This is a genomic window from Thauera chlorobenzoica, from assembly GCF_001922305.1.
In the GTDB taxonomy this organism is placed as follows: domain Bacteria; phylum Pseudomonadota; class Gammaproteobacteria; order Burkholderiales; family Rhodocyclaceae; genus Thauera; species Thauera chlorobenzoica.
On sequence record NZ_CP018839.1, the window covers coordinates 2534801 to 2759926 of the forward strand.

At 66.6% G+C, this 225126-nt stretch carries 206 protein-coding genes, 10 tRNA genes and 4 pseudogenes (2 of these 220 only partly in view); 129 read left to right on the plus strand and 91 right to left on the minus strand.

The features are described 5' to 3' along the window. Window positions 1-440, plus strand: the end of a protein-coding gene (locus Tchl_RS11705) for an SLC13 family permease (RefSeq protein ID WP_075148580.1). It extends 1372 nt beyond the left edge of the window; the window shows 440 of its 1812 coding nt (coding positions 1373-1812); its start codon lies off the left edge, out of view; it ends in the stop codon at window positions 438-440. 29 nt (window positions 441-469) lie between these two features. On the opposite strand, the gene Tchl_RS11710 is transcribed toward Tchl_RS11705, so the two are convergent. Next, window positions 470-1108: an RcnB family protein gene (locus tag Tchl_RS11710; protein ID WP_075148581.1), complete on the minus strand. Its 639-nt coding sequence runs from the start codon at window positions 1106-1108 to the stop codon at window positions 470-472. 213 nt (window positions 1109-1321) lie between these two features. Between Tchl_RS11710 and Tchl_RS11715 the strand changes: the two genes are divergently transcribed. The 3 genes from Tchl_RS11715 (at window position 1322) to Tchl_RS11725 (ending at window position 3464) form a co-directional block, all read left to right on the plus strand. After that, window positions 1322-2272, plus strand: a complete 951-nt coding sequence (locus Tchl_RS11715; RefSeq protein WP_083945223.1) for an alpha/beta hydrolase — start codon at window positions 1322-1324, stop codon at window positions 2270-2272. A gap of 163 nt (window positions 2273-2435) precedes the next feature. Continuing rightward, on the plus strand, window positions 2436-2900 hold the full coding sequence (gene tadA, locus Tchl_RS11720) for a tRNA adenosine(34) deaminase TadA (RefSeq protein ID WP_075148582.1): 465 nt from the start codon (window positions 2436-2438) through the stop codon (window positions 2898-2900). An 84-nt stretch (window positions 2901-2984) separates the two neighbouring features. After that, on the plus strand, window positions 2985-3464 hold the full coding sequence (locus Tchl_RS11725; protein ID WP_075148583.1) for a L,D-transpeptidase: 480 nt from the start codon (window positions 2985-2987) through the stop codon (window positions 3462-3464). On the opposite strand, the gene Tchl_RS11730 is transcribed toward Tchl_RS11725, so the two are convergent. Then, entirely contained in the window at window positions 3454-4251 is a 798-nt protein-coding gene (locus Tchl_RS11730) for an NRDE family protein (protein ID WP_075148584.1), read from the minus strand. The two genes, Tchl_RS11725 and Tchl_RS11730, sit on opposite strands and share 11 nt — an antisense overlap. An 18-nt stretch (window positions 4252-4269) precedes the next feature. Continuing rightward, on the minus strand, window positions 4270-5301 hold the full coding sequence (gene ygfZ, locus Tchl_RS11735; RefSeq protein WP_075148585.1) for a CAF17-like 4Fe-4S cluster assembly/insertion protein YgfZ: 1032 nt from the start codon (window positions 5299-5301) through the stop codon (window positions 4270-4272). Between the two features lie 224 nt (window positions 5302-5525). Here ygfZ and mltG point away from each other — a divergent pair, with 224 nt between their 5' ends. The 6 genes from mltG (at window position 5526) to Tchl_RS11765 (ending at window position 10226) form a co-directional block, all read left to right on the plus strand. Beyond that, window positions 5526-6530: an endolytic transglycosylase MltG gene (gene mltG / locus Tchl_RS11740; protein WP_075148586.1), complete on the plus strand. Its 1005-nt coding sequence runs from the start codon at window positions 5526-5528 to the stop codon at window positions 6528-6530. Beyond that, window positions 6527-7231 carry a dTMP kinase gene (gene tmk, locus Tchl_RS11745; RefSeq protein ID WP_075148587.1) on the plus strand — a complete coding sequence of 235 codons (705 nt, stop codon included), beginning with the start codon at window positions 6527-6529 and terminating at the stop codon, window positions 7229-7231. Before mltG ends, tmk begins: the two co-directional genes overlap by 4 nt. Further along, complete coding sequence (gene holB, locus Tchl_RS11750; protein ID WP_075148588.1) at window positions 7228-8277, plus strand: DNA polymerase III subunit delta'; 1050 nt, start codon at window positions 7228-7230, stop codon at window positions 8275-8277. Before tmk ends, holB begins: the two co-directional genes overlap by 4 nt. After that, window positions 8274-8636 carry a PilZ domain-containing protein gene (locus tag Tchl_RS11755; protein ID WP_075148589.1) on the plus strand — a complete coding sequence of 121 codons (363 nt, stop codon included), beginning with the start codon at window positions 8274-8276 and terminating at the stop codon, window positions 8634-8636. The genes holB and Tchl_RS11755 overlap by 4 nt, the downstream gene beginning before the upstream one ends. A gap of 80 nt (window positions 8637-8716) precedes the next feature. Next, on the plus strand, window positions 8717-9523 hold the full coding sequence (locus Tchl_RS11760) for a TatD family hydrolase (protein ID WP_075149704.1): 807 nt from the start codon (window positions 8717-8719) through the stop codon (window positions 9521-9523). A 28-nt stretch (window positions 9524-9551) separates the two neighbouring features. Beyond that, window positions 9552-10226, plus strand: a complete 675-nt coding sequence (locus tag Tchl_RS11765; protein WP_232311573.1) for an ankyrin repeat domain-containing protein — start codon at window positions 9552-9554, stop codon at window positions 10224-10226. On the opposite strand, the gene Tchl_RS11770 is transcribed toward Tchl_RS11765, so the two are convergent. Continuing rightward, window positions 10213-11535: an anaerobic sulfatase maturase gene (locus tag Tchl_RS11770; protein WP_075148590.1), complete on the minus strand. Its 1323-nt coding sequence runs from the start codon at window positions 11533-11535 to the stop codon at window positions 10213-10215. The two genes, Tchl_RS11765 and Tchl_RS11770, sit on opposite strands and share 14 nt — an antisense overlap. Continuing rightward, window positions 11532-12389, minus strand: coding sequence for an IclR family transcriptional regulator domain-containing protein (locus Tchl_RS11775; RefSeq protein WP_160113119.1), 858 nt, complete (start codon window positions 12387-12389; stop codon window positions 11532-11534). The genes Tchl_RS11770 and Tchl_RS11775 overlap by 4 nt, the downstream gene beginning before the upstream one ends. A 147-nt stretch (window positions 12390-12536) precedes the next feature. On the opposite strand from Tchl_RS11775, the gene Tchl_RS11780 reads away from it, so the two are divergent. The 4 genes from Tchl_RS11780 to Tchl_RS11795 all read left to right on the plus strand — a co-directional run bounded on the left by Tchl_RS11780 (window position 12537) and on the right by Tchl_RS11795 (window position 18835). Beyond that, window positions 12537-14435, plus strand: a complete 1899-nt coding sequence (locus Tchl_RS11780; protein WP_075148592.1) for a TRAP transporter permease — start codon at window positions 12537-12539, stop codon at window positions 14433-14435. Window positions 14436-14457: 22 nt separating this feature from the next. Further along, entirely contained in the window at window positions 14458-15480 is a 1023-nt protein-coding gene (locus Tchl_RS11785; protein WP_075148593.1) for a TAXI family TRAP transporter solute-binding subunit, read from the plus strand. A 62-nt stretch (window positions 15481-15542) separates the two neighbouring features. Then, window positions 15543-17096: a sulfatase-like hydrolase/transferase gene (locus tag Tchl_RS11790; RefSeq protein ID WP_075148594.1), complete on the plus strand. Its 1554-nt coding sequence runs from the start codon at window positions 15543-15545 to the stop codon at window positions 17094-17096. Window positions 17097-17125: 29 nt separating this feature from the next. Then, window positions 17126-18835 (plus strand): SulP family inorganic anion transporter, encoded by a 1710-nt coding sequence (locus Tchl_RS11795; RefSeq protein ID WP_075148595.1) that lies wholly within the window; start codon window positions 17126-17128, stop codon window positions 18833-18835. A 63-nt stretch (window positions 18836-18898) separates the two neighbouring features. Here Tchl_RS11795 and Tchl_RS11800 read toward each other — a convergent pair whose 3' ends face one another. Beyond that, window positions 18899-19693 carry an AraC family transcriptional regulator gene (locus tag Tchl_RS11800; protein ID WP_075148596.1) on the minus strand — a complete coding sequence of 265 codons (795 nt, stop codon included), beginning with the start codon at window positions 19691-19693 and terminating at the stop codon, window positions 18899-18901. A 101-nt stretch (window positions 19694-19794) separates the two neighbouring features. Here Tchl_RS11800 and Tchl_RS11805 point away from each other — a divergent pair, with 101 nt between their 5' ends. Next, a complete protein-coding gene (locus Tchl_RS11805) occupies window positions 19795-21021 on the plus strand; it encodes an MFS transporter (protein ID WP_075148597.1) in 1227 nt (408 codons plus the stop codon). A gap of 23 nt (window positions 21022-21044) precedes the next feature. On the opposite strand, the gene hcrB is transcribed toward Tchl_RS11805, so the two are convergent. The 4 genes from hcrB to Tchl_RS11825 are packed head-to-tail and all read right to left on the minus strand — an operon-like array spanning window position 21045 to window position 25317. Beyond that, window positions 21045-22019 carry a 4-hydroxybenzoyl-CoA reductase subunit beta gene (hcrB, locus tag Tchl_RS11810; RefSeq protein WP_075148598.1) on the minus strand — a complete coding sequence of 325 codons (975 nt, stop codon included), beginning with the start codon at window positions 22017-22019 and terminating at the stop codon, window positions 21045-21047. Continuing rightward, entirely contained in the window at window positions 22016-24325 is a 2310-nt protein-coding gene (hcrA, locus tag Tchl_RS11815; RefSeq protein WP_075148599.1) for a 4-hydroxybenzoyl-CoA reductase subunit alpha, read from the minus strand. Before hcrA ends, hcrB begins: the two co-directional genes overlap by 4 nt. After that, complete coding sequence (hcrC, locus tag Tchl_RS11820) at window positions 24322-24807, minus strand: 4-hydroxybenzoyl-CoA reductase subunit gamma (RefSeq protein ID WP_075148600.1); 486 nt, start codon at window positions 24805-24807, stop codon at window positions 24322-24324. Before hcrC ends, hcrA begins: the two co-directional genes overlap by 4 nt. Before the next feature lie 9 nt (window positions 24808-24816). After that, window positions 24817-25317 (minus strand): MarR family winged helix-turn-helix transcriptional regulator, encoded by a 501-nt coding sequence (locus tag Tchl_RS11825; protein WP_075148601.1) that lies wholly within the window; start codon window positions 25315-25317, stop codon window positions 24817-24819. Window positions 25318-25571: 254 nt separating this feature from the next. Between Tchl_RS11825 and cobS the strand changes: the two genes are divergently transcribed. From cobS to Tchl_RS11860, 7 genes are all read left to right on the plus strand, one after another. Next, entirely contained in the window at window positions 25572-26570 is a 999-nt protein-coding gene (gene cobS / locus Tchl_RS11830; protein ID WP_075148602.1) for a cobaltochelatase subunit CobS, read from the plus strand. Window positions 26571-26575: 5 nt separating this feature from the next. After that, window positions 26576-28429 (plus strand): cobaltochelatase CobT-related protein, encoded by a 1854-nt coding sequence (locus tag Tchl_RS11835; protein ID WP_075148603.1) that lies wholly within the window; start codon window positions 26576-26578, stop codon window positions 28427-28429. Between the two features lie 41 nt (window positions 28430-28470). Next, window positions 28471-28824 (plus strand): zinc ribbon domain-containing protein YjdM, encoded by a 354-nt coding sequence (locus Tchl_RS11840; RefSeq protein WP_075148604.1) that lies wholly within the window; start codon window positions 28471-28473, stop codon window positions 28822-28824. 235 nt (window positions 28825-29059) lie between these two features. Then, window positions 29060-30232, plus strand: a complete 1173-nt coding sequence (locus Tchl_RS11845; protein WP_075148605.1) for a M20 aminoacylase family protein — start codon at window positions 29060-29062, stop codon at window positions 30230-30232. Window positions 30233-30242: 10 nt separating this feature from the next. Further along, window positions 30243-32741 (plus strand): ABC transporter permease, encoded by a 2499-nt coding sequence (locus tag Tchl_RS11850; RefSeq protein ID WP_075148606.1) that lies wholly within the window; start codon window positions 30243-30245, stop codon window positions 32739-32741. Between the two features lie 72 nt (window positions 32742-32813). Continuing rightward, window positions 32814-33995 carry a DNA recombination protein RmuC gene (locus Tchl_RS11855; protein ID WP_075148607.1) on the plus strand — a complete coding sequence of 394 codons (1182 nt, stop codon included), beginning with the start codon at window positions 32814-32816 and terminating at the stop codon, window positions 33993-33995. Window positions 33996-34070: 75 nt separating this feature from the next. Beyond that, on the plus strand, window positions 34071-34355 hold the full coding sequence (locus tag Tchl_RS11860) for a hypothetical protein (RefSeq protein ID WP_075148608.1): 285 nt from the start codon (window positions 34071-34073) through the stop codon (window positions 34353-34355). Between the two features lie 44 nt (window positions 34356-34399). Here Tchl_RS11860 and ribA read toward each other — a convergent pair whose 3' ends face one another. Together ribA and moaA are read right to left on the minus strand one after the other, a co-directional pair. Beyond that, on the minus strand, window positions 34400-35557 hold the full coding sequence (gene ribA, locus Tchl_RS11865; RefSeq protein ID WP_075148609.1) for a GTP cyclohydrolase II RibA: 1158 nt from the start codon (window positions 35555-35557) through the stop codon (window positions 34400-34402). 259 nt (window positions 35558-35816) lie between these two features. Beyond that, window positions 35817-36896, minus strand: a complete 1080-nt coding sequence (moaA, locus tag Tchl_RS11870; RefSeq protein WP_075148610.1) for a GTP 3',8-cyclase MoaA — start codon at window positions 36894-36896, stop codon at window positions 35817-35819. Between the two features lie 170 nt (window positions 36897-37066). Between moaA and Tchl_RS11875 the strand changes: the two genes are divergently transcribed. Then, window positions 37067-39496 (plus strand): Lon protease family protein, encoded by a 2430-nt coding sequence (locus Tchl_RS11875; protein WP_075148611.1) that lies wholly within the window; start codon window positions 37067-37069, stop codon window positions 39494-39496. Window positions 39497-39526: 30 nt separating this feature from the next. On the opposite strand, the gene Tchl_RS11880 is transcribed toward Tchl_RS11875, so the two are convergent. The 6 genes from Tchl_RS11880 to Tchl_RS11905 all read right to left on the minus strand — a co-directional run bounded on the left by Tchl_RS11880 (window position 39527) and on the right by Tchl_RS11905 (window position 42909). Beyond that, complete coding sequence (locus tag Tchl_RS11880) at window positions 39527-40123, minus strand: Yip1 family protein (RefSeq protein ID WP_075149706.1); 597 nt, start codon at window positions 40121-40123, stop codon at window positions 39527-39529. A 180-nt stretch (window positions 40124-40303) separates the two neighbouring features. After that, window positions 40304-40729 (minus strand): putative toxin-antitoxin system toxin component, PIN family, encoded by a 426-nt coding sequence (locus Tchl_RS11885; protein WP_075148612.1) that lies wholly within the window; start codon window positions 40727-40729, stop codon window positions 40304-40306. After that, on the minus strand, window positions 40716-40991 hold the full coding sequence (locus tag Tchl_RS11890; RefSeq protein ID WP_075148613.1) for a type II toxin-antitoxin system Phd/YefM family antitoxin: 276 nt from the start codon (window positions 40989-40991) through the stop codon (window positions 40716-40718). Before Tchl_RS11890 ends, Tchl_RS11885 begins: the two co-directional genes overlap by 14 nt. Window positions 40992-41396: 405 nt before the next feature. After that, window positions 41397-41472, minus strand: a tRNA-Asn gene (locus Tchl_RS11895). A gap of 64 nt (window positions 41473-41536) precedes the next feature. Beyond that, window positions 41537-41612: transfer RNA gene (locus tag Tchl_RS11900), tRNA-Asn, on the minus strand. Between the two features lie 88 nt (window positions 41613-41700). Next, window positions 41701-42909: an amino acid aminotransferase gene (locus Tchl_RS11905; protein WP_075148614.1), complete on the minus strand. Its 1209-nt coding sequence runs from the start codon at window positions 42907-42909 to the stop codon at window positions 41701-41703. Between the two features lie 154 nt (window positions 42910-43063). Here Tchl_RS11905 and uvrB point away from each other — a divergent pair, with 154 nt between their 5' ends. Next, the gene (uvrB, locus tag Tchl_RS11910) at window positions 43064-45169 is read left to right on the plus strand and encodes an excinuclease ABC subunit UvrB (RefSeq protein WP_075148615.1); all 2106 of its coding nucleotides are present in this window, start codon (window positions 43064-43066) and stop codon (window positions 45167-45169) included. A gap of 15 nt (window positions 45170-45184) precedes the next feature. Further along, window positions 45185-45658 (plus strand): low molecular weight protein-tyrosine-phosphatase, encoded by a 474-nt coding sequence (locus Tchl_RS11915; protein ID WP_075148616.1) that lies wholly within the window; start codon window positions 45185-45187, stop codon window positions 45656-45658. A 51-nt stretch (window positions 45659-45709) separates the two neighbouring features. Here Tchl_RS11915 and Tchl_RS11920 read toward each other — a convergent pair whose 3' ends face one another. Next, window positions 45710-48751, minus strand: coding sequence for an Rne/Rng family ribonuclease (locus Tchl_RS11920; RefSeq protein ID WP_075148617.1), 3042 nt, complete (start codon window positions 48749-48751; stop codon window positions 45710-45712). Between the two features lie 437 nt (window positions 48752-49188). Between Tchl_RS11920 and Tchl_RS11930 the strand changes: the two genes are divergently transcribed. Together Tchl_RS11930 and Tchl_RS11935 are read left to right on the plus strand one after the other, a co-directional pair. Next, entirely contained in the window at window positions 49189-50148 is a 960-nt protein-coding gene (locus Tchl_RS11930; RefSeq protein WP_075148618.1) for an RluA family pseudouridine synthase, read from the plus strand. Continuing rightward, entirely contained in the window at window positions 50141-50797 is a 657-nt protein-coding gene (locus Tchl_RS11935; protein WP_075148619.1) for an HAD-IA family hydrolase, read from the plus strand. Before Tchl_RS11930 ends, Tchl_RS11935 begins: the two co-directional genes overlap by 8 nt. 93 nt (window positions 50798-50890) lie before the next feature. Here Tchl_RS11935 and Tchl_RS11940 read toward each other — a convergent pair whose 3' ends face one another. Both Tchl_RS11940 and Tchl_RS11945 read right to left on the minus strand, forming a co-directional pair. Further along, a complete protein-coding gene (locus tag Tchl_RS11940) occupies window positions 50891-51640 on the minus strand; it encodes an SAM-dependent methyltransferase (protein WP_075148620.1) in 750 nt (249 codons plus the stop codon). Further along, window positions 51637-52212: a Maf family protein gene (locus Tchl_RS11945; protein ID WP_075148621.1), complete on the minus strand. Its 576-nt coding sequence runs from the start codon at window positions 52210-52212 to the stop codon at window positions 51637-51639. Before Tchl_RS11945 ends, Tchl_RS11940 begins: the two co-directional genes overlap by 4 nt. 176 nt (window positions 52213-52388) lie before the next feature. On the opposite strand from Tchl_RS11945, the gene Tchl_RS11950 reads away from it, so the two are divergent. From Tchl_RS11950 to Tchl_RS11990, 9 genes are all read left to right on the plus strand, one after another. Next, the gene (locus Tchl_RS11950) at window positions 52389-52913 is read left to right on the plus strand and encodes a YceD family protein (RefSeq protein WP_075148622.1); all 525 of its coding nucleotides are present in this window, start codon (window positions 52389-52391) and stop codon (window positions 52911-52913) included. Window positions 52914-52942: 29 nt separating this feature from the next. Continuing rightward, on the plus strand, window positions 52943-53122 hold the full coding sequence (rpmF, locus tag Tchl_RS11955; protein WP_075148623.1) for a 50S ribosomal protein L32: 180 nt from the start codon (window positions 52943-52945) through the stop codon (window positions 53120-53122). A gap of 93 nt (window positions 53123-53215) precedes the next feature. Next, the gene (plsX, locus tag Tchl_RS11960) at window positions 53216-54232 is read left to right on the plus strand and encodes a phosphate acyltransferase PlsX (protein ID WP_075149707.1); all 1017 of its coding nucleotides are present in this window, start codon (window positions 53216-53218) and stop codon (window positions 54230-54232) included. Then, on the plus strand, window positions 54229-55194 hold the full coding sequence (locus Tchl_RS11965; RefSeq protein ID WP_075148624.1) for a beta-ketoacyl-ACP synthase III: 966 nt from the start codon (window positions 54229-54231) through the stop codon (window positions 55192-55194). The genes plsX and Tchl_RS11965 overlap by 4 nt, the downstream gene beginning before the upstream one ends. 36 nt (window positions 55195-55230) lie before the next feature. Next, window positions 55231-56160 carry an ACP S-malonyltransferase gene (fabD, locus tag Tchl_RS11970; RefSeq protein ID WP_075148625.1) on the plus strand — a complete coding sequence of 310 codons (930 nt, stop codon included), beginning with the start codon at window positions 55231-55233 and terminating at the stop codon, window positions 56158-56160. 3 nt (window positions 56161-56163) lie between these two features. Next, entirely contained in the window at window positions 56164-56913 is a 750-nt protein-coding gene (gene fabG, locus Tchl_RS11975; protein ID WP_075148626.1) for a 3-oxoacyl-ACP reductase FabG, read from the plus strand. A gap of 91 nt (window positions 56914-57004) precedes the next feature. Next, window positions 57005-57244 (plus strand): acyl carrier protein, encoded by a 240-nt coding sequence (gene acpP / locus Tchl_RS11980; RefSeq protein ID WP_004255952.1) that lies wholly within the window; start codon window positions 57005-57007, stop codon window positions 57242-57244. Window positions 57245-57345: 101 nt separating this feature from the next. After that, entirely contained in the window at window positions 57346-58581 is a 1236-nt protein-coding gene (gene fabF / locus Tchl_RS11985) for a beta-ketoacyl-ACP synthase II (protein ID WP_075148627.1), read from the plus strand. 27 nt (window positions 58582-58608) lie between these two features. Then, a complete protein-coding gene (locus tag Tchl_RS11990; protein WP_075148628.1) occupies window positions 58609-59118 on the plus strand; it encodes a protein YgfX in 510 nt (169 codons plus the stop codon). A gap of 80 nt (window positions 59119-59198) precedes the next feature. Here the strand turns inward: Tchl_RS11990 and nadB are convergent, their stop codons facing one another. Next, a complete protein-coding gene (gene nadB, locus Tchl_RS11995) occupies window positions 59199-60800 on the minus strand; it encodes an L-aspartate oxidase (RefSeq protein ID WP_075149708.1) in 1602 nt (533 codons plus the stop codon). Between the two features lie 227 nt (window positions 60801-61027). Between nadB and rpoE the strand changes: the two genes are divergently transcribed. The 17 genes from rpoE to Tchl_RS12080 all read left to right on the plus strand — a co-directional run bounded on the left by rpoE (window position 61028) and on the right by Tchl_RS12080 (window position 76509). After that, a complete protein-coding gene (gene rpoE, locus Tchl_RS12000) occupies window positions 61028-61627 on the plus strand; it encodes an RNA polymerase sigma factor RpoE (RefSeq protein ID WP_075148629.1) in 600 nt (199 codons plus the stop codon). A 9-nt stretch (window positions 61628-61636) separates the two neighbouring features. Beyond that, window positions 61637-62182 carry a sigma-E factor negative regulatory protein gene (locus tag Tchl_RS12005; RefSeq protein WP_075148630.1) on the plus strand — a complete coding sequence of 182 codons (546 nt, stop codon included), beginning with the start codon at window positions 61637-61639 and terminating at the stop codon, window positions 62180-62182. After that, the gene (locus Tchl_RS12010) at window positions 62179-63150 is read left to right on the plus strand and encodes a MucB/RseB C-terminal domain-containing protein (RefSeq protein ID WP_075148631.1); all 972 of its coding nucleotides are present in this window, start codon (window positions 62179-62181) and stop codon (window positions 63148-63150) included. Before Tchl_RS12005 ends, Tchl_RS12010 begins: the two co-directional genes overlap by 4 nt. Further along, a complete protein-coding gene (locus Tchl_RS12015; RefSeq protein ID WP_232311575.1) occupies window positions 63147-63617 on the plus strand; it encodes a SoxR reducing system RseC family protein in 471 nt (156 codons plus the stop codon). The genes Tchl_RS12010 and Tchl_RS12015 overlap by 4 nt, the downstream gene beginning before the upstream one ends. Then, on the plus strand, window positions 63614-65065 hold the full coding sequence (locus tag Tchl_RS12020; protein ID WP_075148632.1) for a DegQ family serine endoprotease: 1452 nt from the start codon (window positions 63614-63616) through the stop codon (window positions 65063-65065). The genes Tchl_RS12015 and Tchl_RS12020 overlap by 4 nt, the downstream gene beginning before the upstream one ends. Next, the gene (locus Tchl_RS12025; RefSeq protein ID WP_075148633.1) at window positions 65062-65337 is read left to right on the plus strand and encodes a glutaredoxin family protein; all 276 of its coding nucleotides are present in this window, start codon (window positions 65062-65064) and stop codon (window positions 65335-65337) included. The genes Tchl_RS12020 and Tchl_RS12025 overlap by 4 nt, the downstream gene beginning before the upstream one ends. Before the next feature lie 67 nt (window positions 65338-65404). Next, a complete protein-coding gene (lepA, locus tag Tchl_RS12030; RefSeq protein ID WP_075148634.1) occupies window positions 65405-67201 on the plus strand; it encodes a translation elongation factor 4 in 1797 nt (598 codons plus the stop codon). A 48-nt stretch (window positions 67202-67249) separates the two neighbouring features. Next, entirely contained in the window at window positions 67250-68038 is a 789-nt protein-coding gene (gene lepB / locus Tchl_RS12035) for a signal peptidase I (protein WP_075148635.1), read from the plus strand. A 66-nt stretch (window positions 68039-68104) separates the two neighbouring features. Next, the gene (locus Tchl_RS12040) at window positions 68105-68467 is read left to right on the plus strand and encodes a DUF4845 domain-containing protein (protein ID WP_075148636.1); all 363 of its coding nucleotides are present in this window, start codon (window positions 68105-68107) and stop codon (window positions 68465-68467) included. Between the two features lie 4 nt (window positions 68468-68471). Continuing rightward, window positions 68472-69143 (plus strand): ribonuclease III, encoded by a 672-nt coding sequence (rnc, locus tag Tchl_RS12045; protein WP_075148637.1) that lies wholly within the window; start codon window positions 68472-68474, stop codon window positions 69141-69143. Then, window positions 69140-70072, plus strand: coding sequence for a GTPase Era (era, locus tag Tchl_RS12050; RefSeq protein ID WP_075148638.1), 933 nt, complete (start codon window positions 69140-69142; stop codon window positions 70070-70072). Before rnc ends, era begins: the two co-directional genes overlap by 4 nt. A gap of 15 nt (window positions 70073-70087) precedes the next feature. Then, entirely contained in the window at window positions 70088-70840 is a 753-nt protein-coding gene (gene recO, locus Tchl_RS12055; RefSeq protein WP_075148639.1) for a DNA repair protein RecO, read from the plus strand. Next, a complete protein-coding gene (locus tag Tchl_RS12060) occupies window positions 70840-71595 on the plus strand; it encodes a pyridoxine 5'-phosphate synthase (protein WP_075148640.1) in 756 nt (251 codons plus the stop codon). Before recO ends, Tchl_RS12060 begins: the two co-directional genes overlap by 1 nt. A 28-nt stretch (window positions 71596-71623) precedes the next feature. Further along, the gene (gene acpS / locus Tchl_RS12065) at window positions 71624-72004 is read left to right on the plus strand and encodes a holo-ACP synthase (protein ID WP_075148641.1); all 381 of its coding nucleotides are present in this window, start codon (window positions 71624-71626) and stop codon (window positions 72002-72004) included. Then, window positions 72001-73146: a beta-N-acetylhexosaminidase gene (gene nagZ / locus Tchl_RS12070; RefSeq protein ID WP_075148642.1), complete on the plus strand. Its 1146-nt coding sequence runs from the start codon at window positions 72001-72003 to the stop codon at window positions 73144-73146. The genes acpS and nagZ overlap by 4 nt, the downstream gene beginning before the upstream one ends. Window positions 73147-73420: 274 nt before the next feature. Then, a complete protein-coding gene (gene uvrC, locus Tchl_RS12075; RefSeq protein WP_075148643.1) occupies window positions 73421-75241 on the plus strand; it encodes an excinuclease ABC subunit UvrC in 1821 nt (606 codons plus the stop codon). A gap of 101 nt (window positions 75242-75342) precedes the next feature. Continuing rightward, on the plus strand, window positions 75343-76509 hold the full coding sequence (locus Tchl_RS12080; RefSeq protein WP_075148644.1) for an MFS transporter: 1167 nt from the start codon (window positions 75343-75345) through the stop codon (window positions 76507-76509). A gap of 89 nt (window positions 76510-76598) precedes the next feature. Here the strand turns inward: Tchl_RS12080 and Tchl_RS12085 are convergent, their stop codons facing one another. The 4 genes from Tchl_RS12085 to Tchl_RS12100 form a co-directional block, all read right to left on the minus strand. Further along, the gene (locus Tchl_RS12085; protein ID WP_075148645.1) at window positions 76599-77480 is read right to left on the minus strand and encodes an alpha/beta hydrolase; all 882 of its coding nucleotides are present in this window, start codon (window positions 77478-77480) and stop codon (window positions 76599-76601) included. A 244-nt stretch (window positions 77481-77724) separates the two neighbouring features. Next, complete coding sequence (locus Tchl_RS12090) at window positions 77725-78165, minus strand: GatB/YqeY domain-containing protein (RefSeq protein ID WP_075148646.1); 441 nt, start codon at window positions 78163-78165, stop codon at window positions 77725-77727. Window positions 78166-78378: 213 nt separating this feature from the next. Then, the gene (locus Tchl_RS12095) at window positions 78379-80211 is read right to left on the minus strand and encodes a M48 family metallopeptidase (protein ID WP_075148647.1); all 1833 of its coding nucleotides are present in this window, start codon (window positions 80209-80211) and stop codon (window positions 78379-78381) included. A gap of 76 nt (window positions 80212-80287) precedes the next feature. Next, window positions 80288-80875, minus strand: coding sequence for a LemA family protein (locus Tchl_RS12100; RefSeq protein WP_075148648.1), 588 nt, complete (start codon window positions 80873-80875; stop codon window positions 80288-80290). A gap of 364 nt (window positions 80876-81239) precedes the next feature. On the opposite strand from Tchl_RS12100, the gene Tchl_RS12105 reads away from it, so the two are divergent. From Tchl_RS12105 to Tchl_RS12115, 3 genes are all read left to right on the plus strand, one after another. Beyond that, window positions 81240-82241 carry a TIGR01212 family radical SAM protein gene (locus Tchl_RS12105; protein ID WP_075148649.1) on the plus strand — a complete coding sequence of 334 codons (1002 nt, stop codon included), beginning with the start codon at window positions 81240-81242 and terminating at the stop codon, window positions 82239-82241. Between the two features lie 22 nt (window positions 82242-82263). Beyond that, window positions 82264-83436, plus strand: a complete 1173-nt coding sequence (locus Tchl_RS12110) for a trans-sulfuration enzyme family protein (protein ID WP_075148650.1) — start codon at window positions 82264-82266, stop codon at window positions 83434-83436. Between the two features lie 131 nt (window positions 83437-83567). Next, a complete protein-coding gene (locus Tchl_RS12115; protein ID WP_075148651.1) occupies window positions 83568-84041 on the plus strand; it encodes a hypothetical protein in 474 nt (157 codons plus the stop codon). Here Tchl_RS12115 and pgi read toward each other — a convergent pair. Continuing rightward, entirely contained in the window at window positions 84031-85698 is a 1668-nt protein-coding gene (pgi, locus tag Tchl_RS12120) for a glucose-6-phosphate isomerase (RefSeq protein WP_075148652.1), read from the minus strand. The genes Tchl_RS12115 and pgi overlap by 11 nt on opposite strands. A 155-nt stretch (window positions 85699-85853) precedes the next feature. Between pgi and pgsA the strand changes: the two genes are divergently transcribed. The 11 genes from pgsA (at window position 85854) to Tchl_RS12175 (ending at window position 92919) form a co-directional block, all read left to right on the plus strand. Beyond that, window positions 85854-86429 carry a CDP-diacylglycerol--glycerol-3-phosphate 3-phosphatidyltransferase gene (gene pgsA, locus Tchl_RS12125; protein ID WP_075148653.1) on the plus strand — a complete coding sequence of 192 codons (576 nt, stop codon included), beginning with the start codon at window positions 85854-85856 and terminating at the stop codon, window positions 86427-86429. A gap of 91 nt (window positions 86430-86520) precedes the next feature. Further along, window positions 86521-86596 (plus strand) — tRNA-Gly (locus tag Tchl_RS12130). Window positions 86597-86671: 75 nt separating this feature from the next. Continuing rightward, window positions 86672-86745 (plus strand) — tRNA-Cys (locus Tchl_RS12135). Window positions 86746-86814: 69 nt separating this feature from the next. Further along, window positions 86815-86890 (plus strand) — tRNA-Gly (locus Tchl_RS12140). Between the two features lie 111 nt (window positions 86891-87001). Further along, entirely contained in the window at window positions 87002-88183 is a 1182-nt protein-coding gene (locus Tchl_RS12145) for an alkaline phosphatase family protein (RefSeq protein ID WP_408646102.1), read from the plus strand. Window positions 88184-88856: 673 nt separating this feature from the next. Then, window positions 88857-89234, plus strand: coding sequence for a helix-turn-helix transcriptional regulator (locus tag Tchl_RS12150; RefSeq protein ID WP_198158945.1), 378 nt, complete (start codon window positions 88857-88859; stop codon window positions 89232-89234). A gap of 3 nt (window positions 89235-89237) precedes the next feature. Next, window positions 89238-90641: a replication protein gene (locus tag Tchl_RS12155; protein ID WP_075148655.1), complete on the plus strand. Its 1404-nt coding sequence runs from the start codon at window positions 89238-89240 to the stop codon at window positions 90639-90641. A 214-nt stretch (window positions 90642-90855) separates the two neighbouring features. After that, window positions 90856-91158, plus strand: coding sequence for a hypothetical protein (locus tag Tchl_RS12160; RefSeq protein WP_075149711.1), 303 nt, complete (start codon window positions 90856-90858; stop codon window positions 91156-91158). Between the two features lie 257 nt (window positions 91159-91415). Beyond that, the gene (locus Tchl_RS12165; RefSeq protein ID WP_075148656.1) at window positions 91416-92036 is read left to right on the plus strand and encodes a DNA-binding protein; all 621 of its coding nucleotides are present in this window, start codon (window positions 91416-91418) and stop codon (window positions 92034-92036) included. A gap of 83 nt (window positions 92037-92119) precedes the next feature. Then, a complete protein-coding gene (locus tag Tchl_RS12170) occupies window positions 92120-92401 on the plus strand; it encodes a type II toxin-antitoxin system TacA family antitoxin (RefSeq protein WP_075148657.1) in 282 nt (93 codons plus the stop codon). Continuing rightward, complete coding sequence (locus Tchl_RS12175; RefSeq protein ID WP_075148658.1) at window positions 92398-92919, plus strand: GNAT family N-acetyltransferase; 522 nt, start codon at window positions 92398-92400, stop codon at window positions 92917-92919. Before Tchl_RS12170 ends, Tchl_RS12175 begins: the two co-directional genes overlap by 4 nt. A 93-nt stretch (window positions 92920-93012) precedes the next feature. Here the strand turns inward: Tchl_RS12175 and Tchl_RS12180 are convergent, their stop codons facing one another. The 8 genes from Tchl_RS12180 to Tchl_RS12215 form a co-directional block, all read right to left on the minus strand. Further along, window positions 93013-93324: a hypothetical protein gene (locus Tchl_RS12180; RefSeq protein WP_146060728.1), complete on the minus strand. Its 312-nt coding sequence runs from the start codon at window positions 93322-93324 to the stop codon at window positions 93013-93015. A 315-nt stretch (window positions 93325-93639) separates the two neighbouring features. Next, the gene (locus Tchl_RS12190) at window positions 93640-94680 is read right to left on the minus strand and encodes a hypothetical protein (RefSeq protein WP_232311577.1); all 1041 of its coding nucleotides are present in this window, start codon (window positions 94678-94680) and stop codon (window positions 93640-93642) included. Beyond that, the gene (locus tag Tchl_RS17990; RefSeq protein ID WP_198158946.1) at window positions 94667-94837 is read right to left on the minus strand and encodes a hypothetical protein; all 171 of its coding nucleotides are present in this window, start codon (window positions 94835-94837) and stop codon (window positions 94667-94669) included. The genes Tchl_RS12190 and Tchl_RS17990 overlap by 14 nt, the downstream gene beginning before the upstream one ends. Next, on the minus strand, window positions 94834-95064 hold the full coding sequence (locus tag Tchl_RS12195; RefSeq protein WP_075148660.1) for a hypothetical protein: 231 nt from the start codon (window positions 95062-95064) through the stop codon (window positions 94834-94836). Before Tchl_RS12195 ends, Tchl_RS17990 begins: the two co-directional genes overlap by 4 nt. Then, window positions 95061-95663, minus strand: coding sequence for a hypothetical protein (locus Tchl_RS12200; RefSeq protein ID WP_075148661.1), 603 nt, complete (start codon window positions 95661-95663; stop codon window positions 95061-95063). The genes Tchl_RS12195 and Tchl_RS12200 overlap by 4 nt, the downstream gene beginning before the upstream one ends. A gap of 116 nt (window positions 95664-95779) precedes the next feature. Next, on the minus strand, window positions 95780-96304 hold the full coding sequence (locus tag Tchl_RS12205; RefSeq protein ID WP_075148662.1) for a FliH/SctL family protein: 525 nt from the start codon (window positions 96302-96304) through the stop codon (window positions 95780-95782). Beyond that, the gene (locus tag Tchl_RS12210) at window positions 96301-99294 is read right to left on the minus strand and encodes a DotA/TraY family protein (protein ID WP_232311578.1); all 2994 of its coding nucleotides are present in this window, start codon (window positions 99292-99294) and stop codon (window positions 96301-96303) included. The genes Tchl_RS12205 and Tchl_RS12210 overlap by 4 nt, the downstream gene beginning before the upstream one ends. 3 nt (window positions 99295-99297) lie before the next feature. Next, complete coding sequence (locus Tchl_RS12215) at window positions 99298-99636, minus strand: conjugal transfer protein TraD (RefSeq protein ID WP_075148663.1); 339 nt, start codon at window positions 99634-99636, stop codon at window positions 99298-99300. A gap of 485 nt (window positions 99637-100121) precedes the next feature. On the opposite strand from Tchl_RS12215, the gene traA reads away from it, so the two are divergent. The 3 genes from traA to Tchl_RS12230 are packed head-to-tail and all read left to right on the plus strand — an operon-like array spanning window position 100122 to window position 103860. Next, complete coding sequence (traA, locus tag Tchl_RS12220) at window positions 100122-103313, plus strand: Ti-type conjugative transfer relaxase TraA (RefSeq protein WP_083945227.1); 3192 nt, start codon at window positions 100122-100124, stop codon at window positions 103311-103313. Between the two features lie 2 nt (window positions 103314-103315). Continuing rightward, window positions 103316-103510: a hypothetical protein gene (locus Tchl_RS12225; protein ID WP_075148665.1), complete on the plus strand. Its 195-nt coding sequence runs from the start codon at window positions 103316-103318 to the stop codon at window positions 103508-103510. After that, window positions 103507-103860, plus strand: coding sequence for a hypothetical protein (locus tag Tchl_RS12230; RefSeq protein ID WP_075148666.1), 354 nt, complete (start codon window positions 103507-103509; stop codon window positions 103858-103860). The genes Tchl_RS12225 and Tchl_RS12230 overlap by 4 nt, the downstream gene beginning before the upstream one ends. A gap of 8 nt (window positions 103861-103868) precedes the next feature. Here the strand turns inward: Tchl_RS12230 and Tchl_RS12235 are convergent, their stop codons facing one another. Further along, complete coding sequence (locus tag Tchl_RS12235; protein ID WP_075148667.1) at window positions 103869-104387, minus strand: hypothetical protein; 519 nt, start codon at window positions 104385-104387, stop codon at window positions 103869-103871. A gap of 94 nt (window positions 104388-104481) precedes the next feature. On the opposite strand from Tchl_RS12235, the gene Tchl_RS17995 reads away from it, so the two are divergent. Both Tchl_RS17995 and Tchl_RS12245 read left to right on the plus strand, forming a co-directional pair. Beyond that, window positions 104482-104922, plus strand: a complete 441-nt coding sequence (locus Tchl_RS17995; RefSeq protein WP_198158947.1) for a hypothetical protein — start codon at window positions 104482-104484, stop codon at window positions 104920-104922. Next, window positions 104919-105215, plus strand: a complete 297-nt coding sequence (locus Tchl_RS12245; protein ID WP_198158948.1) for a hypothetical protein — start codon at window positions 104919-104921, stop codon at window positions 105213-105215. The genes Tchl_RS17995 and Tchl_RS12245 overlap by 4 nt, the downstream gene beginning before the upstream one ends. A 231-nt stretch (window positions 105216-105446) precedes the next feature. Here Tchl_RS12245 and Tchl_RS12250 read toward each other — a convergent pair whose 3' ends face one another. Together Tchl_RS12250 and Tchl_RS12255 are read right to left on the minus strand one after the other, a co-directional pair. Then, entirely contained in the window at window positions 105447-105794 is a 348-nt protein-coding gene (locus tag Tchl_RS12250; protein ID WP_075148669.1) for a type II toxin-antitoxin system PemK/MazF family toxin, read from the minus strand. Further along, window positions 105794-106039, minus strand: a complete 246-nt coding sequence (locus tag Tchl_RS12255) for an AbrB/MazE/SpoVT family DNA-binding domain-containing protein (RefSeq protein WP_075148670.1) — start codon at window positions 106037-106039, stop codon at window positions 105794-105796. Before Tchl_RS12255 ends, Tchl_RS12250 begins: the two co-directional genes overlap by 1 nt. Before the next feature lie 256 nt (window positions 106040-106295). Here Tchl_RS12255 and Tchl_RS12260 point away from each other — a divergent pair. From Tchl_RS12260 to tnpC, 3 genes are all read left to right on the plus strand, one after another. Continuing rightward, window positions 106296-106380, plus strand: a tRNA-Leu gene (locus tag Tchl_RS12260). Window positions 106381-106864: 484 nt separating this feature from the next. Further along, window positions 106865-109888: a Tn3 family transposase gene (locus Tchl_RS12270; protein WP_004355858.1), complete on the plus strand. Its 3024-nt coding sequence runs from the start codon at window positions 106865-106867 to the stop codon at window positions 109886-109888. Window positions 109889-109890: 2 nt separating this feature from the next. After that, window positions 109891-110247, plus strand: coding sequence for a Tn3 family transposase post-transcriptional regulator TnpC (gene tnpC, locus Tchl_RS12275; RefSeq protein ID WP_004355856.1), 357 nt, complete (start codon window positions 109891-109893; stop codon window positions 110245-110247). Here the strand turns inward: tnpC and Tchl_RS12280 are convergent. Beyond that, window positions 110235-111176: a site-specific integrase gene (locus Tchl_RS12280; protein ID WP_004355854.1), complete on the minus strand. Its 942-nt coding sequence runs from the start codon at window positions 111174-111176 to the stop codon at window positions 110235-110237. The genes tnpC and Tchl_RS12280 overlap by 13 nt on opposite strands. A 56-nt stretch (window positions 111177-111232) precedes the next feature. Beyond that, window positions 111233-111688, minus strand: a complete 456-nt coding sequence (cadR, locus tag Tchl_RS12285) for a Cd(II)/Pb(II)-responsive transcriptional regulator (RefSeq protein ID WP_004355852.1) — start codon at window positions 111686-111688, stop codon at window positions 111233-111235. 110 nt (window positions 111689-111798) lie between these two features. Here cadR and Tchl_RS12290 point away from each other — a divergent pair, with 110 nt between their 5' ends. Next, window positions 111799-114201 carry a heavy metal translocating P-type ATPase gene (locus Tchl_RS12290; RefSeq protein WP_039920561.1) on the plus strand — a complete coding sequence of 801 codons (2403 nt, stop codon included), beginning with the start codon at window positions 111799-111801 and terminating at the stop codon, window positions 114199-114201. 18 nt (window positions 114202-114219) lie between these two features. Here the strand turns inward: Tchl_RS12290 and Tchl_RS12295 are convergent. Then, window positions 114220-115560 (minus strand): annotated as a pseudogene (locus Tchl_RS12295) (heavy metal sensor histidine kinase). A 2-nt stretch (window positions 115561-115562) separates the two neighbouring features. Next, a pseudogene (locus Tchl_RS12300) lies at window positions 115563-116245 on the minus strand (heavy metal response regulator transcription factor). 168 nt (window positions 116246-116413) lie between these two features. Between Tchl_RS12300 and Tchl_RS12305 the strand changes: the two are divergent. The 11 genes and pseudogenes from Tchl_RS12305 (at window position 116414) to Tchl_RS12350 (ending at window position 126315) form a co-directional block, all read left to right on the plus strand. After that, on the plus strand, window positions 116414-116752 hold the full coding sequence (locus Tchl_RS12305) for a DUF4148 domain-containing protein (protein ID WP_004355844.1): 339 nt from the start codon (window positions 116414-116416) through the stop codon (window positions 116750-116752). A 48-nt stretch (window positions 116753-116800) separates the two neighbouring features. Then, window positions 116801-117226 (plus strand): hypothetical protein, encoded by a 426-nt coding sequence (locus tag Tchl_RS12310; protein ID WP_232311579.1) that lies wholly within the window; start codon window positions 116801-116803, stop codon window positions 117224-117226. Window positions 117227-117358: 132 nt separating this feature from the next. Beyond that, complete coding sequence (locus Tchl_RS18395) at window positions 117359-118003, plus strand: TolC family protein (protein WP_408646104.1); 645 nt, start codon at window positions 117359-117361, stop codon at window positions 118001-118003. Between the two features lie 142 nt (window positions 118004-118145). Then, window positions 118146-118622: a TolC family protein gene (locus tag Tchl_RS18400; protein WP_408646105.1), complete on the plus strand. Its 477-nt coding sequence runs from the start codon at window positions 118146-118148 to the stop codon at window positions 118620-118622. 17 nt (window positions 118623-118639) lie between these two features. Next, window positions 118640-119203, plus strand: coding sequence for a hypothetical protein (locus Tchl_RS12320; protein WP_004355836.1), 564 nt, complete (start codon window positions 118640-118642; stop codon window positions 119201-119203). Continuing rightward, window positions 119200-120312: an efflux RND transporter periplasmic adaptor subunit gene (locus Tchl_RS12325; RefSeq protein ID WP_004355834.1), complete on the plus strand. Its 1113-nt coding sequence runs from the start codon at window positions 119200-119202 to the stop codon at window positions 120310-120312. The genes Tchl_RS12320 and Tchl_RS12325 overlap by 4 nt, the downstream gene beginning before the upstream one ends. Before the next feature lie 15 nt (window positions 120313-120327). Further along, window positions 120328-123446 (plus strand): annotated as a pseudogene (locus tag Tchl_RS12330) (efflux RND transporter permease subunit). A gap of 41 nt (window positions 123447-123487) precedes the next feature. Beyond that, complete coding sequence (locus Tchl_RS12335; RefSeq protein WP_004355830.1) at window positions 123488-123874, plus strand: hypothetical protein; 387 nt, start codon at window positions 123488-123490, stop codon at window positions 123872-123874. 65 nt (window positions 123875-123939) lie between these two features. Then, entirely contained in the window at window positions 123940-124317 is a 378-nt protein-coding gene (locus tag Tchl_RS12340) for a hypothetical protein (protein WP_012585353.1), read from the plus strand. Between the two features lie 84 nt (window positions 124318-124401). Continuing rightward, window positions 124402-124959 carry an ankyrin repeat domain-containing protein gene (locus tag Tchl_RS12345; protein WP_004355824.1) on the plus strand — a complete coding sequence of 186 codons (558 nt, stop codon included), beginning with the start codon at window positions 124402-124404 and terminating at the stop codon, window positions 124957-124959. Window positions 124960-125226: 267 nt separating this feature from the next. After that, a complete protein-coding gene (locus Tchl_RS12350; protein ID WP_012585352.1) occupies window positions 125227-126315 on the plus strand; it encodes a DNA-binding protein in 1089 nt (362 codons plus the stop codon). A gap of 165 nt (window positions 126316-126480) precedes the next feature. Here the strand turns inward: Tchl_RS12350 and Tchl_RS12355 are convergent, their stop codons facing one another. Together Tchl_RS12355 and Tchl_RS12360 are read right to left on the minus strand one after the other, a co-directional pair. Next, window positions 126481-126702, minus strand: a complete 222-nt coding sequence (locus Tchl_RS12355; protein ID WP_198158949.1) for a hypothetical protein — start codon at window positions 126700-126702, stop codon at window positions 126481-126483. Window positions 126703-126905: 203 nt separating this feature from the next. Continuing rightward, entirely contained in the window at window positions 126906-127967 is a 1062-nt protein-coding gene (locus tag Tchl_RS12360; RefSeq protein WP_075148671.1) for a tyrosine-type recombinase/integrase, read from the minus strand. Between the two features lie 265 nt (window positions 127968-128232). On the opposite strand from Tchl_RS12360, the gene nudC reads away from it, so the two are divergent. Next, window positions 128233-129063 carry an NAD(+) diphosphatase gene (gene nudC, locus Tchl_RS12365; protein WP_075149714.1) on the plus strand — a complete coding sequence of 277 codons (831 nt, stop codon included), beginning with the start codon at window positions 128233-128235 and terminating at the stop codon, window positions 129061-129063. A gap of 84 nt (window positions 129064-129147) precedes the next feature. On the opposite strand, the gene Tchl_RS12370 is transcribed toward nudC, so the two are convergent. Together Tchl_RS12370 and Tchl_RS18280 are read right to left on the minus strand one after the other, a co-directional pair. Continuing rightward, complete coding sequence (locus tag Tchl_RS12370) at window positions 129148-129345, minus strand: hypothetical protein (protein WP_232311580.1); 198 nt, start codon at window positions 129343-129345, stop codon at window positions 129148-129150. Between the two features lie 177 nt (window positions 129346-129522). After that, complete coding sequence (locus tag Tchl_RS18280; protein WP_268810538.1) at window positions 129523-129651, minus strand: hypothetical protein; 129 nt, start codon at window positions 129649-129651, stop codon at window positions 129523-129525. Between Tchl_RS18280 and Tchl_RS12375 the strand changes: the two genes are divergently transcribed. From Tchl_RS12375 to Tchl_RS12395, 5 genes are read left to right on the plus strand one after another with little or no spacing between them, the layout of a single operon-like run. Then, window positions 129650-131713 carry a TonB-dependent receptor gene (locus Tchl_RS12375; protein WP_075148673.1) on the plus strand — a complete coding sequence of 688 codons (2064 nt, stop codon included), beginning with the start codon at window positions 129650-129652 and terminating at the stop codon, window positions 131711-131713. The genes Tchl_RS18280 and Tchl_RS12375 overlap by 2 nt on opposite strands. 2 nt (window positions 131714-131715) lie before the next feature. Further along, window positions 131716-132864 carry an ABC transporter substrate-binding protein gene (locus Tchl_RS12380; RefSeq protein WP_083945228.1) on the plus strand — a complete coding sequence of 383 codons (1149 nt, stop codon included), beginning with the start codon at window positions 131716-131718 and terminating at the stop codon, window positions 132862-132864. Continuing rightward, window positions 132861-133652, plus strand: a complete 792-nt coding sequence (locus Tchl_RS12385; RefSeq protein WP_075148675.1) for an ABC transporter permease — start codon at window positions 132861-132863, stop codon at window positions 133650-133652. Before Tchl_RS12380 ends, Tchl_RS12385 begins: the two co-directional genes overlap by 4 nt. After that, window positions 133649-134569, plus strand: coding sequence for an ABC transporter ATP-binding protein (locus Tchl_RS12390; RefSeq protein WP_075148676.1), 921 nt, complete (start codon window positions 133649-133651; stop codon window positions 134567-134569). The genes Tchl_RS12385 and Tchl_RS12390 overlap by 4 nt, the downstream gene beginning before the upstream one ends. Before the next feature lie 14 nt (window positions 134570-134583). Then, complete coding sequence (locus Tchl_RS12395; protein WP_232311581.1) at window positions 134584-135972, plus strand: NnrS family protein; 1389 nt, start codon at window positions 134584-134586, stop codon at window positions 135970-135972. A 13-nt stretch (window positions 135973-135985) separates the two neighbouring features. Here Tchl_RS12395 and Tchl_RS12400 read toward each other — a convergent pair whose 3' ends face one another. The 11 genes from Tchl_RS12400 to Tchl_RS12450 all read right to left on the minus strand — a co-directional run bounded on the left by Tchl_RS12400 (window position 135986) and on the right by Tchl_RS12450 (window position 148096). Beyond that, window positions 135986-137200, minus strand: coding sequence for an MFS transporter (locus Tchl_RS12400; RefSeq protein WP_075148677.1), 1215 nt, complete (start codon window positions 137198-137200; stop codon window positions 135986-135988). A 113-nt stretch (window positions 137201-137313) separates the two neighbouring features. Next, the gene (locus tag Tchl_RS12405) at window positions 137314-138426 is read right to left on the minus strand and encodes a response regulator (protein WP_075148678.1); all 1113 of its coding nucleotides are present in this window, start codon (window positions 138424-138426) and stop codon (window positions 137314-137316) included. After that, on the minus strand, window positions 138423-142799 hold the full coding sequence (locus Tchl_RS12410) for a response regulator (RefSeq protein ID WP_083945229.1): 4377 nt from the start codon (window positions 142797-142799) through the stop codon (window positions 138423-138425). Before Tchl_RS12410 ends, Tchl_RS12405 begins: the two co-directional genes overlap by 4 nt. A gap of 313 nt (window positions 142800-143112) precedes the next feature. After that, a tRNA-Arg gene (locus Tchl_RS12415) sits at window positions 143113-143189 on the minus strand. Window positions 143190-143231: 42 nt separating this feature from the next. Then, window positions 143232-143308 (minus strand) — tRNA-Arg (locus tag Tchl_RS12420). 63 nt (window positions 143309-143371) lie between these two features. Next, window positions 143372-143459 (minus strand) — tRNA-Ser (locus Tchl_RS12425). 104 nt (window positions 143460-143563) lie between these two features. Further along, window positions 143564-143914: a carboxymuconolactone decarboxylase family protein gene (locus tag Tchl_RS12430; RefSeq protein WP_075148680.1), complete on the minus strand. Its 351-nt coding sequence runs from the start codon at window positions 143912-143914 to the stop codon at window positions 143564-143566. 130 nt (window positions 143915-144044) lie between these two features. Further along, window positions 144045-144854 carry a GTP cyclohydrolase FolE2 gene (gene folE2 / locus Tchl_RS12435; RefSeq protein WP_075148681.1) on the minus strand — a complete coding sequence of 270 codons (810 nt, stop codon included), beginning with the start codon at window positions 144852-144854 and terminating at the stop codon, window positions 144045-144047. 152 nt (window positions 144855-145006) lie between these two features. Further along, window positions 145007-146863, minus strand: a complete 1857-nt coding sequence (gene dxs, locus Tchl_RS12440; protein ID WP_075148682.1) for a 1-deoxy-D-xylulose-5-phosphate synthase — start codon at window positions 146861-146863, stop codon at window positions 145007-145009. A 67-nt stretch (window positions 146864-146930) separates the two neighbouring features. After that, window positions 146931-147839, minus strand: a complete 909-nt coding sequence (locus Tchl_RS12445; protein WP_075148683.1) for a polyprenyl synthetase family protein — start codon at window positions 147837-147839, stop codon at window positions 146931-146933. After that, entirely contained in the window at window positions 147836-148096 is a 261-nt protein-coding gene (locus tag Tchl_RS12450) for an exodeoxyribonuclease VII small subunit (RefSeq protein WP_075148684.1), read from the minus strand. Before Tchl_RS12450 ends, Tchl_RS12445 begins: the two co-directional genes overlap by 4 nt. 125 nt (window positions 148097-148221) lie before the next feature. On the opposite strand from Tchl_RS12450, the gene Tchl_RS12455 reads away from it, so the two are divergent. Then, window positions 148222-149349 (plus strand): aromatic ring-hydroxylating oxygenase subunit alpha, encoded by a 1128-nt coding sequence (locus tag Tchl_RS12455; protein WP_075148685.1) that lies wholly within the window; start codon window positions 148222-148224, stop codon window positions 149347-149349. 33 nt (window positions 149350-149382) lie between these two features. Here Tchl_RS12455 and Tchl_RS12460 read toward each other — a convergent pair whose 3' ends face one another. From Tchl_RS12460 to tsaE, 8 genes are all read right to left on the minus strand, one after another. Next, window positions 149383-149712: a (2Fe-2S) ferredoxin domain-containing protein gene (locus Tchl_RS12460; protein WP_232311582.1), complete on the minus strand. Its 330-nt coding sequence runs from the start codon at window positions 149710-149712 to the stop codon at window positions 149383-149385. A gap of 123 nt (window positions 149713-149835) precedes the next feature. After that, entirely contained in the window at window positions 149836-150774 is a 939-nt protein-coding gene (ispH, locus tag Tchl_RS12465) for a 4-hydroxy-3-methylbut-2-enyl diphosphate reductase (RefSeq protein ID WP_075148687.1), read from the minus strand. Window positions 150775-150828: 54 nt separating this feature from the next. Beyond that, complete coding sequence (locus Tchl_RS12470; RefSeq protein ID WP_075149716.1) at window positions 150829-151257, minus strand: FKBP-type peptidyl-prolyl cis-trans isomerase; 429 nt, start codon at window positions 151255-151257, stop codon at window positions 150829-150831. Between the two features lie 21 nt (window positions 151258-151278). Then, window positions 151279-151779: a signal peptidase II gene (lspA, locus tag Tchl_RS12475; RefSeq protein WP_103893871.1), complete on the minus strand. Its 501-nt coding sequence runs from the start codon at window positions 151777-151779 to the stop codon at window positions 151279-151281. A gap of 13 nt (window positions 151780-151792) precedes the next feature. Beyond that, window positions 151793-154618 (minus strand): isoleucine--tRNA ligase, encoded by a 2826-nt coding sequence (ileS, locus tag Tchl_RS12480; RefSeq protein WP_075148689.1) that lies wholly within the window; start codon window positions 154616-154618, stop codon window positions 151793-151795. 39 nt (window positions 154619-154657) lie between these two features. Next, window positions 154658-155602, minus strand: a complete 945-nt coding sequence (locus Tchl_RS12485) for a bifunctional riboflavin kinase/FAD synthetase (protein WP_075148690.1) — start codon at window positions 155600-155602, stop codon at window positions 154658-154660. A gap of 128 nt (window positions 155603-155730) precedes the next feature. After that, the gene (locus tag Tchl_RS12490) at window positions 155731-157107 is read right to left on the minus strand and encodes an N-acetylmuramoyl-L-alanine amidase (protein WP_075148691.1); all 1377 of its coding nucleotides are present in this window, start codon (window positions 157105-157107) and stop codon (window positions 155731-155733) included. Continuing rightward, the gene (tsaE, locus tag Tchl_RS12495) at window positions 157047-157577 is read right to left on the minus strand and encodes a tRNA (adenosine(37)-N6)-threonylcarbamoyltransferase complex ATPase subunit type 1 TsaE (protein ID WP_075148692.1); all 531 of its coding nucleotides are present in this window, start codon (window positions 157575-157577) and stop codon (window positions 157047-157049) included. The genes Tchl_RS12490 and tsaE overlap by 61 nt, the downstream gene beginning before the upstream one ends. A 51-nt stretch (window positions 157578-157628) precedes the next feature. Between tsaE and queG the strand changes: the two genes are divergently transcribed. From queG to Tchl_RS12515, 4 genes are all read left to right on the plus strand, one after another. After that, window positions 157629-158741 carry a tRNA epoxyqueuosine(34) reductase QueG gene (gene queG, locus Tchl_RS12500; RefSeq protein WP_075149717.1) on the plus strand — a complete coding sequence of 371 codons (1113 nt, stop codon included), beginning with the start codon at window positions 157629-157631 and terminating at the stop codon, window positions 158739-158741. 30 nt (window positions 158742-158771) lie between these two features. Further along, complete coding sequence (locus Tchl_RS12505; RefSeq protein ID WP_075148693.1) at window positions 158772-158972, plus strand: SlyX family protein; 201 nt, start codon at window positions 158772-158774, stop codon at window positions 158970-158972. Window positions 158973-159049: 77 nt separating this feature from the next. Then, window positions 159050-159526: a CreA family protein gene (locus tag Tchl_RS12510; RefSeq protein WP_075149718.1), complete on the plus strand. Its 477-nt coding sequence runs from the start codon at window positions 159050-159052 to the stop codon at window positions 159524-159526. A gap of 161 nt (window positions 159527-159687) precedes the next feature. Beyond that, window positions 159688-161136 carry a tryptophanase gene (locus tag Tchl_RS12515; protein WP_075148694.1) on the plus strand — a complete coding sequence of 483 codons (1449 nt, stop codon included), beginning with the start codon at window positions 159688-159690 and terminating at the stop codon, window positions 161134-161136. A gap of 93 nt (window positions 161137-161229) precedes the next feature. Here Tchl_RS12515 and Tchl_RS18405 read toward each other — a convergent pair whose 3' ends face one another. From Tchl_RS18405 to Tchl_RS12530, 4 genes are all read right to left on the minus strand, one after another. Beyond that, window positions 161230-161355: a hypothetical protein gene (locus Tchl_RS18405; RefSeq protein WP_408646106.1), complete on the minus strand. Its 126-nt coding sequence runs from the start codon at window positions 161353-161355 to the stop codon at window positions 161230-161232. A gap of 81 nt (window positions 161356-161436) precedes the next feature. Beyond that, entirely contained in the window at window positions 161437-162447 is a 1011-nt protein-coding gene (locus Tchl_RS12520) for a hypothetical protein (RefSeq protein WP_075148695.1), read from the minus strand. 133 nt (window positions 162448-162580) lie between these two features. After that, window positions 162581-162973 carry a hypothetical protein gene (locus tag Tchl_RS17790; RefSeq protein ID WP_146060783.1) on the minus strand — a complete coding sequence of 131 codons (393 nt, stop codon included), beginning with the start codon at window positions 162971-162973 and terminating at the stop codon, window positions 162581-162583. Between the two features lie 114 nt (window positions 162974-163087). Further along, on the minus strand, window positions 163088-163393 hold the full coding sequence (locus tag Tchl_RS12530) for a hypothetical protein (protein WP_198158950.1): 306 nt from the start codon (window positions 163391-163393) through the stop codon (window positions 163088-163090). Window positions 163394-163499: 106 nt separating this feature from the next. Here Tchl_RS12530 and Tchl_RS12535 point away from each other — a divergent pair, with 106 nt between their 5' ends. After that, window positions 163500-164822: an ISL3 family transposase gene (locus Tchl_RS12535; RefSeq protein ID WP_075148697.1), complete on the plus strand. Its 1323-nt coding sequence runs from the start codon at window positions 163500-163502 to the stop codon at window positions 164820-164822. Window positions 164823-165419: 597 nt separating this feature from the next. Here Tchl_RS12535 and Tchl_RS12545 read toward each other — a convergent pair. From Tchl_RS12545 to Tchl_RS12555, 3 genes are all read right to left on the minus strand, one after another. Continuing rightward, complete coding sequence (locus Tchl_RS12545) at window positions 165420-165806, minus strand: thioredoxin family protein (RefSeq protein WP_075148698.1); 387 nt, start codon at window positions 165804-165806, stop codon at window positions 165420-165422. A 113-nt stretch (window positions 165807-165919) separates the two neighbouring features. Beyond that, a complete protein-coding gene (locus tag Tchl_RS12550; protein ID WP_075148699.1) occupies window positions 165920-167890 on the minus strand; it encodes a peptidase U32 family protein in 1971 nt (656 codons plus the stop codon). Window positions 167891-167941: 51 nt separating this feature from the next. Then, window positions 167942-168286: a VanZ family protein gene (locus Tchl_RS12555; protein ID WP_075148700.1), complete on the minus strand. Its 345-nt coding sequence runs from the start codon at window positions 168284-168286 to the stop codon at window positions 167942-167944. Window positions 168287-168380: 94 nt separating this feature from the next. Here Tchl_RS12555 and Tchl_RS12560 point away from each other — a divergent pair, with 94 nt between their 5' ends. Continuing rightward, the gene (locus tag Tchl_RS12560) at window positions 168381-169535 is read left to right on the plus strand and encodes a PQQ-dependent sugar dehydrogenase (protein WP_198158951.1); all 1155 of its coding nucleotides are present in this window, start codon (window positions 168381-168383) and stop codon (window positions 169533-169535) included. 70 nt (window positions 169536-169605) lie between these two features. Then, a complete protein-coding gene (locus Tchl_RS12565; RefSeq protein ID WP_075148702.1) occupies window positions 169606-169974 on the plus strand; it encodes a diacylglycerol kinase in 369 nt (122 codons plus the stop codon). A 35-nt stretch (window positions 169975-170009) separates the two neighbouring features. Here the strand turns inward: Tchl_RS12565 and Tchl_RS12570 are convergent, their stop codons facing one another. Then, window positions 170010-170585 (minus strand): YcbK family protein, encoded by a 576-nt coding sequence (locus Tchl_RS12570; protein WP_075148703.1) that lies wholly within the window; start codon window positions 170583-170585, stop codon window positions 170010-170012. A 238-nt stretch (window positions 170586-170823) separates the two neighbouring features. Between Tchl_RS12570 and Tchl_RS12575 the strand changes: the two genes are divergently transcribed. Beyond that, the gene (locus Tchl_RS12575; RefSeq protein ID WP_075148704.1) at window positions 170824-172401 is read left to right on the plus strand and encodes a L,D-transpeptidase family protein; all 1578 of its coding nucleotides are present in this window, start codon (window positions 170824-170826) and stop codon (window positions 172399-172401) included. 102 nt (window positions 172402-172503) lie between these two features. Here Tchl_RS12575 and Tchl_RS12580 read toward each other — a convergent pair whose 3' ends face one another. The 3 genes from Tchl_RS12580 to Tchl_RS12590 all read right to left on the minus strand — a co-directional run bounded on the left by Tchl_RS12580 (window position 172504) and on the right by Tchl_RS12590 (window position 174460). Next, window positions 172504-173049, minus strand: a complete 546-nt coding sequence (locus Tchl_RS12580; RefSeq protein WP_075148705.1) for a hypothetical protein — start codon at window positions 173047-173049, stop codon at window positions 172504-172506. Between the two features lie 656 nt (window positions 173050-173705). After that, a tRNA-Ser gene (locus Tchl_RS12585) sits at window positions 173706-173796 on the minus strand. Between the two features lie 70 nt (window positions 173797-173866). Next, on the minus strand, window positions 173867-174460 hold the full coding sequence (locus Tchl_RS12590; protein ID WP_075148706.1) for a response regulator: 594 nt from the start codon (window positions 174458-174460) through the stop codon (window positions 173867-173869). A 188-nt stretch (window positions 174461-174648) separates the two neighbouring features. Here Tchl_RS12590 and Tchl_RS12595 point away from each other — a divergent pair, with 188 nt between their 5' ends. From Tchl_RS12595 to Tchl_RS12605, 3 genes are read left to right on the plus strand one after another with little or no spacing between them, the layout of a single operon-like run. Then, window positions 174649-175035 carry a DUF2237 family protein gene (locus Tchl_RS12595; protein ID WP_075148707.1) on the plus strand — a complete coding sequence of 129 codons (387 nt, stop codon included), beginning with the start codon at window positions 174649-174651 and terminating at the stop codon, window positions 175033-175035. Between the two features lie 5 nt (window positions 175036-175040). Beyond that, a complete protein-coding gene (locus Tchl_RS12600; RefSeq protein ID WP_075148708.1) occupies window positions 175041-175880 on the plus strand; it encodes a Rossmann-like domain-containing protein in 840 nt (279 codons plus the stop codon). Window positions 175881-175934: 54 nt separating this feature from the next. After that, entirely contained in the window at window positions 175935-176870 is a 936-nt protein-coding gene (locus Tchl_RS12605; protein WP_075148709.1) for a DMT family transporter, read from the plus strand. Window positions 176871-176998: 128 nt separating this feature from the next. On the opposite strand, the gene ettA is transcribed toward Tchl_RS12605, so the two are convergent. Beyond that, window positions 176999-178663, minus strand: a complete 1665-nt coding sequence (gene ettA, locus Tchl_RS12610) for an energy-dependent translational throttle protein EttA (RefSeq protein ID WP_075148710.1) — start codon at window positions 178661-178663, stop codon at window positions 176999-177001. A 178-nt stretch (window positions 178664-178841) separates the two neighbouring features. Then, window positions 178842-179618: a ferredoxin--NADP reductase gene (locus tag Tchl_RS12615; protein WP_075148711.1), complete on the minus strand. Its 777-nt coding sequence runs from the start codon at window positions 179616-179618 to the stop codon at window positions 178842-178844. A gap of 98 nt (window positions 179619-179716) precedes the next feature. On the opposite strand from Tchl_RS12615, the gene Tchl_RS12620 reads away from it, so the two are divergent. After that, window positions 179717-180643, plus strand: a complete 927-nt coding sequence (locus Tchl_RS12620) for a LysR family transcriptional regulator (RefSeq protein WP_075148712.1) — start codon at window positions 179717-179719, stop codon at window positions 180641-180643. Window positions 180644-180658: 15 nt separating this feature from the next. Here Tchl_RS12620 and murJ read toward each other — a convergent pair whose 3' ends face one another. Then, on the minus strand, window positions 180659-182194 hold the full coding sequence (murJ, locus tag Tchl_RS12625; protein ID WP_075148713.1) for a murein biosynthesis integral membrane protein MurJ: 1536 nt from the start codon (window positions 182192-182194) through the stop codon (window positions 180659-180661). 136 nt (window positions 182195-182330) lie between these two features. Between murJ and rpsT the strand changes: the two genes are divergently transcribed. Further along, the gene (gene rpsT, locus Tchl_RS12630; RefSeq protein WP_075148714.1) at window positions 182331-182597 is read left to right on the plus strand and encodes a 30S ribosomal protein S20; all 267 of its coding nucleotides are present in this window, start codon (window positions 182331-182333) and stop codon (window positions 182595-182597) included. Window positions 182598-182749: 152 nt separating this feature from the next. Here rpsT and Tchl_RS12635 read toward each other — a convergent pair whose 3' ends face one another. Further along, window positions 182750-183040: a DUF3579 domain-containing protein gene (locus tag Tchl_RS12635; protein WP_075148715.1), complete on the minus strand. Its 291-nt coding sequence runs from the start codon at window positions 183038-183040 to the stop codon at window positions 182750-182752. Between the two features lie 371 nt (window positions 183041-183411). Here Tchl_RS12635 and Tchl_RS12640 point away from each other — a divergent pair, with 371 nt between their 5' ends. The 7 genes from Tchl_RS12640 to Tchl_RS12670 all read left to right on the plus strand — a co-directional run bounded on the left by Tchl_RS12640 (window position 183412) and on the right by Tchl_RS12670 (window position 188434). Continuing rightward, a complete protein-coding gene (locus Tchl_RS12640) occupies window positions 183412-184587 on the plus strand; it encodes an aspartate aminotransferase family protein (RefSeq protein WP_075148716.1) in 1176 nt (391 codons plus the stop codon). A gap of 9 nt (window positions 184588-184596) precedes the next feature. Then, on the plus strand, window positions 184597-185520 hold the full coding sequence (gene argF, locus Tchl_RS12645; RefSeq protein WP_075148717.1) for an ornithine carbamoyltransferase: 924 nt from the start codon (window positions 184597-184599) through the stop codon (window positions 185518-185520). A gap of 67 nt (window positions 185521-185587) precedes the next feature. Further along, complete coding sequence (locus Tchl_RS12650; protein ID WP_075148718.1) at window positions 185588-186817, plus strand: argininosuccinate synthase; 1230 nt, start codon at window positions 185588-185590, stop codon at window positions 186815-186817. Between the two features lie 75 nt (window positions 186818-186892). After that, window positions 186893-187123 (plus strand): DUF2788 domain-containing protein, encoded by a 231-nt coding sequence (locus Tchl_RS12655; RefSeq protein WP_075148719.1) that lies wholly within the window; start codon window positions 186893-186895, stop codon window positions 187121-187123. Between the two features lie 15 nt (window positions 187124-187138). Next, window positions 187139-187474 carry a pyrimidine/purine nucleoside phosphorylase gene (gene ppnP, locus Tchl_RS12660; protein WP_075148720.1) on the plus strand — a complete coding sequence of 112 codons (336 nt, stop codon included), beginning with the start codon at window positions 187139-187141 and terminating at the stop codon, window positions 187472-187474. Between the two features lie 22 nt (window positions 187475-187496). Continuing rightward, on the plus strand, window positions 187497-187982 hold the full coding sequence (locus Tchl_RS12665; RefSeq protein ID WP_075148721.1) for a YajQ family cyclic di-GMP-binding protein: 486 nt from the start codon (window positions 187497-187499) through the stop codon (window positions 187980-187982). Window positions 187983-188167: 185 nt separating this feature from the next. After that, window positions 188168-188434, plus strand: a complete 267-nt coding sequence (locus Tchl_RS12670; protein WP_075148722.1) for a hypothetical protein — start codon at window positions 188168-188170, stop codon at window positions 188432-188434. Between the two features lie 45 nt (window positions 188435-188479). On the opposite strand, the gene Tchl_RS12675 is transcribed toward Tchl_RS12670, so the two are convergent. The 5 genes from Tchl_RS12675 to Tchl_RS12695 form a co-directional block, all read right to left on the minus strand. Then, window positions 188480-188884, minus strand: coding sequence for a type IV pilin protein (locus Tchl_RS12675; RefSeq protein ID WP_269745419.1), 405 nt, complete (start codon window positions 188882-188884; stop codon window positions 188480-188482). A gap of 71 nt (window positions 188885-188955) precedes the next feature. Further along, complete coding sequence (locus Tchl_RS12680; RefSeq protein ID WP_075148724.1) at window positions 188956-190554, minus strand: type IV pilus modification PilV family protein; 1599 nt, start codon at window positions 190552-190554, stop codon at window positions 188956-188958. 23 nt (window positions 190555-190577) lie between these two features. Continuing rightward, window positions 190578-191900 (minus strand): pilus assembly PilX N-terminal domain-containing protein, encoded by a 1323-nt coding sequence (locus tag Tchl_RS12685; RefSeq protein ID WP_075148725.1) that lies wholly within the window; start codon window positions 191898-191900, stop codon window positions 190578-190580. Window positions 191901-191983: 83 nt separating this feature from the next. Further along, window positions 191984-192595 (minus strand): prepilin-type N-terminal cleavage/methylation domain-containing protein, encoded by a 612-nt coding sequence (locus tag Tchl_RS12690; RefSeq protein WP_198158952.1) that lies wholly within the window; start codon window positions 192593-192595, stop codon window positions 191984-191986. 17 nt (window positions 192596-192612) lie between these two features. Next, complete coding sequence (locus Tchl_RS12695) at window positions 192613-193182, minus strand: GspH/FimT family pseudopilin (protein ID WP_075148727.1); 570 nt, start codon at window positions 193180-193182, stop codon at window positions 192613-192615. A 278-nt stretch (window positions 193183-193460) separates the two neighbouring features. Between Tchl_RS12695 and Tchl_RS12700 the strand changes: the two genes are divergently transcribed. The 4 genes from Tchl_RS12700 to Tchl_RS12715 all read left to right on the plus strand — a co-directional run bounded on the left by Tchl_RS12700 (window position 193461) and on the right by Tchl_RS12715 (window position 197147). After that, entirely contained in the window at window positions 193461-194225 is a 765-nt protein-coding gene (locus tag Tchl_RS12700; protein WP_083945232.1) for a retropepsin-like aspartic protease family protein, read from the plus strand. Window positions 194226-194289: 64 nt separating this feature from the next. Then, window positions 194290-194931 (plus strand): CoA pyrophosphatase, encoded by a 642-nt coding sequence (locus tag Tchl_RS12705; protein ID WP_075149720.1) that lies wholly within the window; start codon window positions 194290-194292, stop codon window positions 194929-194931. Window positions 194932-195007: 76 nt separating this feature from the next. Continuing rightward, complete coding sequence (locus Tchl_RS12710; RefSeq protein ID WP_075148728.1) at window positions 195008-195937, plus strand: CobD/CbiB family protein; 930 nt, start codon at window positions 195008-195010, stop codon at window positions 195935-195937. 28 nt (window positions 195938-195965) lie between these two features. Then, a complete protein-coding gene (locus Tchl_RS12715; RefSeq protein ID WP_075148729.1) occupies window positions 195966-197147 on the plus strand; it encodes an acetyl-CoA C-acyltransferase family protein in 1182 nt (393 codons plus the stop codon). 93 nt (window positions 197148-197240) lie between these two features. Here the strand turns inward: Tchl_RS12715 and msrB are convergent, their stop codons facing one another. The 3 genes from msrB to ppsR all read right to left on the minus strand — a co-directional run bounded on the left by msrB (window position 197241) and on the right by ppsR (window position 199809). After that, window positions 197241-197651, minus strand: coding sequence for a peptide-methionine (R)-S-oxide reductase MsrB (gene msrB / locus Tchl_RS12720; protein WP_075148730.1), 411 nt, complete (start codon window positions 197649-197651; stop codon window positions 197241-197243). 3 nt (window positions 197652-197654) lie between these two features. Then, window positions 197655-198824 (minus strand): DUF2863 family protein, encoded by a 1170-nt coding sequence (locus Tchl_RS12725; RefSeq protein WP_075148731.1) that lies wholly within the window; start codon window positions 198822-198824, stop codon window positions 197655-197657. A 151-nt stretch (window positions 198825-198975) separates the two neighbouring features. Further along, window positions 198976-199809, minus strand: coding sequence for a posphoenolpyruvate synthetase regulatory kinase/phosphorylase PpsR (ppsR, locus tag Tchl_RS12730; RefSeq protein WP_075148732.1), 834 nt, complete (start codon window positions 199807-199809; stop codon window positions 198976-198978). Between the two features lie 128 nt (window positions 199810-199937). On the opposite strand from ppsR, the gene ppsA reads away from it, so the two are divergent. Next, the gene (gene ppsA, locus Tchl_RS12735) at window positions 199938-202304 is read left to right on the plus strand and encodes a phosphoenolpyruvate synthase (RefSeq protein ID WP_075148733.1); all 2367 of its coding nucleotides are present in this window, start codon (window positions 199938-199940) and stop codon (window positions 202302-202304) included. Between the two features lie 192 nt (window positions 202305-202496). Continuing rightward, on the plus strand, window positions 202497-205592 hold the full coding sequence (locus Tchl_RS12740; protein WP_075148734.1) for a putative bifunctional diguanylate cyclase/phosphodiesterase: 3096 nt from the start codon (window positions 202497-202499) through the stop codon (window positions 205590-205592). Between the two features lie 47 nt (window positions 205593-205639). Here the strand turns inward: Tchl_RS12740 and Tchl_RS12745 are convergent, their stop codons facing one another. Continuing rightward, window positions 205640-207172 (minus strand): fumarate hydratase, encoded by a 1533-nt coding sequence (locus Tchl_RS12745; protein WP_075148735.1) that lies wholly within the window; start codon window positions 207170-207172, stop codon window positions 205640-205642. A gap of 277 nt (window positions 207173-207449) precedes the next feature. On the opposite strand from Tchl_RS12745, the gene acs reads away from it, so the two are divergent. The 6 genes from acs to Tchl_RS12775 all read left to right on the plus strand — a co-directional run bounded on the left by acs (window position 207450) and on the right by Tchl_RS12775 (window position 217264). Continuing rightward, window positions 207450-209414 (plus strand): acetate--CoA ligase, encoded by a 1965-nt coding sequence (gene acs / locus Tchl_RS12750; RefSeq protein WP_075148736.1) that lies wholly within the window; start codon window positions 207450-207452, stop codon window positions 209412-209414. A gap of 194 nt (window positions 209415-209608) precedes the next feature. Then, on the plus strand, window positions 209609-209806 hold the full coding sequence (locus Tchl_RS12755; protein ID WP_198159038.1) for a hypothetical protein: 198 nt from the start codon (window positions 209609-209611) through the stop codon (window positions 209804-209806). Window positions 209807-209819: 13 nt separating this feature from the next. After that, a complete protein-coding gene (locus tag Tchl_RS12760) occupies window positions 209820-212564 on the plus strand; it encodes a sensor histidine kinase (protein ID WP_075148738.1) in 2745 nt (914 codons plus the stop codon). 31 nt (window positions 212565-212595) lie between these two features. After that, complete coding sequence (locus tag Tchl_RS12765; protein ID WP_075148739.1) at window positions 212596-212964, plus strand: response regulator transcription factor; 369 nt, start codon at window positions 212596-212598, stop codon at window positions 212962-212964. Window positions 212965-212967: 3 nt separating this feature from the next. Next, window positions 212968-215184 carry a 3'-5' exonuclease gene (locus Tchl_RS12770; protein WP_075148740.1) on the plus strand — a complete coding sequence of 739 codons (2217 nt, stop codon included), beginning with the start codon at window positions 212968-212970 and terminating at the stop codon, window positions 215182-215184. Between the two features lie 34 nt (window positions 215185-215218). Next, complete coding sequence (locus Tchl_RS12775; RefSeq protein WP_075148741.1) at window positions 215219-217264, plus strand: sodium:solute symporter family protein; 2046 nt, start codon at window positions 215219-215221, stop codon at window positions 217262-217264. A 78-nt stretch (window positions 217265-217342) separates the two neighbouring features. Here Tchl_RS12775 and Tchl_RS12780 read toward each other — a convergent pair. Continuing rightward, window positions 217343-217513, minus strand: a pseudogene (locus tag Tchl_RS12780) (CBS domain-containing protein); the annotation flags it as partial. Between the two features lie 71 nt (window positions 217514-217584). Here Tchl_RS12780 and clpB point away from each other — a divergent pair. Next, on the plus strand, window positions 217585-220167 hold the full coding sequence (clpB, locus tag Tchl_RS12785; RefSeq protein WP_075148742.1) for an ATP-dependent chaperone ClpB: 2583 nt from the start codon (window positions 217585-217587) through the stop codon (window positions 220165-220167). 252 nt (window positions 220168-220419) lie between these two features. Then, on the plus strand, window positions 220420-222315 hold the full coding sequence (locus tag Tchl_RS12790; protein ID WP_075148743.1) for a SurA N-terminal domain-containing protein: 1896 nt from the start codon (window positions 220420-220422) through the stop codon (window positions 222313-222315). A 129-nt stretch (window positions 222316-222444) separates the two neighbouring features. Here Tchl_RS12790 and fabI read toward each other — a convergent pair whose 3' ends face one another. Beyond that, window positions 222445-223242, minus strand: a complete 798-nt coding sequence (fabI, locus tag Tchl_RS12795; RefSeq protein ID WP_075148744.1) for an enoyl-ACP reductase FabI — start codon at window positions 223240-223242, stop codon at window positions 222445-222447. A gap of 233 nt (window positions 223243-223475) precedes the next feature. On the opposite strand from fabI, the gene Tchl_RS12800 reads away from it, so the two are divergent. Next, on the plus strand, window positions 223476-225126 hold the 5' portion of the coding sequence (locus Tchl_RS12800; RefSeq protein ID WP_075149721.1) for an ABC transporter substrate-binding protein. The gene runs 560 nt beyond the window's last position; the window shows 1651 of its 2211 coding nt (coding positions 1-1651); it begins with the start codon at window positions 223476-223478; the stop codon falls past the right edge of the window.

Here is a 225126-nt window from a genome sequence, read left to right on the forward strand (position 1 = left end):
CGGTCGTGGTAGTCATCTTCGGCATGCTTGCGGTGAGCATCGCGATGCGCGACTCGGGGCTGGCGACGATGCTCGCCGACGGCCTGGTCGTGGCCGGCGAAGGCCTTTCGCCCTGGTTGATGCTGTCGATGGTGATCCTGATGACTTCGATCGCCACCGAGTTCATCAGCAACAATGCGGTTGCCGTGCTGCTTACCCCGGTGGTGATCGGCGTCGCCCAGCAGCTGGGCGTGGATCCGCGGCCTTTCGTGGTCGGGGTGATGTTCGCCGCCAGCGCCAGTTTCGCCACGCCGATCGGCTACCAGACCAATACCCTTGTCTACAGCGCGGGCAATTACCGCTTTTCCGACTTCGCGCGCCTCGGCGTGCCGCTCAACCTGATCGTCTGGGCGACAGCCAGCGTGCTGATCCCGCTGTTCTGGCCCTTGCGTCCGCTGTAGCGCGCACCGCGGCGGTTCGGGCGCAGAGCCTACATCCGGTTCAGATCCTCGAGGGCGTCGACCACCATGCCGGTGCCGACCGCGATCAGCAGGATGTCGGCCGCCACGCGCACGAAGCGGTGTCCCTCGGGCGGCGCCCCGAGCCGGATCATGATGTCGTAGGGCGGGTCGTAATACACCACGTCGCGCGGCAGCGGACGGCCGATGTGCCACTGCTTGGCCAGACCGGGCGGCATGCAGCCGTTGCGTTTCTTCGCCAGCCCGGGCGGGCAGCGCCCGGCGTGGAAGCGGTCGGTGTAGTAGGTGCGCACCGCCTCCCGGTGGTGGTCGGTGAAATAGGTGTTGACGTGAACAGACGTGCGGCGCTCGTCGTGATCGCCGCGGCGTGCGCGGTCGCGGTCTTCCCGGCGCTCGCTGCCGCGGCTTTCGCTGCGCGCATCATCGCGCCGCGTGTCGCGCCTTCCGGCTTCATCGCGCTGCGCCTGCCTGCGGTTCGGGCTCTCCGCCTTGCCGCGCTCGGCGGGGGCCGCCTGCTTGCGTTCGGGCTTGCCATCGCCGGCCCAGTCGGGTTTTTCCGCCGCAGCCGGCGTCGCCAGTAAGGCGCCGGTCAGGGCCAGCGCGAGCGCGGTGAAAAGTTTCGAGCGGGTTTTCACGCGAGATATCGTCATGTCGGTTCTCCCGAGTGGTTCGATGCATGCGTCGTGGATCCGACACCAGTGTAGTGGAAACGGTTCGGGGCGCAGCGGCCGCTTACCACTTGTCACCGTGGGTACAGATTGATGCCAAAACCGGCGTCGATCTCCGAACTGCGCCGCCTTGCTCCGGAAGGCCGGCCCAGCGGCTAGAATCCGGCGTCCGATCCCTGTTCCGCTCCGTATCCGATGCCGCTCACTCCCGCAGCCCGATCTCTCCTCGACATGGTCTACCGTGTCGGTGCCCCGCGTTTCCATGAACTGTCCGTGGCCCAGGCCCGGCGCTCCTTCGAGAAGCTGCAGTTCGCTTTCCGCGCGGACGCCCCCGCGGTGGCGTCGACGGTCGAGGTGCCGATCCGCCGCCCCGACGGCAGCGTCTTGCTCGCCCGCCTGTACCGGCCGCGCTCGAGCCCCCCGGCCGAGCGCCTGCCGGTGCTGGTCTACTTCCATGGTGGAGGATGGTGTGTCGGTGACGTGCCGAGCTACGACGTGCTGTGCCGGGAACTGGCCAATGCCGCGGCCTGTGCGGTGCTGTCGGTGGACTATCGGCTCGCCCCCGAGCACCCCTTCCCGGCGGCGGTCGATGATGCGCGCCTCGCCTTCGACTGGGTCGCCGGGCATGCCGAAACGCTCGGCCTCGACGCCGCGCGCATCGCGCTTGGCGGCGACAGTGCGGGGGGCAACCTCGCCATCGTCACCGCGCTTGCCCGGCGCGAGGCCGGCGGGTTGCAGCCGCGCTTCCTGCTGCTGATCTACCCGAGCACCGAGATCGTCAGCGCACGCGCGTCGCGCGCGCGCTATGCCGAGGGCTTCTTCCTCGATCGTGAAAGCCTGCGCTGGTTCTTCGAGCGCTATCTGCCGCAAGGCAACAGCGAGGATTGGCGGGCATCGCCGATGCGGGCGTCTTCGCTCGCCGGGCTGCCGCCGATGCTGCTGATCGGGGCCGAGTTCGATCCCCTGATCGACGACTGCGCGGCGTTCGCCGCGCGGGTGAATGCCGAGGGAGGGGCAGTGGACTTCGTCGAAACGGCGGGCATGGTGCACGGCTTCATCACCCTCGGCAAGCTGTTTCCCGAAGCCGGCGAGGCGCTGCAACGGGCCGCGGCCGCTCTGCGCCGCCACCTGCTGGAGACGGATTGAGCGCGCGTGGGGGCGCGCTCGGCGATGGTGGACGACGTGCCGCAGCGCAGCGTCACCGTGGCCGGCACCCGGCGCGGGCTGCTCCGTTAGAATCCGGCCTATCGATTTCGCCTGCCGCCGGCTGCGTGCGGCGCGGCGGGTTGCCCACGGACAAGAGCTTGCGATGAACGACGAAGACTACATGCGTGCCGCTCTGGAGCAGGCGCGCCAGGCCGGGGCCTGCGACGAAGTGCCGGTGGGTGCGGTGGTGGTGCTCGACGGCGAGATCGTCGGGCGCGGCTTCAATCAGCCAATCGGCCGCCACGACCCCACTGCCCACGCCGAAGTGATGGCGCTGCGGGATGCCGGCGCGCGCCTGGGCAACTACCGCCTGCCCGGCGCCACGCTGTACGTGACGCTGGAACCGTGCGCGATGTGCAGCGGCGCGATCATGCACGCGCGCCTCGCCCGCGTGGTGTTCGGCGCCCGCGATCCCAAGACCGGGGTCGCCGGCAGCGTGCTCGACCTGTTCGCCGAGGCGCGCCTGAACCACCATGCCCGTATCGAGGGCGGGCTGCTCGCCGACGAATGCGCACGCCTGCTGTCAGGCTTCTTCGCCGCCCGCCGTGGCCGCACGCTGGTGGCCTAAGGTGTTGCGGCCCCTGCACCCACTGCGTTCGCTGCCTGCCGCGCCGGCCCGGCGCGCGCGCCGGGCGGCCTGAAGGAGGGCGGCATGCACATCCGGATCGAGATCGGCGCGCAGTGCCTGTCGCTGTACGGCGACGATGGCGCCTGCATCCGCCGCTACCCGGTGTCGACTGCAGCGAAGGGGGCGGGGGAGGCGATGGGCAGCGAATGCACGCCGCGCGGCCGCCACCGCATCCGCGCCCGGATCGGCGCCGGTGCGCCAGCGGGGGCGGTGTTCCGCGGCCGGCGCAGGACCGGCGAGGTGTGGACGCCGGCCTTCGCCGCGCGCCATCCGGGGCGCGACTGGATTCTCAGCCGCATCCTCTGGCTGTGCGGCGAGGAGCCGGGACGCAACCGCGGCGGCACGGTCGATTCGATGCGGCGCTACATCTACATCCACGGCACCGGCGACGACCAGCCGATGGGCGAGCCGCGCTCGCACGGCTGTGTGCGCATGCGCAACCGCGACCTCATCGAGCTGTTCGAGCTGGTCGCGGCCGGCACGGTGGTGGAGATCAGCGAGTGAAGCCGTGCGTCACTTCACTGCGCAACTCGCCGTGGGTGTCCCAGCTCCACTCGCGCAAGCGGACCCGGCCGTCGCTGCCGAACAGCACCACGCTGCTGCAGCGCGTGCCGTAGCCCGGCGCGCGGATGAAGGCGGGAGAGAGCCAGCGCTCCCATTCGAGGCTGATGCCGGTGTCGGGCAGATGGGGGTCGGGCGCGGGCGTGGGGTCGCGCAGCAGCGCGAGCAGCGCGTCGAACAGCGCCTCTTCGGCGATGGGACGTGGCTCGGCGGCGGCCGGGGTGAAGGCGCCGAGCCGCTGGGCGAGGCCGGCGCGCGCCTTCACCAGCTTCGGCCAGGGGCTGTCGACGAGGTGGTTGGACAGGCCGTACACCCCGGGCTCGAGGAGATGCACCGCGCCGGTGGTGCTTTCGAGCACGCCCAGGGTCCGGCCGTCGCTCAGCAGCAGATTGAAGGCGGCGTAGCGGGCGCGCTCGGCGGCGAAGGCATGCAGGCTCGCCGCCGCGTCGCGGCCGTCTTCCAGCGCCTGGCGCACCAGGGCGCCGCGCGAAGGCGCGCCGCTGACGCGGCGGCTGGGGTCGCGGTAGTTGGTCAGGGCGGCGAAGCGGCCGCTGCGCGTCAGCCCCATCCACGTCCCGCCGGCTTCGAGGTCGCGCCCGGCGAGCAGCTCGGGGGCGTCGGTCCACCAGTGTGCCGGCGCCGCCGGGCGCTCGAAGTACTCGTCGCGATTGGCCGCGACCACCAGCGGATAGTCGGGGTGGGCGCGCCAGGCGAAGACGATCAGGCACATCGGCTCGGCTACACCCCCTCAGGACAGGGCGTAGGGCAGCGCCAGCAGCTGTAGCGCCGGGCCGGCGGGGGCGCCGAGATGGATCTCGCCGGCTTCGGTGCTGCTGCTCTGAAGGACGGCGAGGGCTTCGAGGCCGCCGTCGGGGGAGGGCGCCACATTCACCAGCTTGCCGGCGGACTGTTCGCCGAAATCGGGGGCGTAGAGATCCATCCCCGGCGCTGCGTCGATGCCGGCGGCGATCGCCACGCGGTACATGCGCTTCTTGAGCTTGCCCAGGTACTGGGTGCGGGCGACGATTTCCTGCCCCGGGTAGCAGCCCTTGTTGAAGCTGACTCCGCCGATGAGCTCGTAGTTGAGCATCTGGGCGACGAATTCCTCCTGCGTCGGCGCGGTGATCAGCGGCAGCCCGGCGCGGACCATGACCAGCTGCCAGGCGGCGGTGCCGGCCTTGATCGCGCCCGCGGCGAGCAGGGCGTCGAACAAGGGGCCGGCGCCATCGGCCGGCGCTGCGATGATGAAGCATTGCGCGCCGAGGCGGATGCAGCGCACGCCGGCCTCATCGACCGCCTGCTTCATGTCGGCCGCCGGCAGGGGGATACCGGCCGCCTGCAGGATGGTCGCGGCAGCGGGGCCGGCGAGGCCGACCAGCGCCAGCTCGGCGCCGGCGTTGGCGAGCTTGACCTTGCTGCGCAGCACGTACATCGACAGCTTCTTCAGGACGGCGGGCAGGATGTCGGCCGACAGTGCCAGGGCGTGGCCTTCGGCTTCGGGCCACATCAGGAAGCTGGCGATCATCCGCCCTTTGGGCGAATTGAAACTGTTCCAGACCGCGGCATCGGGCTCCAGCTTGTTGACTTCGTTGGAGACCAGGTTGTGCAGGAAGGCCGCGGAATCCGGGCCGGTCGAGCGGATCAGGCCCAGATGCAGCAGCGGCACGGCGATGGTGGCTGTGCTGGCAGCGTGCGCTTCGGTTGCCGGTTCGGCGAAAGTCACGGCGTGCTCACCCAGGGTGGCGCCCAGGTGGGCGAGGTGTTCGGTCCAGGCTGTCATGGTTGGCGTGTCGGCAGTTCGGGCTGGTGTTGGTCGGGGAACGGCGCGCAAGGCCGTTCGGAATCCGCTTTAGCGGCGGGGCGGGCCCGGTCCTGGCGGAAGCGGGGCGCGGCGCCGCCGATGGCGGCTGTGCAATGCAGTATTATAAGCGCCCGCCGCATGGCGGTCGTCCCTGCGGGCGACAGGGGTTTTCGCCGGCAGGGTCTTCGTCACAACGAATTTCGATGATGCGCTTCGCTTTCCGTGTTTTCACCTTGCTGCTGGTGCTCGCCGCGGTGCTTGCCGCCGGCGGCGGGTGGTATGCCCATCGCCCGTTGGCGCTGCAGGCCGACAGGGTCGATTTCACCGTGCCGCGCGGCGTCGGCATGCGCCAGGCGGCGACGCTGATCGAGCGCGCCGGAGTCGGCGTCGATGCCCGCCTGTTGACCTTGCTCGCGCGCGTCAGCGGCCGGGCGCACAGTATCAAGGCCGGCAGCTACGAGGTGCATGCCGGGATCACCCCGTGGCAGCTGATCCTGAAACTGTCGAACGGTGACGTCTCGCAGGGCGAGCTGCTGCTGGTCGAAGGCTGGACTTTCCGCCAGGTGCGCCAGGCACTGGAGAGCCATCCCGACCTCGAGCCGGACAGCGCGGGGCTGGCGGAGGCGGAGATCCTCGCCCGCATCGGCGCGCCGGAGCGCCACCTCGAAGGCCTGTTCTTCCCCGACACCTATCTGTTCGACAAGCGCTCGAGCGCGCTCGAAGTGCTGCAGCGCGCCTACCGGGCGATGCAGGCCCGGCTCGCGCGCCTGTGGGACGAACGCGATTCCGCGCTGCCGCTGTCTTCGCCCTACGAACTCTTGATCCTCGCCTCGATCGTCGAAAAGGAGACCGGACGCCCCGAAGACCGGCCCCTGATCGCGTCGGTGTTCGCCAACCGCCTGCGCATCGGCATGCGCCTGCAGACCGACCCGACGGTGATCTACGGCCTGGGAGCCGAATTCGATGGCCGCCTGCGCCGGGCGCACATGGATACCGACCATCCGTGGAACACCTACACCCGCGCCGGCCTGCCGCCGACGCCGATCGCGATTCCCGGAGAAGCGGCGCTGCGTGCCGCGGTGCGTCCGGAAAAGAGCGATTTTCTCTATTTCGTCGCCCGCGGCGATGGCAGCAGCGAGTTTTCACGCAGCCTCGACGAGCACAACCGTGCGGTGAACCGGTTCATTCGCAACGGAGCGAAACCATGAGCACGGTGCCGCCGCGCCCCCCGGCCGCGTCCCCGGAGCCGGGGCCCGCAGACGCGCTGGCGCCGCTTGCCGGCGCCGCCGTTCCGCGCGGACGCTTCATCACCTTCGAAGGCATCGACGGCGCCGGCAAGAGCAGCCAGATCGCCGCCACCGTGGCGCTGCTGCGCGCGCGCGGGCTTGTCGTCGAGCAGACCCGCGAACCCGGCGGCACGGCGCTGGGCGAGCGCCTGCGCGAGCTGCTGCTGCATGAAGCGATGCACCTCGAAACCGAAGCCATGCTGATGTTCGCCGCCCGCCGCGAGCACCTTGCCGCGCGTATCGAGCCGGCGCTCGCCGCCGGATGCTGGGTGGTGTGCGACCGCTTCTCGGATGCCACTTTCGCCTACCAGGTCGGCGGGCGCGGACTGGCGCGGGACAAATTCGAGGCCCTCGAAGCCTGGGTCCATCCCGGGCTGCAGCCCGATCTCACCCTGGTGTTCGACCTGGCGCCGGAGATCGCCGCGGCGCGGGTCGCCTCCAGCGGCGCCGATCCCGACCGCTTCGAGCGCGAGCAGCGCGATTTCTTCGTGCGCGTGCGCGAGGCCTACCTCGAGCGCGCACGGCTGGCACCGCAGCGCATCTGCGTGGTCGACGCCGATCGTGCGCCGGACGCCATCCGTGCCGAGATCGAGCGCCTGCTGGGCGAGCGTTTCTTCCGATGATCCACCCCTGGCTGCAGCCCGCCTGGGGCCGCCTCGTCGAACTCGGCGCGCGCCTGCCGCATGCGCTGCTCTTCGTCGGCGCCGCCGGGCTGGGCAAGCGCGAGCTGGCCGAGGCGCTCGCCGCGCGCCTGCTGTGCGACGCGCCGCAGGCCGACGGCCATGCCTGCGGCGGCTGCGGCCCCTGCCAGTGGCGGATCGCCGGCAACCACCCGGATCTGCATCACGTGGTGCCGGCTGCCGAGGCGGCCGAGGCCGAAGGGAGCGAGGCCGCCGCGCGCGAGGCCGGCGGCAAGGCCGCTTCTGCCCAGATCGTGATCGAGCAGATCCGCGAGCTGCAGGCGGCGCTGAACGTCACCGGCCATCACAGCGCGCGCCGGGTGGTGGTGCTCGATCCGGCCGAGGCGATGAACCCGTTCACCGCCAATGCGCTGCTCAAGCTCCTCGAAGAGCCGCCCGCGGGCTGCGTCTTCCTGCTCGTGTCCTCGGCGCCGCGGCGCCTGCTGCCGACGATTCGCAGCCGCTGCCAGCAGTGGCCGTTCGGGCCTCCGGACGAAGCCGGGCTGAAGCGCTGGAAGGCGCAGGCCGATCCCGATGCGCGCGCCCTGCTGGCCCTGAGCGGGGGCATGCCGCTGGCCGCCGAGCGGCTCGCCCGGGCCGGGGGGGCGGCCCTGCTCGCCCGCTTCGTCCGCGACCTGGGGAGCGTGCAGGCGAGCGGGGTGCTGCCGCTGGCCGGGCAGTGGGAGGCGTGGCTGAAGTCGAAGGAAGCGCAGGCCGCCGGTTTCGGCCTGCCCGAGCTGAGCGGCTGGATGCAGCGCTGGGTCAGCGACCTGGCGGCGTTGCGCCTGGGCGGGCGGGTGCGCTTCTTCCCGGCGCAGGAGGCGGTGCTCGCCGCGCTTGCCAGTCGCAGCAGCGTTGCTGCCGCGAGCGCCTGCTACAATGAGCTGGCGCAGATCCACAAGGTTTCCCGCCACCCCTTGAGCCTGCGCCTGGTGCTCGAAGACATGTTGATGCGCTACGCCCGCGCTGTCGCCGGATCCCGTCGATGAGTGAAACCCCTCCCGCCGCTGCACGCCCCGGCGTGCTCTCGGTCAATATCAGCTCGAAGTCCGCGCTTTATGCCGCTTACATGCCGTTCCTGAAAAACGGCGGCATTTTCGTGCCCACCCCGAAGACCTACAAGCTCGGCGCCGAAATCTTCATGCTGCTGCAGCTGATCGACGACCCGACGCGCCACCCGGTGGCCGGTACGGTGGTGTGGATCACCCCCTATGGCGCCCAGGGCGGACGCACGCAGGGGGTTGGCGTGCATTTTTCCGACGACGATGCGGGCAAGGTGTTGCGCGGGCGCATCGAGCAGATCCTCGCCGGGCACCTCGGCTCGAGCCGGCCCACGCATACGCTGTGATCTCGCCGCCGGGGGCGGGCGGGATCGGCGCCGCGCCGGTCCGTCCGATCCCGGTTTTTCGCCATGCAAACGGATACATGATGTACGTCGATTCGCACTGCCACCTCGATTTCCCCGATCTTGCCTGCCGCGAGGACGAGATCCTCACCACCATGGCCGCCAACCGCGTCGGCGCTGCGCTGTGCGTCGGCGTCAAGCTGGAGGATTTCCCGCGCGTGCTCGGACTGGCCGAGCGCCATCCCCGGTTGTGGGCCTCGGTCGGGGTGCACCCCGACAACGCCGACTGCGAGGAGCCGACCGTCGAGCGCCTGTGCGAGCTCGCCGCCCATCCCAGGGTGGTGGCGATCGGCGAGACCGGGCTCGACTACCACTGGCACCAGGACGCCCCGGAATGGCAGCGGGCGCGTTTTCGCACCCACATCCGCGCCGCCCGCGCCGCCGCCAAGCCGTTGATCATCCATACCCGCAGCGCCGCCGAAGACACCCTGCGCCTGATGCGGGAAGAACACGCCGCCGAGGCCGGTGGCGTCATGCACTGCTTCACCGAGAGCCGGGAAGTGGCCGAGGTCGCGCTGGCGCTCGGCTTCTACATCTCGTTTTCGGGTATCGTCACCTTCCGCAATGCCAGGGAACTGAAGGAGGTGGCGAAGATCGTCCCGCTCGAACGCCTGCTGATCGAGACTGACGCCCCTTATCTCGCTCCGGTGCCGCACCGCGGCAAGACCAACGAACCCGGCTGGGTCGTGCATGTCGCCGAGGAACTCGCCCGCCTGCGCGGCGAGCCGCTCGAACGCATCGAACAGGCCACCACCGACAACTTCTACCGTCTCTTCCGCCATGCTCAAGGTCCTCACTCCGGCTCCGCTTCTGCCCCGCAGGGCACCTGATTCCGGGTCTTTCCAGGCCGTCGCCGGCGTGCGCCGCGCGGCGCTGGTGGCGCTCGCCGCCGCCGCCCTGGCGGCGGGCGGAGCGCACGCCGGCAGCTACGACGACGCCCTCGCCGCGGCCCGCTTCGGCGATGCGCGCGCCCTCGCCAGCCTGCTCGATCGCGGCATCGATCCCGACACCGTCGATGCCCAGGGCAACACCTTGCTGATCCTCGCCGCCCGCGAAGGGCAGGGCGCCGCGGTCGACACCCTGCTGAAGCGGCGGGTGCGGATCGATTACCGCAACCTCGCCGGGGATTCGGCGCTGATGCTGGCCGTGCTCCGCGGCCACGACGACGTCGCCCGCGCCTTGCTGAAAGCCGGCGCGAAGGTCAATCACGAGGGCTGGGCGCCGCTGCATTACGCCGCCTTCGAAGGGCGCGAGACCCTCGTCGATGCGCTCGTCGCCGCCGGGGCCGAAGTCAACGCCCCGGCGCCCAACCAGGCCACCGCGTTGTCGCTGGCGGCGCGCAACGGCCACCTCGGCGTCGTCCGCCGCCTGCTCGCGCTGGCGCAGACCGACCTCAACGCGCTCACCGACACCGGCCTGTCGGCCGACGTCTGGGCCGAACGGCAAGGCAACACCGACATCGCCGCGCTGATCCGCGCCGAGCGCCAGCGCCGCGGCCTGCCCGCGCCGGCGCTGCGGCTCAGGATCGAGTAGGGGGGGGCGGCCGCCCCGTCCGTGGTGGCCGGCCCTGCCACTGGCGGGCGAGCGCCATGATCTGCGCTGCCGGGCGCTGCTGGCGCAGCAGCTCGGCCATTTTCCGCATGTAGGGGTCGATGTGGCGGAAAAAGTGGCGGTAGCCCGCGCACAGGTAATTGAGCCCTGGTTCGCCGTCTGGGGTGTCCAGGAAGCGATGTTTCGGGCATTCGCCGTGGCAGGCGAAGCGGAACTCGCAGCGTCGGCAATAGGCGGGCAGGGTGTCGCTCTTGTCGGCGCCGAATTTACGCTGCGCCGGTGAATCGACCATGTTGGCCAGAGTGCGCTCGCCCAGCCTGCCCAGGCGGTACTGCGGATAGACGTAGTGATCGCAGGCATAGACGCTGCCGTCGTGCTCGATGGCGATCGCCCGCCCGCAGGTTTCGGCAAATACGCACAGCGACGAGCCGTGTCCGAGCCAGCTTCCGAGCGCATTGTCGAACAGCTGGACGAAAGTCGAGCCGACGTCTTCCCGCACCCATTCATCGAATATCGCGGTAAGGAAGTTCCCGTAGGCGACCGGCATCACGCTCCAGGGGGCCGGCCTGGTCCGGGTGCGCTCGCCGGGGCAGGGGGGAGAGGCGAGACCTCCGCCGCGGTTTGCGTCTACCTCGCGCTCGACGAGGGGGATGAACTGGATGAAGCGCGCGCCGATGTCCTTCAGGAATCGATATACCTTGAGCGGATGCTTGACGTTGCGGCGATTGACTACGGTCAGGGTATTGAACTCGACGCGATGCTGCTTGAGCTTTTCGATCCCCTGCCGCACGCGGGCAAAGCTGGGGCCGCCACGCGGGTCGATGCGGTAACTGTCATGGAGCTCGGCGGGCCCGTCGATGCTGACACCGACCAGAAAACCGTGCTCGGCGAGAAACTCGCCCCATGCGTCGTCAATCAGGGTGGCGTTGGTCTGCAGCGCATTGGTGATCGGGCGCCCATCGGCGAAGCGCTGCTGCAAGGTGAGCACTTTGCGAAAGAAGTCGACGCCGAGCAAGGTCGGCTCGCCACCTTGCCAGGCAAAGGAAATTTCGGCGGCGTCCTGCAGGCGGATGTAGTCGCGGATGAAGTTTTCCAGCACGTCATCGGGCATCCGCAAGCTGGCCGACGACGGAAAGAGCGCGCTCTTGTCCAAATAGAAGCAGTAGGTGCAGCGCAGATTGCACGCCGGCCCGATCGGTTTGGCGAGGGTATGGAAGGGGCGGGTGCGCGCTTGTGCCGGGGGCGGGAGGGGGGCGGCGTACGCGGCGGGCGGGGAAAGTGCGTCGGTCATGACTTGTCCGATTTCCTGTGGGAGAAGGCGGTCTCGGGCACCGTCTGGTCTCGTTCTCGCCCGCTGGCGGAGCCCGCCTGAAGGCTCGATGCAAGCGCCCGCGCGGCTTCGAGCAGATCGGGCAGATAGTCGTGGGCGATGGCGTCGGTGCTTGCCGCGCTGGACAGCCACACCAGGTTGAGCACAGCCAGCACCTTGTCGTCGGCCGCCAGCACCGGGACCGCGATCGCATCGAGCGGCTCGGGCGGGGAGTCGTGGCTGAGCCAGTAGCGCGCCATCCGGGTCCCATAGCCGTGCTCGCGGACTTCGCGCAAGGTCCGCTCGACCCAGCCGGGGGCGGTGACGATGCGGTCCCGCGGGTCGCTCGAACGTGCCAGGGCCTCGAGTAACTCTGCGCGCTCGTCGTCCGGACAATAGGCGAGGTAGGCGCGCCCGAAGGCCGACCACGGGATGTGGACACGAAAGCCGATGACGCGGTAGTTGAGCTGCAGGCTCAGCGCGCGCGAGGTTGATTCGAGGATGTGCATCCGGTACTGGTCGCGAACCGCGATCGAGGACGGCCAGCCGGTCTGCTGCTGCAAGCGCTCCAGGATGGGACCGGCGCGTTCGATCAGGTGCTCGTGCCGGCCGGGGATGTGGCTGCGGATGCGCAATTCGGCACGCAGGCGGTAGCGGTGGTCTCCCAGCCCACGAAAGACCCAGCCCTGTTCGACGAGGGTTCTCAGAATGCGCAGCAAGGTGGCCTTGGCAAGACCGGTGCGCTCCTGCAGTTCGGCGAGTGCGACGGGTCCGGTTTCCTGGAGGGTTTCGATCACCACCAGTCCGCGGGCGAGTGCAGCAATGTTTTTCACCATGACCATGGCCCAAGAGTGTGTCCGGTCTGAAGACTAATGAAGTGGTGCCGTTTCACCAAGTGAACCTTCCCCCTATTGCGATCGCGGCCATTGCGGTTTCATTCGGATCAAATCGGTGGCCAGAAACCGATACCAAAGGAGCGAGACATGAACGAACCGGAAAACTGCACCCCCTGGGGGCGCAGGTTATCTTCAGCAGCGATTTTCGTCCTCGCGGCGGCAATCGTGCTCGGGGCCCTGCATACCGCGTTTTATGGGGTCTATGACGACACCCTGGTCCGCGTCGGCGGCCTGTCGCTGGCGGTCTTTCTGCTGCTGCTGCGGATGTCCGCCGCGCACCCGCGCCCGAAGCTGCGGCAGGGGGTCGATGTGGGGCTCGGCCTGGTGTTTGCGGCATCAATGCTGCACTACGCCAGCATCGCCGAACTGCTCGAGACCGGGCTGTGGTTTCCCGAACACATCGACCTCGTGTATGGCCTGGCCGGGCTGGCGGTGCTGCTCGAGCTGGCGCGGCGCACGGTCGGTTTTCCATTGTTGCTGGTGTGCCTGCTGACCATCGCCTACGGTCTGTACGGCGCCAGCCTGGGCGAAACCCTCGGTCATGCCGGGATGGATCTGGAGAACCTGACGCTCACCCTGTGGTACAGCTTCGAAGGCGTGTTCGGGCGCCCGCTCGCGGTCGTCGTCGATACCATCGTGGTCTTCATCATCTTCGGCGCGCTGATGGAAGGGTTGGGAATCGGCGATGCCCTGCTCAAGCTCGCGGTCCGCAGCCTGGGCTGGCTGCGCGGCGGCGCCGCCCATGCGGCGGTGCTGGCGAGCGCGCTGTTCGGCACGGTGTCGGGCAGCGCGGTGGCCAACGTCGTCGCCACCGGTGTGGTGACGATCCCGATGATCCGGCGCAGCGGGTTCTCGGCACGCTTTGCCGGTGCGGTCGAGGCGGCAGCGTCGAGCGGAGGGCAGATCACGCCACCGATCATGGGCGCGGTGGCGTTCATCATGGCCGACCTCACCGGCATCCCCTACCTGTCGATCTGCGTGGCGGCGCTGCTGCCGGCCTTGCTCTATTACCTCAGCCTGTTCGCGTGTATCGCGGTCGAGGCGCAGCGGGCCGGCATCGAACGCCCGGATCGCGCCAGCCTGCCGAGCCTGAACCGCAGCGACTGGGCGATGATCGCGGTGTTCTCGGTCAGCCTGTTGATCGTCGTGGTCCAGCTCGTGCGCGGGGTGTCGCCCGCGCTTGCCGGCTTCTGGGCGGTGCTCGTCGCGCTCGTCTTCGGCCTCGCGGCCAATCCGCAGGCGCGCTCGCTGCGGGTGTTTTCCCGTGCCGTGCGCGGTGCCGGGGACGCCAGCGCAACCGTGATCATCGCCGTCGCCGCGGTGGGGGTGATCGTCGGCGTGATGAACTACACCGGCATCGGCCTGCGCTTTGCCGGCGCGGCGTTGTCGTTCGCCGACGGTTCGCTGTTCCTGTCCCTGCTGGTGATGGCGGCGGCCTGCCTGGTGCTGGGAATGGGCATGCCGACCGTGCCGGCCTATCTGGTGATCATTCTGGTGATGGGGCCGGCGGTCGAGGCGCTCGGCGTGCCGACGGTGGCAGCGCACCTGTTCGTGATCTATTTCGCGGTGATGTCGGCGATCACTCCGCCGGTGTCGCTGGCCGCCTTCGCCGCCGCGCCGATCGCCAACGCCAACCCGCTTGGGATCAGCCTGGTGGCGATGCGGATCTCGCTGCTCGGTTTCGTTGTGCCTTTCGTGTTTGCCTACAGTCCCTCGCTGCTACTGATCACCGATTTCAGCTGGACCGAGCTGCTGTGGGCGCTCGCCCGCCTGGGACTGGCGTCGTGGCTGCTGGCGACGGTGTTTACCTGCGGGATCGTGGGCATGGTGGCCGGCCTGCTCGCGCTGTTCGCCCTGGTGTCGCCGCTGCTTGGCCTTCAGCTTGGTGGCGCGGTGCTTGGTGTGGCTGCGCTCATCGCTCGACACAAAGGGTTCATCCGCGCCACAAGTCCTTGTGGCGGGGTCACGCCGGCGCCCTGCGCCTGATCAACGGGAAAGGAGACGGAACATGCAATTCCTGCAGCGGAAAAAATGGTTTTGCCGGGGCGTTCTCGCCTTGAGCGCGGCCGCGTTGAGCTTCGGCGCGGGTTTGAGCCACGGCGCGCAGAACCTGCGCCTGTCTACGCTGGGGCCGGGCTCGGCGCCGTATGTGGTGATGACCACCTTCGCCAACATCGTCAACGAGCATGTCCCCGACTATCGCATCCAGGTCAATGCCACCGGCGCGGCGACCCGGCATGCGGTCGAAACCGCCCAGGGACGCTCCGAGTTCTGCCTGAACACACCCCATCAATATGACATGATGGTCAAGGGGGGCGGTCCTTATGCGAATGTTCCGAAGAGCGGGGAGTTGTCGAAAAATCTGCGGTCGGTGTTCAGTTTTCCGATCGGGGTCTATCACATCCTGACCTTTGGCGACTCGGGCATTCATTCCCTCGACCAGATTCGCGGCAAGCGTGTCTATCTGGGGCCGCCGGGATCGGTCGCGTTCGATACCACCCAGCGCATTGTCGCCCTGATGACCGGTCTGAAGGCCGATCAGGATTACACCGCGATCAAGCTGGGCTGGGATGCGGCAGCGCAGAGTTTCCAGGATGGACATATCGACGTCTACTTCAACCCGACGCTGGCGCCGAGCCCGGTTGTTGCCCAGCTCGCCCTGGTACGCAAACTGCGGTGGATCGGCATCGATCCGGCCCGCCTTTCGGAACTGCTTGCACGCCCGGGGTACCGCGCCGTACGGATCGAGCCGGCCGTCTATGGCGATGGGCTGGCAAACGAGGCGCCGGTGACCGCTCTGCGGATGACGGCCAGCATGGGAACCAATAACGCCCTTTCCGAAGAGGCGGTCTACGCGATGACTTCGGCGTTCTGGAAGCATCTCGATACCTATGCCGCAAGTACACCAGTGCTGCGCAACGTCCGCCTCGAGGAAGCGCTTGCCGATGCCAATACCCCGCTCCACCCGGGCGCCGCACGCTTTTACCGTGAGCAGGGGATGACGATCCCGGCGGCGCTACTGGCGCAGTGAAAGGACAGGGGCGCGTCCCGCTGCGGGCGCAGGCACGATTGACGGATCAGGGACCGATCGAAATGAAACCGAACATCCTCTTCATCATGGCCGACCAGCTGCGCGCCGACTACCTGTCGTGTGCGGGGCATCCGAGCGTAAAGACGCCGACGCTCGACCGCCTCGCCGCGGAGGGGGTGCGCTTCGAACGGGCCTTCTGCAATGCGCCGGTGTGCGGACCGTCGCGGATGTCGTTCTACACCGGACGCTACCCGGCCAGCCATGGCGCGACCTACAACAACGTGCCACTGCGGGTCGATGAGCTGACCCTCGGCGACTACCTGCGCCCGCTCGGCTACCGGGTCGGGCTGGTCGGCAAGACCCACATGCGCGCCGATATCGAGGGCATGCGGCGGCTCGGCGTCGACCCCGAATCGAGCCGCGGCGTGTATGCGCGCGAATGCGGATTCGAGCCGTTCGAGCGTGACGACGGCCTGCATCCGGATGGAGCGGTCGATTCCGACCTGCCTTACAACCGCTACCTGCGCCAGCACGGTTTCGGTGGCGACAACCCCTGGCACGAGTGGGCCAACAGCGCGCTCGACGACAATGGTGAGCGGGTCAGCGGCTGGTATCTGCGCAATGCACACCTGCCGGCGCGGGTGCCGGAGCCGCATTCGGAAACGGCTTACATGACCGATCGCGCGATGGACTTCATTCGCGAAACCGGCGATGCGCCATGGTGCCTGCACCTGTCCTACATCAAGCCGCACTGGCCATACATGGCGCCGGCGCCCTATCACGCGATGTATGGCGCTGCCGATGTGTCGCCGCCCAATCGCAGTGTCGCGGAACGGGGCAATGCCCATCCGGTCGTGCGCGCCTTCCGTCAGCACGAGGAAAGCGTCAATTTTTCCCGCGACGAAGTGCGCGCGCGCGTGATCCCGACTTACATGGGCCTGATCAGCCAGCTCGACCACCACCTCGGGCGGCTGTTCGATTTTCTGCGCGAACAGGGGCAGTATGAAAATACCCTGATCGTGTTTACCAGCGATCATGGCGACTTCCTCGGTGACCACTGGCTGGGGGAGAAAGAAGTGATGTATGAGGAGGCGCTGCGCATTCCGATGATCGCCCGCCTGCCCGGTGGAGTCCGCGGCCGGATATTCGAGCAGATGGTCGAGTCGGTCGATCTGGTCCCGACTTTTCTCGAACTGGCCGGCGGTGACCGCCACGACCATGTGCTCGAGGGGCGCTCCCTGCTGCCCTTGCTGAAGGGCGCGCGGCCGCCGTGGCGCGATGCCGTTTTCGCCGAAATGGATTACGCCTGGCGCCCGGCCCGCGCTGAGCTCGATGCGGCGGCCGACGGCGCCCGTGCCTGGATGGTGCGTACCGAGCGCTGGAAATACATCGAGTACCAGGGGTTTGCGCCCCAACTGTACGATCTCGAGAGTGATCCCGTCGAGCAGCATGATCTGGGTACGGCAGCGGCCTACGAAGCGGTGCGCCGGATGCTGGCCGACCGCCTGCACGACTGGTTGCGCACCCGGCGGATGCGCAAGACGATCTCCAACGAGACGGTCTCCGCGCTGACCGGCAGCGCGCGCCGGCGCGGGTATATCTTCGGGGCATGGTAGTCTCGTCGCCCCCGTTATTGGCACGTTCGATGAACGCTTCTCATCCGACCCGGGCAGAGCGCGTGTTCCCGTTCCTCGGCTGGCCGCGCCTGTGGCGCCAGCACGGGGTGCGCGGCGACCTCGTCGCCGGCGTCACCGTCGCCCTGGTGCTGGTACCGCAGGCGCTGGCCTATGCGCAGCTCGCCGGCCTGCCTCCCCATCTCGGCCTCTATGCGGCCTTGCTGCCGGCGTTGGTGGGGGCCTTGTTCGGCTCCTGCGGGGCGCTGTCGACCGGGCCGGTGGCGCTCACCTCGCTGCTCTCGGGGGCGAGCCTGCTGTCGCTGGCGCAGCCCGATACGCCCGAATTCATCGCGCTCGCGGTCGTGCTCGCGCTGCTGTCCGGGCTGATCCAGCTGGCGCTGGGTCTGCTGCGCGCCGGCTGGCTGCTGAACCTGCTGTCGCGCCCGGTGATGGCCGGCTTCATCAATGCCTCGGCGCTGCTGATCGGCTTGTCCCAGCTGCCTGCGCTGCTCGGCCTGTCGCTGCCCCGGTCCGGGCATTTCCTGCTCGATCTGTGGCATATGCTTGCAGGCTCGGGTGCGCCACACCTGGCGTCCGCGCTGTATGGCGGCCTGGCCCTGTTCGCGCTGGTCGCGCTGCGTCGGCTCGTGCCCCGCTTGCCTGGAGTGCTCCTGGTGGTCGCGTCGGCGACCGCGGTCTCGGCGCTCACCGGGTTCGCCGCACAAGGCGGCGCCGTGGTCGGTGCGCTACCGTCCGGCCTGCCTTCCCTCGGCCTGCCGGTGATCGACGGGAACATGCTGGTGACCCTGTTCCCGGCTGCGTTCGTGATCGCGCTGGTGAGCTTCATGGAGGCAGCCTCGAGTGCGACCGTGATCACCGCCCGTACCGGCATGTCGTGGAACCAGAACCAGGAGCTGATCGGCCAGGGGCTGGCCAAGCTGGCCGCCGCCGCGAGCGGTGCGATGCCGGTCAGCGCGTCGTTTTCGCGCTCGGCGCTCAACCATGCCAGCGGCGCGCGTAGCGGATTGTCGTCGCTGCTCACCGCCGCCGGCGTGCTGCTGAGCCTGCAGTACCTCACCCCGCTGCTGTGGCACCTGCCGATCGCGGTGCTCGCCGCGGTGATCCTGGTGGTGGTGGCCAGCCTCGTCGACTTTCGCGCGCTGACGGGGGCATGGAAGGCCGGGCGCGACGACGGTCTGGCGGCGGTGGTGACCTTTTGCGCGACCCTCGTGTTCGCCCCCGACATCCAGAACGGCATCCTTACCGGACTGATGCTGTCGCTGGCGCTGATGCTCTACCGCGACATGCAGCCGCGGGCGGCCCTGCTCGGCATGCACCCGGATGGCACTTACCGGGACTTGACGCGTTTCGGTCTCGAACACCCCCATCCCAATCTGGTCATCCTGCGCTTCGACAGCCCGTTGACCTTCGTCACCGCGAAGGCTTTCGAAGAGGCGGCGGCGCGCGCCGCCCAGGCCCAGTCCGAAGTCAAGGTCCTGCTGGTTTCCGCGGCCGGGATCAACGCCATCGATGCCACCGGTCAGCATGCGATTTCCACCCTCCACGAGCGCCTGCGCCTGAACGGCCAGGTGCTGGCCTTCTGCGGGCTGAAGAAGCAGGCCGTCGACGCCCTCGAGCGCACCGGGCTATGGGCGCGCTTGAGCGAGCACGGGCAGTACCGCACCGAACATCACGCGCTCGACACCCTGCTGCCCCGTCTTTCCCGACCCTCCGGCTAGGGGCGGGCCGCCGTCGGCGCGAAAGCCGGCAAAGAACGTCATCGATCCCGCCCCACCGGCCGCCTACCGTTCATCCTGCGTCAGCGATGCCAGATATTTCCCCGGGGGCCGGCCAAGGGCCTTCTTGAACATGGTGATGAAGGCGGTGACCGATTCGTAGCCCAGTTCGGCGGAGACTTGCTGCACGCTGGCGCCAGCGGCCAGCCGGCGCAGGGCGACCAGGAGCTGCAATTGCTGGCGCCAGCGCCCGAAGCTGAGGCCGGTTTCGCGCAGCATCAGGCGGGCGAGGGTGCGCTCGCTGGTGGCGACGCGGGCCGCCCATTCGGGCAGGGTGGCGCGGTCGGCCGGGTTGCGGGTCAGGGCGTCGGCAATGTGGCGGATGTGCGGCTCGTCCGAGATCGGCAGATGAAGCTGTTCGACCGGCATGTTCGGCAACTCGTCGAGCAGCACGCGGGCGACGCGGCCGGTGGCGCTGTCGGCAGCGTACTCGTGCGGCTGGTCGGCAAGGTGCTGGATCAGCTCGCGCACGAGGGGCGAAATCGCCAGCGTGCAGCAGCGGTGCGGCAGCGCGGTGGCGCCCGGCGCGACGAACAGCAGGCAGATGCGGGCGTTGGGCGTGACCCGGTTGCTGTGTGGCATCGCACCGGGCACCCATACCGCACAGTTGGGCGGCACCATCCACAGCGCATGGGGCACCTCGCAGCTGATGGCGCCGCGCAGCGCGAGCACGAGTTGCCCCTTGCGGTGCCGGTGCACTGGAGTTTCGTTGTCGTTCCTGGTCGTTTCGACCCGCAGGGCGATCGCCGGGCTGGTGATGCGGTCGGGGTCGAAGTGGCGCAAGGAGGCATCGAGGAGCATCGGCGTGGCTGTTTTTGGAGATTAATTGGCAATCTATCCAGATACTCCCGGCCGGTAAATCCGTAAGCTTGGCGACATCGCAAGTTTTTCCGGATTCCCCCATGCGTCAGGCCCGCCCCGTCCTCTCCGCCGCTCCGCGCACGGTGCTGCTGCTGATCGGCATCGTGCTGGTTGCCGCCAACCTGCGTGCGCCGATCACCGGGCTGGCGCCGGTGCTGGGCATGATCCAGGAGACCTTTGCGCTGAGCACCGCGCACGCCGGCCTGCTTACCACCTTGCCGTTGCTGGCCTTCGCCCTGGTGTCGCCGGTGGCACCCTGGCTGGCGCGCCGCTTCGGCCTGGCGCGTGCGCTGTTCGCGGCCCTGGTGCTGCTCGCCGCCGGCGTGGTGCTGCGCTCGGCGGGGCCGGCGTGGAGCCTTTTTGTCGGCACCGCGGTGATCGGCGCCGGGATCGCGGTGGGCAACGTGTTGCTGCCGGCGCTGCTCAAGCGCGACTTCCCCACCCGGATCGCCAGCGTCACCGGCGCGTACGCGCTGGCGATGGGCGCCGCCGCCGCAGTGGCTTCGGCAACGGCGTTCCCGCTCGCGACCGGCTTCGGGCTCGGCTGGTCGGGGGCGCTGCTGGCGATGCTGGTACTGCCGGTGGTGGCGATGCTGCTGTGGTGGCCGCAGCTCGGCGAGCGGGCCGCGGTGGCCCAGAGCGGTGGCGGGGCGCCGGCTGCGAGCCCGATCTGGCGTCATCCCCTGGCCTGGCAGGTGACGCTGTTCATGGGGCTCAACTCGTTCATTTATTACGTGATGATCGGCTGGTTGCCCGCGATCCTCGCCAGCCGCGGCTATTCGGCGGCCGAGGCCGGGTCGCTGCATGGCCTGATGCAGCTCGCCTCGGCGATCCCCGGCCTGGTGCTGGGGCCGCTGATCCAGCGCCTGAACGACCAGCGGAGGGTCGCGCTGGCGACCTCGCTACTGGTCGCCGGCGCGCTGCTCGGCCTCCAGTGGCTGCCGCAGCTGGCCGGCCTGTGGGTGGCGTGCTTCGGCTTCGGCACTGGGGCCTGCATCATCCTGGCGCTGATGTTCATGGGGCTGCGCACCGAAAACCCGCGCCAGGCGGCCGCCCTGTCGGGAATGGCGCAGTGCGTCGGCTACCTGCTGGCGGCCTGCGGGCCGCCCCTCATCGGCGGGCTGCACGACCGGTCGCAGGACTGGAACCTGGCGCTGACGGTGTGCCTGGCGCTGTCGCTGGCGATGGCCGCAGTCGGCATGCTGGCCGGGCGCAACCGCCGTATCCGCAGTGCGAGTACGGCGGCGAGCACTCCGGCCGCCGGCTGAGGACGCTCCTGCCGTGCGTGCCCTTAGCGGGCTTCCCACAGCTGATCGACCACCTTGCGGGAGATGGCGAGCAGGACCCGGCGGCGATATTTGACTCCGGTGATGGTGGTCCTGAGCACGTTGGAGGTCTTGCGCACCAGCTGGGCCAGGGTCTCGGCTGCTGCGTCGTCCCAGTTGCCGCCCACCAGCGCGTCGACCGGCACCATCAGGGGGGCGGAGTTGGAGCCGGTGATGGCCACTCGCAGGCCGGCGATCCGGTCCCCGTCACGATGCAGGGCGGCGGCGACGCCGGCCAGCGGAAAGTCGACGGCATCGCGGATGCGCACCTTGGAGTAGGCGGCTTTCCAGGCACCGGTGGGCGGAACCTCGATCGCCGCGAGCAGTTCGCCCTTCTCCAGGGTCAGGTGCTCGGCGCCGCTTTCGCGGAACAGCTGCGCCACCGGCACGGTGCGTTTGCCGGCGGGGCCGACGATCTCGGCGCGGGCGTCGAGCACCATCAGCGCGGGGGCGACGTCGCCGTGATAGGTCGCGTAGCAGCGATCGCTCTTGACGATCACGTGGCACTTGTCGCCCTTGTACTTGAGGCAATAGCTGTTGCCGGAGCGCCACCATTCGCTCTGGTTGTAGAAGGTGCAGCGCGTGTCCTGGCACAGGTTGCCGCCGAGGGTGGCGGCGGCGCGGTGGGTCGGCCCGGCGACCGATTCGGCGGCCTGGGCCAGGGCCGGCCAGCTCGTCCGGATGGCGTCGTGCTCGGCGATGGCCTCCAGGGTGGCGCCGGCGCCGAGGCGCAGGCTGCCGTCGGCCAGCGTCGAGATGACGCCGAGGCCGTCGATGCCGGTCAGGTCGACCAGCGCGGCGGGGTGGCCCAGGCCACGGCGCAGGTTGGGCAGCAGGTCGGTGCCGGCGCCCAGGGGAACGGTAGCGTCGGCGGCCAGGGCGTTGACTGCGTCGGCCAGGGTGGCGGGACGGTGGGTGCGGAAATCGGTGAGGATGTTCATGCTGCGGCTTCCTTGGCGTCGAGCAGTTCAGTGATGCGGTCGGGGCTGAGCGGGAAATCGGTGGCGCGCACGCCCACCGCTTCGTACACCGCTTCGTGGATCGCGGGAAGGAATCCGGCGAGCATCCCTTCCGAGGCCTCCTTGGCGCCGAACGGGCCGTTGGGGTCCATGCTCTCGACGATGATCACCTCGATGTCGGGGCTCTCCACGATCGTCGGCACCCGGTAATCCAGGATGTTGCCATGGACCATGCGGCCGTTGTCATAGACCGTCTCTTCCGACAGCGCCTGCCCCATGCCCATCCACACGCCGCCTTGCGTCTGGCCTTCGACCGCCAGCGGATTGAGGGCTTTGCCCACGTCGACCGCCACCCACACCTTGTGCGCGGTGACCTTGCCGGTGATCTCGTCGACCGAGGCCTCCACCACCTGGGCGGCGTAGCAAAAGCCCATGGTGGCGCCGATCGCGCTGCCGCGGATCTTCTTGTCGCCCTGGAATTCGGTCGGGCAGGTGTAGGTGCCCTTCACCGTGATGGTGCCGGAGTCGATCATCGCGGCCTTGACCACTTCCTGGAAAGTCAGCCCCGGGTCCTGGCTGCCCGAGACCATGAATATCTCGTCGATGACTTCGATGTCTTCCTCGCGGGCGTCGAGCTTCTTCGCCGCGGCCTTGACCAGGACGCCTTTCAGCTCTTCGGCGGCGGAAATGGAGGCGTTGCCGACCATGAAGGTGACGCGCGACGAATAGGAGCCGTTGTCCTTGGGGGTCAGCGCGCTGTCGGCGGAGATCACCCGGATGCGGTCGAGGCGCACGCCCAGCACTTCGGCGGCGACCTGCGAGGCCATGGTGTTGGAACCCTGGCCGATGTCGGCGGCGCCGGTGAGCAAGGTGATGCCGCCGTCGAAGTCGAGCTTCAGGTTGACGGTGGCGTGGGGCTCGCCGGTCCAGTGCTTCGGCGTCGAGGTGCCCGACACGAAGTGCGACAGCGCGATGCCGAGGCCGCGCCCTTTGGGCAGCTTGCCCTTGCGTTCTTCCCACCCCGAGGCAGCCTTGACCTTCTCCAGGCACTCCGGCACGCCGTAGCTCATCACCCGCTGGGCGTACATGGTGACGTAGGGGATCTGCGGCAGCATGTTGATCTGGCGGATCTTGAGCGAGTCGATGCCCAGCTCCTCGCCCATTTCGGTGAGCAGCGCCTCGAACGCGGCGCGGGTATCGACCGTGCCATGGCCGCGCATCGCGCCGCAGGGCGGGGTGTTGGTGTAGACGCGCCAGGCGTCGTGCTTGATCGCCGGGATATGGTAGAGCCCGTGCATCAGCGCGCCGGTGTAGAGGATGGTGATGATGCCGTAGCCGGCATAGGCGCCGCCGGCCTGGGTGGCTTCCAGCGCGAGGGCGGCGATCTTGCCGTCCTTCTTCAGGCCGATCTTCATCTTCACTTCGGTCCACGGCCGGCCGCGGTGGGCGATGAAGGTTTCCTCGCGCGTCTGCAGCAGGCGCACCGTGCCCTTGGCCTTGCGTGCCAGCAGCCCGGCGATGATCTCGAAGTGCAGGGCCTCGGTGCGGGCGCCGAAGCCACCGCCGAGGAAGGGCTTGATCACGCGGATGCGCGCCGAGTCCATCTGCAGGCAGGCCGCCACCTTGAGATGCACGTAGTAGGGCACCTGGGTGGTGGTGTTCAGCGTGAGCATGTCGCGCACCGGGTCGTACTCGGCCAGGGTGGCGTTCAGCTCCATATGAACGTGGTTGACTTCGGCGAAGGTGTAGGTCTTTTCGCGGACCAGGTCGGCTTCGGCGAAGGCGGCGGCGACGTCGCCGAACTCGGCGTGGACTTCGCGCAGCACGTTGTTGGGCTTGTCGTCGTGAAGGGCGACCGCGCCTGCCTTCATCGCCGCCTTGGGCGTCATGTAGGCGGGCAGGACCTCGTAGTCGACCTTGATCAGGCCGAGCGCCTTCTCGGCGGTCACTTCGTCGATGGCGGCGACGGCCGCCACCGGGTCGCCGCGGTAGCGCACCTTGTCGCGGGCGAGCGGGTACTCGTTCTCGGCGATCGGCAGCACGCCGAACGGCACCGGGGTCTCGGCGCCGGTGCATACGGCGATGACGCCTTCCAGGGCTTCGGCGGCCGAAGTGTCGATGGCGAGGATGCGGGCGTGGGCATGGGGCGAGCGCAGGATGCGCCCCACCAGGGCATCGGGAGCGGCGATGTCGGCCGTGTACTTGGCCTTGCCGGTGACCTTCTCGACGCCGTCCACCAGCGGGGTGCGGACGCCGACGGTGCCGTGCTTGGGGAGTTTCGGGTTCATCGCGCACCCTCCTCGCACAACCGGGCCGCGGCTGCGGTTTCGACCGATTCAATGATCTTCACATAGCCGGTGCAGCGGCAGAGGTTGCCGGCGAGCGCGGCCTTGATCTCGTCGCGCGACGGGGAGGGGTTCTTCCGCAGCAGCGCCTCCGACGCCATGATCATGCCCGGGGTACAGAAGCCGCACTGGGTGCCGAGCTTTTCGTGGAAGGCGGCCTGGAGCTTGGACAGCGTGCCCTGGGTGGCCAGGGATTCGACCGTTTCCACCTTCTTGCCGGCGACCTGATGGGCGAGGGTGGAACAGGCCAGGCGGGGCCGGTCGTCCACGAGGACGGTGCAGGCGCCGCACTCGCCGCCGTCGCAGCCCTGCTTGGTACCGGTCAGGCCGACGGTTTCGCGCAGGTAATCCAGCAGCAGCATGTTGTCGGGAACAAGGTCCTCACGGGCGCGCCCGTTGAGGGTCAGACGAAGGATGTTTTTCAAGGTTGACTCCTATTCCCGCACACTGGCCGGGGTTTCACTGTCTTGTTGGTAAAGCCGTTTCAGCAGCTCAATCAGTGTGCCGCGCTCGGCATCGCTGAGTCGGGCGGAAAAATCCTGATCCTGTCGCATTACGGCCTGCTCGATGCGTGCCAGCGCCTGAACACCGGGTGTCGTCATGTGCAGGCAGTAGCGTCGACGGTCGGTCGGGGAGGCATCCCGGACGATCAGTCCTTTCTCCTCGAGCTGGTTCACGACCTTGACGATCGAGGAACGATCTACGTCCATCGCCACCGCGAGGGCGCTCTGGCTCATCCCGGGGTTGTTGGCGATCACCTGCAGCATCCCGTAAAGGCCTGGCGTGATGCCCTCGGGGGTGGTGATGGCCCGGGCGAACTGCCTGAATGCGGCGATCTGCCCGCGACGCAGATGAAAACCCAGCTCACCGGCCATGGGGCCGTGGAAAACCTCCGCCAGATCGCTGTTGGCTGGTTTGCCCTGGTGTTTGCGCATGAAATCCTCTCGATGACTCTGCGCGGATTGTTAACCAGGGCAACAAAATTGGCAATTGAATTGTTTGTGTAGGCAACAATTTTATTGCCCTCTTTTCAAACCGGCGGGATGATCGGAAAATCCGCAGGGCGGGTTACCATCGATGTCCGTCCCATCCGGACGCGGCCGGACGCCCAGCCTGGGCGAGAGGCCGCCTGAATTCGCCACCGGATGAATCCTGCCGCCGGCCGCCCCCCGCCAACCGGAACAGACCCATGACCGAGACCGAGCGCCAGGCTTCCGACTACCTTCCGACCCTGCCCGACTGCGAACTGTCGGTGCGCCAGGTTTTCGGGCTGGACACCGACATGGTGGTGCCGGCCTTCAGCCAGGGCAGCGAGCATGTGCCGCAACTCGACGACACCTACCGCTTCGATCGCGACACCACGCTGGCCATCCTCGCCGGCTTCGCCTACAACCGGCGGGTCATGATCCAGGGCTATCACGGCACCGGAAAATCGACCCATATCGAGCAGGTCGCGGCGCGCCTGAACTGGCCGTGCGTGCGCATCAATCTCGACAGCCACGTCAGCCGCATCGACCTGATCGGCAAGGACGCGATCGTCCTGCGCGACGGCAAGCAGGTGACCGAGTTCCGCGAAGGCATCCTGCCGTGGGCGCTGCAGCATCCCTGCGCCCTGGTGTTCGACGAATACGATGCCGGCCGCCCCGACGTGATGTTCGTGATCCAGCGCGTGCTCGAAGTCGAGGGTCGGCTCACCTTGCTCGACCAGTCGCGGGTGATCCATCCGCATCCCGCCTTCCGCCTGTTCGCCACCGCCAACACCATCGGCCTGGGCGATACCACCGGCCTCTACCATGGCACCCAGCAGATCAACCAGGCGCAGATGGATCGCTGGAACATCGTCGCCACCCTGAACTATCTCGAGCATGACGCCGAAGTCGAGATCGTCCTCGCCAAGATGCCCGCCTACGACACCCGGGAAGGGCGGGAGCGGGTCGGCGCGATGGTGATGCTGGCCGATCTCACCCGCAGCGGCTTCATCAACGGCGACCTCTCCACCGTCATGTCGCCGCGCACGGTGCTGACCTGGGCCGAAAACACGCTGATCTTCAAGGATATCCGCTTTGCTTTCCGGGTCACGTTCCTGAACAAGTGCGACGATGTCGAGCGCGCCGCGGTGGCCGAATATTACCAGCGCTGTTTCGGTGAAGAGCTGATCGATCCGCGGACGCCCTCGGCCGCGGCCTAGCGTCCATGGCGTACCAGCGCACCCGCCCGGAACCCGCGCCCGAAGCGCCGCCGGGCGTCCTTGCAAGGGCAGTTGTCAGTGCCTTTCGCGCCATGGCCGGACCGGCCGCCGCCGATCCGGCGGGCACCCGCGCCCGCCTGGCCGATCTTGCACAGCACTGCGTGACTGCGGAGGACATCGCGCGCCTGCGCGGGCAGGCCGATGCGCAGGCATTGCGTCTGCGCTATCACGATGCGTGTCTCCATGAGCGGGCGATGCCGGCGGGCGAGGAGGCGCGCGCCGTCTATGACGCCATCGAGCAGGCACGCGTCGAAGCCCTGGGCGGCCGCCGGATGGCCGGCGTCTCGGCCAACCTCTCCGCCCTGATCGAGCAGCACTGCCGGGCGAGGAAATTCGACCGGGCGACGCGCCGGGCGCAGGTGCCGCTGGCCGAAGCGCTGTACGTTCTGGCCCGCGAACGCTTCTGCGGCACGCCGCCGCCGCCCGCGGCGCGGACCATGGCCGAGCTGTGGCGCCCCTTTGTCGAAGCCAGGGCCGGGCGCAACCTCGAGGCGCTCGGCGGGCGCCTGCACGATGAGGAGGCTTTCGCCGCGGGCTTGAATGCGCTGGTTGCGGCGCTGGAACTGGAAGGCGGCAGCGGCGAACCGGAGGACGAGCGCAAGCTCGGCCAGCGCCAGGACGAGACGCACACCGAAGAGGCCCCGGAGCAGCGCCACGGCGCGGGGGAGGCTGCACAGAATGCCGACAGCCCGCACCGCCGGGAGAGCGCCGGGCGGGCCGCGGGCCTGCCGGGCGCGGCCCGCCCGGCGCTGGTTTCACCCGAGCGCGGGACCGGAGAGGCCGGCGCGTCCGCTTCGCGCCGGCCGGTGCCGTCGTTGCCGGGGGGCCAGGCCTATCATCCCTACACCACCGCCTTCGACCAGACCGTGGATGCCGAAGACCTGTGCGAAGCCGGCGAGCTGCACCGGCTGCGCAGCCGGCTCGACCGCGAGCTGGTGCATTTCCAGCACCTCGTCGGCCGCCTCGCCAACCGCCTGCAACGCCGCCTGCTGGCGAGGCAGATGCGGGACTGGGTGTTCGACCTCGAAGAAGGCTTGCTCGACACCGGCCGCCTCGACCGCATCGTCGTCAGCCCGGATCACGGCCTGTCCTTCAAGCTCGAAAAGGATGCCGATTTCCGCGACACCGCGGTCAGCCTGCTGATCGACAACTCCGCCTCGATGCGCGGCCGCCCGATCACGGTGGCGGCGATGAGTGCCGATATTCTGGCGCGCACCCTCGAGCGCTGCGCCATCAAGGTCGAAATCCTCGGGTTCACGACGCGCACCTGGAAGGGGGGGCAGGCGCGCGCGCAATGGCAGCGCGACGGCGAGCCGGCCGACCCGGGGCGGCTCAACGATCTTCGCCACATCCTCTACAAGGCGGCCGACACCCCCTGGCGGCGGGCGCGCAAGAACCTCGGCCTGATGCTGCGCGAAGGCCTGCCGAAAGAGAACATCGACGGCGAGGCCCTGCTCTGGGCGCATCGCCGCCTGATTGCCCGCCCCGAGCGCCGGCGCATCCTGGTGGTGATTTCGGACGGGGAACCGGCCGACGATTCGACCTTGTCGGCCAACCCGGGGCACTATCTGGCGCAGCACCTGCGCGACGTGATCGCCTGGATCGAGCAGCGCTCCCCGGTCGAACTGGTCGCGATCGGCATCGGCCACGACGTAAGCCGTTATTATCGCCGCGCCGTCACCATCGACGATGTCGACGCGCTGGCGGGCGTCATGCTCGAACAGCTGTCGGCGCTGTTCGGGGAAGAGCTGCGGCGCCCGCGGCCGTCCGCGCCCGCGAGTGGCCGGACGGTGCGGTGAAGCCGTGACCGGCCCGATTCACGAAACCACAAGGAAACCCGATGAGCAGTTTGCCGAAATGCCCCGCGTGCAGTTCCGAATACACCTACGAGGACGGCGCGATGTACGTCTGCCCCGAATGCGCGCACGAATGGCCGAAAGCCGCGGCCGAAGACCCAGAGGAAGACGGACACGAGGCCGGGCGCGAGTTCCGTGATGCCAACGGCAACGTGCTGGAGGACGGCGACAGCGTCACCGTGATCAAGGACCTGAAAGTCAAAGGCTCGTCGCTGGTGGTGAAGGTGGGCACCAAGGTCAGGAACATCCGCCTGGTCGACGGCGATCACGACATCGACTGCAAGATCGACGGCATCGGCGCGATGAAGCTGAAGTCGGCGTTCGTGAAGAAGAGCTGAAGGCGAAGCCGCTTCCCGGCCGAGCGCGCGCCTCCGCCGGGAAAGGGGGGCGGCGCGGGCAGGCGGCGCCGCAAAGCGCCGGCCCCGCCGCGCCGGGCGGGAACTTCGGGTGGAGCGGGGCTTTCACACCGGCAGCAGCCCATCGGTGCGGGTAAGGCACGAGCCGGCTGCCGTCCGTGTCCGCCCCTGTAATACACTCGACCCCCCGAACCGAACCCGACCACACGGTGCAGCCATGAGCGTCCTCGAAGCCGTCCGGCCCCTGCACGGCAAACTCACCGCCATCCGGCGCGACCTCCATGCCCATCCCGAGCTGGCGTTCAAGGAGCATCGCACTGCCGAGCTCGTCGCCCGCCATCTGCAGCAACTGGGGATCGAGACCCACTGCGGCATCGGCGGCACCGGCGTGATCGGTGTCGTTCGCGGCGGACGCGGCCTGCGCGCGATCGGCCTGCGCGCCGACATGGACGCGCTGCCGATCACCGAGCGCAACACCTTCGCCCACGCGTCCACCGTCCCCGGCTGCATGCACGCCTGCGGCCACGACGGCCACACCACGATGCTGCTCGGTGCCGCCGAGGCGTTGGCGGCACGGCGTGATTTCGACGGCACCGTGTATCTGATCTTCCAGCCTGCCGAGGAGGGCGAGGGCGGGGCGGCGGCGATGATCGCCGACGGCCTGTTCGAGCGCTTCCCGATGGAGGCGGTGTTCGGCATGCACAACTGGCCGGGCATGGAAGCCGGCAGCTTCGCCGTGCACAGCGGTCCGGTGATGGCCAGCGCCGACCGTTTCGATGTCTGCTTCCTGGGGGTGGGGGCGCATGCGGCGATGCCCCACCTGGGCGCGGACCCGCTGCTGGCGGGGGCGGCCTTCGTGCAGGCAGTGCAGGCCCTGGTCAGCCGCCGCGTGGACCCGATCGATGCGGCGGTGGTGTCGGTGACCCGCTTTCATGCCGGCGAGGCCTATAACGCGATTTCCGACCGTGCCGAGCTGTGCGGCACGGTGCGCACCTTCTCCGCCGAAGTGCGCGACATGCTGGAGCAGGGGCTGCGCCAGGTCGCCGAAGGGGTCGCCGCGAGCCACGGCGTGCAGCTCGAGTTTGCCTACCGCCGTGGCTATCCGCCGACGCTCAACAGCGCCGCCGAAGCGATTCGTTGCGCCGATGCGGCGCGGGGAGTGGTGGGCGCGGAGCGGGTGTTCACCGATCGCCGCCCGAGCATGGGTGCGGAGGACTTCGCCTACTTCCTCGAGCGCCGGCCGGGCGCCTACGTGTGGATCGGCAACGGCCCGGGAGCGGGCGGGTGCACGCTGCACAATCCGAACTACGACTTCAACGACGAAGTCCTGAGCATTGGCGTGGCTTACTGGTGCGAACTCGTGCGCAACCTGCTTGCCACGGTGAAGTGAGGGTGGTGGAATGATGCGGAACCTGCGCCTGGCCTTGCGGATGATGCTGCGCGACCTGCGCGCGGGCGAACTGCACCTGCTCGGTCTGGCGATCGTCATTGCGGTGGCGAGCCTGACCAGCGTCGGCTTTCTTGCCGACCGCGTCGGCCGTGCGCTCGACCGCGAGGCCAACCAGCTGCTCGGGGGCGACTTGCTGCTGCGCGCCGACCGTCCGTGGCCGGCGCAGTTTATCGACGAGGCGCGCGCGCGTGCGCTGCAGAGCGCGACCACGGTGTTATTCACCAGCATGGCGAGCACCGGGTCGACAGCCGCGCTGACGGGCGTCAAAGTGGTGCAGGAAGGCTATCCGCTGCGGGGCGCGATCCGCATCGCGCCGGGGCCGAACCAGGCCGATGCGGTGGCTGGGCGGGTGCCCGAGCCGGGTGAATTGTGGCTCGACGAGCGCCTGTTCGCCGAGCTGGGCGTCGATATCGGGGAGTCCGTCGGGCTGGGCGAGCTCGAGTTCCGCGTCGGCGCAATGGTCAGCTTCGAGTCCGACCGCGGGGCCAACTTCTTCAGCCTGTTGCCAAGGGCGATTTTCAACCTCGAGGATCTGGAGGCCACCGGCTTGCTCGCCCAGGGCAGCCGCGCCACCTGGCGGCTGCATGTGGCCGGGCCGGCGGCGGCGGTGGCGGCCTACGAACAGTGGGCGCGGGCCCGCCTCGAACGGGGGCAGGCGGTGGAGAGCATCGACAGCACCCGCCCCGAAGTGCGCGCCGCGCTCGACCAGGCGCAGCGCTTCCTGCGCCTGGCGGCGCTGCTCGCGGTGATCCTCGCCGCGGTTGCGGTGGGGCTGTCGGCGCGCCGCTTCATGGCCCGCCACCTCGACGGCTGCGCGGTGATGCGTGTGCTCGGCGCAGGCCAGGCCCAGGTGCTGGGAATCGTGATCGGCGAATTCGCCCTCTTCGGTCTGGCTGCGGCTGCAGCCGGCTCCGCGCTGGGCTGGGCGGTGCAGTGGGGGCTGGCAGCTGGGCTGCGCGAACTCCTCGCCACCGAGCTGCCCGCACCCTCGCTGCTGCCGCTGGCCCATGGGCTGGTGGTGGGGATGGCCTTGCTGGCCGGGTTCGTGCTGCCGCAGCTGCTGCGCCTGGGGCGGGTCAGTACGCTGCGTGTGCTGCGCCGTGAACTCGCGTTTGCCGAGCCGGTCTCGGGCGCGGCCTGGGCGCTGGGGCTGGCGGCCCTGCTTGCGCTGGTGTTCTGGATCGCCGCCGATGCGCGCCTGGGAGCGATGGTCGCCGCCGGCTTCGCCGTGGCCCTCGGGCTGTTCGCGCTCGCGGCCTGGGGCGTGCTGTGGCTGGCGGTGCGCTTCAAGGGCGCAGGCAGCCTGCGCGGCGGCGGCTGGCGCTACGGCGTGGCTGCGCTCGGCCGCCGGATGGGGGCCAGCGTCATCCAGACGGTGGCGCTCGGGGTGGGCATGACCGCCCTGCTGCTGTTGACCCTGGTCCGGGCCGACCTGCTCGACAACTGGCGGCGGCTGGCGCCGGCGGATGCGCCCAACCGCTTCGTCATCAATATCCAGCCCGACCAGCGTGCCGGACTCGATGCGCTGTTCGCCGCCGAAGGGCTGCCGGTGCCGCAAATCCAGCCGATGATCCGCGGGCGCATGGTGGCGATCAACGACCGCGCGGTCGCCCCCGAGGACTTCGACAACCCCCGTACCCGCCGGCTGGCGCAGCGTGAATTCAACCTTTCCTACACCGCCGAGCTGCCCGCCGGGAACGCGGTGGAGGCGGGGCGCTGGCACGGTGGCGAGCGTGTGCCGCAGTTCTCGGTGGAAAAGGGGCTGGCGCAGACCTTCGGCCTGCAGGTGGGGGACCGGGTCGCCTTCGAGGTCGGCGGGGAACGGGTCGAGGCGCCGATCAGCAGCGTGCGCCGGCTCGACTGGGATTCGATGCGGGTGAATTTCTTCTTCATCGCCGCGCCGGGCCTGCTCGAAACCTATCCGGCGAGCCTGATCACCAGTTTCCACCTGCCGCCCTCGGCGCACGGCTTCACCACCAAGCTGATCGAGCGCTTTCCCAACCTCACCGTGATCGACGTTGCCGCGGTGCTGGCACAAGTGCAGGCGATGACCGACAAGCTGATCGTGATCGTCCAGTTCGTGTTCGGCTTTGCCGTGCTCGCCGGCCTGGTGGTGCTGTACGCTGCGCTGCAGGCCACCCACGACGAGCGCGGATACGAGTTCGCCATGCTGCGCACGCTCGGTGCGCGCAACCGCCAGGTGCGCCAGGCCGTGCTTGCCGAGTTCCTCGTGCTCGGTTGCGTCGCCGGGGGGCTGGCCGGCCTCGGTGCGAGCGCGATCGGTTGGGTGCTGGCCGGGCAGGTGTTCGGGATGCCTTATGCTCCCGCTCTCGCTCCGGTGCTGGCCGGGGCGCTGCTCGGTGCCGCGGGCGTGGTCGGTGGCGGCTGGCTGGGCATGCGCGGGCTTCTGTCGCGTCCGCCCCTGGTGAGCCTGCGGGCGCTCGGTTGAGGTCCGCGCCGAACATGCCCTTCGACCGTATGCCGTTCATCCGCGGCTCCCGCAACCCTGGACTCCGCTTCGATGACCCAGACTGAAACGATTTTCGCTCTCCTCGGCGCCGCCGTGCTGCTGTCGGCCTGGCTGTTGCTGCGCAGCTTCGCCCACGAGCGCGGCCTGCAGCGCCGGCTGGCGGAGGCGCTGTCCGAGCAGCTCGATGACCGCCTGGCGGCGCAGCACCGTGAAATCCTCCGCGACCTGCACGAAGGCCTGGCACGCCAGACCGATCGTATCGGCGAACACGCGCGCGCCGACCGCGATCTGCTGCAGCGTGGGCTGAGCGCGGCGTCGCTGCAGCTGTCGCGCGGCATGCAGGCGCTGACCCAGAGCGTGGACGGGCGCCTGGACACGCTGTCCGGGCAGGTGAGCCAGCGCCTCGACGAGGGGTTTCGCAAGACCAACGAAACTTTCGCCAGCGTGATGGCGCGGCTGGCGACGATCGACGAGGCGCAGAAGAAGATCGACGGGCTCACGACCAACGTCGTCAGCCTGCAGGAGCTGCTCGGCGACAAGCGCGCGCGCGGGGCTTTCGGCGAAGTCCAGCTCGAGGCCCTGGTGCAGAATGCGCTGCCGCCCGACGCCTACGCTTTCCAGCAGGTGCTGCCCAACGGCACCCGCGTCGATTGCCTGCTGACGCTGCCGGCGCCGACCGGCAAGGTGGCGGTGGATGCGAAGTTCCCGCTGGAGAACTACCACCGCATGTTCGACGCCGATGCCGCCGAGCTCGACCGCCGCGCCGCGCAGCAGGCGTTCCGCACCGACGTCAAGCGCCACGTCGATGCGATCGCGGGCAAGTACATTCTCCCCGGCACGACCTCCGACGGTGCGGTGCTGTTCCTGCCGGCCGAGGCGGTGTTCGCCGAAATCCACGCCTACCACCCGGAGGTCGTCGCCTACGCCCAGCACAAGCGGGTGTGGATCGTGTCGCCGACGACGCTGATGGCGGTGCTCAACACCGCGCGCGCGGTGCTCAAGGACGTCGAGACGCGCAAGCAGATCCACGTCATCCAGGATGCCCTCGCCAAGCTGGCGAAGGATTTCCAGCGTTTCGACGAACGCATGGCTGCGCTTGCGCGCCATATCGAGCAGGCCAGCCGCGACGTGCAGGACGTGCACACCTCCAGCCGCAAGATCAGCGCCCACTTCCACAAGATCGAGTCGGCGCAGCTCGACGAGCTGGCCGACGAGGCCGGGGCGCAAACTTGATTGCGGACAGGGCGCGGGCGGCCGTCTCCCCGTATCGTTCGAACCACTCAGACTCTCGAACCAGGCTTCTGCCCCATGTCCTCGATTCCCTTCCCGATCCTCTTCATCATGCTGGTGTTTTTCACCATGTGGATGATCCTGCGCAAGTTCAACCGGATCGAGCAGCAGAAGCGGGACCTTCCTGAACTCGGCGCTTACCTCGCGGCCCATGGGCAGGCCGCGCCGCGCTGCGTCGCCTGTGGCGCGGCCGAACTCAAGGATGAAGGCCTGACCCACGGCAAGGACGAGCGCCGGATCGTATCCTGCGGCACGTGCCGGACGCTGCTCTACCGTTTCGTCCGCCCGGCCGAGGAGCAGTAGCAGCGCCCTGCGCCAGCAGCCCGGGCGATGCTCCGGGGCGGGGGTCAGGCGCCTCCGGCGGCGCCCGGTGCCGGCAGACGCTCGGGCTCGGCTGACGCCGGTTCGTCCTGCTCGTTGAGCAGGTCGTGCAGCCAGTGGCCGTGGCGGTTGGCCTTGGTGTGCAGGTAGCGCTGGTTCTGCGCCGTCACTTCGCCGTAGATCGCCTGGCGGGCGACGACGTTGATGCCGGCGCGCTGGAGTGCCTCGACCTTGCCCGGGTTGTTGGTCAGCAGCAGCACCCTGGAGACGTCGAGCTGCTCGAGCATCTCGTGGGCGACGCGGAAATTGCGCTCGTCCTTGGAAAAGCCGATCACCTGGTCGGCGTCGATGGTGTCCAGCCCTTCGTCCTGCAGGCCGTAGGCGCGCAGCTTGTTGGCGAGCCCGATGCCGCGCCCTTCCTGGGTCAGGTACAGCAGGACGCCGCCGCCCTGGGCGCGGATCGCGGCCACTCCACGGCGCAGCTGTTCGCCGCAGTCGCAGCGCAGGCTGCCGAAGAGATCGCCGGTCAGGCAGGACGAATGCAGGCGCACCGGCACCGCCTCCGGCCATCGTGCGCGCTCGCCGATGAGGATGGCGACATGCTCGTGCATGCCGTCGGCTTCGCGAAAGAGAATGAAGCGGCTGTCGTCCGCTTCCGACAGTGGTACGCGCGCCTCGCTCACCCGGGTGAGCTGGCCGGAGCCGCTGTGGCACAGGCGCAAGGCTTCGTCTGCATCGACCGCCAGCAGCATGCCGCTGGCGACTTCCGCCGCCACCGCCGCCGCCTGTGCCGGCGAGACCGGACAGACGATCGCCGCCGGCACCAGCTGGGCGCGGGCGAGCAGGCGGACTGCGGCATCCTCGCAGCGCTCGGCCGGCTTCGCCGTGCATTGTGCAGGCAGCCGGACGCCGCGCGTCCACGCCAGCTCGCGCAACCCCTGGCAGGCGGGCAGGGACTCGAAGGCGAGTTCCTGGGCGTCGCCGTCCACCGTCTGCCCGAGGGCGGCCATGCGGTGGCGGCTGAGCACCAGCCGTGCGGCCGATCCGGCGAGCGCCTGGGCCGCGGCGAGGGTATCGTCGTTGAGACCTTCGACCGCCTGGATCAGGACGTTGCGGCCGGCGTCGCGCAACAGGATGGGGAGGCCGCGTCGCAGGTCGAAAATTGCACGCTCGGCTTGGCGCATTGCTTGTTCTCCGTTCGGATGTTCGGGCTTGCCGCGTGAGCGGGGCGGGGCGAGCCGGATCGGGTGGAATGGGGCGGGAGTTCGATGTCGATGGGAAGACTTGTAGCAGATTGGGGCGGAAACCGTATTCTGCAAGCGGCCGGGTTCGTGGGCCGCGGGTGTCCTGGGGGCACGCGCAAGGGGAGCCGGGCGGGGACGCCGGGTGCCGGTGGCGGGACGGGACCGGCGCTGTGCGCGGGCGGCGGTCCTGCCGGGCACCTCAGCCGCCGATGTAGGACATCTCGATCTTGCGCAGGGCGGCGGTTTGCGCGGTGCGGATTTCCGAATAGCGGTCCTCGCGCTGCTGCCACACGCTGGCGATCGCCGCGTCGAGCAGGGCGTCGTCGGCGCCTTTGCGCAGCAGGGCGCGCAGGTCGTGGCCGGCCTGGGCGAACAAACAGGTGTACAGCTTGCCTTCGGTGGACAGGCGGATGCGGGTGCAGCTCGAGCAGAAGGCCTGGGTTACCGAGGAGATCACGCCGATTTCGCCGCCGCCGTCCTTGTAACGCCAGCGTTCGGCGACTTCGCCTTCGTAGTTGGGGTCGATCGCTTCGAGCGGGAACAGGCGGTCGATGCGGGCGATCACTTCGCGCGAGGGCAGGACCTCGTCCATCTTCCAGCCGTTGGAGGCGCCCACGTCCATGAACTCGATGAAGCGCAGGATGTGGCCGCTGTGGCGGAAGTGTCCGGCCATCGCCTCGATGTCGCTGTCGTTGGTGCCGCGTTTGACCACCATGTTGATCTTGATCGGCCCCAGCCCGGCGCTGCGCGCCGCCTCGATGCCCTCGAGCACTTTTTCCACCGGGTAGTCGGCATCGTTCATGCGCCGGAACAAGGCGTCGTCGAGTGCGTCCAGGCTTACCGTGACCCGGTGCAGGCCGGCGTTTTTGAGGCGCTGGGCGAGTCTGGGCAGCAGCACGCCGTTGGTGGTGAGGGTGACTTCGACGCCGTCGAGCCTTGCCAGCATGCCGATCAGGCGCTCGATGTCCTTGCGCAGCAGCGGCTCGCCGCCGGTGATGCGGATCTTCCTGACGCCGTGGGCGACGAACAGGCGCGCCACGCGGAGGATTTCCTCGAAGCTCAGCAGTTCGCGACGGGGCAGGAAGGCGTGGTCGTCGCCGAACACTTCGCGCGGCATGCAGTAGATGCAGCGGAAGTTGCAGCGGTCCGTGACCGAGATGCGCAGGTCGCGCACATGACGCCCGCGGCGGTCGGACAGGAGCTCGCCCGCAGCGGGGGGCTGGCCGGTGGCGGGCGCGAGGGCGGGTGCTGCAGCCTCATGGATGGGGATGACTTTCATGATGGGCACTGGAAACGGACGCCTCGATTATCGGTACAGGGGCACAACGGCGCAAGACGGGCATCGTCGCCGGGGACTCGGGCGCTGGGCGAGGGGGGCAAGAGGGAGGCATCGGCGGGCGGTGTATGATTGCGCTCCGGACCGATCCGGCACCAGGAGAAAAAACGAATATGGCCGAACTCGTGCCGCTGCCGGCGACGGCACTGCGTACCCGCTGCAACCCCGCCTGCTTCAGCTTCGATACCACCGAATCCCTTGCCGACCATGCCGGCGACCTGGGGCAGGAGCGCGCCGTCGAGGCGATCCGCTTCGGCCTGGCGATGGGCCACAGCGGCTATCACGTGTTCGTCCTCGGTGAGACCGGCAGCGGCAAGCATGCGACCACCTTCCGCCTGCTGCGCGAGCGCGCCGCGACCGAGCCGGTGCCGCCCGATCTGTGCTACCTGCACAATTTCGACGAGGCGCTCAAGCCTTGCCTGCTGACCTTGCCCGCCGGCCGCGGCGCAGCGCTGCGCGCGCACATGCAGACCTTCATCCGCGAACTGGGGCCGGCGCTGGGGGCGGCGCTCGACAGCGACGCCCACACCGAGCGCGTCGAGGCGCTGCAAAGCGCGCACAAGGCACGCGAGGAAGGCGCGCTGCGCGAACTGGGCCAGGCCTGTGGTGCTGAAGGCATCTCCCTGCTGCAGACACCCGAAGGCTTCGTGTTCGCGCCCACGCGCGAGGGCGAGGTGATCTCGCCGGAAGCGTTCGAGGCCCTGCCGGAGGCCGAGCGCCACGAGATCGAAGGCCGGGTCACCGCCTGGAGCGAGAAGCTGGAAGACCTGCTCAACGAGTTTCCCGGTTGGCGCAAGGCGGTGCGCGAGTCGATCGAGCGCGCCGAGCATGAGGTGCTGGAGCCGGCGGTGTCGCACCTGCTGCGCAGCGTGCGCGAGGCCCACGTCGACCTGCCCGAGGTGCTGACGTTTGTCGATGCGGTGGCGCTCGACGTGCTCGACAGCGCGATCAAGGGCACGATGCTCGACGAAGAAGAAGATGAGGTCGCCGAGCCCGAGGAAAACACCCGCTACCATCGCTACCAGGTCAAGCTGCTGGTCGATCATTCCGCCTCGCGGGGCGCGCCGGTGGTGTTCGAGAACAATCCCGGCTACGGCAACCTGATCGGGCGCATCGAGCACATCGTGCAGCAGGGCAACCAGGTCAGCCATTTCAACCTGATCCGCGCCGGGGCGCTGCACCGCGCCAACGGCGGCTACCTGGTGCTCGATGCCGAGCGCCTGCTGGCCCAGCCGTTCGCCTGGGAAGGGCTCAAGCGCTGCCTGCGCGCGGGCGAGATCCGCATCGAGCCGCCGGCCGAAGCTCAGGGCTGGAGCGGGGCGCTGACGCTGGAGCCGCAGGCGCTGCCGAGCGCGTTGAAGGTGGTGCTGGTGGGCGACCGGGACGTCTATTACCTGCTGATGGAGCACGATCCGGAGTTCGCCGACCTGTTCAAGGTTGCGGCCGACTTCAACGACGATCTGCCGCGCACGCCGGAAAACGAGTGCGAATACGCCCGCCTGATGGCCTTGCTGGCGCGCGGGGCGAAGCTGCTGCCGATCGAGCGCAGCGGCGTCGCCCGCCTGGTGGAGGAGGCGTCGCGGCTGGCCGAGGATGCCGGTCGGCTGTCGCTGAACACCCGCGCGCTGTCCGACCTGATGCGCGAGGCCGACTACCACGCCCGCCTGAAGGGGCTCGCCGCCACCGGCCGTGCCGAAGTCGAGGATGCGCTGGCGGCACGTGCGCGGCGTTGCAACCGCTACCCCACCCGGGTGCGCGAATCGATTCTCGACGGGACGACGCTGATTTCCACCGACGGCGAGCGCGCCGGCCAGATCAACGGCCTGGTGGTGGTGGAGCTGGCCGCCGAGCGCTTCGGCCATCCGGTGCGGATCACCGCCACCGTGCGGATGGGCGAAGGCGACGTCGTCGACATCGAGCGCGAGACCGAACTCGGCGGCGCCATCCATTCCAAGGGGGTGCTGATCCTGTCGGCCTTCCTCGCCGCGCGCTATGCCCGGCATCAGCCGCTGTCGCTGTCGGCGAGCCTGGTGTTCGAACAGTCCTACGCCCCGGTCGAGGGCGACTCTGCGTCGCTGGCCGAGCTGTGCGCACTGCTCTCGGCGCTGACCCAGATCCCGATCCAGCAGCGCTTTGCGATCACCGGTTCGGTGAACCAGTTCGGCGAGGTGCAGGTGATCGGCGGCGTCAACGAGAAGATCGAGGGCTTCTTCGACCTGTGTGCCGTGCGTGGGCTGGATGGCACGCACGGGGTGGTCATTCCGGCGGCGAGCGTGCGCCACCTGATGTTGCGTGAAGACGTGGTGCAGGCGGCAGGCGAAGGGCGTTTCCATATTCATGCGGTGAAGACCGTGGATGAGGCGATGACCGTGCTCACCGGGGTCGAGGCCGGCGAACCCGACGCGAAGGGCGTGATTCCGAAAGGCACGCTCAATCACAAGATCGCCACCGTGCTCGCCGAGATGACGGCGGCACGGCACGCCTATTCCGAAACCGAAGGTGCGGCGGGCGCGCGCCAGCATCGCCGGCGGCACGGGGTCTGACGCGGCGCGCGCGCTCCCGTTGCGCAGTCTTCACCTCAGGCCGACGATCATGCTCAGCAGCAGGGCGAGCACCGCCATCAGCGCGAGCCACGCGGCCACCCCGGTGGCGAGCACGAAGCTGCCCAGCACGCGCGACTTGGCATGGTCGTCGAGCTTGAACAGCGGCTCGATGCCGTGGTAGATGAGCGCCGCCGAAGCCACCCAGGCGGCGGCGAGCGCGATCCCGGCTACCCACCCCGAGGGGATGAAGAGCACCAGCGCGCAGAGCCACAACGGCGTCGGCGCCACCGCGGCGAGCATGAATGCGTCGTGGAAGTCCGGGCGCGCGCCGATGACGTCGCCCATCTGCTGGATCAGGCTCGCCATCAGCGGCACCATCAGCAGCTGCGCGGCAAAAAAGGCGACGAACACGGCGCCGGCCTCGAATGCGCTGATTTCCGGGACTGCGGCGGGAAACACCGCGCCGGGGGTCACGAACATCGAGTACAGCAGCATCGCCGGCGGAATCAGCGACATCGGCACCACGTACATCAGGAAGACCCGCATCACCGAAGGGTGGATGCGGACCAGATCCGACCATCCTTCGGAATACGAATACAGCATCTTCGGAAAATCATGGACATGCATGATCGTCTCCTCGGCCATCGGTTCCCCTCGAGGCCTCCCCTGCGCTGCGTGAGCGAACTTGGGCAGTAGACCATGTTCCGGAGCATTCGTGCCGGCAGGGCAGGACTCGACGACCGAGTCGCGTTTGAAGGTCGCCGACTTGCAGACGGGCAGACGCAGCACCCTCTTCTACATCCCGGCTCAGCGTTCCAGAAAGTCCCGTGGCAGGACAACCGGAATTCGGCGATAGGGGTTGAGCGTCAGCAAGTCCTCATCGCTGCTGACGACGACATCGGCCGAGCAGGCAAGGGCCAAGGCCAGGAACTTGTTGTCGCGCGGGTCGCGGCAAGGCTCCTGAAGCATCGTCTCGTCGGCCTCGGAAACGTGGAACAGCCGTGCGTGCCGGCGGTAGAGCTCGACGAACTGCTGGCGTAGATCGCGGTCGAGGTAGCGGTCGAACTTCTCTCGCGACATGACCTCAGCGAGTTCGGCAAGCGTCGAATCGGAAACGCACAATTCGGCTTGCGCGATCGCCTTCAGAAAAGCCTGGCGCGGGATCGATGTGGGCCGAAGGGCTGCGCTGACGAGCGTGCTGGTGTCGAAGACAACCCGCTTAACGAAGTTCATTCACCATCCGCTGCACATCACTGTCGGACAGGTCGAGCGCCTCGGGTTTGAGGCGCGCATCCGCGGAGCGGAAGAAGGCCTCGAAATCGCTGACAACGCGTTCGCGCTGCTCACGGACAGCCAGCAACTCCTTCATGTCTGCGGGCGACAGGACAAAAGCCACCGGGCGACCGCGACGGGTGATGGTGACCGGTTCGCGCTGGGCGCTGTCGATCAACTCGCCGAAGCGATTCTGGGCCTCGACGGAGGTCACGGTACGCATGATCAGTCTCCTGGCTGAAATAGCTAACATGGAGATTATAGGCAAAACAGGGGGATCTTGGCGAAAGGATACGGTGGGAGCAGTGCGCGGCAGGCCTCGAAGGAGAGCCGCACGTGGGTCGGGCGCCCGCGCCCGGTGATGATGACCGGTCCGGCCATCGCCGCCTTCTTGGTGCGTCCGGGCTGGCGGCTAAACGCCCGGCTCACAGGGTGGTGGTTGGCATGATCGGATCGGTGATCAGGAGCGTGAGGCAGCTCGCCTGCGGTGGTAGTGGCTGTGTAGTTCGGTCGCGGAGCGAGACCCAAGATCGGAGGGTGCAGGGCGACCAAAAACGGCGCTGATGCCCGCTCTGAGATCCCGTGAACGAAAAATGCCATCCCGAAGGATGGCATTCTCGTTTGAAGCTGGCTCCCCGACCTGGGCTCGAACCAGGGACCTACGGATTAACAGTCCGGCGCTCTACCGACTGAGCTATCGGGGAATTACTTTTTTGCAGCTTTTGCCGCGACTTGCTGTTCCTTGGAGAAGCACCAAGTCCTGAAACTTGGCTCCCCGACCTGGGCTCGAACCAGGGACCTACGGATTAACAGTCCGGCGCTCTACCGACTGAGCTATCGGGGAACAGAGGCGCGCATTCTAGGCAACGGATGCGCGCTCGTCAAGGCTGGGGTGGCAGATTTTGCGAGCCTGCCGCCCTGGCCGGGTTGGGTCAGTCCTTGACGACCTGGGCGATCGCTTTGGCGACGTAGCCGATGTTCTTCGAGTTCAGTGCGGCGAGGCAGATGCGGCCGGTGGATACGGCATAGATGCCGAAGTCGGCCTTCAGCTTCTCGACCTGGGCGGCGGTGAGCCCGGTGTAGGAGAACATGCCGCGCTGCTTGATCACGAAGGAGAAGTCCTGCGCCACGCCTTCGGCCTTGAGCTGCTCGACGAGGCCGGTGCGCATGGCGCGGATGCGCTCGCGCATGCCGGCCAGTTCGTCCTCCCACATCTGACGCAGTTCGGGCGAGTTCAGCACCGCGGCGACGACGGCGCCGCCGTGGGTGGGCGGGTTGGAGTAGTTGGTGCGGACCACGCGCTTGACCTGCGACAGCACGCGGCCGGCCTCTTCCTTGCTGGCGGTGACGATCGACAGCGCGCCGACGCGCTCGCCGTAGAGCGAGAAGCTCTTCGAGAACGAGCTCGAGACGAAGAACTGCAGGCCGCTGGCGGAGAAGGCGCGCACCGCGACGGCGTCGGCGGCGATGCCGTCGGCGAAGCCCTGGTAGGCCATGTCGAGGAAGGGGATCAGGCCGCGGTTGCGGCACACGGCGACGACTTCGTCCCACTGCGCGTCGGAGAGGTCGGCACCGGTCGGGTTGTGGCAGCAGGCGTGGAGGACGATGACCGAGCCCGGCTGCAGGCTGTCGAGCTTGGCCTTCATGCCGGCGAAGTCCACGCCGCGGGTGGCGGCGTCGTAGTAGGGGTAGTTCTCGACCGGGAAGCCGGCGGACTCGAACAGCGCGCGGTGATTTTCCCAGCTCGGATCGGAGATGTAGACGGTGGCCCCGGGCAGCAGGCGCTTCAGGTAGTCGGCGCCGACCTTCAGCGCGCCGGTGCCGCCGAGCGCTTCGACGGTGACGACCTGGCCGCTGCTGGCGAGGGCGGAGTCCTTGCCGAACAGCAGGTTCTGCACGGCGCTGTTGTAGGCGCCGAGACCTTCGATCGGCTGGTAGCCGCGCGGCGGCATGGCTTCGAGGCGGGCCTTCTCGGCGGCGCGCACTGCGGCCAGCAGCGGGATCTTGCCGTTGTCGTCGTAGTACACGCCGACGCCGAGGTTGACCTTCTCGGCGCGGGTGTCGGCGGCGAAGGCCTCGTTCAGGCCAAGGATCGGGTCACGGGGCGCCATCTCGACGGCGGCGAAGATCGAAGCGGACATGGAAACTCCAGTTGTTGCGGTTGTGCGGGCAGATCGGCCGCGGCTCGGGGGACGGCATTGCGTGCCTCGAGGCGCGATTTGGGAAATAATCGACGCTTTGGCGTGTGCGCCCCACTCCGGGGCGAACCGCTGAAAAACAAACGGAAATTCTAGCATGACGCGTCGAGGCAAGAACGTGGGAGAGGGGGCGGCGGCAGGAAATCCGGCCGCGGCGGGAGAAGCTGCGGTGCTGGGCTTCGAGGGCAGCCCCTTCCGCCTGCACCAGCCCTTTGCGCCCGCCGGCGACCAGCCCGAGGCGATCCGCCTGCTGTGCGAAGGGGTCGAAGACGGTCTGCTGTTCCAGACCCTGCTCGGCGTCACCGGCTCGGGCAAGACCTATACCATGGCCAACGTCATCGCCCGCATGGGGCGACCGGCGCTGGTGCTGGCGCCGAACAAGACCCTGGCGGCGCAGCTCTACGCCGAGTTCAAGGAGTTCCTGCCCGAGAACGCGGTCGAGTACTTCGTCAGCTATTACGACTACTACCAGCCCGAAGCCTACGTGCCCTCGCGCGACCTCTTCATCGAGAAGGACTCGTCGATCAACGAGCACATCGAGCAGATGCGGCTGTCGGCGACGAAGAGCCTGATGGAGCGCCGCGACGTCGTCATCGTCGCCACCGTGTCGTGCATCTACGGCATCGGCGACCCGGTCGACTATCACGCGATGATCCTGCACCTGCGCGAAGGCGAGCGCATGGCGCATCGCGACCTGATCCAGCGCCTGGTGGCGATGCAGTACACCCGCGCCGACATCGACTTTCGCCGCGGCACCTTCCGCGTGCGCGGCGACGTGATCGACGTCTTTCCGGCGGAAAACGCCGAACTCGCGGTGCGCATCGAGATGTTCGACGACGAGATCGAGCACCTGACCCTGTTCGATCCGCTAACCGGCCACCTCAAGCACAAGCTGGCGCGCTTCACCGTCTATCCGTCCAGTCACTACGTGACGCCGCGCGCCACCGTGCTGCAGGCGATCGAGGCGATCAAGGCGGAGCTGGCCGAGCGCGTGGCCCTGTTCCAGCGCGAGGGCAAGCTGGTGGAAGCGCAGCGCATCGAGCAGCGCACCCGCTTCGACCTCGAGATGTTGAACGAGATGGGCTTCTGCAAGGGCATCGAGAACTACTCGCGCCATCTCTCCGGGCGCGCGCCGGGCGAGCCGCCGCCGACCCTGATCGACTACCTGCCGGCCGATGCGCTGCTCTTCGTGGATGAGTCGCACGTCGCCATCGGCCAGGTCGGCGGCATGTACAAGGGCGACCGCTCGCGCAAGGAGAACCTGGTCGGTTACGGCTTTCGCCTGCCCTCGGCGCTCGACAACCGGCCGCTCAAATTCGACGAGTTCGAGCGCCTGATGCCGCAGACGATCTTCGTCTCCGCCACGCCGGCGGCCTACGAGGAGCAGCACCAGGGCCAGGTCGTGGAGCAGGTGGTGCGCCCGACCGGGCTCATCGACCCGGTGGTGGAGGTGCGCCCGGCGCTGACCCAGGTGGACGACCTGCTCGGCGAGATCAAGAAGCGCCTCACGGTGAACGAGCGCGTGCTGGTCACGGTGCTGACCAAGCGCATGGCCGAGGATCTCACCGACTACCTCGCCGACAACGGCATCCGCGTGCGCTACCTGCACTCGGACATCGACACCGTGGAGCGCGTCGAGATCATCCGCGACCTGCGCCTGGGCGAGTTTGACGTGCTGGTGGGGATCAACCTGCTGCGCGAAGGCATCGACATCCCCGAGGTATCGCTGGTGGCGATCCTCGACGCCGACAAGGAGGGCTTCCTGCGCTCCGCGCGTTCGCTGATCCAGACCATCGGCCGCGCCGCGCGCCACATCCACGGCACCGCCATCCTCTACGCCGACCGGATCACCGATTCAATGAAGGCGGCAATCGGCGAGACCGAGCGCCGCCGGCAGAAGCAGGTCGCCTTCAATACGGCCAACGGCATCGTGCCGAAGACGGTCACCAAGCGGATCAAGGACATCATCGACGGCGTCTATGATGCCGATGGCGCCAGGCGCGACGTCGCCCGCATCGCCGGGAAGGCCGCCGACTATGCGCTGATGGACGAAAAGGCGCTGGCGAAGGCGATCAAGCGCCTCGAGAAGGAGATGCAGGAGCACGCGCGCAATCTCGAGTTCGAGAAGGCCGCCGCGGCTCGTGACGAACTGTTCAAGCTGCGCCGGCGCGCGTTCGGCGCCGACCAGCACGGCAGCGTCTGACAGGGAGAGGGGAAAATGCTGAAAATCCTGTTCGTGTGTTCCGGAAACATCTGCAGGTCACCCACCGCCGAAGGCGTCGCCCGCGATCTGCTCGCGGCTGCAGGTTTGGCAGGGACGGTGACGGTCGATTCGGCGGGCACGCTCGATTACCACGTCGGCGAGGCGCCGGACCGGCGTGCCCAACGCGCGGCAGCGCAGCGCGGCTACGATCTGTCGGCGCTCCGGGCGCGGGCGCTGGTGGCGGAGGATTTCGAGCGTTTCGACCTGCTGCTGGCGATGGATCGTGGCCATCTCGAGATCATGCAAGACCGCTGTCCCGAGCCGTATCGGCCGCGCCTGGGATTGTTCATGCAGTTCGCCGCGGATTCGGGTCTCGCGGATGAAGTGCCGGACCCGTATCACGGTGGGGCGGAGGACTTCGAGCGCGTGCTCGATATGTGCGAATACGGCGTGCGCCGGCTGCTGGAGTCGGTCGGCACGCGCGCCTGAGCGGCAGGAGGCCGTCTCTTGCGAGACGGCCTCCTGCCGCAGGGGGCGGGCTTACTTGTGGGTTTCCACCTGCTGCAGCGGCTCATCGACGACGACCGGAGCCGTGCGCGGTTTGCGGCCAAGACGCACCGGAGGTTCGACCGCGCCGCTGCCGAACTGTACGATCTTGGACGGATCGGTTTCGATCTTGATCAGTCCGTTGTCGTCCGCAACCGGGGCCGGCGCGTTCGGGGCGAGCTCGGGTCGGCCTGCCGCCGGCTCGGCTTCATCGGCCGGCAAGGGCGCTTCGATCGGCGCTTCGGCAGCGGTCTCCGGTACGGGCTCGGCTTCGATTGCGGTGCTGCCGCTGGGCGCGGCCGGTTCGGCGTGTTCGACGATTGCCGCTGCGGCGATGGCCGGCGCCGGTGCGGTCGCTGCGACCTCGATGCCCGGCTCGGACGCAAACGGTGCCTCGGCCGCCGGGCTGGCGGCTGCATCCGGCGCGGGGGGCACCGGGGCAACGATGCGGACCGGGGCCGGCGGTGCTTCGGCCGGCGTTTGCGGTGCAGGCTCGATGCTCACTGCGGCGGACACGGCGACCGGGAGTTCCGGTTCGGCTTGCGCGGGCGTATCCGCCGCCGTGCTGTGCTCGAGCGGCTGGGGAGTCAGCGTTGCTTCGGCAACTGGTGCCGCGTTGCTGCCGACGCGCTCCTCGCTCGGAGCCGAGGGGGGAATGGACGCAAGCGCATCGTCCGCCTCGGAGTCCGGGGTGGGAGCTGGCACGGGCGCGCTATCTTCGCCCTGGGCTTCGGCGCTGTCCTCGCCGGAGACCGCCGCGCTGGCTTGCGCTTCACCGGAACGGCGGCCGCGACCACGACCGCGACGGCGGCGCTTCTCGGTCGGGGCGCCTTCTTCAGTGGCGATTTCGGCGGCTGGCGTTTCGCTGGCTGCGGCTTCCGGGGCGAGCGTCTCGGCAGTGGCCGCGGCCGCAAGGACGCCTGCGGTGCCTGCTGTCAGCCGGTCCTCGTCGACGATCGCGCTGCGAAGCTCGGTCGTCCTTTCGTTGCGCTCGACCGCTTCTTCGTCGCGGTTGACGCGCTGACCGCGGCCGCGGCGACCGCCTTCGGCGCGCTCAGCCTTTTCCGTGCGTTCGGCGCGCTCGCTGCGCTCGGGCCGCTCTGCAGGAGCCGCGTTGCGTTGCGGGCGCTCGGTGTTTTCGCCGCGCTCGGTGCGGGGGCTGCGTCCGCCCTGGGGGTCGCCGTCACGCTCGTTGCGGCGGCCACGGCTGCCGTTGCCACGGCGGCCTTCGCCACTGCGCTCGCTGCGGCCGCGGCCCTCCCGCTTCGGCGCGGCTTCAGTCGCAGTGGTGAGTGCCGACGGCGGCGGCGCTTCGGCCTTCTTGCCGGTGAACAGGCCGATGATGCGGGCGAACAAGCCCTTCGACGGAGGCTGGGGCGCCGCCGCGGGAGGCGCATCGGCCGGCGCGGCGGCTGCGATCGGTGCCGGCTGGGCCGGGGCGATGCCCTTGACCGCGGCTTCCTGGCGCGGCGGGCGCTCGTTGGCCTTCGACGGCAGGCGCTGCTGCTCTTCGTCCGGCTTCTGCACCATCTGGTAGCTGGCCAGGGCGATGTCTTCGGCGTTGAGCTGGTCGTGGCGCAGGCGGATGATCTCGTGCGCCGGCGTCTCCAGATGGCGGTTCGGGACGATGATCAGCTGCACCTTGTGGCGCATCTCGATGCGGGCGATATCGACGCGCTTCTCGTTGAGGAGGAAGGTTGCGACGTCGACCGGCACCTGCAGGTGCACCGCGCCGGTGTTCTCCTTCATCGCTTCCTCTTCGAGGATGCGCACGATGTGCAGCGCCGACGATTCGGTGCTGCGGATATGGCCGGTGCCGTTGCAGCGCGGGCAGGTGATGTAGCTGGTTTCGGCGAGCGCCGGACGCAGGCGCTGGCGGGAGAGCTCGAGCAGGCCGAAGCGGCTGATCTTGCCGGTCTGTACCCGTGCGCGGTCGTGGCGCAGGGCGTCGCGCAGGCGGCTTTCGACTTCGCGCTGGTTCTTCGCCGACTCCATGTCGATGAAGTCGATCACGATCAGGCCGCCGAGGTCGCGCAGGCGCAGCTGGCGGGCAAGCTCGTCGGCGGCTTCGAGGTTGGTGCGCAGCGCGGTTTCCTCGATGTCGGCGCCCTTGGTGGCGCGGCCCGAGTTGACGTCGACCGACACCAGCGCCTCGGTATGGTCGATCACGACCGCGCCGCCCGAGGGCAGGTTCACCTGGCGCGAATAGGCCGATTCGATCTGGTGCTCGATCTGGAAGCGCGAGAACAGCGGCACGTCGTCGCTGTAGCGCTTCACCCGGGAGACGTTCGCAGGCATGACGTGGGCCATGAACTGGCACGCCTGGTCGAAGATGTCGTCGGTGTCGATCAGGATCTCGCCGATGTCGGGCTGGAAGTAGTCGCGGATCGCGCGGATCACCAGGCTGCCTTCCTGGTAGATCAGGAACGCGCCGGACTGGCCCTGCGCCGCGCCTTCGATCGCGGTCCACAGCTGCAGCAGGTAGTTGAGGTCCCACTGCAGCTCTTCGGCGGAGCGGCCGATCGCCGCGGTGCGCGCGATCAGGCTCATCCCCGAGGGGACTTCGAGCTGGTCCATCGCCTCGCGCAGTTCGGCGCGCTCGTCGCCCTCGACGCGGCGCGAGACGCCGCCGCCGCGCGGGTTGTTGGGCATCAGCACCAGATAGCGGCCGGCGAGCGAGATGTAGGTGGTGAGCGCCGCGCCCTTGTTGCCGCGCTCGTCCTTTTCCACCTGGACGATGAGTTCCTGGCCTTCTCTGAGGGCTTCCTTGATCGAGGCCTTGCCGGCATCGACGCCGGGCTGGAAGTAGGTGCGCGAGATTTCCTTGAACGGCAGGAAGCCGTGGCGCTCGGCGCCGTAGTCGACGAAGGCCGCTTCGAGGCTGGGCTCGATGCGGGTGATGACCGCCTTGTAGATGTTGCTCTTGCGTTCTTCTTTTGCGGCCGATTCGATATCGAGATCGATCAGTTTCTGACCGTCCACGATTGCGACGCGTAGTTCTTCGGCCTGCGTCGCGTTGAAAAGCATGCGCTTCATTTGGATCGTTCTCCCGCGCAAAGCACACGGGCAGGACGAGCGGCGCGCACCATCGCGCTTTCCGGGATCAGGAGCGACTGGACATGACTGCTGCTTTCATCCGGTGGGTTTGTCGGGCTGTGATGGGTCGGCTGGTCGATATTCTCTTGCTCCCGCCGGTTGTGGGGCCGGGCCGGAGCATTTGATCCTGCTGTGCGGTTTGTGCGTCAAAATCCAACCCGCGGGCTGGATGGGTATGTCGAAGTGGGACGGTTGCGTTACCATCGGCGCCTTTTCGGCCTTGGATGGCGGGCAACGGTCGAGCCGGGAGCGCTCTTCAGGGCTCATTGCCAGCAGTCTGCGCACGCCTCCGATGCAGATGTTTCGACCTGCAGGGAAAATTAGACGTGTCGCACTTGGTTGGCAGCGACCGGGTCGACCGCCCGGAAGTATATTTCATGACGACGATTGAAGGCAAAGCGATCGCGGTTCGCCACGAGCGCATCGATGAGGAGGCTGCGGGGCAGCGCATCGACAACTACCTGTTGCGCATCGCCAAGGGGGTGCCGAAAAGTCACGTCTATCGCATCCTGCGCAGCGGCGAAGTCCGCGTCAATGGACGCCGGGTGCAGCAGACCTACCGCCTGGCGGAAGGGGACGAGGTGCGTATTCCGCCGATCCGTATCGCCGAGCCGGCACGCACTGCGCCGGCGCCGGCGGGCAAGCCGTTGCCGGTGGTGTACGAGGACGACGCGCTGCTCGTCATCGACAAGCCTTCGGGCAAGGCGGTGCATGGCGGCAGCGGGGTGAGCTACGGCGTCATCGAGCAGTTGCGCGCGCAGCGCCCCGACGTGCGCCTGCTCGAGCTGGCGCACCGGCTCGACCGGGAAACCTCGGGTCTCTTGATCGTCGCCAAGAAGCGCTCCGCGCTCACCGCCCTGCACGACATGCTGCGCGAAGGCCGGGTGGAAAAGCGCTACCTGACCCTGGTGCCGGGGCGCTGGGCGAATTCGCTGCAGCATGTGAGGGCGCCGCTCTACAAGTACCTGACCGCCGAGGGCGAGCGCCGCGTGCGGGTGAGCGACGAGGGCAAGCCGGCGCACAGCGTGATGCGGCTGGTCAGGCGCTGGGGCGGCTACAGCCTGCTCGAGGTGGAGCTGAAGACCGGGCGCACGCATCAGATCCGGGTGCATCTGGCACACCTCGGCTTTCCGCTGTGCGGTGACGACAAATACGGCGATTTCGCCCTCAACAAGCGGCTCGAAGGCGAGGGGCTCAAGCGCATGTTCCTGCACGCCGCGCAGCTGAGCTTCCGCCATCCGCTGACGGGCGAGGCGCTTGCCTTCGAGTCGCCGTTGCCCGGCGACCTGCAATCCTTCATCGAGCGGCTCGATGCCGCGGAGAAAAAACATGGCTGAGCGCTTCGATCTGATCGTCTTCGACTGGGACGGCACGCTGATGGATTCGGCCGCGGCGATCGTGCGTGCGATGCAGGCGGCGGCGTGCGACCTTGCCCTGCCGGCGCCGTCGGACGAGCGTGCGCGCTACGTCATCGGCCTGGGGCTGGGGGACGCGTTGCGCCATGCGGTGCCGGAACTGGCGGAAGCCGATTATCCGCGCATGGTCGAGCGCTACCGTCACCACTACCTGTCGCGCGACCATGAGCTGGTGCTGTTTGAAGGTGTTGCCGAAATGCTCGCCGGCCTCGCTGGGCGCGGGCGGATGCTCGGCGTGGCGACCGGCAAGAGCCGGGTCGGGCTCGACCGTGCGCTCGGCCATACCGGGCTCGGCACTTATTTCCACAGCACGCGCTGCGCGGACGAGTGTTTTTCCAAACCCCATCCGGCGATGCTCGAGCAGCTGATGGACGAACTGGGCGTGCCCCCCGAGCGCACGCTGATGGTTGGCGACACCACGCACGATCTGCAGATGGCGAAGAATGCCGGCACGGCCGCGCTCGCGGTCAGCTTCGGCGCGCATCCGGTGGCGGCGCTGGAGGCCGAGTCGCCGCTGGCCTGCGTGCATCGGCCGCACGAGCTGGCGCGCTGGCTGTTCGAGCACGCCTGAGCGCGAGGATGCCCGGGCGGATGTGTCCGCCGGGGCGGTTGGGCGTGCGCAGCTTGCGGTGGCCGGTGGCGCCGCCGGCTGCGGCCATGGATGTCAGGCCAGGAGCAGGAACAGCGCCGGGCGTTTGGCGAGTGCCGGGTGTGGCGCTTTCTTCCAGTCGCGGATGCTGCGGGTGAGGAGGAGCTCGCTTGCGGTGTTGAGTTCGCAGGCGACGCACAGGCGGGTTTCGGGCCGAAGCAGCTTGAGCAGGGCGTCGAACATGCGCTCGTTGCGATACGGCGTCTCGATGAAGATCTGGGTGCGGCCGAGCTGGCGCGATTCGCTCTCGAGCGCGCGCAGGGCGGTGTCGCGCCCGGCTTCATCGACAGGCAGGTAACCGTGAAAGGCGAAGCTCTGGCCGTTCAGCCCGGAGCCCATCAGGCCGAGCAGGATGGAGGAGGGGCCGACCAGCGGTACGACGCGAATACCCCGTGCGTGGGCGCGGGCGACCAGGCGGGCGCCGGGGTCGGCGACCGCCGGGCAGCCGGCGTCCGACATCAGGCCGAGGTCGGTGCCGTTCAGCGCGGGAGCGAGGAGGGCGTCGAGCAGGGCGGGGTCGGCGGCCTGTGGATCGGCGGGCAGTTCCCGGATGTCGGTTTCGCGCAGCGGGTGCGGGTAGTCGAGCTGCTTCAGGTGGGCGCGTGCGGCGCGCGCGGTTTCGACCACGAAGTGGCGCAGGCTGGCGGCGATGGCCTGCGCCTGCGCCGGCAGGAACGCCGCCCAGGGGGTTTCGCCGAGGGCGACCGGGATGAGGTAAAGCGTCCCTGTCGGGGGGGCGGGCGGGGTGACTCGAGCCTGGCTCACGGCAGCTCCAGGCCTTCGGCGCGCAGCATGCGGGCGAGGGCGATCAGCGGCAGGCCGATCAGCGCGGTGGGGTCGTCGCCGGGCATGGCGTCGAGCAGGGTGATCCCCAATCCTTCCGATTTGGCGCTGCCGGCGCAATCGAGCGGGCGTTCCTTGGCGACATAGCGGCGGATCTCGTCGTCGCTCAGCGGACGGAAGCGGACCTGCGTCGGCACGCCTTCGACCTGCAGCCGGCCACTGCGGGTGTTGAGTACGGCGAGGGCGGTATGGAAGGTGACCGTCTGCCCGCGCATGCGCTGCAACTGGGCGATGGCGCGTTCTTCGGTGCCGGGTTTGCCGAAGATCTCGTCGCCGAGGCAGGCGACCTGGTCGCTGCCGATGATGAGGGCGTCGGGCCAGCGCACGGCGACGGCCCGCGCCTTCTCGGCCGCCAGCCGCTCCGCGGTCGTTGCGGGGTACTCGCCGGGCAGCGGCGTCTCGTCGGTTTCAGGACGGTCGGTCGAGAACGGCAGCTGCAGCCGCTCGAGCAGCATCCGGCGGTAGGCGGAAGTCGAGGCGAGGACGAGGTTCATGGATGGTGCGGGGTGCGAAGTGGGATGGCAGCGAAGGGAAAGGGGCGAAGAAGGGGCAGTGCCGCGCGGGACGTGAACGACGGTCGGCTTTGTGTTGCCGGCAGCTCGCCCGGTCAGGCGGGCTGATGCGGGATGGCTTTACACAAAGCTCGAAAAAATAATATCATGCGCGGCTTATGTCGCAACAAGGCATCCCGTCGAGAGTCATCTCCGACCCTTTCAGGTTTGCCGCAGAGGCGCGCTCGATTCAGGGCGAGGTCGCTGTGGCGGATTTGCTGCGCTTGAGCGATGTCCTTGCCTCGACCGAAGGCGTGGTGCGCTGGAAGCTGGAAGGTTCGCTGGTCGGGGAAGTGGCCCGGCGAGAGCCGCGGTTGCGCCTGACCGCGAGCGGGCAGCTCGATCTGTGTTGCCAGCGCTGTCTGGGCGGCCTTGCGTGGGTGCTCAAGCTCGATACGCAGTTGCAACTGGTCAGGGCTGGGCAGCCGATCCCGGAAGAAGAGCTTGAAAACGACGAGTTCGATGCGATCGAGGTCGGTGACGAGTTCGATGCGCTGGCGCTTCTCGAAGACGAGATCCTGCTGGCGCTGCCGGTCGCACCGCGGCACGAAAATTGTGACGCGCCCCGCCCGGTGGGGGGGGCGTCAAAAGAATCGCCTTTCGCTGCGCTGGCGTCGCTGCGAGGCAGTCCCAGCGCGAAATAGGCGCGATATTTGTTTTAGGAGCATTTCTCATGGCCGTTCAGCAGAACAAGAAGTCCCCGTCCAAGCGTGGCATGCATCGTGCGCACGATTTCCTTACCGGCCCGGCGCTGGCCGTGGAACCGACCACCGGTGAAGTGCATCTGCGCCACCACATCAGCCCCAATGGCTTTTACCGCGGCAAGAAGGTCCTGAAGGTCAAGGGCGAGTAATCCCGCTGCCCGCACGCATGAGGGCGGCGCAGTGCGCTTTGCGCCTGCGCCGCTTTTTTTCCGACTTTACCGACTGAATCACGCGAGATGCCGATGGGTGTCACCATTGCGGTCGATTGCATGGGTGGCGATCACGGCCCGGTCGTGACCGTGCCTGCTGCGCTGTCCTTCCTGCGCAGCCATTCCGAAGCCAATGCAATCCTGGTGGGGCGGGAGGAGGCGATCCGGCCCCTGCTCGGCACGGCAGCGGCCGACTTCGGTTCGCGCCTGCAGCTGCGGCCCGCTTCCGAAGTCGTGGCGATGGACGATCCGCCCGCGATCGCCATGCGCACGAAGAAGGATTCTTCGATGCGGGTGGCGATCGATCTGGTCAAGGCGGGCAATGCCGATGCCGCCGTGTCGGCCGGGAATACTGGCGCGCTGATGGCGATTTCGCGCTTTGTGTTGAAGACGCTGGCGGGCATCGACCGGCCGGCGATCGCCACCATCCTTCCTTCGCTGAAGGGCCACACCTACATGCTCGACCTCGGCGCCAACGTGGACTGCTCGGCCGAGCATCTGCTCCAGTTCGGCATCATGGGGGCGATGCTGGTGGCGGCCATCGAGCACAAGGAACGCCCCAGTGTCGGCCTGTTGAACATCGGCGAGGAAGCGATCAAGGGCAACGACGTGGTCAAGGAGGCGGGCGAACTGCTGCGCGGCAGCGGCCTGAATTTCCATGGCAACGTCGAGGGCAACGACATCTACGAGGGGACGGTCGATGTGGTCGTCTGCGACGGCTTCGTCGGCAACGTCGCGCTGAAAACCTCGGAGGGGCTAGCCCAGATGCTGGGCGCCTTCCTCAAGGAAGAGTTCGGCCGCTCCCTGCCGGCCAAGCTGATGGGGCTGGTCGCGCTGCCGGTGCTCAAGCGCTTCAAGCGCCGGGTGGACCATCGCCTGTACAACGGTGCCCCGCTCCTCGGTTTGCGCGGCGTCGTTCTCAAAAGCCACGGCTCGGCCGATGCGCTCGCTTTTGCGAACGCGCTGTCGCGTGCAGCCGAGGCCGCATCCAACCGGCTCATCGAGCGCATTTCCGAGCGCATGGCGAGCATGAATGAGGTGAAGGCATGATCTACGCACGGATCGCCGGCACCGGCAGCTGTCTGCCGGGCAACCCGGTGAGCAACGAGGACTTGGTCGCGCGCGGCATCGACACGTCGGACGAGTGGATCGTCAGCCGCTCGGGGATCCGCAGCCGTTACCTCGCCGCTGCCGATGTCGGAGCGAGCGATCTGGCGCGTGTCGCCGCCGAGCACGCGATCGAAGCCGCCGGTTGCGAGGCCGACGACATCGACCTGATCATCGTCGCCACGTCGACGCCCGACTATATCTTTCCGAGTACCGCCGCCTTGGTGCAGTCCAAGCTCGGGATCCGCAACGGCGGCCCCGCGTTCGACGTCCAGGCCGTGTGCAGCGGCTTCGTCTATGCGCTGACGGTGGCGGAGAAGTTCATCCGCTCGGGTAGCCACACGCGTGCCCTGGTGATCGGTGCCGAAGTGTTCTCGCGCATCCTCGACTGGTCGGACCGGGCCACCTGCGTGCTGTTCGGCGACGGCGCCGGCGCGGTCGTGCTCGAGGCCTCGACGCAGCCCGGGATCCGCGCCAGCGCGCTGCACGCCGACGGCAGCCACCATCCGATCCTGTGCGTGCCCGGCGGCGTCGCTTCGGGTCAGGTGATCGGCGATCCTTTCCTGCGCATGGACGGGCAGGCAGTGTTCAAATTCGCGGTCAAGGTGCTCGGCGATGTCGCCCAGGAAGTGCTGGAGCAGGCCGGTGCGCCGGCCGACAGCGTCGACTGGCTGATTCCCCACCAGGCCAACATCCGCATCATCCAGGCGACCGCCAGGCGCCTTGGCCTGCCGATGGAGCGCGTCGTCACCACCGTTGATCACCACGGCAATACTTCGGCGGCCTCGATCCCGCTCGCGCTCGACGAAGCGGTGCGCAGCGGCCAGGTCCGCCGCGGCCAGCGCCTGGTGGTGGAAGGCGTGGGCGGCGGTTTCACCTGGGGCGCGGCCCTGATCGATTTCTGATTTTTCACCAGCATTTCTGACAAGCGGAGAGCAGGCATGGCATTTGCGCTGGTTTTTCCCGGCCAGGGGTCGCAGTCCGTCGGCATGATGGCTGCGTATGGGGATTCGACCGTGATTCGTGACACCTTCGCCGAGGCGTCGGATGCCCTCGGCGAGGATCTGTGGGCGATGGTCTGCGACGGCCCGGCCGAGCGCCTGGCCCTGACCGTCAACACCCAGCCGCTGATGCTGACCGCAGGGGTGGCGACCTGGCGCGCCTGGCGGGCGGGCGGTGGGGCGAAGCCGGCGATGGTCGCGGGGCACAGCCTGGGTGAATACTCCGCACTGGTCGCGGCCGGGGCGATGGCGTTCAAGGACGCGGTGCCGCTGGTGCGCTTTCGCGCCCAGGCGATGCAGGAAGCGGTGCCGGCGGGCGAAGGCGCGATGGCTGCGGTGATGGGCCTGGAAGCCGATGCGGTGCGCGAAGCTTGTGCGGAAGCGGCGCAGGGGGAGGTGGTCGAGGCCGCGAACCTGAACGCGCCCGGCCAGATCGTGATCGCCGGTGCCCGGGCCGCGGTCGAGCGTGCGAGCGGGATTGCCAAGGCCAAGGGTGCCAAGCGTGCCGTGCTGCTGCCGGTGTCCGCGCCGTTCCACTGTGCGCTGATGCGTCCGGCGGCCGAGCGCCTGGCCGGGCGCCTGGCCGGCGTGACGATTTCGAAGCCGGAAATCGACGTCATCAACAACGCCGATGTGGCCATCTATGATGAGCCGGAGAAGATCCGCGATGCCTTGGTGCGCCAGGCCTTCTCGCCGGTGCGCTGGATCGAGCTGGTGCAGGCGATGGCCGCGCGCGGCATGAGCCACGTCATCGAGTGCGGCCCGGGCAAGGTGCTGGCGGGGATGACCAAGCGCATCGCCAAGGAAGTGGAGGGCGGCTCGGCGCACGACGCGGCGAGCCTGGAAGAATCGATTGCGGCAACGAGGTAAGGGATGAGTTTTTCACTCGAAGGGCAGATCGCCCTGGTCACCGGCGCATCGCGCGGCATCGGCCGTGCCGTGGCGCTCGAACTGGCCCGCCTGGGGGCGACCGTGATCGGCACTGCGACGTCCGGGTCCGGCGCTGCCGAAATCGAAAAGGCCGTCACCGAGGCGGGTCTGAAGGGTGCCGGGATGGCGCTCGACGTCACCGACGCCGCAGCCTGCGAGGCGCTCGTCGGCGAGGTCGAAAAGCGTTTCGGCCCGATTGCCATCCTGGTCAATAACGCCGGCATCACCCGCGACAACCTCGCGATGCGGATGAAGGACGAGGAGTGGGATGCGGTGCTCGACACCAACCTGCGCGCCGTCTTCCGCATGAGCAAGCTGGTGATGCGCGGGATGATGAAGGCGCGCAGCGGACGCATCATCAACATCACCTCGGTGGTGGCGAGCGCGGGCAACCCCGGCCAGGCCAACTATGCCGCGGCCAAGGCCGGGGTGGCAGGCATGAGCCGTGCGCTGGCGCGCGAACTGGGCAGCCGCAACATCACGGTCAATTGCGTGGCGCCGGGATTCATCGACACTGACATGACGCGCGCGCTGCCCGACGCGGCGCGCGACGCGCTCCTGGGTAATATCGCCCTGGGGCGCCTCGGGCGCCCGGAAGAGATCGCCGGCGCGGTCGCATTTCTCGCATCACCTGCCGCTGCTTACGTGACGGGGACCACCCTGCACGTCAATGGCGGTATGTACATGTCCTGATCAAGGTTCAGGATAGCGGTTCCCCGGCGTTTTGGTAGAATACGCCGGCTTTTTTCAAATACACCTGTCACCCTCAGGAAGGAGTTGGTTCATGGAGAACATCGAACAGCGCGTCAAGAAGATCGTCGCTGAGCAACTTGGCGTGAACGAATCGGAGATCAAGATCGAATCTTCGTTCGTCGATGATCTGGGCGCGGATTCGCTGGACACCGTGGAACTGGTCATGGCCCTGGAAGAGGAGTTCGAGTGCGAGATTCCGGACGAAGAGGCCGAGAAGATCACCACCGTCCAGCAGGCGATCGACTACGTCAACGCCCACCTCAAGAAGTAAGCAGTACACGCGCTGTTCCAGCGTCTCCTGTCCGGTAACTGCAGTCTCCGCGGTTCCGGGCAGGCTCTAATTCTTCCTTATTGATTCCAACGGAGTTGCCCGTGTCGCGTCGTAGAGTCGTCGTCACCGGTCTAGGCGTGATCTCGCCGGTCGGCAATACTGTTCCCGAGGCCTGGGAAAACCTGACTGCCGGCAAGAGCGGTGTCGGCCCGATCACGCGTTTCGATGCCAGCAGTTTCGCGTCGCGCATCGCGGGTGAAGTGAAGGACTTCGACGTCGCCGCCTATCTTTCCCCCAAGGAGGCACGCCGGATGGATGTCTTCATCCATTACGGCATGGCTGCGGGGATCCAGGCGATCCGCGATTCAGGCATCGAGGTCGATGAGTCCAACGCCGATCGCATCGGTGTCAACATCGGTTCGGGTATCGGCGGCCTGCCGATGATCGAGGATACCCACAACGATTTCCTCGGCGGCGGCCCGCGCAAGATTTCCCCCTTCTTCATTCCCGGCACGATCATCAACATGATCTCGGGGAACCTCTCGATCATGTTCGGCCTGAAGGGGCCGAACCTTGCGGTGGTGACCGCATGCACCACCGGGCTTCATGCAATAGGCATGGGCGCGCGGATGATCGAATACGGCGATGCCGACGTGATGGTGTGCGGCGGCGCGGAATCCACCGTCACCGAACTGGCGATCGGCGGCTTCGCCTCGGCCAAGGCCTTGTCCACGCGCAATGATGATCCTGCCACCGCCAGCCGTCCCTGGGACAAGGGGCGCGACGGTTTCGTGCTCGGCGAAGGCGCCGGCGTGCTGGTGCTCGAGGAATACGAGCATGCAATCAAGCGCGGGGCGAAAATCTACGCTGAAGTTGCCGGCTTCGGCATGAGCGGCGATGCCTTCCACATGACCGCGCCGGACACCGATGGCCCGCGCCGCAGCATGATCAACGCGATGCGGAATGCCGGGGTCAATCCGGACGAAGTGGACTACCTCAACGCCCATGGCACCTCGACGCCGCTCGGCGACAAGAACGAGACCGATGCCATCAAGCTCGCGTTCGGCGCGGATGTGGCGAAGAAGCTCGTGGTCAACTCGACCAAGTCGATGACCGGCCACCTTCTCGGTGGGGCCGGCGGCCTGGAATCGGTGTTTACCGTGCTGGCGGTGCATCACCAGATTTCGCCGCCGACGATCAACATCTTCGACCAGGACCCGGAGTGCGATCTCGATTACTGTGCCAACGTGGCGCGGCGGATGAAGATCGATGTGGCCCTGAAGAACAACTTCGGCTTCGGTGGCACCAACGGGACACTCGTCTTCCGCCGCGTCTGAAGCGCCGATGCATGTGGCGCCCGCTCCATGCATCGGCCGCTGAGCATCGAACTCTCTCCTTCGCGAGGGGTGCTGGCGTCAGTGCTGGCCGTGCATGTCGCGGCTGCACTGGCGCTTTTTCATGCCCTGTTCCCGATGCCGACGGGAGGTCCCGAGGGGCAGGTGGTCCTGGCCGCAGTGGCCTGGGGGCTGCTCATCGCCTCTTTGCTGCGCGCCATCCGCGCCGAACTGGGCAAGCGCGGGACCACGCTGGTGCTGCTCGAGGACGGGGCGGTGGAGGTGTCGAGTGGCGGGGAGCGGGTGCTGTGCCGAGTCGGTGCCGATGCCGTCGATCTCGGCTCGGCGCTGTGGCTCCATCTTCGACCCGGCCCGGCGGCGGACGCGGGTGGCGGCATGCCACCGCCGCCCCGGCACGGGCGGGGCGTGGAGCGCGGGAGGCGACTGATGCTTCTGCCGGTGAACCTGCCGGCTGTGCAGTGGCGGGGGCTGCGGATCTGGCTGCGCCACCGGGCGCTGCGCGGCGACGCCGGTGCTTGATCCGTGGCCATTCGCGGCCCGGTGAGGGCGGAGTGCGTGCATGCGCTGCTGGCATGCACCGGCGCGAAAAGGATAGCGGTTCAGCTTCCTGCTTTCTTTCGCGTTGGTCGCGGACGCAGGACAGTGTTGCGCGCGCGCGCCAGCATGGTCGGGAAATCGCGCGAGGTGTGCAGGCCGCGGCTTTCCTTGCGTCGCAGCGCGCAACGCACGATCAGGTCGGCGGTGGTCACCAGGTTGCGCAGCTCGATCAGGTCGTTGCTGACGCGAAAGTTGGTGTAGAACTCGTGGATCTCGCGCTCGAGCAGGCGGATGCGGTGCTGGGCACGCTTGAGCCGCTTGGTCGTGCGCACGATGCCGACGTAGTCCCACATGGCCCGGCGCAGCTCTGCCCAGTTGTGGGCGATCACCACTTCCTCATCGGCGTCGGTGACGCGGCTTTCGTCCCAGTCGGGTAACGCCGGCGGCAGCGCGTGAGGCTTGGCGAGGATGTCCCTGGCGGCGGCCTCGCCGAACACCAGGCATTCGAGCAGGGAGTTGCTTGCGAGGCGGTTGGCGCCATGCAGGCCGGTGAATGCGGATTCTCCGACGGCGTACAGGCCGGGAACGTCGGTGCGGGCGGACAGGTCGGTGACGATGCCGCCGCAGGAAAAATGCACGCAGGGCACGACCGGGATCGGCTCACGGCTGATGTCGATACCCAGTTCCAGGCAGCGCGCGTGGATGTTGGGGAAGTGCTCGCGCAGCCAGGCTTCGGGCTTGTGACTGATGTCGAGGTAGACGCAGTCGAGGCCGCGCTTTTTCATCTCGAAATCGATCGCGCGGGCGACGACGTCGCGCGGCGCGAGTTCGGCGCGCGGATCGTGCTCGGGCATGAAGCGGGTGCCGTCGGGCAGCTTCAGCAGGCCGCCTTCGCCGCGCACGGCCTCGGAGATCAGGAAGGACTTGGCCTGAGGGTGGTACAGGCAGGTCGGATGGAACTGGATGAATTCCATGTTCCCCACCCGGCAGCCGGCACGCCAGGCCATGGCTACGCCGTCACCGGTGGCAACGTCCGGGTTGGTCGTATACAGATAGACCTTGCCGGTGCCTCCGGTGGCGAGCACGGTATTGCGGGCGCTGAAGGTGACCACCTCGTCCGCGGCGATGTCGAGGACGTAGGCGCCGAGGCAGCCCTCGCCCGGCTGTCCGACCTTGTCGCCGAGCACCAGATCGACGGCGATGTGATGCTCGTAGATGTCGATGTTGGGGTGGGCGCGCACCTGGGCGCTCAGTGTCAGCTGCACTGCGGCGCCGGTGGCGTCGGCGGCATGGATGACGCGGCGGTGGGAGTGCCCGCCCTCGCGGGTCAGGTGGTAGCCGAATTCCGAGTCGGGTTCGCGGGTGAAGGGTACGCCGCGCTCGATCAGCCAGTCGATCGCGCGCTTGCCGTTTTCGACCACGAAACGGGTCGCGCCCGGATCGCACAACCCGGCACCGGCCGTGAAGGTGTCCTGGATGTGCGCTTCGATGCTGTCGGTGGTGTCGAGAACCGCGGCGATTCCTCCCTGGGCCCAGTTGCTCGCGCTGTCGGAGAGCTCGCGCTTGGTGACGAGCGCAACTCGCAGGGTGTCGGCGAGGCGCAGGGCGATGGACTGGCCGGCGGTGCCGCTGCCAAGAATGAGTACGTCGTACTGTTTGAGCAAGATGTCACCCGACTCGAGAGAAGTGCGGAAATATAGCATGCACGGCTGTTGCGGCGAGCGTCGGTGCTGCAGGCCGGTCGCGGGGCGCTCCGGCAGCTGGAGCAGGCATGAACTAATTGCAGGGGGGCGTGTCTTTTCGAGTACCTCCGATTTCTGCAGAACCTGCGGCGGCTCGCTTATAATCCGGGTGTTTTGTCATTCCAATATCCGGGAAAACACCTCACCCCATGAGCGACCGTGTGCTCGATCAGCAGCTCGTCGAGCGCGTACAGCGCGGCGACAAACAGGCTTTCGGCTTGCTGGTGTCCAAGTACCAGCGCAAGCTGAACCGGCTGTTGTCGCGCCTGATCCGCGATCCTGCCGAAGTCGAGGACGTGGCGCAGGAAACCTTCATCAAGGCTTACCGTGCGCTGGGTTCGTTCCGCGGGGACAGTGCCTTCTATACCTGGTTGTACCGGATCGGCATCAATACGGCGAAGAACTATCTGGTGTCCCAGAGCAGAAGAGCGCCCACTTCCACGAGTTTCGACTCCGAGGAGGCCGAGACCTTCGAGGATGGCGATCAGTTGCGGGACATCAATACGCCCGAGCGGCTGATGATGACGCGCCAGATCGGCGAAACCGTGGATCAGGCAATGGAGGCGCTGCCCGAGGAGCTGAGGACTGCCATCATGTTGCGTGAACTCGAAGGGCTCCGCTACGAGGAGATCGCCAACATCATGGAATGCCCGATAGGGACGGTGCGCTCGCGGATCTTCCGCGCGCGTGAAGCGATTGCAGAACGTCTGCGGCCCCTGCTGGATACAGCCCCGGACAAACGTTGGTAGGTGGCAAGGATGAAGGACACAGTGTCGGCCCTGCTTGACGACGAGCTCGAAGATCATGCGATTCACCCGGTTTTCGAGAAACTGCGCCGCGATCCTGATCTCCGGAAGGACTGGGATGCGTATTGCATGATCGGTGATGCGCTGCGCGGCGAGCACGATTGCCTGCCCGGTTTCGTCGAGCGCGTGATGGCGAACCTCGACGCCGAGCCGGTGGTGTTTTCCCCCGCAGTGGCGAGCGCCGGGCCGGCGCGCCGCACGGCATGGCAGTCGATGTTGCCGATCGCGGCCTCGGTAATGGGGGTGGCAGCGGTAGGCCTGGTTGCCGCAACCCTGTATTCGCGGGACGACATCGCCGTGGCCCGGCTTGCGGCGGTGTCTGCTCCGGCCCCGGTCACGAAGATCGCCGCAGGCCAGGGAGCCCTGCCGCGGACCGGGGACGATCCGTTGCGCGAGTACGTCTTCGCTCACCAGGGGATCAGCGGTGGAGGGCCGGTGCCTGCCGGGCTGCAGTATGTACGGACCGTGTCCGAGCAGCGCCAGGGTGCGGGCAGATGAGGTTGATCCCCGCTGTATTGGGCCTTTGCGTGATGCTGCTGCTGGCGCCGGTGTATGCCGAAGCGCCTGTCGATCCGCTGTCCTGGCTGGGCCGGGTCGCTACCGCGGGGCAGCGTCTGAATTACGTCGGAACGTTCGTCTATCAGTCCGGCGGGCAGGTGGAAACTTCACGCATCGCCCACCGTGTCGATGCCGACGGGGAGCATGAGCGCCTCGAGGTGCTCGATGGCAGCCCCCGCGAAATCATTCGCCGCGGCAACGAAGTGCACTGCGTGCTGCCCGACGAGCGTACCGTGATCATCGACGAGGCGGCCGGTGGGCGCAGGGCTTTCCCTGCCCGGCTGCCGCTCTCTCCGGTCGGACTCGCCGAAAATTACCGTATCCGCAAAGGCGAGATCGGGCGCATCGCCGGCTATGAAGTGCAGGCACTGGTCCTCGAGCCGCGCGACGATCTGCGCTACGGGCATATCCTGTGGGCCGAGATCAAGAGCGGGCTGCTGCTCAAGGCGCGCATGCTGGACGAGCGCGGCGAGCTCATCGAACAGTTTGCCTTCAGCGACGTGAGGATCGGGGGGGACGTCGATTCCGATTTGCTGAAGTCCCGGTTCACCCCGGGAGACGGCTGGCGGGTGGTCAATGCACGCGCCAGCGAAATGCCGCGCGGCAGCAGCGGCTGGGGGCTTGCAGAGATGCTGCCCGGCTACAGCCTCAGCTCGGTGATGCAGCGCCCGCTCGGGCGCGACCGCGGGCAGGCCGTGCATATGGTGTACAGCGATGGGCTGGCGGCGATATCGGTGTTCATCGAGCCGGCCGGCGATGGTTCGGTCGCCGGCCTCGGTCCTGTTTCCACCGGTGCGATCAATATCTACAAGCGCACGCTCAACGGCCATGTGATCACCGCGCTCGGCGAAGCGCCCGAGCGCGCCGTTCGCCGGATCGGCGACAGCATTCAACCAGTGGGGCAATGATGCAGGCACGTGCAGAAGTGTTGCGCGCCGAGCACGGTCGGGTGTGGCTCAAGCTTACCGACCGGGCCGGTGGTTGTGGGCGGTGTGACGAGCCGGGAGGCTGTCATTCGGTGCAGATCTCCCATGTGTTTGGCCCCCCGCAGGGCGAATTCGTCCTCCCGGCGAGCATCCCGCTGAGCCCCGGGGACCGGGTGCTGATCAGCGTTCCGGACGGGGCGCCGCTCAATGCCGCGCTCGTCAGCTACGGGCTTGGCACCTTGCTGCTGCTTGTCGGCGCCGCCGCAGGCAGCCTGATCGCACCCGAAGGCGGGGGCGATCTGCACGCGGTCGCAGGCGGCGCGGCAGGGCTGGCACTGGCCTGGACCCTGAATCGGGTGCTGACCCGGAGCCGGAACTGGCGCAGCCATCTGCGCCTGGAGCTCGCACCGGACGCCAGCTGCATGCAGTCGCCGCAGGCGTCGCGATGATCCACGCCTTCCTGCGCCAGGCCTTCGCGATGCTGGCCCTGGCGCTGGTTGCGGGGTCGGTGTCGGCAGCCGGGATATCCGCAGGCGAGATTAAGGCGCTGCCCGATTTCACCCGGCTGGTCGAGCGCCAGGGGGCGGCGGTGGTCAATATCAGCACGACCCAGGCGCGTACGGACCGGCCCCGGTTTTCGTTTCCCCTACCGGAACTGGACGAGTCGGATCCGATGTTCGACTTCTTCCGCCGCTTCGTGCCCCGGCTTCCCGAATCGCCCGCCCCGGACCCCGATCCGGACAACCAGTCGCTCGGCTCGGGCTTCATCGTCAGCGCCGACGGCTACATCCTGACCAACGCTCACGTCGTCGAGGAGGCCGAGGAAATTCTCGTGCGCCTTGCCGACAAGCGCGAGTTCAGCGCAGTGGTCATCGGCGCGGATGCGCGCAGCGACGTCGCTCTGATCCGCATCGAGGCCGACGGCCTGCCGCACGTCGCGCTGGGCGACCCGGAAGCGCTGAAAGTGGGCGAATGGGTGCTGGCGATCGGTTCGCCGTTCGGTTTCGAGCAGTCGGTGACGGCCGGCATCGTCAGCGCCAAGGGGCGCAGCCTGCCCGACGAAAATTTCGTTCCCTTCATCCAGACCGATGTCGCGATCAATCCCGGCAATTCGGGCGGACCGCTGTTCAACCTCCGGGGCGAGGTGGTCGGCATCAACTCGCAGATCTACAGCCGCACCGGCGGCTTCATGGGCTTGTCGTTCGCAATCCCGATCGATGTGGCGATGGATGTGCAGCAGCAGCTGCGGACCTACGGGCGGGTGCAGCGCGGCCGGATCGGGGTGTCGATCCAGGAAGTGACGCGCGACCTGGCCGACGGCTTCGGCCTGCCGCGGGCAGCGGGGGCGCTGGTCAGCATGGTCGAGGCAGGCGGGCCGGCCGCGCGCGGTGGCATCGAACAGGGCGATGTGATCCTGCGCTTCAATGGCCGCAGTGTGGAAAACTCGGCCGATCTGCCGCGTATCGTGGCGGCCGCACGCCCCGGGGCAACGGTCGACGTCGACGTCTTTCGCGACGGCAAGCCGCACGTGCTGAAACTCGCGGTCGGCGAATGGCAGGATCCGGAAAACGCCCGTGGTGCCGGCAGCAAGCCGCATGCGGCTTCCGCGCCGAACCGGCTCGGACTGGTCCTGGTCGCGCCGACGCTGGCGCAGCGGCGCGAGCGTGGCATCGAGCAGGGGCTGATCGTGCTGCGTACCGAGGGGGCGGCTGCGCGCGCCGAAATCGCGCCCGGCGATCTCGTGCTGGCAATGATCAAGGACGGGCGCCAGCAGCGGCTGGGCACGGTGGCTGAATTCAACCGCACCGCGGACGCGCTCGAGCCGGGGCAGCAGATCACCCTGCTCGTACGTCGCGGCGATGCGAGCTCCTACGTCAGCCTGCGGGCAGCGCGATGAAGCCGGCCGGCCCGGCGCCCGTGTTTACCGTAATGAGCCGGCAGTGGTGCCACCTGTGCCACGAGCTGGTCGCGGCGCTGGAGCCGGTTGCGGCCGAGTTTGGCTGGGAAATCGAGGTTTTCGACGTCGACCAGGACGCTGGACTCGAAGCGCGCTGGGATGAATGGGTGCCGGTGCTGCTGCACGGCGAGCGCGAGCTGTGCCATTACCGCTTCGACGAAGCCGCGGTGCGCGCTTATTGCGCCGGTTTTCCGCTAGAATCGCGGGCTTGACGAGATCACTCCCGATACATCCAACTTATTCCGAAACGGGTGCTGCAAGGCACCCTTTTCGTTTCGCATGAATCATATCCGCAACTTCTCCATCATCGCCCACATCGACCACGGCAAATCGACCCTGGCCGATCGACTCATCCACTTCTGCGGCGGTCTGTCCGACCGTGAGATGGAAGCTCAGGTGCTCGACTCGATGGACATCGAGCGCGAGCGCGGCATCACCATCAAGGCGCAGACCGCGGCGCTGCACTACAAGGCCAAGGACGGGCAGGTCTACAACCTGAACCTGATCGACACCCCGGGCCACGTCGACTTCTCCTACGAGGTCAGCCGCTCGCTCGCCGCCTGCGAGGGCGCGCTGCTGGTGGTCGATGCCTCGCAGGGCGTCGAGGCGCAGACGGTGGCGAACTGCTACACCGCGCTCGACCTCGACGTCGAGGTCGTGCCGGTGCTGAACAAGATCGACCTGCCGGCGGCCGATCCGGACAACGCCCGCAGCGAGATCGAGGACGTGATCGGCGTCGATGCCTCCGAGGCGATCCTGTGCTCGGCCAAGACCGGCCTCGGCGTGGAAGACGTGCTCGAGGCGATCGTTGCCCGCATCCCGCCGCCCAAGGGCGAGCCGGACGGCCCGCTGAAGGCGCTGATCATCGACTCGTGGTTCGACAACTACGTCGGCGTGGTGATGCTGGTGCGCGTGGTCGATGGGGTGCTCAAGCCCAAGGACCGCATCCTGCTGATGTCGAACGGCCTGCAGTATCCGTGCGACCAGGTCGGCGTGTTCACGCCGCGCTCGGTGGCGCGCGAGCAACTGCGTGCGGGCGAAGTGGGTTTCATCATCGCCGGCATCAAGGAGATCGAAGCGGCCAAGGTCGGTGATACGGTGACGCTGGCGAACCGGCCCGCGGCCGAGCCGCTGCCCGGCTTCAAGGAGATCAAGCCGCAGGTGTTCGCCGGCCTCTACCCGGTGGAGTCCTCCGAGTACGACCAGCTGCGCGACTCGCTCGAGAAGCTGCGCCTGAACGACGCCTCGCTGCAGTTCGAACCGGAAGTCTCGCAGGCCCTGGGCTTTGGCTTTCGCTGCGGCTTCCTCGGCCTGTTGCACATGGACATCGTGCAGGAGCGGCTCGAGCGCGAGTTCGACATGGACCTGATCACCACCGCGCCGACGGTGGTGTACGAAGTCGTGCTCAACAGCGGCGAGGTCATCCGCATCGAGAACCCGGCGAAGCTGCCCGAGGTCGGCAAGTACCAGGAGATCCGCGAGCCGATCATCACCGCGACGATCTTCCTGCCGCAGGACTACGTCGGTCCGGTGATCACGCTGTGCAACCAGAAGCGCGGCGCACAGATCGACATGCGCTACCACGGTCGCCAGGTGCAGCTGGTCTATGAGCTGCCGATGAACGAAGTGGTGATGGACTTCTTCGACAAGCTGAAGTCGGTGTCGCGCGGTTACGCCTCCCTCGACTACGAGTTCAAGGAATACCGCAGCGCCGACCTGGTCAAGCTCGACATGATGGTCGGCGGCGAGAAGGTCGATGCGCTGTCGGTCATCGTGCACCGCGCCAGCGCGCAGTACCGCGGCCGCGAACTGGCCGCCAAGCTGCGCGGCCTGATCCCGCGCCAGATGTTCGACGTCGCCGTGCAGGCGGCGATCGGCGCGCACATCATCGCCCGCGAGACGATCAAGGCGCTGCGCAAGAACGTGCTCGCGAAGTGCTACGGCGGCGACATCTCGCGCAAGAAGAAGCTGCTCGAGAAGCAGAAGGAAGGCAAGAAGCGGATGAAGCAGGTCGGCAACGTCGAGATTCCGCAGGAAGCCTTCCTCGCCGTGCTGCGCACCGACGAAGGCAAGTGATCGAACCCGCCGGCGGCCCCGTGCTCGCCGGTTGACGACGGAAAACACATGAACTTCGCCCTGATCCTCTTCCTGCTGCTCGTCGCCACCGGCGTGCTGTGGCTCTTCGACCGCTTTCATGCGCGCAAGCTGCGCCCGGCTGGCACGCCGGCGCCGTGGTGGGTGGAGTACGGAGCGAGCTTCTTTCCGGTGATCCTGGTCGTGTTCGGGCTGCGCTCGTTTGTCGTCGAGCCGTTCAAGATCCCCTCCGGGTCGATGATCCCGACCCTGCTGGTGGGCGATTTCATCCTCGTCAATAAATGGAACTACGGTATCCGCCTGCCGGTGATCAACAAGAAGATCATCGACATCGGTGCGCCGCAGCGCGGCGACGTGATGGTGTTCCGCTATCCGGCCGATCCTTCGCTCGACTACATCAAGCGCGTCGTCGGCCTGCCCGGCGACCGGGTCGAATACCTCAACAAGCGCCTGCGGATCAATGGCGAGGTCGTCGCCCTCGAGGCCAGCGGCAGTTATCTCCACCCCGATCGTCTGTACTATTCTCCACAGTTCACCGAGAAGCTCGGGGCGGCCGAGCATTCGGTGCTGATCGAGCGCGACGCACCGGCGTTCGTGCCGCAGGTGATGAATTTCCCGCAGCGCGGAAACTGCACGTATACCAGTGCGGGCGTCAGCTGCACCGTGCCCGAGGGGCATTACTTCGTGATGGGCGACAACCGCGACGCCAGCAGCGACAGCCGGGTGTGGGGCTTCGTTCCCGAGGACAACATCGTCGGCCGCGCCTTCTTCATCTGGTTCAATTTCGGCGACATGAAGCGGATCGGCGGTTTCCACTGAGCGAGAGGCGTGCGGCCGCTCCGCGTCGCGGACTCATTTACTCGCGCTGACGAAAGGGAGGAGATCATGCGCATGAAATCCCAACGCGGCCTGAGCCTGGCTGGCGTTCTCGTCGTCGGTGCGCTTGCCGCCTTCGCGCTGACGATCGGTTTCCGCACGGTGCCCGTGATCAACGAGTACCTGGCGGTCAAGCGCATCGTCAACGTGCTCGCCGACGAGGGCGACAAGGGCACGCCCGCACTGGAACTGCGCCGCAGCTTCGACCGCCGCGGCCAGATCGACGGTGTTTCCAGCGTCTCGGGGGTTGATCTGCTCATCGACAAGTCCGGCCCCCGCACCCTGATCGAGGTCGACTACAGCCGCGCCGTGCCGCTGGTGGCGAACCTGAGCCTGCTGATCGATCTCCATGCCAGCAGCGAGGCGCGTTGAGCCGATGACTACCGACCAGCTTCAATCCCGCCTGGGCCACGTCTTCACCGACTCCGGGCTGCTGCAGGAAGCGCTGACCCACCGCAGCTTCGGCCTGCCCAACAACGAGCGCTTCGAGTTCCTCGGCGACAGCATCCTCAACTGCGTGATGTCGATCGCCTTGTTCGAGCGCTTCGGCGAACTGCGCGAAGGCGAGCTGTCGCGCGTGCGTGCCTCGCTGGTGCGCCAGGACGCGCTCTACCGTATCGCGCTCGAACTCGAACTCGGCGACTGCCTGCGCCTGGGCGAAGGCGAACTCAAGTCCGGTGGCAGCCGCCGCCCGTCGATTCTCGCCGACGCGCTCGAGGCAGTGTTCGCGGCGGTGTTCCTGGACGGCGGCTTTCCCTGTGCGCAGGGCGTCATCGACCGCCTGTACGCGCCCTTGCTTGCCGGAGTCGATCCGCGCAAGCCGAGCAAGGACGCGAAGACCGCCTTGCAGGAGTGGCTGCAGGGGCGCAGGATGCCCTTGCCCGCCTACACGATGGTGCAGGTCCTGGGCGAAGCCCACTCGCAGGAATTCGAAGTCGCCTGCGAGATCCCCAGGCTCGGCGTGCGCACCCTGGGGCGCGGTTCCAGCCGGCGCATCGCCGAACAGCAGTCGGCCGAGCTTGCGCTCGCCGCCGTGAGGAAAAAATGAACCAAGAGCATTCCCGTCCCGCTTCGGCGGCGGACGCCGCTGCGGACGAAGCTTTCCGTTGCGGTTTCGTGGCCATCGTCGGCCGTCCCAACGTCGGCAAGTCGACGCTGCTCAACCGCCTCGTCGGGCAGAAGATCAGCATCGTCTCCAGCAAGGCGCAAACCACGCGCCACCGCGTCACCGGCATCTTCACCGAAGAGCGGGTGCAGTTCGTGTTCGTCGACACCCCGGGCTTCCAGACCCATCATCGCAACGCCCTCAACCGTTCGATGAACCGCACCGTCTCTCAGGTCCTGGCCGACGTCGATCTGGTGTTCTTCGTCATCGAGGCCGGTCGCTTCACCGACGACGACCGCAAGGTGCTGACGGTGATCCCCGCGTCGTCCAAGGTGATCCTGGTGATCAACAAGGTTGATCAGTTGAAGGACAAGGCCCGCCTGCTGCCTTTCATCGACGAGGTACGCCAGCAGCGTGAATTCACCGAGATCGTGCCCTTGTCGGCGGAGAAGGGGAGCAACGTCGCCGCCTTGGTCAGGGCGGCCACCCCGCTGCTGCCGGTCGGCGTGCCGATGTTCGAGGAAGACGAGGTCACCGACCGCAGCGAGCGCTTCCTCGCCTCCGAATTCCTGCGCGAGAAGCTGTTCCGCCTGCTCGGCGACGAGCTACCCTATGGCATCGCGGTCGAGATCGAGAAGTTCGAAGTCGAAGGCAGGCTGCGCCGCATCCACGCCGCGGTGATCGTCGACAAGCCCGGGCACAAGGCGATGGTGATCGGCAAGGGCGGCGAAAAGCTCAAGCGCATTTCCTCCGAGGCCCGGGTCGAGCTCGAGAAGCTGTTCGACGGCAAGGTCTTTCTCGAAGTCTGGGTCAAGGTCAAGAGCGGCTGGGCCGACGACGAGCGCGCGCTGAAGAGCCTGGGCTACGAATAAGCCCGGCGGTGCACGATGGCCGGCCCGAGACAGCGCATCGAGCAGCAGCCCGCCTGGGTGCTGCACACCTTGCCGTGGCGCGAGACCAGCCTGATCGTCGACCTCTTCGCGCGCGACCATGGCCGGGTCGCGCTGGTGGCGAAAGGTGCGCGCCGGCCGCATTCGCAGCTGCGCGGCGTGCTGATGGCCTTCCAGCCGCTGCTCATCGACTGGTCGGGCGGAGGTGAAGTGAAGACCCTGGCGCGCGCCGAATGGCTCGGCGGCCAGCCCCTGCTCACCGGGCGGGCGCTGCTCTGCGGCTACTACCTCAATGAACTGCTGCTGCGCCTGACTGCGCGTGAGGATGCCCATCCGCGCCTCTTCGCCGCCTATGCCGACGCGGTGGGCGCGCTGGGCCGCGGCGAGGCCGAGTCGCCGATCCTGCGTCGCTTCGAGCTGGCCCTGCTGCAGGATCTGGGCTACGAGGTCGGCCTCGCCACCGATGCCGCGACCGGCTCCGGACTGCAGCCCGATGCGCGCTACCTTTATATAATCGAGCGTGGTCCGGTGCGGCTGGAGATCCTCGAACAAGAGCAGGACGGGGTCGCCGCACTCGGCGAGCAGCCGCTTTTGTCTGGACAGACCCTGCTCGACATGGCGGCCGACGACTTTACCCGCGCGGAGACGCTGCTGCAGTCCAAGCAGCTGCTGCGCGTGCTGATCAACCACATCCTGGGCGGCCAGCCGCTGCAGTCGCGCCGGGTGCTGAAGGAACTGCAGGAGCTCTGATGATCGAACTCGGCGTCAATATCGACCACGTCGCCACCCTGCGCCAGGCGCGCCGCACCTGGGAGCCCGACCCGGTGTGGGCCGCGGTGCAGGCCCACCTCGGCGGCGCCGACGGCATCACCATCCACCTGCGCGAAGACCGCCGCCACATCCATGACGAGGACGTGCGCCGCCTGGCCGAGCTCACCCAGGTCAAGCTCAACCTCGAGATGGCCGCCACCGACGAGATGGTCGCCATCGCCTGCCGCACCAAGCCGCAGATGGCGATGCTGGTGCCCGAAGGCCGCCACGAAGTCACCACCGAAGGCGGGCTCGACGTGCTCGCCCAGGAGCCGCGCCTGAAGGACGTGATCGCCCGCCTGGCCGACGCCGGCATCGTCACCAGCGTCTTCATCGACGCCGAGATCCCGCAGATCGAGGCCGCCGCCCGCGTCGGCGCGCGTGTCTGCGAGATCCACACCGGCCCCTACGCCCACGCCTTCCACGCCGCCGGTCGCGACGCCGAGGCGCCGGCGGTGGTCACCGAGCTCACCAAGGTGCAGGCCGCGGGCGAGGCGGTGCGCGCGCTCGGCATGCGCTTCAACGCCGGCCATGCGCTTAACTACTACAACGTGCAGCCGATCGCGCGCCTGCCCGGCGTGCGCGAACTGCACATCGGCCACGCCATCGTCAGCCGCGCAGTCTTCGTCGGCCTGCGCGAGGCGGTGGCCGAAATGAAACGCCTGATGCGCGAAGGCGCGGCACGCAGCCGCTGAGCCTGGGCGCGCGGGCGGGAGAAAGGTCATGATCCACGGCATCGGTACCGACATCGTCCGCATCGAGCGCGTGCGCCAGGCGCTCGAGCGCCACGGCGAGCGCTTCGCCCTGCGCATCCTCGCCAACACTGAAGTCGACGCCTGGCGCGCACATCGCGACCCCGCGCGCTTCCTTGCCAAGCGCTTCGCCGCCAAGGAGGCCTTCGGCAAGGCCCTCGGCACCGGCGTCGCCGTGCCCGCGACACTGCACGCGGTGGTGGTCGGCCACGACAGTCGCGGCAAGCCGGACTTCCACTACGATGAGCGGCTCGCCAAGCATATGGCCTTGCACCGCCTGCGCGCGCACCTCAGCCTCTCCGACGAGGACGAGCACGTCGTCGCCTTCGCCATTATCGAGAACCTCGCATGAAAGTCCGCCGCCGACTCGCACGCGGCCCGGTCATGATCGACGTCGCCGCCACCGCCCTCACCGACGAGGAGCGCGCGCGCCTGCGCGACCCGCGGGTCGGCGGGGTGATCCTGTTCGCGCGCAACTTCACCGGCTCCGCGCAGCTTGCCGCGCTCACCGCCGAGATCCGCGCGCTGCGCGAGCCCGCCCTGATCATCGCCGTAGACCACGAAGGGGGCCGGGTGCAGCGCTTTCGCGACGACGGCTTCACCCGCCTGCCGGCGATGCGCAGCCTCGGCGCGCTGTGGGCGCAGGACTCGCGCGCCGCGCTCGATGCGGCGCGCGCCACCGGCTTCGTGCTCGCCGCCGAGTTGCGCGCCCATGGCGTGGATCTGAGCTTCGCCCCGGTGCTCGATCTCGACTACGGCGTCTGCGGCGCGATCGGCAACCGCGCCTTCCACCGCGACCCGCAGGTGGTCGCCGCGCTCGCCCAGGCGCTGGTCGCCGGCATGGCGGAGGCGGGCATGGGCGCGGTCGGCAAGCACTTCCCCGGCCACGGCTGCGTCGAAGCCGACTCGCACCACGACGTGCCGGTGGATACGCGTGATTTCGACACCCTGTGGACGGAAGACATCGCCCCTTACCGCCACCACCTCGGCCGCCAGCTCGCCGGCGTGATGCCCGCCCACGTGATCTACCCGAACGCCGACCCCGGCCCCGAACCGCAACCGGCCGGTTTCTCGCCGTTCTGGTTGAAGGACGTGCTGCGCGGCCGCCTCGGTTTCCAGGGCGTGATCTTCAGTGACGACCTCAACATGGAAGGCGCCCGTGTCGCCGGCGACATTGTCGGCCGCGCGCAAGCAGCCTGGGCCGCCGGCTGCGACATGCTGCTGGTGTGCAACCGCCCCGACCTCGCCGCCGAGCTGCTCGAGCGCTGGGCGCCGGAGCCCGATGCGGACAATCTCGCCCGCCTCGCCGCGATCGTCCCGACCACCCCGCAACCCGACTGGCTCGCCGACCCCTTCGCCCTCGAACTGCACGCCGCCTACGTCCAGGCGCGCGAGCGCGTCGCCGCCATCCCCGACGACACGGGCGCCGCGCCCGCGATGACCGCCGCCACGATCGGTGAGCAATGCACAGAAGTCCTGAGCAAGCACGGATAATCACGAACCGAACAGAACTTTCCCCGGCAACGATTCCCGGACCCATGGCATCGATTCCCGACCAGCCGTCGAGTACCGACCGCGCTGGAGTGGATGCGGGGCGTTCCTGGAATGGGCGAGGACTGTCTGAGCGAGCAGCGCGAGCGAGTTCCGCAGCCCATGGAAGGAATGCCTCGTGTCCGCTCCAGGCAGGAGAGGGTGTTAACCCGCCGTAACGTGTCCGGCGCGCTCGTCAAACAACGCGAGGCGCCACAAGCAGCCAACGAGCAAGCGCATGTCCGACCCGAAGAATGAGCACGCCGCCTTCGATCCCAAGCCCTTCCTGCGCACCCTCACCGAGGAGCCCGGTGTCTATCGCATGATCGGCGCCGAGGACAAGGTGCTCTACGTCGGCAAGGCGAAGAACCTCAAGCGTCGCGTCTCGAGCTACTTCCAGAAGACGCTCTCCAGCCCGCGCATCGCCATGATGGTGGCGCAGATCGTGCGCGTCGACGTCACCGCCACGCGCTCCGAGGCCGAGGCCCTGATCCTCGAGAACAACCTCATCAAGAGCCTCGCGCCGCGCTACAACATCCTCTTCCGCGACGACAAGACCTACCCCTACATCGAACTCTCCGCCGACGACTTCCCGCGTCTCGCCTACCACCGCGGCGCCTTCGCCAAGGGCGCGCGCTACTTCGGCCCCTTTCCCAACGCCTACGCGGTGCGCGAGAGCATCCACCTGCTGCAGAAGACCTTCCAGCTGCGCACCTGCGAGGACAGCGTCTTCGCCAACCGCTCGCGCCCCTGCCTGCTGCACCAGATCAAGCGCTGCACCGCGCCCTGCGTCGGCCTCATCGGCACCGACGACTACGCCGCCGACGTCCGCCTCGCCACCCGCTTCCTCGACGGCCAGGCCAACGAAGTCATCGACGACCTCACCGCGCGCATGAACGCCGCCGCCGAGCGCCTCGCCTTCGAGGAAGCCGCCGCCTGCCGCGACCAGGTGCGCGTGCTGCAGGCCGTGCTCCACCGCCAGTTCGTCGACAGCCGCAAGGACGAGGACGTCGACATCCTCGCCGCGGTCGAGGCCGACGGCCTCACCTGCGTCAACATCGCCATGGTCCGTGGCGGCCGCCACCTCGGCGACCGCCCGCAGTTCCCCAGCGGCGCCGCGGTGTCGGGCGCGCCCGACAGCCTGCTCGCCTTCGTCGAGCAGCACTACGGCCAGCACCCGATCCCGGCCCGCATCCTGGTCAACCTGGCCGCCGAGGCGGTGAAGGAATCCCTGGCCGAGATCACCGACCGTCCGCCGGGCGTGGTGGCGCCGCGCTTCGCCGCCGAGAAGGCGTGGATGGAGATGGCGGAAAAGAACGCGCGGCTGGCGATCCAGGCGCGCGCGCGCGACACCGGCCGCATCGAACAGCGCCTCGAGGCCCTGCGCGAGGCCCTCGGCCTGGACGAGGCGCCGCAGCGCATCGAGTGCTTCGACATCAGCCACACCCTGGGCGAAGCCACCGTGGCCTCCTGCGTCGTCTGCGAAGCCGGGGCGATGAAGCGCGCCGAATACCGCCGCTACAACATCGCCGGCATCACCCCGGGCGACGACTTCGCCGCGATGCGTCAGGCGCTGGAGCGGCGTTACGGCAAGGTCGCCGCGGGCGAGGGCCTGTGCCCCGACCTGATCCTGATCGACGGCGGCAAGGGCCAGGTCAGCGCCGCGCGCGAAATCCTCGCCGAGGTCGGGCTCGAGGCGGTGGCGATGGTCGGCGTGGCGAAAGGCGAAGGGCGCAAGGCCGGGCTGGAGACGCTGATCTTCCCCGACGGCCGCGAGGGCCTGGCGCTCGGCGGTGAGTCGGCGGCGCTGCACCTGATCGTCGAGATCCGCGACGAGGCCCACCGCTTCGCCATCACCGGCCACCGCGCCCGCCGCGGCAAGGCAAGGGTGGGCTCGAAGCTGGAGGACATTCCCGGCGTCGGCCCCGCGCGCCGGCGCAAGCTGCTCGCCGCCTTCGGCGGCCTGGACGGCGTGCGCGAGGCGACCGTCGAGGACCTGTGCCGCGTCGACGGCGTGAGCCGCAAGCTCGCCGAGCAGATCCACACCGCGCTGCGTTGAATCACCGCAGGTGCTGGTCGGCGGGCTGTCGCGCCGCGGTGACGTGGTCGTCTGCGGGCGGGGGCGCTGATCCCGTTCGACTTGCCTCTATACTCGCCCCCATGCGCCTGCCCGTCATACCGACCATCGTTTTTGCCCAGCTCTTCGGCGGGTCGCTGTGGTTTTCGGCCAACGGCGTGGGCGAGGCGCTGATGCGCGTGTGGAGCATCGGGCCGGCCGAGATCGGGCAGCTGACCAACGCCGTGCAGCTGGGCTTCATCCTCGGCACCCTGGGGTTTGCGCTGACCGGGCTCGCCGACCGCTTCGCCGCCAGCCGCATCTTCGCCGTCTGCGCGGTGATCGGCGCCGCGGCCAATGCGGCCTTCGCCTTCCTCGCCGACGGGATGGCCAGCGCGCTGGTGCTGCGCTTCGTGGTGGGGCTGAGTCTCGCGGGCGTGTACCCGCTGGGAATGAAGCTGGTGGTGAGCTGGGTGCCCGAGCGCGCCGGTCATGCCCTGGCGCTGCTGGTGGGCATGCTCACGCTGGGCACGGCGCTACCGCACGGCCTGAAGCTCGCCGGCGGCGCGGCGTGGCAGGCGGTGCTGCTGGGGTCGTCGGTGCTGGCGCTGCTGGCGGCGGCGATGATCCTCAGGCTCGGCGACGGGCCGCATCTGCGCCCTCGTGAGGGCGCGCCGGCCCTGCGCATGGGGGCGGTGCTGACGGCGTTCCGCATCCCGGTGTTCCGCGCCTCGGCGCTGGGCTACTTCGGCCACATGTGGGAGCTCTACGCCGTGTGGACGCTGGTGCCGCTGCTGGTGGCGGGGTCGTCGCTGGTCGCGCTCGCGCCGGTGTCCGCCCTGAGCTTCGTGATCATCGGCATCGGCGCGCTGGGCTGCTTTGCCGGCGGCGCGATCAGCCGCCGCACCGGCAGCGCGCCGGTGGCCGCGGTGGCGCTGGCCACCTCGGGCGTGTGCTGCGCGCTGTTCCCGCTGGTGGCCGATGCGTCGCCGGCGTGGCTGCTGGCCTTTTTCCTGCTGTGGGGGCTCAGCGTGCCGGCCGACTCGCCCCAGTTCTCGGCCATGTCCGCCCGCGCCTGCCCGCCGGAGATCGTCGGCAGCGCGCTGGCGCTGCAAAATGCCATCGGCTTCGCGCTGACCATCGTGTCGATTACCTGGGGCACCGCGATGGTGGCGGATTGGGGGCCGAAGGTGTCGTGGCTGCTGCTGCCGGGGCCGGTGCTGGGGGTGATCGCCTTGCTGCCGCTGCTGCGTGGGCGGGCGGCCGCTTGAGTTGGTTTGCCGCATGGCCTGTGGGCCGGCGGTGTCCATGCCATGGAGAATCATGGCCTGTCCCGCTTTTCACCGCTTTTCACACGTGATCAGGCCGGTTCGGTCAGCGCCTTTCGCAGAAAGCCGGTCATCTCGGCCACCTCTGCGGCGATGTCCTGCGGGTCGCCGAAGTCGTCGTGGCTGGCGGCGATGATGCGTAGCCGCACATGCTCGCCGCTGCGGGCAGCGTGGATGAGGCGGGCCTCGGATGCGGGCACCGTGGTGTCCTGCGCGCCATGCACCAGCAGCGTCGGGCAGCGAATCGCGGCGATGGTCGTCACCGGAGCGATGTCGTCGAAACGGTGGCCGATCACATGCTCCACGTAGCGCAGTACCAGCCAGCCCAGCGGCAGATAGGGCACGCGCTTGTGGGCCAGGAGGCGGCGCATCATCGCCACCGGGTGGGAGAAGGCGGCGAGGCTGACCACCGCCGCCACATCGTCACGACGCGATGCCGCGAGCAGCACCGCGCCGGCGCCCACCGAATGTCCGACCAGCGCGATGCGATGCGCGTCCGCCTGCGGGCAGTGCCGCAGCCAGGCCAGGGCGTGGTCGATGTCTTCGGCGAAGCGCGGCAGCGAGGCGAAGTCGTCCTCGTCGCTGTGGCCGTGGCAGCGGGCGTCGATCAGCAGCACCGCGAGGCCGGCGGCGTGCAGCGCCGGCACCAGCGGCAGCATCATCGCGGCGTTGCCGCCCCAGCCGTGCATGACGAGCGCCACCGGCGCCGGTACGGCGCCCGCGGCGGGCACGAACCAGGCGTACAGCCGTCGGCCGCGCGCGGTCGGGATCCGCACCGCGTCGAAGGCCAGGCCCAGATCGGCCGGGGTCCGGTCATGCGGCACCCGCTTCGGCGCCAGACCGCGCCGCACCGCGAAGCGGAAACCGAGCAAGGCCGCAAGGGTGGCGGCGAGCGTGACTGCCCAGACGGTCATGCGCCGTCGCTGCCGGCCGGTTCGCTTGTGTGCGTCGGCGCAATGCGGCGAATCGCCGGCCGGAAGCGGCCGGTCTGACGGTCGGCGATCATTGGATCCGCCTGGCCGAGGCGGGTCCGGTCCAGCGCGGGTGCGTCGGGCACAGGCTGGCCGAGGCCGGCGAGGACTGCGGCGCCTGGAGCGCATTCTGCCGCGATCGGGCGGTGGCCATGGAAGGGGGCTGCGGCGGTGGGAAGAGGCCGGCTCAGCCGGTGAGGGCCTCCTTGACCCAGGCGTTGGCCTGCTTCGCGTCGAAGCTGCTGCCGTATTTCGCCTTCAGCGCCGCCATCACCGCACCCATCTGCTTCGGGCCGCGCTCGGCCAGGGCGGCGACGGTTGCGGCGATGAAGGCCTTCACTTCGGCTTCGCTCGCCATCGGTGGCAGGTAGGCGGTGAGGATCGCGGTCTCGGCTTCGAGCGCGGCGCGGCGATCGGCGTCCTTGATCACCGCGAGCGCTTCCTGGTTGTTCTTGAGGAACTTGCGGATCGTCTGCTGCACTTCGTCGTCGCTGCTTTCGCGGTTGGCGGCGTTCTTGCCGACCATTTCGGCTTCGGCGATCAGGGTGCTGAGCAAGGTGGTGCGGAGGCTGTCGGCGGCTTTGCGCGCGAGCAGGGAATCCTTTTTCAGTTGGGCGAGCAGGCTCATGGAACTCTCCTGGGGGATAGGGTTGAAACGGTTGGAATCGGCGAGTGGAGGCGGCGCGGTGCGGCGCGCGGGCTGCGGCAGTTTAGCGCAGCGTGCGGACAGGCGCTCGGCGGGGGCTCGGCGGGAGCTCGGCGGGAGCTCGGCGGTGCCGGGCGCCAGTTCGAACGGTGACCGGCCGGCGCTGCGGCCGGGGCGTCGTCGATTCCGGCCTGTTCAGTCGAGGCGAAGCGGGGCCGGGCAGTCCAGCGCTTCGCAGGCGGCGCGCAGCAGCTCGGCTTCGATCGGGGCGAGCTGCCCGTCCTCGATCGCCGCCTCGGCCATCGCCTGCACCAGGCGACGGCGGAACGGGGGGGCGGTGGCGGCGAGTCGGGTGAAGGCGCGGTCGAGTGCGGGAAAGCTGATTTCACCGGCTTCCAGCAGGGGGCCGAGCGCATCGAGCGGGGCGGCTGCGGCGCCGCGGGCATAGGCGGCGCGGGTGCCGGCCGCGTCGTGCTGGCCGGCGATGGCGATCACCGACAGCAGCAGTGCGGTGTGACGGCGCAGTTCGGCCGGGCTGGCTGCGAGCGAGGGCGCCGGCGCGCGGGGCTGGAGCGCATCGCGCAGCAGGCGCACGAGGACGTATTCGCCGAGGGCGAGCCAGCCGTCGGTGTCGGCCAGGGCATCGAGGAGCGCAATGAAGCGCTCGCGGCCAGCCCGGTCGAGCTCGCGCAGCGGCCCGAGGGCGAGCTCGATCAGCGGCAACCGCATCCCGGGGTCGAGCGTAGCCACCGTGGAGTATTCGAGTTCGGTGCGGGAAGCGAGCGGATCGCCGAGGGCGGCGGCGATCTTTTGCCGTTGGCGCTGGCGGATGCCGGGATCGCGGTCGAGGAGCAGGGCGAGGCAGATCGCCTGGGCACCGGAGGGCTCGTGCAGCGACTGGCGAAGCGCTTCGTCCAGACGGGCGATCCGGATCTGGGCCTGGGCGAGGTGCGCGGGCTGGGGCTGGCCGATCGTGGCCGTGAACGCGGCGGCCGTTTCCGCCGTGGGGGCGCTTGCTGCGGCCGTGGTGCTGGCCGGTGGGGTGGCGGGAAGTGGGTGATCGGGAAGAAAGCGCGGATCGATGCGGCGGATGCGCTCCGCGAGCGGGGGATGGGTGGCGAACAGCGCCGACAAGCGAGCGCTGGCGCCGAACAGCATGTGGCTGACTTCTTCCGCACGGGGGTGGCCGATGTTCGCATCGTGCCCGGCGATGCGCCGGAGCGCGCCGGCGAGGCCGGCCGGGTTGCGGGTGAATTGGACCGCTGCGGCGTCGGCGAGGAATTCGCGCTGGCGTGAGACCGCAGCCTTGATCAGCTGGCCGCACAGCACGCCGATGTGGCCGACGGCGACCAGCAAGAGGCCGAGGAGAGCGAAGGGCGAGCGGCTTTTGCCGCCCCGGCCGCCGCCGCGCAGCAGCACGCGGCCGATCAGGGAGAGCACGAGGATGCCGTGCAGCAGGCCGATCAGGCGCAGGTTGAGGCGCATGTCGCCGTTCAGGATGTGGCTGAACTCGTGGGCGACGACGCCCTGCAGCTGGTCCCGGTCGAGCTTTTCGAGCGCGCCGCGGGTGAGCGCGACCACCGCTTGCTGCGGCCGTGCGCCGGCGGCGAAGGCATTGATCCCGGGCTCCGCATCGAGCACGTAGACCGGCGGGGCGGGAAGGCCCGAGGCGACCGCCATCTCGTCGACGATGTTGAGCAGGCGGCGCTCGAGCGGATCGGGGGTAGCGCGCGCGAGCGGGCGGCCACCGAGCGCCCGCGCCACGGCCTCGCCGCCGCCGGCGGCAAGACGGGCGATGCGGTACAGCGAGGCGAGCAGGATCACGCCGCCGACGACGGCGGCGGTCGCGAGGAACTGCGCCGGGTCGAACAGGGGGGCGGTCGCCACGCTGCCGTCCTCGGCGGGAAACAGCAGCAGCGCGGCGCCGGCATGGACGACGACGATGATCAGCACGACCGCGAGCGCGAACCACAGTACCAGCAGGCGGCTCTGGCGGCGGGCGTGGTCCTGGGCAGCGAAAAAGTCCATCGCGGGCGGCAGGCCTGGAAGTGGGGGGCGAGCGGGCGGGAGGAGGGGCGAAGCGGGGTGCCGACGGGGGCGGGTCCTAGCCGAAATCCACCTTCAGCGCCTGGCGGGCGTCGGCGTTCTCCAGCACCCATTGCTCGGCGGCGGCAAAGCCTACGGCGTTGGCGATCAGGGCGTCGGGAACCTGCTCGCGGCGGATGTTGTAGGCAGTGACCGCGTCGTTGTAGGCCTGGCGGGCGAAGGCGATGCGGTTCTCGGTGCTGGCGAGCTCTTCCTGCAGCTGCATCATGTTCTGGTTGGCCTTGAGATCCGGGTAGGCTTCGGCGAGCGCGAAAAAGCGCGTCAGCATGCTGCCGAGGGCCGCTTCGGCACCGGCGAGCTGGCGCATCGCGGCGGCATCGGTCGGCGCCCCTTCGGCGCGTTCGGCGGCGGCGCGGGCCTGGTTGCGCGCGGCGATCACCGCTTCGAGGGTTTCGCGCTCGTGGCGCATGTAAGCCTTGGCCGTTTCCACCAGGTTGGGAATCAGGTCGTAGCGGCGCTGCAGCTGCACGTCGATCTGGGAGAAGGCGTTCTTCACCCGGTTGCGCAGCGCGACCAGGCCGTTGTAGATCAGCACCGCCCAGGCGAGCAGGGCGACGACCAGGGCAATCACGATCCAGCTCGACATCAGAGACCTCCGTGGGATGCAGTCGTGGGGCCGCGCCGAGAACCGCGGCGGGGGCGCTTGCGCGCATGGGCGGGAACGGGAAACGATTGTGCGGCAGCGCCGGCGCCGGGGCAATTGGCATATGCATCCATGTGCAGCCGTGGCGCATATGTCGGTGCCGTGTGCATCCGGAATCCGGGCTGCGGAGCGGGGCTTGAGTGGCGGCCTGAGTGGCGGCCTGAGTGGCGCTGGTGCGTTGCGCCGGCCGTTGCCGCCGGCAGGGGGTAGCCGCGGACCGGATGCGCCGGAAGGGTGGGCTCAGGCATACTTGCACCTTTACGTCCGTAGCGCCGAACCCTGGCCGATGTCCCGGCCTCCCTTGCCGATGTCCTGTGAAACCGCTGCCGCCGAGTGCTCCGCCCGGTCCTCTCCTGCCCCATGCCCCGCTGCCGGTACGCCGTTCGGCGAGCGCCGCTACAACGCCTGGAACGACCATGTGAAGCGCCGTTATGGCGGGCGGGTGCAGAAGGTGTCGGTCGCGGCCGGCTTCAGCTGCCCCAACCGCGACGGCGTGCTTGGCACCGGCGGATGCACGTTCTGTAACAACGCCGGGTTCACCCCGGGCTATCTCGACCGCCGCCAGCCGATCGGCGAGCAGATCGACACCGGGCTGCGCTTCCTGCTCCGGCGCTACCCCGGGACGCAGCGCTACATCGCCTATTTCCAGAGCTACAGCAACACTTACGGCGAGTTCGAGCGCCTGCGCGCATGCTACCAGGAGGCACTCGCCCATCCGCGGATCAGCGGGCTGGCGATCGGCACCCGTCCGGACTGCCTGCCCGACGCGGTGCTCGACTACCTCGCCGAGCTGGCGCGCGAGTCGATCATCGAGCTCGAGATCGGCGTCGAGTCGTGCACCGACGAGGCCCTGCGCCGGGTCAATCGCGGCCACGACTTCGCCTGCAGCGCGGATGCGATCGAGCGCGCGGCGGCGCGCGGGCTGGAGGTCACCGCGCACCTGATCCTCGGCCTGCCCGGGGAGTCGCGTGCCGGCCTGCTCGACGGCGCCCACCGGCTCTCCGCGCTGCCGCTGCGCGCACTCAAGCTGCACCAGCTCCAGCTCGTGCGCGGCACCGCGCTGGCGCGCGACTGGGAGCGCGATCCGGGCGCGGTGCCGCTGCTCGGCGAGGACGAATACATCGCATTGCTGGCCGACTTCGTCGAGCGCCTGTCGCCCGACATCCTGCTCCAGCGCCTGGGCAGCGAAGTGCCGCCGGCGCTCAAGCTGGCGCCGCAATGGAACATGCGCCTGTCCGAACTGGCGCCCCGTCTGAGCGCCGAGCTGGCGCGGCGGGGAAGCTGGCAGGGCTGCCGCGCGGGACAATGATCTTGATCGAGCGAGAACGACGATGAGCGAGCGCAGCACTCCCGGTTTGGCCACCCTCGGCATCCACGGCCACGGCTTCAAGGATGCCTACGGCAGCCCGCATGTCCCGGTGTATGACACCACCACCTTCGCCTTCGCGTCGACGGCCGACCTGCTCGACGTCATCGACGGGCGCAAGGCGGGCGGGCTGTACACCCGTTACGGGCTGAACCCGTCGATCCTTGCCCTCGAGAACACCCTTGCCGGCCTCGAAGGCGCGGAGCAGGCCTGGGCCTTCTGCTCCGGGATGGCGGCGGCGAGCGCACTGTTCCTGACCCACGGGCGCGAGGGCATCGTCTGCGTCGGCGAGGCCTACGGCGGCACGCTGGAGCTGCTGTCGAGCCAGCTGACGCTGCTCGGGATCCGCACCCACCTGATCCTCGACGACGAACTCGAGCGCCTCGATGCCCTGCTCGCCGGGGGGGCGAAGCTGGTGTTCTTCGAGACCCCCACCAACCCCACCCTGGGCCTGATCGACATCCGCGCCATCGCCCGCCGGGCGCACGCCCACGGGGCGCTGGTGGCGGTGGACAACACCTTCGCCTCGCCGGTGAATCAGCGCCCGCTCGCGCTCGGCGCCGACATCGTGATGCACAGCGCGACCAAGTACCTCGGCGGCCACAGCGACCTCACCGCCGGCGCGCTGATGGGGGCGAAGGCGCTGCTGCAGCCGGTGTGGAGCTGGCGCAAGAACCTCGGTTCGATGATCGCGCCCGCCACCGCGTCGCTGCTCGCGCGCAGCCTGCGGACCCTGGTGGTGCGCGTGCGCCAGCACAACGCCTCGGCGCAGCGCATCGCCGAAGCCATGCAGCGCCATCCGCGGGTGCGCCGCGTGTTCTACCCCGGGCTGCCCGACTTTCCCGGTCATGCGCTGGCGAAGGCGCAGATGGCGGGCTTCGGCGGCATGCTGACGATCGAGCTCGCCGGCGACGGTGCGGACGCCACCGGTGTCGCCGATCGTCTGCGCCTGTTCGCCCTCGCCCCCAGCCTGGGCGGGGTCGAAAGCCTGGTGACGCAGCCGTGCACCACCACTCACCATGACCTGTCCGCGGCGGAACGCGCCCGCCGCGGCATTTCGGATGCGATGCTGCGCCTGTCGGTCGGTCTCGAGGATGTCGACGACCTGATCGCCGACCTGGAGCAGGCGCTGGCCTGAAGGCGCCGCACCCGCTGAAAAAACGCCGGGAGTGGAGGGGCTGCGGGCGGCGGCTTGATGCAGTTCAATCTCCGCCTGCGGCGAAGCGGATAGCATTGCCATCCTGTCGATCCTCTTCCGGAGCAAAGCCCATGCAACCCAGGTTCTTCATCTGCACACTGGCCCTCGTCGCGGCCCTTGCCGGTTTCGCCTCTGCCCCGGTTGCGGCCGACGGCGGGCGCCCTGCGGCAGAGCCGGGTGCGTCGGCCGATGCGCTTCCACGGCCCGCCGACGAAGCCCTGCGCAGCGCGATGACGGCCTTGCGCGACACCCTTGAGCAGCGTATCCGCGAAGCCGGGACCGAGCCGTTGGCCGAAGCCGACTACGTGGTGCTGGCCGCGGAGATTGAGCGCCAGGTCGCCGCGATCGTCGCCGGGCGGGATTTCCACAGCCGCTCCGGGCGCCACCTGCAATGGCTGCTCGGCGACATCACCGATGCCGCCGGACTGATGCGCAGCGCGCCGCGGGTGCCGGCAAAAAAGCTGGGATTGATGCGGGCGGTGGAGACGCTGAACTTCTACGGCCGCGAATACGACCATCCGGGTTGGGTCGTGCTCAAGTACTGAGCGTGCGGCGGTAACGGTTGCGGTAACGCGCGACCAGCGCTTCGGTGCTGGCGTCGTGGTCGCCGGGGAGGGCGGCAGTACGGGCCGGGTCGAGTTCGTCAAGGACCCGGGCCGCCAGCTGCTTGCCCAGTTCCACGCCCCACTGGTCGAAGCTGTTGATGCCCCAGATCGCCCCCTGGACGAAGGTGCGGTGCTCGTAGGCGGCGATCAGCGCACCGAGCGAGAAGGGCGTCAGGCGCTCGAGCAGGATCACGTTGCTCGGCCGGTTGCCGGCGAAGGTCCGGTGCGGCACCAGGGCCTGGATGCGTGTTTCGGCCAGGCCGGCGGCGCGCATCTCGGCTTCGGCCTGTTCGGCGCTGCGTCCGCGCATCAGGGCCTCGGCCTGGGCGAGCAGGTTGGCGAAGGCGATGCGGTGGTGGAGCTCGTCCTCGGCGCCGGCCTCGAGGACGCCGATGAAATCGACCGGGACCGGCTGGGTCCCCTGGTGCAGGAGCTGGAAGTAGGCGTGCTGGCCGTTGATGCCCTGTTCGCCCCAGATCACCGGGCTGGTGTGGCAGCCTACCGGCTGTCCGTCGGCACCCACCGACTTGCCGTTCGATTCCATCTCGAGCTGCTGCAGGTAGGCGGGCAGGCGGTGCAGGCGCTGGTGATAGGGCGCGATCAGCTGGCTGTGCGCGCCGAGGAAATCGATGTTCCAGATCGCGATCAGCGCCATCAGCACCGGCAGGTTGCGTTCCAGAGGGGTGCTGCGGAAGTGTTCGTCCATGGCGTGGGCGCCGGCGAGCAAGGCGTCGAAGTGCACGGCGCCGATCTGCAGCATGATCGGCAGGCCGATCGCGCTCCACAGCGAGAAGCGCCCGCCCACCCAGTCCCAGAAGCCGAACATGTTGCCGGGGTCGATGCCGAAGGCGCGGACCGCGGCGGCATTCGTCGACACCGCGACGAAATGGCGGGCGACGGCCGCTTCGTTGCCGGCATGGGCGACCAGCCAGGCACGGGCGCTGCGGGCGTTGGTCAGCGTCTCCTGGGTGGTGAAGGTCTTCGAGGCGACAATGAACAGGGTTGTTTCGGGATCGGCGCTGCGCAGCACGTCGCCGATCTGCACGCCATCCACGTTCGACACGAAGTGCAGGCGCAGCGCCGGGTGGGCGAGATCCTTCAGCGCTTCGCACACCATCGTCGGGCCGAGGTCGGAGCCGCCGATGCCGATGTTGACGATGTCGGTGATGCGCCGGCCGCTGTAGCCCAGCCACTGGCCGTCGCGCACTTCGGTGCTGAACCGGCGCATGCGCGCGCGCACCGCCTCGACCTCGGCACCGAGGTCGACACCTTCGGTCGTGCTCGGCATCCCCGCCGGACGGCGCAGGGCGACGTGCAGCACGGCCCGGTCCTCGGTGGTGTTGATGCGCTCGCCGGCGAACATCGCCGCGATGCGGGACGGCAGCCCTGCTTCAAGCGCCAGGCGCAGCAGCAGCGCGAGGGTGTCGTCGCGCACGAGGTTCCGGGCGTAGTGGAAGACGAGGCCGCAGGCTTCGGCCTGCAGACGCCGGGCACGGGCAGGGTCCTCGGCGAACAGCGAGTTCAGGGAAAGGCCGGCAAAGGCGTTGCGGTGAGCGGAGAGCGCAGTCCATGCGGCGGATTGCAGGAGAATGGGCATCGCAGTGTCGCGGTTCGGAGCGGTCGGAGTATGGCGTTCGGGCACAGATGGTACAGACAGGGGGCGCCGAAGTGTGTACCTTCCGACGAGCGCCGAGGGGCTGATCGGCGCTGATATACTCGGATCCCGATCACACGATTTCCTGGCTTGCCGGCATGCCGCTCAACATCCCGAATGCGCTCACCTGGGCGCGTATCGCGCTCATCCCGATCTTTGTCGGCGTCTTTTACCTGCCCGACAACTGGATGCCGGTGGCGAGCAAGAATCTGGTGGCGACCGGGATCTTCATCGCCGCCGCGGTCACCGACTGGTTCGACGGCTACCTCGCGCGCGCGCTCGGACAGACTTCGGCCTTCGGTGCCTTCCTCGACCCGGTGGCCGACAAGCTGATGGTGGCCGCAGCGCTGATCCTGCTGGTGCAGCTGGCGCGGGTCGATGCCTTGATCGCGGTGGTCATCATCGGCCGTGAAATCACGATTTCGGCGCTGCGCGAGTGGATGGCGCGGGTCGGCCAGTCGGCCAGCGTCGCCGTAGCCTATGTCGGCAAGCTCAAGACCGCGGCGCAGATGGTGGCGATTCCGCTGCTGCTGTTCAATGCGCCGCTGCTCGGCATCGACCTGCGCCTGATCGGCGAGATCCTGATCTATGTCGCCGCTGCGCTCACCTTGTGGTCGATGGGCTATTACCTTCGCCGGGCGATGCCCTTGCTGCTGGACAGGGACGGGGCCTGAGTTGCAAGTCCCGGCGCTGCACTTGAAGCTGGAAATGCAATTCAAAAGTTGACAGGCAAAAAAGGCTGACTATAATGGCGGTCTTTCCCGGGCGGGAATAGCTCAGTTGGTAGAGCGCAACCTTGCCAAGGTTGAGGTCGCGAGTTCGAGACTCGTTTCCCGCTCCAAGAATTTGCTGCCCAGGCCGATGTCTGGGCAGGGCGGCTCCGGCAAGTTTCTGGAGTCGCCAGCCGAAAGGTCGTGGCGCGATGGCAGAGTGGTTATGCAGCGGCCTGCAAAGCCGTGTACCCCGGTTCGATTCCGAGTCGCGCCTCCAGAAGTAAATGCAGTTCGCAGTGTTGCGGCAGAGTGCGGAAGTTGATATATTTCGCGCCCTGTCGTCAAAGCGGGAATAGCTCAGTTGGTAGAGCGCAACCTTGCCAAGGTTGAGGTCGCGAGTTCGAGACTCGTTTCCCGCTCCAGAATCCGAAGCCGGATGGGTACAATGTGCTCATCCGGCTTTTTTGCGCTTTCGCCCTGCGCAGCCCACAGCTCAGCTGTGACCGCGACCGTCCGTTGACGGCCCGATATCCGTGCTGAACATCCATTTTCCGCTTCCTGCCGATTCCGTGCTGCCCGAATACGGCCCCGGGGGGCTGTACGATCTGGCCAGTACCTTGCGTACCTGGCTGCATGAGCCCGGAGCAGGGTGGCACGCGGGCGGTGTTGCCCCGGGAGACGCTGCGGCGACGGTCGTGTTGCTGGTGATCGACGGTCTGGGTGACCGTTATTTGTGCTCGGTGGGGGCGGGTTCGGTGCTGCATGCTCACCGCCGGGGGGCATTGACTTCGGTCTGTCCAAGCACCACCGCGAGTGCGGTGACGACCTTGTTGACCGGCGTTGCGCCCGCGGTCCATGGCCTGAATGGATGGTTCATCCATGACCGCCGGTTCGGTGGCGTCGTCCTGCCCCTGCCGTTGAGTCTGCGTGCCGGTCCGCCGCTGGAAGCCGTCCGGCTGATGTCGCGGCTGTGTCCTGCGCCGCCGATGTTCCATCATGCGAGCCGGCCTGCGGTGCTGGTCTCCCCGGCCGATATCGCGTTTTCGCGTTTTTCGCGGCATCACGCGCGGGGCGCGCGGGTTGTGCCCTACCAGGGACTGCAGGCGCTGGAAGCGCAGATTCTGGCTCAGGTCGATGCCCTCGCGGGCAGCGGCGGCCTGGTCCATGCCTACTACCCCGTGTTCGATGCGCTCAGCCATCTGCATGGCTGCCGTTCGGCGCCGGTTCATGCCTGCTTTGAGCGGATCGACGCCCTGTTCGCCAATCTGCTGAATGCATTGGCGGGGCGGGGCGTGCATCTGGTGGTCACCGCCGACCATGGTTTTACTGATTCGTCGCCGCAGCGCACGGTCGACCTGCCCCCGGGCGGAGAGGTCGCCGCGATGCTTGCCGCACCGCTGTTCGGCGAGCGCCGCCTGGCCTTCTGTCGCGTACGCAAGGGGGCTGCGGCCGAGTTCGAAGCCTGGGCAAGGGCGGAGCTGGCGGGCAAGGCCGTGCTCGTCAGCGGAAAGGACTGCCTGGAGTCGGGCTTGCTTGGCCCGGGGGTGCGGAATCCGCGGCTGGCCGAGCGGGTCGGGACGCATGTGCTGCTGATGGAGTCCGGGTGGACGATCATCGACCATGTCGAAGGCGAGGATTTTCACGAAATGATCGGGGTGCACGGCGGCTTGAGTGCCGATGAAATGACCGTGCCGTCGATCGCCGTGCGCAGCTGAGCGGTCGCCGCACTTTCAGCGCAGGCGTTCGCCCGGCGGCGCGGTGGTGTGCAGACGATGAGGGGTGCTGCGGAGGAGATCGCGCACGATTCGAGCGCACGACGCGGGCACCACGCTACAATGCGGACCCCGCCCGGGTGGCGAAATCGGTAACCGCAGTGGACTTAAAATCCGGCAATTGCTCTACCTCATCACTCATGTGGACAGATGGTAAACAGGCGTATTTCCCGTGTTTACAGGGTTTAACGGGCATTTTCAGGCAACTGCTATTCACACCGGGTTAGAGTAATTTCCGGGTTGCAGTGTCCCGAATTTGTCCCATGCGGGAGCGATAAACCCTTGACCGCATCGGGCATTTGCTCTAACTTTCTATTCACGATCAGTTACGTGGCTGGCATGGTGGTGTGGAGTAGTGACCCCCGCCGACAAAAATGGGCCAGCAGGGTCACTTGCACGACAGAGCGATAGTGTAAGGCAAGACACACGGACTTCCCGGCTCCCCGGCCGCGGGCGTGTAGTTGCAGGCGTGATCGTAGCGCGCGATGCGCAAAGTGTGCTGGATTGGGTTCATCTTTTCCCGCCAAGTTCTAGCCTCTTTCGGGTGTGCACTCATACTGAGATTTGATCGCTGACGCAAGCCGCAAAGCGGCTTGCTCATCGAGGTATGAGTACCATGAGCACCCCTGACAACCGCCATTCTTCTGTTCCCGCCCTTCCTGAGGCACTCTCGGGGACGCTGATCATCGGCGATCCACACTCCACATCGCTGCCGGTTCGCATCCTGTTTACCGAGCAGCTTTCCGCGCTCATCGGCAAAAGCCCGACGACGATCCGCACTTTTGCCACGTCGAGCAAATATCGACATCTAATCCCGCGCCCTTTCAAGTTGCCTGGCTCGCGGCGACTGTGCTGGTACGAAAAAGACGTACTCGATTGGATCGAGTCGACGCGGCCCGTCGAACCGCCGCCGCAGCGCCGCCCACGCGGGCGACCGACAAAGAGGGAGGCACAGGTCCGCGCATTGTGGGCCAGCAATCAGCAAGCGCTCTGAATCATGGGAGCCGGTATCCGCGCGGCAGAAAGCCGTGCGTCGGCACTCGTCCGTCCGGCGCAAGCACAGCTATTCAGCTTGGAGGAGGCAGGCTGTTACCACGACACAGCCCGGCAGGGCTTTTTCTCGTTGCTCATGGCGACGGGTGGTGGTGGCGGCAAGAAGCAGGACAGTTACCGGCTGTCACAGATGCCCGTGGTGCTCTCCATGCTCGACCACAGCCGGGATACCTGGCTGTCTCAGGCCGAGTTCATTAAGCCAAACCGCCGTGTCGTCAATCTGGCCCGTATCGGGCTGCTATTCGCTGACTTGGACACCTACCGCGAGCCGTGGGCGCAGGGGCGCAGCCCCGAGCAACTGGCCGCCGCTGTCATGTTCCGCTGCTACGACGAAGGCGTGCCGCCGCCGTCGATCCTCGTTTTCTCTGGCCGTGGCGTGCAAGCCAAATGGTTGTTGGATGGCACCCTGCCGCGTCAGGCGCTGCCACGCTGGAATGCCTGCCAGCGTTACCTGATCGACCGTCTGGCCGGGCTGGGCGCTGATCCAGCGGCCAAGGATGCAAGCCGCGTGCTGCGGCTGGTCAATACGGTGAACAGCAAGAGCGGCGAGGTTTGCCGCGTCATCCACGTTGAGCGCGGCCCGGACGGCGAGCCGATCCGGTACAACTTCGAGTATCTGGCCGAGGCGCTGCTGCCGGTGGCCCGCTGGGACATCGAGGCCGACCGCAAGGCCCGCGCCGACCGTCGCCAGTTCAAGCTGTTGCCGGGCGGCCAAACCGGCAACCTGCGCAGCCTCAACGGGCGGCAACTGGCTTGGGATCGTCTGGAGGACTTGCGCACGCTGGCCGCGCTGCGCGGCGGCGTGGCCGAAGGCGAGCGGATGCAGCACCTGTTTTGGCGGCTGAACTTCCTGCTGCTGTCAGGCGCAACGCACAGCGGCCAGATGTACCACGAGGCCGCCGCGCTGGCCCGTGAGCTTGATCCACGGTGGAACTACCGCAGCGGCGAGCTTATGACGCTGTACGCCAAGGCCAAGGCCCACGAAGCCGGGGAAAAGGTGGAGTTCGGCGGCAAGCAGCTTTCCCCGCTCTACACACCGAAAAACGACACGCTTATCAGCCTGTTTCACATCACCGACGACGAGCAGCGCAAGCTGCGCACGCTCATCAGCCGGGACATGGCGACCGAGCGCCGCCGTGACCGCGACAGAAAGCGCGACGAAGCCCGCAGGCGGGCCGCTGGGGCTGTCGATCGTGCGACCTATGAGGCCAATTCCGCGAGCCGTCAGAAGCCGTGGGAAGCCTTCGGCATGAGCCGGGCAAGCTGGTATCGAGCAGGTAAGCCCATGCCTGCCTGTGAGACAGGTTCCTCCCCTATTACAGCCGCCAAGGTGGATCGCAAAGCGTGAGACAAGTCCCTCCCCTATTACTAATGGCGAAGCCTACGCCCGGCGCGAAGCGCCTGTCTTTGAGTAGCCCCCAGCATTCTAAAAATGCGAGTAGCCCGCGCAGGTTGTGGGTAAGTCCAACGGACTTATCCATCATCCTGCGCTGCGCCGGAACGGCGCGAGTAGCCCGCCGCCCGCAGGGCGGCCCCCTCGTCCAGTTCGCCGGGTGGCCGTCATGAGCCGTGCCCGTCGATCCTTTCCGCCCGAGTTGCTGGATTCGTTGCGGGCAATGACGGTGCAGGAAACGCTAGACCGGCTGGGCCTGTACTGGAAGCGTGATCCTGACTTTGTGCCGGTGAAGGACAAGGCCACGGTGCGGCTGAATGTGTCCATCGGTGGCGGCGGTGTTGAGCTACTGGCGACCGGGCCGAAGTGGTACGACACGCGGGCAGAGCAGGGCGGCGGCGGTGCCATCGACCTGACCATGCACCTGTTCCGGTTGTCATTCGTGGATGCTGTCAAACGGCTTGCGCCGTGATGCTGGTTTCATTCTCAAAGGCGACGCTCGCCGCTGGGCATCTGCCGGGGGATGCTTAACGGCCCTTGGCCTACATCCCCCGGCAGAGCCGGGAGCGTGGGGCGCTCCGAGTGCGTCAAGGGGCTTTCGCGGCATAAAACCTGCCCGCCACGCGGTCAGATTTATTCCACGTCCCCTTGACCCCCTCTCCACTCAAGCTCGGTTGTTACGTTACCATAACGTAACATGTTACGATGTTACGATGAAAGGAGCAAGCCATGCAGCAAGTCGTAACCCAGCAGGCGGTGGATGCCGCCGCTGATGCCATCGTCGCCGCAGGAGGAAAACCCACCTTTCGGTTGATCCAGCAGCGAGTCGGCGGGTCGTTCACCACGCTCAAGCCGATGCTGGCCGATTGGGAGGCCCGGCGCGAAGCGGGGCGGGAATCCGCTGTGGAAGTGCCGGATGCCTTGCTGGCACGCGGCGCTGATCTTGTGCGCACCATTTATGCCGAAGTGGCCCAGCAGGCGCGGGTGGAGTCGGAGGCGGTGCGCAAGGATGCCGAGGCCCGCGTTGGCACGATGAAAGACGAACTGAGCGAGGCGACCGAGGAAATCGCCCGACTGGAAGCGCAGGATGCAGTCCGCGCCGAAGAGCTTGCAGTGTTGCGTGAGGCGAGCCGGGCGCTGGAGTTGAAGGTTGGCCGTCTGGAAGAGCGTGCCGAGCATGCAACACGCATGGAGGCCGAGCTTCGCGATGCCCGCGCTGCTCTGGCTAAGGCCGAACAGCAGGTGATCGACCTTCAAGGCCAACTTGCCAAGGCGGGCGATGTCCAGCGGCAGCTTGCCAGCCTCGAAGAGCGTCTGGCAGCGGCTGGGGTTGCGCCGAAGGGGGGGTAGCTCACGAAACGGAAAAAATCGTACGGTAGTGGCGCCACACTGTACGGCAATCTGCCGTATAATTACAGGAGGAGGACAAGACTATGCCCGCAGCCATTTCTACCGCCCGCCTCGAAGCCCGGATCAGCACCGATCTGCATTCGATGCTCAAGCGCGCCGCCGAACTTCAAGGACGCACCATGACTGATTTCGTGGTCGCTGCCGTCCAGGACGCCGCGCAACGCGCCATCGAGCAAGCCGAGGTCATCCGCCTGTCGCTGGCCGATCAGGAGTGCTTTGCACAGGCGTTGCTGTCGCCGCCGCAACCGGCCCCGGCCTTGGAACGCGCTTTTGTCCGTCGCCGCAAGCTCTTGCGTGCTGAATGAGCAGCGCGCCGTTCCGGCTCGCGCCGCTCGATGCCGCGCATGATCGCTCCGCGTTCAACTGCGGTTCAGAACCGCTTAACCGCTACCTGCGGGAACAAGCGACCCAGGACGTTCGCCGCCGTGTGGCTGCCTGCTTCGTGGCGTTGGCCGAAGGGCAGCGCATCGCGGGCTACTACACGCTGGCGTCGGCAAGCCTGCTGCTGGCCGATCTTCCGGCCAGCGTCGGCAAGAAGCTGCCGCGCTATCCGACCGTGCCAGCGGTTCGCATGGGGCGTCTGGCAGTCGATCAGGCTTTCAAGGGGCAGGGGCTAGGCGGTGCGCTGTTGGCCGATGCGCTCGACCGTGCCGTCCGTTCCGAGATTGCCGCCTATGCCTTGATGGTGGATGCCAAGGACGAGGCGGCAGCGGCCTTCTACCGGCATCATGGCTTCATCGCTTTGCCCGACTCGCCGTTGACGCTTTTCCTGCCGCTGGCAACGGTGCAGGCGTCTCGGAAAACGGAAAAAAAAGCACGCTAAGCCGTTGGCATTTTTGCGCGTCAGGTTGGGCTATACCCCAGCTGGGTGTCAGGCCCGCAGCCAGCCTGGCAGGGGTAGGCTACCGCTGCCAGGCTACCGCGCCTCCATGACCGCCTGTTCGATCCGCATCTGGAGTATCGAGAGGTACGCCAGCAGCGTGATTTTCTCGACGAGATCAAACCGGTCGCAGCAGATGACCAGTTCCTCGCGGCGGTATTCCCGCTGTCGTTGGCAACTGGACGGAATCAGCACGATCCGAGGTTCCGGCCTGCGCTTTCTGGGCGTGAACGGCAGCATTTGCAGAATCGCGCCGGGGCACGAGCGCATCGCCTGGACAAATCTCTGCCGTTCTTCCTTATCCGTGCAGAGACGCTCCATAACGTCAGGGTGCAGAAATACGAACATGTTGCCTCCTTTCTTCACTATTGGATGCTGCGCGACACGTCGCCGCGCTGCGCCCGCTCATGTGTTGCGGCACTCCGCCAGCGCTCTCGTCTGCCGGTTTTCGCGGCAGCAGGGCGCGGGTGGCCGGATGGTCGGGCAGGTCTTCGCGGCATTCCAGCGCCGCTTGCAGCATCGGGCCAGCCACGGCCCAGAGTGCTGCGTTGGGTGCGGCTGGTTCGTTGTCGAGAAGCGGGACGGGCATCTGGGCATGGGCAGCGCCGACCATGCCCAGATGCAGAACGGCGGCGACCATCGCCCTCAACATGGCGCTGCCCCTCAGTTAAACAGGCTTCCGATGGACTGTATCCAACTTGAGCTGTCGGAGGCTGGGGGCTGCCGTGCGGGGGTTGGGGCTCTGTTTACGCTCGCGCTCTGCGTACGGTACGAACTGGGCGAAACGTTCGAGAGCTGCCCCTGCAACAATGTGAGCTGAGCATTGAGGTTATTGAGCGTGCCCTGGGCATTGTCGACCACCAACTGATAGGAGGTGCAGTTGTTGTAGCCCTGGGATTGGCAGTTCGAGAGATCCCGCTGCGCTTGCTGCAACTGGTACTCTGCCGGACCAATCTGCGCTTGCACGTTGGCGATCTGCTGATTGAACTCGTTGATCTGGGTGTTGGTGCTGCCCATACTGCCGCCACCAGACCCCGACGTGCCGCCGAAATCGGTCTGGGCGCTGTCAAAACCCGCCTGCGTACCATTGAACGGGTTGGTCCCCACGGTGTAGGAACCCCCGGACGAGCTGCCGTAACCGCTCCCGATAAACGGGTCGATCTGCGAAAGACCTGCTCCCATCTGATTCACTTGGTTGATGGCGTCATTGATCGCGCCCGTAGCGAGTCCTGAAACCTGATTGACCGCGCTACAGACCGTCTTCTGCGCGTACTGCATCACCGCATCCGACGCGGCGCCGACGATGCTGTCCAGGCTGGGGATCGCGAACGAGAGGTCGTAAATCTGGCTCAGGCCGGCGAAACAGCTATTGTTCGGGTCGAACAGCGATTCCGTGTTAACCGGCGTGGCCGCCAAGGTCAGATGGACCTTGAGGGCATCGTCGATGGCCTTTCCGATGCCATTCTCATCGCAATCCTCTGCAGCGGCCTTGATGCCCTGCGCTACCACTGAGGATTGCTGTGAGATCAGCGTACTGTTCGCGTTTACCAGCGTACTGCCACTGCTAGAGCTGACCGCAGACACGGCATACCCGGCGAACATCACCGACGCACCCAACGCGACGCCGGCCGCGAATCGGGTGTTGCTGCGGATGAGCTGGCCGACAGACTCGGCTATTTTTGTGGGCTGGTTACGCATGGGCATGGCGGTTCCTGGTGTTGGTGTTGCGCGGTGCTCGGCCGGCGTGCTTTGGCTGCGGCTTGTCCTGCCGGCCGAGCCAAAGCACGACCAGTTCGGCGATCGCCTGGTCGTGCTCGTGCTGTGCGTTTTGCGGCTGTGCCAATGGATTAGCGGGCATCATTTTTTCGTCCTCGCGAGGTAGTGGAACAGAAGCCAGACCAGCGGCACCAGGTACAGGATCGGGACGACGATGGCGAGGGCCAGCGGAGCCACCAGGTTGTGTAGCGCCGGGTTGTCGAGCTGCCGGTACTCGTGGGCGAATGCCGCCACGGTGGCCACGATACAAAGCGCCTTGGTGACACGCTCGCGCCCGAGGCGCAGCAGAAAGGTGCGGGTCGCGGCCATCATTGGATTCCCCTCACCCACAGCATGTCGCGCAGATAGCGGCCAAACGCACCGTCCACGAAAAGCGTTCCCGTGCGCACTTGCCAGGCGCGGTAGCTCCAGCGGATCGCGTGGATCGAGAACGGCAGGCACAGGCTGAGCACGCTCAGGACAACTAGAACCGGGGCGCCTGCGGCCAGTTGCCACATCGCCGTTAAAAAAACGACAGCGGTCGCCACCCAAAAGGCGCGGGACCTACGTAGATGACTGGCGATGAGCTTGTCGCGCTCTGGATCGCCGAGGAAGGCTAGGCGCTGCTTGCCGCGTGTCTCGGAGCGGGCCTGCACGATGTGGCGAATCTCCGCTGGGTCCTGTGGTGCCAGTACGCCGAACCCGCATTTGGCGGAGCACTCCCACGGATACAGAGAATCGTCGGGCTGGGCATCGGCCGGCAGGTGCATGACACCGCGCCCGCACTCTGGGCACTGCGGATTTTGCAGGCTGTGCCAGAGGTCGCTGATGTAGCCGTGGTTGGCCTTGAGTTGCCGCCAACCAAGGATCGACAGCGGCATATCGACGAAGGTGAACTTGGCTGCGCGTTTTGCGCCGGCAAGGATTTTCATGTGGGCTTTCTCCGGCTCTTGGCTTTCTTGGCGCGGGCGAGAACGGTGTCGGCGACCGCGAGCAGGATGGCCAGCACGGCGGCATCTGGAAAAGTGTGGACTGGCATGTGCACTCCTTAGGGGCTGGGAGACTGGTTTCGATCGGCTTCCGCCGCCTTTTTGGCGTGGTGGACAACTTGGTTCCACCACCCGGCGAGCTGGTCGGCGGTCTTGCGGGCGCGCGAGCGCACAACGCTGTTGTCCTGCGGCATCGAGTCGATCCAGCCTTTTTCGTGCATGTACTCGGCGCGCTTGGCAAAATCGACCACCATCCTGGTGCGCATGGTTTGCGGTGCGTCCTGGAGCACTTCCAAGGCGCTGTCGAGGGCGCAGAGCAAGCTATAGAAGGCGGTGCTCCATTTGCGCGTTTGCTGGCCAGCGTGGCGCACCTGCTCTAGCAGCTCATCGCGGGCGCGGATGGCCTCATCGCGCTCGGCGGTGAGGCGGTCCACCAGCGGTCCCCATTGTTCCTCGACCTCTTTGTGCCAGCGAGCGACAACATCGTTGTGGCCATCTGCATAGCCAGCTGCGTGCCCTTGCTCATATCCGCGGCGTAGACCGATCACGTGTCCGGTGGCCTCGGCGTTGTAGTCGTAGCTCATGCAGGTTTGCTCTCGTTGGCTATAGCGCGGCCGTGGTTGATGACATCGTCGCCCTGCTCGGGCATTGGGCTGTAGCGGCTGTCGTAGCCGTTGCTGACATCCTTCGCGGCGCCTAGCGAAGCCGCTCTGTGCGATGAGGAAGCCGCTTCGCGCTGCTCCAGCGGGTCATGGCCGCCGCCGGTAGCGGCTCCCGAGTCGACCTCGGCAGTGCTCCCTATGTCTGCTCTGCTAGAGAGTATGCCATTAGGTTTGCCGTCGGCCGTGACCAAGCTCGCGTTGGCTCGCTCACCAAGAGCTGCGCTGTTGCCGGCGGAGCCGAGAGCGAGCACGGTGTTGCTCGCCTGTGCGCCTGCGAATGCAGGACGCGCGGCGCTGCCAGATCTCGCCAATTCGGTGAATTCGGCATCGGCGATGTCGGCGCGGTCGCCCCAGCGGCTAATCACGCCCTGCGCCCCGGTTTTGAGCGTTGACGCGGCGGAGGCGCTGCGCGTCGGCCCGCTGGGCGCTGCGGATCTGCTCGATGTGGACGGAGCCGCGTCGGCGTGCTGTGGCGCCACACCTTGCCCGTTGGCATTTAGCAGGCGCGAGTGATTGCCGCCGCTGCGGCCACCGCCACCGTTACCCGAGGGGCCGTTTGGCCCGCTGAGACTGCCTGCGCCACCGGGGTCGCCGTTGAGGCGATGGTCTTTGTGGTTGGTGTCCGCAGTAGGCTTAGGTGCAGCCCCCCCCTGCAATGCACTCGGGCCGTACTTCTCGGATTGGCTGCGCATCTGTTCGGTGGCTTGGGTTTCGCCCATGCTGCTGATGCCCGCGCCGATCCACCGCAGCACGGTGTCCGGCAGGCTCTGCGAGAGTCCGAACACCATGTAGACCACGGGCAGCAGCACGAATCCGAACATGATCAGCCAATTTTTCCACTGGAGGAATTCGACCAGCCAGCCCAGCGATTCTGCCGATGCGACGTTCGCCGAGTACATCGCCCAGAACGCCTTGCTGATGTATCCGATGACCGGATTTGCCACCAGCATGGCTGCAAAGAGGCCAACAATGATGAGCGCCGGCCGGATGAATAGGGACAACAGCAGCAGATAGCCCTGCGTCTGGCTACCGACGAATGTGCGATCGGGCGTCATATGCATCACCGCCCAGAGAGGCGCAGCGATCACCGACTGGAGCACCGCGAGAATCCAGCCGACCACCGCAACCATGAATATGGTGTACGGGAGGCTGGGCAGGAAGACGCCAAAGTAGAACGCCAGCCGGCCCAGCCAGGTTGTGACCTCGGCGAGCGGGGTCAGGAAGTTGTAGACCACCCAATTCAGCACGGTGTCGACCAGCGGCGTGGCGTCGACCTTGTTGCCAAACAAGCTCACGCTGCCAACCGAGGCGGCCGTCGCCTTGAGGCCGGACAGCGAGGTGTGCACGAGCTTATCAACGGCAAAGCCAGTGGACTGCAAGAGCGCCAGAATGTCGCCCGTGGTTTTAATCCTGGCGATCGCGTCCACATCGCCATCGGTGCCGATCATGGTCGCCGTTACGCGCTCCATGCCGCGCCCGATGAGGTTGGCCATCAGACTGTCGCCGCGACTGCCGAGCGTGTCGATGGACAAGTCCTCGATTCCGGACGGCACCAGTGCCGCCTTGAAGTCGGCGGCGCGAGGCGTGGTCGGGCTTGTGTAACTCGCGCCAGACAGCGATTTGCTGATGATCGTGTTGTAGATCGTTGTGTAGCTGGAGTGGGCAAGCTGTGCGTGCGGTCCTTGCGGCAGCGTGTTGAGATTCGGTGCGGTAGCCTGCGCGACGCTCTCAGCGTAGATTCGGCCCATTTCCTCGCGGATTCCGCCGAGGCGCTGGTAGAAGCCGCCCGCCATCGCCCAGCCGTCTTTGGTGATGTCACGCACGTACTGCTGCATGATCCTCTTGAGCGTGCTGTCCGCTGCGATCTGCTCGTTTAGCCTGGTCGCCATGGTGTTTTGCGCCTGGTTCACGATCTGGTTAAAACGATCGCTTTGGACGTTTTCCCAGCCAGAATCGTTGACCGTGGCCGGCCACTCGGCGACCCATTGCTCGATCTCGAGCATCACCTGGTTGATCGCATCCGCCTTGGCATTGAGCGCCGCGAAGCGGATTGCAGACAAGGCGGCGGCGTTGTCCTGAATCTTCGCCGGGTCGAAAATCGATGCCGCCGCTACTGTTGTCTCCGTGGCGATGGCGGTGGGGGCACCGAGCTGGTACACCTTGACGCTGCCACAGATTGGCACGGTCCCGCCAAGATTTGTCTCTGGATTGCGATCCCGCATGTAGTAGATCGCCGCCACTTTGCCGTCGCCCTCATCGATGCTCTGGTCCGGGCCGGCGCCCGCGTTGACGTTCGGCGTTCCGCCGCCGGACGCCGAGTAAGTGGCATTAACGGTGCGGCGGCACCAGGAAACAGCCAAATATTCCTGCGCGAACTGCCGCACGTCGTACAGCGGATAGTCTGGGTTGGGCTTCGCCCCGCTCCCGAGTCCCATCTGGGCGCTCACCGCCGTGAGTGAGCCGTTGACGATTCCGTTCTCAACTCCGATGGAAAAAAGGCTGTTGGCGAAGCCCACGCCCCACAGCGCGAACATCATCACAACCAGCTGGATGAAGCTGTAGCCGCTTGCGCTGGGCAGCAGGACGCTGCCGCCGGCGACGATCCGCACTGGCGTCCAAAGCGACGACCAGTTTTTCCCCATCGCCTCGCCTTCGTTGGCGGTGTTCGTCACCGCCATGATCGCGATGTAGCTCACGATCAGGCTGGCAAGCACCATGAGGCCGGAATTAAAAACGGAAAAGATCGAGCCGAGCGCGGACGCCGAGGCAAATACAATGTCCGGGTCTGCACCTTGCGTGAGCTTCTCGACGACTGGTCCGAATATCCATTGGAGGACGCCGACCGACACGTCGGCGCAAGGCCCATCTGGATCGCAGGGCGAGAAGGGCATGGATGGATCGGCGGCTGCCATGAGTTACCCCTGCGCCTGTGCTGCAGCTGAACTTCGGTTTTCGTTCTCTTGCTGGTTGAGCAGGGCGTCACCCATCGCCTTGCAGCGGGCGGCGTACTGCTGATCCTGTTGGCGCTGCGCGGCATCGAGCAGCGCACCCAACAAAAAGCCCTTGTCTGCGTCTGTCAGTTGTGCGAGCACGACCAGACCGCCGAGGCGGATTTTTCGGTTCGCGTCCTCTTTGCGTTCGCGCTGCTTGGTTGCAGCCTGCTCGCGGGCTTTCCGCTTTCGCGCCTGTTCCTTGATCTGCTTTAGCCGCTGTTCGGCTTCTACCAGTCGTTCCTCAATCGTCTTTCGTGCCATCTGGTTTGCGCTCCTGTGTCGGATTGTCGACGGACGAATTCTGCCGCAGATTAACAACTCGCGCAAGCGAATATTGTGAGTTGTTAAAATGGCGCGGCGTGGTGGCGTTGGTGTGCCTGTTTTTGGCTTGCCTAGTTCTTGTGTTGTCTGCCTTGTTAGCGTTTAAGCTTGCAGGAATTGGATTTATGCGCTGTTTGCCTTTTCTGGTTCTGGTGTTTGATGTTGGCCTTGTTGGATGTTGGTGCTTGTTGTCAGCTCAATAAATATCGTTTTAATTGTTTCTGTTCTTTGGGTTTTTGGGTAGCATTTAGGCGTGGCAGTTGGCAGGGCGGTGGCGGTGCGGCGGTTTCCCGAGCGAGAGCGAAGGGCGCACTTAGTGCAATCCCTGCGGGATTGCGTGCGCCCTGCCGGGGGCCGCCTGCCGCGGGCCTCTGGCGCGATGCGCCCAACAGCGCCCGCCCTGATTGGCGGGCTTTGAACGGAGGATGTTTTCAGTGGTGGTGCAGCAAGGCCGGTGCGCTCACAAAGCAGGGTTGGCGCGCAGCGAGGGGCGAAGCTCCACCGCTGCGGCCGCCTATCGCGCTGGCGTCTGCATCACCGATGAGCGCACCGGGGAGGTGTTCGACTACACCCGCAAAGGCGGGGTGGAGCACAGCGAAATCATCGTGCCGGAGAAGGCGCACGCCGACCTGCAACGCATGGCCGACATGAGCCGATCTACCGACCCGAACGCACAGAGCGAAGGGCAGGCCGCTTTCTGGAACGCGAACGAGAAAGCGCACAAGCGCGGCGACGCCACCGTGGCCCGCGAAATCGAAACCGATCTGCCGTGGGAGCTATCCGCAGACGACCGCAAGCAGCTTGCGCTGGAGTTCGGCGCGGAACTGTCGGAACGCTACGGCGTAGGCGTGCAGGTGTCGATTCATGAGCCGCGCACCGTCACCGACCGCGACCTCGAACAGAACCCCGGCCAGTTCCATGTCGCCGACCCGGAAACAGGCCGCCGCCATAACGGCAATTGGCACGTCCATTACCTGCTGGCCGCCAAGGAACTAAACGAGCAGGGATTCGGGAACAAGGCGCGTGCGCTTGACCCGACCGCCGCCCGTTTTGATGGCACTGAGCAGGCCGCGAACTGGACGCGGCCACGCTGGGAATCCAAGGTGCAGGACAAGCTCAACGAGCGCGGAATTGATAAGCTCTATACGACCCGCAGCAAGGACGACACGCGGGCGCTGCTGATCGAGCGCGGCCAGTACGAACTGGCGGCACAGATCGGCGAGCCGACCAAGCACATGGGCCATGCCGCCGCCGCGCTGGAACGTAGGGGCGAGCAGACCCAAGTCGGCGACCTGAACCGGACGATAAAAGAGGGCAACACCCAGCACGCTGAACGGGCCGATCTCGCAACGTCGGTGCTTGACCGTCTGACCGAGCAGCAATCCACCTTCACCGACCGCGACCTGTACCGCGAAATCTGCAAGCAGTCTGACGAGCGGCTGGGCGATCAACTGCACGAGACTGTGGCGCAGTGCATCGGGCGGAATGATGTGTTTCTGCTGGGCGCCGACGACCGGGGCAACGTCCGCATGACCACGCGTCAAATGCAGGACATCGAGCGGCGCATGGTCGATCAATCGACCGCCCGCCGTAGCGAGGGGCAGCACCCGGTCGATTCCGCCCGCCTCGATCATCACGCCAAGAAAAACGGCCTGTCCGACGAGCAGGCCGCCGCCCTGCATCACATGAGCGGCAAGGATGGCGTTTCGCTGGTTGAGGGCATGGCCGGAACCGGCAAATCCACCATGATGAAAGCCGCCAGCGAGGCATGGCAGGAAGCAGGCTATCAGGTGCGCGGCGCAGCCCTCGCAGGCAAGGCTGCTGACGGACTGCAACAGGGCGCGGGCATCAAGTCGCAAACCGTGCATTCCCTGCTGATGGCGCTGGACGGCGGGCGCGACAAGCTCAACTCGAAAACCATCCTCTGCATCGACGAGGCGGGGATGCTTTCCAGCAATCTGACCTCGCGCCTGGTCGAGTACGCGGGCAAGGCCGGGGCCAAGCTGGTGATGATTGGCGACGACCGCCAACTGCAACCGATCCAAGCGGGCGGGGCGTTCAAGGCACTGAAAGACGAACTCGGCGCGGCGAAGCTCTCCACCATCTACCGGCAGCGCGACGAGTGGGCGCGGGATGCCGTCCATTCGTTCGCAGATGGCGACGCAGGAAAGGCCATTGCCGCCTACGCCCAGCGCGGCCTTGTGGGTGTGGGCACTGATGCTGACGACACGAAAAAGCGCCTTGTCAGCGACTGGAATAGCCAGCGCACCGACGATGGCCGCAGTTCGATCATGTTGGCAGGCACCCGGAAGGATGTTCGCGACCTCAATGAGCTGGCCCGAGGCGAGCGCGTCAAGGCGGGTGAGATCGAGCAGGGCGAGCGGGTCAGGACGGATCAGGGCGAGCGCGAATTCGCCAATGGCGACCGCCTTGTATTCCTGAAAAACGACAAGGCCACGGGCGTTAAAAACGGCCAGCTTGGCACTGTGGAAACCATCGAGCGCGACGGTGAGCACCACCGGCTTTCCGTACGTGGCGATGACGGCAAGCTCGCGACGTTCAGCACCCGCGACTACGACCGCCTAGACCACGGTTATGCAACCACCGTGCATAAGGCGCAGGGCGTCACCGTGGATCGTGCCTATGTCCTCACCGGCAAGATGCACGACCGGGAGCTGTCCTACGTTTCCATGTCGCGCAGCAGGCAGGAAACCCGACTTTACATCGACGCAGGCAAGTACAAATCCGCCGCCGCCGTGGCGCGGCAGATGAACCAGAGCCACCAGAAGGGCACGACGCTGGACGCCGTTCGCGAGCGCCCGGACTGGAAGCAACTGCAAGGGCTAGCCGCATCGTCTGGCAACCCATCCCACGACGCCACCAAGCAGCCCACGCAGCAGGTGCAGGAGCGGGCGCAGCACCCCGAACTCACCAAGGACGAGCTACTGGCCCGAATTCGCGCTAAGGCGGGCGAGAGCCAGCAGCAGGGAGCTGCGCCACAGCCGAAGCAGGCCACGGCAGCGCCGAAGCCGGAACAGGTCGCCCAGCCGGAGCGGGAGCAGCCGCCAGTGCCGCGTATGACGCGGGAGGAAATCGACCGGGCGCTCAGGGCACCGGAGCCGCCCGTGCCGAATCGGGAGCTTGTCGAGGAAGCGGCCATCGGCGGCCACTTGCGCGACATGCGGGCCACCCTCGAGACGCAGTTCCGCGAGCAGTACGGCGAGCGGCCAGAGAAGGCCGGGTTTTTCCGCAACAAACAGAAGGCATGGGACAGGGCGCACAGCGAGATCGACACCGCCGTGCAGGCCCGCCGCGAGTTTCTACGGAGCGACGACCCGCGAGCGGTCGGGTTCCGGGAGAACGCTTGGGAGAAGGCCAGCGAGGACTTCGACGCCAAGTTTAAGAAGTGGAACGGCAACCGCTGGACCGCGATCCAGCAGACCGGGCCACAACTGCAACCGCAACCACAGGAGCAATCCGACATGAGCAACAACAACCGGGAGAACGAGTGCCGGAAGGCCCCGCAGGAGCAACTGCGCCGTCATCAGCAGGCCGAGCAGGAGAAAAAGCAGCAGCAAGAGCGTAGCTGCAATAACAGCTTTGGGCAGGAGATGTGAGCATGGACAGCGCACTGGCAAGCCTTGAGAATAAGTTGGCCGACGTGTTGGACGCACTCAATGCCGACCGGATCGACGCCGCCAAGATGGCGGCACTTGAACTTCGGATGCGCCTGCACCACACGAAGGAAGAATGGGAGGCGCTGAAATCGGCACTGGCCCAGCATGGCGTCCGCTTTGGAGAGCCGCCCGCATGAGCGTCTGGAAATTCGACGAGAACCGGGCGGCGTTTGGCCCGGCCTCGCTGGATGAGATCGAGGCCGACCCGTGCGGCCTCTACATCCTCTGGCGGGGTGATGAGGTCATGGTGCGTGAGGATGGCATCGAGCGTCCCATGCCGGAGCGGCTGACCGTGGCAGGTGTGCCATTCGACCGCGAGCTGTTCGAGCCGCTGCCGATCCCCTCCCGCTGCTACGACGAGGGGCACGCCCGGATCAGCGCGGAGCTATACGGCCCCGCCGGCAAGCTGTCCAAAACCGAGGCGGACAGCTTGCGCGATGAAATGCGGCGGGACGGGCAGTGGGCGCGGGAGCGGCTCAAAAAGTGACAGCAACCTCAAGCCCCGCTCTGCGGGGCTTTCTTCTTCTCGGGCGGGATGAAGTCAGGTAAGGTATCCAGCGCTGAAAAATCGTCCTCGGTATATACGACCGTATAGACGGGACGCCCGCGTGGCCGTGGCGGGCGCTCATGTCCTGCCCGCGTCATCGAGCGTTCCAGTGCGTCTATCAAATCCCAAATCCGGGCCGGGTCTTCGACCGTGCCCGCGCCAATGTCCAGCGCCATGCAGGAGCGCGTCATCACGCCATCGAGGGTATCCAGCACGGCGGCCAGCTTTTCGCGGGCGACGGCCTGCTGCTGTGCCCGTTTCCATTCCTCGAATTCGGCCTTTTCCTGCGGCGTCAGCAAGGCTTCGACTTCAGGCGGCAGGCGCGGATCATCGACCTTGAAGGACCCGATCATTACCTGCCTTCCGCGCTTGTTCACAGGGTCGTAGCTGTAGCGCATCAACTGGACGGTCTGGCCCTGCCGGATATTGCCGGCTTTGTCGCGGTAGGTGCGGCTACGGAATTGCATAGTCTAGGTCTATCTCTGGTTGCATTGTCAGCTTATATTATGAGTTGATAAAATAGGCTAGTCACGCGAAAAGAGGGGCTATTTGATGGGGAGCGTGACGGTTGCCGACCTCATCGAGCAGCTACGCAAGCTGCCGCCCGAGCTGCCCGTACTGGTCGAGGGCTACGAGACGGGATGGGATGCCATATACGACATCCGCACCAGTTATTTGATACGCAATGCGCAAGCCAACGACTGGGATGGCGAGTACGAGGAACCGGGCAAGGCGGAGCCAAAACCCGGCTTGCCGCATCAAGCGGCGTTGATCGTCGGCAGACGAGGCCATCGGCGTGAGTCGTTGAAACCCCTGCACGCTCTCTATACGCTGGTCGACTATCCCGTGCTGGCCGCACTGGCAGCCGAGCGCACGCAGGCCACCCGGCTGGATGGCCGTGCCTGCCGAGCCATCTATGAAAATGCACGGCAGCGCATCGACTGGCAGGCCATGCCGACCCATGAGCGCGATTTTGCGCAGCGGCTGGGCGTTGTGCCATGAGCGCAGCCCGCGACATCGAGCGGGCCATGCTGGAGCGATGCCGCCAGATCGCCACCACGCCGGGCGAAAAACCCCGCGATCAGGCTGAGGCCAACGTCTGCCGACTCGCCGGGACGATTGTTCGCATCCGATACCCCGAGGCAGGAGCGCGGCTGTTTGATGCAGCCACGCGCTACTTTGCCGACCACCCCGAACACGAACTGCCGTCCGCCGAAGTCGTGCGGCGCGGCTGGATCATCAACGCCCCGCGACTGCGAGATCGACTAGAGCGCCTTTTGGGTAATGGTTCTTAGCGTTTCATCGTGATCAGCAACGGGTAGGGCGGCCCTAGGCCGACGCGCTGGCCGCCTTTGCGGGACACGCCCGGTTCGCCTGTGAAGTGAGCGGTGCAGCAATGCCGCCAGCAGCAGGAACCCACCGAATCGACCCAGGCGCGGCTCAATGCCGCGGCTGGGCGCAGTAGGAATCTCCGGCATTCATGCCGGGGAGGATGTATGCCGCCCAGCTTCCCGTTTATACCCCCTCTATTCAAACAAGATGGCTTCGATTCGGGCCAAGGCTTCATTAACGATGTACTGCGGCACCGTTTCCTTGAGGCGCACATTCCGAGCCCGCCAGTCCAGCGACTTTAACTGGTGGCAATGCACTGCGCCTTGAGTGTCGGTGCCAACCCCCATTAGTGCGACGACAGTCCCGTAGGTACGAGCGGCAGCAGCGGCTCCCTGAGAAATCGGGCAAATCATCGCCAGACCTTGCTGGTTAAAGACCTTGCCACTCAGGACAAGGCCGAAATGCGGGCCTTTCATCTCCCGACCGGAGGAGGGGTCGAAATCAAGATGCACGATGTCGCCACGGTTCGGCAGATAGGCCATCAGCCGTTCTCCAGTCCAACCGAGGGCATTTCATCCCATCCTTCGATTCGTGGCAGCCCTTCCGGCATTTCAGCCATTAGGTCGGACAGTTTGTAACGCGGGCGGGTCGGTGCCTCGACAGTCATCTTCTTGCCCAGGAGATGCAGTTCCACCTGGGAGCCTTCGCTCAGGCCGTTCTGGTCGATAAACACCTTGGGCACGGTCATTACGAGCGAGCCGCCAGCTTTGCGTAGGGTTTGCAGCATACGAACCTCCTACAAATCACGTAGTCCTATTCTAGTATAACTTCGTGTTTTACTCAAGTAGAACATTTACAGGGCGGTGGCGACTATCGCCCTCAATCCTAAATCCGCTCGCATTGTGGTTGTATGGTGTGCCTAGTATGGCAATAGTGCGGTAACACGGTGGCTTGATGATGGTTATTGTGTGGCTGCAAGGTGGTTAGATGGCGTTTGTAGTGTGGTAGCTGCAGGGTCGGGGCGGTACAATGCGCAGTTCCCCGCCCGGGTGACGAAATTGGTAGACGTAGCGCACTTAAAATGCGCCGGCGCAAGCCTTACGGGTTCGACCCCCGTCCCGGGCACCATCCCACCTGATAGATAGCTATCAAGTCGCAGCCCATCCCGCCCATGTAGCGGACAAGCGGTCATGATTGCCCAGCCATTGCCCGAGCTGAGGATCGACCCAGTTGATGACAGTCACGCCAACCGTGTGTGATCTAGCAGCGTCGGTGCCAGCCACAAAAGTGGCTCATGATGAAAGACACGGTTACGCAGATCACGAATCTGGTTCAGTGCCGCCGAGATGTTGTGCCGCTGCCTTTGCGGCTTCGGACAACGCGTAAACACAAGGCGGAGGTCTTTCCAGAGGACAGTCTGGAATTGCGTGTTGAAGAGCGAACTCCAAAAGCCAAAGGTCAGCTCAGCCAGTACCTGGCGTATGACCGGGATAAGGGGAAAAACTGTACATATCACCTGTAACCGGTTGATCTACAACTAATCCTGATGACGTGCCAACCGCTGCAATTCTCCGTTACCCTTGCATGCTGGCACGGATACCGGAGGATCAGGATGGCGTCACTGGAGCGCACTGCATACCCGCAGTTTCTGAGCTACTACTCACCGAGTGACCTGCGACAGTTCTTTACTCTGCAGGATGAAGAAATCAACTGGCTGAAGTCGGCCGGCCGTTCTGCCGGGACCCGACTCGGACTGGCCGTCCTGCTCAAAGTTTTCCAGCACTTGCGCTACTTTCCTAGCCTCGACAAGATACCTTCCGAGGTGATCACCCACGTCCGGAATGGCCTCGGTTTCGGTGACGCGATACGGATCGAATACCCCGTCGAACGCACCCTCTTTCGGCACAAAGCCATGGTGCTGGGCTTGCTTAACGTCAAACCCTTCCATGGGCACGATGCGATGCGCCAAGCAGAACGCTTTGCCTGCGATGCGGCTGAGCTCATGGATCAGCGTGCCGACATCATCAATGGGATAATCGAGGGGGTGCTCCAGGCGCGCTACGAACTCCCCGCCTTCTCGACGCTCGACGATTTGGCAGAGAAGGCCCACGCTGCCGTGCAGAACCGGGTGTTCGGTAAGGTATTTCACCGTATCACCCCCCAACAACTCGAAGCCCTACAGGCGCTGCTGGTCACGGACAAACTGGAACGCCGCCAAAGCGAATACAACGAGCTCAAGAAATCCGCGAAACGCCCGACCCGCAAGCATCTCGATATGCTGGTGGAGCATCTGGAATGGCTGGATTCGATCACGGCGGGGGATGACGTCCTTGCAGGCCTTCCCGACACCAAGATTCGCCACTTCGCCGCCCAGGCCATGGCCTATGACGTGTCCGAGTTGCGCGAATGCGCCGAGACCAAGCGTTACACCCTGCTGGTGGCCCTGATCCGGCGCATGCAGGTGCGCGCGCGGGATCAGTTGGCCGAGATGTTCCTGCGCCGCGTGGCCACGATTCACAAACGCGCCAAGGAAGAGCTCGACCAGATCCAGTTCGGGCAGCGCGGCCAGATCGAGCGCCTGATCGGCACGCTGGATGGCGTGCTCGCCATCCTCGACGGCGAACCGGACAATGCGGCGGCCGGCGCTCAGATACGCGAATACCTTGCACCCGCAGGTGGAGTCCACGGGGTCCGCGAGACCTGTGCCCAGGTGCAGGCGACCAGCGGCAACAACTACCTGCCGCTCGTGTGGAAACACTTCAAGAGCCATCGCTCCATCCTGTTCCGGCTCGTGCATTTGCTCGACATCCGCGCCACCACCCAGGATCGGACGCTGATCGACGCTTTGAACCTCATCAAGACCTACCAGGACAAGCATCGCATCGAGTGGATTACGGAGAGCATTGACCTTTCCTTCGCCTCGGACCGCTGGCGCAAGCTCCTGCGCGAGGGCGACAGCGGCGATGGTTTCGGTCTGGGCTTAAGCCGGCGCAACCTCGAAATCTGTGTCTTCTCCTACCTCGCCGAGGAGTTGCGCTCTGGCGATCTCAGTATCGTCGGCTCGGAGGAGTTCGCCGATTACCGCGATCAGTTGCTTTCGTGGGAGGAATGCCAGGAGTTGTTACCCGCCTACTGCGACAAGATTGGCCTGCCGCAGGACGCAACGACCTTTGCCAGCAGTTTGCGCGACTGGCTCACCGACACCGCGCAGCACCTGGATGACACGTTTCCTGAATGCCGCGGCGATGTGGCCCTGACTGCCAGCGGAGAACCCGTGTTGCGCAAGCCGATTGCGCGCGAAATCCCGCCTTCGGTTATGTCGCTGCAGAACGCGCTGACCCAGCGCATGCCGGCGCGGCACATTCTGGACGTGCTCGCCAACATCGAACACTGGATGGGCTTCACGCGGCACTTCGGGCCACTATCGGGCAACATGGCCAAGCTCAAGCAGCCGGCCGAGCGCTACCTGCTGACGATCTTCGCCATGGGCTGCAACCTCGGGCCCACACAGGCGGCGCGCCATCTGGGCAACAGCGGCGTCACGCCGCACATGCTGTCCTTCGTCAATCGGCGCCACCTCTCACTGGAGAGCCTGGAAGCGGCCCAACGCGAGCTCAACGAGGTATATCTGCGCCTGGATCTCCCCAAGATATGGGGTGATGGCAAGACGGTCGCCGCCGACGGTACGCAGTACGATTTCTACGACGAAAACCTGCTCGCGGGTTACCACTTCCGTTACCGCAAGATGGGCGCCGTCGCCTACCGGCACGTGGCCAACAATTACATCGCGGTGTTCCGCCACTTCATTCCGCCCGGTGTGTGGGAAGCGATCTACGTGATCGAGGGACTGCTCAAGGCCGGCCTGTCGGTCGAAGCGGATACCGTGCATGCCGACACCCAGGGCCAGTCGGCCACAGTGTTTGCCTTCACCCATCTGCTGGGCATCAAGCTGATGCCGCGCATCCGGAACTGGAAAAATCTGACGCTGTTCCGGCCGGACAAGGCGGTGAAGTACAAGTACATCAACCGCCTGTTCGGCGACAGCGTGGACTGGAACCTCATCGAGCGGCACTGGCAGGATCTGATGCAGGTGGCCTTGTCGATCTACGCCGGCAAGATTTCTTCGGCCACCCTGCTGCGCAAGCTGGGCAGCTACAGCCGCAAGAACCGTCTGTATTTCGCGGCGCAGGAACTGGGCAACGTGATCCGCACGGGCTTCCTGCTGGAGTGGATCGGCAGTCGTGAGCTGCGCCAGGAGATCACCGCCAACACCAACAAGATCGAGTCCTACAACGGCTTTGCCAAATGGCTGTCCTTCGGTGGCGACGTGATCGCGGTGAACGAGCCGGACGAACAGCAGAAGCGCCTGCGCTACAACGATCTGGTGGCCTCCGCCCTGATCCTGCAGAACACCGTCGACATGATGCGCACGTTGGGCGACCTCCGGCATGAAGGCTGGCAGATCACGGAAAACGATGTCAGCTTTCTGAGTCCCTACCAGGTCGCGCACGTCAAGCGCTTCGGCGAGTACAGCCTGAAACTCAAGCGCAAACCCGAAGCCTGGATCGCGGACGACACCTTTCAACAAGCGGCCGCGTCGGTGCAGGACATGCGGCGCGCGACGCGCAGAGCCTGAGCATGGACATCCCTGAACCCCGTTTCGCGGTTACCCCCTACGGCGATGTTGACTCCGCAGCACTGGACAACCTGCGGCAAAGCTTTGATACCACAGCGCTACTCGAACTGGTCGACGGGCTGGCTCCGATGGCGCAGCGTTTCGACAGAACAGGGGGTGTGCGGGATGAACTGCTGCGTCTTCATCGCATGGCGCACACTGTCATCAATGGCGCGAATCCGAGCGAATCGAGCGCCGATGACCTGTGGGAAGTTGCCGCCGCCCTCATCGACGAGTTCCGGCAGATGTCCGATCACTGTCTCGAGATCGCCGCAGCTCTGCAGCCGTTGGCCGACCTGCAGCCGGATCACGACGTCTGAGCGTCGTCCGACAAGGCGCGTTCGATGCGCTGCTGACCGAAGGCATCGGCCCCGTCGATATAGCGCAGGGCAGACTTCACATCACGCCAGCCGACGTATTCCATCAGGCTCTTGACATCCCAGCCGTTGTCGTTGGCCCAGTTGGCGAAACCACGACGCAAGGAATGGCTGCTGAAGCTGTCGGCCGACAGGAGTCCCGCGCGCTCGAAAATGCTGCGCAGCAGCGGCGTGACGCTGTTGACGTGCAGGCCGTGGACACGGATTCGTCCCCATTGATCGATCCCGCGGAAGACCGGCCCTTCCTCAATCCCCGACAGATCCTTCCAGGCCGTATAGGCCGCCACGGGGCACAGACGCGACAAGGCCGGCACCTTGAAGCACCGTCCGGCCGCCTGCCGGTCGCCCTTGGTTCGAGGCAGGAAGCAGGTCATGCCTTGGGCGGGCACGAGTTCGACATCTTGCGTTTCCAGGCGGATCAACTCGTCACTTCGGAATCCGCGCCAGAAACCCAGGAGGAGTAGCGCCTTGTCACGGGTGTGGCGCAGTCGCGCGACCGCGCCCTGGGTCCCGATCGCGTGGTCCAGCCATGTCACGGCGTGGGACAGTTGGCCAATCTGTAGCGGCACCGCCTGACGGGTTTGCGGCGGATGCACGGTTTGAATGCCCTTCATGGTCTGTCGTACCAGAGGGGCCTTGGTAGGATCGGCAAAGCCGTGATCCTGGTGCCAGCGCGACAAGGCTGCGAGGCGCTGTCGCAGGGTAGCGATGGACAGCAGTTCGGCATGCCGCGCCAGATAGCGCGCGATGCTGTCCGCGCTCGCCGGCAGGAAGCCACCCCATTCCACCTCGAAGTGGCGCACGGCGGAGGTGTAGCTGCGACGCGTATTGGCGCGTGTTGCCGCGTGTACGTAGACATCGACCTCATTCATGGAAGCGTCCTGATGACCGACTCAAGCATAGCGTGCGGCGCGGGGCTGAATGTCGTTCATTTTCGGACGCCGCCGTGCGCGCCATGCACGTGCCCGCCACTGATAGGTGCTCCCGGACACGCGGGCTGTGACAACTCGTGCAGGATGCCACAGTGGGCAGCATCCCGTGCCTGGGGACATTGTTCGCGCAGGCTCTTGAGTTGCCGCTCCAGCACACGCAGTTCGCGGATACGTGCCGCGACGTGAACGATGTGCGCATCGAGCAACGTGTTCACATCGCCGCAGTTCGCGCCCGGCGCATCCTTGAAGCGCAGCAGGATGCGAATCTCGTCCAACGACATGTCCAGCGATCGGCAATGGCGGATGAACGACAAACGCTCGGCGTGGGTGTCCTCGTAGATGCGGAAATTGCCGTCCGTACGTGCCGGGGCGGCCAGCAACCCTTCGCGCTCGTAGTAGCGGATGGTCTCTACCGGGGTGCCGGTCACTCTGGCCAGCTCACCGATTTTCATCGTGCTTGTCCTCCAGGCGGGAAGGAAGATCCTACCGGCATTCTAGGTCCTTGACTCTGTAGTGACTACGGATTGTTAAATGACTGCAAGTCCAGACAGGGGAACCAAGCATGAGCAAATGCAGTGTTGGTAGTTGCGGATGTTCCATCGTGTCGCAGTCGCCGGGTGATTCGTCCCCCGACGGCCCCAACGGGAAGCTATACGGCGTCGACAGCACGGACTGCCCCACCGATGCGGCGCTGGTCCGCAACAATCTTGAACCCCTCGACGGCGTGACGGGACTCGACCTCACCGTGACCCGGCAAAGGTCGGACGTGAGCGATCGCCCCGACCCGCCGGTCGCGGCCGACGCCGCCGTGCCAGCCATCGGTGCGCCGGCACAGCGCATCGATAAGACCACTGCTGCCGTGCGCACGACGCTCGCGATCGCCGGGATGGACTGTCCGACCGAGGAGGCGTTGATCCGGAGCAAGCTCGCTGGCATGGCTGGAGTGGCGGCGCTCGATTTCAACCTCGTCCAGCGTCGGCTGAGCGTGACGCATCGTCCGGGAGCATTGGAAGCGGTCCTCGGCGCCCTGAAAGCCATTGGTCTCGAAGCGAAGGTCGAATCGGCAGGCACGGAGAGCGCAGCGCCGCCGATCAAACCCGCGCCCAAGACCCACTGGTGGCCGATGGCGCTGGCCGGAGTCACCGCGACGTTGGCCGAGGGGGTGTATTGGCTCAACGGCGGTGACCACTGGACCGTCCTGGCTCTCGCGCTGGTGTCGATCCTCAGTGGCGGTCTGGCGACCTACAAGAAAGGCTGGATCGCGCTCAGGCATCGCAATCTCAACATCAACGCACTCATGTCGATTGCCGTGACCGGCGCGATGCTCATCGGACACTGGCCGGAAGCGGCCATGGTGATGTTCCTGTTCACGCTGGCCGAGGTGATCGAAGCGAAATCGCTCGATCGGGCGCGCAATGCGATTCGCGGCTTGCTGGAACTCGCGCCCGACACTGCGACCGTATGCCAGGGCGATGGAAGGTGGGTAACCATGCCGGCCAAGACGGTGCCGCTGGAGGCCGTGGTGCGCGTGCGCCCCGGTGAGCGGATTGCGCTCGACGGCGTGGTGATCAGCGGACGTTCGACGGTCAATCAGGCGCCCATCACCGGCGAGAGCCTGCCGGTCGATAAGGCCGAAGGCGACAACGTGTTCGCCGGAACGATCAATGAAGCGGGATCGCTGGAATATCGCGTGACAGCGGAGGCGAGCCATTCCACCCTGGCCCGCATCATCCACGCGGTCGAATCGGCCCAGGGCAGCCGCGCGCCCACCCAGCGCTTCGTCGACCGGTTCGCCCGGATCTACACGCCCGTCGTGTTCGCCGGCGCGCTGCTGGTGGCCATCGTGCCACCGCTAGCTTTCGACGGCGCGTGGATGGACTGGATCTACAAGGCGCTGGTGCTGCTGGTGATTGCCTGTCCGTGTGCCTTGGTGATCTCGACGCCGGTCACGATAGTCAGCGGTCTCGCCGCGGCCGCCCGCAAGGGCATTCTGGTGAAAGGTGGCGTCTATCTCGAAGAGGGGCGCAAGCTCGCCACGCTGGCGCTCGACAAGACCGGCACGATTACGCACGGCAGGCCCGCCCAGACGGACTTCATGGTGCTGAGCGGCGACGCGAACCAGGCGCATATCCTGGCAGGCAGTCTCGCGGCGCGCTCGGATCATCCGGTCTCGCTGGCGATCGCCCGTGCCGCGGTTGAAATGGGATGGGTGTTGCGCGAGGTCGCCGATTTCGCCGCCATTCCGGGCCGCGGCGTGCGTGGCGGCATTGATGGTCACGTCTATCAGCTCGGCAACCATCGACTGATCGAGGAAATCGGCCTGTGCTCACCCGACATCGAAAAAGCGCTCGACACGCTCGAGCGCCAAGGCAAGACGGCCGTACTCTTGGCGAACCATGCAGAGGTGCTGGCCATCTTCGCCGTCGCCGACACGCTGCGCGAGACGAGCCGTCAGGCGATTGCCGATCTGCATTCCCTGGGGGTGAAGACGCTGATGCTCACCGGCGATAACACTCACACGGCCGAAGCGATTGCCCGCGCGGTGGGTATCGACGAGGCAAGGGGCAATCTGCTGCCGGAAGACAAACTCAGCACCATCGAATCACTGCTGACGCACCGGAAGGGGGGCAAGGTCGGCATGGTGGGAGACGGCATCAACGACGCACCCTCGCTGGCCCGCGCGGACATCGGTTTCGCGATGGGGGCGGCGGGCACGGACACCGCGATCGAGACCGCGGACGTGGCGTTGATGGACGACGACCTGCGCAAGATCCCCGCCTTCGTGCGCCTGTCACAGGCCACATCCGACGTGCTGATCCAGAACATCGTAGTGGCGCTCGGCATCAAGGCGGGGTTTCTGCTGCTCACCGTGAGCGGGCAGGCCACGATGTGGATGGCGGTATTCGCGGACATGGGGGCGAGTTTGCTGGTCGTGGCAAATGGACTCCGCTTGTTGCGGAGATAACCGGCACACTTGGACGGCTTACCGGCTTGAGGCAAATGCAAGAATACTGAAACCGATCGTCGTCCTGCCGGCGGCCGATCGGGCGAACGGCTTGCCGCCATGCATGCGCGCGATCGCTGCGACGATCGACAATCCGAGTCCGTGATTGGTGCTTCCGTGTTCGCGCGCCGCGTCCGCCCGGTAGAAGCGGTCGAACAGGCGTGGAAGATGTTCCGCAGGAATCACCGGCCCGACGTTGCTGACGGACAGGCGAACGCCGCCGGCAGCGTCCGGCTCGATGTCGACGTCAACCATCGACCCGCGCTCCGCAAAACGGGTCGCGTTGGCGAGGAGGTTCGATATCGCCCGCCGCAACAAACCCGCATCAAAGCCGCCGCCGCCGTCCCCGCAAACCCGAACGCTGACGCCCGCCTCCTGGAGTGCTGCATCGTGGAATTCGACCACCTCGGTCGCAAGAGCGGCGAGGCTGCCGACAGGGCTTCGGCGCGCCCCGCTCGCCGCGATCGGCCTTCGACAGGAACAGCATGTCATTGACGAGACTCGCCAGGCGGTGCAGGTCCTCGAGGTTCGATCCCAGCACGTCCCGCAACTCGGGAATGCCGCGTTCGCGGCTCAGGGCGAGTTCGGTCTCGCCGATCAGTGTCGCCAGCGGCGTACGCAGTTTCATGGGCGACGTCCGCATTGAAGCCTTCCAGTTGCCAGTATGCGTTGTCCAGCCGCACGAGCAGCGCGTTGAACTGCGCGACCAGCGGCTGCAGTTCCTGCGCCTGCGCGGAAACCATCCAGCGGCTGTCCGACGTTTTCCGGACTGAGCGCGGCGGCTTGCCGAGCCAGGTCGCGAACGGGCAGCAGCGCGCGTTGCACGAGCCACGCCCCCCCGGCGGAGACGACCACGGCGCCGGCCAGCGCACTCGCCAGTAACGTCCACGCCAGTTGCCTCAGCAATTGGGCATCGGAACTGCTGTCGAGCGCCAATTCGGCACGCAGCACGGCCGTGCCCGACCACGGTGAAGGGATCTCGAATTCAACCCGACGCAGGTGCGCGGGGGGCTCGGGGGCCGGCGGCGTCATGTACAGGAGCGTCTCGGCGCCCTCGGTCAGCCGCAGTTTGAGGTCGGCATGGCCGATGAAGAAATCGTCGAGCTTGTGACGTAGGCTCGGCAGTTCCTCCGGTGTCGCGATCTCACGAACAAGGTGGCGGATCACGTCCTGCTTGTGCCGAAGCTCCTCGGTCTGCTTCGCAGAAAAGTTGAGGCTGGTGGCCACATACACGACGACGCAGACGAATCCGAGTCCGATGAAGGTCTGTACCGCGAGCCACCATGACAGCCAGCGGCCCAGCGAACGCGGATTGCGCATCCTCAGGGTTCCCGGTCTTCCAGCACGTAGCCCATGCCGCGCACGGTGTGCAGCAGCTTCTTCGCGAAGGGGTCATCGAGCTTGCTGCGCAAGCGCCGTACCGCAACCTCCACGACATTCGTATTGCTCTCGAAGTTCATGTCCCACACCTGCTCGGCCAGCGCGGTGCGCGACAGCACCTGACCGTGCCGGCGCAACAACAAGGTCAGCAGTGTGAATTCCTTGGCCGTCAGATCGAGCCGTTGTCCGGCGCGCGACGCCTTGCGCCGCACGAGATCGAGTTCGAGGTCGGCCAGCCTGAGGACCGTGAGATCTTGACCGCCGTCGGAATGGCGCCACGCCGTAACAGCGCTGGACGCGTGCGAGCAGTTCGGACAGGGCAAAGGGTTTCACAAGATAGTCGTCGGCACCCGCCTGCAGCCCCTTCACGCGATCCTCCACCTTGTCCGCGCGGTGAGCATCAGCACCGGTACGTGCTTGCGCGCCGCAGTTCGCGCAAGACGGCGAAGCCGTCCAGGCCCGGCAGCATGACATCGAGCAGGACGAGGTCGTAATGCCCTTCGATCGCGAGATAGCGCCCCTCGGTGCCGCTGTGCGCGACATCGACGACGTAGCTGTTTTCGGTCAGCGCCTTGCGCAAGTATTCGGCGAGCTTCGGCTCGTCTTCGACGACCAGGATCTTCATGCACGAATTATCGCGGAGGCGGTGGCGCGTCGACATTACGAATTCGTAATCGGGCTGTTCGCGATTCGACGTGAACGGTTTTCTACAGTACGCCCCGTACCCGGCACATGGCGTATGCAGCGGCCACCGCCGGGACGCATATCCCGTGTCAACGATAGGAGCCTCATCATGTCAAAAATCCGAACCGCCACCGTCCTCCCTATCCTCGCTGTCGTCCTGGTCGTGCCGAGCGTCGCTCAGGCGAACTCGGAATGGCATTTCACCGGCGGCGAGGTGGGTTACACCTCTTTCCCCGATCACGTGACGAGCACCAAGACGCGTGCTGAAGTGTTGCGTGAGCTCGAGCAGGCCAAGGCGGACGGAAGCTATTTCTACCTGCAGCGAGGCGTGCCCGTTCCATCACGCGATACCGGCCCGGGTAAAACGCGCGAGCAAGTGCTCAAGGAGCTGGTGAACATATCGCCCGAGGAGCGGGCGCGCATGGACGAACTCTACGTCGGGCAATGATCGCGGCGGTGTGAGCACGGAGCCCCTGGTCCCTCGGGGCGGGCGGTCATGCGTCGCAACGATGACGGGCAACAAGATGTTGCAACGCTATTTTTCATTTCCGTTCGTACCGCTACAATCCGTCCCCATGCGCCGCTGGTTCGCGATTCTCTTCCTGCTGTTTCTGCCAATCCAACTCAGTGGGCGGCTGTGAGTGCGTATTGCGAGCATGAAGCCGGTGCTGCGGCGGACCATCTCGGCCACCATGAGCATAAACATCAGGGCGAGGTCGACGACGAGTCCTGGCCCAAGGGCGGCGGAGTCGATGTCGACTGCAGTTTCTGCCATGCGGCCAGTTGCACCGCGTTGCCGAGCGGCACGGGATTGCCGACCCTCGACCTCGCGATTGCGACGATCCGCGGGGGAGCCCAAGTGTGGCTCCTTGCCGGGCATTTCTCGGAACCAGAGCGCCCCAAGTGGCGACAGCCCGCCTGATCGGCAGGGCGGTCGCATCCATTCTCATTCCGGCAGTTTCACCGTTCTGAACGGTGTTGCCGCGCGCCATTGCGATCGAGCTGATCGCGCCCTGCCGATTTTCCGTGTGTCTTGTCATCAACGGAGAATTGGATGTTTCGAAGAATTGGCATCAACTGGCTGCCGGGCCTGCTGCTCGGACTCGCGGCCAGCGGGGCGTGGGCGCAAGCCGCGTCCCCTGCATCGCCTGTCGTAACGACGCTCAGGCAGGCGTTCGACGCCGCGTGGGCGCGTCAGCCCGAGGCGCAGTCGCTCGACATGCGCCGGGCGGCTGCGCTGGCGCGACGCGTGAGCGTCGACCGCTGGTCGGCCGAGCCGCCGGCGCTCGAAGTGTCGGGCAAGACCGACCAACTCCACCGCAACGACGGCAGCCGCGAATACGAGATCGGCCTCGCTGTGCCGCTGTGGTTGCCCGGCGAACGCGCATCGACCGCAGCCCTTGCCGATGCCGAAGTGCGTGCGAGTACGAGCCGCACGCTTGCGGCACAACTGCGCACGGCCGCCGGGGTGCGGGCCGCGTACTGGGATTGGCAGCGTGCGCGGGTCGACGTCCTGGTCGCCCGCGAGCGGCTTGCCAGTGCTCGCGAACTCGCAGCGGATGTGTCGAAACGGGTTCGGGCCGGCGAACTCGCACGCGCCGACCAGCATCAGGCGGACGGAGCGCTGGCGACCGCCGAAGCGTCGCTCGCCGAAGCCAGCGGCGCGCTCGCGGTGCGGAACAGCAGTTGCGCGCCCTGACAGGCATGACACCAGCGCTTGCCGCGGAAGGACTTTCCGTGGCCGAAGCCGAACCCGCCCCCGCCGCCCCCCTGTCGCCCTGGGGGCGGGGCATCCGGCCATCGCCGAGCTGCGCGATCGGGCGGAGCTGGCACAGCGCAGCATGACTCTCGCCGGGATTCAGGGGCGCGCCAATCCCGAGCTGAACCTGGCGACGACGCGTGAGCGCGGTGCATCCGGCGAATCCTGGCAACAGACGGTGACGATCGGCGTACGCATTCCCTTCGGATCCGACTCCCGCAACCGCGCCCGTGTTGCCAGCGCCAGCGCCGAGGCGATCGAAGCCGAAACCCAGCTGAGGCTGGAACGCGAACGCCTGACGGCCGAAGTGGATACGGCGCGCGTCCGCGTCGAATCGGCGCGCACCCTGGTCGCCTCCGCCGAACAGCGCGCGCAGTTGGCCCGCGAGTCGCGCGGCTTCTTCCAGAAGGCGTTCCGCCTCGGCGAAACCGATCTACCGACCCGCCTGCGCATCGAACTCGAAGCCACGGAAGCCGAGCGCCAGGTGGCGCGCACCCGCATCGAACTGGCCGCGGCCGTGTCCGCGCTGCGGCAGGCCATGGGCCTTCTTCCCGAATGAACACCAGGAACCCGAACATGAAAGCTTCCCTTACCCTGGCGGCGTGGAGCCTTGCCGCCGTCCTTGCGGGTGTCACGCCCCAGGCCCTGGCCGGTGAAGGCCACGACCACGGCGACGCCCCGGCACCCGTGGCCGGGCCGATGCTGCCGCGATTCACCGCCGTTTCGGAGCTCTTTGAGCTGGTCGGCGTGGTCGACGGCAAGCACATCACGCTCTATCTCGACCGCTTCGCTGACAACAGCCCGGTCAAGGACGCAACGCTGGAGCTGCAACTCGACGGCAAGGCGATTTCCGTCGAGCCCCATGCCGAGGGCGAATTCGAAGCCACGCTGCAGGAAGCACTCAAGCCGGGGGTCGTCTCCGTGACCGCCACCGTCGTTGCCGGACAAGACGCGGACCTTCTTGCGGGCGAGCTGGATCTGCACGAACAAGCCGCCGAGGTGCACGACGAATCGGCCGGGCCAGGCTTGCAATCTTACGCAGGATGGCTCGGCGCCGGCGTTCTCGTGATCGGACTGGTCGGCTGGGCCGCGCTGCGCAAGGGAAACGCCCGCAACCGTTCGGCCGGAGGTGTCGCATGAAACCGGGAATCCTGCTGGTCATGCTGTGCCTCGTTACGGCAAGTGCATCGTGGAACGCATTCGCTGGCGACGGGCACGATCACGGCGACGAAGGCTCCGCGCCCGTCGGCGGCAACGGTCCGCGACGCTTGCCCGACGGCAGCGTATTCCTGCCCAAGCCGGCACAACGGCAGATCGGCGTGCGCACGCTGGTCACGGAAGCGGGGGAGCTGCCCCGCACCGTGGCGCTCGCCGGCAAAGTGGTGATGGACCCCAACGCGGGCGGAAAAGTGCAGGCGCTGGTCGCCGGCCGCCTCGAAGCCGGGCCGCGCGGCTTGCCCGGAGTCGGGCAGACCGTGAAGAAGGGCGAGGTGCTGGCGTATGTCGTGCCGTCGGCGGGGCAGATCGAACGCTCGAACCAGATGGCGCAGCTCGCCGAGTTGCAGGCCGCCAAAGTGCTCGCGGAGAAGCGCGTGGCGCGGCTGAAGGAGCTCGCCGACACGGTGCCGCGCAAGGAGATCGAAGCGGCCGAGAGCGAACTCACGAGTCTCGCGGCCCGCGCGACGGCGGTGGGTGCGGGGCTCAGCAATCGCGATGCGCTCGTGGCGCCCGTCGCGGGCGTCATCGCGTCGAGCAACGCCGTCGCCGGTCAGGTCGTCGATGCGCGCGAACTGGTGTTTGAAATCGTCGATCCGAAGCGCCTGCGCGTCGAGGCGCTGGCCTACGATGCCGACACCGCCATCGATGTGGCCGGCGCGAGCGTTGCGGTGGGCGAGCAACGAGTGAGGCTCGACTTCCTCGGCGCGGCGCGCAGTCTGCGCGAGCAGGCGCTGCCGCTCGCTTTCGGTGCCGCGGGCGATTCCCTGGCGCGTTTCGCTGTCGGGCAACCGGTCGAGGTGTTCGTGCAGACGCGCAGCACGCTGCAGGGCGTGAGCGTCCCTGCAGGATCGGTGCTGAAGAACCCGGCGAACCAGATCATCGTGTGGGTCAAGACCGCGCCGGAACGCTTCGAGCCGCGCACCGTCACCATCGCCCCGCTCGATGGGGCGAACGTCGCCGTGACGTCGGGCCTCGCGGCCGGGGAGCGTGTCGCCACGAACGCGGCAACCCTGATCAACCAGATCCGCTGACGGGGAGCCTGACCGATGTTCAAATGGCTACTCGACAACAGTCTGGGCAACCGGCTGCTGGTGATCATCGCCAGCCTGGTGCTGATGGCCTACGGCGCGTTCACGCTCACACGCACGCCCGTGGACGTGTTCCCGGACCTCAACAAGCCGACGGTCACGATCATGACCGAATCCGGCGGCATGGCGGCGGAGGAGGTCGAACAGCTCATCACCTTCCCGCTCGAAACGACAATGAACGGGCTACCCGGGGTGGAGTCGGTGCGCTCCATCTCCAGCGCGGGGCTGTCCTTCGTCTATGTGACCTTCGAGTGGAGCACGGAGATTTTCCGCGCCCGGCAGATGGTGTCGGAGCGCCTGTCGGCGATGGAGGAAGGCCTGCCGGCGGACGTGATTCCGCGCATGGGGCCGATTAGCTCCGTGATGGGCGAGATCATGCAGATCGCGATCCCGATCGATACCGCTAAGATCTCGCCGATGCAGGTGCGCGAATACGCTGACTGGGTGCTGCGTCCGCGTCTCATGGCCATCCCCGGTATTGCGCAGGTCATCCCGATCGGCGGAGAAGTGCGGCAGTTCCAGGTGCAGCCAGATACGCGGCGCATGGCGGAACTCGGCATTTCGCTGGAACAGATGGAAGCGGCGATCCGCGGCTTTTCGTCGAACACCTCGGGCGGCTTCCTCGAACTCACCGGGCGTGAATACCTGATCCGCAACCTCGGACGCACCTCGAGCCTGGAGGATCTGAAGAATCTCGCGATCACGGCACGCGACGGTCAGCCGATCCTGCTGCGCCAGATTGCCTCCGTGACGTTCGCACCGGCGCTGCGCCGCGGCGATGCGGGTTTCGAGGGCAAACCGGCAGTCATTCTCGGTATCCAGAAGCAGCCGACCGCGGACACCATTCACCTCACCCGCTCGATCGAGGCCGCGCTCGACGAGATGAAGAAATCGCTGCCCGCCGGCATGGAAGCGCCGCAGGTTACGTTCCGGCAGGCGAGCTTCATCGAGGCCTCGATCGGCACGCTGCAGGGCAAGCTGATTGGCGCCTCGGTGTTCGTCGCGGCGATCCTGTTCTTCTTCCTCGGCACGCTGCGCCCGACGGTGATCGCGCTCACCGCGATCCCGGTGTCGATCTTCATGACGGCGCTGGTGTTCAAGTATTTCGGTCTGTCGATCAACACGATGACGCTCGGGGGCTGGCGATTGCGATCGGCGGCCTGGTCGACGACGCGGTGGTGGGCGTCGAGAACGTGTTGCGCCGGCTGAAGGAGGATCGCGCGAAGCATCATGACCATCGCCTGCACCCGATCGAACTCGTGGCTCATGCAACGATGGAGGTGCGCTCGGCCATCCTCTACGCGACGATCATCATCGTGCTGGTGTTCCTGCCGTTGTTCGCGCTGCCCGGGATGGAGGGGCGGCTGTTCGTGCCGCTCGGCGTGGCATTCATCGTCTCGACGTTGGCATCGCTGGTCGTTTCGGTAACGGTGACCCCGGTCCTGTCCTTCTATCTGCTGCCGCGCATGAAGTCCCTCGACCATGGCGACACGCGCGTACTTGCCTGGCTCAAGGCGCGCTATCGCAACGGTCTGCAGGCCGTCCTCGAGCGGCCCAGGGCGGCCGTGTTCGCCGGCACAGTCGCGGTGATCGTCGCGGCCGCCGCCGTGCCCTTCTTTCCGACCACGTTTCTGCCGCCCTTCAACGAAGGCACCCTGCTGATCGGCATGCGGCTCAACCCGGGGGTGACGCTCGCCGAGTCCACCGCGCTTGCGCAACAGGCGGAGGTGCTGGTGAAACAGGTGCCGGAGGTCACGCACGTTGGTCGTCGCAGCGGACGTGCGGAACTCGATGAACATGCTGAAGGCGTGCACGTCAGCGAGCTCGATGTCGGGCTCAAGCCGGCGTCAGAACTCACCCGTTCGATGGGGGAGATCGCCGCCGACATCCGCGCCCGGCTCGTGAACCTGCCCGCTGCGATCGCGATCGGCCAGCCGATCTCACACCGCATCGACCACATGCTCTCGGGCGTGCGTTCGCAGATCGCGATCAAGATCTTCGGCGAGGATCTCGACACGCTGCGGGGGCAGGCCGATGCGCTGCGGGCGCGGCTGGCCGGCATCCCCGGACTCGCGGATCTGGAAATCGAGAAGCAAGTGCTCGCGCCGCAGATCAAGGTGCGCATCGACTATGCCGCAGCGGCCCGCTATGGCGTGCCGGCACCGCAGATCCTGGCCGCGCTGCAGAACCTCGTCGAGGGCGAGAAAGTCACCCAGATCGTCGAAGGTGGAAGGCGTTTCGCGCTGGTCGTGCGCCTGCCCGAATCGGCGCGTTCGGTCGAGGGGCTCGCGCAGATCCTCATCGAAACGCCCACCGGCCACGTCCCGTTGTCGAAACTCGCGTCGATCGAGGATGGTGACGGGCCGAACCAGGTCAGCCGCGACGACGGCAAGCGCCGCATCGTGCTGTCGGCCAATGCGCAGCAACGCCCGCTCTCGGAAATCGTCGAGGACATCCGCGCGGCGGTGGCCGACATGAAACTGCCCGAAGGCTACTTCATCACGCTCGGTGGGCAGTTCCAGGCACAGGAAGAAGCGTCGCGTCTCGTGGGGCTGCTGTCGATCGTGTCGCTCGTGCTGATGTTCGTCGTGCTCTACAGCCGCTACAAGTCGGTGCGTCTCTCGGCGCTGATCATGGCCAACATTCCGCTCGCGCTGGTGGGCGCAGTGATCGGCCTGTGGATCTCCGGCCAGCCCTTGTCGGTCGCGGCGCTCATCGGCTTCATCACGCTCGCCGGCATCTCGGTGCGTAATGGAATCCTGAAGGTCAGCCACTACATCAATCTGATGCGCATCGAAGGCGAGAGCTTCGATCACCAGATGATCCTGCGCGGCTCGCTGGAACGGCTATCGCCGGTGCTGATGACGGCGCTGGTGACGGCCTTTGCGCTGGCACCGCTGCTGTTCGAGGCCGAACGCCCGGGTACCGAGATCCTGCACCCGGTCGCGGTGGTGATCTTCTCGGGGCTCATCAGCTCGACGCTCCTCGATACCTTCCTCACCCCGGCGATGTTCTGGCTTTTCGGCCGCCGCGACGTCGAGCGCCTGCTCAACGACCGCAATGCCGAAGCGTTCTGACGCTGATCCGCTTACACAATCGAATCCTGAAAGGAGAAAACATGAAACTCTCGAAGCTCATCACGCTTGCCGCCCTGGTGGCCGTCGGTCCTGCCTTCGCGGCGGACAAGCACGACCACGCGCACGAACATGAGTCCATGCACGGCGGCCTGGTGGTCGAGGTCAAGGATGTCGACCTCGAACTCGTCGCCAAGCCGGACGTCATCCAGCTGCACCTGCGCGATCACGGCAAACCGGTTGATGTGACCAACGGCAGCGCCAAGCTCACGCTCCTGTCCGGCACCGACAAACAGGAAGTCGAACTCAAGCCTGCCGGCGACCGGTTGGAGTCCAAGGGAAGCTTCAAGGTGGGCGCCGGCACCAAGTTGGTGGCCGTCGTCACGCTGCCGGGCAAGCCCTCCACCACGGCGCGCTTCACGCTGAAGTGACGTCGTCCGCTTGCCCGCAGCACGTCGCTGCGGGCGGCCAACTCATGTAACCCAGAGGTGACCCAATGAAAACTCTTGTGGCAGGAATGGTTGCCGTTGCCGTCGGTGGACTGGGCGGCTGTGCGAGCCCCACCGTGTTCGAAGGGAAATACGCGCAGGACGATGGGTGGCGCAAAGGAACTGTTGTCGAAATCGGTCCGGCGAATAGCTTGAAGCGGCCTTCGTTCTATGACTGCAGGGCCGAGGCGTCCGACGCGGAAGGCGACAAGCCGTACGTGATGGTTGCGTTTCTGCGCAATGGCCACCCGTACGCGCGCGCCGCAAAGTTGCCTGCCGATGCGCAATTGCAGGTCGGTGACAAGGTGTATGTGAACTTCAAGGACTGCAACGCACCGATCCCGAAGCGCAGCTCATCAACATCTGACGAGAAGGACTTCAATTGATGCGCCTGTCGCGCGGGACGCCAGGGATTGTTGCGACGGATCAACGCCCCAAGGGTCCGGGTTCGCCTCGTCAGGACCAAGACGATGCATGACGACGTCCATCACGAAGCCTGGCGCGATCGAGTGGCCCCGGAACTGCTCGACGCGGTTCGCCAGGGCAAGATCCCGGAAGTGCTGAGATGGCTGGAGGACGGACTTCCCGCCGATTGGCAAGATACCGAGGGGTGCAGCTTGATCTTCCTGGCGGCATATCACCGTCGGTGGGCCGTTATTGACGGCCTGTTGGCGCACGGCGCATCAGTCGACCTGCCCGATCGTCGGGGATGGACGCCGCTCTTCTGGGCCGCTTTCAACGGCCATGCGGACATCGTTTCATTCCTGATCGGCCGTGGCGCCAATCCAGACGTGCGGAACGAGGACGGGGAGTGGCCCTTGTTCTGGGCCGTCTACAAGGGGCACACAGCAGTTGTCCGGCATCTCCTGATCGGCGGTGCGAAGCGGAACCAAATCGATGCGGACGGACACGACGAGCTCTGGCTCGCAAAAAATTTGGGCCGACAGGACATCGTTGCCATCTTGGAGGGGCCTCGAGGCCCGCGCCCAAACCGTGCCCTGCGTGGGACTTCGGACGAGGGCATTTGATTCGGCCTCTCCACCCTTGCTCGCCAGCCGCGCGGGGCCGGGAACAGCGGACCTCTAGGCAAGATCCTGGCAACAGACCCGGAACTGACCGCATTCCCGGTGCAGTTGTACCGAAAATCTCGTTCTTGCCCCAGAACGTGGCCAACAGGCGTGATAATCCGCGATTATCCCGTGTCGTAATATGCATTTTCATACGCGTACGATCATTGACAATAGTATGTACAGGCGTACCATGTAATACAGTACGTAAAAATCAGGGGTGTCGCGATGGCCAGAAGCGGGATCTACAAGTCCGAGGTGGTGCGGGCACGTGACGCGTTGCGCGCGCAGGGGCGACACCCATCGATCGACGCCATTCGGGTCGAACTCGGCAATACCGGCTCAAAGGCAACGATTCACCGCTACTTAAAGGAGATCGAAGAGGAAGAGGGCGGAACCGGCGGCACACAGGTTGCCGTGAGCGAGGCAATCCAGGACCTCGTCGGCAGGCTGGCCGGCCGCTTGCACGAAGAGGCCGATGCCCGGATCGCGGAGGCAAAAACCCGCTATACCGGCGAAATTGCCCAACTCAAGGACGCGCTCCGGCAGCAGCGCCAAGAGGGTGAAGCACTCAAGACCCAGTTGCAGCATACCGAATCCCTGTTGAGCGAGGAGAGTGACCGTCATCGCCAGACGGCACTCACGCTGCAACAGGAGACCGTGCAGCGCGCGCAGGCCGCGCAACAGGTTGCCGATCTGCAGTCACAACTGGCGCAAGGCGAACAGCACCGGCAATCACTGGAGGACAAACACCGTCACGCCCGCGAAGCCCTGGACCATTTTCGGCAGGCGGCCAAGGAACAGCGCGATCAGGAGCAGCGCCAGCATGAGCAGCAGACCCAGCACCTGCAGGCCGAACTGAGGCAACTGAATCAGACGCTCGGAACCAAACAGGATCAACTGACCGGGATCAGCCGGGACAACGCCCGCCTGGCGGCCGAGTTGTCGCAGGCCCATGCGCAGCTTCACCAGACTCAGACGGAGGCGCGATCGCTCCGAGACGAATTGTCGGTGGCCAAGGAAACCGGGCAACGCGTCGAGGCGCTGGGCCAACGCCTGGCGGAGCGGGAACTGCAGATCGAGGATCTGCTGCGCGGCAAGAGTGTGGTCGAAGCTACGCTCGCCGAACAGGCCGAACGTCGTCAAGCCCTGGAAATCGAGCTTGGGGCCGCCCGGGCGTCCTTATCCATACAGGAAAAAGTGATTGCGGACATGCATGCACAGCTTCTACGTCATGGCAGCCGCCGGAAACAAAGCGGCAAACAGGACCACGTCGCGGGAGTCGGCGAGAAAGCCGCAACGCCCACCGCACCATAATTAAACATTTAAAACATACGCTTACAGCTCGAAAGTCCTAATATTGGCTTCATCCCGGCGCCGCAGGAGCCAAAATCTTTTGTTGCAAAACAACGGTTTGCGGCGGATATGTACAGTTTTTCCCTTCATCCCGGTCATACCCCTACCTTGTCCGGCGTCTGCGGTTCATGTCTTCGGATCAGCCCTGCCATAGAGCTTGCTCAGACGAGCATGGATGCCGTTGCGCAAGGCGATCTCCAAGACATTGAGCATCGGCACCATCGCTTCGGACAGCAAGACATTGCTGGAGTAGTCCGCCGCAGCCTTCGTTGCATCACCACCTCGCGCTGCACGGTAACGGCCCAACCGAGCAGGTGAAAAGTGCTTCTCTAGGTCATTCCAGTTCATTCTTCGTCACTTTGAATCATCGGACAGTGCTGCTATACTTGGTTCGCAGCCCTAGGCTCAGTCCTCTCCCAGCCACCATACTGGTGATGACACTAGGTTCGTTCTGGCCCTGTTATGCAGGGCCACCCCAATTCTCGACAAACCCGCCTACTGGCGGGTTTGTCGTTTCTGGCCCATCCCAAGCAAAGCTAGCTATCTAGCTATCACAGCAGCGCCGTCAGGTGCGCCCGCGCCAGCTTCTCCGCGAGGCTTTCTCCGGTCGGATGGTAATAGCGCAGCGCCATCTGCAAAGTTTTCCATCCAAACATTTTTGCCAGTTCCTGGGCCGCAAGAACAGCCGCCCATCGGCTCGCGGCTTCGTGGCGTAGGTCATGGAATCTGAGATTATCCAGCAGCCCGGCTGGCGGCTTCTCGCCAGTATCAGACTCGTAGAGTTCACGTCCTTTCTTGCGGGCGGCCCGGAACCCGCGGATTAGCTGGTCTTGGCTGAGGGCAAACATTCTCCCGCCAGAGATAGAGCGTGGCATGGCTTGCAGCACATCGAGAGCAACGGGCGATAGCGGCACATCGCGTGGATCGCCGCTTTTCGTGTCGGGCAGGCGGACGAACTTCCGCTTGAGGTCTACGTCGTCCCATTCGATGCCGAGGATTTCGGACTGTCTCATGCCGGTTTCCAGCGCTAACTGGACCAGGGCGCGGATCGTCGGTGTGCGGGGCATGGCGGCCTCGATACCAGACAAAAGCCACTTTTCTTCTTCCGGTGACAGGCGGCGCTCGCGCTTATTGCTGCCCCCCGGCGCCTTGATCATCCTGACAGGGTTATGGAGCGCCTCCATCCCCCACTCCTTCCGCGCAGTCTCGTAGAGAGATGAGAGCAGGGCAAGGTCGAGGCGGATCGTGTTTTCGGCGCGGCCCTCGGCGCGGCGGTCGTCGCGGAACTTCGCAAGGTCTTTACCCCGGATGCGGGCGAGGGTCGATTTCGACAGCGTGTGCGCCTGCCAGCGTCGGATGCGGCCCGTCTCGGTATCGGCGCCCTTCTTCCGGGGGGTCACTTCACGCCGGTAGCGTTCCAGGGCGTCATAGAGCGTGGTGGACTCGGCTTCGCCTCGGTCGACAAAAATCCCGCGATCCATCTCACGCTCGATGTCGCGTGCCCAGACTTCGGCGTCGGCCTTGGTTTCAAAGGTGCGGGACTGCGGCGGGTAGCCTTTCCGGCGTATCTTGGCCTGCCATTGCAGGTCTCCGCGCTTCGTGATGGTCGCCACGGGCACTTCCTACGGTTACAATAGTCCGAAGTGTCCCAACATTGTCCCAAAAAATCAAATTTCGCCATAAAAGCCGTGCCATTGCTGAATGTGTCTCACGACTTAAAATCCACCGCCGCATGGCTTACGGGTTCGAGTCCCGTCCCGGGCACGACAGTCGAGTCGCACATTATGTCTTGCGCTTCAGGGGTTTTCCACCGCAGCGCAGCCGATGTCGCGGCATCCGGGCCGGTTTCGCCGGCACCGTGCCTGCTGGGCCAAAAACATGCGCGACGATCATTCGACCTTTCTTTCGGCAGCCCTCGGCGCCGGCGCCGACTGCCTGATCTTTCGGGGCAATCAGTTGCTGGTGGACGCGGCCGGCGGGCCGCCGTCGGTGTGGCGCGACTATCTGGCCGCCGTCGCGCCGCTGCGCGTGATCCCGACCGGAGGCGGGCCGGGCGAGGCGTGCTTCGTCGCCGAGGTCGCCCGCGAGGCCGAAGCCCCGCGGGATCACGAGTTCCGTCACCTGAAAGGGCTGCTCGACACCTTACCGCGCGCGCTGCGGGAGCGGGCGGTGCGCAGCCTCGAGCTCCTCGAATTCGATCGTGCCCACCAGTACTGCGGTGCCTGCGGCTCGATGACGATTCTGAAGCCGGACATGATCGCGCGCGTCTGCACCAACGACGCCTGCGCGCGCGAGCACTTCCCGCGGGTTTCGCCGGTGGTGATCATGGCGGTCGAGCGCGGACCGGAGATCCTGCTCGGGCGCTCGCCGCACTTCGCTCCCGGCCTGTACAGCACGCTGGCGGGTTTCGTCGATGCCGGCGAGTCGGCCGAAGATGCCGTCCAGCGCGAGGTCTTCGAGGAAACCGGGCTGCATGTGCGGAATTTGCGCTACGTTTCCAGCCAGCCCTGGCCTTTTCCTCATGCCCTGATGCTCGGCTACCGGGCGGAGTACGCCGGCGGAGAGATCGTCTGCGCGGTCGATGAAATCGAGGACGCGCGTTTTTTCCATGTCGACCACCTGCCCCCGGTGTTCCCGATGAAATATGCGATGGCCAGCGTGCTGCTCGACGACTTCTGCAAGCGCCACGGCCGTCCCGGGGTTTTGTAAGCGCGGAGCACGCAGGCTGCGACCCGAACCGCGCGCGCCCGAGGAGGGCGCAGTGGTGGGGCGGAAACGAGCGCTCCCGGTGATTCACGAGGGATCGTGATCGCGCCGGGCGGCTCCCGCTGCGCCGATCCTTTTGTCCCGCAGCAGATCGAAGGCGATGCGCATTCCAAGCAATGCGTTGCCCAGCGCGAACACTGCCATCAGCGCCGTGGCAAGCGGCACCAGCGGATACGTGCGCAGCACCCAGGCGAGGACCGCGGACAGCAGGTTGAGGGCGATCATCAGCCAGAAACGCGGGTCACGCGGTCGGAACAGGCGGGAGAGCTTCAGTGGGGGGCGCGTGCGCATGGCGGAAAGGATACCGGGAAGGAGGCCGGGGGAGACAGGGGGCGCAGGTCCTTGCGTGGCGGTGACGCTGCCGCCGGTCTTTTCCGTCCCGAAATCTCGCGCCGGGATAAATCAATGTTTGATGTTTATCAAATGAAAACAATTCGCGTTATCTGTATTATTGCGCCAGACAATCTGATCCTGTAGGGCAAGCCAGCCGCCGCCAGCCAGCCCCGGTATTTCCTTTTCGGAGCCTTTCATGGTGTTTCGCCTGCGCCCATTAGTCATCGCCATTCTCGGCCTGTCCGCTGCCCCCGCCTTTCATTCCGCCCATGCAGAAGTGCTGCTCGACTCCCAGCTGGTGACTGCCAAGGGCTATGCCGCGGATGCGCAGGACACACCGCAGGCGGTGGAAATCCTGCCTTCACCCGGTGCCAGCGGGGCGGTGGTCGGTGATCTGCTGCGCGGCCAGCCCGGCCTGGCGGTGCAGTCCGACGGCGCCTGGGGGCAGAATCCGGTACTGCGCGGGCAAAAGAAGGAGAGCGTGGTGGTGATGGTCGATGGTCTGCGGGTGAATTCGGCCCAGCCACAGGGAGCGATCGCCTCCTTCCTCGATCTCGGCCTGCTCGAGCGCGCGGAAGTCGTCAAAGGGCCGGGTTCGGTACTGTACGGCAGTGGGGCGATGGGCGGAGTGGTGAACCTGATCACCCCCGCGGCGCGCTTCAGCGCCGAAGACCGGGCGGGTGGGCGGATCGGCCTCGGCGTCGGCAGCGTCGACCGCAGCGTGGCCGGCGCGTTGCTGCTGACGCGCTCGAACCCCGATCATGCGCTGGTACTCGGCGCTGCGGGGCGCGATGTCCACGACTATCGCAGCCCGGACGGGCGCGAGCACCGTACCGGCTACGATTCCGGTTCGCTGCTGGCGAAGTACCGCCACCGCCTCGGCGACGATACCAGCGTGCGCCTGAACCTGCAGCGTCACACCGACCGCGACGTGTGGTATCCGGGCTCGGCGCGCAGCGGTGCGGGGATCCCGAAGCCGCTGGGGGTGGCGACCATCCATTCGCCCGAACAGCGCCGGGAACTCTACGAGCTCGGGGTGGATGCCGCCGTCGGCGACGGGCAGCTGTCCGCAGAGGTCTATCGGCAGGAGGTTTTCCGCCAGATCCGCGCCCATTCCTCGGTCAAGCAGCGTGACTACGTGCGCAACGACGTCACTTTCGTCACCGACGGGGCAAAGGCGAAATACCTGTTCTCCCCTGCGGCGGACCACCTGCTGACGGTCGGTGTCGATGTCTGGAACATGCGCGGCGACCCCGAGCGCTATATCGACAACAACCCGCCCGCGTTCGACAACAACCGGCGCAACGACCCTTTCGACAAGGGGCGCATCAAATCGGCCGGGCTGTTCGTGCAGGACGAGTTCGAACTCGGGGCGACACGGCTCGTGGCCGGTGCGCGCTATGACCGTGTGCGCGGCGACGCCCGGCAGAAGGGTTCGGGGCCGGCGGCGCAGACCAGCGGGCTGGAGAGCACCGATAACAACCTGTCGTGGTCGCTGGGGGCGATCCATCCGTTGTCCGGATCGCTCAACGCCTACGCCAATGTCGGCCGCGCCTATCGTGCAGCCGACATGCGCGAGCGTTTCGAGGACTCGGCGCGCGGCGACGGCTACTACCATGTCGGCAATCCGCAGCTCGACCCCGAAGTGTCGACCAGCGTCGAGCTCGGCCTGAAGGGGCGCGAAGGCCGCTTGCGCTACCAGCTCGCCGCCTTCCATACCCGCATCGACGACTACATCGCCGGCCGGATCACCGGGACGACGCACAGTGCGACCGGGCTTCCCCTCAAGCGCACCGAAAACCTCGACAAAGTTACCATCTACGGCCTCGAAGGCAGTGCCAGCCTGCCGCTGGCGGCGTTCGTGATCGATGGCAGCTTCACCTGGCTGCGCGGCAAGAACCATCAGGACGACGAGCCGCTGTACCAGATGCCGGCCCCTGAGCTGACCCTGGGTATCGGCCAGCCGGCCGAGCGCGGTTTTTACTGGCATGCCCAGCTGCGCGCGGTGGCCGAGCAGGACCGGGTCGCCACCCGGTTTTCCAACGGCACCGAAGATCGCACCGCCGGTTTCGTCACCGCGGATGCCGGATTCGGCTGGCGCTTCGGTCCGGTGGCCGCGTTCGAGGCCGCCAGTGTCGGCGTCACCCTCCGCAACCTGGCCGACAAACGCTATCACGAGCACCTGACCGATGGTGTTTCCGGCAACGAACTGGCCGCGCCCGGGCGCGGCATCGCCCTCAGTCTGAACGGGAGCTTCTAGACATGGAAACAGATCGCTGCAGCCCGCCTCCTGGCGTCTGCTTCGTCGATCGGTCCGCCGCACCCCTGGGGAAGCGCACGCACGGCGAGAACCGTGCCGCGCCGACCAGCGGGCGTGCGCGCCGGGATGCACGGTCAGTCCTTGCAGGGTGGGCGCGGGTCGCATTGCATCTCGGCGTCGTCTGCGCCTTCCTTCTCGTCACCGGCATCGCCTACGCGCAGAAGCTGCCCCGGCTCGTCCTCGCCGGCCCGTCGGCGGCAGTGTCGAACCCGCTGATCCGGATGGTCGATTCGGGGGCGCTCGCCGATGTCGCCGAAGTGGTCGAGTTCGTGCCCTGGCGCGATCCCGATCAGCTGCGGGTGATGGCCCTCGACGGCCGCGCCGACGTGCTGGCGATGCCGACCAACGTTGCCGCCAACCTCTACAACCGCGGCGCGAAACTGCAACTGCTCAATGTCTCGACCTGGGGCGTGCTGTGGCTGGTGTCGCGCGATCCGGCGCTGAAGACGCTCGCCGACCTGCGCGGCAAGGAGCTGGCGATGCCGTTCCGCGGCGACATGCCCGACATCGTGTTGCAGCTTCTGGCTGGCCAGCAGGGGATCGACGTCAAGAAGGAGCTGCGCCTGCGCTACGTCGCCAGCCCGGTCGATGCGATGCAGCTGCTGGTGATGCGCCAGGTCGATCACGCCCTGCTCGCCGAGCCGGCGGCGTCGATGGCGCTGCGCAAGACCGGCTCTTTCCCGCTCAACGTGGTCGCGCCCGAACTGCACCGCAGCATCGATCTGCAGCAGGAATGGGGGCGGGTGTTCGCGCGTGCGGCACGCATTCCGCAGGCCGGGATCGCGGTGATGGGGGCGCTGCGCGAACGCCCCGACGTGGTCGCGCGCATCGAAGCCGAATACGCGCGCGCGCTCGCCTGGTGCCGCGAGCAGGCGGCAGCCTGCGGACAGGCGGTGGCGGCGCGCATCGACCTGCTCAGCGCCGAGGCGGTGGCCGATTCGATCGCGGTCAGCCAGACCGAGGCGGTGCCGGCCGCGGCCGCGCGTGCCGAGCTTGAATTCATGTTCGGCCACCTGCATGCGAAAAATCCCGCGCTGATCGGTGGCAAGCTGCCCGATGACGGCTTCTACGCCGGCGCCGTGCGCCGATGAGCTTGCTGCGCGCCTGGCTCGCCGGACTGCCCGCCTATCTGTGGAGCGGCTGGGGGGCGATCGCCAGCCTGTTCCTGCTCTTTGCCGCCTGGGAGGCGGTCGGCCTCGTGTACGGCGCGCTGGTGCTGCCCGATCCGCGCGCGACCTTTTCCACCCTGTGGCAGCTGATCGACAGCGGCGCGGCCTGGCCTGAGCTGGCGGTCACCGCGCGCCGCGCGCTTACCGGCTATGCCTTGTCGGTGGTCGCCGGCAGTGCGCTGGGCCTCGCCGCCGGGCTGTCGCTGACCGCGTCGATGATGTCGCGCCCGCTCGTCACCGTGCTCATGGGGACACCGCCGATCGCCTGGCTGGTGCTGGCGATGCTGTGGTTCGGCGCGAGCGATGGCACGCCAGTGTTCACCGTGTTCGTCGCCGCCTTCCCGGTGATCTTCATCGGCGCGCTGCAAGGTACGCGCACCCTCGACAACCAGCTCCGCGGCATGGCCGAGGCCTTTCGCCTGCCGCGGCGCATGATGTTTACCGACGTCTATCTGCCGCACCTGGTGTCCTATCTGTTTCCGGCCTGGATCGCAGCCCTCGGCACGGCGTGGAAAGTGGTGGTGATGGCCGAGCTGCTCGCCACCCAGGACGGCGTCGGCGCCGCGCTTGCGGTGTCGCGCTCGCACCTGGATACGGCGGCGACGATGGCCTGGATCAGTGCGGTGGTGGGCCTGCTGCTGATGGTCGAATACCTGGTGCTCGAGCCGGTCAAGCGTGAGCTCGAGCGTTGGCGGGAGCAGGGCGCATGAGGCCCCCGGCGTCCCCCTCCGGCGGGCTCGAGGTCCGCGGCCTGGGCCATGCCTTTGCTCGTGACGAAGTGCTCGCCGGCATCGACTTCCAGGTCCGTGCCGGCGAAGTGCTGGCCCTGGTCGGCCCTTCGGGTTGCGGCAAGACCACGCTGCTCCACCTCGCCGCGGGGCTGCTGAGCGTGCAGCTAGGCGAGGTCGACAACCGCTTCGCCACGACTGCCTTCATGTTCCAGCAGCCTCGTCTGCTGCCGTGGAAGAGTGCGCTCGACAACATCGCGCTCGGCCTGAAGGCGGCCGGAATCGGGCGCGGTGAACGCCACCGGCGGGCCCGTTCGCTGGCGTTGCGCCTCGGACTCGCGCCGCACGATCTCGACAAGTTTCCCCACCAGCTCTCCGGCGGCATGCAGAGCCGGGTCGCGCTGGCGCGTGCGCTCGTGCTCGCGCCCGAGCTGTTGCTGCTCGACGAACCGTTTTCGGCGCTTGACGTCGGGCTCAAGGAAGAGCTCTACCGCCTGCTGCTGGCGCACCAGCGCGAGCGTGGGATGGGGGTACTGATGATCACGCACGACCTGATGGAGGCGGTCCGCCTGTCGGACGCCATTCTCGTCATGGCGCCGGCGCCGGGACGCATCGTGGCGCGCTTCGAGCTTGCTCACCCGGCCGCCGCGCGCGATGACGCGTGGGTGTATCGTCACACCGCCGAGCTGCTTCAGGCGGCGGCGGTGCGCGACAGCTTCGGTCTGCCGGCGGCGGCGGGGGGCGCCTTGGCCGCGCTCGGCGGAAGGGGCGGAGCGCGCCTTCGTGTCGTCGGGGAGCCGGCGGCCGGACATGCGGGGCTCACTCCTTCCGACCTGCGCGTACTCGCCCCTTCCGCGCCGCCCCATGGCGCTGCCGCAGGCAAGCGCTGCGGCATCTGAGCAAGGAATCAACGATGACGATCGAGGCGCCCGTCAACTCCGTCCCCCCCCACTCCGCCGGCCTCCATGGTCGCCGCGGCCCCGCTGCGGCTGCCGCCTCGCCCTTCGCCCGCCTCGCCGCCCTGCCTGTTTTCATGTGCGGTTTCCGTCCCTTCTTTCTCGCCACCGCGGTGTACGGCGCGTTGCTGGTGCTGGTCTGGCTCGTCTTTCTCGGGGCGGGCGGCGCGTTGCCGGCGGTTGTGGGCGGTGCGCTGGTGTGGCACGCCCATGAACTGATGTTCGGGTTCGGGCTGGCGGCGCTGGCGGGCTTCGTCCTGACTGCGGTGCCCGAGTTCACTGCCACGCCGCCCTTCGGGCGCGGCGTGGCAGTGCTCTGCATGCTGCTGTGGGGTGCGGCGAGGGTGGCATTCTGGCTGTCGCCCCTGGCAGGGGACGTGGCAGGGCCGGTGCTTGCGGCGTTGTTCGAAACCGGGTTTGCCCTCGTCCTGCTGGGACTGGTCGCCCCCCGCCTGTGGCGGGATCCGGAACGGCGCCAGCTCGGTTTTCTGTGGGGACTGGCGGCAATGGTGGCGATGGTGGTCGGTTTCCACTTCGATGTCGTGCGCGGGCTTTATCCGATGCGCTGGCTGCTGGCGGCAGTGGGGGTGATGATGACGCTGATCGTGGTCGCGATGAGCCGGATCTCGATGCGCATCGTCAATGATGCCCTCGATGTCGAGCGCGCGCGGCGCACGGCCGGCAGCGGCGGGGGGGTCGCCGATGAGGATCTGCCCGCCTATCGTGCCCGCCCGCCGCGGCGCAACCTGGCGATCTTCGCGATCGCGCTGTACACCGTGGCCGAATTCGCTCTGCCGCACTCGGCGATCGCCGGCTGGGTGGCGCTGGCCGCCGCAGCGGCGGTGTTCAACCTGCTCAACGACTGGCATGTCGGGCGCGCGCTGCTGACGCGCTGGGCATTCATGCTTTACGCGGTGTATTGGCTGCTGGCGCTCGGCTACGGGCTGATCGGGGTGGCGCGACTCGGCCTGCCGGTCGCCGCCAGCGCCGGCCTGCATCTGCTCACCGTGGGGGCGATGGGGCTGTCGGTGTTCGCCGTGTTGTGCATTGCCGGCCGCACCCATGCAGGCTATCCACTGGATCTGCGGCCCTGGGTCGGGGTGGCGGGCATGCTGATCGGGGGCGCTGCCCTGCTGCGTGCGGCGGCGGGGTTTCCCGGGATGCCGGCGCCGGCACTGCAGCTGGCCAGCGGCTTCGCATGGGTGCTGGCCTACGGGCTGGCCGCATTCCGTCTGGGTGTGCTCTTCATCCGAGCGCGGGTGGATGGTGGTGAAGGCTGCGAGGAGATGCGCGTGCCGCCGCCCGCAGCGCACGCTCCGGCGCCCGGGCCGCTCCCGCCGGGGTGAACGACGCCGCCGTTCAGCACAGCGGGGACAGGCGGGGCTGGCGATTGCGGCGCAGCAGCACCAGCACCGCCGCGGCAAGGACGACCTCGACCGCGCCGATGGCGGCGAACACCGCCGGATAAGGCGCGCCCAGCCACAGCGAGAAGGCTGCCAGCAGGCCGCTGCTGAGCAGCGGCCCGGCGGCGAAGCCGAGCGAGCCGGCCATGTTGAAGGCGGCCAGCGCGCTGGCGCGGCAGTCGTCGCCGCCGTAGTGGGTGGCGAGCACCAGCGAAGGGGCGTACATCAGCGCGGCGATCAGCCCGCCTGCGGCCATCGCCGGCACGATCAATGTGTCCGGGAGGACGCCGAGGACGGCGAGGAACACCCCGTACAGCATGCTGCCGCCGATCATCATGGCCATCGGATCCCAGTGCCGCGACAGGCGGCCGGCGGGGTAGGTCAGGATCGAGAACGGGATCAGGAAGGCCGCCATCGCGCCGCCGATCTGGCGCGCATCGAAACCGACCACCAGGCCGAGGTAGAGCGACAGCGTGGACACGATGAAGCCCACCGTCAGCCGGTCGACGAAAGAGAAGGCGAGCGGAATCAGCAGCGCCCGGCGGCCGCGCAGGGTGGTGAGGATGTCCGCAATCGACAGGCGCGCGCGCGCGCCGGCGGTGTCGGCCAGGCCGAAGTAGCCCAGTGCCGCGAGCAGCAGTGACAGCAGGCCGCCCCCGAGCGGCACCCACAGCGGCTCGATGCCGCCGACCACCCCGCCCAGCGGTGCGCCACTGGCCACGCCCAGGCTGATCGAGGCGCCGACCGCGCCCATGCGCGCGCCGAGCCCGGCCCGGCCGACGTGGTCGGCTCCCAGCGCCATCAGCAGCGACAGCGCCGACATGTGGGCGAAGCCCTCGATCAGGCGCAGCGCGAGCAGGACGGCGTAGCTGTCGGCGTAGCGGTAGGCCCAGGCGATGCCGAGCAGGCTCAGCCCGTTCGCCGCCAGCGCTGCCACCGCCAGCGTCCGGCGCCGTCCCAGGCGGTCGGACAGCAGCCCGGCGAGGGGCGCGCCGAGCAGCGCGCCGACCATGTTGACCGACATGAACAGATGGCTGGCGAACTGGCCGAGGCCGGGAAAGCGCTGCACGGTGAAATCGGACAGCACCGGCACCATCGCGGTGACCGGCAGCATCAGGCCGTAGAGCAGCAGCAGCGGGAGCAGGGTTGGAAACGGGAAAGGCTTGATCATGGGAGGCCTGCTGCCGGGCGGGTGGCCGCGTGCGGCCCGGTTCGATGAAGCCGTGATGATACGCCGGGCGCGGCCCGTTCGCCCCGGCTCTACGCCGGAGCCGGGGGGCTTGCTCAGTCGTGGTCGGCGAAACTGGCGGCGATTGCGCGGAAATCTTCCTGGATGGCGAGGAAGGCATCGAGCACGTCGGGGTCGAAATGGCGGCCGCGCCCCGCGCGCATGATCGCGACGGCCTCCTCGTGGCTCATCGCCGCCTTGTAGACGCGCCTGCTGATCAATGCGTCATAGACGTCGGCGACTGCCATCAGCCGTGCCGAGATCGGAATGGCGTCGCCGGCGAGGCTCTGCGGGTAGCCCGAGCCGTCCCATTTTTCCTGGTGGCAGAGGGCGATTTCCTTGGCCGGGCGGAGGAATTCGAGCTCCGTGCCGAGCGCGCGTTCGGCGCGGACGATCGATTCGTAGCCGATCGTGGTGTGGGTCTTCATGATCTCGAATTCTTCCGGGGTCAACCGTCCGGGCTTGAGCAGGATGTGGTCGGGAATGCCGACCTTGCCGATGTCGTGGAGCGGGGCGGACTTGAACAGCAGGCGGATGTAGTCGTCGTTGAGCTGGGCGGCGAAGCGCGGATGACCCTGCAGCTGTTCGGCCAGGCGCCGCACGTAGCGCTGGGTGCGCAGGATGTGGTTGCCGGTTTCGTCGTCGCGGGTTTCGGCCATCGAGGACATCGCCAGCACGGTGACATCCTGGATCGCTTCGACCTCGCGGGTGCGGCGCGCCACTTCGGCTTCGAGATAGGCCGCCTTGTCGCGCAGGAAATCGGCCGAGGCTTTCAGCAGCAGCTGGGTGCGCACCCGTGCGAGCACGATCGGCGCACTGATCGGCTTGGTGATGTAGTCCGCCGCCCCCAGCTGGAGGCCGAGCGCTTCGTCTTCTTCTTCGGATTTGGCGCTGAGGAAGATCACCGGCAGGTCGCGCGTGGCCGGGGTCGCGCGGAGCCGGCGCAGGACCTCATAGCCGTCCATGCCCGGCATCATGATGTCGAGCAGGATCAGGTCCGGGTGCTGGCCCTCCTCGAGCAGGCGCAAGGCGCGCTCGCCGCTGTTGGCGACGATGACCCGGTACCGGCTGCCGAGCAGCGTGCTCATCAGCGTCAGGTTCAGCGGCGTGTCATCGACCACCATGAGGGTCGATGTCGGTAAGGCGGGGGTTTGATCGGCCGTGTTCATCGGGCGTCTCCGGCGTGGTCAGCCTGCGCTGGCAGGTGGGGGTGCAGCAAGGCGAGGGCGGTGTCGTAGTCGAAATCGCGAGTGGCCTGGCTGAGCGCGGCATGTTCGGCGCCGAGCGCGGCACGCAAGGTCTCGGCATGGTCGACGACCCACTGCCGTGCGGCGGGGCTGCCGCTGGCGAGCAGGCGGTGGAGGGGGGCGAGATCGGCGGCCGTGCCGGCAAACGCTGCCTCGCATGGTGCGCGAACGCTATTTGTCGCGACGGTAATGCGGGCGCCGTGGCCGGTGGGGGGAAGGGCCGCGGCGAGGTCGTGCAGCAGGCTCTCGAGCGTACTGCCGAGCGCCTCGACCTGGAGCCGGAGGGGCGCGGGAGCGGCCGGATCGCGCCCCTCGCGCAGGCTTTGCTCGAGCGCCGCCGCGCGCTGCTCGAGCCCGACCGCGCCCAGGTTGGCGGCGACGCCTTTCAGGGTGTGGGCGAGATGGCGCACGCTGTGGTGGTCGCCGTCCTCGAGCGCGCGGCGCAGCTGCTCGGCGCTGCCGCGCTGCTGGCGGATGAACTGTTCGAGGAGTTCGCGGTACAGGCCGGCCTGGCCCAGGCAGCGTTCGAGGCCGAGCGCCGGATCGAGCCCGGCCACCGGATGATCGAGGAGGCCCGCGGCCGGAAGCGGCGGGGAAGCCTTGGCGGAGGGCGGGGCGTTCGCGGCGGATCGGCGACCCGGAAGCCAGCGCAGCAGCGCGGTCCACAGCTGGTCCGGGTCGATCGGCTTGGTGACGAAGTCGTTCATGCCAGCTTCGAAGCAGCGCTGGCGGTCTTCGGTCAGTGCGTTGGCGGTCATCGCGATGATCGGCAGGGTGGCGAAGCCGGGCAGGGTGCGGATCGCGCGCGTAGCCTGCAGACCGTCCATCACCGGCATCTGCATGTCCATCAGGATCACATCGAAGTCCGCTCCCGCCTGCAGGAGGGCAACGGCCTGGTGGCCGTCGACCGCGCTCGTGACCGCGAAGCCGGCATCCTCGAGCAGGTTGGATGCGACTTCGCGGTTGATCTCGTTGTCTTCCACCAGCAGCAGCCGAGTGCCGTCGAAGCGCGTCAATCGCGCTTCGGAGGGGTCGGCATGCTCCACCCTCGCTGCCGTTCCGGGACGGGAGCGGTGCAGCAGCCGGATCATGGCGTCGAACAGATCGGACGGTGTCAGCGGCTTGGTGACGATGGCGGTGATGCCGGCTTCGCGGGCGGTCTGTTCGTCGATCTCGTTGCCGAAGCCGGTCACCATCATCAGGTACGGGGCTTGTTGCAAGCGCTGGGCCCGGATCGTGCGTGCCGTCTCCAGCCCGTCCATGCCGGGCATCCGCTGGTCGAGGCAGACGAGGAGAAAGGGCGCTGCATCGGCATCGGCCTGGCGGACGGCGTGCACCGCCGCGGCGCCATCGGCGGCGCAGTCGACGCGGAAATGGAGTTGTTCGAGCATGCGGGCCAGCACCTGGCGTGCGGTGTGGTTGTCGTCGACGACCAGCACCCGGCGGCCGCGCAGCTCGGTGCCGGGCAACAGGGCGCGCGGCGGGCGCTCCGCTTCGTCCACCCAGGCGGTGAACCAGAACGTGCTGCCCTCTCCGACGCGGCTATCGACGCCCACCTCGCCCCCCATCCGCTGTGCCAGCCGTTGCGCGATCGACAGGCCCAGCCCGGTGCCGCCGTAGCGGCGCGTAATCGAGGCATCACCCTGCTCGAAGGGCCGGAACAGCCGGGCCTGCTGTTCGGGGCTCATGCCGATGCCGGTGTCGCGCACGCTGAAGTGCAGCTGCAGGCGCGGGCCTGTGCGTTCGCGCACGCCCACGCGCACTTCGATCTCGCCCTGTTCGGTGAATTTCACTGCATTGTTGGCGAAATTGATCAGTACCTGGCCCAGACGCAGGGGGTCGCCCACCAGCCACAGGGGCACGTCGGGGGTGGTTTCGAACACCAGCTCCAGCCCCTTGGCCGCCGCTTTTTCCGCAATCACGCTGGCCAGTTTGTCGAGCAGGTCGTCGATGGCGAATTCGGTGTGCTCCAGCTCCAGCTTGCCGGCCTCGATCTTCGACAGGTCGAGGATGCCGTTGATGATCTCGAGCAGATGCCGGCCCGCGCTCTGGATCCGGCTCAGATAGTCGTGCTGGCGGGGGCTGAGTTCGGTGCGCAGGGCAAGGTGGGTCATGCCCAGGATGGCGTTCATCGGGGTGCGGATTTCATGGCTCATGTTGGCGAGGAATTCCGATTTCAGCCGGGTGGCCGACTCGGCCATTGCCTTGCCCTCGCGCAGCGCCTCGGCGGCGGCGTGTTCCTGCTCGATGTCTTCGATGATTCCGAGCACGCCCTTTTCGGGTGCGTCGCGGTCGAGCAACTGGCCGGTCAGGCGCGCCCAGAACAGGCTGCCGTCGCGGCGCCTCAGCTGCTGTTCGCGGCAGTGGCGCTCGCCCCGCGACATCGCGGCGTCGGCCGGGGCGGATTCGCGTTCGTAGGTGGCGTCGTCCGGATACCACACCCGGGTCGGCAATCCGGTGAGCGTTCCCGGCGCGTAGCCGAGCAGCGTTTCGAGATAGCGATTGCAGCGCAGGATCCTGCGCTCGCACATCAGCACGATGCCGACTGGCGCGGAGTCGAACAGGGCCGCCTGTTCTTCGATCAGCTTTTCGAGTTCGGTCGTCGTCGCCTGCAACTGTGCGGTGCGCTCGGCCACCAGTTCCTGCAGCTGCCGGCGGTAACGCTCGAGCTCGTCGGCTTGCTTTTTTTGCTCGGTGATGTCCTGCACGGTGCCAATCATGCGTGCGCCCGCGCCGTCGCTGCGGTGGACTTCGGCATGGACCTGGACGTGGCGGAGGCCCCCGTCCGGGAGCACGATCCGGTAGTCCACCGCGAGCGCTGCGGCGGTGCGCAGGCTCTGCGCGAAGTGCTCGCGTACGCGCTCGCGGTCATCGGCGTGGATGCGTTCCTGAATCGTTTTCAGGGGCGGTGTGCGGCTGTTCGGGTCGAGCTGGTAGATGGCTTCGACCTGGTCGCTGAAGCACAGCGTGCGGGTGGTGGTGTCGAATTCCCAGTGTCCGAGGCGGGCGATGCGTTCGGCTTCGGTCAGCCGTGCCAGGCTGGCCTCGAGGGCGTCCTGGGCCTGGAGGTAGGCGGTCATGTCGCGGGCGATGCCGAGCACTCCGACCGCCTTGCCGTGTGCATCGCAGATCGGCGTGCGGATCGTCTCCGCCCGCTCGCGGTGGCCGTCGCTGGCGAAATGGAGCGCCTCCACGGTACGTATCGGATGGCCTGCGGCGAGTACCGCGAGCTCGTGCCGGCGAAAGCGTGCGGCCTGTTCGGGATCGGCGGGGTTGGCATCGGTGCCGCCGGTGACATCCTTTGCCCGGGGGCCGAAAAGGGCGCTGGCGCGCGGGTTGCAGGCCAGGAAACGCCCTTCGGCATCCTTCAGCCAGACCGGATCGGGAATCGCGTCGATCACCGACTTCAGGCGCGCTTGTTCGTGTTCGAGATCCCGCGTGCGCCGGAGTACCAGCCCGCGCAGCGAGCGCACCCACAGCAGCAGCAACAGCGCCAGCCCGGACAGGGCGGCGGCGGCGATTCCCAGCGGTCTCAGCCATCGGCTCCAGTCGGTGGCGGTCGCAAGCCATTTTTTTTCGAGCGCCGCCTTTTCCTGGGCGCTGATCGCCGCCATGCCGCGTTCGACCAGGGCGAGGGTGGCGTGCTCGCCTTTGCGCACGGCGCGGCGGAACTGGCCGCGGTACAGCTCGAAGGCCTTGACGAAGTCAAGATGCGCGCCGCGCTGGTAGAGGTAGAACGCGGCCGGGTATTCATCCAGGCAGAATAGCTTGACGTCGCCGGCGGTGGCGGCGTCGAGCAGGGATGCATATTCCGGATAGCGCTGCAGGGAGCCGATTCCCCGGGCGCTCAGATGCTCGACGCAGGCATCGCCGGCCTGTACACCGATCTGAAAGCCGCGCAAGGCCTGCGCCTCGGTGATCCCGGCGATGGAGGCGTGGCGGTAGATGGCGACCGGTACTTCGGCGTAGGGGGGCGAAAAATCATAGTCGGGCGCACGCTCCGGAGTGTGGAAGATCATGTCGATCACATCCGCTTCGCCGCGCAGCAGCATTTTCTGGGCATCGCTCCAGCGCGTGGCGGTGAGGCGGACGGGAATTCCGGTGCGCGCCGCCCAGAGCTGCCACAGTTCGACCAGGTAGCCGGTGTCGCGGCCGCGGGCGTCCTTGTACAGGTAGGGCGGATAGTTGTCGTCGGTGACGACGTGCAGCTCGCGCGGCTGTGCCAGCGCGACCGTGGTCACCGCATACAGCGTGAGGATGACCCACACCGTGGAGAGCATGCGCACAGCAGTCATGGCCAGAATGTCATCAGGAGCCGTCGTGAGCTCTCACTGCCGGAAATCCTCCGGCAATGTCTTGGATCAAGAATAAACCAGGATGCATCATTCTGGCATGGATCGGGATCCGGCGTATGAAAAACATCCGCGATGAACGGGCTTGGCGGGCTACGCTCCTGGCGGTCCGGCGGAACGTGTCGGCATGCGGGGGCGAGTGGAGAGCGCAGGCGCCGGCGGGGGAGGCCGCGGGGGGAAGGCGCACGGCATGGTGAATGCGGCGCTGAAAACGAAACCGGGCACTTCCGAAGAAGTGCCCGGTGCCGGGAAAGACTGGCGCGCCCGGAAGGATTCGAACCTCCTACCCCCTGGTTCGTAGCCAGGTACTCTATCCAGATGAGCTACGGGCGCGTTGCCGAAGTCGTTTAGAGCCCGATATCGGAAGGCTGTGTCTGGCGCGCCCGGAAGGATTCGAACCTCCTACCCCCTGGTTCGTAGCCAGGTACTCTATCCAGATGAGCTACGGGCGCTTTTTGCTGCGACTGCGAAGGAGCGGCATTATAGCGTCTAATTACGCTTCTTCAACAGGTATTTGGCGGAGAGGGTGGGATTCGAACCCACGGTACCTTGCGGTACGCCTGATTTCGAGTCAGGTACATTCGACCACTCTGCCACCTCTCCGCTCGAAGGTCGGCATTATAGTGAATCCACTGGAAATGTGAACGTCTATTTGCCGTCGCCCGAAAAATCATACCGGGTGGTGCGGTGCGCCGCCCGGAGCGGGGTCAAGCGCTTCCGGGCAGCATTTCCTCGTAGGCGCGCACCGCTTCGGCGGCGTACATCAGGGCCGGGCCCCCGCCCATGTAGGTGCATACGCCCAGGGTTTCCATGATCTGCTCGCGGCTGGCGCCGAGGCGGATCAGGGCCTTGACGTGAAAGCCGATGCAGGCGTCGCAGCGCTGGGTCACGGCGATGGCGAGGGCGATCAGTTCCTTGTGCAGCTCGCTGAGGGCACCGTCCTGCAGCGAGCTTTTCGCCATCGCACCGAAACTGGTCATGGTTTGGGGGATTTCCCGGCGCAGCGTGCCGAGGGCTTTGGAAACGTCGGAAGTGATCTGGACAAAGGATTTGGACATCGTGGCTGTTCCGTATTTAAGGAAACGCTTATTTTACGATGTCCTGTGCACTGTTGCCATCCCGCATGGCCGGGCGGGCGAGCCGGCGGTGGTCGCGGTTGATGCCGCTACGGCGGCAGCTGGGCGCCGTTCAGGCCGCGCTGCGCTTGTCGCGCTCGATCAGGGCGTAGGCCGAATGGTTGTGGATCGACTCGAAGTTTTCCGATTCGACGACGTAGGCGTCGATACGCGCTTCCTGGTCGAGGCTGGCGGCGAGGTCGCGGACCATGTCTTCGACGAACTTGGGGTTGTCGTAGGCGCGCTCGGTGACCCATTTTTCGTCGGGGCGCTTGAGCAGGCCGAAGAGTTCGCAGGAAGCCTGGTTTTCGACCAGCTGCACCAGGTCCTCGATCCACAGGTGGTCGTTGAGCACGGCGGTGACGGTAACGTGCGAGCGCTGATTGTGCGCACCGTAGGCGGAGATCTTCTTCGAGCACGGGCACAGGCTGGTCACCGGCACCACCACCTTGATGGTGAATTCGTAGTGCCCGTCGTCGTCGATCGAGCCGATGAAGCAGACTTCGTAATCCATCAGGCTCTGCACCCCGGATACCGGTGCGGTCTTGTTGATGAAGTAAGGGAAGCTCATCTCGACATGGCCGGCTTCGGCTTCGAGACGCTCGACCATCGCGCGCAGCATCGGTTCGAAGGATTCGACCGAGATTTCGCGCTCGTTGCCGTTGAGGATGTCGACGAAGCGCGACATGTGGGTGCCCTTGAAATTGTGCGGCAACCCGACGTACATGTTGAAGCTCGCCACCGTGTGCTGCACGCCGCCGCATTTGTCGGCGACCTTGACCGGGTGGCGGATCGACTTGATGCCGACCTTGTTGATCGCGATCCGGCGGCTGTCCGCGCTGTTCTGTACGTCGGGGATGGCGTGGTCGGTGGGGGCGTTCATGTCGGTTCTCTGCGGATTGGGGGGTTGTGCAATCGAGTTGCACTAACTTTGAATGGTAGCTTTCCCGACCAATTCACTCAACTTCTTCGGGCGTGTGGTGCCGGGGGAAGGCATTTGCGCCCGCGGATGCGGGCGGTGGAGCGGAAGGGCGCTCAGCGTGGGTGGATGCGCGCGATGCTGGCGAGGATACCGGCCTTGTCGAGGCCGACGGAGGCGAGCAGGCGGGCCTGGTCGCCATGATCGATGAAGTGGTCGGGCAGGCCCAGGCGCAGCATCCGCGGGCGGGCCTCGAGGCCGTCGACGATGCGCGCGACTTCGGCGCCGACGCCGCCGACGACGGCGTTTTCCTCGAGGGTCACGAGCACGTCGTGGTCGGCGGCGAGGGTGGCGACCAGCGCTTCGTCGAGCGGCTTGACGAAGCGCATGTTGGCCACCGTGGCGTCGATCTCCTCGGCCACCTCGCGGGCGACGCCGACCATGCTGCCGAAGGCGAGCAGGGCGATGCGCGTGCCGTTGCGCAGCACTTCACCCTTGCCGATCGGCAGGGCGGTCATTTCCGCGGCCAGGGTCACCCCGCTGCCGCCGCCGCGCGGGTAGCGCACTGCGCTCGGGCCTTCGTGGCGCACCGCGGTGTACAGCATCTGGCGGCATTCGTTTTCATCGGCCGGAGCCATGACCACCATGTTGGGGATGCAGGTCAGATAGGACAGGTCGAAGGCGCCGTGGTGGGTCGCGCCGTCGGCCCCGACCAGGCCGCCGCGGTCGATGGCGAACACCACCTGCAGGTTCTGCAGGGCGACGTCGTGGATCAGCTGGTCGTAGGCGCGCTGGAGGAAGGTCGAATAGATCGCCACCACCGGCACCAGGCCTTCGCAGGCGAGGCCGGCGGCGAAGGTGACCGCATGCTGCTCGGCGATGCCGACGTCGAAGTAACGCTCGGGGTATTCCTGGGCGAAGCGCACCAGGCCCGAGCCTTCACGCATCGCCGGGGTGATGCCGACGATGCGCGGGTCGGCTTTCGCCATGTCGCACAGCCAGTCGCCGAACACCTGGGTGTAGGTGAGCGTGCTGCTGCCCTTGGCGGCCTGGATGCCGGCGGTGTGGTCGAACTTGGACACCCCGTGATACAGGATCGGATCGGCTTCGGCGAGCTTGTAGCCCTGGCCCTTGCGGGTGATCACGTGGAGGAACTGCGGCCCCTTCAGCTTCTTCAGGTTGTGCAGGGTGGGAATCAGCGCGTCGAGGTCGTGGCCGTCGATCGGGCCGTAGTAGTGGAAGCCGAATTCCTCGAACAGGGTGCCCGGGCTGATCATGCCTTTGGCGTACTCCTCGACCTTGCGCGCGAGCTCGGCCACCGGCGGTGCCATGCCCAGCACTTTTTCGCCGACGCGGCGCGCGGTGTTGTAGGTCGAGCCCGACAGCATCCGCGCGAGGATCTTGGTGAGGGCGCCGACCGGCGGCGAGATCGACATCTCGTTGTCGTTGAGGATGACCAGCAGGTTGAGGTCTTCCATGTCGCCGGCGTTGTTGAGGGCCTCGAAGGCCATCCCCGCCGACATCGCGCCGTCGCCGATCACGGCGATCGCATGGCGGTCTTCCTTGCGTGCGCGGGCGGCGACCGCCATGCCGAGCGCGGCCGAGATCGACGTCGATGAATGGGCCGTGCCGAAGGTGTCGTACTCGCTCTCGCAGCGCCGCGGGAAGCCGGAAATGCCGCCCCAGTGGCGCAGCCTGCCCATCGCCTCGCGACGTCCGGTCAGCACCTTGTGGCCGTAGGTCTGGTGGCCGACGTCCCACACGATGCGGTCGTGCGGGGTGTTGAACACGTGATGCAGCGCGATCGTGAGCTCGACCGTGCCGAGGTTGGAGGACAGGTGGCCGCCGGTCTTCGAGACCGACTCGATCAGGAAGGCACGCAGCTCGCTGGCGATCGCCGCCAGCTCGCGGCGCTCGCGTGTGCGCAGATCGGCGGGTTTGGCGATGCGTTCCAGGTTGGGGTAGGGGGCCATTGGCGGTCCGGGGTCAATGCTTCTGTTCGGTGGGCAGCAGGGGCAGAACCGTGAATGCGGCAGGTACTCAGAACGCGCGATGCACGATGTAGTCGGCGAGGGCGCCGAGGCGGGCGGCCCGTGCGCCGAAGGGGGCGAGGGTGGTGCGCGCGTCGACGAGCATTTCTTCGGCCAGGCGACGGGCGTCGGCCAGGCCGAGCAGGCTGACGTAGGTCGGTTTGTTCTGTTCCGCGTCCTTGCCGGCGGTCTTGCCCAGGGTGGCGGTGTCGGCCTCGGCGTCGAGGATGTCGTCGACGACCTGGAACAGCAGGCCGACCACTTTTGCATAGTGATCGAGGCGCGCCAGCTCGTCGGCGCCGAGGCCGCGCCCGCAGTGGGCGCCGAGCAGCACCGCGGCGCGGATCAGGGCGCCGGTCTTGTGGATGTGCATGGCCTCGAGCTCCGCGCGGCTGAGCTGCCGGCCCACCGCAGCCAGGTCGATGGCCTGACCGCCGGCCATGCCGCGCGAACCGGCGGCGGCGGCGAGCCGGGCGAGCATCGCAAGCTGAGCCGAGGGCGTGTCGCACATCGGCGTTTCGGCCAGGACCTGAAAGGCGAGGGCCTGCAGGGCATCGCCCACCAGGAGCGCGGTGGCCTCGTCGTACTCGACATGGACGGTGGGCTTGCCGCGGCGCAGCACGTCATCGTCCATGCACGGCATGTCGTCATGCACCAGCGAATAGGCGTGGATCAGCTCGACGGCGCAGGCGGCGCGGTCGACGATTTCGGGCGCGGCTCCAGCGAGCTCGCCGGCCGCATGGGCGAGCAGCGGGCGGATGCGCTTGCCGCCGCCGAGCGTGGCGTAGCGCATCGCCTCGTGCAGGCGCCGGGGGGTGATCGACGGCTCGGGCAACAAGGCGGCGAGCGCGGTCTCGGTGCGCTGCTGCACATCCCTCATCCAGTCGGCGAAAGCCGGGCTGCGGTCCGGGTCGTTCATGCGCCTTCTCCTTCTTCGCTGTCGCGCAGGCCTTCGGGCTGGAAATCGGACAGGCCTTCACCCTCGAGCATCTTCACGCGCTGTTCGGCGTCGGCGAGAGTGGTCTGACAGTATCGCAGCAGCTGCGTGCCACGTTGGTAGCGCGCGAGCGCGTCTTCGAGCGCGAGCGTGCCCGCTTCCATCTCCTGGACGATGCTCTCCAGCTCGGAAACCGCGGCTTCGAACGACTTGGGGGAAGAGGACGCCGACTTTGGCATGGATCGATATCTGGCGCGGTAAAAGCGGAAAAATAACCGAAGGCGGGTCTGGCGGTCAAACGGACGGTGTCTTAAACTAATTCGTTTATTTTCCGGATATTTGTCCGCGCGAGGAGGAGTCGGGGATGTCCGACATCGGCGCCAAGGGGCAACTGGCGCAGGCTGTTTCGCAGCTGCCTGTTTCCTGGTACTTCGACGAAAAGATCTTCGAGCAGGAAAAAAAGCTGCTGTTCGATGCCGGTCCGGGCTATACGGGCCATGAGCAGATGGTTCCCGAAATCGGTAGTTACCGCTCGCTCGAATGGCTGGACCATTCGAAGCTGCTGGTCCGCACCGAGGCCGGTGTGCACCGGATGTCGAACATCTGCCGCCATCGTCAGGCGATCATGCTGCAGGGCAGCGGCACGACCTCGCGCGTGACCTGTCCGATCCATCGCTGGAACTACGACCTCCAGGGGACGTTGGTGGGCGCGCCGCACTTTCGGGAAAAGCCCTGCCTGAACCTGCGCCGCGATGCGCTCGAAAGCTGGCATGGCCTGCTGTTCAAGGGGCCGCGCTCGCCCCGCGCCGATCTGGCCGGCATGGAGATGGCGCCGGCGCTCGATTTCTCCGGCTTCAAGCTCGATCGGGTGGAGATCCACCGCTGCAATTACAACTGGAAAACCTTCATCGAGATCTATCTCGAGGACTACCACGTCGTGCCCTTCCACCCCGGGCTGGGACGCTTCGTCACCTGCCGGGACCTGAGCTGGCAGTTCGGCGACTGGTATTCGGTCCAGCGTGTCGGTCTCGCATCGCTGGACAAGCCCGGGTCTGCCGCCTATGCCCGCTGGCACGAAGCGGTGCTCGCCCGCTACGGCGACAGAAAGCCGGAGCATGGCGCGATCTGGCTCACCTACTACCCCAACGTGATGGTCGAGTGGTATCCCCAGGTGCTGGTGGTAAGCACGCTGGTGCCGACCGCGGTCGACCAGACCACCAACGTCGTCGAGTTCTACTACCCGGAAGACCTCGTCGCATCGGGGCGTGCATTCATCGAGGCCGAGCAGGCGGCCTACATGGAAACCGCGATCGAGGACGACGAGATCGGCGAGCGCATGGACCGCGGGCGCCGGGCGCTGCTCGAGGAAGGGCGCAACGAGATCGGCCCGTACCAGTCACCCTATGAAGACGGGATGAAGCACTTCCACCAGTTCTACCGCCGGATCATGGCGCCGCACATCGGCGGGAGCGGCAGCGCGGCGCAGGAGTGAGTCCAGGCCGCGGCCGTTCCTGCCGCCGGGAGCTTAGCCCCAGACTTCCGCGGAGACCTTCAGGCGCTCGACGGGCTGGTTGCCGAGCAGGTGCTCGTCGATGATCGTGGCGACGTCTTCGGGCTTCAGCTTCCCGTACATCACCCCTTCCGGATACACCAGCGCGACCGGGCCCGCGCTACAGGCGCCCAGGCAGCCGGTGCGGGTGATCGCGAAGCGTCCGAGCAGTTCGCGCTCCTTGAGCTGCTGATAGAAGCCGCCGGCGACGTCCTTGCCGCCACAGGCGCCGCACGACGGGCGCCCCAGTTCGGGCGGGTGGATGTGGCTGCAGACGAATACGTGTTTTTCGGGTTTTGCCATCATGGGCTCCTTTGTGGCCGGTCAATGGGATCAGCTTATGTAAGAACTCGATATTTTAATCGAATTCTCCCCCGTTCCATACCATCGCGTACGGCCGCAGCAGCCCGTCGCCCGCAGCGGCGGCTCTCAGCGGGCGTCCTGCAGTTCCTTCGGCAGCGGGAAGGTCACTTTTTCGGGGACGCCGTCGAGGTTGCGCACCACTGTGCCGCCGAGCTCCGTGAGGCGTTCGATGACCTCTTCGACCAGCACTTCGGGGGCCGAGGCGCCGGCGGTGACGCCGATGCGGCGCTTGCCCTCGAGCCACGCCGGGTCGATGTCGGAGGCATTGTCAACGAGATAGGCGGGGACGTCGCGCAGGGCGGCGACTTCGCGCAGGCGGTTGGAGTTCGAGCTGTTCTTCGAGCCGACCACGAATACCACATCGGCCTGCGCGGTCATCGCTTTCACCGCGTCCTGGCGGTTCTGGGTGGCGTAGCAGATGTCGTCCTTCCGCGGGCCGGCGATGTTCGGAAAGCGCGCGCGCAGGGCGGCGACGATCGATGCCGCATCATCCACCGACAGCGTGGTCTGGGTGACATAGGCCAGCTTGTCGGGGTCGGCGACCTGCAACACGGCCACGTCCGCGGGGGTTTCGACAAGGTGGATGCCGGTCCTGACCTGGCCCATCGTGCCTTCCACCTCGGGGTGGCCCTTGTGCCCGATCATGATGATCTCGCGGCGCTGCTCGTGCATGCGCCCGACCTCCAGATGGACCTTGGTGACCAGCGGGCAGGTCGCGTCGAACACGCGCAGGCCGCGGCGCCGGGCTTCCTCGCGCACCGCCTGCGAGACGCCGTGGGCGGAGAAGATCACCGTGTTGCCGGCGGGGACCTCGTCGAGGTCCTCGACGAAGATCGCGCCCTTGCTGCGCAGGTTGTCGACGACGAACTTGTTGTGCACCACTTCGTGGCGGACGTAGATCGGCGCGCCGAAGCGCTCGAGGGCGCGCTCGACGATCTCGATTGCGCGTTCCACCCCGGCGCAAAAGCCGCGCGGGTTGGCCAGCAGGATTTCCTTGTCGCTCATCGGGGGCTCCGGGGCAGTGGGACGGTTCGGGCAAGCGTGCCGCTTGCGGCAGCGTCAGAGGATGCCGACGACCTCGACTTCGAGGCGGATGTGCTTGCCGGCGAGCGGGTGGTTGAAATCGATCAGGGCCGATTGGGCGTCGATCTCGCGCACCAGGCCGGAGTAGCGCGAGCCGTCGGGGGCGGTGAATTCCATGATGCTCATCGCTTCGATCTCCTCGTCGGGCATGTGTTCGCGCTTGACCCGCTCGACTAGTTCCGTGCGGTGCGGGCCGAACGCGTTTTCCGGGGTCAGCTCGAACACCTGGCGGGCGCCGGGGGCGAGACCGAGGAGCAGTTTTTCCATTCCCGGCAGCATCTCGCCGGCGCCTAGCTGCAGGGTCGCGGGGGTCGCCTCGAAGGTGCTGATCAGCGGCTGGCCGTTGGGCAGGGTAATGCGGTAGTGCAGGGTGACGAGGCTGTTGGCTTCGATGGTCTGGCTCAAGATCATGCTCCGGGTCGGGTCTCAGTCGACATGGCGGGGGCCGCAGCACTGCGCCCACAGCATCAGCACGACGCCGACGGTGATGGCCGAGTCGGCCAGGTTGAACGCCGGCCAGCTGTAGCCGGCGTAGTGGAAATGGAGGAAGTCGACGACCGCGCCATGCACCAGGCGGTCGTAGACGTTGCCCAGCGCGCCGCCGATGATCAGCGCGAAGGCGGCCGGCAGCAGCCTTTCGTGGCGGTGCCGGTGCATCAGCACCAGCAGCCAGGTGCAGATGCTCATCGCCAGCACGGTGAAGAACCAGCGCTGCCAGCCGCCGTGGGTGGCGAGGAAGCTGAACGCTGCGCCGGGGTTGAACACCAGCACCAGATCGAAGAAGCCGGTCACCGGCACGACCTGGCCGAGGTGCAGGTTCGCCAGCACCAGTTGCTTCGTGGCCTGGTCGAGTACGCCGACCGCCGCCGCCAGGATCAGCCAGGGCAGCAGCAGGGCGAGCGCGCCGCGTCCGGTGTCGGGCTTCATCGCCTTGGCCGCCTCAGGCATGGGTGCGGGTTTCGCCGTCACCGAACAGGTTGCTCGCGCAGCGTCCGCACAGGGAAGGATGTTCGGCGTCGCGGCCCACCGATTCGACGTAGTGCCAGCAGCGCTCGCACTTTTGCGCTGTAGCCGGGCGGGCGGTGATGCGCTCGTCCTCGGGGGCGGCGGCCACGGTCAGGGTCGCCGCCGAGGTCATGGTGACGAAGCGCAGGTCCTCGCCCAGGCTGGCGAGCGCGGCATGCTTGTCGGCGCTCAGGGACAGGGCCAGCTCGGCCTGCAGCGAGGAGCCGACCTTGCCTTCGGCGCGCAGCGCTTCGATCACCTTGAGGCCTTCGGCGCGCACCGCGCGGATGGCCTCCCAGCGCGCGATCAGTCCCGCTTCGCCTTCCTGCGCCGGCAGGGCATGGAAAGCGTGCAGCATCACGCTGTCCGGTTCGTCGCCGCCCGGGGCGAGCACCGCCCATGCCTCTTCGGCGGTGAAGGCCAGGATCGGCGCCATCAGCTTCACCAGCGTCTGGGTGATGTGCCACAGCGCGGTCTGCGCGGCGCGGCGCGGCAGGCTGGCAGCGGCGGTGGTGTACAGGCGGTCCTTGAGGATGTCGAGGTAGAAGGCGCCCAGGTCTTCGGCGCAGAACACCTGCAGCGCCTGGACGATGCGGTGGAACTCGAACTTCGCATAGTCGGCCTCGACCTGCTGGGCGAGCCGGCGGGTGAAGGCGAGCGCGTAGCGGTCGATGTCGAGCCACTGCGCGAGCGGCACCGCGTCCTTCTCGATGTCGAAGTCGGCGGTGTTGGCGAGCAGAAAGCGCAGGGTGTTGCGGATGCGGCGATAGACTTCGACCACGCGGTCGAGGATCTCCTTGCTGATCGACAGCTCGCCCGAATAGTCGGTGGACGCGACCCACAGGCGCAGGATCTCGGCGCCGAGCTTGCCGGTGACTTCCTGCGGCACGACGACGTTGCCCAGCGACTTGCTCATCTTGCGCCCGGCACCATCGACGGCGAAGCCGTGGGTGAGCAGGCTGCGATAAGGGGCGTGGCCGTCGATCGCGCTGCCGGTGAGCAGCGAGGAATGGAACCAGCCGCGGTGCTGGTCGGAGCCTTCGAGGTACATGTCGGCGCGCGGCCCCTGGGCGTGGCCGTCGTTGTGCGAGCCGCGCAGCACATGCCAGTGGGTGGTGCCGGAGTCGAACCAGACGTCGAGGGTGTCGCTGATCTTGTCGTACCGGGGCGCTTCGTCGCCGAGCAGCTCGGCAGCGTCGAGCCGGAACCAGGCTTCGATGCCTTCCAGCTCGACGCGGCGGGCGACTTCTTCCATCAGCTCGACCGTGCGCGGGTGCAGCTCGCCGGTCTCCTTGTGCAGGAAGAAGGGGATCGGCACCCCCCAGTTGCGCTGGCGCGAGATGCACCAGTCGGGACGGTTGGCGATCATCGCGTGCAGGCGGGCCTGCCCCCAGGCGGGGTAGAACTGGGTCGCCTCCACCGCGCGCAGCGCGCGCTCGCGCAGGGTGGAGCCGTCGGCGGCGACCCGGTCCATGCCGACGAACCACTGCGCGGTGGCGCGATACACCAGCGGCGTCTTGTGGCGCCAGCAGTGCATGTAGCTGTGGGTGATCTTGCCGTTCGACAGGAGCGCGCCGACTTCGGCGAGCTTGTCGATGATCGCGGCGTTGGCTTTCCAGATGTTCATGCCGCCGAAGAAGGGCAGCTCGGGTATGTACTCGCCGCCGCCCATCACGATCGAGAGGATTTCCTCGTTGCTGCGGCCGTAGGCGCGCCAGGCGTTGAAGTCGTCCACGCCGTGCGCCGGGGCCGAGTGCACGATGCCGGTACCGGCGTCGAGACCGACATAGTCGGCCAGGTAGACCGGCGAGGGGCGGTCGTAGAAGGGGTGGCGGAACTCGACGTGCTCGAGCGCCGCGCCTTTCGCGGTGGCGACGATGGTGCCTTCGAGCTGGTAGCGCTGGAGGGCGGATTCGACCAGCTCCCGGGCGAGCACGAGCAGGCGCGCGCCGCCGTCCTTGAGCGTGACCTCGACGAGCGCGTAGTCGAACTCGGAATGGACGTTGAGCGCCTGGTTGGCGGGGATCGTCCACGGCGTGGTAGTCCAGATCACCGCGGCGGCGGGCTTGTCGAGGCGGGCGAGGCCGAAGGCGGCGGCGAGCTTTGCGGCATGCGCAGCTGACACCGGGAAGGCGACGTCGATCGTCGGTGACGGCTTGTCGGCGTATTCGACTTCGGCCTCGGCCAGCGCCGAACCGCAGTCGAAGCACCAGTTCACCGGCTTCAAGCCCTTGAACACGTAGCCGTTCCTGGTCATTTCGGCGAGTGCGCGGATCTCGTTGGCTTCGTTGGCGAAGTCCATCGTGCGATAGGGCTTGTCCCAGTCGCCGAGCACGCCGAGGCGGATGAAGTCGGCGCGCTGGATGTCGATCTGCTCGGCGGCGTAGGCGCGGCACAGCTCGCGGACCTTGTCGGCGGGCAGGTTCTTGCCGTGAGTGACTTCGACCTTGTGCTCGATCGGCAGGCCGTGGCAGTCCCAGCCCGGCACGTAGGGCGCGTCGAAGCCGGCGAGGGTCTTCGAGCGGATGATGATGTCCTTGAGGATCTTGTTCAGGGCGTGGCCGATGTGGAGGCTGCCGTTGGCGTAGGGCGGGCCGTCATGGAGCACGAACTTGGGCCGCCCGGCGCTGGCCTGGCGGATGCGCTGGTAGAGCTTCGTGCGCTGCCAGTCGGCGATCCAGTTCGGCTCGCGCTTGGGCAGATCGCCGCGCATCGGGAATGACGTGTCGGGCAGGTTGAGCGTTTTACGGTAGTCGGCCATGGCGGAAAAGAGGTCGGTTGGAACGTTGCAGGGCCCGGTTCAGGCCTGCAGCCGGTCGGGGTTGTCCTGGAGCCACTGGCGGGCGGTGGCGGCATCGGCGGCGATTTGTGCGCGCAGGGCGTCGAGCGAATCGAAACGGCGTTCCGCGCGCAGCTTGTGCAGGAAATGCACGCGGATGTGGGCGCCGTAGCAGTCCCGGGTCCAGTCGAACAGGTGGACTTCGAGGCGGGCGCGACCGTTGGCCGTCACCGTGGGGCGCAGGCCGATGTTGGCGACGCCGGCGATAGGGGTGGCGGCCAGCCCTTCGACGCCGACCGCATAGACGCCGGTGAGCGGCGGCAGGCGGTGCTTCATCTGGATGTTGGCGGTCGGAAAGCCGAGCTGGCGACCGAGCTTGTCGCCGTGGCTCACCCGCCCGGCGATGCTGTAGGGGCGGCCGAGGAGGCGGGCGGCGCGGGCGAGGTCGGCTTCGGCCAGCGCGCTACGGACCGCCGAGCTGGAGACGCGCTCGCCGTCGACGGAGAGGGTGGGCATCGATTCGACGCCGAAGCCGAGGCGGCGGCCGGCTTCCTGCAGCATCGTGAAGTCGCCCTGGCGGCGCGCGCCGAAACGGAAGTCGTCACCGATGAAGAGGTGGCGCACGCCCAGTCCATGCACCAGGGTGTCGTCGATGAAGCTTTGTGCGTTCTGTGCCGCGAAGCGGGCGTCGAAGCGGCAGACGTGGGTGCGGTCCACTCCCGCGGCGCCCAGCAGTAGCAGCTTTTCGCGCAGCGAGGCGAGGCGCGCCGGGGCATCGGCCGGGCTGAAGTATTCGCGCGGATGGGGTTCGAACGTGAGCACGACCGCCGGCAGGCCGAGGGCGCGGGCTTTTTCGGTCAGCAGGGCGAGCAGGGCCTGATGGCCGAGGTGGAGGCCATCGAAGTTGCCGATGGTCAGCACCGTCGCCGTGTCGGCCTGCTCGGGGATTCCGCGGTGAACCTGCATGAACGCCTGACAAAAGCGGGGATTATAACGACAAAGCCCGCCTCTGCGGGTCTGGCGCTTGCGGGCTGCAGGGCGATCCGGGCATGCGGATACGCCGGGCGCAGTGGGGCGGCGCCGGGCGGGGAATGCTAGCCGAGGCGGGCGACGCGGGTCGGGGTGGCCGGCGCGTGATCCTGGAAGTAGCGCTGGATGCCGCGCAGCAAGGCGTTGGCCATTTTGTCCTGGTAATCCTCGTCGTTCAGCCGGCGCTCTTCCCGCGGGTTGCTGATGAAGGCGGTTTCGACCAGCACCGAAGGGATGTCGGGCGCGCGCAGCACGGCGAAGCCGGCCTGTTCGACTTCGGGCTTGTGCAGGCGGTTGATCGTGCCCAGTTCGCCGAGCATGGCGCGGCCGAGCTTGAAGCTGTCGTTGATCGTCGCCGTCTGCGACAGATCGAGCAGTGTGCGGGCGATATGCCCGTCCTGGCCGGCAAGATTGACGCCGCCGACGAGGTCGGCGTCGTTTTCCTTCTGCGCCAGCCAGCGCGCGGCCGAACTTGAGGCGCCGCGCTCGGACAGGACGTACACCGAGCTGCCGTTCGCTTCCGGGCGGACGAAGGCATCGGCGTGGATCGATACGAACAGGTCGGCGCGCACCCGGCGCGCGCGCGTCACGCGCTGGTGCAGCGGCACGAAGTAGTCACCGTCGCGGGTGAGCACCGCGCGCATGCCGGGCGCCGCGTCGATCTTGCGTTTCAGGCGGCGGGCGATCGACAGCGTGACGTTCTTCTCGTAGCTGCCGCCGCGGCCGACGGCGCCCGGGTCTTCGCCACCGTGGCCGGCATCGAGCACCACCGTGTACAGGCGGTTGACTTCCGGCTCCTTGCCGCGGGGGCCGCGCGCGGGCGGGCGTGATTCGGCGCGGGCGACCGGGGCCGTGTCCGCGCCGGCGTCGCCCAGTGCCGCGTCCATCGGCGAATCCTTCAGGATCAGCGCCATCAGGGGGTCGGGCTCTGCGGTCGAGTGGAGGTCGAGCACCAGGCGGTGGCCGTAATCGCCGACCGGCGTGAGGGTGAAGACTTGCGGATCGACCGGCTTTTTCAACTCGACCACCACCCGCACCACGCTGGGGCGGTTCTGCCCGGCGCGGATCAGGCGGATGTAAGGGTCGGAGTCGAGCACCTTGGATGGCAGCGACTGAAGCACGCTGTCGAGCCGGACGCCTTCGAGATCGACCACCAGGCGGTCGGGGTCCTGTACCAGCATGTGGCTGAAGCGCAACTCGGCCGCACCTTCGAGGGTGATCCGGGTGTACTCGGGGGAGGGCCATACGCGCACCGCGAGCAGGCTCGCCGGGGCCGCGTGGCCGAGCGGGCTCACCATCAGCGCGAGCGTGGCGCCGGCGAACTTCAGCAGTTCGCGGCGGCTCAGGCCGCGGTCCGGCAGCGCGCCTTCCTCGTCGTGGGTCAGGTCGTCCCGGGCGCCGGGTCCGCGCCCCGTAGTGCTTTCACCAGTTCGATCACGCATGTCCGCCCCGCTTCAGTGTTGCCGCTGATTTCCGCAAACCGCCCGCTCCCCTTGGCATCCAGGCGAATTTCGATGTCCGGTGCGGGCAGGTAGGGCGCGGCTTTGTCCGGCCACTCCACGATGCATACCCCTTGTCCGGAAAAGTATTCGTCCAGCCCTGCGTCCAGGTATTCTTCTGGCGAGTTGAAGCGATAAAAATCAAAGTGATATAAGTCTAATCTAGAAACGACGTAAGCTTCAATCAAGGTATATGTAGGACTCTTGACCTTTCCGGCGTGACCGAGGCCGCGCAGCAGCCCGCGGGTGAGGGTGGTCTTGCCCATGCCGAGATCGCCCTGCAGCCAGATGTGCAGGCCGGGAACGAGCACTGTGGCCAGCGCCGCACCGAGGGCTTCGGTGTCGGTTTCGGCCGGCAAGTGCGCCCGCAGGCGGGCGCCGTTATCATCGGGGGCTTGAATCGACTCGATCATGGGAACCTCGTGGTGATGGCGGCAGGGCTGGGGGGCGATACGGACAACGGCGTGGACAACAATGCGGGCGAACCTGCGGGCGATCCGCTCCGGCTCGACGCCGCAGGTCTTGTTGCGCGGATCAGACAGTGGGGGCAGGCGCTGGGTTTTTCCGCGATCGGCGTGGGCGGGACCGATCTGTCCGACGCTGAGCCGGGGCTGGCGGCCTGGCTCGAGGCCGGTTTTCACGGCGGCATGGATTATATGGCGCGCCACGGCATGAAGCGCGCCCGCGCGGCCGAACTGCTGCCCGGCACGCTGCGCGTGATCAGCGCGCGGATGGACTACTGGCCAGATGCCGCGCCGGCCCGGGCGGTGCTGGACGATCCGGCACGGGCCTACGTGTCGCGCTATGCGCTGGGGCGGGACTACCACAAGGTGCTGCGCGCCCGCCTGCAAAAACTCGCCGAGCGCATCGCCGCCGAAACTGCCCACCAGTACCGGGTGTTCACCGACTCCGCCCCGGTGCTCGAAGTCGAGCATGCCTGCCGCAACGGCCTGGGCTGGCGCGGCAAGCACACTTTGCTGCTCGATCGTGCGGCCGGCTCCTGGTTCTTCCTCGGCGAAATCTTCACCGACCTGCCGCTCCCGCTCGATCCGCCGGTTGCACCGCACTGCGGGCGCTGCACCGCCTGCATCGACGCCTGCCCCACCGGCGCCATCGTCGCCCCCTACCGGGTCGATGCGCGGCGCTGCATCTCTTATCTCACCATCGAGCTGCACGGCGCGATTCCCGGACCCCTGCGCCCGCTGCTGGGCAACCGCATCTATGGCTGCGACGACTGCCAGCTCGCCTGCCCGTGGAACCGCTTCGCCGGGTTGAGCTGCGAGCCGGACTTCGCCCCGCGCCATGGGCTGGACGGTGCCACCCTGGCCGCGCTGTTCGCGTGGACGGCAGCCGATTTTGCCGAGCGCACCGCGGGCAGTCCGATCCATCGCATCGGCCACGAACGCTGGCTGCGCAACCTCGCGGTGGCGCTGGGCAATGCGCCCTCCACCCCCGAAGTGCGGGCCGCGCTCCAGTCCCGCGCCGGCGACGACAGTGCGCTGGTGCGCGAGCACGTCGCCTGGGCACTCGCCCGCCATCGCCGAAACGGCGCCACGGCGGGGGACGGGGCAGGCTAGAATCCGGCGCCTGCGCGTAAGGAAAGACTCATGGAAGATCGCATCGAAACGCTGGAAACCAAGCTGATGGCCGTCGAAGACCTGGTCGACGAACTCAATCGCACGGTCTGGCGCCAGCAGCAGGAGCTCGACCTGCTGCGCCAGCACGTGCGCCAGCTCGCCCAGCAGGTGAAAACGATCCAGCCGGCCAATCCGCTGCGTCCGGAAGACGAGATCCCGCCGCATTGGTGACTGCTCCGGAGCCGGCCCGCGTTTCACTCTCCGTGCTGCCGCAGGCTGCGCGCAGCCCCAACCCGAACGAGGAGCGCATGACCTTGAAAACCGCCACCGCCCTGCTGGCCTTCGCCCTGACCCTGGGCATCAACGCGCATGCCGAAGAAGTCGGCAGCGTCGACACCGCCTTCAAGCTGATCGGGCGCAACCACCAAGTGGTGGTCGAAGTGTTCGACGATCCCAAGGTCAAAGGCGTGTCGTGCTATGTGTCGCGGGCGCGCACCGGTGGCATCAAGGGCAGCCTGGGGCTGGCCGAAGATACCGCCGACGCTTCGGTCGCATGCCGCCAGGTGGGCGAGATCGCGTTCACCGAGGCGCTGCGCCAGCAGGAGGAGGTGTTCTCGCAGAGCGCCTCGATCCTGTTCAAGAAGATCCGCATCGTGCGCATGGCCGACGTCAGGCGCAACACCCTGGTGTATCTCGTGTACAGCGACAAGCTGATCGACGGCAGTCCGCAGAACAACGTCACCGCCGTTCCGCTGCCGCCCGGCCTGCCGCTGCGCATGCGCTGAGCGTCCGGCGGGTGCCGGGGCAAAACGTCGGGGGCCACCCCCCGGAGGCGAAACTGCGGTGGTGAATCGCCGGACATTTGCCGCCGGTCAACGCAGCGAAAGGTCGGTCGTGGTCCGATTGGCGCCTTTGATCACAACACGGCGTGTGGAGGAAAGCAGGCATGGCGAAAGTGAAATTTTACGGTGGCGAGTCGGTTCCCCTTGAAATGCACAAGGTGCGCATCGTCCAGAAGCTCAACCTGCCGCCGGTGGAACGCCGCCTGGAGGCGATCACCGAGGCGGGCAACAACACCTTCCTGCTGCGCAACGCCGACGTCTTCATGGACATGCTGACCGACAGCGGCGTGAACGCGATGAGCGACCAGCAGCAGGCGGCGATGATGATCGCCGACGACAGCTACGCCGGCAGCGCCACCTATACGCGCCTCGAGGCCAAGCTGCAGGACATCTTCGGCATGGACTACTTCCTGCCTGCGCACCAGGGCCGGGCCTGCGAGAACATCCTCGGCCAGGTGCTGGTGACGCCGGGCTCGGTGGTGCCGATGAACTACCACTTCACCACCACCAAGGCGCACATCACCCTCAACGGCGGCATCGTCGAGGAGCTTGTGTCCGACGCCGGGCTGGAAGTCGTCAGCGTCCACCCGTTCAAGGGCAACATGGACGTCGCCAAGCTGCAGGCCGTGATCGGCAAGCACGGCGCCGACAAGATCGCCTTCGTGCGCATGGAGGCGGGCACCAACCTGATCGGCGGCCAGCCGTTCTCGCTCGAGAACCTTGCCGACATCCGCAAGGTCTGCGACCAGCACCGCCTGCTGCTGGTGCTCGACGCCAGCCTGCTCGCCGACAACCTGCACTTCATCAAGAACCGCGAGGAAAGCTGCAAGGCGCTGAGCATCCGCGAGATCACCCGCAAGATGGCCGACCTGTGCGACCTCATCTATTTCTCCGCGCGCAAGCTCGGCTGCGCCCGCGGCGGCGGCATGTGCATGCGCAGCGAGGAACTGTACCGCCGCATGCGCGGGCTGATTCCGCTGTACGAAGGCTTCCTCACCTACGGCGGCATGTCGGTGCGCGAAATGGAAGCGCTCACCGTCGGCCTCGAAGAGACCATGGACGAGGAGGTGATCAACCAGGGGCCGCAGTTCATCGGCTACATGGTCGATGAGCTGCAAAAGCGCGACATCCCGGTGATCACGCCCGCCGGCGGCCTGGGCTGCCACATCAACGCGATGAAGTTCGTCGACCATATCCCGCAGGCCCAGTATCCGGCCGGCGCGCTGGCCTCGGCGCTGTACATCGCCGGCGGCATCCGCGGCATGGAGCGCGGCACCCTGTCCGAGCAGCGCGAACCCGACGGCAGCGAGATCTTCGCCAACATGGAGCTGGTCCGCCTGGCCCTGCCGCGGCGTGTGTTCACCCTGTCGCAGGTCAAGTACGCGGTCGATCGCCTGGAATGGCTGTATGCCAACCGCCGCCTGATCGGCGGGCTGGTGTTCACCGAGGAGCCGGAAATCCTGCGCTTCTTCTACGGCCGCCTGGCGCCGGTGTCGAACTGGCAGGAAAAGCTGGTCGCCAAGTTCCGCGAGGATTTCGGCGACAGCCTCTGATCGGGGTTTTCGTCGGTTTTTCGGCGCCCGGAAGCGGGCGCGACGGGGTAGGCGACCTGCGCGGCTTTTCGCGCAGGTCTGCCGGGCACCGTGTTACGTATGCCTGGCCTCGGCGCGCGGTCTCAGCCCGAGAGCACCGATTATCTTGAGAATCGTGTCGAAGTCGGGACTACGTTCCCCTGAAAGGGCTTTGTAGAGGCTTTTTGCCGTCCGCTGCAAGCGCTTGTTGGGCCATTAGCTAGTGGCACGCTGGTTGCGGTGCAGCCTACTGGCGCGGCGGTTGTGCCTCGCGAGGTTCGCTTACTCTTTGCTCGCGGTCTTCGTCAGCAACTCAAGCACAGATTTTGACCCGGCTACTGACTCTCCCTTGCCATTTGAGAAGCCCGTTTCTTGTGGAGAGAAGATGCAAGATGCGGCATGTGCAAGGACAATATTTTCAGTACCGGCTCCGCCAGACGCTTCGACGAGCGACCGGTAAGTGAGCAGTGCGTTCTGACGATGCCTGTTTACTACTACATTGTGCTTATGTGTGGCGTAGTTTCGAGAGGCCATTAACAGTAGATAGCCCAATACGGCAAATATCAGCACCTTACTGCTAATGAGTTGAAACATCTCTGCGGAGCTCTCTGGCCGTATCCATTCGACCTTGTGCAGAAACAAGCTAAGGACGGCAAAAAATCCAACTGCCGACGCAAACCAATATGTGTACTTGAGCCATGTGGCTGCCAAGGTCTCTTGTTCCTCGGCTTCTTGCTTGAAGTGAATTGCTTGTTGCGAGACGCCTTGTTCCGCTGCTACCGCCCGAATTTCAGCTAGTGCACTGTCGGCGTCGCTCTTCGCCGTATGCAGTTGTGTTGTTAGTTTTTCGGACTGATCTTTAATAGATTGGATTGTCGCTCGGGCTTGTGTTTCAAGGAGACTGGTATCCGTAATGCGAGCGACGCCATACGCCACGTATTGCCACAGTTGGTCGAAGAGCTGATCTCGCCGAGTTTTCAGGGTGTTGATGATACTCGTACGGCTGCTGGCGGCGTTCGCTGCCGTGGCGTTGAATTCGAGAATCTGCTCGAAAACGTTGAAATCGGCTTGTGCCTGCTGGCTAATAACATTCAACTGCCCGTCTGAAAAGTCATCGAGAGCAGTGAGGGGGATGCGCCGATATATGTCAATTAGGGCCCGCGATGGCGCGACTGCTTCGGAGAAGTTCATCTGCTTGCCAAGATCAGCTTCACGGCTGAGCGTACTTGCATCAAATTGCTGAACACGATCAAGAGCCTCGCGAGTGCTTTCCAACAATGTTAGCGTTGCCATTTTCTTGTTCGCCTATCAGAAACTCATTGAAATGTGATTTGCGTAAGAATGCGGAGCCCAACGTCGAAGATCAGCAAGGGGCAAAAGCGCAGCTTTTGACCGGTCGGCTGCAGCATAGTGTTAGCCATGGCACCTATACGACCAGGAATTTGAAATGACTTGGCCTATCACTGCGGAGAACATGGCTGGAAACCTTCAGCTTGCCGCAGTAGGTGAAGTCGGAGTGGTGGCGTTCACGGTGAAAAAGATGAATTTCCTCACCGTTCGTCTCTGCGTTGAGCATGCGCTCTTCGGCGAAATGGTCGGTCGGACCCTCCCATTCAAGCGTATTTCCAGATAGCCGGTCAGTGTATTGCTCGGCTGACGATTGCTTTTCCTCGGTGACGAACAGGACGATCTTATGGTCGTCACGTGGCGTGACGACTCCACGAGCGATGGCGTGGAAACTCGCATACCCCCACAACTCAGCCAATGCTTGGCGTGAGTACGTGGCCCCTTTATTGATCTTGGCGAACGAGATTGGCATGGGTGTGAATGTATGAATGGCTAACGCAGCGCTAACCGGCCGCCGGAGCGCGTAGCGCGAAGGGAACCAAAAGCGCAGCTTTTGGGCGGTCCGAGTTGAGCAAATGGTTAGCAGTCATTTTGCTGTGACTAATTGCGCGATGATCGCACCAACAGAAAGTGCTAAGGCCACTAGCGATACGCCTAATGACCAGATGAATTTGGAATTTTCCTGATCTTGTCCGGCCAAGATAGCTGCGAGGTACGGCAGGTTGATTGCGTGTCGCAATTCTCCGGCCACTGGCGCGAACAAATGCACGGATGAATTCTCGCCAGTCTTGTATTTGTACTTGTGATCAAGATGGTAGTAAATGTAGCCGAATAAGATGTGTTTGTCGCAGCCAAGCTCTTCTGCAATCGCCTCAATATCGATCTCAATCATTACCTTTCCGATGTGGCTCTATGCCGTTTCCAGTGGAAATTGACTTCTCAACAAACATGACCTTCGGTGGTCCAACCGCCCGACACTGACGCCGACCTCGCACCCGATGAACAACCAGATCGAAGCCCTCTTCACCACCGCACTTGGCCTGCAGCCGCCCTGGCAAGTCGCCAAGGTCGAGCTCAACACGGCCAAGCGGCGCATCGACTTCGAGGTCGAGCACACCGGCAAACGTGCGACCTGCCCGGCATGCGGGGTCGAGCAGCAGTTGATCCATGATCGCGTGCGCCGCAGTTGGCGACACCTGGACTTCTTCCAGTTCGAAGCCTGGCTCCATGCCGAGGTGCCGCGCGTGCAGTGCTCGGGCTGCGGCAAGACCACGCAGTTGCCGGTGCCGTGGGCACGCGAGGGCAGTGGCTTCACCTTGCTGTTCGAGGCGCTGGGCCTGTCGCTGTGCCGGGAATTGCCCGTGCGCCAGGCCGCCAATCAGATGCGGGTTGCACCAAAGCGGCTGTGGCGGCGGGTTCGCCACTACGTCGAGGTGGCGCGAGCCAAGGACGACATGTCGGGCGTGCGCCACGTGGGCATCGACGAGACCAGCGTCAAGCGTGGGCACCAGTACATCACCGTGGTGCATGACCTGGCGGCCAAGCGTTTGCTGTTCGCCTGCCCCGGTCGTGACCATCAAACCCTGGGGGCCTTTTCGGAGGACATGCGCGCGCATGGCGGCGATCCGGCCACCATCGAACACGCCTGCATCGACATGAGCGCGGCGTACGCCAAGGGGATCAGTCAGTCGCTGCCCAACGCCCAGATCAGCTACGACCGCTTTCACGTCGTGGCGCTTGCCAACGCGGCGATGGATGAGGTGCGACGCGAAGAGATGCGCAGCTCGGCCGCCGCCGTCCGCGAGGCGGTGGGCGTGCATAGCAAGAAGACCCTTCGCCAACTGCTGTGGGGCATGCGCAAGGACTCGGCGAGCTGGACTCGGGCGCAGTTCGAGGCGATGCACTGGCTGCAGCGCTCGAACCTGAAGAGCGCACGGGCCTGGCGACTCAAGCAGGCCCTGCGGCTGGTCTACCGCGAGGCGCGGGACAGCAACAGCGAAGAGCTCGCCCTGGGCGCATTGACGAAGTGGATGAGCTGGGCTCGACGCTCGCGGCTCGAGCCGTTCAAGCGCTTGGCGGCCACGTTGAAAGAACATCTCGGCGGTGTCGTGCACGGCATGCTCGACGGGCGCAGCAACGCCTACGTCGAGGCGATGAACGGCCTGCTTCAGAAAGCGAAGACCGCCGCCCGAGGCTTCCGGGACCCCGAGAACTTCATCGCGATCGCCTACCTGCGAATGTCCAAGCTCGAGCATCTACCGAAGAACCCTCTGGTGCCGGCCATCCCCCGCGACTACGGGCGCTACCGTCATGTTTGTTGAGAAGTCAATTTCCACTGGAAACGGCATAGAGCCTCCGATGTTCGAGCCCTCAATTGGAAAGGATGCTTGATATAAGTCGTAAATGCAGCGGAGAACTTGTCTCTCGGTTGGGATAGGCTTTGACATGATGGCTAACTATAAGTGGACCGCCTAAATGACGGATCTCAACCCGTCGGCACGAATGTATGCACTCTACATCAAGACGACTTCATGCAACAATACAATCCCTTACGTTTTTTTAGCGTGTCCTACCCATGACTGCAGACCCGTCAGCGCCAGCGTCGCCGTGATTGCTCGACCGTGTCCGGGAGCGCATCCGCGTAAAGCATTACAGCATCCGCACGGATGCAGGCGTACGTTGATTGGATACGGTGGTTCATCCTCTTTCACGGCAAGCGACATCCGCAGGAATTGGGGGCGCCGGAGGTGGACCGGGTGACGATGCTGCCGAATGCGCTGGAGCGCAAGTATCCGATGGCAGCACGGGCTGCGGCCGACGCGGCCGCGCATCTGGTGCAGTTGCGCGAGGCCGAAGCGGTCGCTGCGGTTGATGATGATCGTGTTCGCGGTCGGGCAGGTGCAGGAGGAGACGGCGGTTCAGCGCGACAGCTGCGCCGCCAGGGTCCGTACTTCGTCGGGCACGCCGGGGGCGGGGCGTGCGGGTGCGCTCGCCAAGGCGTCGATCAGCCGTGCGACCACGGCCTCATGCGGCAGGGTGACGCCGAAATGGAGCACGACCCCGCCGCGCATGACTGCCAGGGTAGGGAAGTTGTCCACGTCGATGTCGCCGACGAGTTCGGCGTCGTCCTCGATGTCGGCCCAGGCGAAGACGATGCCGGGGCGGGCGCTTGCGATGCGCTCGAATGCCGGGCGGAAGTCGCGGCAGGTTCCGCACCAGGCGGCACAGAGGGCGACGACGACGAGTGGGGCTTCGGCCGCGCGCGGGCGGTCGGCGAGCTTGGCGAGCGGGGTCAGGGGCGGCATCGATGCGGTGGATTCCGGTATTTCGATCGGACGAGCGGTTGCGCCGCTGCGGGGGCAAGATTACCAGAGCGGGCGGTGGGGTCGCGGTTCATGCCGCATCTGGCCGCCTGCATCTAGCCGCCTTTCGGGAAGAACTCCAGCTTGCGTTCCGTTGCTTCGTGCCTGTTCGCGACCTGCGGCTTCAGCGCGCCGATGACGTGCATCTCGCAGCGCTTGCAGTCGAAGCGCAGGGTCAGGGTCTGGTCGCCGTGGACGAGCTGCATCGGTTCGGGGCGGATGCCTTTCACTTCCTTCGGACACTGGTTGAGGCTGTAGCGCAGGCAGTGCCGGGTGATCATCAGCGGCACTTCGCCGCGTTCCTCGTTCGCTTCGAAGGCGGCGTCGATCCGCTTCACGCCGTGCCTGGCGTAAAAGGCGCGGGCGCGGGCGTTGGCGACGTTGGCGAGATAGCTCAGGTCGTCCTGCGGGTAGGGTACCGGCGGTTCGACCGCTGCCGCCCGGGGTGGGCGCGGATGCGCCGCGAGGCGCGCCGCTTCGAGGCGTTCGACGGCCTCGCGGCGCAGGGCGTTGAGCTGGGCGGCGGACAGGAAGGGGGCGGCCGGCGCGACGGCAGCCGCGCCCGAGGCCGGCGGCAGGGCGAGGACGATGTCGCCGGCGGTGAATATCGTGCCGCCGAGCTTGCCGAGCTGCTCGCGGATCCCCGCCAGCGCGCGCCCGACATCGCGCGCCGGCTCCCAGGCGGTATCCAACTCCGCGGTCGCGCCGATGCCGTCCTCGTCGGTGAGGCTGAGGGCAAAGCCGGTGGCGGTGGCGGCAAAGCGCGCATCGACGCGGATGCGGCGCTCGGCGGACTTCTTTTCCAGGGCGCGTTCGAATTCGTGGTCGTGGTTGCGGAACAGCGCGGTGCCGGGCACCAGTCCGGCAGGCAGCGGCTCGGACACGAACACCCGGTCGATGCCGTCGGCACCGGCCTCGACCCGGTTGACGCGCAGGCCGGCGAGCTCGCCCTTCGGGCCGTACCAGGCCAGGCCGTCGCCGTTGTGCAGGGGCGTGTTGCGCTCGACATCGAAGAACTTGCGGCCCTTGGCGTCGATCTTCGCCGCGTGCCCGATCGGCTCGCCGACGAATTTCGGCGACTCGAAGGCCTCGATGCCGTGCTGGCGCTCGTGGGTGAAGTAATCGGTGTAGCCGCGGTTGAAGGTCTTGTCGGCCTGCGGCGTGAACAGAAAGGTGGTGCGCCCGCTGGAGGCGCGGCGCCAGGCCGGGCCGTCGGCCTCGGGGCGATCGAGGAGGTCGTCGAGCAGGCGGCGGTAGTGGGCGGTGATGTTCTTGACGTAGGCGAGGTCCTTGTAGCGGCCCTCGATCTTGAACGAGCTCACCCCCGCGGCGGCCAGCGCGCGCAGGTTGGCGCTCTGGTTGTTGTCCTTCATCGACAGCAGGTGTTGGCCGCTGGCGAGGGTGCGGCCGTCCTGGTCCTTGAGGTCGTAGGGCAGGCGGCAGGCCTGCGAGCATTCGCCGCGGTTGGCGCTGCGCCCGGTATGGGCGTGGCTGATGTAGCACTGGCCGGAAAAGGCCACGCACAGTGCGCCATGGACGAAGTATTCGAGCTGGCAGGTGGTGGCATCGGCGATCTTGCGCACCTGGGCGAGGCTCAGCTCGCGCGCCAGCACGAGCTGCGAGAAGCCCACATCCTGCAGGAAGCGCGCCTTGGAGGCGTCGCGGATGTCGGTCTGGGTGCTGGCGTGGAGCTGGATCGGCGGCAGCTCGAGTTCAAGCAGGCCCATGTCCTGGACGATCAGCGCATCGGCGCCGGCGTCGTAGAGTTGCCAGATCAGCCGCTGCGCTGCTTCCAGTTCATGATCGAACAGGATCGTGTTGGTGGCGACGAACACCTTCGCGTGGTAGCGGTGGGCGTGCGCCGCGAGGCGGGCGATGTCGGCGACCGTATTGTCCGCGGCCGAGCGCGCGCCGAAGGCCGGGCCGCCGATATAGACGGCGTCGGCGCCGTGGTTGATCGCCTCGATGCCGAAGTCGGCGGTCTTGGCCGGAGCGAGGAGTTCGAGGACGTGGCGGGCAGTGTTCATCGCAGGGAGTTCCGGTTCGAAGGTTCGCCTTCGGGCGCGCGAGGGCGGAGCTTACAGCCGATCATGCCGGCGCCGGGCAAAGGGCAGCAGCACCAGCAACCCGGTCGCGTCGGCCAGCCAGTCGAGCGGATCGCCGACGCGGTGCGCGGTCAGCGCCTGCGCCACTTCCATCGCTGCGCCGTACAGCAGCAGGCCGCAGGCGATGCGCAGCGCCTGCCGCGGCCAGGCTGCGAGCGCCAGCAGGGCGAGGGCGGCGAACAGTACGGCGTGCTCGATCTTGTCCTGCCAGGCCACCAGCCGGGGTACCTCGGGGGCCGGCAGCAGCGCCAGCCAGAACACGGCCAGCAGGACGATGACAAAAAGCAGGCGCAGCAGTTGACGAACGGTCGCGGGCATGCGAAGTCCTAAAAGCGTTGATCACGATCGCCGGCCACGGGAAGGCCGGAGCCGCGGGAGGTTCCCGCCGGCTCCCGTCCGGCACAGGAGAACGATGATGGTTGCGGCAAAAGCGGTGTGGTGCACTACCTTGCTCGGCGCGCTGCTGTTCACGGCAGTGCTTGTTCCCGTGCCGGTTTGGGCGAGGGACGTGATCGTGCGCACCGAAACGGCCAGCGTCAAGGTCAGCGAGGTCGCACGCGGCCTGGAAAACCCGTGGTCGCTCGCTTTCCTGCCCGATGGCCGCATGCTGGTCACCGAACGGCCGGGGCGGATGCGCGTCGTCACTGCCGACGGCAGTCTGTCGGCGCCGATCGCCGGTCTGCCCGAGGTGCACGCGCAGGGCCAGGGCGGGCTGCTCGATGTCGCCCTCGGCCCCCGTTTCGCCGAGGATGGCCTGATCGTGTTTTCCTACGCCGAGCCCACCGCGCGCGGCGCGCGCACCGCGGTGGCGCGCGCCCGCCTCGACCTCGACGGTTTGCGCGTGCACGCGGTGCAACGCATCTTCGCCCAGAGCGAGGACCCCTCCGGCAGCCATCACTGGGGTTCGCGCCTGGTGTTCTCCCCCGATGGCAGTCTGTTCGTCACTCTCGGCGACCGCTATCACTTCCGCGATCGCGCCCAAGCCCTCGACAGCCACCTCGGCAAGGTGGTGCGCATCGCCGTGGATGGCAGCGCGCCGGCGGACAACCCCTTCCGCGGTCGTGCCGGCGCGCTGCCCGAGATCTGGTCCTACGGCCACCGCAATCTCCAGGGGGCGGCGCTGGACCCGCAGACCGGCGCGCTGTGGACGCACGAACACGGCCCGCAGGGCGGCGACGAGCTCAATCTCACCCGGGGCGGGCGCAACTACGGCTGGCCGGTGATCACCCACGGCCGCGAATACGTCACCGGGCGCAAGATCGGCGAAGGCACGGAGCGCGCCGATGTCGAGGCGCCACGCTGGCAGTGGACGCCGTCGATCGCGCCGTCGGGAATGGCGTTCTACACCGGGGAGGCCTTTCCGCAATGGCGCGGCAATCTCTTCGTCGGCGCGCTGAAGCACCAGCTCGTCGTTCGCCTGGTGCTCGAGGACGGCAAGGTCGTTCATGAAGAGCGCATGCTCAGTGCGCTCGGCCGGCGGATCCGCGACGTCCGCCAGGGGCCGGACGGCAGGCTGTGGCTGCTCGACGAGAGCGGGGGGCGGATCCTGCGCCTCGATCCGGCCTGAGCCGCGGACGGCAAGGCGGTGGGGTTTCGTGCCATCATCGCGGTCCCGCGACGACACCGACGACATCAGGATGGAAAGCCCCTTCAAAAGCACGAAAGGCCTGCGCCACGTCTGGAGCGCCTTGCATTACTCGGTCGACGGCCTGCGCGCCGCATACCGCAACGAAGACGCTTTCCGCCAGGAGGTCTGGATCGCCCTGATCGCGGTGCCGGTGGCGCTGTGGCTGGGAGACTCGGCGCTCGAGCGGGCGCTGATGATCGGCAGCGTGCTGCTGGTGATGGTCGTCGAACTGCTGAACTCCGCGATCGAAGCGGTGGTCGATCGGGTATCGCTGGAGCGCCACCCCTTGTCCAAGCGCGCCAAGGATATCGGCAGTGCGGCGGTGTTCATTGCGCTGCTCAATGCGGCCGTGGTGTGGGCGCTGCTGCTGCTGGACTGAAGGCCGACGCGCGGTGCGCGGCATCGGAACCTGCATCAGGCCGGACGAGGGCCCCAGCTGCGCACCGGGCCGGTGTCGATGTGGACGAAATCCGATTCGGGGTAATAGCCGACGCCGCCGGCACGCAAGGCGAGCGCGGCATCGCACAGGCGCGCGCTGTCCACCCCGGCCAGGCGGATGTCGATCGCCTTGCCGTCCATGTGCAGGCTGCGTTTGGCCACCCCGCCGCCGGTCTTGCGCAGGGCCTGGTTGGTGGCCGGCGAACGGTAGCCGGAGATGATCTCGAACGTATCGCCGCCGCAGCGCAGGCTCAAGGCATGGAGCATGTCGTACAGGCGGGGGTCCATGGCGATGGCGTCTCCGGTGCGGAAGTCGCGCAGCAGCCAGTTCATGCGCTGCAGTGCCGGTTCGATGTAGCCGCGCCGGTCGCGGTACGCGAGCTGGAGACGCTCGTCGGTGTGAGTGTGGCGGAACGCGAGCCGGTGATCGTGGGCGAATGCGGCAGGATGGGCCCGTGCGCTGCCGAGGGAGAGGCCCAGCGGCAAAGTGGAAAGACCTTTGAGGAGCAGCCGGCGGCGTGCGCCAGAGTCATCGTGGGGAGTTCTCGACATGGATAATCGTCATTCCGAACAAGCACTTGAATCGCGCATCCTAACCGAAACAGGCACCCGGACAGGCAAAAGTTTTGTAACTCTGGCGGCGTTGGTGGTGGGGGTGCTGGCCGCTGCTGCGGGGCAATCCGCCGTAGCGCCCGCGGCGACGGCGGGCACGCATCCCGGCTCGCCGGTTGTGGCCCCCGCCCTTCCCGCCCACGGGGCTGGCGACGCGGGGGGGGCGGTGGCGGGGGCGATGGACGACATGGCTGAGGCCATCGCCGGTGAGCTTGAACTGCGCAGCGCGTCCATCGACGACAGTGTGGCGCCGTTTTACCTTGCCCGAGCCTATCGCCCGGCATGGGCCGGCGCGGCGCCGGCTGCGGCGCTGTTGACCGCGGTGGAAGCCAGCCGCGAGCATGGGCTGGACCCCGCCGATTTTGCACTCGAACGCCTGCGCCAGGCCGTGGATGCCGATCCGGCCTCCCTCTCGCCCGCACAACGGGCCGAGAGGGAGGTAACCCTCTCCGACAGCCTTGCCCGCTTGTTGCGCCAGTTGCGCTACGGCAAGCTCGACCCGCGCCTGCTGTACCGCGAGTGGAACTTCGCGCCGCTACCCGGCCCGGCGCTGCGGGCCGGCGAACTTGAGGCGGTGCTGGCGGCTCCCGGGCTGGGGGCGGCGATCGCGGACCATGCGCCGGCGCTGCCCGTGTACCGGGTCTTGCAGCAAGCCTATGCGCAATACCGTGCCCAGGCCGCGCTCGGCGACTGGCCGCCGGTCCCTGCCGGGCCGACGCTGCATCCCGGCGAGCGCGACCGACGTGTCGCTGCCCTGCGCGCCCGTCTGCAGGCAGGCGGGGAACGCGGTCTGGAGACGGCCGATCCGGCATACTTCGATCCTCTCCTGGCCGAGGCGGTGCGCCGCTTCCAGCGTGCCCACGGGCTGGAGGCCGATGCCCTGGCCGGGCGTCAGACGATGGCGGCGCTTGAGGTCGGCCCGGCGCGGCGCGCCGACCAGATCCGTGCCAACCTCGAGCGCCTGCGCTGGGTCGCGCAAGACCTGCAAGGCGATCATCTTCGCCTCGATATCGCCGCCCAGACCGCCGAACTCGTGCTCGATGGCGCGCGCGCGTGGTCCTCGCGCGTGGTGGTGGGGCGGCCGTCGCGCAAGACCCCTTTGCTCCGCGACCGCGTGCAGCACCTCGTACTCAATCCGAAATGGGTGGTGCCGCCCACCATCCTCAAGCAGGATGTCATTCCCGCGATGGTGCGTGATCCGGGGTATCTCGCCGCGCACAGGATGCGTGTCGTCGACGCCAAGGGGCAGGCGGTCGATCCGGCCGGGATCGACTGGGCGGCGGTGCCCCGACACGGCTTTCCTTACCGGATCGTGCAGGAGTCGGGCGCCGACGGCGCGCTCGGGCGGATCAAGTTCGCGCTCACCAATCCTTACACGATCTTCATGCACGATACCAATGCCCCGGAGCTGTTCGGGCGCAGCGTGCGCGCTTTCAGCTCGGGTTGCCTGCGCCTGGAAAAGCCGCTGGAGCTCGCCTTGCTGCTGCTCGACGATCCGCAGCGGTGGAGTGCGGAAACGCTCGCGGCCGAGCTCGATCGCGGGGCGACCCGCACGATTGCGGTCGGGCGCGAGATTCCGGTACTGTTGCTCTACTTCACGGCGGGGCTCGACAAAACCGGCGGCGTGCAGCTGCGCGAGGACATCTACGATCATGACGGAGAGATCATCGCCGCGCTGACGCAGCGGCGCAGCGTTGAGCTGAGCGATTCCGTTCGCCCGACCCCGGACCGGACGGGCCGGGACCCCGCTGGTTAAGAGATGCGGGCTGCGGGATGCGGACTGCGGCTCAGCGGGGCGCTGCGGTGTCGAGGCTGCGGTGGCTGGCCAGGCCGAGGGGCCAGTGTCCTGCGGCGATGTTCATTCGTCTTCCCGCTGCGGATGGCGGAAGTCGTCGATGATCCACGCGGTGGCGCTCGCGCTCGTCAGCCTGAAGTCGGGCCGCACCCGCAGCTGCGCGAGTTCGTCGCCCGCCTCGTCGAATGCGCTGAGCAGGGCATAGGGTTCGTACTCGTCGGGAACGATGTCCAGCCTGACTTCCCATTGCCTGTCGCGGGCGAACACCGTCAGGCGTTTGTGCAGCGCGGCATGGTGTTGCTGCTGGTGACGCAGGAGCACTTCGGAGGCGGTTTTCACCAGGGTGTTGAATGCGGCCTGATCCAGCGGCTTGGGGTTCTTCTTGTCGCGCCCCATGGTCCACGGGCCGACCAGTGCCGGTTCGGGCTCGCCATCCTGGAGCATTTCGACGGCCCAGCCGTCGTCATCCTCGTTCTTGATCACGCGCGCCATCCAGCCGGCGTCGTGCCACAGGCGGTCTTCGCGGATCGCCACCGGAGCGTCCGCAGCGGTGGATTCGGGGGCGGGGAGGGGGGCGGAAAGAGGGTGGGTGGAGGCGTTGGTGGTCATGGGTGCGAGTCGGGCAGGGTCCGGATCGGGGTTGGTCGGAGCCGGGTACGGTTTGGGCGCGGCCGCGTGTCTGGAAGGCGCTGTACGCCGAGGGGTGAAGCCGCGATCGACGGCGAAATCGAAGCTGAGCTGGCTCATCTGCCGCCGCCGGCGTGACCGGGATGCCGTTCCACAAGGTTGCGCAGGCGGGGGTGGGGCGCTTGTGCCGCATCTGCCGGCCCGCTCGGCTCTGCCGTGCTGCGTGCCGCCGCAGATGCGGTCGACCGTTCGCTCAGGAGCAGAGGGTGTCCGCATTCCGGACAGACTCTGTAGGTGTGGATTTGGTCCGAGGCGAACTCGAACTGTTCGATGGCGACCGGCATGTGGCAGTACGGACAGGTCTGGTGGGATCGGCGGGTGGGGAACATGATGGCACTTCTCCTGTGGCTGTATTTTTATACAGATACGGAGGAGCGGCAAGTCGTGCCGATCATGCCGAGTACCGGCATGGCGTATGAGCCGGCTTCCATCCGCTCAAGCAATGGAACAGGCCGTCACCTGTGCCAACGGCTCTTTGCCGGCGAAGTTTTGCCAACTGGGCGCTGTGGGGGCTCGCCACCAGCGCCCGGAGGCCTATAAAAAATAAAGCCCTGAAAAATCAGGGCTTTATGGTGTTCTGGCGGACAGGGCGGGATTCGAACCCGCGTTGGGATATTATCCCAAACACGCTTTCCAGGCGTGCGACTTAAACCACTCATCCACCTGTCCGTGAAAGCGCGGCATTATAGCCGGAAGAGCGGGAGGACGAAAGTTTTTTATGCCTTGCCGGTGCGCATGCTCACGCCCCGTCGTGTGTGCGCCGGCGCTGCGCGGACAATGCCTGGATATAGCCGTGCAGTTCGTGGAAGGGGATGGGTTTGCGATAAACCGTGACGTCCTTGGGCAGGGGGCCGCGGGCGGCGATTTCTTGCGCGCTCAGCGCCGAGACCACGACGATGGAGGTGCGGCTGCTCAAGGGATTGGCGTGCAGACGGCGGATCATTTCGAAACCGTCGACACCGGGCATGCGCAGGTCGGTGATCAGCAGGTCGGGTTGTTCGCGGCCGAGTTCGACGAGGGCGTCGAGGCCGTGATTGACGATGTTCAGCTCGAGCGGAATCGGCCAGGTCGAGAATGTCTCGCGATAGAGCGTTTGCAGCAGCTTGTCGTCCTCGACGATCAGCACCCGCAGCGTGCCGCCGTGAGTGCGACCGCGGGCGAGCAGGGCATCGACCGAGTCCTGCCAGATCCGGCGATGGCCGCCGGCGGTTTTCCAGCCGGAGAGGGCGCCGGCCTCGACCATGTGCTGAACAGTGCCCAAAGACAAACCCAGCTGACGTGCAGCCTGGGCGGTGCTGATGAATTCACGCTTTGAATCTTGCGTGTCGGGCATGGCAGACATTCAGGTACCGAAATCGATGTAACCCGGCAAAAATAGCAGAAATACGCTGTTTTCGGTCGATCGGGGAGCGCTGGCGCTACAATGCTCCGGCCACTGCGGGGTGCCGCCACCCGGCTTGCCGGGCGGACCGGCGCTTCGCGTTTTCCCGTGTGGTCCATCAATCTGCGGAAACAACGAGCATGAATGCGTCACGAAACGTCCTGGGCGGGCCCTTGCTGGCCTGCAGTTATTCCCCGCTGACGGGGTTCTTCCGGACGGGGTGTTGCGAAACCGGCCCCGACGATCTCGGTCGCCATACGATTTGCGTGCGGGTCGATGAGGCTTTTCTGGCTTTTTCCCAGGCGGCCGGCAACGACTTGAGCACGCCACGCCCGGAATTCCGGTTCGCGGGCTTGAAACCGGGCGATCGCTGGTGCCTGTGCGCGCTGCGCTGGAAGGAAGCCCTCGAAGCGGGCGTGGCGCCGCCGGTCGTGCTCGAGGCCACGCATGAGTCGGCGCTGGGGGTGGTCGATCTGGAAACGCTCAAAGCCCATGCCTACAGCGCTGCGGCGGGGCCGCGGGCGTAAGCGCGATGGGGTTTGCCGAAGATCTGATCGCCTGCCTCGAACAGGCCCTTGCCGGCCAGCCGGTTCCGCGCGTGCGGGCCTTGCACTTGCCGCCGCCCGAGGCTGCCACGTCGAAGAACGGCGAATTCTGCGCGCTGGAACTCGATGACGGGGCGCTCGGCCTTTCCTACGTCCTGCTCGGCAACGCCCTCGCCCGGCTGCTCGGCTCGGATGACCCGAAAAGCATTGTCGGGATGGATGCGCTGCAACTCGCGCGCGAATTCGCCGCGCCCGCAGGAGCGGGCGGTGATGTCGAGTTGCGCCGGATGCTGGGATTCGCCGCGGCCAATGCACTGTCGCGCACGGTGATGGAGCGGATGGGGTTTGCACCTCCGCGCGCGTCCGATTCGATCGGCGGGATCGCGCCCCGGATGGGGGAGCACATCGGGATGGTCGGGCTGTTTACGCCGCTGCTCAAGCAGGTGACTGCCGCGGGTGCGCGCCTGACCGTGATCGAGCTCAATCCCGAGCGCGTCGGCGAGTACGAGGGCTATCGCGTCACCCTCGATGCGGGCGAGCTCGAGGCCTGCGACAAGGTGCTGTCGACCAGCACGATCCTGCTCAACCATACGGTGGACGCCATCCTCGGCCATTGCCGCCACGCCCGCCGTATCGTGCTGATTGGCCCGAGCGCGGGTTGTCTGCCCGAGCCGCTGTTCGCCCGTGGTGTGACCATGGTGGGCGGCAGCTGGGTCACCGATCGCACAGGCTTCATCGACGCCTTGCTGCGGGGGGTTTCCTGGAGCGGCTTCGCCTACAAGTTCGCGCTTTCCGCCGCGGACTGGCCCGGCCTGCCCCGCGCTTGAGGCAGGGCGCGGCCCTTCCGCCATCGAGAACCCGATCAAACAATAATCGTCCTGATGAATCTCTCTCCCCGGCTGTTCTTCTTTCTGATCCTGCCGCCCCTGCTGTGGGCGATCAACGCGGTCGTCGGCCGGATTGCGATCGAGCGTATGGATCCGCTCTGGCTCAATGCGGTGCGCTGGGCGCTGGCCCTCGTGCTGCTGCTGCCGCTGGGCTGGCGCGCCTTCGGCACGCCTGCGGCGCGTGCCCGGGTTCGCGCGCGCTGGGCGCACCTGGCCGTGCTCGGGCTGATCGGCGTGGGCGCCTACAACGCGCTGCAATACATGGCGTTGCGTACCAGTACGCCGCTCAATGTCACCCTGATCGCCTCGAGCGCGCCGGTGTGGATGATGCTGATCGGTGCGCTGTTCTACCGCGTGATTCCGCGCCCGGTACAGGTTCTCGGCGCGCTGCTGTCGCTCGCCGGGGTGGCGGTGGTGCTGTCGCGCGGCGAGCCCGCCGCGCTCGCGCGCATCGAGTTCGTCGAGGGCGACCTGCTGATGCTGCTGGCGATGGTGGGGTGGACCGCCTACAGCTGGATGCTCGCGCGTCCGCCCGCGCACATGACCGGGGAGGCCCGCCCGGCGTGGAACTGGGCGGAATTCCTCGCCGTGCAGTGCGTGTTCGGGGTGGGCTGGGCGGTCGCTGCCGCTGCCGCCGGCGACCTGATCCTGCCTTCGGGGCCGACGCAGTGGTCGTGGGGGCTGGTGGCGATCATCGTCTATGTCGCCGTCGGGCCGTCGATCATCGCCTACCGTGCGTGGGGCGTGGCGGTGGCCGAAGCCGGCCCGGCGGTTGCGGCCATCTTCTACAACTTCAACCCGCTGTTTACCGCGGTTCTGTCGGCCGCCGTGATCGGCGAGTGGCCGCGCCTCTACCATGGTGCCGCGTTCGTGCTGATCGTCGGCGGCATCCTGGTCAGCACGCAGACCGCGCGCCGGCGCGCGGCCTGAGCGTGGCCTGGGCGCGGCCCTCGTCGCCCTGGCCGGGTAGCACAGCGCCGGCGGATGGAGCCCCTGCCGCTGCGCCCGCCCGCTGCCGCAGTCCGCGGCGGAGCCTTCCGGCAAGCGGGCGAAACCGGTCAGCGCGCGATCGGCTTGTAGCGGATGCGTTTCGGCTTGGCGCCTTCCTCGCCCAGGCGCTTCTTCTTGTCTTCCTCGTATTCCTGGTAGTTGCCGGCGAAGAAGGTCCATTGCGAGTCGCCTTCGGCGGCGAGGATGTGGGTGCAGATGCGGTCGAGGAACCAGCGGTCGTGCGAGATCACCAGCGCGCAGCCGGCGAACTCCAGCAGGGCGTCTTCGAGCGCGCGCAGGGTCTCGACGTCGAGGTCGTTGGACGGTTCGTCGAGCAGCAGCACGTTGCCGCCCTGGATCAGGGTCTTGGCCAGGTGCAGGCGGCCGCGCTCGCCGCCCGACAGGTTGCCGACGATCTTCTGCTGGTCGCCGCCCTTGAAGTTGAAGCGGCCGATGTAGGCGCGGCTGGGCATCTCGAAGCGGCCGACGGTGAGGATGTCGGCGCCCTCTGAGATCGCCTCGAACACCGTCTTGTCGTTGGCGAGGCCCTCGCGGGTCTGGTCGACCGCGGCGATCTTGACCGTGGCGCCGATCTCCACCGTGCCCGAATCCGGCGTGTCGCGGCCCTCGATCATCTTGAACAGGGTCGATTTACCCGCGCCGTTGGGTCCGATGATGCCGACGATGGCGCCCGGCGGAACGCTGAAACTGACGTTGTCCATCAGCAGCTTGTCGCCGAAGGCCTTGCTCACCTCGTGGAACTCGATGACCTTGTCGCCGAGGCGCTCGCCGGGCGGGATGAAGATTTCCTGGGTCTCGTTGCGGCGCTGGTATTCGACGCTCGCCATCTCTTCGTAGCGGGCGAGGCGGGCCTTGGACTTGGCCTGGCGTGCCTTGGGGTTGGAGCGCGCCCACTCCAGCTCGGTCTTCATCGCCTTCTGGTGGGCGGCTTCCTGCTTGGCTTCCTGGGCCAGGCGGTCGCCCTTCTGCTCGAGCCAGGACGAGTAGTTGCCCTTCCACGGGATGCCGTGGCCGCGGTCGAGTTCGAGGATCCACTCGGCGGCGTTGTCGAGGAAGTAGCGGTCGTGGGTGACGGCGACCACGGTGCCGGGGAAGCGGGTCAGGAACTGCTCGAGCCACTCGACCGATTCGGCGTCGAGGTGGTTGGTCGGTTCGTCGAGCAGCAGCATGTCGGGCTTGGACAGCAGCAGCTTGCACAGCGCGACACGGCGCTTCTCGCCGCCGGAGAGCTTGCCGATGACGGCGTCCCAGGGCGGCAGGCGCAGGGCGTCGGCGGCGATCTCCATCTGGGTCTCGACGTCGCTGCCGGCCGTAGACAGGATGTTCTCGTACCTGGCCTGTTCCTCGGCGAGCTTGTCGAAGTCGGCGTCGGGCTCGGCGTAGGCGGCGTAGACCTCTTCCAGCTTCTGGCGCGCTTCCATGATTTCGCCGAGCGCGGATTCGACCTCTTCCTTCACCGTCCTGGCCGGGTCGAGCTCGGGCTCCTGCGGCAGGTAGCCGATGCGCTGGCCGGCGAGCCACTGCACTTCGCCGTCGTATTCCTTGTCCACTCCGGCCATGATGCGCAGCACGGTGGATTTGCCCGAGCCGTTGAGGCCGAGCAGGCCGATTTTGGCGCCGGGGAAGAAGGAGAGGGAGATGTCCTTGATGATCTGACGCTTGGGCGGAACGATCTTGCTCACGCGCAGCATCGACATGACGTATTGGGCCATTGGGCGGGGTCCTGCGGAGTCGGAAAGGGCAGGAGTCTACCGGAGGCGGACGCGGGGAGCACGCATCGTCTTGCGCCCGGGCAGGGCGGGAGCAGCGGACGAGGATGTTCCGGAGGAAGGGGGAGGGGCGGCGCGTGCAATGGCGTCGCAGTGGGTCACCTCACCGCCGTGGGGCGGATCACTTTTCGACGAAGGCGCGCTCGATCACGTAGTCGCCGGTCACGCCGATGCGTGGCGACATTGCGAAGCCGCGTGCGTCGAGCAGGTCGCAGCAGTCCTTGTTCATCGCCTGGCTGCCGCAGATCATCACCCGGTCGTGCGCCGGATCGAGCGCCGGCAGGCCGATGTCGGCGGACAGCTTGCCGGTTTCGATCACATGGGTGATGCGGCCGGTGTTGCGGAAGGGTTCGCGGGTGACCGTGGGGTAGTAAATCAGCTGCTTGCGCACCTGCTCGCCGAAGAATTCATTCTGCGGCAGCGCGCGGGTGATGAACTCGGTGTAGGCGAGCTCGGAGACGAAGCGGACCCCGTGCACCAGCACCACCTTCTCGAAGCGCTCGTAGGTGTGCGGGTCCTGAATGACGCTGAGGAAGGGCGCCAGCCCGGTACCGGTGGCGAGCAGGTAGAGGTGCTTGCCGGGGTTGAGGTCGTGCACGACGAGGGTGCCGGTGGGCTTCTTGCTGACCACGATCGGGTCGCCCGGACGCAGAAACTGCAGGCGCGAGGTGAGCGGGCCGTCGGGCACCTTGATGCTGAAGAACTCGAGGTGTTCCTCGTGGTTGGGGCTGGCGATGCTGTAGGCACGGGTCAGCGGCTTGCCTTCGACATCGAGGCCGATCATCACGAACTGGCCGTTCTCGAAGCGCAGGCCGGGGTTGCGGGTGGTGCGGAAGCTGAACAGGGAGTCGTTCCAGTGATGGACGCTGAGGACGGTTTCGGTGGCGAGGTTGCTCATGATCGGGGCCGTGTGCGAAGTGGGGATGAGTGGATTCTAGGGGGAATGTTTTACCTTTTTACTGGATAATATTTCTATCTCTTACCTGAAAAATAGATATGCGATTCACTCTTCGTCAGCTCCAGGTCTTCGTCGGGGTCGCGCGCAGCGAGAACGTGTCGCGCGCGGCCGAGGCGCTGGCGCTGTCGCAGTCGGCGGCGAGCGCGGCGCTGGCCGAGCTGGAGAGCCTGTTCGAGCAACAGCTGTTCGACCGCAAAGGCAAGCGCCTGCGCCTGAACGAGCAGGGCAGCCTGCTGCTGCCGCATGCGGTGGAGCTGCTCGACCGTGCCGAGGAGATCGAGACCCTGGTGCGTAGTGACCGTGGGCTGGGCAACCTGCGCGTGGGGGCGACGCTGACGATCGGCAACTACCTGCTGCCGCTGATCGTGTCGGCGTACCTGCAGCGCCATCCGGAAAGCCGGGTCCGGCTGCAGGTGCACAACACGGCGAGCATCGCCGCGATGCTGCTGCGCTACGAGATCGACCTCGGCCTGGTCGAAGGGCAGGTGGTGGATGCCGAAATCGAGCTCGAGCCGTGGGTCGATGACGAGCTGGTGGTGTTCTGTGCGCCCTCGCATGCGCTGGCCGGACGCCAGGCGGTGGCGGTGGATGAGATCGCGCCGCAGCCGTGGATTTTGCGCGAGCGTGGCTCGGGAACGCGCGAAACCTTCGATCGAGCGCTGCGCCATCGCCCCGGCGGGCTGGTGCCACGCCTCGAACTGGAGCACACCGAGGCGGTCAAGCGTGCGGTGGAGAGCGGGCTGGGGCTGGGGTGCCTGTCGCGGCTGGCGCTGCGCGATGCGCTGCGGCGTGGCAGCCTGGTGGCGCTGGAGACGCCGGAGCTCGATCTGCGCCGGCAGTTCAGCTTCGCCTGGCACAAGGGGAAGTACCACAGCGCGGCGATCCGCTGCTTTCTCGACGACTGTCGCGCGTTCACCGCCGGCGCCCGGCGCAGCGATTTGATTGCGCTGCCGCCGGTGCCTTGATTCGCGGGCCGCGCCTCAGGCGCCGCGGCGGCGGAAGTCGCGCAGGCGGAAACCGAGAGCCAACAGGGTGGTGAAGTAGGCGAGGGCGCCGCCCGCGACCACTGCTGCCAGCTTCAGGCCACGTTCCAGTCCGCCGCTCTGCACCCACTGGGTTTCCGGCCCGCTGCCGAACCACAGGACGCCGCCCATCACCGCCAGTGCCGCGAGCAGCTTGAGCATGAATACGGTCCAGCCCGGCTGCGGCATGTAGATCGCCCGTTTGCGCAGGCCGCGAAACAGCAGCCCGGCGTTCAGGCAGGAGGCCAGGCCGATCGCCAGGGCCAGCCCGGCGTGGCGCAGTGGAACGATGAAGGCGAGGTTCATCAGCTGGGTCGCCGCCAGGGTGATCAGCGCGATCTTGACCGGGGTGCGGATGTCCTGGCGGGCGTAGAAGCCCGGCGCCAGCACCTTCACCAGGATCAGCCCGGTGAGGCCGATGCTGTAGGCGACGAGCGCGCTGCGCGTCTGCATTACATCGGTGGCGGAGAAGGCGCCGTAGTTGAACAGCGTGGACACCAGTGGCACCGCCAGCAGCGCCAGCCCGAGCGCGGCCGGCAGGGTCAGCAGCAGGGTCAGGCGCAGGCCCCAGTCGAGCAGGGAGGAAAATTCCTCCGTCTTTTCGTCTGCATGCAGCTTGGCCAGGCTGGGCAGCAGGATGGTCCCCAGCGCGACGCCGAGCAGGCCGGCGGGGAATTCCATCAGGCGGTCGGCGTAATACAGCCAGGACACGCTGCCACTTTCCAGGAAGGAGGCGAAGATGGTGTTGATCAGCAGCGAGATCTGGCTCACTGACACGCCCAGCAGGGCGGGCGCCATCAGCTTCATGATGCGGCGCACCCCGGGATCGGAGAAGTTCAGGTCGAAGCGCGGCAGCATGCCGATCTTTCGCAGCGGGCGGATCTGCAGCACGAGCTGGAGCAGGCCGCCGAGAAACACCGCCCAGGCCAGCGCAAGCACTGGCGGGTCGAAATAGGGGGCCGCAAACAGGGCCATGCCGATGAATGCGAGGTTCAGCAGCACCGGGGTGAATGCCGGGATCGCGAACCGGCTCCAGGTGTTGAGCACGCCGCCGGCGAGGGCTACCAGGGCCATGAAGAAGATGTAGGGGAAGGTGATGCGGGTGAGTTCGACGGTGAGTTCGAACTTGCCGGGATCGCCGGCGAAGCCGGGGGCAGAAACGTAGATGATCAGCGGCGCAGCGAGCGCCCCGAGGGCGGCGACGAGCGCCACCACCAGGCCGAGCGCGGTCGCGACCCGGTTGACCAGGGTGTGGGTCGCTTCCGCTCCCTGGCGGTTCTTGTATTCGGCCAGGATGGGTACGAAAGCCTGCGAGAACGCGCCTTCGGCGAACATCCGGCGCAACAGGTTGGGCAGGCGGAAGGCGACGAAGAAGGCGTCGGTGGCGAGGCCGGCGCCGAAGGTGCGCGCGATGACGAAGTCGCGCACGAAACCGAGGATGCGGGACAGCAGGGTCATGCCGCTGACGGTGACGAGGGCGCGCAGCAGGTTCATGCGGGACGGGGGGCGCCGCCGGGATGGCGTGCTGGGAATGGGGAGCGCGCATGATAGCCGAAAACAGGCTTGCATCCGGATGGCTACGCGGATAGAATCGCGGACTTTCTAGAACCACCAAAACGGAATCGAATTTATGGCCAACTCGGCACAAGCTCGCAAGCGCGCCCGTCAGGCAGTCAAGTCTCGCGCTCACAACGCCAGCCTTCGCTCCCGCCTGCGTACCGCGATCAAGGCCGTGCGCAAGGCCATCGTGGGTGGCGACAAGGCGGCGGCTCAGTCGGTCTTTCGCACCTCGATGAGCACCATCGACACCATCGCCGACAAGAAGATCATCCACAAGAACAAGGCCGCTCGCCACAAGAGCCGCCTGTCCGCCGCAGTCAAGTCGATGGCTGCCTGAGTCGTTCGGCACGCAAGGCCCTGGCGCTGCGGCGCAGGGTATGGAAAAAGCGACCTGCGGGTCGCTTTTTTATTTTGTGTGCCCAGCATGGGCGCGCTCCTGCGGGATGCCTGCATCCTGGCGGTTGTTCGCTTTCCGCGGTGCGCGCCGCGCTATAGCGGAGTGTCGCCCATCCAGTCGATCTGCAGATCGTTGTCGTTGGCGAAGTTGATCAGGAACTTGTAGGCCAGCGGCTCGATGTCGTAGAGCCGGGCGTCGACGAGGACCGTCTTGTTGCCGGTGAGGGTGCAGCCCGGGCGCACGTAGGGAGAATACATCATGCGGTGGTCCGCGCCGAAAGCGGACATGATGCCGCACAGGCGGTCGGCCCAATCGCTTGGACGGAACGTCTTTCCTTCCCTCGTGACCCCGACAATGACGAAGTTTTCGATCTTCTGGTTCATGTGTGATGCCTTGGCGGCTTCGGGGGGTGTTCAGGCCCCGGTTCTTTGTCGCCGGGACTCAAAAGCGCGCGAATTCTAGCAGAAAACCGCAGGGCGAAACGGACGGGGGCTGGAGCGCAGGCGGCGCCGTGCGCCCGGGCCCGAAGGATGGGCGGGCCACACCGGCGATGATGCCGTGCGCCAGGGGGGCGGGAATCCGCCGTCCGGTGCCGCCGCTCCCGCTGTCGGAAGGCGCTGGATTGCTGTCGGGCTTATGTACAGGGCCGAGGTTTTTGGCTTAACATCGGGGCCCGATCCTGCACGGCGGCACCTGCCGCCGTGCGCGTTTTCCAGCCTTCGTTTCTCCGTCTTCGTTTCGTTCGAGGTACACCATGTCCCATCTCATGAACACCTACGCCCGCCTGCCCGTCGCCTTCACGCACGGAGAGGGCGTGTGGTTGTACGATGAGGCTGGCAAGCGCTATCTCGATGCCCTGTCCGGGATCGCGGTCAACACCCTTGGCCACAATCATCCCGCTCTGGTCAAGGCCATTGCCGGTCAGGCCGCGCGCGTGCTGCACACTTCCAATCTTTACGCCATTCCGCTCCAGGAACAGCTCGCCGACCGCATCGCCGAGGCATCGGGCATGGATGAGGTGTTTTTCTGCAATTCCGGCTGCGAGGCCAATGAGGCGGCAATCAAGCTCGCACGCATGCACGGCCATCAGAAGGGAATCGAACTGCCCCACATCATCGTCATGGAAAACGCCTTCCACGGGCGTACCCTGGCGACCCTCTCGGCAACCGGCAACCGCAAGACCCAGGCCGGCTTCGAGCCGCTGGTGCAGGGGTTCATCCGCGTGCCTTACCGCGACATCGAGGCGATCCGCAAAATCGGCGAGCACAATCACGGCATCGCCGCGGTGATGCTGGAGATGATCCAGGGCGAGGGCGGGGTGAATGTGGCCGATGAGGCCTTCCAGCGCGACCTCCGGGCGTTGTGCGACGAGAAAGGCTGGCTGATGATCTGCGACGAAGTCCAGTGCGGCATGGGCCGCACCGGCAAGTGGTTCGGCTGGCAGCATGCCGGGGTGATGCCCGACGTGATGACCCTGGCGAAGGGACTGGCTTCGGGCGTGCCCATCGGCGCGTGCGTCACCGCCGGCAAGGCGAAAGGGCTGTTCGGGCCGGGAAATCACGGGTCCACTTTCGGCGGCAACCCGCTGGCCTGTGCGGCCGGCCTGGCCACCTTCGACGCCATCGTCGACGACAAGCTGATCGAGAATGCCGTCACTGTCGGCGAGGCGATCCGCAAGGGGCTGGCCGAAGCGCTCGACGGCGTCGCCGGTGTGGTCGATATCCGCGGCCGCGGGCTGATGATCGGCATCGAACTCGACCGTCCGTGCGGGGTGCTGATGGAGCGTGCCGCGGAGCAGGGGTTGCTGCTCAGCATCACCTCGGAACGCGTCGTCCGTCTGCTGCCGGCGCTCACCTTCACTCCCGCCGACGCGCAAACCCTGGTGTCGATGCTGGCGCCGATGATCCGCGATTTCCTCGCCCGGGGCTAAGGAGGCGGCATGAGTCAGATCAAGCATTATCTCCAGTTCAAGGACTTCTCCCGCGAGGAGTACGGCCACCTGTTCGCGCGCGCGAAGTGGATCAAGGACAAGTTCAAGCGCTACGAACCCTACCACCCGCTGTTCGACCGCACCCTGGTGATGATCTTCGAGAAGGCCAGCACCCGGACCCGGCTGTCGTTCGAGGCCGGCATGCACCAGCTCGGCGGCACGGCGATCTATCTCAATACCCGCGACTCGCAGCTGGGGCGCGGCGAGCCGGTGGAAGATGCCGGCCAGGTGATTTCGCGGATGAGCGACCTGGTGATGATCCGCACCTTCGAGCAGGACATCGTCGAACGCTTCGCCGCCAATTCGCGCGTGCCGGTGATCAATGGCCTGACCAACGAATACCATCCCTGCCAGATCCTCGCCGACATCTTCACCTACATCGAGCACCGCGGCTCGATCCAGGGCAAGACGGTGGCCTGGGTTGGCGACAGCAACAACATGTGCAACACCTGGCTGCAGGCCGCCGAAGTGCTCGACTTCAACGTCCATGTGTCGACGCCGCCGGGCTACGAAGTCGAGCCCGAACGCGCCGGCCTGTACGGCACGGCCAACTTCGAGCAGTTCGCCGATCCGCTCGAGGCGTGCAAGGGCGCCGATCTGGTCACCACCGACGTGTGGACTTCGATGGGCTTCGAGGCCGAGAACGAAGAGCGCGTGAAAGCCTTTGCCGACTGGTGCGTCGATGCCGAGATGATGGCGGTCGCGCACAAGGATGCGCTGTTCATGCACTGCCTGCCGGCGCACCGCGGCGAGGAAGTCACCGCCGAGGTCATGGACGGCCCGCAGTCGGTGGTCTGGGACGAGGCGGAAAACCGCCTGCACGCGCAGAAGGCGCTGATGGAATACCTGATGCTCGGCCGCATCGAGGACTGAGGCGCGGAACAATCACGGTGTGCACGGGCGTGCACACCGGCAACACAGCAGGAAACAGGAAAACAGCATGAGCGACGTCAACAAGGTTGTGCTCGCCTACTCCGGCGGGCTGGACACTTCGGTCATTCTGAAGTGGCTGCAGGACACCTACCAGTGCGAGGTGGTGACCTTCACCGCCGACCTCGGCCAGGGCGAGGAGCTCGAGCCCGCGCGCACCAAGGCGCTGAAGTTCGGCATCAAGCCCGAGAACATCTTCATCGACGATCTGCGCGAAGAATTCGTGCGCGACTTCGTCTTCCCGATGTTCCGTGCCAATACCGTCTACGAAGGCGAATACCTGCTCGGCACCTCGATCGCGCGCCCGCTGATCGCCAAGCGCCAGATCGAGATCGCGCGCGCCACCGGCGCCGACGCGGTGTCGCACGGTGCCACCGGCAAGGGCAACGACCAGGTCCGCTTCGAGCTCGGCTACTACGCGCTGATGCCGGGCGTGAAGGTGATCGCGCCGTGGCGCGAGTGGGATCTGCTGTCGCGCGAGAAGCTGCTCGCCTACGCTGAAAAGCACGGCATTCCGATCGAGATGAAGCACAAGCAGGGCGGTTCGCCCTACTCGATGGACGCCAACCTGCTGCATATCTCCTTCGAAGGGCGCCACCTCGAGAACCCGGCGGCCGAAGCCGAGGAGTCGATGTGGCGGTGGACGGTGTCGCCGGAGGCCGCCCCGGATGCGGCCGAGTACATCGATCTGGAGTTCGAGAAGGGCGACCTCGTCGCGATCGACGGCACCCGCATGAAGCCGCACGAGCTGCTCGCCAGGTTGAACGAATTGGGCGGCAAGCACGGTATCGGCCGCCTCGATCTGGTCGAGAACCGCTACGTCGGCATGAAGAGCCGCGGCTGCTACGAAACCCCGGGCGGCACCATCCTGCTGCGTGCCCACCGCGCGATCGAATCGATCACGCTTGACCGCGAAGTCGCCCACCTCAAGGACGACCTCATGGCGCGCTACGCCAGCATGATCTACAACGGCTACTGGTGGAGCCCCGAGCGCCAGGCGATCCAGGCGCTGATCGACCACACCCAGCAGACCGTCAACGGCTGGGTGCGGCTCAAGCTCTACAAGGGCAACGTCATCGTCACCGGGCGCGACTCGAAGTCCGATTCGCTGTTCGACCCGACCATCGCCACCTTCGAGGACGACGCCGGCGCCTACAACCAGAAGGACGCCCACGGCTTCATCCGCCTCAACGCGCTGCGCATGCGCATCGCCGCCAACGCCAGGGCGAAGCGCGGCTGATCCGCCTCCGGCCGGTGACCTGCGCCCCGCTGCGCGGGCCCGGCCACACCCTTTTCGAGCATTGCACCGCCCCCGATGGACGACGACATCCTTCTCTTCGGCCTCACGCTCGCCGAGTTCGAGTCGATCTCGCTGAAGGTCTGCCTCGCCGCCCTGGTCCTCTACATGCTGTTCATCATCGGCAATCTCGCCAGGGAATCGAAGGCCGGCCGCTACGGCACGATCTGGCTGTTCGTCGTCCTCGGCCTGGGCTTTCTCGGCTTCGTCTCGAAGGGTCTCATCCAGAAAATCCTTGGCATTGAATAGGAGTCCGCTTTCGCCATGAGCATCACCGCAAAGATCGACGGCGTCGCCGTCACCACCCAGGCCAATGTCTACTTCGACGGCAAGTGCGTCAGCCACGGCATCCAGTTCGCCGATGGCACCAAGAAGTCGGTCGGCGTCATCCTGCCGGCTGCGCTCACCTTCAATACCGGCGCGCCCGAAATCATGGAAGGCGTCGCCGGCCAGTGTCGCGTGCGCCTGAAGGGCAGCGATGGCAAGTCCGGCGAATGGCAGACCTATGGCGCTGGAGAATCCTTCAACGTGCCGGGAAACTCCAGCTTCGACATCGAGGTGGCGGGCGAGCCTTATCACTACATCTGCCACTTCGGCTGAACGCGGCTAGGGGGAGGAAATCATGCCGTCTTTCGACATCATGTCCGAAGTCGACCAGCCTTCGCTGCGCAACGCCGTCGAGCAGGCCAACCGCAAGGTCGAAGGCCGCCACGACTTCAAGGGCACCAGCGCCAGGATCGAGCATGCCGACAAGCTGCTCACCCTCTACGGCGACAGCGACTTCCAACTCGACCAGATCAAGACCATCCTGCTGCCGGAGATGACCAAGAAAAACGTCGACGTGCGCTGCCTCGACTATGGCGACGTGCAGAAGATTTCCGGCAACAAGGTCAAGCAGGAAGTCAAGGTGCGGGTCGGCGTCGACCAGGACCTGGCGAAGAAGATCGTCAAGCACATCAAGGACAGCAAGCTCAAGGTCCAGGCCGCGATCCAGGGCGACGCCGTGCGCGTCTCCGGGGCCAAGCGCGACGTACTGCAGGATGCGATCGCGCTGGTGAAGAAGCAGATCACCGATTTCCCGCTGCAGTACGGCAACTTCAGGGACTGAAGGCCTCCTCGGCTTGCCGGGAGCGGGAAGACGTTCGGAAGGCCGCTTCGGGTGTTCCTCATCTATGGCGTGAAGGTGCGCTCCTCCCGCTTTCGGTCCGGGGCCGTGAAATAGTCGTTCACTGTTCCGGAGGGGGAGGCTGAAAATGCTACCGTTTTTTCTACCACCTTGGCTCACAGCACACCATGCAAAGCACACCCCGCTCCGGTCCGAAGGTCGATACGACGGCGCTGTTCGAGCGTTTCCCCCATCTGGCGCCGCGCATCAGCGCAATGTGGGGAACCCGCGATGGGCGCAAGTATCTTTCCAGCCTCATCATGGATACCCGCGACGGCCAGCGTCAGGGCTTTCCGCCAGAGCACGCGAAGACGATCGTCCGCCTGCTGCTGGAGCACGACATCGCGTATCCCGAGTTCGAACCGGTTGATGACCGAGTCTGGAACGAGCGCTAAGCGAGGATGACGCTGCGCTTCCTGCTTCCGGGGTGCTGCGCCTTGTCACCAGCAGGCATCTGGACCCGGGGTTTCGCCACCGGCTGAAACGGTGAGGGTCAGGGTGTGGCAGGCGCCGGCCAGTTGCGCGGTGCTGGTTGCCGTCACCGTATAGCCGGTTGCGCTGAGATTGCTCACGGCAATGCTGTAAAACTTGTCATCCGACTGGGCTGGCGCACCGATAGCGCTCAGGCTTCCGTAGCTCGTATTGTTCGCACGCCATTTTTCCTGCGCCAGCTGGACGCGGAGGATGGCGGCCTGGCCGTCGGCGCGGCGCGCGCGCTGGACATACTCGATGTAGCTCGGGTAGGCGATCGCGGCCAGGATGCCGATGATGGCGACCACCACCATCAACTCGATGAGGGTAAAGGCAGCTTGTTTCAGGCGGGCATTCATCGCAGGGTCATTCATCACAGGCTCGGCGGGTTGGGGCGGATCGGAGCAGGCTGACGCGCTGATCGCACAGCCTATCTGCAAGGGTTTCAGGGGAAGTTGAGCGTGTTGATGGCGTTGCAGACGAATGGCTCTAATAGCGTCTTGGTGACGGTGGTATTGCCTGAGGTTTGGCTGACTGTGACGGTCGTTGAACCCTCTGCCGCCGTGATGCCGCAAGTATAGTTTTTGATGTTCCCGCCGCTGGTTGCGCATTCGACGGTTTCAACCGAGCTTGTCGCACTGACCTTGGCGCCGGAGCTTTCGGTGCTGCCACTGACCGTTCCGCTGCAGGTGTTGGCCGAACCACCGGAACCGTCGTCCTCGCCGCTGTCTCCGCCACCGAAATCGCCTGCCCCCGCGTCGATGAAAGTGGGCCAGCCCGGCCATATTTTGGGACACTTGTCGTCTGCCGGGCTGTCGTCGGGCGACAGACACAGGGCCGCACCGGCATTCTTGTGGAAGTGCGTGCTGAATCCGCTCATGACGCTTTGGCAACTGTCCTGAGCTTTAAGGTCGGTGATCAGGAAGTGGTGGTTGAAGTAATTCTGCGTTGTCGAAGACGTACTGTAGCTGCTGAAGTGCGATGGCTTCGGCATCCCGTCTTCGGGATATGTGCCGCCGTTGGCGATGCCGGTGATGAAATATCCGGTCGCTGCGCTTTCCAGGCTTTTATAGCCGCGATACACCCGGCGCGAAGCGGGCTGGGCCATCGGCAGGGTGGTCCAGTAATTCATGCTGCTGCTGGTGGTGAACGTCGGATCGCCGACGCAGACGTTGACTTCATTGGTGTCGAGATTCTGGATGGCGATGTTGGCGTACCAGCCTTCGCCAACGTAGCATTTATATTCGTAATATTTGAGCTTGCCGCCCGTGTCCGGCACGGTCGTCAGTGCAATGCTGGCACTGGTGCTCGGAAAGCAATGCCCTTCGGCGGTGCTGGCGACGAGCACCTTGGCAGGCTGGAAATTCGACTTCAGCCGGTCGGTATCGAAGTAAATCCGGCCGCTGATGGTGGCGAATTCGCGCGGGTTGTTCTTGTCGATCGGGTCGAGGACGAGCAGGACGTTGCCTGCGGTGTCCCGGAGCTCGCGCTTGTCGCCATCGTTGTACACGCCGGCTTCGCCCGCTTCGCGCTGGATCGGGACGGCAGGCCGCTTGGCGAGGCCGATCGGCGGGTGTAGAGCGTTTTCATAACCGGGGACGCCCTCCTCGAGGTGGATCAGCAACTTGGGGTCCGACCAGTTGAGCAGGGTGCGGACGGTGACGCTGTCGGTGCCGGCGCCGCCATCCGTGGGTGAACCCCAGTTCGCGGGTGGAACCCAGCTGACCGTGACGTCGATGCGCTTCAAGGTGGTGTTCAGGTCCGTCACCGTCCGCAGCACGGTAAACAGCGCGTTCTTGCCCGCCACACTGGTCGTTGGCTGATCTCCGATCCCATCGAAGCTGCTCTTCAGCACCTGGGTGCGCAGCGCTTCGATTTCGGCTTGTGCAAGCTGGGCGGCTTCGGCCCTGGCTTTGGTGAGGCCGGCGGCGCCCAACATGTGGGCGTCGAGCTTGCCGAGGGCGAGGATGCCTACGGAGAGGACCACCACCGAGATCAGTCCCTCGAGTAGTGCGATGCCGCGTAGATGGCGATGAATCAGCATGGGGGCTCCTGTGCTGGGGCGGCTTATTCGATGGTCCAGTCGCGCCACGACCCGGCGATGGCAGTGCGGCGGCCTACTTTCATGGTGTTGCCGAGCACGGCCTCGTCGTAAAAGATGGTCGGATTGCCGTTGAGATTGGTGGTGCCACCATGGGCCAGCACGGCACCGTAGATATTGCCGTTTGCATTGCCGCTGAGGCTGCCCGAGGTGTAGAGGACGCCGTAGAAGTCGATGCCGGCGCCGAGGGCGAGATCACCATCGACGATGAGGACTACCGGGCGGTCGATGGAGCCGATCGGTTCGTTGCCGGAGAGGGTAAGTGGGCCGTCGACCCAGATCACCTCTCCGTGCACCCCAGCGGCAAATTTATCGGCGGCCTCGCTCGGGGTCAGGACCTCGCTGGCGACGCTGTCCTTGTAGCCGGTCTTGTCGAGGCCGAAGAATTGGCGGAAGAAGCTGGCTTCGGACAGTGCGGCGAGGTTGATGTCTTTGTCGACGACGTCGGCGCCGATGGTATTGGCATTGGCGCCCTTGTCGGTCGATTGCAGCAAATGGGTGGTGCTCTTGTTGGTCGGCGCCTTGCACTTGTTGTTGTAGATGCGGTCGTTTTCATCGGCGATGACCGCGCATTGATCCCCCAGGGCATCGGCCAGCTGATAGCTTTTGTAGATGTCCGATTCGGTCGGATAGACGCTGTCATCGCTGTAATTGGCCGGTGTGCTGCCGGGATTGCGAATGAAGCTCTTCACGGTGGCGTTGCCATAATCCAGGCTGCCGCCGGTCCAGTAGGTGAGGTTGTTGAAATAGTTGACCACCGTAAAGCTGCCGCCCATGCCGGCGGAGGCCGGCGTCGAGAGTGGGTTGTTTACCGCGCCGGAGGGGAATGCCGGCGTGCCGCCGAGGCGCTGGACGATGATGTGGCGGGCGGAATCGTCGTCGCTCCAGCCGCAGGCGACGGCGAAGGGCTGGAGCAGGTATTCGCCAGCGGGCGGCTGGCAGTTCTGGATCGGCGGCACCGCAGCGGGCGTGTCGGCACATCTGAAATCGGCGACCGCAGGGGAGCAGAATGCAACGCGGATGTGGGCCGCCAGTACATCCGGAAGTGCTGGCTTCGAATCATTGTCCGGATCGGCCGCCGTGTTCAGAGGGTTGGTGGCCATGGTGATATCGATGCCTCTGGCAAATTCGCCCACGGCGTAATCCATGCCGCCTTGTGCATGCTCGAACGCGGCCCTCGACCGCGCCTCGTTGGCCGACAGGCGCTGCTCGGAGAGGGCCGAGCGCGAGGCAACAAAGACGGTGAGCGTGGAGATCAGCAGGACGACGACCGAGAACAGGAGGGCCATCGCTCCCTCTTGCGCATGTAAGGCCGCTGGTGCGCGATGAACAAGGCTCGAAACGGGCATCGTGTTGGCTTCCATGTTTCGTGTCAGAACACCCTGTCGTTGCGCACGCGGATCGTGTCGCGGGTTTGCACCGCCACGCTCTGGTCGGCCGTGAGCTGGGCGGCGATTTCGATCGTGATGCGCTGGACGAGGACGCCGGAAACAAGATCGTCGCAATCGATCGCGTTGCTGGTGATCCGATCGAAGCATGCCGATCCGCCGGCATCGAAGTCGAGGGCGGTGATGGCGACCATGCCCGAGTCGGTGATCGCTACCCAGGTGCCGCTGGTGCAGTCTGCGAGCGTTCCGCCGTCCTTCAATTCGATCTGGCCCGCATTGAGGCGAAAACCGGCGTTGCGCTCGCTGCCGTCGAACTGGTAGCGATAGACGATGCAGCTGCCGCTGTCATCGATTGCGACCGAGCCCTCGCCCGCATCGAGGCCGAATCCGGCCCGCCGGATTTCGAAATTCATCAGCTCGGTGAGGGCGCGGATCTCCTGGTTGAGCCGGTTGGCGGCGAGGATGTCAGCGCTACTGCGGGTGGTGGAGACATACACGCTGCCGACGGCGGCGACGACGATCAGGCCGATGAGCAGGCCGACCATCAGCTCGATCAGGGAAACGCCCCGCTCCGGCTTCCACTTCGAGCAAAGCATGTGCCTGCCTTTGTCTTTCAGCATGGCTTGTAGCCCCCGGCATTCGTCGTGGCAGAGGGCGAGCACAGGCGAATCCGGCCGATCGGATTGAGGGCGAGGCGCGCCGTCCACCCGCGCTGCGAGGTGAAATCGAGTGTGGCACCGTTCGCAGCGATGCCGCTGGCGAGTCCGCGGGGATTGAACGCAAATGTCGCCAAGCTTGCATCCAGTTTGACGCCGGGGTAGCGGGACGGATCGCTCATCCGGGTCACGCCGGTTCCGCCTTCGAGAATTTTGCAGTCGCTCGCGTCAGCGCAGGCGCCGGTGCCATGGGAAAGGCCGATCAGCCAGCTGCCTGCGGCGCCTGTGCTCATCGTCACCCGCGTGGTGCGCGACTGCTTGATCGCCTCGGAGCGCGCCATGTGCAGCAGCGAATAGGCTTCTTCGACCGCGCCGACGGCGCGCTTCCTGTCGATCATGTCCACCATCGACGGTGTTGCGATCGCGGCGATGATGCCGAGAACGGCGACGGTGACCATCAACTCGACGAGGGAAAAGCCCGCGCGTGCAGGGGAAGGGGAGGTGCTTCGCCGCCAGGCCTGATTCATCTGCGGAACTCCTGTCCGGTTTCCGGTATCCCTCGGGAGGGCTAGTGCGGGACAATGTCTCCGCCCGGCGGCGCTCGAAGGCGGGACGCCGTTCTCCGCTGCCGGCTGGGCGCGATGTCGCTGCCTTGCGCGCCGGGTTATTGTGCATCATCTTCGCATGCAGCCATATGCTCTTCTGGGTGCAGGCGATGACGGAGGGCAAACCGAAGCAAAAGAGGTCGGCATTCATATGGCCGTAAAATCGGAAACGGCAATTCAATTTATTTTTATAATCGATAATGCAGCTCGACTTCACCGGAATCGACTCGTTGCCTGGATTCTTGCCGAATCGTTTTGCCGAGCCTCCGGAGGCGATCGGCGCGGGGCGTTGCCGGGAACATGCTGGTCGGTGGTTGCGTCGCGCTGCGCTGGTGCTCGCGGTTGGGGTGGCGGTGTTTCCGGCGCACGGCCGCGGGCCGGCGGACGTGCTGCTCGGCGGCGTATTTGGCAGCAAGGCGGTGCTTGTCATCGACGGCGGGCTGCCGCAAACCCTAGCGGTCGGGCAGCTCAGCGCCGAGGGCGTGCGTCTGCTTGCCGCCGGGGAGAGTACGGCGGTTGTCGAGCATGAGGGCGCGGTGATCCATCTGCGCCTGGGCGAGTTCGGAGTCCGTGCTGCGCGACATGAGGGAGGGGGGCGCTCTTTTTCCGTGCAGGCCGATGCGCAGGGGCATTTTTTTGCTCCCGGAAAGGTCAATGGCGTGGATGTGGAGATGCTCGTGGATACTGGCGCGACTCTGGTTTCCATGGGGCGGGCTCATGCGGACCGTCTGGGCCTGAACTATTCAGCGGCGCGCAGGGTCGCTGCTGCCAGTGCAAGCGGTACGGTCGGAGGCTGGGTGGTTCGGCTGGAACGCGTCGAGGTGGCGGCTTTGCGCCTGCAAGATGTCGAAGCCCTGGTGCTGGACTCCGAGCTGCCGTATGTGTTGTTGGGAATGAGTTTTCTCAACCGTGTCCAATGGCAGCGCGATGGACGGACCCTCCGCTTCGCACGCCAAGACGATTGAGCACTCTTCTTTCGCGCACACATGATCTTCGCGGCGAATGCCGCTCATTTCCTGGTCCATGAAAATGCAGCTTCCTGCTTCGAATCCGCCTTCCGTTGATATCGACGCCTTGAAAGCACGGCTCTCCGTTGCCGGGCGAGGGGGCAGGCACGGGGACTGGCCCGGCATCGAGCAGGTCGGGGCGCACACCCCGGCGGCCGTCCTGGTTCCCGTCGTCGCGCATGAAAGGGATTTGTCCGTGCTCCTGACCAAGCGCACCGCACACCTCCATCACCACCCCGGCCAGATCAGCTTTCCCGGAGGGCGGGTCGAAGAGAACGATTCTTCTCCAGTGGATACCGCCTTGCGCGAGACCGAGGAGGAGATCGGCCTCTACAGCCGTCAGGTGGAGTTGCTCTGTGCACTGCCGGATTACTTTACCGGTACGGGTTTCCGGATCACGCCGGTGGTGGGGCTGGTCCATCCTCCGTTCGAACTGAAGCTCGACGCCTTCGAGGTGGCCGAGGCGTTCGAGGTGCCGTTGTCGCATTTCCTCGATCCCGCCAACCACCAGCGCCACAGCATGGTCCACGAGGGGCGCCTGCGCTATTACCATGCCATGCCGTACAAGGGCTACTACATCTGGGGGGCGACCGCGGGAATCCTGATGTCCCTGTACCGCACCCTGTGCGGCGATGCGGCGATGCCGGTGCGGGACGAGGGGTGAGCGCCGGGCTTTGTGATATCTTCCGCGCCGGTTTGTTCCGCATCCACCCGCTGGCCGTTTTCCGTTCCCATCCCCGATGACGCTGTTGACCTTGATCCTCGTACTGCTGCTGGAGCAGGCGCGCCCATTGCCACTCCGGCGCTGGGTGCTCGCTCCGCTGCGCAGGGTGATGGCGATGACTGGCGGGGGCGGCGGCGATGCCCCGGTGTGGACGGTTCGCGCAAGGTGGTTCGTGTTGACGGGCGCCGGCACCCTGGGTTCTGCGCTGGCGTACTGGCTGCTGTGGGAACTGCATCCGGCACTCGCCTTCGGCTTTAATGTCGTGGCCTTGTATTTCGCCATGGGCTTTCGCCAGGAAAGCCGTTTTTTCACCGGGATTCACGTCGCCTTGCGTCTGGGCGAGATCGATCGTGCGCGTACGCTGCTGGGGCAGTGGCGCGGCGGGCAGTATCCGGATGCGAGCGCCAGCGAAATCGCCCGCCTGGCGATCGAAAAGGCGCTGGTGTCGGCGCACCGCACGGTGTTCGGTGTGGGCTTCTGGTTCGTCCTCATGCCCGGCCCGAGCGGTGCGCTGATGTACCGGCTGGCGCGTTTCCTGGCGGAAGAACCGGACGCCTGGGGGCGTGTTGCCGGCGCGGATGCGGGTAAAGGGTTCGCCCAGCGCGGGTTCGATTTCATCGATGCCGCGCCGGTGCGCCTGACCGCCGCGGTGTTCTCGGTGATGGGCAATTTCGAGGACGCGATCTACTGCTGGCGCTCGCAGGCAGTGCTGTGGCCGGAGAGGTCGTCGGCTATACTGATTGCTTGTGGCGGCGGTGCGCTGGGGGTACGCCTCGGCATGCCGGTCCATGAATCCGGCGCAATCGTCGACCGCCCCGAAATGGGCCTGGGCGACGACGCGAACGTCGATCACATGCAAAGCACAGTAGGCCTGGTATGGCGGGCACTGCTCGTGTGTCTGTTCCTGCTCGCCTTGCTCGGCGCTGCCGGGTGGGTCGGTGGGTAACGCGCTTTTTCCTGATAGGGAGCTGGTTATGGCAAATCGTGAAGTCGTTGTTCTGAGTGCGGTCCGTTCCGCGGTGGGGGGCTTCAATGGCTCGCTGAAAGACATGGAGCCCTGCGAGCTGGGCGCGGTGGTGGCGAAGGAAGCGTTCGCCCGCGCCGGCGTCGACCCGAAGGCAGTGTCTTTCGCCGCCGTTGGCAACTGCATTCCGACCGACTCCCGTTATCCGTACGTCGCCCGCGTGGCGACGATCAACGCCGGCATGGCGATGGATTCGGTGGCCTTCGCGGTGAACCGCCTGTGCGGTTCGGCGCAGCAGGCCGTCGTCAGTGCCGCGCAGGCGATCATGCTGGGTGATGCCGACTACGCTGTCGGCGGCGGCGTGGAAGTGATGTCGCGTGGTGCCTATCTGATGCCGACGCTGCGCAGTGGCGCGCGCATGGGCGACACGAAGGCGATCGATGCGATGGTCGCGGTGCTGACCGACCCCTTCGGCGTCGGCCACATGGGGATCACCGCCGAAAACCTGTGCACCAAGTGGGGGATCTCGCGGGAAGAACAGGACGCGTTCGCGCTGGAGTCGCAGAAGCGCGCTGCGGCGGCGATCGCCGACGGCCGTTTCAAGGGCCAGATCGTCCCGATCAGCTTCGAGACCCGCAAGGGCACGGTGGTGTTCGACACCGACGAGCATCCGCGCATGACCACCCTGGAAGCACTGGCCAAGATGAAGCCGGCGTTCAAGAAGGACGGCTCGGTCACCGCCGGCAATGCCTCCGGGATCAACGACGCCGCGGCCTTCCTGGTGCTGGCCGATGCCGCCAAGGCCGCCGCGGCGGGCCAGAAGCCGATCGCCCGCCTGGTTTCCTACGCCATCGCCGGGGTCCCGAACGACGTCATGGGCGAGGGTCCGATCCCCGCCACCCGGCTCGCGCTGCAGCGCGCCGGCCTGACGCTCGACCAGATCGACGTGATCGAGTCCAACGAAGCGTTTGCCGCCCAGTCGATCGCGGTGAATCGCGGCCTGGAGCTGGACGCGGCGAAGGTCAACCCGAACGGCGGCGCCATTTCGCTGGGCCACCCGGTGGGTGCGACCGGTGCGGTGATCATCACCAAGCTGCTCCACGAGCTGATCCGCAGCAACGGCCGTTACGGCCTCGCGACCATGTGCATCGGCGGTGGCCAGGGCATCACCACGGTGTGGGAACGCGTCTAAGCGCGCTTTCCTCCACGAAAAAAACCGCGCGGCCGCAAGGCTTGCGCGGTTTTTTCGCTTATGGCGTGGTTCTTTTCTCGGGCGGTCGGGGGGCTAAGGTTTCCCGTCGGGGTCCTTTTCCAGCCTGATCGACACTGAGTTGATGCAGTAGCGCAAGCCGGTGGGCTGGGGGCCGTCATCGAAGACGTGACCGAGGTGGGCGCCGCACTGCTGGCACAGCACTTCGGTGCGCACCATGAAATGGCTGCGATCGACGGCGGTGTCGAGGTTGCCGGGCTCGGCCGCCGTCCAGAAGCTGGGCCAGCCGCAGCCGGCGTCGAACTTGTGCTCGGAGCGGAACAGCGGGGCTCCGCAGCACACGCAGCGGTAGCCTCCCTTGTCCCATGTATTCCAGTACTCGCCGCTGAAGGCCGGCTCGGTGCCTTTGCCCCGGGCAACGCGGTACTGCAGGTCGGTCAGTTGGGCACGCCATTCGGCGTCGCTTTTTTCGATCTTGCGGTTCATCGTCTAGTGCAGATGCCGCGGCATCTGTTCCGAATGCTCCTCGGGCATTTCCGCATGAACCACTTCGCCTTCGGAGGAGGGATAGAGCGGGGCGCCGCAGTCATCGCAATACTCGAGCGGAAACTGGTGCTCGAGGATCACGACGTCGCTGACACCGGATTCGCGCAGCACGGCTTCGATCTGTGCAGGACTGTCGGTGCTGTCGTCCTCGGCGCCGAGCAGGGGCCAGACGACGCCATGCACGACCTGATCGTGTCCGTGCACGGTGAGGCCGATGCGGTATTCCTCGAGATCCCGATCCCAGAACGGGGCGATCACGGCGCGCAGGTTGGCCGCCGGGGTTTCCAGTGTGGTGGCGAGGAAGGCGACCGAGGCGCGGACCGAGTACGGGCGGCTGTCCGTGTCGGCCGTGCGGCTGGCGGCGAAGTAGGATTCCGGCAAAACCAGCTCGATGGCGCAGCCCGGGAGCAGGGGGGCCAGGCAGGCGCCGCCCTGGGTGCGCCACTGGTCGCGTGCGGTGTCCCGGCTGCCGTCGGCTTCCTGCCAGCGGAACAGGGCCTGGCCGTGGGGCGTGGCGACCGCGGCGAGCAGGTAGCGGGTGTCGGACAGGAACTGCGCGGTCTCGGGCATGCCTTCGGTGTCGACATGCAGGTCCTGGTTGTCGAGCGCGGCGGCGCCGATCGTCTTGGCGAACTCGGCAGTGGCGCAATAGCCCTGCGGCAGCTGGTCGGGGCTGAAGAGGAAGTCGGCGACCGACAGCCGTGCCCCCTTTGCCAGCACATGGGCCTGGAGATGGACGCGCAGGTTGGCGAGCACTGCGGGTGGAATCGAGGTGGCAGGAATGCGATAGCGCGACCAGGCGAGCACCGGCGCGGCAATCAGGACGACTTCGTGCGTGTCGGAAGCCTTGGCGGCACATTCGGCGCGCGACTCGATCTGGTCGGCGAGCTCGTCGTAAGCCCGCGGTTCGGCGCTGTGGAGGCGGTCGAGTGCGGCGTTGAGGGCGCTTTCCTCGTGGTTTGCGAGTGCCTCGTCGAGGGTGGCGGCCAGTTGCTGGTCCCAGTACCGGTCTTCGACCCGGCTGCCTGAATCGGCCAGGCCGTTGGCGAGCCAGACGAGTTGTTCGGCGATGCGGCCGAGGCCGCCACGGCGCTTGAGGCGCGTTCTTTTCATGGGATGTCCTGTTGCTGTTCGGGGCGGACCGGGGCAGGCCCGGCCTGCATGAAATCGTATTCTAGCCGAAGGACGTGTTCGCGCTGACGGAGGGGCGACGGGAGGCAGGGTTGCGGCCCGTCCGGACCGGGCCCGACTTTGTGCGGCGGGGTCAGAAGCCGGGACGGTTGAGACGGATGGTCTGCAGGATGGTGGCCGATATCTCCTCGATGGACTTGGTCGTCGATTCCAGCCAGCGGATGTTTTCGCGGCGCATCAGCTTGTGTGCCGCTTCGATCTCGTAGCGGCAGTTGTCGAGCGCGGCGTAGCGGCTGTTGGGGCGGCGTTCCTGGCGGATCTGGGACAGACGCTCGGGAGCGATGGTGAGGCCGAAGAGCTTGTTGCGGTAGCGGTGCAGCTCGCCGGGCAGCTTGTTGCGTTCGAAGTCTTCCGGGATCAGCGGGTAGTTGGCGGCCTTGACCCCGAACTGCATCGCCAGGTACAGGCTGGTGGGCGTCTTGCCCGAACGCGATACGCCGACCAGGATGACGTCGGCCTCGGCCAGTTCGCCGTCGCTGGAGACGCCGTCGTCGTGGGCCATGGCGAAGTTGATCGCCTCGATGCGGTGCTTGTAGTTGAGGCTGTCGGCGATGCCGTGGAAGCGGCCGACGGCGTGGGTGGAGCGTTCGCCCAGTTCGGTTTCGAGCGGGCCGATGAAGCGTTCGAAGAGGTCGAGGAACAGGGCGTCGGCTTGATGCAGTGCAGCAATACTGTCTTCGTTGACCAGGGTGCTGAACACGATCGGGCGCACGCCGTCTTCGGCTGCGGCCTCGCGGATCTGGCCGGCGCACTCGATGGCCTTGTCGATGTTGTCCACGAAAGGGGCGCGAACCTGCTTGAAACTGCGCTCGGGAAACTGGGCGAGCAGGCTGTGGCCAAGGGTTTCGGCGGTGATGCCGGTGCCGTCCGAGACGAAGAAGATGGTGCGTGGGCGCGTGTCGCTCATGGTGTCTGTCCTGTGGCTGGGGCATCCGGCGTGCTGCGGCATTGGGGCAAACCCTGCGGTGCGGCGCAGCACAAAAAAACGTTAGAATTGCATTTTGCTGTCTATCCAAAATTTTCGGAAGGCCACCCATGACCCGTTACGTGATCCCCTTCAACGAACTGCGCATGACCGATGTGGAACAGGTCGGCGGCAAGAATGCCTCGCTGGGCGAGATGATCAGCCAGTTGCCTGCCAGCGTTCGGGTTCCGGGGGGCTTCGCGACCACGGCCGAGGCCTACCGCGAGTTCCTCGCCCACGATGGCCTCGCCGAGCGCATCAATGCCGCGCTCGATGCCCTCGATGTGGATGACGTCGATGCGCTGGCGAAGACCGGCGCGCAGATCCGCCAATGGATCGTCGACCTGCCTTTCCCGGCCAGGCTCGAAACCGAGATCAAGGCCGCCTACGAGGCGATCACCGCCGAGGGCGAAGGCAGCTTCGCGGTGCGCTCGTCGGCGACCGCGGAAGACCTGCCGGACGCCTCCTTCGCCGGCCAGCAGGAAACCTTCCTCAACATCCACGGCTACGAGAACATCCTGCACGCGATGAAGGAAGTGTTCGCCTCGCTGTACAACGACCGCGCGATCGCCTACCGCGTGCACAAGAACTTCGCCCACGCCGACGTGGCGCTGTCGGCCGGGGTGCAGCGCATGGTGCGTTCCGACACCGGGGCCTCGGGGGTGATGTTCTCGATCGACACCGAATCGGGCTTCGATCAGGTGGTGTTCATCACCGCATCTTATGGCCTCGGCGAAACGGTGGTGCAGGGCGCGGTCAATCCTGACGAGTTCTATGTGCACAAGCCCACCCTGGCGCTGGGCAAGCCGGCGATCATCCGCCGCAACCTGGGCTCGAAGCTGATCAAGATGGTGTTCACCGACAAGGCCGTGGCCGGCAAGTCGGTGCGCACGGTGGATGTGCCCGAAGCCGAGCGCAACCGTTTCTCGCTCACCGACGCCGACGTTCTCGAACTCGCCCGCTATGCGGTGATCATCGAGCGGCACTACGGCCGGCCGATGGACATCGAGTGGGGCAAGGACGGCGATGACGGCAAGCTCTACATCCTGCAGGCGCGCCCGGAAACGGTGAAGAGCCAGGACAGCGGCCTGGTGATGGAGAAGTACCGCCTCAAGCAGTACGGCAAGGCGCTCACCCATGGCCGCGCGATCGGCCAGAAGATCGGCGCCGGTGTGGTGCGCATCGTCGGCGACGCCTCCGAGATGAACCGCGTCCAGGCTGGCGACGTCCTCGTCACCGACATGACCGACCCCAACTGGGAGCCGGTGATGAAGCGCGCCAGCGCGATCGTCACCAACCGCGGCGGCCGCACCTGCCATGCGGCGATCATCGCCCGCGAACTCGGCATCCCGGCGATCGTCGGCTGCGGCAACGCCACCGAAGTGCTGCAGGAAGGCGAGTCGGTCACCGTGTCCTGCGCCGAGGGCGACACCGGCTATGTGTATCGCGGCAAGCTCGACTACGAGGTCATCACCACCGACATGGGCAACCTGCCCGAGATTCCGGTGAAGATCATGATGAACGTGGGCAATCCCGAGCTCGCCTTCGAGTTCGCGCAGATTCCCAACGGCGGCGTCGGCCTGGCGCGCCTGGAGTTCGTCATCAACAACATGATCGGCATCCACCCGAAGGCGATCCTCGACCTCGGCCAGGTGCCGGCCAGCCTGCGCGACGAGATCAACCGCCGCTCGCGCGGCTACGCCACGCCCAAGCAGTTCTTCATCGAGAAGCTGGTCGAGGGCGTGGCCACGATCGCCGCGGCCTTCTACCCGAAGCCGGTGATCGTGCGCATGTCCGACTTCAAGTCGAACGAGTACCGCAAGCTGCTCGGCGGCGAGATCTACGAGCCGGAAGAAGAAAACCCGATGCTCGGCTTCCGTGGCGCCTCGCGCTACATCGCCCACAGCTTCCGCGACTGCTTCGAGATGGAAGTGGCGGCGATGAAGAAGGTGAGGAACGAACTCGGCCTCACCAACGTGCAGATCATGATCCCCTTCGTGCGCAACGTCGAAGAGGCGGCGGGCGTGGTCGAACTGCTGGCCGAGCACGGCCTCAAGCGCGGCGTGAACGACCTCAAGCTGATCATGATGTGCGAGATTCCATCCAACGCGATCCTCGCCGAGCAGTTCCTGCAGCACTTCGACGGTTTTTCGATCGGCTCCAACGACCTCACCCAGCTCACCCTGGGGCTGGACCGCGACTCGGGCCTGGTGGCGCACGCCTTCGACGAGCGCGACCAGGCGGTGAAGCAGCTGCTGTCGATGTCGATCAAGGCGGCAAACCGTCTCGGCAAGTATGTCGGCATCTGCGGCCAGGGCCCGTCGGACCATGCGGATTTCGCCGAGTGGCTGATGGACGAAGGCATTCAGACCATTTCGCTGAACCCCGACACGGTCGTCGACACCTGGCTCAAGCTCGCCGCGCACCGTCAGCAGTAAGGCCGGCGCAGCGCTGCACATTAGGTCGCTGAACCGCCCTTCGGGGCGGTTTTTGCGTCTACGATAGCGATGATGCACCTGCCCGGAACAAGCGCATAATGTGCCCGTCCTGGAACGGGCTGGCTCATGATGAATGATGATCCGCGTACGCAATCGGAACAATCGTGCGGTGCTGCCAGCCGGGACAGGAGCTTGCTGCACGCCAAGATGCAGGCGCTCGACTGTCTCGCCACCCATTATGCGCTGCTCTCGGGGACGGCTTTTTACCAGGCAGTGTGCCGGCACCTGGCCGAAGCGCTCGAACTCGACATGGTGTGCGTGGGGCGGCTCGAACCTGGCGGCGAGACCGTGGCGGTGGTTGCGGGCTGGGCCTTCGGCCAGCCGTTGGCGTCGTATTCCTACCGCCTGGAAGGCACGCCCTGTGCCGAGGTGGTCGGCTGGGCGACCTGCATCCACCCCGCGGGGGTGGCGTCGCGCTTTCCCGATGACCCGGAACTGGCCGCGAACGGCATCGAGTCCTACTGCGGGGTGCCGCTTTTCGCCCGCGACGGCAGCGCGCTCGGCCTGATCGTGGGGCTGGGGCGTCGTCCGCTGCGCGATTGCGGATATGTCTGCGCCCTGATCGAGCTCTTCGACGACCGGGTCAGCGCCGAAATGCAGCGCGAACGCGCCGAAGCGGCCCTGACCCGGCGCGTCGCCTTCGAGCGTCTGGTATCGGGGGTGGCCTCCGAGCTCATCCTCGCCTGTCCGGAGCAACTTGATGCCGTGCTCACTCACGCCCTGGGCGAAATCGGCGTGTTTGCCGCCGCCGACCGCGTTTATGTGTTCCAGCTGACGGCCGACGGCCGGGCGGTCGACAATACGCACGAGTGGTGCGCGCCGGGGATCGAGCCGCAGCGCCGGAACCTGCAGGGCATCCCGTTCGACGACCGGCTGATGTTCAGCCGGCGCATGCGGCGCTTCGAGACCGTCGACATTGCGCGCGTGGATGCGCTTCCCGAGGAAGCCATGCTCGATCGCAAGATCCTCGCGGCGCAGTCGATTCAGTCGCTGCTCGCGGTGCCGATGGCGGCCGAAGGGCGGCTCATCGGTTTCATCGGGCTGGATGCGGTCCGCGAGGCGCGTGTCTGGTCGGACGAGGAGAGGACGCTGCTCACCCTCGCCGGCAACGCCATTACCGGCGTGCTCGAACGCAAGCGTGCGCACGACACCCTGCGCGACAGCGAGGCGCGCTACCGCCTGGTGGTGGAGAGCGTGAAGGAGGTGATCTTCCAGACCGATGCCGGCGGTTGCTGGACTTTTCTCAACAGCGCATGGGCGGACGTCACCGGCCATCGGGTAGGGGTGAGCCTGGGAACCCGCTTTCTCGATTACGTCCATCCCGACGACCGCGAGCAGCACCGTGCCTGGTTCGAGCGCCTGATCCGCCGCGAAGTCGAAGCCTGCTGCCTCGTCGTACGCTATTTGCGGATCGAAGGCGGGTTCTGCTGGGTCGAGGTCAATGCCCGCTCGATTACCGACACGGGTGGCAGCATCGTCGGGATTTCGGGCACGCTGAACGACGTCACGGCGCAGAAAGAGCACGAGTCCCAGCTCGAGTACATCGCCCATTACGATGCGCTGACCGGGCTGCCCAACCGGGTGCTGCTGCATGACCGGCTGCAGCGCAGCATGGTGCAGGCGCGCCGCCGTGGGCAGCAGCTGGCCGTGGCCTATATCGACCTGGACGGGTTCAAGGCGATCAACGACCTGCATGGCCACCGCGTAGGAGACCAGCTGTTGACCGTTCTGGCCGCGCGCATGAAGGCGATGCTGCGCGAGGGCGACAGCGTTTCGCGCCTGGGAGGTGACGAGTTCGTCGCGGTGCTGGTCGATCTAGCCGATCTCGACGCCGGCCTGCATTTGATCCAGCGCTTGCTGGCGGCCGTGGCGCAGAGCGTGCCGGCAGGCGGGCAGGTCCTGAAAGTGTCTGCCAGCATCGGCTTGACGCTGTATCCGCAGAGCGAGGAAGTCGATGCCGACCAGCTGCTGCGCCAGGCCGACCTGGCGATGTACCAGGCCAAGCTTGCCGGCAAGAATCGCTACCACGTTTTCGACACCATCCAGGACCGCTGCCAGCGCGGCCGCCACGAGAGCCTGGCGCGTATCCGCCGGGGACTGGAAGCCGGCGAGTTCGTGTTGCTGTACCAGCCCAAGGTGAATATGCGCACCGGCCTGCTCAACGGGCTCGAAGCCCTGATCCGGTGGCACCATCCCGAGCAGGGTGAGCTGGAGCCGGCGTCCTTCCTTCCCGTGCTCGAGGATCACCCCCTGTCGGTCGCGCTTGGCGAATGGGTGATCGAGAGCGCGCTGGAGCGGATGGGGCGCTGGAAGCGGGACGGTTTCGACGTGCCGGTGAGTGTCAATATCAGCGCCCGCCACCTGCAGTCGCCCGATTTCATGGCGCGCCTGCAGTCGATGCTGATGGCGCATCCCGAACTGGGGCCGGGCAGCCTGGAGCTCGAGGTGCTCGAAACCAGTGCGCTCGAGAGCATGAGCCAGGTGTCGCGGATCGTCGAAGAGTGTGCCGGGATCGGCGTCTCCTTTGCCCTCGACGACTTCGGCACCGGCTATTCCTCGCTCGCCTACCTGAAGCGGCTGCCGGCGGCGAGGCTGAAGGTTGACCAGCTTTTCGTGCGCAACATGCTCGAGGACCCCGACGATCTGGCCATCCTGGAAGCGATCCTGGGGCTGGCGCACGCATTCCGGCGCGAAGTGATCGCCGAAGGCGTGGAAAGCGTGCGGCACGGCAAGCTGTTGCTGCAACTGGGGTGCGAACTGGGGCAAGGCTACGGCATCAGCCGCCCGCTGGCCGGCGATGCGGTGCCTCTGTGGGCGGCGGCCTGGTCCTTGCCGGTTGCCTGGCGCGACCGGCACCCGGTGGAGCACGATTACGCCGCACTGCTGCGTGTCCAGGTGGAGCAGCGCGCGATGATGAACCAGCTTGCGGCGTGGGTCGCGGACGATTCCCGCAGTCCGCCGCCGCCGGTGTTCCGCGATGGGCGTCTGCTGCAGTGGCTCGAGTGCCTGCAGGTCGGAACCGCGGGGCGGGGCGGACATGAAATCGCGGATCAGTACCGCCTGCTGTATGCCCGGGTCGGAGCGCTGTTCGAGTGCCACTGGAGGCAGGACCGCGCGGGGATGGTGTGCGCCCTCGATCTCGCCCGCAGGCAATTGCGCGCAGTACATGCGCGCATCCAGCGTCTGGTCGATGGACCTCGAGGAGGAGCGGAATGGCGCCCGAACTGAAACCGGCGCCTTGCGGCGCCGGAGTCGGGGCAGAACGCAGACCGCGCTCAGGCGACGCTGACCGGGACCTTGCCGATCCTCGCCTGCCACTCGCGCGGGCCGGTGTTGTGCACGCTGCTGCCCTGGGCGTCGACCGCCACCGTCACCGGCATGTCCTGCACGGTGAATTCGTAGATCGCTTCCATGCCGAGATCTTCGAAGCCGACCACCTTGGCTTCCTTGATCGCCTTCGACACCAGGTAGGCGGCACCGCCGACCGCCATCAGGTAGGCCGAGCGGTTGTCCTTGATCGCCTCGATCGCGACCGGGCCGCGCTCGGACTTGCCGATCATCGAGATCAGGCCGGTCTGCTCGAGCATCATCCGGGTGAACTTGTCCATGCGCGTGGCGGTGGTGGGGCCGGCGGGGCCGACGACTTCGTCGCGCACCGGATCGACCGGGCCGACGTAGTAGATCACCCGGTTGGTGAAGTCGACCGGCAGCTTCTCGCCCTTTTCGAGCATGTCCTGGATGCGCTTGTGCGCGGCGTCGCGGCCGGTGAGCATCATGCCGTTGAGCAGCAGGATCTGGCCCGGCTTCCAGGAGGCGACCTCTTCCTTGGTCAGGGTGTCGAGGTTCACCCGGGTGGCGACGTTGGTGTCGGCCTTCCAGGTAACCTGCGGCCAGTCCTCGAGCCTGGGCGTGGGCAGGTGGGCGGGGCCGGTGCCGTCGAGGTGGAAATGCACATGGCGGGTGGCGGCACAGTTCGGGATCATCGCCACCGGCAGGCTCGCGGCGTGGGTCGGGTAGTCGAGGATCTTGACGTCGAGCACGGTGGTCAGTCCGCCCAGACCCTGGGCGCCGATGCCCAGCGCGTTGACCTTGTCCATCAGTTCCAGGCGCAGTTCCTCGGCGCGGGTCAGCGCGGTGCCGGCGGCGGCCTTGGCGCGCAGCTCGTGGATGTCGACCGGCGCCATCAGGGATTCCTTGGCCAGCAGCATCGCCTTTTCCGGCGTGCCGCCGATGCCGATGCCAAGGATCCCCGGCGGACACCAGCCCGCGCCCATCGTCGGCACCGTCTTGAGGACCCAGTCGACGATCGAGTCGGAGGGGTTGAGCAGGGCCATCTTGGTCTTGTTCTCCGAGCCGCCGCCCTTGGCCGCACAGATCACCTCGATGCCGTCGCCCGGCACGATCTCGTAGTGCACCACCGCCGGGGTGTTGTCCTTGCTGTTGATGCGGGCGCCGGCCGGATCGAGCAGGACCGAGGCGCGCAGGGTGTTGTCCGGGTTGGTGTAGGCGCGGCGCACCCCTTCGTTGACCATCTCCTGGACGCTCATCTTCGCGTCCCACTGCACATTCATGCCGACCTTGAGGAAGACCACGGCGATGCCCGTATCCTGGCACAGGGGGCGGTGGCCTTCGGCGGCCATGCGCGAATTGGTCAAGATCTGCGCGATCGCATCCTTGGCCGCAGGGCTTTCTTCGCGCTCCCAGGCCTCGCCGAGCGCCTTGATGTAGTCGAGCGGGTGGTAATAGCTGATGTACTGGAACGCATCCGCAATCGACTGAATGAGGTCTTCTTCGCGAATAATCGTCATGGTGCTTGGTCTCCGGGATGACAAGGGGGCAGAATGGAGTGGCGGGACCTGGGCCCGCCAAGGAGCGGAATTCTAGCATTGCGCTGCTGCCCCCGTCGTGGGTGGGGCAGTGTAAGTCCTGTGTAAGATAAATGCCCTTAAATGCCGGCACATTCAGGGTTTCGCTGCGACCGTTCCCCGGCGGTCCGTGTCGTCCGAGCCCGTTCAAGGCTGGAGCCAACCAGCCGGACCCGCAAGGGTCAGCTTCAACCATTTGAACAGTTGAGGAGAGGTGAGCATGTCAAACGAGCAACAAGTCCGCATTTACAACCCCCCCCAGGCGATGGTCGAAAACGCCGCGGTGTCCGGCATGGATGGTTACCGCGCGCTGTGCAAGGAGGCCGAAGACGATTACGCAGGCTTCTGGGGGCGCCGTGCCAAGGAACTGCTGGACTGGGAGAAGCCCTTCACTCAGGTGCTCGACGAGTCGAGCGCCCCCTTCTTCAAGTGGTTCGCCGACGGCAGGCTGAACGTCTCGTACAACTGTCTCGACCGCAACGTCAATAACGGCCTCGGCGACAAGGTCGCGCTGATCTTCGAAGCCGACAGCGGCGATGTCACCAAGGTCACCTACAAGGACCTGCTCGGCCGCGTCAGCAAGCTCGCCAACGCCCTGCGCGGCATGGGCGTGAAGAAAGGCGACCGGGTGGTCATCTATCTGCCGATGTCGATCGAAGGCGTGGTCGCGATGCAGGCCTGCGCGCGCATCGGTGCGACCCACTCGATCGTGTTCGGCGGTTTCTCCGCCCAGGCCCTGCGCGATCGCATCGAGGACGCCGGTGCGGTGGCGGTGATCACCGCCGACGGCCAGTTCCGCGGCGGCAAGGCCTTGCCGCTGAAGCCGATCGCCGACGAGGCGCTGGCCCTGGGGGGCTGCGATTCGGTGAAGAACGTCATCGTCGTCAAGCGCACCGGCGCCGACATCGCCATGCTCGGCGGGCGCGACAGCTGGTACCACGACGCGGTCGCCGCCCAGTCCGAGCGTTGCGAGCCGGAGTGGGTCGAGGCCGAGCATCCGCTGTTCATCCTCTACACTTCGGGTTCCACGGGCAAGCCGAAGGGTGTGCAGCACTCCTCGGCCGGCTATCTGCTGCAGGCCGTGCTGTCGATGAAATACACCTTCGACATCAAGCCCGACGACGTCTATTGGTGCACCGCCGACATCGGCTGGGTCACCGGCCATACTTACATCACCTACGGCCCGCTCGCCTGCGGTGCGACCGAAATCGTATTCGAGGGGGTGCCGACCTACCCCGATGCCGGCCGCTTCTGGAAAATGATCCAGGACCACAAGGTCAGCATCTTCTACACCGCGCCGACCGCGATCCGCTCGCTGATCAAGGCTGCCGACAACAACCCGGCGGTGCACCCGAAGCAGTACGACCTGTCGAGCCTGCGCATCCTCGGTTCGGTCGGCGAGCCGATCAACCCGGCGGCCTGGGAGTGGTACTACGAGAATGTCGGTGGCGGCCGCTGCCCGATCGTCGATACCTTCTGGCAGACCGAGACCGGCGCCCACATGATCACCCCGCTGCCGGGCGCCACGCCGATGGTGCCGGGTTCGTGCACCCTGCCCTTCCCCGGCATCATGGCCGCGGTGGTCGATGAGACCGGTACCGAAGTGCCCTGGGGCCAGGGCGGCATCCTGGTGGTGAAGAAGCCGTGGCCGGCCATGATCCGCAACGTGTGGGGCGACCCCGAGCGTTTCAAGAAGACCTATTACCCGGACGACTTCAAGGGCAAGCTCTACCTTGCCGGCGACGGCGCGATCCGTGACGCGGAGACCGGTTACTTCACCATCACCGGGCGCATCGACGACGTCCTCAACGTTTCCGGCCACCGCATGGGCACGATGGAGATCGAATCCGCCCTGGTGGCGCACGAGAAGGTTGCCGAAGCCGCGGTGGTGGGCCGTCCCGACGACGTCACCGGCGAGGCGATCGTGGCCTTCGTGGTGCTGAAAGGGCCCCGTCCGAGCGGCGAGGACGCCGCGAAGATGATCAAGGAGCTGCAGACCTGGGTCGGTCACGAGATCGGCCCGATCGCCAAGCCCAAGGACATCCGCTTCGGCGAGAACCTGCCGAAGACCCGTTCGGGCAAGATCATGCGCCGTCTGCTGCGCCAGCTCGCCAAGGGCGAGGATGTCACGCAGGACACCTCGACCCTGGAAAATCCGGCGATCCTCGAGCAGCTCAAGGGCTGATCGCCGTGCCGGGCGCCTGCGCCCGGCACGAGGAGTGACAGGAGAAGGTCCGGCCATGCCGCCGGACCGGAAGGGGAGGGAGACCGGGCGCGCCCTGCGCGCCCCCTGTTGGTGCGAAGCGCCGAATCCGCCGAAAAGAGCGGGCGGCGCCTTCGTCTGGCCTTCACCACGGCGGACGTCATGAGAGCTGCATGATGCGCAAGGGACTTGCCGGGCAGCGCCTGGTGGCGGTGTTCATCGCCGGCCTGCTGCTGCTGAACTATCCGCTGCTGTCCTTGTTCGACCGGCCGCTGAGCGTGCTCGGGCTGCCGCTGCTCCATCTCTATCTGTTCGGGGTATGGCTGGGTCTGGTGGTGGTCGTGGCCTGGATCGTCGAGCGCGGCGCGCGCTGAGCCGGAGACCTCGATGCTGCCTGGCTGGCTGATCGTCGGCGCTTCGTTCGCCTACCTGCTGATCCTGTTCGCGATCGCGTATTTCGGCGATCGCCGCGCCGACCAGGGGCGTTCGATCATTGCCAATCCCTGGGTCTACAGCCTTTCGCTGGCGGTGTATTGCACCGCGTGGACCTACTTCGGCAGCGTCGGGCGTGCGGCGGCAGGCGGGATCTGGTTCCTGCCCACCTACCTGGGGCCGACCCTGGGGCTGACGCTGGCCTGGCTGGTGGTGCTGAAGATGATCCGCATCGCCCGCAGCTACCGCATCACCTCGGTCGCCGACTTCATCGCCTCGCGCTACGGCAAGAGCCACCTGCTCGGCGGCCTGGTCACGATCATCGCGGTGATCGGCATCGTGCCCTACATCGCGCTGCAGCTGAAGGCGATCTCCAGCGCCTATGCGCTGATGATCGGCGAGCACGACATCGTGTTCCGGGTCGAGAGCGCGAGCGCCGGCTGGTGGCAGGACAGCACGCTCTACATCGCGCTCGCGCTGGCCGCGTTCACCATCCTGTTCGGCACCCGCCACCTCGACACCACCGAACGCCACGAAGGCATGGTGGCGGCGATCGCCTTCGAGTCGGTGGTGAAGCTGCTCGCCTTCCTCGCGGTGGGCGTGTACGTGACCTACTGGCTGTACGACGGCTTTGCCGATCTGTATGCGCGCGCGATGGCGCGGCCCGAACTCGGGTCGCTGCTCGTGTTCGACGGCGCCGGCCGGCTCGGATACGGCGGCTGGTTCGCCCACGTGCTGCTGGCGATGCTGTCGATCATCTTCCTGCCGCGCCAGTTCCAGATCGCCGTGGTCGAGAACGTCAACGAGCAGCACCTGCGCCGTGCGACCTGGGTCTTCCCCGCCTACCTGCTGGCGATCAACATCTTCGTGGTCCCGATCGCGCTCGGCGGCCTGCTGCATTTCGGCCAGGGCACGGTGGACCCCGACACGTTCGTGCTGACGCTGCCAATCGCACACGACAACGCCGCCCTGGCACTGTTCGTGTTCGTCGGCGGACTGTCGGCGGCAACCGGGATGGTCATCGTCGAGGCGATCGCGCTGTCGACCATGGTGTGCAACGATCTGGTGATGCCGATGCTGCTGCGCAGCCGGCGCCTGGACCTGACGCGCGAGCGCGATCTCACCGGCCTGCTGCTGGGGATCCGGCGCGGGGCGATCCTGGGCGTGCTGCTGCTGGGCTACCTCTACTTCCGCCTCGCCGGCGAGGCGTATGCCCTGGTCAGCATCGGCCTGATCAGCTTTGCCGCGGTGGCGCAGTTCGCGCCGGCGGTGCTCGGTGGGATGTACTGGCGGGGCGGCACGCGCGAAGGGGCGTTCGCCGGCCTGCTCGCCGGCTTCCTGGTGTGGGGGTACACCTTGATGCTGCCGTCTTTTGCCAAGTCGGGCTGGCTCGATGCGCGTTTTCTCGAATACGGCCTGTTCGAGCTGTGGTGGCTGAAGCCCGAGCAGCTGTTCGGCATCGGTGGGTGGGACAACATCAGCCATGCGCTGTTCTGGAGCCTGTTCGCGAATATCGGCTGTTACGTGATCGTATCCTTGCTGCGCGTGCCGACCGGTTCGGAAGCGACCCAGGGCGCGTTGTTCGTCGATGTGTTCCGGCGCGGTGCGGCGGCGCCGGCGAGCTTCTGGCGCGGCGGCGCCGAAGTGCGCGATCTGCTGCCACTGGTTGCGCGCTTTCTCGGCCAGCGCCGCACCGAAGAGGCGTTCAGCGCCTATGCCCGGGGGCACGGCGTCGAGCGTGTCGAGCAGCTCAGGGCCGATCCCGAACTGGTGCATTTCGCCGAATCCCTGCTCGCCGGCGCGATCGGCAGCGCCTCGGCGCGGGTGATGGTGGCGACCGTGGTGCAGGAAGAGCGCCTCGGCCTGGGCGAGGTCATGGACATTCTCGACGAGGCCTCGCAGGTGCGTGCCTACTCGCGCGAGCTCGAGGAAAAATCGCGCGCCCTCGAGGTGGCGACTTCCGAACTGCGCGCGGCCAACGAACAGCTCAAGGAACTCGACCGCCTCAAGGACGACTTCATGTCGTCGGTGACCCATGAGCTGCGCACGCCGCTGACTTCGATCCGGGCGCTCTCGGAAATGATGGTCGATGATCCCGGGATCGAGCTTGCCGACCGCCAGCGCTTCCTGGGCATCATCGTGTCCGAGACCGTGCGTCTGACCCGGCTGGTGAACCAGGTCCTGGACATGGCGAAGATCGAATCGGGTCATGCCGAGTGGCACAACACCGACATCGACATGCGCGAGCTGGTGAACCATTCGGTCGAAACCACGCTGCAGCTGTTTCGCGACCGCGGCGCCGAAGTGCGGGTGTCGGCGCCCGATGCGGTGCCGCTGCTGCGCGCCGACCATGACCGCCTGCTGCAGGTGATGCTGAACCTGCTGTCCAATGCAGCTAAATTCGTGCCCGTGGGCACGGGAAAGGTGGATGTGCGCCTGAGCTGCGACGGCCGCCATGTCCGCGTCGAGGTGAAGGACAACGGGCCGGGCATCGAGCCGGCGCTCGAACCGGTGATCTTCCAGAAGTTCCGCCAGGGCGGCGATGAGCGCTCGCGGCCGCAAGGCACCGGACTGGGCCTGCCGATCAGCCGGCAGATCGTCGAGCATTTCGGCGGCCGCCTGTGGCTGGAGTCGGCGCCCGGTGAAGGCGCGCGCTTTTCGTTCGAGCTGCCGCTGGCGCCTGCGTCCGCTGGTGGATGACTTAGAATGATGCCGAGGGGGGAAACAGTGCATGCACAAGAAGATTCTGATCGCCGACGATGAGCAGAACATCGTCATTTCGCTGGAATTCCTGATGAAGCGCGAAGGCTTCGAGGTGTCGATCGCCCACGACGGCGAGGAGGCGGTGCGGAGGATTCGCGCCGAGCGTCCGGACCTCGTGCTGCTCGACGTGATGATGCCGAAGAAGAGCGGTTTCGAAGTGTGCCAGGAGATCAAGGCTGATCCGGCGCTGGCTGCGGTGCGCGTGCTGATGCTGACCGCCAAGGGGCGCGACACCGAAGTCGCCAAGGGGCTCGCCCTGGGGGCCGATGCCTACATGACCAAGCCTTTCTCGACCAGGGAGCTGGTGGACAAGGTGCGCAGCCTGCTGGGGCCCTGATCGATGCCGGCAGGGGTGCGCTTTGTCTTCGCGGTCATCGTGCTGTTCTTGCTGATGACCGGGCCGTTCTTGCTCACCGCCCTGATCATCTGGACGGAAACCCAGGCCTCGGGGCGCGCGCTGCTGGTCCAGGTGCTCAGTCCGCACCTGACGCTGGGCTTCGTGCTCACCGCGCTCGGCTTCGCCGCCGGCGTGGGGGTGGTGCGGATGTTGTTCCGGCAGTACGTCCAGGGCCTGCTGCGGATGGCCGAGCACCTCGGGCTGATGCTGGGGGCGAACAGGGGCTTTCGGGTCCAGCCCGAGGGGCCGCCGGAAGTCCAGGCCCTGGCCCAGGCAGCGAACGAGCTGGCGGGCCAGCGCGATGCGCTGATGGTCGATGTCGAGGCGCAGATCGCGCGTGCCAAGGAATCGCTCGAACTGGAAAAAAACCGCCTCGCCGCGCTGATGTCCGAACTGACCCAGAGCGTGGTGGTGTGCAACCTCGACGGCCGGGTGCTGCTCTACAACCAGCGTGCGCGTACCCAGTTCCGGGCGCTGTCGGAAGCGCCCGGAGTGGCCGGCGGCGGCGAGCTGATCGGCCTCGGGCGTTCGATCTATGCGGTGTTCGAGCGCAACCTGATCGCCCATGCGCTCGACACGATCCAGGTGCAACTGCGCCGTGGCGACAGTGAAGTGCAGGCCAACTTCGTCACCACGACCCGCGCCGGCCAGTTGCTGCGGGTGCAGATGGCGCCGGTGCTGTCGGCCGCCGAGCCTGTGCCTGCGGCACCCGGGCAGGGCAGCGAAGCACGGCCGGAAGGGCCGGCGGACGTGGGGCGGATGCTGACCGGCTTCATCCTGATGCTGGACAACATCACCCGCAACGTCGAAACCGAGTCGCGCCGCGACCGCATGCTGCACGAGCTCACCGAAGGCAACCGGGCCTCCCTTGCCAATGTGCGGGCTGCAGTCGAGATGCTCGAGTACGGAGATTTGCCCGACGACATGCGCGACCGCTTCCGCAAGGTGATCCGCGACGAAGTGCAGTCGATGAGCACGCGCCTGGACAGCACCGCAACCGAGTTCGCCGACGCGCTCAAGGTGCGCTGGCCGCTCGAGGACATGCTCGGCGCCGACCTGATCGCGGCCGCCCAGCGCCGCATCGAACAGTGCATCGGCTTGCCGACCAAGCTCGAGGACATCGACGTGAGCTTGTGGGTGAAGGTCGACAGCTTCTCGCTGATCCAGGCCATCACCTACCTCGCCAGCCGCCTCTCCGACGAGTTCGGGGTGCGCGAGGTGCGTTTCCGCCTGAGCGCCGCCGGCCGCCTCGCCCACCTCGACCTGATCTGGTCGGGGCAGGCGATGAGCACCGAGACGGTGATGGGCTGGGAGCTCGAGTCGATGCGCTTCGAGGGCGAGAGCAGCCCGCTGTCGGTACGCGACGTCATCGACCGCCATGACGGCGAGATGTGGCTCGAGCGCGAAAAGGTCCGCCATCGCGCCTTCTTCCGCATCCTGCTGCCGGCGGCGGCGCCCCGCGAGGTGCTCGAGTCCGGCATCCATCTGCGCGGCGAGGGCAGGCCGGAATACTACGATTTCGATCTCTTCGCCTGGTCGGAAAAATCGCACGAACTCGAAGAGCGGCGCCTCACCGAGCTGACCTTCACCGTGTTCGACACCGAGACCACCGGGCTCAATCCCTCGCAGGGCGACGAGATCATCCAGATCGGCGCCACCCGCATCGTCAATGGCAAGCTGCTGCGCAGCGAGTCCTTCGAGCAACTGGTGGACCCGCAGCGGGCGTTGAGCGCCGAGTCGGCCAAGGTGCACGGCATCAGCGCCGAGATGCTGCATGGCCAGCCCACGATCGACAAGGTGCTGCCCGCGTTCCACGCCTTTGCCGCGGATACCGTGCTGATCGCCCACAACGCCGCCTTCGACATGCGCTTCCTGCAGCTCAAGGAAACGCAGACCGGGCTGCGCTTCGACCAGCCGGTGCTCGACACCCTGCTGCTGTCGGCGGTGGTCCACCCGCAGCAGGCGTCGCACCGCCTCGAGGCCATCGCCGAACGGCTCGGCCTGACCATCGTCGGCCGCCATACCGCGCTGGGTGACGCGATCGTCACCGCCGAAGTGTTCCTGAAGCTGGTTCCGCTGCTCGCCGAGATGGGCATCCACACCTTGCGCGACGCGCGCAAGGCGGCGGAAAAATCGTATTACGCGCGGATCCGCTACTGATGGCGGACGCCTGTTCCAGCCTGGCAGTGCAGCCGTGACGCGCAGCCGCGCCTTTGCCCACCGCCTGCGGCGCTACTACGGCTGGTATACGCTCGTGTTCGTGCTGTTCGTGCTGCTGCTGGCGCTGGGCGAACATTTCGGGCTGCCGCAGCCGGTGATCGGCCACGTCTTCCTGTTCGTGACCATCGCGATCTATGCCGCGATCGGCGTCATGAGTCGCACCACCGACGTATCCGAGTATTACGTTGCCGGCCGCCGGGTGCCGGCGATGTTCAACGGCATGGCCACTGCAGCCGACTGGATGAGTGCGGCGTCCTTCATCGGTCTGGCTGGAACGCTTTATTTCTCCGGTTTCGAAGGGCTCGCCTTCGTCACCGGGTGGACCGGCGGTTTCGTGCTGGTGGCCTTGCTGCTCGCCCCCTATCTGCGCAAGTTCGGCCAATACACGATTCCGGACTTCCTCGGCGCACGCTATCAGGGCAGCGTGGCGCGCCTGGTCGGGCTGGCCGCGGCCGTGCTGGCGAGCTTCGTCTATCTGGTGGCACAGATCTACGGCGTCGGCCTGATCACCAGCCGCTTCGTCAGTGTCGAGTTCGAGATCGGGCTGTTCATCGGGCTCGCCGGCATTCTGGTGTGCTCCTTTCTCGGTGGCATGCGGGCGGTGACCTGGACCCAGGTGGCGCAGTACGTGATCCTGATCATCGCCTACCTGGTACCGGTGGTGATCCTGTCCTACAAGCTGACGGGCATCCCGCTGCCTCAGGCTGCCTACGGCAGCGTGCTGCAGAAAATCGTCGTCCGCGAAGACGCTCTGTTCGATGCGCCTTCCGAGGTCGAAGTGCGCACCCTGTACGCCGCCCGTGCGCGGGATTACCAGGCCAAGATCGCCGGCCTGCCGGATTCGCTGGAAACCGAGCGCCGGGCGCTGATCGAACGCCTGAACGAGCTGCGCCTGGGAAACGCCTCGGCACGCGAGATCGCCCTCACCGAGCGCGCCCTGCGCGATCTGCCGCGCACGCCGGCCGAGGCCGAGCAGATGTGGGCCCGGGCGCGCGTGGAGGCGCTCGAGCGCTCGCGTCCGCCTCCGCGCCATGCCCAGGCGCACCCGGGGGCGAATGCCGCCGAATCGGCCGTCGCGCGCAACAACTTCCTCGCCCTGATGTTCGTGCTGATGGTCGGCACCGCGGCCCTGCCGCACATCCTGATGCGCTACTACACCACGCCCGGGGTGGTCGAGGCACGGCGTTCGGTGGCCTGGTCGCTGTTCTTCATCTTCCTGCTCTATGTGACGGCGCCGGCCTACGCGGTATTCGCGAAGTGGGAGGTGTATCACAACCTGGTCGGCTCGAGCATCAGCATCCTGCCCGAATGGGTCAGCTCGTGGGGTAAGGTCGGTCTGGTGAAGATCGAGGACCTCAACCTGGATGGCATCCTGCAGCTGGCCGAGTTGCGCATGGACACCGATGTGATCGTGCTCGCCACCCCGGAAATCGCCGGCCTGCCTTACGTGGTGTCCGGCCTGGTGGCGGCGGGGGGGTTGGCGGCGGCGCTGTCGACCGCCGATGGCCTGCTGTTGACGATCTCGAATGCGCTGTCCCATGACCTCTACTACAAGCTGATCAATCCGCAGGCCTCCACCCATCGCCGGCTGGTGATTTCCAAGTCGCAGCTGCTGGTGGTCGCGGTGGTGGCGGCCTGGGTGGCGTCGATGCGCCCGGACAACATCTTGTTCATGGTCGGGCTGGCGTTTTCGATCGGGGCGTCGGCGTTTTTCCCGGCGCTGGTCCTGGGCATCTTTTGGAAGCGGGCGAACCGCCCCGGAGCCGTCGCCGGCATGCTCGCCGGCCTCGCGTTGACGCTGATCTACGTGGTGCAGACGCATCCGTTTTTCGGCGGCTCGATGGCCAACGCCTGGTTCGACATCAATCCGATTTCGGCCGGCGTGTTCGGGGTGCCGCTGGGGTTCGTGATCATCGTCGTCGTCAGCCTGCTGACCGAGCCGCCGCCGCGGGAAATTCAGGACCTGGTCGATTACGTGCGCTATCCGGAACTGCAGCCCCACCGCGGGCAGGAGGAGTAAGCCACGGCGCACTCCCGCCGCCGACGTTCGGACGTATGGCGCCGGAGCGCAAGCCGAGCTGCCCAGGCCGTTGCCGCTTCAGCAGATACGTTCCCAGAGACTTTGTTCGTCTTCGAAGCGGTCCAGCTCCAGGCCCTTGAAGTCGCTGCGCGAGACGATGCCGACGACCTTGCTTTCCACCACCACCGGCAGGTGACGGTAGCCGCCATCGCACATCATGTGCAGGGCTTCGATCGCCGTGCGCTTCGGTCGCGGCTCTTGAAGCGTGCCGAACGCGCCCCACATAACGAGTCAGTCAAACGTTCCTGAGGACGCCCTCCATGCGCTTCGACAAGCTCACCACCAAGTTCCAGCAGGCCCTGCAGGATGCGCAAAGCATTGCCGTGGGCAACGACCAGCAGTTCATCGAGCCGCTCCACCTGCTGCAGGCGATGCTCGAGCAGGACGACGGCGGCACCGTCTCGCTGCTGCAGCGCGCCGGGGTCAACGTGCCGCCGCTGAAGAGCGCGGTGGCAAAGGCGATCGGCCGCCTGCCCAAGGTCGAAGGCCATGGCGGCGAAGTCAGCCTCGGGCGCGATCTCAACAACCTGCTCAACGTCGCCGACCGCGCGGCACAGAAGCGCGGCGACCAGTTCATTGCCAGCGAGATGTTCCTGCTCGCCCTCGCTGATGACAAGGGCGAGGCCGGTCGCCTGCTCAAGGAGCACGGCCTCACGCGCAAGGCGCTCGAGGCGGCGATCGAGGCGGTGCGCGGCGGCGCCGGCGTCGCCAGCCAGGAGGCCGAAGGCCAGCGCGAGTCGCTCGCCAAGTACTGCCTCGACCTCACCGAGCGCGCCCGCAGCGGCAAGCTCGACCCGGTGATCGGTCGCGACGACGAGATCCGGCGCGCGATCCAGATCCTGCAGCGGCGGACCAAGAACAACCCGGTGCTGATCGGCGAGCCGGGGGTGGGCAAGACCGCGATCGTCGAGGGCCTGGCGCAGCGCATCGTCAACGACGAAGTGCCCGAAACGCTGAAAGGCAAAAAGGTGCTCTCGCTCGACATGGCGGCGCTCTTGGCCGGCGCCAAGTACCGCGGCGAGTTCGAGGAGCGGCTGAAGGCGGTGCTGAAGGAAATCGCCCAGGAGGAAGGGCGCATCATCGTCTTCATCGACGAGCTCCACACCATGGTCGGCGCGGGCAAGGCCGAAGGCGCGATCGACGCCGGCAACATGCTCAAACCGGCGCTCGCGCGCGGCGAGCTGCACTGCATCGGCGCCACCACGCTGGACGAGTACCGCAAATACATCGAGAAGGACGCCGCGCTCGAGCGCCGCTTCCAGAAGGTGCTGGTCGACGAGCCCTCGGTCGAGGCCACGATCGCCATCCTGCGCGGCCTGCAGGAGAAGTACGAGATCCACCACGGTGTCGACATCACCGACCCGGCGATCGTCGCCGCCGCCGAACTGTCCCACCGCTACATCACCGACCGTTTCCTGCCCGACAAGGCGATCGACCTCATCGACGAGGCCGCGGCGCGGATCAAGATGGAGATCGACTCCAAGCCCGAGGTCATGGACAAGCTCGACCGCCGCATGATCCAGTTGAAGATCGAGCGCGAGGCGGTGAAGAAGGAAAAGGACGAGGCCTCGCAAAAGCGCCTGGCGCTGATCGAGGACGAGCTCGCCAAGCTGCAGCGCGAGTACAACGATCTCGAGGAGATCTGGAAGGCGGAAAAATCGAAGGCTGCCGGCTCCGCCCACGTCAAGGAAGAGATCGATGCGCTGCGCGCGCAGATGGCCGAGTTCCAGCGCCGCGGCCAGCTCGACAAGGTTGCCGAGCTGCAGTACGGCAAGCTGCCGCAGCTCGAGGCGCAGCTCAAGCTGGCCGAGCAGGCGGGCGAGAACGCTACGCCGAACAAGCTGCTGCGCACCCAGGTCGGCGCCGAGGAGATCGCCGAAGTCGTCTCACGCGCCACCGGCATCCCGGTCAGCAAGATGATGCAGGGCGAGCGCGAGAAGCTGCTGCAGATGGAAGACAAGCTGCACCAGCGCGTGGTCGGCCAGGACGAGGCGGTGCGCCTGGTGTCGGACGCGATCCGGCGTTCGCGCGCTGGCCTCTCGGACGAGAACCGGCCCTATGGCTCCTTCCTCTTCCTCGGCCCCACCGGTGTGGGCAAGACCGAGCTGTGCAAGACCCTGGCGAGCTTCCTGTTCGACTCCGAGGAGCACCTGATCCGTATCGACATGAGCGAGTTCATGGAGAAGCACTCGGTCGCGCGCCTGATCGGCGCGCCGCCGGGCTATGTCGGCTACGAGGAGGGCGGCTACCTGACCGAGCAAGTGCGCAGGAAGCCCTACAGCGTGATCCTGTTCGACGAGGTCGAGAAGGCCCACCCGGACGTGTTCAACGTCCTGCTCCAGGTGCTCGACGATGGTCGCATGACCGACGGTCAGGGGCGCACGGTGGACTTCAAGAACACCGTGATCGTGATGACCTCCAACCTCGGCAGCCAGATGATCCAGGCTATGGCCGGGGACGACTACGGCGTGATCAAGCTCGCGGTGATGGCGGAAGTCAAAACCTATTTCCGTCCCGAGTTCATCAACCGCATCGACGAGGTGGTGGTGTTCCATGCCCTCGACGAGAAGCACATCGCCGGCATCGCGCGGATCCAGCTTCAGCATCTGGAAAAGCGCCTGGCACGGCTCGAGATGAGTCTCGAGGTTAGTGATGCCGCGCTGGCGGAGATCGCCGAGGCCGGCTTCGATCCGGTGTTCGGCGCGAGGCCGCTGAAGCGGGCGATCCAGGAGCGGATCGAGAATCCGCTGGCGAAGGCGATCCTGGAGGGGCAGTTTGCGGCGAAGGACCGGGTGCGGGTGGATGTCCGGGATGGCCGCCTCCTGTTCGAGCGTGCCGCCTGAGCACTTTGCCTGAGCGCTTCGCCGTGGTGTTTGCGGGCGTGTCCGTGCGGGAGAAGGCGCGAACGGCTGCAGCACATCGCTGATGCGCTTGCCGGGACGCCGGGACAGGGGCAGAAAATCCGGCAGATGCGCTAAACTGCCGCCTTTGTGCGCGTCCTTGCGCCATGCCGGACGCGCCCGATTGCGGCTGCATCCGGCTGGCTGTGCCCGCACGCATCTTCCCCCTTCCTTGCCCCTTCTACGGAAATCGAGATGTTCGAGGCCATTCGCAACAACAAGCGGGTTGCCCAGTTGATTCTGGCAATCCTCATCGTTCCCTTCGCCTTCTTCGGCATGGATGCCTACTTCAGCGATTCGCCCACCGGCAGCGAGGTCGCCACCGTGGGTGGAACCGCGATCAGCGCCTACGAGTTCGACCAGGCCCTGCGCGAGCAGCAGGACCGTCTGCGCGCCAGTGCCGGGGGCCAGCTCGATCGCGCGCTGCTGGAGTCGGCCGAACTGCGCCGGGCGGTGCTCGACAATCTGATCAATCAGCGTGCGCTCGCCCTGTACGCGGCGGAAAACCGCTTCGTGGTCACGCCGCAGCAGTTGCAGGAAACCATCACCGCGGTGCCGGCGTTCCAGGAGGAGGGGCGCTTTTCCCTGCAGCGCTACGAGGCGGTCGTGCGTGCCCAGGGGATGACCCCGGCGAGTTTCGAGGCCCGCCTTGCCCAGGACGTGCGCGTCCAGCAGATCGTCACTGCGGTCGGCGATGCCAGCCTGGTGCCGAAGGTTTCGGCGCAACGCTTCATGAACGCGCAGCTCGAGGAACGCAGGATCCGCGAACTGCGCTTCCCGGTTGCGCGCCTGGCCGCCGACATTGCCGTGGCGGACGCGGACATCGCAGCCTTCTACGAAGCGAATCCGGCGCGTTTCGAGCGTCCGGCGCGGCTGCAGGCCGAATACCTGGTGTTCGACCGGGCTGCGGTGGAGCGTGGGGTCGAGGTCGGCGAGGATGCGGTCCGCGTTTTCTACGAAGGCAATCCGGACCGTTTCGGCGTTGCCGAAGAGCGCCAGGCCCGCCACATCCTGCTCGCGCTCGACAGCGGGGCCGACGAGGCGACGGTGGAAAAGGTCATGGGCGAGGCGCGCGCGCTCGTCGATACGCTGCGCGGCGATCCCTCCCGTTTCGCTGACATCGCCCGTGACAAGTCGCAGGATCCGGGTTCGGCCGGGCGCGGCGGCGACCTCGGCTTTTTCGGCCGCGGGATGATGGTGGGCGTGTTCGAGGATGCGGTCTTCGCGCAGGAAAAAGGCCGGATCGGCGATCCGGTGCGTAGTGAATTCGGCGTCCACATCATCCAGGTCACCGAGATCAAGCCGGCCTCGGTCAAGCCCTTCGACGAGGTCCGCGAGGAAATCCGTGCCGAGCTGCGGGTGCAGGAAGCCGGCCGCCGCTTCGCCGAGCTGGCCGAGCAGTTCGCCAATACGGTGTACGAGCAACCCGACAGCCTGGTGCCGGCGGCGACCGCACTTGGTCTGGAGATTCGAAGCAGCGACTGGATCTCGCGCAGTGGGGGCAGCGAGCCGTTTGCCAACGAGCGCCTGCTCGAAGCCGTGTTCGCCGACGATGCGGTGAAAAACGGACGCAACACCGAGGCCATCGAGATCGGCAACGGCAGCCTGGTGTCGGCCCGGGTGAAAGTCTTCGAAGCGGCTCAGCGTCTGCCGCTCGACGAGGTGCGCGAGCGTATCGCCGAGGATCTGCGCCGTGAGCGCGGCCAGCGCCTGGCCGCCGAGCAGGGGGCGGAGACCCTCACCCGGCTGCAGCAGGGCGAGCCGGTGAAGGCCGCCTGGAGCGAGGAGCGGAGCCTGCAGCGCGGTGCGCCGGGCTTGCCGGCGGCGGCGATGCAGGCGGTGTTTACCGCACCGTCGACGGCGCTCCCCGCCCATGTCGGCGTGAGCCTGGCCGAAGGGGATTACGTCATCTACCGCATCGAGGCGGTCGAGCGTCCGCAGATTGCCGCGGACGATCCGCGCATCGGCGCGGTTGCCGCGCAATACGGGCAACTGCTTGCAGCGCGTGATTTCGGCGCGTTCCTGGCCTCGCTGCGCGAGCGCTACGAGGTCGAGATCAAGCCCGCGGCGCTTCAGGCTTCGTCCCAGTAACGCGGCTCCTGGCGTTGCGGGCGCGGCCCCGCATGCGCCGGGAGTCGCAGGGCGCGCGTGCGGAGGGTGCCCACGAAACGGGGGCGGTCAGTTGTCCTGACCGCCCCCGTTTCGATTGTTGCTGCGAGCTTATTGCGGCAGGGGCGCGGCGTTGCCCAGCGCGGTGGTGTTGAAGCCGCCGTCCACGTACATCACCTCGCCGGTGATGCCGCTGGCGAGATCGGAGCACAGGAAGGCGGCGGCGTTGCCGACTTCCTCGATCGTCACGTTGCGGCGCAGCGGCGCGTTGTGTTCGTTGAACGACAGCAGCTTGCCGAAGCTGCCGATCCCGGAGGCCGCCAGGGTCTTGATCGGGCCGGCGGAGATGGCGTTGGCGCGGGTGCCTTCGGGGCCGAGGGTGACGGCGAGGTAGCGCACCGCGGCTTCCAGGCTGGCTTTGGCCAGGCCCATGATGTTGTAGTTGGGCATGGTGCGCACCGCGCCCAGGTAGGACAGGGTCAGGAGCGCGCCGTTGCGGCCTTTCATCATCGGGCGGGCGGCCTTGGCCAGCGCCGGGAAACTGTAGGTGCTCACTTCCTGCGAGATACGGAAGGCTTCGCGGGTCAGGCCGTCGAGGAAATCGCCTTCGAGGGCTTCACTGGGGGCGAAGGCGATCGAATGGACCAGACCGTCGAGCCCGTCCCAGTGCTGGCCGAGCTGCTCGAACAGGTCGCTGAGCTGGGCATCGTCCTGAACGTCGAGCGGGAAGATCAGCTCGCTGCCGAATTCGCTCGCCATTTTGGCGACGCGGTCCTTGAAGCGCTCGTTCTGGTAGGTGAAGGCGAGCTCCGCGCCTTGGCGGTGCATGGCCTTGGCGATGCCGAACGCAATCGAACGGTTGCTCAGCAGCCCGGTGATGAGGATTCGTTTGCCGGCGAGAAAGCCCATGGGTGAGACTCCGAATGACAAGGAGCGGATTATAGCCAAATCCCTGCCCGCGGCATGTCCTTCCGATCGCACCGTCGTCCAAAACCTGCCAGAATCCGCCCTGTTCTTGATTCTACGGCTTGCGCGTGCGCCGCTTCCTCCGTCTTCCTTGCCCTGTTTTCCGCGTCGGTGTCGAGGCCCACGGGGGCGTGCCGGCACGCCCCCGCGCGCTCGTCGCCTTGCTGCCGGTGCTGGTGGCGGCGGCGTTGCTCGGGGGCTGCGGTTCGGCGTGGAACGATCCCTATCCGGCGCACCAGCGTGGGGCCGGGATCTTGTATACCGCGTTCACCGAGCGGCCCAAGCATCTGGACCCGGTGCAGTCCTACAGCGAGGACGAGGCGAGCTTTCTGTACCAGATCGTCGAACCTCCGCTGCAGTACCACTACCTGAAGCGCCCTTACGTGCTCGAGCCGGCGACGGCCGACGGCATGCCGGCGCTGCGCCGCTACGATCGTTCCGGGCGCGAGCTTGCCGCCGGCGCCGACGCGGCGGCGGTGGCCCGCACGGTGGTCGAAGTGCGCATCCGCTCCGGCATCCTCTACCAGCCGCACCCGGCCTTCGCCGTTCGGGAGGATGGCCGCCCGCGTTACCTGGATCTGGAACCGGGCGATCTGAGCGCGGTTCGTGCACTGGGGGATTTCGCCGCAACCGGCACGCGCGCGCTGGAGGCTGGCGACTATGTGTATCAGATCAAGCGCCTCGCCGATCCGCGCCTGCATTCGCCGATTTTCGAGCTGATGGCCGAGTACCTGCCCGGGCTGAAGACGCTGCAGGCCGAACTGGCCGCAGCCTTGCGCCTGCAGGAAGGGGGCGACGGGGCAGAGCCGGCTTCGCCCTGGCTCGATCTGCGCCGCTTCGAGCTGCCCGGCGTCGAGGTGGTGGATCGCCACACCTACCGCATCACCTTGCAGGGGGCCTACCCGCAGTTCCTCTACTGGCTGTCGATGCCCTTCTTCAGCCCGGTGCCGCCCGAGGCCGACCGCTTCTTCAGCCAGCCCGGCATGGCCGAGCGCAACCTGAGCCTGGACTGGTGGCCGATCGGCACCGGCCCCTACATGCTGGTCGAGAACAACCCGAACGCGCGCATGGTGCTGGCGCGCAACCCGAACTACCGATCCGACCCCTATCCCTGCGAAGGCGAGCCGGGCGATGCCGAGAGCGGGTTGCTTGCCGACTGCGGCAAGGCCATGCCTTTCGTCGACCGCGTGGTGTTCTCCCGCGAGCGCGAGAGCATTCCGTACTGGAACAAGTTCCTGCAGGGGTATTACGACGCTTCCGGGGTGTCCTCGGACAACTTCGACCAGGCGGTGACGCTGACCAGCCAGGGCGAGGTCTCGCTGTCGGAAGAGATGGAGGCGCGTGGCATCCGGCTGCTGACTTCGGTGTCGCCGTCGATCTTCTATCTGGGGTTCAACATGCTCGATCCGCTCGTCGGCGGGGGGGCGTCGAACGCCGACAGGGAGAAGGCGCGCAAGCTGCGCCAGGCGATCTCGATCGCACTCGACATGGAAGAGTTCGTGTCGATCTTCCTCAACGGCCGCCGCCTGCCGGCGATGAGCCCGCTGCCGCCGGGAATTTTCGGCGCGGGTGAAGGGCGGGCGGGGATGAACCCGACGGTGTACGAATGGCGCGACGGCGAGGGGGCGGATGGCGGACGGCCGCAGCGGCGCAGCCTCGAGGTGGCCCGCCGCCTGCTGGCCGAGGCCGGCTGGCCCAACGGCCGCCATGCGCAGAGCGGCGAACCGCTGGTGATCCACCTCGACACCACGCCCGGCGGGCTGGGCGACAAGGCGCGCTCGGACTGGCTGGCCAAGCAGTTCCGCGAACTCGGAGTGCAGTTCGTCG

Bases quoted from the DNA above. Each gene is read 5' to 3' on its own strand.
- Tchl_RS12595 (WP_075148707.1), top strand. From the start codon at position 174,649: ATGAATGCGTCACGAAACGTCCTGGGCGGGCCCTTGCTGGCCTGCAGT.
- Tchl_RS12090 (WP_075148646.1), bottom strand. From the start codon at position 78,165: ATGAGCCTGCTCGCCCAACTGAAAAAGGATTCCCTGCTCGCGCGCAAA.
- Tchl_RS11860 (WP_075148608.1), top strand. From the start codon at position 34,071: ATGTCCTCGATTCCCTTCCCGATCCTCTTCATCATGCTGGTGTTTTTC.
- Tchl_RS12310 (WP_232311579.1), top strand. From the start codon at position 116,801: ATGCGTCGCAACGATGACGGGCAACAAGATGTTGCAACGCTATTTTTC.
- Tchl_RS12490 (WP_075148691.1), bottom strand. From the start codon at position 157,107: ATGCGTGATCGAACTGGTGAAAGCACTACGGGGCGCGGACCCGGCGCC.
- uvrB (WP_075148615.1), top strand. From the start codon at position 43,064: ATGACGCGTCGAGGCAAGAACGTGGGAGAGGGGGCGGCGGCAGGAAAT.
- Tchl_RS12105 (WP_075148649.1), top strand. From the start codon at position 81,240: ATGTCCTGTGAAACCGCTGCCGCCGAGTGCTCCGCCCGGTCCTCTCCT.
- Tchl_RS12580 (WP_075148705.1), bottom strand. From the start codon at position 173,049: ATGACCACCAACGCCTCCACCCACCCTCTTTCCGCCCCCCTCCCCGCC.
- ettA (WP_075148710.1), bottom strand. From the start codon at position 178,663: ATGGCCCAATACGTCATGTCGATGCTGCGCGTGAGCAAGATCGTTCCG.
- Tchl_RS12175 (WP_075148658.1), top strand. From the start codon at position 92,398: ATGAGCAGCGCGCCGTTCCGGCTCGCGCCGCTCGATGCCGCGCATGAT.
- Tchl_RS18280 (WP_268810538.1), bottom strand. From the start codon at position 129,651: ATGAAAGGCTCCGAAAAGGAAATACCGGGGCTGGCTGGCGGCGGCTGG.
- Tchl_RS12450 (WP_075148684.1), bottom strand. From the start codon at position 148,096: ATGCCAAAGTCGGCGTCCTCTTCCCCCAAGTCGTTCGAAGCCGCGGTT.
- Tchl_RS12760 (WP_075148738.1), top strand. From the start codon at position 209,820: ATGCTGCCTGGCTGGCTGATCGTCGGCGCTTCGTTCGCCTACCTGCTG.
- Tchl_RS12230 (WP_075148666.1), top strand. From the start codon at position 103,507: ATGAGCGTCTGGAAATTCGACGAGAACCGGGCGGCGTTTGGCCCGGCC.
- nudC (WP_075149714.1), top strand. From the start codon at position 128,233: ATGCGCGACGATCATTCGACCTTTCTTTCGGCAGCCCTCGGCGCCGGC.
- Tchl_RS12640 (WP_075148716.1), top strand. From the start codon at position 183,412: ATGTCCCATCTCATGAACACCTACGCCCGCCTGCCCGTCGCCTTCACG.
- Tchl_RS12445 (WP_075148683.1), bottom strand. From the start codon at position 147,839: ATGAACGACCCGGACCGCAGCCCGGCTTTCGCCGACTGGATGAGGGAT.
- rpoE (WP_075148629.1), top strand. From the start codon at position 61,028: ATGAGCGACCGTGTGCTCGATCAGCAGCTCGTCGAGCGCGTACAGCGC.
- Tchl_RS12010 (WP_075148631.1), top strand. From the start codon at position 62,179: ATGAGGTTGATCCCCGCTGTATTGGGCCTTTGCGTGATGCTGCTGCTG.
- Tchl_RS12170 (WP_075148657.1), top strand. From the start codon at position 92,120: ATGCCCGCAGCCATTTCTACCGCCCGCCTCGAAGCCCGGATCAGCACC.
- Tchl_RS12085 (WP_075148645.1), bottom strand. From the start codon at position 77,480: ATGACCGTCTGGGCAGTCACGCTCGCCGCCACCCTTGCGGCCTTGCTC.
- fabG (WP_075148626.1), top strand. From the start codon at position 56,164: ATGAGTTTTTCACTCGAAGGGCAGATCGCCCTGGTCACCGGCGCATCG.
- Tchl_RS17990 (WP_198158946.1), bottom strand. From the start codon at position 94,837: ATGATGCCCGCTAATCCATTGGCACAGCCGCAAAACGCACAGCACGAG.
- Tchl_RS11760 (WP_075149704.1), top strand. From the start codon at position 8,717: ATGTACGTCGATTCGCACTGCCACCTCGATTTCCCCGATCTTGCCTGC.
- Tchl_RS12790 (WP_075148743.1), top strand. From the start codon at position 220,420: ATGTTCGAGGCCATTCGCAACAACAAGCGGGTTGCCCAGTTGATTCTG.
- ileS (WP_075148689.1), bottom strand. From the start codon at position 154,618: ATGGCCGACTACCGTAAAACGCTCAACCTGCCCGACACGTCATTCCCG.
- clpB (WP_075148742.1), top strand. From the start codon at position 217,585: ATGCGCTTCGACAAGCTCACCACCAAGTTCCAGCAGGCCCTGCAGGAT.
- Tchl_RS11950 (WP_075148622.1), top strand. From the start codon at position 52,389: ATGTCGCAACAAGGCATCCCGTCGAGAGTCATCTCCGACCCTTTCAGG.
- Tchl_RS11715 (WP_083945223.1), top strand. From the start codon at position 1,322: ATGCCGCTCACTCCCGCAGCCCGATCTCTCCTCGACATGGTCTACCGT.
- Tchl_RS12515 (WP_075148694.1), top strand. From the start codon at position 159,688: ATGGCGAAAGTGAAATTTTACGGTGGCGAGTCGGTTCCCCTTGAAATG.
- Tchl_RS12455 (WP_075148685.1), top strand. From the start codon at position 148,222: ATGTCCGACATCGGCGCCAAGGGGCAACTGGCGCAGGCTGTTTCGCAG.
- Tchl_RS11795 (WP_075148595.1), top strand. From the start codon at position 17,126: ATGAACGCTTCTCATCCGACCCGGGCAGAGCGCGTGTTCCCGTTCCTC.
- Tchl_RS11890 (WP_075148613.1), bottom strand. From the start codon at position 40,991: ATGCGTACCGTGACCTCCGTCGAGGCCCAGAATCGCTTCGGCGAGTTG.
- hcrB (WP_075148598.1), bottom strand. From the start codon at position 22,019: ATGAACATCCTCACCGATTTCCGCACCCACCGTCCCGCCACCCTGGCC.
- lspA (WP_103893871.1), bottom strand. From the start codon at position 151,779: ATGAAGCCCGACACCGGACGCGGCGCGCTCGCCCTGCTGCTGCCCTGG.
- Tchl_RS12180 (WP_146060728.1), bottom strand. From the start codon at position 93,324: ATGTTCGTATTTCTGCACCCTGACGTTATGGAGCGTCTCTGCACGGAT.
- Tchl_RS11875 (WP_075148611.1), top strand. From the start codon at position 37,067: ATGGCCGAACTCGTGCCGCTGCCGGCGACGGCACTGCGTACCCGCTGC.
- Tchl_RS12155 (WP_075148655.1), top strand. From the start codon at position 89,238: ATGGGAGCCGGTATCCGCGCGGCAGAAAGCCGTGCGTCGGCACTCGTC.
- Tchl_RS12060 (WP_075148640.1), top strand. From the start codon at position 70,840: ATGATCGAACTCGGCGTCAATATCGACCACGTCGCCACCCTGCGCCAG.
- Tchl_RS12485 (WP_075148690.1), bottom strand. From the start codon at position 155,602: ATGCAGGTTCACCGCGGAATCCCCGAGCAGGCCGACACGGCGACGGTG.
- ygfZ (WP_075148585.1), bottom strand. From the start codon at position 5,301: ATGACAGCCTGGACCGAACACCTCGCCCACCTGGGCGCCACCCTGGGT.
- Tchl_RS12225 (WP_075148665.1), top strand. From the start codon at position 103,316: ATGGACAGCGCACTGGCAAGCCTTGAGAATAAGTTGGCCGACGTGTTG.
- Tchl_RS12405 (WP_075148678.1), bottom strand. From the start codon at position 138,426: ATGAACACGGCCGATCAAACCCCCGCCTTACCGACATCGACCCTCATG.
- Tchl_RS12685 (WP_075148725.1), bottom strand. From the start codon at position 191,900: ATGGCCCTCCTGTTCTCGGTCGTCGTCCTGCTGATCTCCACGCTCACC.
- Tchl_RS12375 (WP_075148673.1), top strand. From the start codon at position 129,650: ATGGTGTTTCGCCTGCGCCCATTAGTCATCGCCATTCTCGGCCTGTCC.
- Tchl_RS11775 (WP_160113119.1), bottom strand. From the start codon at position 12,389: ATGGTGAAAAACATTGCTGCACTCGCCCGCGGACTGGTGGTGATCGAA.
- Tchl_RS12040 (WP_075148636.1), top strand. From the start codon at position 68,105: ATGCGCATGAAATCCCAACGCGGCCTGAGCCTGGCTGGCGTTCTCGTC.
- Tchl_RS11845 (WP_075148605.1), top strand. From the start codon at position 29,060: ATGAGCGTCCTCGAAGCCGTCCGGCCCCTGCACGGCAAACTCACCGCC.
- Tchl_RS12400 (WP_075148677.1), bottom strand. From the start codon at position 137,200: ATGATCAAGCCTTTCCCGTTTCCAACCCTGCTCCCGCTGCTGCTGCTC.
- cobS (WP_075148602.1), top strand. From the start codon at position 25,572: ATGACCGAGACCGAGCGCCAGGCTTCCGACTACCTTCCGACCCTGCCC.
- Tchl_RS12215 (WP_075148663.1), bottom strand. From the start codon at position 99,636: ATGGCACGAAAGACGATTGAGGAACGACTGGTAGAAGCCGAACAGCGG.
- Tchl_RS11935 (WP_075148619.1), top strand. From the start codon at position 50,141: ATGGCTGAGCGCTTCGATCTGATCGTCTTCGACTGGGACGGCACGCTG.
- Tchl_RS12095 (WP_075148647.1), bottom strand. From the start codon at position 80,211: ATGGACTTTTTCGCTGCCCAGGACCACGCCCGCCGCCAGAGCCGCCTG.
- Tchl_RS11835 (WP_075148603.1), top strand. From the start codon at position 26,576: ATGGCGTACCAGCGCACCCGCCCGGAACCCGCGCCCGAAGCGCCGCCG.
- rpmF (WP_075148623.1), top strand. From the start codon at position 52,943: ATGGCCGTTCAGCAGAACAAGAAGTCCCCGTCCAAGCGTGGCATGCAT.
- Tchl_RS12150 (WP_198158945.1), top strand. From the start codon at position 88,857: ATGAGCACCCCTGACAACCGCCATTCTTCTGTTCCCGCCCTTCCTGAG.
- Tchl_RS11905 (WP_075148614.1), bottom strand. From the start codon at position 42,909: ATGTCCGCTTCGATCTTCGCCGCCGTCGAGATGGCGCCCCGTGACCCG.
- Tchl_RS12765 (WP_075148739.1), top strand. From the start codon at position 212,596: ATGCACAAGAAGATTCTGATCGCCGACGATGAGCAGAACATCGTCATT.
- Tchl_RS12015 (WP_232311575.1), top strand. From the start codon at position 63,147: ATGATGCAGGCACGTGCAGAAGTGTTGCGCGCCGAGCACGGTCGGGTG.
- Tchl_RS12520 (WP_075148695.1), bottom strand. From the start codon at position 162,447: ATGGCAACGCTAACATTGTTGGAAAGCACTCGCGAGGCTCTTGATCGT.
- Tchl_RS12210 (WP_232311578.1), bottom strand. From the start codon at position 99,294: ATGGCAGCCGCCGATCCATCCATGCCCTTCTCGCCCTGCGATCCAGAT.
- Tchl_RS11725 (WP_075148583.1), top strand. From the start codon at position 2,985: ATGCACATCCGGATCGAGATCGGCGCGCAGTGCCTGTCGCTGTACGGC.
- msrB (WP_075148730.1), bottom strand. From the start codon at position 197,651: ATGAACCGCAAGATCGAAAAAAGCGACGCCGAATGGCGTGCCCAACTG.
- Tchl_RS12305 (WP_004355844.1), top strand. From the start codon at position 116,414: ATGTCAAAAATCCGAACCGCCACCGTCCTCCCTATCCTCGCTGTCGTC.
- Tchl_RS11915 (WP_075148616.1), top strand. From the start codon at position 45,185: ATGCTGAAAATCCTGTTCGTGTGTTCCGGAAACATCTGCAGGTCACCC.
- Tchl_RS11780 (WP_075148592.1), top strand. From the start codon at position 12,537: ATGAACGAACCGGAAAACTGCACCCCCTGGGGGCGCAGGTTATCTTCA.
- ppnP (WP_075148720.1), top strand. From the start codon at position 187,139: ATGAGCATCACCGCAAAGATCGACGGCGTCGCCGTCACCACCCAGGCC.
- Tchl_RS12700 (WP_083945232.1), top strand. From the start codon at position 193,461: ATGCAGCTCGACTTCACCGGAATCGACTCGTTGCCTGGATTCTTGCCG.
- Tchl_RS12570 (WP_075148703.1), bottom strand. From the start codon at position 170,585: ATGTCGAGAACTCCCCACGATGACTCTGGCGCACGCCGCCGGCTGCTC.
- Tchl_RS12280 (WP_004355854.1), bottom strand. From the start codon at position 111,176: ATGAATGAGGTCGATGTCTACGTACACGCGGCAACACGCGCCAATACG.
- Tchl_RS11805 (WP_075148597.1), top strand. From the start codon at position 19,795: ATGCGTCAGGCCCGCCCCGTCCTCTCCGCCGCTCCGCGCACGGTGCTG.
- Tchl_RS12655 (WP_075148719.1), top strand. From the start codon at position 186,893: ATGGACGACGACATCCTTCTCTTCGGCCTCACGCTCGCCGAGTTCGAG.
- Tchl_RS12255 (WP_075148670.1), bottom strand. From the start codon at position 106,039: ATGCTGCAAACCCTACGCAAAGCTGGCGGCTCGCTCGTAATGACCGTG.
- Tchl_RS12575 (WP_075148704.1), top strand. From the start codon at position 170,824: ATGGACGACATGGCTGAGGCCATCGCCGGTGAGCTTGAACTGCGCAGC.
- Tchl_RS12675 (WP_269745419.1), bottom strand. From the start codon at position 188,884: ATGAATGACCCTGCGATGAATGCCCGCCTGAAACAAGCTGCCTTTACC.
- Tchl_RS18395 (WP_408646104.1), top strand. From the start codon at position 117,359: ATGTTTCGAAGAATTGGCATCAACTGGCTGCCGGGCCTGCTGCTCGGA.
- Tchl_RS12235 (WP_075148667.1), bottom strand. From the start codon at position 104,387: ATGCAATTCCGTAGCCGCACCTACCGCGACAAAGCCGGCAATATCCGG.
- Tchl_RS11790 (WP_075148594.1), top strand. From the start codon at position 15,543: ATGAAACCGAACATCCTCTTCATCATGGCCGACCAGCTGCGCGCCGAC.
- Tchl_RS12460 (WP_232311582.1), bottom strand. From the start codon at position 149,712: ATGATGGCAAAACCCGAAAAACACGTATTCGTCTGCAGCCACATCCAC.
- Tchl_RS11825 (WP_075148601.1), bottom strand. From the start codon at position 25,317: ATGCGCAAACACCAGGGCAAACCAGCCAACAGCGATCTGGCGGAGGTT.
- Tchl_RS12195 (WP_075148660.1), bottom strand. From the start codon at position 95,064: ATGATGGCCGCGACCCGCACCTTTCTGCTGCGCCTCGGGCGCGAGCGT.
- Tchl_RS12565 (WP_075148702.1), top strand. From the start codon at position 169,606: ATGGAAAGCCCCTTCAAAAGCACGAAAGGCCTGCGCCACGTCTGGAGC.
- fabD (WP_075148625.1), top strand. From the start codon at position 55,231: ATGGCATTTGCGCTGGTTTTTCCCGGCCAGGGGTCGCAGTCCGTCGGC.
- rnc (WP_075148637.1), top strand. From the start codon at position 68,472: ATGACTACCGACCAGCTTCAATCCCGCCTGGGCCACGTCTTCACCGAC.
- Tchl_RS12620 (WP_075148712.1), top strand. From the start codon at position 179,717: ATGCGATTCACTCTTCGTCAGCTCCAGGTCTTCGTCGGGGTCGCGCGC.
- ispH (WP_075148687.1), bottom strand. From the start codon at position 150,774: ATGAGCGACAAGGAAATCCTGCTGGCCAACCCGCGCGGCTTTTGCGCC.
- Tchl_RS12335 (WP_004355830.1), top strand. From the start codon at position 123,488: ATGAAACTCTCGAAGCTCATCACGCTTGCCGCCCTGGTGGCCGTCGGT.
- Tchl_RS12020 (WP_075148632.1), top strand. From the start codon at position 63,614: ATGATCCACGCCTTCCTGCGCCAGGCCTTCGCGATGCTGGCCCTGGCG.
- Tchl_RS12665 (WP_075148721.1), top strand. From the start codon at position 187,497: ATGCCGTCTTTCGACATCATGTCCGAAGTCGACCAGCCTTCGCTGCGC.
- Tchl_RS12025 (WP_075148633.1), top strand. From the start codon at position 65,062: ATGAAGCCGGCCGGCCCGGCGCCCGTGTTTACCGTAATGAGCCGGCAG.
- Tchl_RS11755 (WP_075148589.1), top strand. From the start codon at position 8,274: ATGAGTGAAACCCCTCCCGCCGCTGCACGCCCCGGCGTGCTCTCGGTC.
- Tchl_RS11840 (WP_075148604.1), top strand. From the start codon at position 28,471: ATGAGCAGTTTGCCGAAATGCCCCGCGTGCAGTTCCGAATACACCTAC.
- Tchl_RS12605 (WP_075148709.1), top strand. From the start codon at position 175,935: ATGAATCTCTCTCCCCGGCTGTTCTTCTTTCTGATCCTGCCGCCCCTG.
- Tchl_RS12250 (WP_075148669.1), bottom strand. From the start codon at position 105,794: ATGGCCTATCTGCCGAACCGTGGCGACATCGTGCATCTTGATTTCGAC.
- pgsA (WP_075148653.1), top strand. From the start codon at position 85,854: ATGCCGCTCAACATCCCGAATGCGCTCACCTGGGCGCGTATCGCGCTC.
- Tchl_RS12395 (WP_232311581.1), top strand. From the start codon at position 134,584: ATGACGATCGAGGCGCCCGTCAACTCCGTCCCCCCCCACTCCGCCGGC.
- mltG (WP_075148586.1), top strand. From the start codon at position 5,526: ATGATGCGCTTCGCTTTCCGTGTTTTCACCTTGCTGCTGGTGCTCGCC.
- murJ (WP_075148713.1), bottom strand. From the start codon at position 182,194: ATGAACCTGCTGCGCGCCCTCGTCACCGTCAGCGGCATGACCCTGCTG.
- Tchl_RS11785 (WP_075148593.1), top strand. From the start codon at position 14,458: ATGCAATTCCTGCAGCGGAAAAAATGGTTTTGCCGGGGCGTTCTCGCC.
- nagZ (WP_075148642.1), top strand. From the start codon at position 72,001: ATGAAAGTCCGCCGCCGACTCGCACGCGGCCCGGTCATGATCGACGTC.
- Tchl_RS12745 (WP_075148735.1), bottom strand. From the start codon at position 207,172: ATGACGATTATTCGCGAAGAAGACCTCATTCAGTCGATTGCGGATGCG.
- Tchl_RS12320 (WP_004355836.1), top strand. From the start codon at position 118,640: ATGAAAGCTTCCCTTACCCTGGCGGCGTGGAGCCTTGCCGCCGTCCTT.
- Tchl_RS12080 (WP_075148644.1), top strand. From the start codon at position 75,343: ATGCGCCTGCCCGTCATACCGACCATCGTTTTTGCCCAGCTCTTCGGC.
- Tchl_RS12755 (WP_198159038.1), top strand. From the start codon at position 209,609: ATGCGCAAGGGACTTGCCGGGCAGCGCCTGGTGGCGGTGTTCATCGCC.
- acpS (WP_075148641.1), top strand. From the start codon at position 71,624: ATGATCCACGGCATCGGTACCGACATCGTCCGCATCGAGCGCGTGCGC.
- Tchl_RS12590 (WP_075148706.1), bottom strand. From the start codon at position 174,460: ATGCCCGACACGCAAGATTCAAAGCGTGAATTCATCAGCACCGCCCAG.
- Tchl_RS18400 (WP_408646105.1), top strand. From the start codon at position 118,146: ATGACTCTCGCCGGGATTCAGGGGCGCGCCAATCCCGAGCTGAACCTG.
- Tchl_RS12410 (WP_083945229.1), bottom strand. From the start codon at position 142,799: ATGACTGCTGTGCGCATGCTCTCCACGGTGTGGGTCATCCTCACGCTG.
- ppsA (WP_075148733.1), top strand. From the start codon at position 199,938: ATGACCCGTTACGTGATCCCCTTCAACGAACTGCGCATGACCGATGTG.
- Tchl_RS12705 (WP_075149720.1), top strand. From the start codon at position 194,290: ATGCAGCTTCCTGCTTCGAATCCGCCTTCCGTTGATATCGACGCCTTG.
- Tchl_RS12545 (WP_075148698.1), bottom strand. From the start codon at position 165,806: ATGCCGCCCCTGACCCCGCTCGCCAAGCTCGCCGACCGCCCGCGCGCG.
- moaA (WP_075148610.1), bottom strand. From the start codon at position 36,896: ATGAAAGTCATCCCCATCCATGAGGCTGCAGCACCCGCCCTCGCGCCC.
- Tchl_RS12600 (WP_075148708.1), top strand. From the start codon at position 175,041: ATGGGGTTTGCCGAAGATCTGATCGCCTGCCTCGAACAGGCCCTTGCC.
- Tchl_RS12555 (WP_075148700.1), bottom strand. From the start codon at position 168,286: ATGCCCGCGACCGTTCGTCAACTGCTGCGCCTGCTTTTTGTCATCGTC.
- Tchl_RS12505 (WP_075148693.1), top strand. From the start codon at position 158,772: ATGGAAGATCGCATCGAAACGCTGGAAACCAAGCTGATGGCCGTCGAA.
- tnpC (WP_004355856.1), top strand. From the start codon at position 109,891: ATGGACATCCCTGAACCCCGTTTCGCGGTTACCCCCTACGGCGATGTT.
- Tchl_RS12635 (WP_075148715.1), bottom strand. From the start codon at position 183,040: ATGAACCAGAAGATCGAAAACTTCGTCATTGTCGGGGTCACGAGGGAA.
- Tchl_RS12430 (WP_075148680.1), bottom strand. From the start codon at position 143,914: ATGTCCAAATCCTTTGTCCAGATCACTTCCGACGTTTCCAAAGCCCTC.
- Tchl_RS12160 (WP_075149711.1), top strand. From the start codon at position 90,856: ATGAGCCGTGCCCGTCGATCCTTTCCGCCCGAGTTGCTGGATTCGTTG.
- Tchl_RS12390 (WP_075148676.1), top strand. From the start codon at position 133,649: ATGAGGCCCCCGGCGTCCCCCTCCGGCGGGCTCGAGGTCCGCGGCCTG.
- recO (WP_075148639.1), top strand. From the start codon at position 70,088: ATGGCCGGCCCGAGACAGCGCATCGAGCAGCAGCCCGCCTGGGTGCTG.
- era (WP_075148638.1), top strand. From the start codon at position 69,140: ATGAACCAAGAGCATTCCCGTCCCGCTTCGGCGGCGGACGCCGCTGCG.
- Tchl_RS11930 (WP_075148618.1), top strand. From the start codon at position 49,189: ATGACGACGATTGAAGGCAAAGCGATCGCGGTTCGCCACGAGCGCATC.
- Tchl_RS12710 (WP_075148728.1), top strand. From the start codon at position 195,008: ATGACGCTGTTGACCTTGATCCTCGTACTGCTGCTGGAGCAGGCGCGC.
- Tchl_RS12715 (WP_075148729.1), top strand. From the start codon at position 195,966: ATGGCAAATCGTGAAGTCGTTGTTCTGAGTGCGGTCCGTTCCGCGGTG.
- Tchl_RS11880 (WP_075149706.1), bottom strand. From the start codon at position 40,123: ATGCATGTCCATGATTTTCCGAAGATGCTGTATTCGTATTCCGAAGGA.
- Tchl_RS11800 (WP_075148596.1), bottom strand. From the start codon at position 19,693: ATGCTCCTCGATGCCTCCTTGCGCCACTTCGACCCCGACCGCATCACC.
- Tchl_RS12165 (WP_075148656.1), top strand. From the start codon at position 91,416: ATGCAGCAAGTCGTAACCCAGCAGGCGGTGGATGCCGCCGCTGATGCC.
- Tchl_RS12615 (WP_075148711.1), bottom strand. From the start codon at position 179,618: ATGAGCAACCTCGCCACCGAAACCGTCCTCAGCGTCCATCACTGGAAC.
- cadR (WP_004355852.1), bottom strand. From the start codon at position 111,688: ATGAAAATCGGTGAGCTGGCCAGAGTGACCGGCACCCCGGTAGAGACC.
- Tchl_RS12680 (WP_075148724.1), bottom strand. From the start codon at position 190,554: ATGCTGATTCATCGCCATCTACGCGGCATCGCACTACTCGAGGGACTG.
- Tchl_RS12380 (WP_083945228.1), top strand. From the start codon at position 131,716: ATGGAAACAGATCGCTGCAGCCCGCCTCCTGGCGTCTGCTTCGTCGAT.
- Tchl_RS12115 (WP_075148651.1), top strand. From the start codon at position 83,568: ATGCAACCCAGGTTCTTCATCTGCACACTGGCCCTCGTCGCGGCCCTT.
- Tchl_RS11850 (WP_075148606.1), top strand. From the start codon at position 30,243: ATGATGCGGAACCTGCGCCTGGCCTTGCGGATGATGCTGCGCGACCTG.
- Tchl_RS12200 (WP_075148661.1), bottom strand. From the start codon at position 95,663: ATGAAAATCCTTGCCGGCGCAAAACGCGCAGCCAAGTTCACCTTCGTC.
- hcrA (WP_075148599.1), bottom strand. From the start codon at position 24,325: ATGAACCCGAAACTCCCCAAGCACGGCACCGTCGGCGTCCGCACCCCG.
- Tchl_RS12370 (WP_232311580.1), bottom strand. From the start codon at position 129,345: ATGATCGCCCTCAACCTGCTGTCCGCGGTCCTCGCCTGGGTGCTGCGC.
- dxs (WP_075148682.1), bottom strand. From the start codon at position 146,863: ATGGCCCCCTACCCCAACCTGGAACGCATCGCCAAACCCGCCGATCTG.
- tadA (WP_075148582.1), top strand. From the start codon at position 2,436: ATGAACGACGAAGACTACATGCGTGCCGCTCTGGAGCAGGCGCGCCAG.
- Tchl_RS12290 (WP_039920561.1), top strand. From the start codon at position 111,799: ATGAGCAAATGCAGTGTTGGTAGTTGCGGATGTTCCATCGTGTCGCAG.
- tmk (WP_075148587.1), top strand. From the start codon at position 6,527: ATGAGCACGGTGCCGCCGCGCCCCCCGGCCGCGTCCCCGGAGCCGGGG.
- Tchl_RS11885 (WP_075148612.1), bottom strand. From the start codon at position 40,729: ATGAACTTCGTTAAGCGGGTTGTCTTCGACACCAGCACGCTCGTCAGC.
- folE2 (WP_075148681.1), bottom strand. From the start codon at position 144,854: ATGAACGCCCCCACCGACCACGCCATCCCCGACGTACAGAACAGCGCG.
- Tchl_RS12560 (WP_198158951.1), top strand. From the start codon at position 168,381: ATGATGGTTGCGGCAAAAGCGGTGTGGTGCACTACCTTGCTCGGCGCG.
- fabI (WP_075148744.1), bottom strand. From the start codon at position 223,242: ATGGGCTTTCTCGCCGGCAAACGAATCCTCATCACCGGGCTGCTGAGC.
- Tchl_RS12205 (WP_075148662.1), bottom strand. From the start codon at position 96,304: ATGAGCTACGACTACAACGCCGAGGCCACCGGACACGTGATCGGTCTA.
- pgi (WP_075148652.1), bottom strand. From the start codon at position 85,698: ATGCCCATTCTCCTGCAATCCGCCGCATGGACTGCGCTCTCCGCTCAC.
- Tchl_RS11710 (WP_075148581.1), bottom strand. From the start codon at position 1,108: ATGACGATATCTCGCGTGAAAACCCGCTCGAAACTTTTCACCGCGCTC.
- Tchl_RS11945 (WP_075148621.1), bottom strand. From the start codon at position 52,212: ATGAACCTCGTCCTCGCCTCGACTTCCGCCTACCGCCGGATGCTGCTC.
- ribA (WP_075148609.1), bottom strand. From the start codon at position 35,557: ATGCGCCAAGCCGAGCGTGCAATTTTCGACCTGCGACGCGGCCTCCCC.
- tsaE (WP_075148692.1), bottom strand. From the start codon at position 157,577: ATGATCGAGTCGATTCAAGCCCCCGATGATAACGGCGCCCGCCTGCGG.
- Tchl_RS12530 (WP_198158950.1), bottom strand. From the start codon at position 163,393: ATGATTGAGATCGATATTGAGGCGATTGCAGAAGAGCTTGGCTGCGAC.
- Tchl_RS12385 (WP_075148675.1), top strand. From the start codon at position 132,861: ATGAGCTTGCTGCGCGCCTGGCTCGCCGGACTGCCCGCCTATCTGTGG.
- acs (WP_075148736.1), top strand. From the start codon at position 207,450: ATGTCAAACGAGCAACAAGTCCGCATTTACAACCCCCCCCAGGCGATG.
- Tchl_RS12190 (WP_232311577.1), bottom strand. From the start codon at position 94,680: ATGCCCATGCGTAACCAGCCCACAAAAATAGCCGAGTCTGTCGGCCAG.
- Tchl_RS11770 (WP_075148590.1), bottom strand. From the start codon at position 11,535: ATGACCGACGCACTTTCCCCGCCCGCCGCGTACGCCGCCCCCCTCCCG.
- uvrC (WP_075148643.1), top strand. From the start codon at position 73,421: ATGTCCGACCCGAAGAATGAGCACGCCGCCTTCGATCCCAAGCCCTTC.
- Tchl_RS12550 (WP_075148699.1), bottom strand. From the start codon at position 167,890: ATGAACACTGCCCGCCACGTCCTCGAACTCCTCGCTCCGGCCAAGACC.
- Tchl_RS11990 (WP_075148628.1), top strand. From the start codon at position 58,609: ATGCATCGGCCGCTGAGCATCGAACTCTCTCCTTCGCGAGGGGTGCTG.
- acpP (WP_004255952.1), top strand. From the start codon at position 57,005: ATGGAGAACATCGAACAGCGCGTCAAGAAGATCGTCGCTGAGCAACTT.
- Tchl_RS11855 (WP_075148607.1), top strand. From the start codon at position 32,814: ATGACCCAGACTGAAACGATTTTCGCTCTCCTCGGCGCCGCCGTGCTG.
- rpsT (WP_075148714.1), top strand. From the start codon at position 182,331: ATGGCCAACTCGGCACAAGCTCGCAAGCGCGCCCGTCAGGCAGTCAAG.
- Tchl_RS12005 (WP_075148630.1), top strand. From the start codon at position 61,637: ATGAAGGACACAGTGTCGGCCCTGCTTGACGACGAGCTCGAAGATCAT.
- lepA (WP_075148634.1), top strand. From the start codon at position 65,405: ATGAATCATATCCGCAACTTCTCCATCATCGCCCACATCGACCACGGC.
- Tchl_RS12535 (WP_075148697.1), top strand. From the start codon at position 163,500: ATGAACAACCAGATCGAAGCCCTCTTCACCACCGCACTTGGCCTGCAG.
- Tchl_RS12325 (WP_004355834.1), top strand. From the start codon at position 119,200: ATGAAACCGGGAATCCTGCTGGTCATGCTGTGCCTCGTTACGGCAAGT.
- Tchl_RS11965 (WP_075148624.1), top strand. From the start codon at position 54,229: ATGATCTACGCACGGATCGCCGGCACCGGCAGCTGTCTGCCGGGCAAC.
- plsX (WP_075149707.1), top strand. From the start codon at position 53,216: ATGGGTGTCACCATTGCGGTCGATTGCATGGGTGGCGATCACGGCCCG.
- Tchl_RS12690 (WP_198158952.1), bottom strand. From the start codon at position 192,595: ATGCTTTGCTCGAAGTGGAAGCCGGAGCGGGGCGTTTCCCTGATCGAG.
- Tchl_RS12350 (WP_012585352.1), top strand. From the start codon at position 125,227: ATGGCCAGAAGCGGGATCTACAAGTCCGAGGTGGTGCGGGCACGTGAC.
- Tchl_RS12345 (WP_004355824.1), top strand. From the start codon at position 124,402: ATGCATGACGACGTCCATCACGAAGCCTGGCGCGATCGAGTGGCCCCG.
- Tchl_RS12270 (WP_004355858.1), top strand. From the start codon at position 106,865: ATGGCGTCACTGGAGCGCACTGCATACCCGCAGTTTCTGAGCTACTAC.
- Tchl_RS12770 (WP_075148740.1), top strand. From the start codon at position 212,968: ATGCCGGCAGGGGTGCGCTTTGTCTTCGCGGTCATCGTGCTGTTCTTG.
- Tchl_RS12695 (WP_075148727.1), bottom strand. From the start codon at position 193,182: ATGAATCAGGCCTGGCGGCGAAGCACCTCCCCTTCCCCTGCACGCGCG.
- lepB (WP_075148635.1), top strand. From the start codon at position 67,250: ATGAACTTCGCCCTGATCCTCTTCCTGCTGCTCGTCGCCACCGGCGTG.
- Tchl_RS11730 (WP_075148584.1), bottom strand. From the start codon at position 4,251: ATGTGCCTGATCGTCTTCGCCTGGCGCGCCCACCCCGACTATCCGCTG.
- Tchl_RS12100 (WP_075148648.1), bottom strand. From the start codon at position 80,875: ATGTCGAGCTGGATCGTGATTGCCCTGGTCGTCGCCCTGCTCGCCTGG.
- Tchl_RS12340 (WP_012585353.1), top strand. From the start codon at position 123,940: ATGAAAACTCTTGTGGCAGGAATGGTTGCCGTTGCCGTCGGTGGACTG.
- Tchl_RS12355 (WP_198158949.1), bottom strand. From the start codon at position 126,702: ATGAACTGGAATGACCTAGAGAAGCACTTTTCACCTGCTCGGTTGGGC.
- traA (WP_083945227.1), top strand. From the start codon at position 100,122: ATGTTTTCAGTGGTGGTGCAGCAAGGCCGGTGCGCTCACAAAGCAGGG.
- Tchl_RS12510 (WP_075149718.1), top strand. From the start codon at position 159,050: ATGACCTTGAAAACCGCCACCGCCCTGCTGGCCTTCGCCCTGACCCTG.
- Tchl_RS12725 (WP_075148731.1), bottom strand. From the start codon at position 198,824: ATGAAAAGAACGCGCCTCAAGCGCCGTGGCGGCCTCGGCCGCATCGCC.
- Tchl_RS12110 (WP_075148650.1), top strand. From the start codon at position 82,264: ATGAGCGAGCGCAGCACTCCCGGTTTGGCCACCCTCGGCATCCACGGC.
- Tchl_RS12650 (WP_075148718.1), top strand. From the start codon at position 185,588: ATGAGCGACGTCAACAAGGTTGTGCTCGCCTACTCCGGCGGGCTGGAC.
- Tchl_RS17790 (WP_146060783.1), bottom strand. From the start codon at position 162,973: ATGCCAATCTCGTTCGCCAAGATCAATAAAGGGGCCACGTACTCACGC.
- Tchl_RS12670 (WP_075148722.1), top strand. From the start codon at position 188,168: ATGCAAAGCACACCCCGCTCCGGTCCGAAGGTCGATACGACGGCGCTG.
- ppsR (WP_075148732.1), bottom strand. From the start codon at position 199,809: ATGAGCGACACGCGCCCACGCACCATCTTCTTCGTCTCGGACGGCACC.
- argF (WP_075148717.1), top strand. From the start codon at position 184,597: ATGAGTCAGATCAAGCATTATCTCCAGTTCAAGGACTTCTCCCGCGAG.
- Tchl_RS11920 (WP_075148617.1), bottom strand. From the start codon at position 48,751: ATGAAGCGCATGCTTTTCAACGCGACGCAGGCCGAAGAACTACGCGTC.
- Tchl_RS12245 (WP_198158948.1), top strand. From the start codon at position 104,919: ATGAGCGCAGCCCGCGACATCGAGCGGGCCATGCTGGAGCGATGCCGC.
- holB (WP_075148588.1), top strand. From the start codon at position 7,228: ATGATCCACCCCTGGCTGCAGCCCGCCTGGGGCCGCCTCGTCGAACTC.